The organism is Candidatus Brocadia sp. (genome assembly GCA_021646415.1).
Lineage (GTDB): Bacteria > Planctomycetota > Brocadiia > Brocadiales > Brocadiaceae > Brocadia.
Genome location: SOEU01000001.1, coordinates 57672 through 288357, shown reverse-complemented (window position 1 = coordinate 288357; position 230686 = coordinate 57672). Strand labels below are relative to the sequence as shown.

Below are 230686 nucleotides of genomic sequence, written 5' to 3'. Positions count from 1 at the left end.
GCGGTCCATTTGGTGCAAGATTCAGGTCATAGCATCAGCACCAATACTCGTTCCCAAACTCCTGTTTGGGAACACACTTCCAGAAAAACTGAGTTTCTCTGCCATTACGCTCCCAAACGGAGTTTGGGAGCGAGCAGTTTACAGATATTTTTCAAATAACTAAATTGTTACAAGAATAGGTTACTGATACCTCCACTTCAACAATTGCTTTTCAAATTCTTCTCCATTCCAATCAAGTACTTCGAAACGTGGCAGCTGAAAGCTGTCAGTTTTTGAAGATATAACGCCCGCCTTCGTAGAGCAGGCGCAGGAAAATCCTGCTTCTTTGACCAGCGCAATCGTCTCTGCTGTATAATCGCCATAGGGATAGGAGAAACTGGCTACAGGGTTTTTCAGAAGGTCGTCTAAATAGGCTTTACTTTGTAAAATTTCATGCTGCTGAAAAGCAATTGGTTGTGCAGGAAGAGAAGCATGCGTGACTGAGTGTGCGCCAACCTCAAACAGATTTCCTTTGCCGAATAATTTTATTTCTTCCGGAAGCAGTAAGCGGTGGGTTGATCGTGCACTTGGTTCGGCTCCTACCCATGTAATCAATTGATTCAGTACGTCTTGTTGCTCATTCTCATCCAGAGGCTTGAGTAAGTTCCATAGTACATAATAGATTTCATGGCGAATACTTGGTGCTTTTTCCCATGCCCGCCATGAGTTATTCTGGTGAACAATATCTTCATTGTATTGAACGTCTTTGCTCAAATGCCATTCGTATATTTTGCCCCTGATAGAAAGTTCGAGTGTTTCTGGCAATCTGACGGGCTGCAGGATCAGGCGGTCAAGTTCATCCCACCAAAACTCGCGATGCCGCTCAATACACCCTGTCGTAAGAAAGAAGGTTGCAGGGGTGTCATACCGTTCTAATAAAGGTTTTGCCGTGTGGAGATTATCAGCATAGCCATCGTCAAAGGTTATAATCACAGATCGCCTGGGAATTTTACCGCGTCGAAGATAATGTGCCAGTTGATCGAGTCGTAACGTGCGGGCACATTTTTGTAAAACCTCCAGATGCTCCGAGAAATGCTGGGGAGTCACACAGAGTGACCAAGGGTCGGTTTTTATGTCAGTAATACGGTGATACATCAAAACGAGAGAACTAGACACTAATCGTTTCTTCAGTATTTGTAATCCTTTTTTTATTCTTGTAGTACCCGGTAATTTCACCATATAGATCATCATTTTATTGCTCTGACGGTAATTAAAAGCTCGTAATCAGGATCATAGTAATCCAGTTCATTTGTCTGCAATTCCTGTAAAGCCAATCCGTGTAAAAATGCTGTAGTGGCAAACACATTTCCAAATGCCCGAACCGAAACGTTTTCCTCTGGAAAAACCTCTCCGAATATCCTTTGTGCGGATAGGGCAGTGAAACTCCAGCACCAATATTTGTTCCATTGATCAATACTGATCTGACTTATACCGGGGAAAGTAGCCAACACTACACCTCCCGGTTTCAGGATGCGGTATATTGTTTGAAGCGCTGCCTGAAAATTATAGATAATATGCAATGTTTGCGTCAGAATCATACAGTCAAAAATCTCTGATGGGATATGCTCTGCGGATGTCAAGTCTCCAACGATAGTTGTTCCGGGAGTGCTGCCTAAGACATTAAGCACATCCCTGATAGTAACATTAATACCACCATATTTCTTTGTATATGAATCATCCCCGATTTCAAGCACCCGGCCCCTTATATGGTTTGCATTACTTGCAAGAAAATTTTCAATATAGTAACGATCTATAGCTGTCCCTCGGTCAAATCCAAACTCGCGGCTGATAGGTGTCAGACGTCTTAAGCTTCCAAAATCAATCATTTTCCGCGAAGAACGTTGTTTGTTATTGTTTTTTAGTACCTGTGATTTCTGTTCAAAAAAAATCCCAGTCGAGCGTTTCGATATTCGTTTCACAAATTGCTTCATCCTTTTCAAAGGATAGAAATCGCCTTTAAGCAACTGGTACATATACGGGTGGTGATATGGCCATAGCTTCCTTTGCAGGACATTTACAAGTCTGGCATCTTTGATTCCTTGTTCAGATAAATATCTTTCCAGCCAGGTCAGGAATTTAAAACGCGCCGGATTCTGGCGTAAAGGATGATATTCACCTGTTTTTATCGCGATGGAGGAACTTGACTCCGGATGCTGACGGTATTTGTCCCAGCAGCCATTATCAACAAACACCCATGCCTTACTACAGATTTTTGCCAGAAAAACCTGGTCTTCGTAAAGGAAACTGATAGCTTCTTCAAAACCGCCGACCTCTTTCATTATCTTGCTACGAATAAGGAGGGCGCAAATGCAAGGCACAATGCCTCCGTCCTTTAAAAAGAGGGTGAGCAGTTCAAGAGGTTTAAATAATGTCTTTGGCGTAACGCCTAGTTTTCCAAAGTAATCACGGTGAGCATCATGCGAATTCCCTGTCCAGCTAAACCAGTATAATGTGGGGCCATATACCATAGCAACATCTGGCTGTGATTCTAAAATTGCAACCTGACGCTGCAGCTTTTCGGGCAAATAAACGTCATCCGCATCAAGAAGTGCGATATAATCACCTCTTGCATGCATAAAACCCAGATTGCGGGAAATGCTTTTCCCCCGATTCTGATGATTGTCGTGCTCGCAATAACGTATTTTGGCAGGGCATTGTTCTGAATACTGTCTGGCAATGGCTGTACTGTCATCAGTAGAACCATCATCGATCAGCAGCAGTTCCCAATTATCATATGTTTGGGCAAGAACGCTTTCTATGGCTTCCCGTAAGAATTTCTCCTCATTTAAAAAAATAGTGATTACAGAAACAAGTGGCTTGGGATTCATTTTATTTTCCATACTATTAAAGTACGAACATTACAAAGCAAATCATGAAACACTACTTTTCCCTTTTTGTAGTTAGTGCAATCTAGCTTCGTGGTGTCGAGTGGTTCTATCGGGAATCATAGCCAATTTCTGTTTGTTCTTGGCATGTTCAAAGATATTAATGCAATCCCACGAGACTTCATTTTCGCATACAGAGTTTTGAAATGCTTTTTAGCATTGGTTTCATAGCCCATCTTTTTTTACCCTGACGGCTCAAAAAAACAGCGCTACACAGTTTCTGTATTAACGGTTTAAGACCAGACGTCATACATAATGCTTCCTGCAAAAATGAACTAACTGGCGGATCGTTCGGTGACTTTTGTGCAGCAGTTTTAGCATCCCAAAAAAAAGCCCGTCTTTAAAATAATCAAAACGGCGATACAAACTTGGATCGGTGGCATGCTTCAGTATCAAATGCTTTACGTATAAAGTGGCTCGGCGAGTCAACCCTGCCGTTCCAGTTTGCATTTCCAATGCCTCCAAGAAGGTTTTTAATTGGTATTCACATCTGGACCAGACTCGATACCACTCGCTACGAGGTCTAGCGGCAGAAACAATTGTATGGGTAAACAGGCATGAAGCAACTTCATTGGCATTCAGATCAGGACATCGCTCATCCTTTAGCATCTCCAATAATGATCGAGCGTCCTTTTCACCGCCAATAAGATACCCCGCACAAGCATAAAGCAAGTCATATTTATTCTTTGTCAATTTATCTCTTGGTAGCCCATTTGGATATACAGGATGGGAATAAGGTACTCGGAGATCCGGGCCATGACCTCGGTTCAACACTTTTATACCATCCACCAAAAGTTGGTGACCATTGCGGCTAAGGGAGTCCGGTCTCATCCGATAGCCAGCCAAAATCTCATTGACTGCACCAAAGCGAATGCCAGTTCGTGCTATACGTTGGAAAAGATCCCAATCTTCACAACTGCGATGTGAATTCTCAAAACAGCCGTGCAACTCTACCAATGACCGAGAGATAATGAAGGTATGAACAACCGAGACACAATACTGGGCGAATGCCACAAATAAATCTCCCTCCAGATTCGCAAAACGGGGAAAGACATGCTCGCCATCGGGTGTGACATAGGTCCAACCACAGTAAACAACTTTCAAACCAGGGTCAACCTTTAGTGCACTGGTTAGTCGATTGAGATGTTGTGGAAAAATCCAATCGTCAGCATCTAAAAACAGTAACCAGTTATATCGGGCATGCGTGATTCCACTGTTGCGAGCTCCGGATAGTCCTTGGTTAGTTTGTTTAATAATTCTGAAGCGGCTATCTTTTTCTATAAATTTATTGACGATAACAGAAGTATCGTCCGTTGACCCATCATCGACTATAATTGCCTCCCACTCTGTGAAGGTCTGATCAAGAAGAGATTGAAGTGTATCCGCGATTGTCCCTGCTGCATTGTAAGCTGGTATAATAACAGATACTTTCATATACAAAATCTTTCCAAAAATTGTTATCCATTGAAAAGCTTATTTAACTCATTAACCACTTCTCTGCAAACGGGGTCCTTGAGACTTTCTATGCTTAATTGCACGGCGGTAACTGGCCTCTTGCAATATGCCTACCGAATCAGTATTATATTTCTCAAGAAGACGGTTGCGTGCTGATCGTCCCGACCTCATGCGCATTTGAGTATTATTCAACAACTCTATTACAGCCTGAGCAATTTTCTGCGGGCTACGAGGCGGAACAATTCGACCTGCATTACCGTAATCGAGCATCTCAGCCATACCACCGGCATTGCTGCCAACTATTCCTCTTGCTGCAGCCATTGATTCTAGGCACACACAGGGAAAGTTTTCCCACAAACTTGGGAAAACACACACATCGGTATCTGCCAATATGTCTGGAATAACATCGGAAGGAGCATGTCCAGTAAACTCTACAGACCTATTATTATTTTGTAACATCATTTCCAGGTATTGCCTCATGTCCAGGTTCGGATGGGGAGAAGGTTCTGCAGAACCGACGAATCGGAACTTTGCATCTGGATAATGATCTAAAATAAGTGGAATTGCCCTTGCCAGGTCAAGAACACCTTTTCTCATTTCAAGCCTGCCGATGAATGTGACGATTTTCGTATGAGTTTCTACAGGTATCTTCAGAAGTCTCTCTGAGGGTATATATGGGTAAGGAACATGGCTTATCTTCATTTTATTTAAACGCCATTTCCTGATCAGTATGTTTCCCAGCTCCAGAGATGGAGAGGCTATTTCATCAGCATCAAGCGCGTGCGATTGCTCAATTTTATCCATTTGTAAAACGTGTAAACGATGGGCTGCTGTTCTCGGTGCATAACCCCATGCAGGTACAACTCCTTTGAGGAATGAAGCAGCATAAAGACATATCTTCTTAAGCAAGGAGGTTTCATATTCATAATAATTTAGTTTTAACAATAAAATTGATGGGGTGTGAAGTTTGAGCACGAATGGGATATCTGGAACGAAGCAGACTGCTTCTCTTGCATCAGCAACACAGTCAGGCCCTTCAAGTACATCAAATTGAATTATTTTATGCCGTTGAGCGAAGAGTTGTCCAATTGGTTTAGCAAAGGTAAATTGATTTTTTACATTAATCCGGTGAACTAGCAGGCATTCTTCGTTCTCAGTTCCGGTACGATGGGGACTACCTGCAAACACCTCTACATGATGACCACGCCGACTAAGCATCATCGCAGCCTGATGAACGTAAGTAGCAATACCTCCGTACGCAGTATCTGGAGGGTATTCATAGCTAATAAACGCAATATTCATATGCTTTTCTAAAAATATTGTGATACTATAACTAAGAGCTTCACATCCTTTTCATTCACAACGCTATATATCATCATTTCAAGATTTCAAGGTTTTACAGCCCGCACCGTAATTACAATTTGATATAGTGGATCATTGTAGACAAGTTCTTCTGGTCTTAAATCAGTTGCCTTCAATCCATGCATTAAGGCAACTGATGCCAAGACGTTTCCAAAAGACTCCACTGTAAGGTGAGAAACAGGAAATACCTCTTCGAATAATCGTCGTGCCGATAGCGCTGTAAAAGACCATAATCTTTTTTTGGATTGTTCATCTTTTCCCTTTTTGCTGATACCCGGAAGCGTTACGAGCAAGACACCACCAGGCTTCAGGATGCGATAGAGGGTAATTAATGCCTCTTTCATTTCATAAATGCATTGCAATTCCTGTGGAAAGATGATGCAGTCATACGTATTCGATGGTACGTGATCGGCATTGTTCAGTTCTATTGTATTATTATGAATGTTGGCAATGGTATCATTTAAGGAAAGGACATCTTTTTTTTTGACGTTAGTGCCTCCAAAACTTGTTGCGTAACCAAATCTTCCGATTTCGAGTACACAGCCATGTATATCAGTGGAGTAACTGGCAAGAAACTCTTCAATAAGGTAGTTGTCAATAGCAGTATTACAGTTATTGACACATTCATTATAGAAAGGTGTCAATCGGCGCAGATCGCCAAACCTTATCTGGCCTATTGATGGGATGCAGACAAGAGACTCTTGTATCGTGAAAAACCGTTGCAGGACTGTGGCAGGAAGCACATGCTTTAAAACCTTTTGAATGGCATATTCCGTCCTTTTAATTATATAATGAATGAATATACTTGGCATATATCGGAGCAAAGCGATCATTCGCTGAAATGCATACATTCTTTCGCCACGTATAGATAATTGCTTCTTTATCTCTCTGATCAGAGGAAAACCATAAGACTCGGCATAATGTTTTATCCCCATATGATAAGCTTCGACGTACTGCTTATTTTCATTCACATACTTCCACTGCGATTGAAGGACGGTCAATACAGATCGCAGCATCAATTCATTATTCTTTGACATATTAGAGCCGTGTTGCCAGTATTCTGCAACTACATTATCATTGAAATAAATCGGATAATTTCTGGCAATGCGGAGATAGAGGTCGTAATCCTCACAGGCATTCAGAGAGGTATCAAATCCTCCGACAGATTTCAATACATCGCACCGGTACATTACCGAAGCATGCATTTCAATATAATTTCGATACAAAAGAGCATGGTAATGATTATTGTGATTACAGTACTGTCTGAGATACTTAATTTGCCGAAACCGGGAAGTACCAATATCTTGATTAAATAATCCATCGGCTTTAATACGTCTGTGAGATCCAAAAACAAAAGCACATTCAGGGTGCTTCCGGTAACAGTTCAAACCTGATTCAACCGCAATAGGTAAAAGACGGTCGTCGGCATCGAGAAAAACCATATAGTGTCCTCTGCCCTCACGGATACCTGTGTTCCGTGCCGCTGAAAGACCCTGGTTTTTTTGCCTTATGTAGCGAACACCCGAAAATCCAAAAGCGACCTCAAGAGTATGATCTGAGGAACCATCATCCACCACAATAATTTCGATATTGTTGTAAGTCTGATTTAACGCACTTTTTATTGCTTCGCCAAGGAAATCAGATTGGTTATAACAGGGAATGACTATCGAGACCAGAGGTATTTCCCGACTTTTTTGGTCACTATTTTTCGGATTGCTTGAAGGTATGTGATAGTTGTTGTGATAAAACATCATGCCGTCCTGATATTAGTCTTTATTCGCTTGTACTTGAAGCAGGTAAAACTTCACACCAGACAAACATCCCTGAATTTCCTGCAGAAACGTTTTGTGTCTTTCCTTCATATTTCCGAAAATTCCATTTAAAAAATTACAATACAATCCATTCAACATCTAAATTAGTTCTCCCAGATTGTAGGCCGTCTTTTCTAATTTTCAGGCTTACTCTTTCTACCCATGCATATATCTCATGCGTTTCCTCCTCCATTATTGCAAAGCTAAAGAATACAATATCTTCGTTAATTGGAAACTTGACAAACTTCAGTCGATACTCCGTTTGCTTTACAGAAGACTGTGATATTGCACCAGACCTACAAAACGGGGCATGAAATAGCATGGAGCCATCAAAACCATATATGACGAGATCGATGTATAAATTTCTCGGCACCAGATTTTCTGACAAACGGTATTTAATTGAAAAATAAAAATCATCACCTGTATTGACAATGTGTACTTTGTTGCCGTGCATGTCTAGAAAATCAATTGTCTCTATATTGATCTTATTCGTTTTGAATTCCTCTCGCGAAAAAATCGAGTTGCTATTCTCTTTTAGCGTTTTTTCAGCTATGTCTGCAGTGTATCTTGAGATAGCCTCACTGGGGTTCCCACAAAATTCATTGTATCCGGATCTTAAATAAAGCACGGACGTTGACTGTTGGGCTATAATTGGCATGTAGTGAGAAACAAGAATAAACGCCGTTCCTTTTTTTCTTAACGAACTCAATGCATTGAAGCATTTTGCCTGGAAATTCATGTCGCCAACTGAGAGAACCTCGTCCAGGATTAATACATCGGGGTCCAGCACACTTGCTACCGCAAAACCAAGCCTAACAGCCATGCCAGAACTATAACTTTGAACAGGGGCATCGATGAACTCCCCAATGTCCGCAAAATCGATGATCCGGTCCAATTTTTCATTTATCTCACGATTACTCAAACCCAAAATCGATGCATTTACATAGATGTTTTCCCTTCCCGTAAGGATAGGATTGAAGCCTGCGCCTAACGCTATTAGTGCGCCAACCTGGCCGCGTATTTCTATGCGTCCATTGTCCGGCTTGATTAAACCGTTGAGCATGCGCAGCAGCGTTGTCTTGCCCGCTCCGTTGGAACCGACCAGCCCCAGGCATTCGCCGCGCCTAAGTTCGAAACTGACATCCTTCACCGCCCAGAATTCGTTCGGGCGCAGTTCACCGTTGCCACCATGACGCTTTCCGAGTATCTCCTTTCCTAAATCCTTCATGCCATACCATAATGATCGCTTGAGGCTGCGGCAAAACTTCTTTGAAACGTTTTCGACTTTAACAAGAATTTCGCTCATGGCATTCAGGAACTCATACGTTCAATCAGAATAGGCATGGACAACCGGTATATTACCCATACGAACAGCAACAATAAAATGGCGATAATGTTGACCGACGCGAAATAGCCAAGGTATTCCGGCGAAAAATTGGTCAGCCAGTCGCGAGTCGTGAGAATGATCGGCGTGAGGGGATTAATCCGGAACAGGTCCGCCGCCCAGCCTTCCTTAGGCATGGGAAAGACAACCGGCGTAACGTACATCAGAAACTGCATCATCAGCGGCAGGGCGCGGCCGATGTCGGTATAGAGCATGCCGACGGGCATTATAAGAAGGCCTATCGACGTACCGATCAGCACCAGCGACAGGACGCCAAGCGGGAACAGCAGCAAGGACCATCCCGGGTAAATGCCCAGAATGATCAGCGCGACAATCAGGATAACGATCTTGATTGTCGCGTTGAAGAGCGTCTGGTAGATGCCTGAAACGATGAGCGCCTCGCGGGGGAAATTGAGCTTGGATAGCATACCCTTGGCCGCGTTGATCTGGCGAAGCGGGGCATTCATCGAGTCCATCAGAATTGCCCATAGCATGGTGCCGGTAAACACATAAACGGTATAAGGCAGTGCGGTTTCTCGCACCACAATGATGCCAGTCTTGCTTAGAAATATCCAGGTCAGGGTATTCGCCAGCGGTAGGATGAACGCCCACAGGATGCCGAGAAACGCCTGACGGTAATGAGCACAAATATCCCTCACTGCCAGACGCCACGATAACTCCCGGCTCGCGGCAAGGTCGCCAAGCATCTCCCGTATCATTTTCAACGGGTTACGCAAGGACGAGTCAGGTGTATAGACTGTGACGCGCGCTTCTGTCATCGTAAAGACCGCCAAACCATTTTCCCTTGTTTGGACTCTTCGCAATGCAAGAGATTCTTCATGCTAACGCCTAAGCACACCATAACTGTATCCTCCATAACATTATCGCAGCCTAAAAACTTTAAGCGAAATTACTGTTAAAACGTATTTCTTAACCTTTTGTCCGAAGAAATACTCCGTTTATATGGAAAACAGCGCTTTTTCAGTTAAAATTCACGAAAAAATCACACAATCAGGACACACTGTCCTTACCCGCATTTTTATATGCTTCGTTTCTCAGATATTTTTAATCCTCACTTGCGCAGATTTTAGCCGTCGGGTCCATTCCCATGTCGCAAAAAATTCTTTCAGTCAACATTGAACCTTTATAGCGAATAGTAAAATCGCAGTGCACAAGGTGATAGATCAGCGGATTGCTGTTGCAGAATTTTAAAAATTATTACGCCTCAAGCATCTCCACATTTGCCCGTGGAACAACGGCCGTGGAACCATCGGGGAATTCGATTTCAAGGGTTCGTACCGTGGCCTCGGTTTCTATCTTTTTGGGAGAAAAGGGGAGTGACTTGATCTTGCCGATCTTTCCAAAATAGGGTACACGGATGACCCTTACTGTGTCGCCGGCTTCCATACCTCTGTCAATTGGTTTATCTATTTCTTCTTTTCCGGACAGTTCGCTTGTCTTATAGGGTATAATAATCTCAGGTCTTACCACGCCCGCCCGAATCTGGGTGGCACCATTAATGGAGGTTTTAGCGCCTGAGCGAGATTTTAAAAGCTCGAAGGTTTTTTGGGCCATTTGTATTTGACCAAAACCTTCGGTAATGATGAGTGTAATACCGATTTCTTCTGAACCCGTAATGGCTACACCAAGGTCGTATCCAAGCAACTTCCTGAGACCTTCATCGTCAAGCCCGCCAACAACGATGCCTTTTACTCCAATCTTTCTTGCCTTGTCAATTGCATGGTGTTGGATAAACGCGCCTCCCACAATAATTTTATCTTTATGAATGGGCAGTATGTGGTCGGCAGTAAGCATCTCATCTGACTTATTAACAGCAATTATGAGTTCACCCACAGTTTCACCGCCCACCCCAAATATGCCCTGGATAAAGGTCGAAGTTGTCTCCATAACTACGCCCTCTTTTTCCATGACCTCTGTGACCGTGCCGTCTACATAAGCGAATACTTGTATTGGTTTTGGAGGTTCTCGCAGGAGGACTTGTCCTGTTACCGTGGATATGGTTTCAATCGTACCTGTGATGGGTGAGAGCAAGACGGTTTTTAATAGCTTGACCCATGGTTTGGTTTCGGCGATAATTTCGTCCTTCTGGACAGGGTCGCCTTCCTTCTTCAGCATGTATTCCCTGAGATCCTTGGGCTGGATGCCTAACCGGTTCACGGCATTGATGGCGTGTACCTTACCAGGCAGATGTGTCCTGGCCACAACATCCTCTGCCCTGAGAACTTCACCCTTTTTGACGACAACGTCACCCAATAAGGGCAGGATACGCTGGCTCGTGACCTTTGTCCTTTCGGCTATGCGTAAACCCGGTGTATAAGCGTGTGTCATAGGTACAACTAAAAATCTTATTGATAAAATATGTCAAGTTAAAAAGCAACCATAAATAAACAGTTTAAACAGTTCAATCTGTTTAAACGGCTTTGTCAATCTGTGTCATCTGTGAAATCTGTGGTTTCTTAATTGTTTTTTTATTCTGGATATGCATCAATGGCCTTTGCCCATCGTTGTACCTGTTCCACCCTTAATGCCTTATCCTTTGCTAATGTTATGGGTCTTCCACGGGTATCAATTACTACTCCCACAACTCCCCCAAAAACTTTCTTTATCAGAGGCTTGCCCTTTCCAGCACCGACATCTATATTTTTTACCGGGAGAACCTCAATTTCGGCCGTTTGACCGGTGTTGAGCGGCAAAACACAGAGATCTCCGTATGGAAGAGAGCCTTCTGTCTGTTTACCGTCAGGCATCGTTATCTTGTATGAGATGCATTTTTCTCCGTGTTTCCCAACACCCCCCTTAACGAGGGAAACGCACGTACCCAGATGAATCAAACAGTCCTTTTCAAAGACCTCTGTTGCAGCCTGTTCATTCACGGTCGAAAGGACACCCAGGTGCGGCATCATGAAAATACTATCAACGGCGAGCCTTGTGATGCCTTCGGGCTGGAATGCGTCAATCATCATAAGCATTGCCTGTGACCTGCGTGGTGCATGGGAGAGCACACCCCCGCTGCCTACCAACAGGTCTAGCGCTAGCATATCTATGAGTGTTTCACCGGTAATTTCCTGTTTAAACGCCTCAGAAATGTCGCGCTCCCTCTGTACTCCTCTCAGCCCCACAGCAAGGGACTTGTGCTGTTCAAAAGACAATCGCAGGGCTTCCCGCGATATGGCCTGCTCAACTTTTAACTCTTCCAATGTCTGTGGTATCGTTGTGGGACGGATCATCTTGTTCTTAATCCTGTTCCGGAGGTCAGATTCGTCGATATCAAATGGCACCCACCTGAGAATATTTTCAAGCCCGGCCTCGGCCAGCACATTGGAAATACTATAACTCATTCCGAGGTTGGCACTCACGGTACGGTTAAAGATTTCGCCATATACAGAAAAGACGTCCGTGGTGGCACCGCCAATGTCTACACCCACCACAGTAATATTGTCTTTTTTGGCAATGGTCTGCATAATGAGGCCGACGGCACCGGGTGTAGGCATAATCGGTGCTCCCGTCCATGACATAAGTTTTTTGTAGCCGGGAGCATGAGCCATGACATGTTCAAGAAAAAGTTTCTGGATTTCCTGTCGTGCCGGGAAGAGATTTTCCCGCTCAAGTGTGGGTCGGATATTTTCCGTTATATTGAGGGAACTCTTTTTGCTCAAAATTTCTTTAATTTTTTCCCGGGCATCTTTATTACCAGCATAGATGACAGGAAGTTGAAAGGTCATGCCGAGCCGGGGTTTTGGGTTAGCGGCAGAGATATATTCAGCCAGCTCTACCACATGGGTAACCGTTCCTCCGTCAGTCCCACCTGAAAGAAGGATCATGTCCGGTCTTAGATGCCGAATACGGTCGATCTTTTCGTGCGGGAGACGCTGGTCGTTGGATGCAATGACGTCCATAACGATTGCGCCTGCACCGAGTGCGGCACGCTGGGCGCTTTCGGCCGTCATGGTCTTTACGGCCCCTGCTACCATCATCTGTAGCCCTCCGCCGGCACTGCTTGTGGAAACATAAATATCTACTCCCACATTTCCCTGGGCAGGTGTTATAATCTTTTCACCGTCTAAAATCTTTCGGCCAGAAAGTTCTTCGACTTCTGCGAATGCATTTAAGACGCCACGGGTTACATCCTCAAAAGGGGCTTCCACAGTGGTGGGCGATTCCCCACGAAAGGTCTGGCGGTACATCCCGTCCTTTTTTTCAATCAGGATGGCCTTGGTGGTTGTACTCCCACAATCTGTGGCAATAATAACGTTCAAATCTCGATCCTCTTTTTGTAAGAGCCCACCGCAAAGGTGCAAAGCTTTAAAAACAATTGATAATTCTTTTGTTTCATTGAAAAATGCGCTTTCCTCTGTTATTATCTACATGTTGTCTCTTCCTTTGTGCCCTTTGCGTCTTTGCGGTAAATATCTATCTTTTCTAACTCCTCAATAATTTTTTTTATCCCTTCCCTCTTTTCAAGTATACCCTGGAGGAGATCATATTCTGCCGGTGTGAAGAAAAAGGTTAAAAATGGTCTGAAGAATACCATCATCTGGCTTCCAATATAATTGAGTGGTTGTGCACATTCAAGAAACATTGTGGCTGGAACTGTGAGTCTCCTTTTTTTGATTACCGCTACCAGTTTCAGGATGAGGGCCAATTCCTGTTCGTTCAATGCTCTATTTTTATGAGACGTTCCCATACTAAAGGCATGCTTGAACTCCTGGCGGATAGATTGCCCGTTTACTTTTGGGAAATGTGAAAATATTTTTGACAGTAAATTTTGTAAATACATGACGTCAGGGAATCTTATCAAAGTGATAGCATTTTTGTCAAAATTAAAATAGTTTTCACTCTCCAGAGAATTTTTCAGTATTGCAGTGTCGCATCCGTTCGAAAAAACTTGACAAATTAGATACATGAACCTTATAATTCTAACATCCCTGAAATTGAAGAATTAGAACATAGAATCACAAGGCTTGAGGCCCTTTTGGAAGACGTCCTTAAAGAAAGAATCACCCAAATTGCCTCAAGACTAGATCAAATATACGAAAAAACTGAACGTGACAAAACAGAGATACTTACAAAGGCAGAAAAAGACAAGACAGAGATACTGATAAAAACAGAAAAGGACAAGCGAGAAATCATTTATTGGATGGTGGGATTAAATCTTGGCTTTTTAACCCTCACCATTATGGCTCTCTGGGCAATTCTGTCTTTTGCATTAAGACGATGAATGTTTTCCCACACGATATTTGAAAGGAGAAATAGTTCATGCCATACAGGGCATGGTTCCAGTGCATATCAGGATGTAATGAAAAATACGAACTGAACGAGATTATCTACCAGTGCAAGAAGTGCGGAGACTTGCTGGAGGTCAAGCACGATATGGATAAACTCCACAAGCACTCCCCGGAACATTGGAAGAGATTGTTCGACGAACGATATAGACGCAGCAAGTGGCCATACGGGAGTTCTGTCTGGGGCAAGAAGGAATGGGTTTGTCCCAATGTCGACAACAAGAACGTAGTCTCCTTATACGAAGGCGGCAGCAACCTCTTTTGGGCTGAACGACTGGGAAAAGAGGTCGGTCTCGAAGATTTATGGATTAAGCAGTGTGGCAATGCCCATACAGGCTCTTTTAAAGATCTCGGTATGACCGTGCTGGTTTCTATGGTTAAGCAAATGATAGCCGAGGGAAAGAATATTCCCGCTGTTGCCTGCGCTTCCACAGGAGATACTTCTGCTGCATTGGCGTCGTATTGTGCCGCTGCAGGCATTCTTGCCATAGTATTTCTGCCAAAGAACAAGGTATCGCATGCTCAACTTATCCAGCCCATTGCCAATGGGGCACTTACTTTATCGCTGGATACCGATTTTGATGGATGCATGAAGCTGGTAAGAGAGATCTGCAGTAAAAACAATATCTACTTAGCCAACTCCATGAATTCCCTCCGCATTGAAGGTCAAAAAACAGTAAGCATCGAAATAGTCCAGCAGTTCGATTGGGAAGTGCCCGATGTTGTAATAGTTCCAGGAGGGAATTTGGGCAATACCGCAGCACTGGGAAAAGGCTTTCACATGATGAAGGAACTGGGCTTGATCGATAGGTTGCCTCGCATCGTGTGTGCGCAGGCAGCCAAGGCCAATCCCCTTTATCTTAGTTATCTGAAGGACTTTAAAGAATTTACACCGGTGAAGGCACAAAAGACCCTTGCCAATGCTATCCAGATAGGTGACCCGGTTAGTTATAAAAAGGCTATCAACGTTTTAAAGGTCTTCAATGGCATTGTAGAGCAGGCAACAGAAGATGAATTGGCTAATGCCTCTGCACAAGCGGACAGAACTGGCCTGTTCAGTTGTCCGCATACGGGAGTAGCCCTGGCAGTGTTAATAAAATTGCTGGAGAAAAAGGCGATAAGACGTGACGAAAAGGTCGTTGTTATTTCTACTGCACATGGCTTGAAATTCCCGGAATTTAAGATAAACTATCACGAAAATAAACTGGAAGAAGTAATCCCGCGCTTTGCCAACCTTCCTGTAGAAGTTTCGCCCCGGTATGATGATGTAAGGACAGCTATCTACAGGAAACTTGAACAAATGTCTTTATAGCATCTCATTCCGGCTGCAGGAGTGGTGTTCTATTTTTCATGCCTCTTTGTTCAAAACAGCTTGCAGAAACATTTTATTTTCACTGAAAAATGCATAAGATTAAATTCCTTGACAAAAAATAGGCTATACTTATAATAATTTTTCAAGGTGAAGGTATCTTGGAATAATACCTTTTTGAGAAGTACAGGATTCCTTTCCTGAAAGTTTTTTCGGGGTTGTTTGAGGAGAAGAGTATTATGAATCATTTTAAGACAATGGTATTATTAATCGCCTTAACACTATTACTTGTTTGGGTGGGTAATGCGTTCGGTGGTCGTCAAGGTGCGGTCTTTGCCTTTGCCATTGCCATGGGTATGAATTTTTTTAGTTACTGGTTTAGCGACAAGATCGTTTTGAAGATGTACGGTGCCAGGGAGGTTTCAGAGCAGGAGTCACCAACCTATAGTGGAATCGTTAGGGAATTAACCATGAATGCAGGATTACCTATGCCCAGAATGTATATTATCCCGACGAATGCCATGAATGCCTTTGCCACGGGCAGAAATCCCAGTCATGCCGCAGTGGCAGTTACCGAGGGGATGCTTAACTCTCTGAAACGCGAAGAACTGAAAGGAGTTTTAGGGCATGAATTATCTCATATTCGGAACCGGGATATACTCATATCTACTATTGTTGCAACAGTTGCTGGCGCTATTATGATGCTTGCAAATATGGCACGATGGGCAGCCATTTTTGGGGGATATGGCGGAAGGGATGAAGAAGATAACAGGGGGGGAGGTCTCGCAATGTTATTGGTAGCCATTGTGGCCCCCATTGCTGCACTCATAATCCAGATGGCGATTTCCCGTTCGCGGGAGTATGCAGCCGATAAAGGGGGGGCATTACTAACAGGAAATCCACTGGGGCTGGCTAACGCCCTTGAGAAACTGCAACAGGCATCAATGACCAGGCCTATCGATGCAAGCACGGCTACGGCACATCTGTTTATTGTGAATCCATTAAGCGGTCGTTCATTTGTTACACTCTTTAGTACTCATCCACCAATCGAAGAACGGATCAAGAGGCTCAGGGCGATGGCCTGAAAAAGGCTATTCGATAATACATTCACCGTGGCAGCGATTCTCTGCGACGGGTTATAAAGCCGCCAACATTTCGGAGACCGGTTTAATATCTATGCTGAAAGTGCTTGGTGTCTTCTTGTCTTAAGTAGCTTGGACTATTATTGCAACGTGTGTATTTACAAAGAGAGTAATTTACTTGGAGGAAGATGAATGGTGCACTATACTTGTGATATGTGCGGAAGACCATTACTGGCAGATGAAGACATTCGCTATGTGGTGAAAATCGAGGTATATACCGCATGCGATGCTATGGAGATGGATGACGATGAAGATATGGATGAAGAGATCTGGGAAAGGGAAGAAGAAACCGAAAAACAGGATTGCGCATCGAATCCCGCTGAATCATTAGAGGATGGAGAATATAAGACCTTTCGTTTTGATTTGTGCATCAAATGTCATAAAAAATATTTACAAGACCCTTTATTTTTAAAATCGTGGAACAGAACAAGATTTTCAGAAAATTAGAATCCGTTTTACCAATCCTTCGAGTGATAATCATCCACAGTTGCTTTCGTTTTCTGAAAAAGTACGACGAAGCACACTGCAATGCGAAAAACAACCTATGGGAATGACAATAACAGAGAAGATCATTGCTGCACATGCGGGTCTCAAGGAAGTACATCCTGGACAATTTGTTTACGCAGATGTGGATATCTGCCTGGGCAATGATATTACAGCCCCAATCGCTATTGAAGAATTTGAAAAGACAGGAATCAAAGAGGTCTTTGATCCGGAAAAGATTGTTTTGGTTCCTGACCACTTTACCCCCAATAAGGATATCAAGTCCGCACAACAATCAAAGTCACTCCGCGTCTTTGCTGAAAAACATCATTTAAAACATTATTTTGAAATTGGCCGGATGGGGATAGAACACGCCCTGCTTCCCGAAAAAGGGATTGTGGCACCCGGAGACCTTGTGATAGGAGCCGATTCTCATACGTGTACCTATGGTGCGCTCGGGGCATTTTCAACGGGTGTCGGGAGCACTGACCTTGCTGCATGTTTTGCTACGGGGAAGGTGTGGCTCAAGGTGCCTGAATCGATGAAATTCGTTTTTCACGGCAGGGTGAAAAATTGGACATCCGGAAAGGATTTAATCCTCTATACGATTGGAAAGATCGGTGTGGATGGCGCACTGTATAAAGCGATGGAGTTTACCGGCAGCGCCATATCAAATTTGCCAATGGACGATCGTTTTGCCATGTGTAACATGGCAATTGAGGCTGGGGCAAAAAGCGGCATAATTTCACCTGACAAAAACACCGAAGATTATGTAAAGGGTAGGGTAACAAAAAAACATGTGATGTACCAAAGTGATCCCGGGTGTAATTATACAAAAACGTACGAATTCAATGCTGAAGAAATTTCTCCTCAAATAGCACTTCCCAGTTTACCTGAAAACACAAAACCTGTGGAAGAGGTTTCGGGAATTAAGGTTGATCAGGTAGTTATCGGTTCTTGCACCAATGGAAGAATTTCGGATCTCAGGATAGCAGCCAAAATCCTCAAAGGAAAAAAGGCGCACCCTTCCATTCGGCTTATTATTATTCCAGCCACCCAGGATATTTATAGACAGGCATTACAGGATGGCTTGATTGAAATATTTATAGATGCCGAGGCGGTAGTTTCTACCCCAACCTGTGGTCCATGCCTCGGCGGTCATATGGGAATTTTGGCAGAAGGGGAACGGGCATTATCTACGACCAACCGTAATTTTGTTGGTCGGATGGGGCATCCCAAAAGTGAGATATATCTTTGCAGTCCTGCAGTCGCTGCAGCATCTGCAATCACAGGAAGGATTACACCGCCTGATGAGGTAGCAAAGAATTAACCCCTGGCGTTATTGTTGAAGAAAATGCGATTGTTATTAAATTCATGGAAAGAGTGAGCAAAACTATGTCTCAAAAAAAATATATCGGACTCGACATCGGTTCTGTAAGCATAAAGGCGGTATTGATCAACGAACGCAAAGAGATCCTGGAAGACCACTATGTTCGTTCGCACGGCCAATCAGTAGAAACATTCCTCCTGGTACTGAGAGATATATTTAATCGCACCCATATTGATGATATTGACGGCATAGCTATTACAGGGTCTGGTGGGAAACTGATATCCGAATTAATGAACATTGCCTTTATCAACGAGGTCGTTGCTCATAGCCAGGCAACGACAACCTTGCACCCGGAAGCACGCACCATTATAGAAATCGGTGGTGAGGATTCAAAGCTTATGCTCATCGAGAAGGATACGTCCACAGGGCATATCAAGGTTTCTGATTTTTCAATGAATACCATGTGTGCGGCAGGTACGGGTTCGTTTTTGGATCAGCAGGCTACAAGGCTTGGTATCGCGATAGAAAAAGAATTTGGAGAACTTGCGCTGAAATCCAAGAACCCGCCACGTATTGCTGGTCGTTGCAGTGTATTTGCCAAGACGGATATGATCCATCTGCAGCAAGAAGGTACCCCGGTGCATGATATTGTAGCCGGCCTTTGTTATGCCATGGCCAGAAACTTTAAGAGCAACATCGGGAAAGGGAAGGAGTTTTTTAAACCTATTGTCTTCCAGGGTGGTGTGGCAGCAAACGTTGGCATGATCAAGGCATTCGAGGATATTTTGGAACTCAAACCCGGCGAACTGGTCATACCAAAATATTTTAATGTGATGGGGGCTATCGGTACGGTATTTACCATAACGGATAAAGGAATTCAGTCGCCCTTCCGGGGATTAAAAGATGTTGAAGAATACCTGAGAAGCCGTAGCGCAAAAGCATCGAGCCTTGAACCCCTTCGATCGGATAATTACAAAATAGTTGACAAGATACACCCGGTTGTTGGTGATGAAAAGATCGAGGCGTATGTTGGGGTTGATGTAGGCTCGATCAGCACAAATATTGTTGTTGTCGACAAACAGAAAAATGTCCTGTCGAGACGTTATCTCATGACTGCAGGAAGACCGCTGGAGGCCGTGAAGCAAGGTCTCTATGAGGTAGGTCTGGAAATCGGAGATAAGGTGGTTGTCTGTGGCGCCGGGACCACAGGTTCCGGGCGTTATCTAACAGGAGACTTTATCGGTGCCGATATTGCAAAGAATGAAATCACCGCCCACGCCACTGCAGCAGCGAACGTTGATAAAAATGTGGATACCATTTTTGAAATCGGCGGGCAGGATTCCAAGTTTATACGGTTAGAAAACGGGGCCATTGTGGATTTTGCAATGAATAAAGTCTGTGCCGCCGGTACTGGTTCATTCCTGGAAGAACAGGCTGAAAAACTTAGCGTAAGTATCAAAGGGGAATTTAGCAAACGGGCACTTTCGTCGTGCTGTCCCTCCCATCTTGGTGAACGATGCACCGTTTTCATGGAATCCGACCTGAACCATCATCAGCAGCGCGGAACGTCCAAGGACGACCTGCTCGCAGGCCTGAGTTATTCTGTGGTGTTGAACTTTATCAACAGGGTTGTAGAGGATAGAAAGATCGGAAATACAATTTTTTTCCAGGGGGGAGTTGCCGCCAATCACGGTGTAAAGGCGGCGTTCGAAAAAGTAACAGGGAGAAAGATCATTGTTCCTCCTCATCATGACATTATGGGGGCTATCGGGTCTGCCATTATTGCTATGGAAGAAAGGACCTGGGAGAAATCCAGGTTTAAGGGGTTCGATCTCCGGCACAAGAGGTACGACCTGTCTTCCTTTGTTTGCAAGGATTGTTCGAATATTTGTGAGATTAGAAAAGTTACTATCGAAGGAGAAAACCCGCTTCATTACGGAAGTCGTTGTGGAAAATTTGACGACGAAAGGTCTTTGAAAAAGGGAAGGCACTTACCTAGACTTTTTCGCGAGAGAAAGGATGCGCTCTTCAATACCTATAAGAAAAACAACCCGGATCAGCCAATAGGAAAAAAGATCGGGATACCACAGGTATCTACCTTCCACGACCTCTACCCCATGTGGAAGGCGTTCTTCGTCGAGTTAGGTTTTGATCTTATTACCTCAAGCGATACCAATAAAGATATTATCTATAACGGTGTGGAAGTAATTACCGCAGAGACCTGTTTCCCTATCAAGGTTGCGCATGGACATGTGATTGATATGTTAAACAGAGATATCGATTATCTGTTTTTGCCCAGCGTTGTCAATTTGACGCATAGCAGCCCACGATTCACGCATTCATATGCATGTCCTTACGTGCAGTGCATACCATATCTCGTCCGTTCGGCCATTGACTTTAAGGAAAAGAAGTTTGAGGTCTTATCTCCGGTCATTCATTTCGAATACGGAGAGGAGTATGTGGATAAGACCCTGCGTCAAATCGCAAAAAGTGTTGGAATGACCGGAGGGGTTGTCGAAGTGGCCATAAAGTCGGCGCATGAGGCACTGCAAGCTTTTCATAAAACCCTGGAGGCACGGGGAAAAGAGATTCTGGAAAATTTAGGAGAAAATGAAAAGGCATTCGTGCTGATAAGCCGTTCCTACAATGGTTGTGATACGGGTATGAACCTTGGCCTTCCTGAAAAATTGCGTGATTTAGGCGTTTTGACAATCCCGCTGGACTTTTTGAAACTTGACATTGAAGAAATATCTCATGATTATCCGAATATGTACTGGAAGACCGGACAAAAATTTCTTGCAGCGGCCAGGATAATCGCCAGGGATAAAAGGCTTTATCCCTTATATATTACCAACTTTGGCTGTGGTCCAGACTCGTTTATAACCAAGTTCTTTACCAAGGAATTGGCAGGAAAACCCTGTTTGACTATAGAAATTGACGAGCACAGTTCTGACGTTGGTGCAATAACCCGATGCGAGGCATTTATTGATAGCCTTAAAAATGTTAAACCTGTCACTGATAGAAAAAAATTAAGAGACGATGTTCCGGTTCGGAACGTGAAGGAAAAAAAGAAACGCACGATTTACATTCCTTATATGTGTGACCACGGCAGGATGATTGCCGCCTCCATGAGGGCCAATGGTGTGCTGGCAGAGGCCTTACCTATGGCAAATAAGCAGTCGATTGATATTGGACGAAAGTTTACTTCGGGAAAGGAATGCTATCCCGCTATTCTTACAACCGGGGATATTGTGAAAAAGGCTATGAGCCCAGACTTTGACCCTGAGGCCAGTGCCTTCTTTATGGCTACGGCATCCGGTCCTTGTCGGTTTGGTCAATACAATAAATTTCAGCGTATGGTATTGGATGAACTCGGATTTCCCCATGTACCTCTCTACACAATGGATCAGGGAGAAAACTATGACGAGGATACAAAGAGCCTTGGCACGCATTTCCGTAAGCTGGCGTGGAACGGCATTATGTACATCGATCTCCTGCAAAAATTACAAAGGGAAACGAGACCGTACGAACTACAGAAAGGTGAGGCGGATACTCTTTACGAAAACTTCGTGAAAAAGGCAGAATTGGCACTCGAAAAACATCAGGATTTGGTTAAATTTGCACGGGAAGCGAATATTGCCTTTGCAAACGTAAAAATTGACCGAAGCAAACCCAGACCATTAATCGGCGTCATTGGAGAAACCTATGTACGTTGCAATGAGTTCGCAAACAACTTTCTTGCAAGAAACATCGAACGGCTGGGTGGGGAAGTATTTATCCCGCCTTTTGCCGAATGGATTAATTATATTGCACACTGCCGCAGAGAATCGTGCCTCTTTGAAAAGGATTATAAGGGACTTTTGGGTGAGATTATCTCTGATATTGTCCAGAGATACGATGCCTACAAACTTACAAAGGTGTTTAAAGGCAGAATCAGGCATTTTCTGAAAGACGCGCCCATTAAAGAACTCATCAGGAAGGGGAAACCGTATATTGACGATTCCTACAAAGGTGACCCGGTACTCAGTATGGGCAAGGTAATTGAATATGTTGAGGAAGGATTTGACGGTATCGTTAACGTAATTCCATTCCACTGCATGCCTGGTACAGTGGTGAATGGCGTGCTTGAAAGGTTTCAGAAAGATTTTTACGGTATGCCTTGTTTAAAGTTATCTTTTGATGGTCAGGAGCAGACGAATGAGGAAACACGTTTAGAGGCTTTTATGCACCAGGCATATCAAAGGATGGAAGGGAAAGTAAATTCCAAAAAACACGGCAAGATAAGCCGTAGACAAAAAAGCGACGTATGCAGTAGACCGATGGCAGTAGGCAAAGGGTGATAATTTATACCATAACGACATAAATGTGCCGCACTGGAAAAAAGGAAAATAAAAATGGAAGAATTTACGGTGTGCACAATTATTTATGACGCTTGAATAATATTTTAGGATTCAAGGCAAGGAGCATGTTGCATGTGCCATTACAAACTAACGAGGTTATGATGAAAGGTAAATGCTGGAAGTTTGGAAATAATGTTAATACAGATGAGATTGTCCCGGCACGGTATCTGAATACCACTGACACAAAAGAGCTGGCTGCCCACTGTATGGAAGATGCTGATCCAGATTTTGTGAAAAAGGCCAAGCGAGGTGATGCTATAGTGGCTGGTGATAATTTCGGATGTGGTTCATCCCGTGAGCATGCACCAATTGCCATCAAAGCAGCGGGGATTTCCTGTGTTATTGCAAAGTCCTTTGCCCGTATCTTCTTTAGAAATGCCATCAATATCGGGTTGCCTATTTTTGAATGTCCTGCGGCTGCTGAGCAGATTCAGGAAGGTGATGAAATAGAAATCAACCTTGCAGCGGGAGAAATCCTCGATCACACTTCAACAAAAAGATTTAAATTTGAGCCTTTTCCCCCGGAGATGCAGGAGATTATCAGGGCCGGGGGATTAATGAATTTTGTAAAAAAGAAGATGAACGCTTGATAAATCGCAAAAACCAAATTCGAAGTTCCAAATACAATTCAATGACCGGGGCAAGGGCAGAATTGGAAGCTTATTTGTAATATATCTGTTATTAGTATCTTCCAACAATATTTCCGATATTTTTAGCAAAAATATGAATACAATTAACCCTGTCAGGGTTTTAAACCCTGACAGGGCTGATTCACGAATTTCCTGTTTCGAATTTTGTCTTTTCCGACGTATTCAGGTTAGGAAGCGAAGAGACTAAGTTTTTTATCTTATTTCAGTTAGTAACCATTGCTATGCAAACCTTAGAAATCACCAAGGATATTCATTGGGTCGGGGTATTAAATGCTACTCTCAGGGTATTCGATGCGGTATTTCAAACTCGATTCGGAAGCACATACAACTCTTACCTCATCCAGGCTGATAAACCCACACTTATCGATTGCGTTCATGAGAAATTTACTCAGGAGTATTTAGAAAAACTCCGTTCGCTAATCAACTTCAAGGATATTTGTTACATCGTGGTAAATCACACAGAAATGGATCATTCGGGTGCGTTACATATCCTGTTGAAAGAGGCCCCGAATGCCCAAATCCTATCCACAAAGACAGCAGCCCTTTTTTTGAAAAATATTATTCACACGGATGTAAAAGGAAAGGCAGTGGAAGATGGTGAATGTATCAGCCTGGGTAATAAACAACTGAAGTTTATCCATGCACCTTTCTGGCATTGGCCGGATACCATGTTTACATATTTGGAAGACGATCACATATTGTTTCCCTGCGATGGTTTTGCAACCCATTTTTGTGATGAACGACTTTTTGACGATAGGGTAGACCCCTTTTTTGAAGATTTTCAGTTCTATTATGAGCACGTAATGGGCCCTTACAGGAAAAAAATCCTTGAGGCAATCGAAAAGATTAAAAACCTTAATATCCGTTTAATTGCCCCAAGTCACGGCCCTATCCTTCGGACCGATCCGTGGAAATACATTAATGCCTATAAAGACTGGAGCACACCCCGAAAGAACCCCAATAAAAAGCTGATATTGATCATATATGCGTCCATGTACGGAAACACAAGGAAAATGGCGGAGGCAGTAGCCAAAGGGGCGTCTACGATGAATACCGAAGTCAAACTGATAGACGCTGCTACTGTATCGCCTGAATTTATGCGGTGTGAGATTGAATCTGCCGACGGTATCTTGATGGGTTCATCGACGATAAATGGAGATGCATTAAAGCCTTTATGGGATGTCATGAATGTTATGTTTAGTGTTAACGTAAAGCTTAAGAAATGTGCAACCTTTGGCACTTATGGATGGAGCGGAGAGGCAACACGGCTCATGGAAGACCGGCTGAAAGGTCTCAAACTCAATGTTGTCCAACCTCCGGTGAAGGTTCTTTTTACCCCTTCAGAGGAAGACTTGAAAAAGTGTTCTATCTTCGGATATGACTTTGCCCAGTCCTTGATGAGCAGTTCAACTACGTAAAACAGAAAAAAATATCCATAAATAGAAAATCAAAGATGTATTATCAATACCTGCCTGATATTGCCTAATATGTAGAAACGCCCCGATGGGGCATCTTTGAAGCCACAACAAACAGCGTAAGGAAGAAATTTTGCTGGGACGTTTCAAGCATATCAAATGAGGACCAAAAAAGGCGTTGCAGCGAGATGAGACGCCTCACGGGAATGAGACGTCCCGCCGGGACGTCTCTACGATAATATTACCGACCCTCTTGCAAGCATATAAAGAAATTGCTGGGCATATCCCGCATACCTGCCAAAATATGTTATGCCAAAATCCTGCAGCTGCTGATTAGAAACCTCCTGATTTTTGAAATAGAGTTTTTGAAGAATCTTCTTCATCCAGGTATCAATGGGAAATGCCTCGGTAAAACCCAGGGAAAACAGAAGGACACAATCGGCAATCTTATCTCCAACACCGGGAATCTGCTTCAGAGCCCTCTTCGCCTCAATATAGGGAAGGCCCTTTAATGACAGTAAAAAGGCTTCGCTAACGGAATCATTGACGGCTTTAATGTATCTTGCCCGGAAACCCGTCTTTGCAAGGAGAATCCGCTCAAAGTCATTTAGCGTGCCAGGATTGGGAAACGAATACCATTCAAATCCTTTCATTTTATTACTTTTCCCAAAGAATTGTGACAGTATTTCCAGATTTAATTTTATCTTGGATATATTTGCCGCCGAAGAGCAAAGAAATGATATTAAGCATTCCCAGGGGTCTTGCCGGACAATGCGCAAACCGTAATGTCTTCTGATTGCCTCGCCAATGTGTGTATCCTTAGTTATCTGTGTCAAAATACTGGTATAGGGCTCGTCAAGGGCAAAATAATGCATCAGGAATTTCTGGTCTATGCCCTGGAATTCCAGATGATTCATGGACTGCCGGACACGAAAGATGCGGTCTCTTACAGTAACATAATACCAGTCTTCCATCCTGGATACCCGAAACAGTTGCCCGCATAGGAGTGTGGATTCGAGGTTGAAATCTTTTACGCGGATTTTTGGCAAAGTGTATCCTTACTTATCAAAAAGGGTTCTTTCGTGAAAAGTTCGTAATGTGTAAATTCTTCTATGTCCTTAATTATAAAAGCGGAAATGAAAAATCAATAAGCAAAATGTATGTTATCTGAAAAATAAATTCATATAGATGCGGAACACAGAATGGTTGTTTAAATATAAATCAATAATTGCAAGATCTTGTGGTAATTTATGGCGGCAAGTCTATCGCTTTTTCATAAATAATTTAAATCATGAGTAATTATTCCGATTATGTATGGTATCCCGACATGTATGTTTATAGATACCTGACACTAATTTGTGCTCATAATAAAACCAATTGTTTAGATAAGATTTTTAATCAGAGGTAGTACGTGAGCTGGGAAAGCAAATCGTAGCCGAGTTTGTAGGATGTGAAAAGACGGTGCAATTGTTAACGGAATACGGAGTGGATTATGCCCAGGGGTATCATATTGGCCGACCACGGGCAATGTCTGAGATATAAAACGGGGCAAAAGGCAGTCTTAATTCTCTTTACCACCATGCAATTAATCCCATTCAAGTGTTAAGGTATTATCGTTATTGAATACTACCCGTGTCCCAAACCGTTTACCCTCCCTGTTCAAGATGTCTCTGAGCCATACGGTATCGGGAGTCGATGTCCGATTCACTTTAAAATGTTTAATTTGTGTTGGTGTCATTTGGAAACGAATGAGCTTTCCGTTCGATGGCTCCGTATATGCAAAATACATCAAACCCAAATCACCCCTGAAGAATTCATAACCACTGATACCTTCATAATCATTGAGAAAATCACCGCAGCCATGGATGATAGGTCTGTTCTGATAAACCTCTATTCCTTTTACATGGTGTGAAGAATGTCCGTGAATGATATCAATTCCTGCATAATCAATGAGCATATGAGCGAATTGTATTTGTTCGTGAGGGATTTCATACCCCCAATTATCTCCCCAGTGAATTGAGGCGATTACAATGTCTCTTCGTTGTTTTACTTTCTGCACTTGTTCTCTGATATGCCAGACGGTAGTGTCCGACAAATCTTTTAGGAGATTCACACCGGGTTTGTCTCTCCGAGCAGCCCATTCTAAAGGTATTCCGCTTGTTTCTGATCCAAACGAGAAAAAGATTACTCTTCCTTTTCCTTTCACTTCTAACAATGCCGGGGTCTCTGCCTCTTTCAGATTGTTACCTGCCCCTGCAGTTTTCACATGAGCTTTCTTCAATGTTTCAATGGTCTCTGCGAGACCCGCATACCCCCAATCAAGGGTGTGATTGTTTGCAAGGGAACAGCAATCAATCCGGGCCGCAGTTATACAGGGAATATTGAGGGGATTCATCCTGTAGTGTACAGGCTTGCCTTTCCAATAGTCATTGCTCTTTGTTATACTTGTCTCCAGATTAATTATTTTCAAATCCGGCGCAATTCGTTCCAGCGCGCTGAGGGCGTCTCCCCAGATAGAGGAGAAACTAACGGGGTATGGAATCCGGCCGCTTTCCCTCTCTGCTAGTTCCAGATATCCCCTGGCGTTTTTCATGTATGATTCGTGGAGAAGGGGATTGCCAGGATAAGGCAATACCTGATCTATGCCTCTTCCCGTCATTACATCACCGCACATAAATATACTAATGGTATCGGACATTTTCCCTCGTTTTTATAAATTTCGGGATGTTTATTGTCAGCATTTTGTGTTAAAATGTTCGGCTATAATTACCTGTTTCAGGAGAGAGTATATCATATATTTCTTGTTATGTTGAATATTATTTGTACGGTTAGTTTGCTCAGGCCTATAACATTTATAGTCAAGCGACAAATAAGCCCGAGTAGGGTGCGTCCAACGCATCAAAACAATCTTAATTATTGTCGCCGACTATAGAATGTTCCCGCCCGAACAAGCCGGAAGTGAAAAATGGAAGGTGAAAAATGCAAATTGCAACGTAGGGGCAGGGTGACCCCGCCCCTATCTTTTTCATTGAATTTTTGCTAAGAATGTCAAAATTATTCTGGGAAGATACAATGCACTTCAGAGCCATACTCTTTGACCTCGATGGCACGCTTCTTGACACCCTGGAAGACCTGGGTAATGCCGCAAATCGTGTTCTAAAGAAAAACGGATTTCCCATGCATGATATGGCTGCATATCGCTCTATGGTTGGTGATGGTGCGGTTGTGCTTATACGACGTGTTCTCCCGGAGGACAAGCGGAATGATGAAACCATCCGTGCCTGCGTTCAGTCGTTCCGCGAGGAATATGGACGAGGATGGAAGATAAAAACAAGACCCTACGATGGAGTGACTGAAATGCTCGATGCGCTGGCGGTGCATGGCATGAAAATGGCGGTACTGTCAAACAAGCCGGACGATTTTACAAAGCGGTGTGTAGCTGAATTCCTGTCAGATTGGACATTTGACATGGTTCTGGGACAGAGTGACTCTACACCCCTCAAGCCGGATCCCGCAGGTGCAAAAGAGATAGCTAAATGCATGAATATCCCGCCCTCCAAGTTTATCTATCTCGGAGATACTGCCATCGACATGAAGACTGCCGTAGCAGCTGGCATGTTCCCGGTGGGGGCACTTTGGGGATTTCGTACGGAAAAAGAGTTACGGGAAAATGGCGCGCAGGTACTCATCAAAAAACCTCAAGAAATTCTGAATCTCCTGGCATGACCGTTTACCCTGTGTTCACAGGGAGTAAATACGGGATAAAGGGGAAAAACAGGAAGGGATGACACCTACCGTGTGCAAAGAGTAAAGCTTAAATTAAGTTGTCTTTGGCAGCAATTTTTGGATACACGGTAAATGCTGTTAAAAACAACCCCCTTGCCCCCTAGTTTATTAAGGGGGATTTCCTCAAGCCCCACTTAACAAAGGGAGATGCAGGGTGCTGTGTTTTTTCTGGAATTTATTACAACCTTCTTCGCTGGTTCAATCGTCCCCGATTGAACCGAAACATTTGGCATGATTCCTTATCACAGCACAAGTCCAGGCCTCAGGTGTCATTCAAACTATATGGTTCAATCTGCAAGATTGAACCAGCGTTGGTATTTAATTAGGCCTTCGGCGACTTAAAATATCTATTTTCGCAATGCCAGTCCACCCCCTTCACCCCCGCCAGCGGGGGATAGTTGTTTGTCCCTCTCAGTGAGGGAATTAATGGGGGAAGAAATTTTTGTTTAAAATTCCTTGGCATTTAAACAATATCTCCCGTAGACATATCATAAATCCATCCGAGGTCTGCAGGGTTATACTCAAAGAGTTCTTTTCTGTCAAAAAAGATACCGATCTCTTTTTCGGCAGAGGCAGGAGAATCTGAACCGTGAATCAAATTAAAACGGTTGCTAACGGCATAATCTCCGCGAATGGTGCCTGGTTCTGCCTTTGAGCCAAAGGTGGCACCCATCATTTTTCTCACAATTTCTATGGCGTTCTTTCCTTTCAGCACCATAACGATTACGGGTGCAGAGGATGTATATCTGACCAACGGCTCAAAAAAATCCTTACCTTCATGTACATCATAGTGTTTTCTCGCCATATCCTCTGAGATTCGGGTCATTTTAAGCCCCACGATCTGAAATCCCTTTTCCTCAAACCGTGATATGATTTTTCCCAGCAAGCGACGCTGAACGGCATCTGGTTTTAATATAATCAAAGTCTTTTCCATAAGATTTTATTCCTTTCTTTTGAGCTTTCTGACATAAAGCTCCCTTACCAGGAGGAAGAAATTTTGATAGTCGGAACTCTTGTAGTCTGGAAATGTCCACGGGAACGATTCGTATTTTCCCCTGCGATAATTAAGGGTTACTTCAGCATAGATGCCATCGTACAAATAGACACGATGTGAAAAATCCTTTGTGGAAGCCAGGATAAGCCTGCTTTCATTTATGTAACCAGGGTCAATATTGATGGGACGTTTCACAGCATATTGTTTTGAAGAGGCAAAGAATTCTTCCAGGGTATTAGTCTGTACTTTGATGGCAGCAATCTCATCGGGCGAAATGAGTTTTTCAAAACTATAAAATTGCCTCTGAATTTCCTTGCCCATTTCCCCCGTATAATAATCTGTAAAATGAAAGGGTAGTATGTCACTTTTCAGATCTATCGGGCCAAAATATCCTTCCAGTGTTTTGCCAATCTCCCTGAGGATTTCGGGAATACTTGTCAGTATGCCAATAAGTAAATTTACCGGCTTTGGTTTGGAGATTAGGCCCAAGATAGTTACAAGTTGATAATTACAAAATAACTACAAAATTCTTATACTTACGGTTTCGACAGCACTTCAAGCAGGTGCTTGATCTTCGATCTAACTTCATCAGGCGGAGTCAGGAATGTTTCGCCACTTTTCCTTAATTTTATCTCAAGCTCTTTCGTTTCAACGAATTTCTTGCCGATAACTATTTTTATCGGGATACCAATCAGGTCGGCGTCTTTAAATTTGACACCAGGCCTCTGGTCCCGATCGTCCAGCAATACCTCAATGCCTGCAATATTCGTGAGATCGTCGTAAATGTGATTTGCCATTTGCATGCTGGCGGCATCGTTGACATTGACGGGGATGATAATAACCTTGTATGGGGCTAGCGCAATTGGCCATATGATACCATTTTCATCATGCGACCTTTCAATAAGGGCGGCAATAATACGATTCACCCCGATCCCGTAACAGCCCATAATCATGGATTTTTCCTTACCGTTGGTATCGAGGAACTTTGCCTTGAGGGCATCGCTGTATTTCGTGCCTAGTTTGAAGACATGTCCGATTTCGATACCCTGTGAGATGTCGATCTCGTGATTACATTTCGGGCACCTATCCCCTCTGGTTACATAGCGAACATCGGCAACACGGTCGATTATAAAATCCCTTTCAGGATTTACATGTAACAAATGGACGTCTGATTTGTTGGCGCCCGTAACAAAATTGCGAAGTATGGATACGGCCTGATCGGCTATGATTTTTATCTGAAGACCTACGGGACCTGCAAACCCTACACGCGCACCGGTGACATGTTCGATGGTGGTATGGTCTGCAAGCGCAACGGTTTCCTGGCCAAGCAGCTTTGTTAACTTGGTCTCATTGACCTCATGGTCACCTCTCAGGAGAACAGCAACTGGCTGGCCATCCGAGATATAAATCATTGTTTTAACCAACTGGCCTGGATTTACCTTTAAAAAGTCGCTAACTTCCTGGATAGTATGCTTATTGGGCGTGGAAATCTCCTTAATCGGTTGCAGGGTTATGTTATTTTCTCGCGGGATGGGGGCAGCTTCAGCCCGCTCACGATTGGCGCTGTAACCGCATTTTAAACATCGGATGAGCACATCCTCACCCACATGACTGGGGACCATAAACTCATGGGAGACGTCGCCACCCATAGCGCCAGAGTCCGCCTCACAGACAATGTAGTCAAGACCGCACCGGTCAAAAATGCGGCAGTAGGCGTCGTACATGGATTTATAACTCCTGTTGAGTCCCTCATAATCCAGGTCAAAGCTATAGGCATCCTTCATAATAAATTCCTTGCTGCGCAGAACTCCGAACCGGGGTCTCGTTTCATCGCGGAATTTGGTTTGAATTTGATAGAGCGTGATGGGGAGTTGTCGATAGGAATTAATCTCGTTTCTTACGATGTCCGTAATAATTTCTTCATGAGTAGGACCCAGTGCGGTCGTTTTGCCATGCCGGTCTTCGAAGGTGATCAAGTCGTCACCAAATATGTTCAAGCGGCCACTCTCTTCCAGGAGATTTAAAGGCTGAAGCGCGGGAAGGAATACCTCAACGGCCCCCGCCCGGTTCATTTCTTCCCGCACAATATCAATAACTTTATTCAAGACCAGCGTGCCTAAGGGCAAATACGCGTAAGCGCCTGCCGTGATCCGTCGGATAAGCCCGGCACGGATCATGAGTTTATGGCTGTCAATTTCTGCCTCTGATGGGCTTTCCTTCAGTGTGGGAATCAGTGTTTGCGACCATTTCATCTGTAATGTATTCCTTAAAAGAATTGGTGTAATATTAATAATGAACGACGTAAATAAGTTGCTATATAAACGTCATTGTGATCACTTTCGCTTACCTCAGTGTAAACTCGAAGCAATCCCATCTTTGAGATCAACACAGGCTTATAACTTCGCAATGACAATTTTCATTTGTAGTTACTTTAACTGTTAGTATTAAAAAGCAAAAAAACATTATAATTCTTTGTATCATGCTTTCAAGAACTAAATGATTGATTGGGAAATAATCGGTAAGGGGTGTATCAAAAAGTATTATAGATCAAAATCAGCCTCTTAAGGATGCGAATGAATAATCCTTAAAAACCTGCGGCCAGTAGCTTTTTTTATTTGTTCAATCGCATCGATATATTTGTAATGGGAAGGAATATCTTTTTCATGGGATAAAGTAGATAGTTGCAATATTAGTTTATCCTGGTCGGATGAATTAAGCATAAGAGAAATATTTCCTAATGCCACGGTCGCGCTCTCACAAACATAAGCATCCTCGTCTTTTAGCAATCCGATCAACGCCTCGACTGCCTTCTCTGACTTTATCTCCCCTAATGCCTCGGCTGCGCGCATACGAACACGAGCATCCTCGTCTTTTAGCAATCCGATCAACGCCTCAACTGCCTTCTCTGACTTTATCTCCCTTAATGCCTCGGCTGCGTCCCCACGAACATAAGCATACTCGTCTTGCAATAATCCGATCCATTTAGTTTCAACCTCTGTATCAGCTATTTTTACCAATACATCTCTTGCTTTAAAGTTGTGGATCTCCTTAAACAAACCATCTATCAATGCCTTGAAATCTTCCCTGTTTCCCTTATATGCTCTTAAACAGAGGGCAGCTAAATAGTGGTCATATTTTCTGAGATAGTTAATTATTTCTCTGGCCTGTTCGCGCTCAAGCCCACCAATCAGGAACAACCAGACCTCATCACAGTAAAGATATTCCAGGTGGTCAATAATTACCTCCTCTTTTATCTTTGAATTCTTGAATATTTTCTCCTTTAATTTTAAGGAGGCAAGGTACTCCTGGAATGATTGATGACGATAAATAATCTCCTCCGTTCCTCCTGTCTCTGTGAGATTATGGATGATACCCCATTGGAGGAGTCGGGTTAATCTTGTTCCGTCATTATCGAGGTATTTAATAGCTTCTTCTTTAGTAAACGCGCCTAAGTTACCTGCCTTCAGGGCAGAATATGAGACTGTTACCAGGTCTTTTTTTATCTCTACAGCATGAGCAAAGACATCTGGTGTTCCGTATCGCCTTGATTCTTCCCTAATAAGATGGTGTATAAATCTTTCATACAGGTCTGAGCGGGTCTTTATACGTGCAAACCCCTCTGGCCTTGATACCAGAAGAGTGCTGGTCATTTTCAGGATCCTTTGGAATTGAGGCTCATGATAGTTTTCCTGCACATACGCCTTGATCCTCTCGCTATCGAATGGACATATCCGAAGATATTCATACCTGTCATCGAAGGAGCGCTTGTTCTGTTCGTAACCAAGTGGCCGTGAGGTAAAAATGACTTTATTCTTTCCATAGATGTCTTTACTTCTCAATTTTTCAGAGATGATAGCCGTATCAAAGACCTGATCTAATCCATCAATAAGGAATAGTAATTTGCCTTCTTTCCATTTTGTTTGAATATAGTCCTCTTTTGTAGTCTCAATGTCGATGAATTTAGTCTCGATTAAGTTTATGAGGTCATTGTAAGTGTTAATTGTTGCCATCTCGGTGAATTTAATGAAGACGGGAATATATTCTGTAGAAGGCTCTATGGTGCGACTGGCAACCTGTACCTCAAGCCACTTGAGGAAGGTCGTCTTTCCCAGCCCGGAGTCGGCAATAATCATATAGTCCATCCCATCCTCCTTTAAGAGTTCAGAAAAGGTTATAGTCACAAAGCTGTATTTGTCTTCCTTTTCTTTAAGATCCTGTCTGGGCACAGCTTCAAGCTGTGCAAATTTGTCTTCTTTTTCAGATTGCCTCTGCCTGATCTCGATTATGGGTTCAATATATGTTTTCAGAGGCATTCATTAAGCTCCTTTGTGCCCTTTTCGATGATATGCCCTAAAACCTTATGGGTGATTTCCTTACCCGGTGCCTCTAAAGGATCGTCCTTGTTTATGTAATAGTATGCCACAATTGGCTGGTGGTGTTTTATGAGAAGCAGGTTTTTGCACTGTTTAAAGTTTGCTTTAAGTTTTTTGCTTAGGCATTGATACGTTGTTTCACCTATCAAAATGCTGTCTACCAAACAGGCATTCTCTATCCTACTGGCGATATTTACAGCATTACCAATGACATCCTTCTCTTCATCTTCTACGACCAATCCCGTATTTATTCCAATTCGAATATGGACCTGTTCTGCTTCTGTTCTCTTTTCATTTTGTAAGGCCAGGCCATTTTGCACGGAGATAGCAGTCTTTATCGCATTATCAGGGCGGGCAAAGGTCAAAAGATGGGCATCGCCAATCGTCTTTACCCGATAGCCGCCATTATCCTGAGCCTTTGCGGTCACAAGGTTGTCTAGTTCTTTAAGCATGACTGCAATACCCACATTTCCTAAAAGGCTGCTTTTGGATTTCTCAACATACTTGTGGATATCTGAAAAGAATATTGTCAGATTTTTTTCGTAATGCTTCTTTATCAGATTCTTAAGGTCAATAATTTCTTGAAGCATTTGAGCCAAATTAGGTTTTTTCATATCTTCACCATACAGAATATTAAAATGCATTTTTGCCAGGATTATAGTATTACTGCGTAGAAATTTCTTTTTTTGGCAAGTTTTTTACAACCCCCTTCACCCCCTTTTTTAAGGGGGATTATGAATCTTTATCCACTCGAATTGAAGAAAACTCCTATATCTATGCGCACAATGCGCTGAAATTCGTCTTTTATTCCTTGGTAAGCAGTTTTGTATTTTAGTTGAGTTTCGATGAGGGATTTATTCTTCATGTACAATATACACAGCGTCATTAATCAAATACGAATATGTCATCCCCGCGAAAGCGGGAATCCAGAAAAATGTTGGATTCCGTGGTTTCATAATTTTATAGTATTGTCCTGTAAAAACTTGTTTTTGCGAGTTTTTTAACCCACCCGTGTCCCCTCGCAAGGGGACACGGAGCATACGTGTTAAGTTAAGAATCAATAATTATCATCAACCCCTTGTTCGGATTAATTTCGCTTTGTCCCCCGCTGGCGGGGGGTTAGGGGGGGTGGACAGGACTCTCCAATCGTGCCTACCATCCGTTCTCTCTATCTATTTATTACCGTTTATATTCTGCAACACTTCATCTTCTGGCTGGCGCTAAGAGAACAATCATCCACTGTGTTGGCCTTCCAATTTCCACCCCCTGCCCCCGCCAGCGGGGGACAGTTGCTACGCATGTCCACAAGATTTTAAACTATTGTAGTTTGCAAGAAAGTACAGGCAAACTCCGTTTGCCAATGTCACCCCAAAAACAGCTTAATTTAACACGCATGGGACGCAGAGGGTTCTTTGGTGTGGCTATGCTGCTCTCTGTATAATGTAATTACGTACAAAAATCAATTGCCAGGAAGGTATTGTCAGCTTTTCGATACCGTTTTCTTTGTGGTGCGTTTAGGTTTTGATGGCGAGCCGTTTACGCTATACTTTGAGCGGATCTGTTGAATTTTGTCCCTTAGTTCTGCCGCCCGTTCAAACTCCAATGCCTCTGCCGCCTTGAGCATCTCTTCCTCCAGTTCGTTCACGAACTCCTGGGTAATGTATTCTTCCTCGCTTTCTGCAACGGATTCATAAACGATCTTGTGTGATGAAACCTCATCTTCAATGCCCTTCTTGATCTCTTTTTGTATAGTCTTAGGGGTGATGTTGTGCTTTTTATTGTATGCAATTTGAAGTACCCGGCGACGGTTGGTTTCATCGATGGCCCGCTTCATGGAATTTGTTATCTCATCCGCATATAAGATCACCTCGGCATTCACATTCCTTGCGGTCCGGCCAATAGTCTGTATTAAAGAGGTTTCAGAACGCAAGAATCCCTCCTTATCCGCATCGAGGATTGCTACCAGTGAGACCTCCGGTAAATCCAGTCCCTCCCTGAGCAGGTTGACACCTACCAATACGTCGAATTTTCCCAAACGCAAATCCCGCAATATCGTAACCCTTTCGATGGCGTTTATCTCAGAATGAAGGTACATACCCTTGAGCCCTTCTTCCTTGATATACTCACTCAGGTCTTCTGCAAGACGTTTTGTTAACGTGGTGACCAGTACCCGTTCCTTTTTCTCTGCTCGTTTCTTAATTTGCTTCAGTAAATCTTCCACCTGAGTTTTTGCAGGTTTTACATAAATTACAGGATCGACAAGGCCCGTTGGACGGATAATTTGTTCGACCACCTTGCCCTTGCATTTCTTCAACTCATAAGGACCAGGTGTTGCCGAAACGAACATGATTTGATGAATCTTTTCTTCCCACTCGTCAAATCGCATGGGACGGTTATCCAGTGCAGAAGGTAAACGGAAACCGTATTCAACCAGCGTTTCCTTGCGCGCCCGGTCGCCATGATACATACCTGCTATCTGGGGAACAGAGACGTGGGATTCATCTACAATAAGGAAAAATTCTTTGGGGAAATAATCGAACAGTGTGTACGGTGTTTCCCCGGGTGCGCGGCCGCTGAGATGTCTTGAATAATTTTCAATACCATGACAATATCCTACCTCCAGGAGCATCTCCATGTCGTAGCGCACCCGCGCCTCCAGGCGCTGGGCTTCGAGAAATTTCTCATTTGACCGTAGTTCCTTAAGACGGTCGTTTAATTCATATTCGATGGATTTGACGACCCCTTCAATCTTTCCTTCCGGCATGACAAAGTGTTTTGCCGGGTAAATGGATATCTCCTTAACCTCCTGTATAGTATTACCGGTTATGGGATTGATTATGGAAATCCTGTCGACCTCGTCTCCAAACAATTCTATGCGGTATGCAACTTCTTCATAGGCAGGAAATACCTCTACGACGTCCCCGCGCACCCGCAATGTGCCACGCACAAACTGTATATCGTTTCGATCGTATTGAATGTCGATGAGTTTCCTCAAGAGTTTGTTCCGTTCTATCGAATCACCCTTGCAGAGGTGTACATACATTTCCTGATACTCTTCGGGTGAACCCAATCCATAAATACAGGAAACACTGGCAACAATGATAACATCTTTCCGTGATATAAGATTACTGGTTGCGGCCAGGCGCAGTCGGTCAATCTCCTGGTTGATGGTCGCCTCTTTCTCTATGTAGATGTCCCGTTGCGGGATATACGCCTCGGGTTGATAGTAGTCGTAATAACTGACGAAATATCCCACGGCATTTTCGGGGAAGAAGCTCTTAAATTCGCTGTAAAGCTGGGCTGCCAGGGTCTTGTTATGAGTCATAACCAGCGTTGGCTTTTCCAGGGCAGCAATCACATTAGCCATGGTAAAGGTCTTGCCGGAACCTGTCACGCCCAATAAGGTTTGATACCTGGCGTTTTTTCGGTAACCCTCCACCAATTGTTGTATGGCATGAGGCTGGTCTCCTTGTGGTGTAAAAGATGAAACTAGCTGAAAAATAGACATATAACTAACCCTTATAATACTGCGAAGACTTGTATTTTGCCATGAACTCGTCAACAAAAACTTTTACCGTAGAGGCAATCGGTACGGCCAGCAGTAACCCTAATAATCCAAACAACTGACTACAGATCAGGATGGAGAGTATCACCATGACTGGGCTCAGCCCCAACCCCTTCCCCATAATCTTCGGTGTTATCACGGTTGCTTCAAGCAATTGCGCAATACCAAAAGTGAAAAGCACATAGAGCATATGTTTGAGATCGTGAAATTGGAAGAGTGCAAGCGTAGAAGCCAGCACAATTCCTGTACCGGTGCCAACGTAGGGAATCAGATTGCCAAAGCCACCGATAAAGCCGATAAGAAAGGACAAAGGAATTCCGATAATTGTTAAACCAATACTATAGATAAGAGAAAGGAGAAGACAGACTATAAGCTGGCCTCGGAGAAAATACCGGAGATTATCATTTACTCTTGATAAAAGACTCATTGCCTGGTCTCTTTTTGATAAAGGAAAAAGGGTTTTTATTTTTTGGGCAATGAGATTGAAGTCCTTGAGCAGATAAACCGATACGACACTGAAGATGATAAAATTTACGATAATACCTAAAAACCCAAAGGTACTATAGAAGATATTCTTGCCGATATTCAGGAAGAAACCGATAGCCTGGGGAAGATATTTTTTGAGACCCCATACTGCTTCAATGAGACGTGCTTTTTTCAGACGAGATTCTTCATCGGCATCCTTCTCCAGAACAATGGGACTTTCTTTCCTGCCGGATTCTTTTCTGTCTGTTGGTTCAATCTTTCCCCGATCGTGGTCGAGGACGGGTTCCATGCGCTCTTTTAGTAAAGACTTAATTGATTGAACAAATTCTGTGTCCTCATATTTTTTAATCCATGCTTCAATGGTAGCCTGATATTTTGGGTAGCGGTCTTTAACAATGCTGCCTACTTGATAAATTCCATGAGCTGTTTTCGGGATTGCATACGCCAGAAATCCTGCAGTTGACAGGAGGACAGCACTTACAAGAATAACAATCCCAAATACCCGGTGTATGTGTTTCTGTTCAAGAAAACTGACTACAGGATTAAAAATATAAGCAATGATAAACGCCAGCAGAAGGGAGATAAGCGTCCCTCTCAGAAAATAACAAAACGCGAAAAAAACAATAATTGAAAACCCAATGAGTATTACACGGGCACATGGATTATCTAATATTTTTTGTCGCTCGTTTCCCATAAATTCGAATTTGTTTAATATCTAGTAAAGATTTCCCATTCGTCCCTTTCTTGTGAAGGAGGGGGAAAAGGGGAGGTTATAAGATCCTTAAAGATTCCATCAAATGTTGGGTAATCACATAAATTTTATTCCTGGTTATTGAAAACGACACCGGTCGTGTCTGATCCGATCTTTATGTGATCTCTTATGGCTTCTATAATGGACGTCCCTATGCCTTTGACATTGGACAACTCATCCAATGTCTTAAAATTGCCGTGTTTTTCGCGGTAGGCAACGATGGCCTTTGCTTTTACCTCTCCCAATTTTGGCAATAAGACCAATTCATACCAGGGGGCATTGTTGACATCAAGTTTGACTTTTATATCTTCGGGTTTAAGATTACTGACAACTTCAGTTTCCGGTAGCCACCAATGCCTGTCCATGCCAATTTTAATTATGGTACCGATAAACAACGTTGTTGCCAAAAAATAAATGACAATAAGTTGTTTTTTTGTGGGCGAGAAATTATCGGACGGCTTCTGTGATATGGGCATAACAATCACAAGACTTTTCAGGCATCCTTATGAATGGTCACATTCTCAAATTCTATTTATTTTAACAGTAATTTCAAAGGATTCAAGACAATGTTGTAGTCTTATAAAATTTTCCCTTTGCTTTTGGAAGTTGCTTCTATTATTCTGAATTTCCGATTGCTATTTCCTTGATTCCCACTTTCAGGGGAACGACACTCTCATGATGGCTTGTCATTGCATTTATAGCGTTTACAATAGTACAAAACTAGCCTGATCATGTTCAACAAAATCTTCTATTCCATATCTTTTTATTTTTTTTGTGTCTTCATAGTATCCGCTATGTGCCCGGATATTTTAGCGGATGAAACTATACAGGTTTCTGTGTATGGCCAGGATTTTGACACCAAAAACTTCTTTGCCCTCGAAGAAATGGGATTCAGGAAGGATAAGGTCAACTTCAATAAGGGGTGGCTGGGTATCTTTATGGAAAATGCAGAAGGACAGGGTATTCTGGTCAAAGAGGTTACACAGGGATCACCCGCCGCTGAGGCTGGTTTAAAGGCAGGTGATATTATTACGAAGATTAATGACGAATCTACCATAGGTAAGGATGAATTCAATCTCATCCAATTCAAGAAGACCATAGAAGCCATTGGTACAGGAGGTGTACCGGTACTTACCGTTTGCAGAGATAACGCTGAAATGGTGTTTAAGCCGAGGCTTTTCGGAAAACTACTCAAGAACGTACATGAACCAGTTACTTCTTTTATCTCAAAGGTAGGTCACGAGCTTACAAAAGTGGATAAAAACACCCCCTTTTTATCCCCCCCTTGCGAAGGGGGGGATGGGAGGATGGAAAATCTATCTCCGAATGAAGAACTAAAAACGCCTTCCAATTCAAAACACACGGGGACAAGTTTTATTGAATTTGCCATCAAAAACGAAAGATACAAGGACGTGCTTGGCGCAACCTTGCAAAGGATTGGTGAAGAGGCATACGTTCGAGAAGGATTTCAATCCAATGAAGAGACCAATCCGTTTCGTTTGTCCATGGTAAATTATTTCATGTTGCACCCGTTTGATACATCAAAAATTGGACAGGTCATTGTCGATACGTTTTGTAGCAAAGACATTTGCGCTCAAATAGAGTATGTGGCAGGGCTGTTAGATGTTACGTCAAATAATCTCAACATCACGTCGGAAATTACCTCTTCACCCCCCCTTTCCACAGGGAACAATTTGAAAGATTTTTCTTCTACCTCCTCTTCATCCCTTCCTTGCGAAGGAGACAATGTGAAAGATTTTCATTTCACCACCCCTCTTTCCCCTCCTTGCGAAGGAGGGGAAAGAGGGGTGGTTATGAAATCCCCAAAGGTTTCTCCAGATATTGATCAAACACAAAAAAGGGAAGCTACCGATCCTTTGCAAGGACAACTCCAGCTTATCATCGATAGCTTGGCACCCTCCGTTTCTCTTATAAAAGAAGCATTCGGTAACTTGCCTCAGGAGGAGCTTGAATTCCTATATCAAAACGCCCATAAAATTTGGCTGCCTGACGAGAAGATTGAGACACAAGACCTTGCCAGGTTACTGGCGCTATCTCAAAAGGTGAATCTGTCAAAGTTGTTCGAGGCCGCATCAGTGCTGCTGGGTAAACTTGTCCCTGGGCACAGTGAACAGGGAATAGACGCTCTAAAAAAGACACATCCCGGTGATTTATTATCAATAGATAGAATCCCCTCCCCTGGCGGGAGGGGGTTCGGGGGAGGGGGTACTGAACTGTTGCAGGATTTTGCCGGTGATATTTTGTTTGTCCAGGACACAACCATTGGTAAAATCATTGTGGGTGGGGAAGGTACATCGTATTATTATGCCGATGCGGCAGTAATTATCGACCTTGGAGGTAATGATTATTACTTTAATAATGCAGGCTCATCCAGCAAGGATATCCCTGTCGCTATCTGCATCGATTTATCAGGGGATGATGTGTACAATGCATCCGGCCCATTTTCTCAGGGTACCGGAAGGTTTGGAATTGGTCTCCTGGCAGATTTTAGGGGAAATGACAAATACGTGAGCCAGGATTTTTCTCAAGGGTCTTGCCTGTTTGGAATCGGAGTGTTAAGAGATAATGACGGTAACGATTTTTACAGCGGTCACGTTGCAAATCAGGGAATGGGCTTCTTCGGGGCGGGACTGCTGAATGACCTTAGCGGAAATGATGTCTATTTTAGCCGGCAATTCGCTCAGGGAGTGGGATTTACCAAAGGATTTGGCGTCCTGGTGGATTCTTGCGGAAACGATTTCTACTTTGCCGGGGGAGAATATCCGGATTTTCGTGATCCGGAAAAATCTTTTCAATCCATGTCTCAGGGGATGGGGATGGGTATCAGACCAGAGGAGTCCATTGTTGGCGCATCAGGCGGAATTGGTATGCTGATTGACCAAAAAGGCACTGATCAGTATCGTGGGGACTATTTCTCACAAGGCAGTGGATACTATTATTCCTTGGGATTATTGTGTGACAAAGAGGGTAATGATACATATTACGCCGGGCGCTATGCCCAGGGCGCGGGTATACATTCAGCCATCGGACTGTTGAAAGATACATCTGGAGACGATACATACGAATGTACTTATGGTGTTTCACAGGGGTGTGGACATGACACCGGCATTGGATTTCTGGTGGATGATTGTGGGAATGATACTTATCGGAGCGAAACAAGTTCACAGGGTGTTGGCCTGGAAAAGGGCATCGGAGTATTGGCAGATTTTTACGGGAATGATGTTTATCAGGCAAATGGTAACAGCCAGGGCGTTTCATCTCCATCAAAAACCGAAGAAATTAGCGGCGTTGGGATATTAATTGACAATCAGGGAGACCACGATATCTTTCATGATACCATTGCGGAAAATCTGTTGTTATATCGAAGCGATTGGGGGCTGGTGTTAAATAGATGAACGTATACGATTTCGGATTGCGGAATTCGGATTTTGGATCTAAAAATATTAATACATAAAAAGGAGAAAAGAATGGACCGCAATGAATATGAAAAAGAGAACAAAAGAATTTGCCAAAAGTATCATTAAACTTTGCCGAATGTTTCCAAATAACATGGAAGGGAAATTAATCGGTAACCAGATATTTCGTTCAGGAACTTCAACTGCTGCTAACTACAGAGCCTCATGTCGCGCAAGGTCGACAGCTGATTTTATTTCAAAGCTATCCATTGTGGAAGAAGAGGCAGATGAAACCTTGTTTTGGCTTGAGTTAATAAACGAAATGGAAATTATCGATAAAACTTTTCTTAATTCATTAATGCAGGAAAATGATGAAATAATAGCCATCATCGTTTCATCCATCAAAACTGCAAGGAACAATAAAAAGTTAGTTCAAAATCCGAAATCCGAATTCCGCAATCCGAAATCAATCTCATGCAGATAGATTTTATTGAGCGTAAAGGATACGTCCTTACCAGATCCACCTTAAAATGTCTCAGCCAAGTGGCTTCGATTAATCCGTCCCTGGGTTGTGTTCATCAATGCGCTTATTGCTATGCAAGGGGTTACTCGATTTATCCGGGTGACGGCAAGGTACTTGTTTACGGGAATATGCCCGAAAAATTAAAAAAAGAATTGCCCATACGCCGAAAGTTACCCGCCTATGTATTTTTTAGTCCAACCTGTGATGTCCTGCAACCCATCCCTCAAGTGCTCAAGGTAACTTATGCGTTGATGAAAGTTTTGCTTGAATATGGTATTGGTATAAATCTGCTTACCAAAGGCCGGATTCCCACAAAATTCCTGCAGTTATTTAGTCAATATAAAAAATTGGTGCATGTTCAAATTGGTATTACCACATTAAACCGGGATATTCAAAAGAAGATAGAACCGTATGCCGCAACGCCACAGGAAAGAATTCAGAATATAGAAAAACTGTGTACGATAGGTATTGTGCCTGAAGTAAAATTAGACCCTTTGATTCCTGGTGTTACGGATACTGAAACAAACTTAACGGCCTTGTTTCGGACACTTCAGGGACTTAATGTGGATTCTACGGGTATTAATTACCTATTCCTGAGACCGCAGATAAAGAAAAACTTGTATAAAGCATTGGGGAATACGTCTTTTCTGCCAAAGATAATGGGGTATTACCAAAACAGTAAGTCCATGAATTTACTTGCAGAGCAGTCTCGCGTGCTTGCCCTGGATTTGGAATATAGGAGACGGGCCTACGAACAGATTTCACGCTGGGCCAGGGAATATGGGATTCATGCCTATGTATGCGGCTGTAAAAATCCGGATATCACTGAAGAGCCGTTGTGCGGCATGAACTGGGGTCAGCGTTTCGAAAAGATTTTGGTGCAAAAGCGCCTGTTCAAAACCGGTGGATAATTTAATGTAAGGAATCTCAAACTTTTCTCCTCCCCGTAATTCCCTAACTGAGGGAGACAACAAACTGTCCCCCGCTGGCAGGGGTAAGGGGGTGGAATTTTGTTGTAAAAAGGTGTAGTGCAAGTCGCCGAAATCCTAATTTAATATTCAGGAATTTCAAAGGGTGGCACGGACTTCGTCGTAAGCGAACAGTGGAACGATTATCAGGATTAAAAATACCCGAGTCCAGTTAAACAGGAATGAACAGAATGTTTTATCTTGTCCATCCCTGTGAAATCAGGAAGAGAAAAATGAAAGAAATAAAAATCCTCAGCGATAATCCGGAAGAAGATACCATTTGACTTTCAGCCGTATCTGATATTTTATTATTAGTATCAGTGCTTTCTTCTCTCTATCTTACTTGCTGTATCGATTAAACCTCAATATAGAAAGGAAGGATTCTTTCCATGTCAAATGACAAAAATGAAAAATCATTTCCTGTGTTGTCCTGGAACTCAGGCGAATTCGACGTTTCTTTGAAAAAACTATATGAGTACGTTATACAGGAAGCCAAGAAAGCAATAACCTGGTACGACAAAAAGCGCCAGAGTAAAAGGGTATGGGGATATAGTTTGCGTGTGGGCGCCATTATTGTAACCGGTGCATCAGGCATTATTCCCGTGTTGAGTCAGATCCTTCTTACAGACAAACTCAATCCTCTTTGGGCTACCATAGCAATAGCAGTTGCCGCCATTCTTGTTGCACTGGATCGGTTTGCAGGGTTGACCAGTGGTTGGGTGAGATACATGCTTACCCGAATGGAACTGGACCGGCTACTGGAAACCTTTTGTTTCGACTGGGAGAAGAACAGGCTTGCATATTCAGGTAGTGTTTCCACTCCGGAACAGGCAAAAGAGGCCCTTTTGTTATGCAAAGAATTTATCTTGAAAATACGGGAAATGGTAAAGAATGAGACGCAACTGTGGGCGAGTGAGTTTCAAACGGTGTTGAAAGAGATAGAAAAAGCCGCCGGAGCTACAAATCAGACTAGAAATCAATAAACAATTGCGCTTTGCCCATATTGTGACATAGTTAATTCATGCATTCAGTGAATAGTAAATACAAATCTCCCTGACAGGTGTCCACCCCCTGCACCCCCGCTGGCGGAGGCAGGGGGGTGGAGAAACAGAACATGCGCGTGATTACTTTTAGAACTCTCTTTTACCCTGAAAATCTTATTTATGTCGCTCCTGAAAAATAACGGTACTGAAAATGTATCCATGCAAAACTTAGGAGAGCTACAAGGTATTCGTTATAATTTGTGGGGTGGGGTCGAATGTGTTGTGCGCGGCGGCTCGTGGAACAATGAAGGTAACAGATGCCGGTGCGCCAACCGCAACAGGAACAATCCGGACAACCGGAACAACAATATCGGATTTCGTTGCGCCAGTACTCAAATTTTGCGGGGACATCCCCGCAGGAAGCCGGAGTCCCTTTCTTCAAGGAGCAAGGGAGTGTGCGTTTATTGAGTCCAGACCCTGCTCCCGTGTCGGCTGACTGAATGAAGCCGAACAAATTATAACCCCGCTGCCCCGGGGTTAGTAAGGAGACTGAAAGCTCCGGGGCTGCATTTTCTGTTAAAATGCACAAGTCGCTTACCGGAAGTTACAGCATAAAGGAGATAATTTATGCATACATTTCAAATCCTTCATATTTCTGACCTGCATATAAAATCTGAAGAAAATTTCGACAGGTCTGTTGTCCTCGATCCACTCATTGAACGTGCAAAAGAAGACCTCCAGTCTCATTTAAAGCCTGAAATAGTAGTCGTAACTGGTGATATTGCCTATGCTGGCCTAAAGACAGAATATGCTCTGGCAAAAAACTTTTTCGATGATTTACTTAGTGCATTGAATCTTACTTCTCAGAAACTATTTATTGTGCCAGGCAACCACGATGTAAATCGAAAAAAATATAGACCAAAAGATGTGCCATCTTATGAAAACATGAAAGAACTGGATGTCGAACTTGGAAATGAAGAGTATAGGAAAGACTTGATTAAGGGCATGGAAGATTATTTTGATTTTATCGAGACAAATTATACGCATCTCAAGAGTAAACATGGTAGGCTCATCCCATGTGTTATTTCCTATAATGCCGCATGTGGGAAAAGGGTAGGGATTGTGGGATTAAATTCGGCATGGATGTGCAGAAAATCTCCTGATGAAAGGAAGATTGCCATCGGTGAATATCAGGTAAAAAAGGCTATGGAGGAACTCAAAGAAACAGGGGGAGCTGATTTAGTAATAAATGTCTTTCACCATCCGCTGACCTGGCTATGGCCTGTGGATAGTAGAATAAATAAAAAACATTTCAACAATTCAATACTACTTTCTGGTCACCTCCATGATGCAGAAGGCGGATATTATGATGATTTAGATGGACGCATGTACCAATTTCAAGCTGGTGGGACTTATATCGGAAGTGAGTCGTCCTATCCCAACCGGTTTCAGTATATTACCTTTGACTAGGAGAAAAATGAGATACGGCTTAATTTCCGGAAGTTTGCTAAAGAAGAAAGAAAATGGTGTGTGGAATCAGAAAAAGGGAAGGACGGAACAAAGATCTTTAAAATGTTTGGCGCTGAGGATGGGGGAAGAAATGTTTCTGTAACAATCCCTGAAATACCCGAAGGATACCGTCTATGGATACGTAATCATTGCTCTTGTATGGATATTGAAAAGTTATGCGAAAAAGGTGAAGCAATTCAGGTAAGGTTGCCCGAGATATTTATCCCACTCTACGCTGAAAAACCTGTAAAAAAGGGTGAAAGCAATCGAGATTTAAGAGAAAAGCCTGTAGATATAGAGGAGTTAATTGGTAAAAATGAATATCTCCTGATAGAAGGGCATCCTGGTTCGGGAAAGACAACGCTTTTGAAGCATCTGGCGTATAATTTGACTCATAGCATTCGTGTGAAAGGGCTGGATGATTTTCTGCCCGTGTTGATATTCCTCAGGGATACGAAGTATTTTTTTGAACAAAACGAAGGAATAAAGCCAGACGCTGAGACCGCGGAAAAAATGGTATCACATTATTTTGGCAGTATAGAAAACATTCTGGAGACAATAAAGGCATTTTGTCAGGCAAAAAAGGCACTATTCCTTCTCGATGGACTCGATGAGATAAGTCCGGGGCAGAGAGAAATTGTTGTAAACTCCTTTGCTGATTTCAGGATCAAATATATGGGAAATAAATTAGTTTTTTCAGGAAGACCGCATGGATTAGAAGAAGCAGCTATTCATAAATTTGGAGATAGACATATAAAAATATTGTCTCTGAATATGGAGCAGGTAAACTCGTTTATTAAGAAGTGGTTTTCTTCTGTATATTCAGGTGATTCAGGGATTGGGACAAAGAGCGCTGACGGCATGATACACGAAATGCAAGACAATCCTGGCATAGATTTCCTGAAAGACAATCCCCTCATGCTCACGGCGATATGTATTCTCTATCATGATGGAAAAGAACTTCCCGGCCAGCGTGCAGAACTTTACAAGAGATTTATAGATAACCTTCTCTACAAGAGATTTAAAAATAATTCCGAAAAGGTTCATTCGTTTTTAAATACGCTGGCTTTTGAGATGCATTCCAAAGGGAAAAAAGGAGCAGACGAAATATCTTGCATTAATACGATGGAAAAGATTTACAAAAACATTAATACTGCAAGCGATGAGGAATACAGAATATATCTCAAAGAACAATTCTATGATATTGAGCCAAAATGCGGTTTATTAAAACGTGAACATGGACAATATTCTTTCTGGCATCTCACGTTTCAAGAATTCCTGGCTGCCCGTTTTGTTGCCGATACCAGTAAAAACCATATCCAGGGTATAAGGAGTTACTGGGGTAACGATTGGTATAAGGAAGTTATTGAGCTATACGTGGGATACTTGAGTATCAATAGTAAAGGGGTAGCAAATGAGATTGTTGAAGATGTTGTAAAGGGCAAAGATAAAACACCTTTTAAGAGGTGGTTGCTGGCTTCAAAATCCATGATTGATATCCATAAGGAAAGAAGATATGAGGAGGTTCTTGACAAGGCAAAGGGACGTTTGTTGGAAATAATCGATGCTGATGTTGGACCTGGAATCCGCGTAGAAGCAGGAGAAATACTTGGCTGGCTTGGGGATACCAGAAATATGAAGGAATTTATACCGGTTGCTGATGGGGAATATACATTAAGCCAGGGAACAGTTGCGATAAAAGCCTTTGAAATAGGGAAGTATCTTGTTACCAACAGTTGGTTTGAAGAATTTATTAAGGCGGGAGGATATAAAAACAAAGACTATTGGAGCGAAGAGGGAAAGAAGTGGCTTGAATATACGAAGGCGGAACAGCCAGCGCTCTGGAATGATCGTAAATGGAAATGTCCTAATGCTCCTGTAGTTGGAGTAACATGGTATGAAGCTTATGCGTTTACCAGGTGGTTAACTCATACGTTAAACGATGGATATGAATACCGACTACCGGACGAAAACGAATGGGAGGCAGCGGCATCTGGCCATGAAAAGAGGAAATATTCATGGGGCAACAAGTGGGATAAGAATAGATGCAATAATTATGAAATCAAAATAGGAAAAACCTCACCTGTAGGAATCTTCAAAAGTGGGAATACACCGAATGGAATTTCAGATTTAAGCGGTAACGTGTGGGAGTGGACATTATCTGATTATCATTCTCGAAAAATATTACATGATTATCGGTTTGATGAAGATGTAAATAAATTATTTGATAGCGGAGACGTTGACAAATATGTTTCGAAGTTACAAGAAAGAGAGCGTGAAATTCCTGTTGTGCGCGGTGGCTCGTGGGGCGTTGAGGGTTACAGCTGCCGGTGCGCCTACCGCGACTTGGACGTTCCGGTCTACCGGGACTACTTTATCGGATTTCGTTGCGCCAGGACTCTTAAACTTTAACTCTTTTACCCTTTTATCGCCGAAGGCGGTCGGATTTTTTTGAAAATTATAGTAACGAGAATAAAATATAGTTAAAAACCGGGAAAATATTATTGGCTGAAAGAACCGTTGATAGTGAAGCTTTATATAAAGAAGTTGCAGGATTGATGGTTGACCTTAAGCAGTGTGTGGCACTGACAGGCGCCGGCATATCAGCTGAAAGCGGAATACCTACCTTCAGATCGCAGGGCGGGCTCTGGGAAAAGTATGATCCGGCAGTGTATGCCTCAATTGAGGTTTTTCGGAAAGACCCTTCAAAATATTGGACATTGCGGGGGGATTTTATCAGGAACTACGACAGTTATCAGCCAAATAAGGCCCACCTAGCCCTGGCAGAACTTGAGCAATTGGGAATCGTACGATGCGTGATAACACAGAATATCGATGGTCTGCACAAAAAGGCCGATTGTAAAAATGTCATTGAGATCCACGGAAGTCTCAGGGAAATCTACTGTCTTACATGCGGCAAGGAATATAGAGCGCCACACGTTCCCGATGGGACTCCACCGTATTGTTCGTGTGGAGGCGTCCTGAAGCCAAACACCGTCTTGTTTGGAGAGTAGTTGCCCCTGGACGCCCTCTCGAAGGCACAGGAAGCATCCGTAAGGTGCAAGATATGCTCCTTGTTGGCACATCTGCCGTTGTCCAGCCCGCTGCTTCCTTGCCTTTTCTGGCAAAACAAAACGGGGCGCAGATAATCGAAATCAACATTGAGAAGGCCTTCCCCGATGCAGATTATTTTGTTATGGAAAAGGCAGGGGACGTCCCTTCCCAGGATCGTTGAAGAGATAAAAAAGATACCTATTCTGTAAAAAGCTGATTTCATATAATGAAGATTTTTGGAGAATGAAGGAGGCAAGATTGTCATTGAAAAACCTGGAAGAGAACTTTAAAGAATTAACCTGGAATGATTTGCTGAATTGGGCTGGCAGCCGTACCTTAAAAAGAGGAGAAGATTATTTCAAGCGCGGCAGGGTTACGAACTTGAGAATTACACCGGGTGGAATTCTTGCCAATGTTTCCGGTACCAATGAATATACAACCCTCGTTGCGATACATGGGCAAGGTCGGCAGAAGGAAGTTGTCTCTGATTGTACCTGTCCCTACGGCAGCGGTTGCAAGCATGCCGTCGCCACGCTCCTGGCATTTTCCCAGGCAATTAAAGACAAGAGAAAAGTACCAATGGCTCAATCGAAGGACCCGGACATCATGAAGATGAAAGGACTTGACGACGGTGAGTACGAAGAAGATGACTACGATGATCCCGGAGATACCCAAACCCGATCAAAAAAGTCTTCCGCTAAATCAAACCCGGACAACGATATCGCAGAGTTTCTTGACCAGCACGACAAGGAGTTCCTGAAGAAATTAGTGATAATGCTTGCAAACAAGTATCCGGAGGTTTATACAGAACTTTTAGACAGTGCACGGTTAGCCGGTGGCAAGGTGGAAAAACTCATTTCCAGTATACGAAGCGAGATAGACAATATCACATCAGAACCGGCATGGCACAATCATTGGTCAGGCGAAGGAAACCCGGCAGATTTTAGCAGGGTGAAGTCTATGATATTGCATCTTTTTGACCAGGGTTATTATGATGCCGTTATTACTATTGCCGGGGAATTGCTGGAAAAAGGTAATGCTTACGTTGAAACTTGTGATGACGAAGGTGATTCAGCTTTGCAAATTTCTGAATGCCTGGAAATCGGATTTCAAGCGGTTAAAAAGTGTGAATGGCCAAACGTCAGGAAGATTATGTTCATCATAGAAGCGGAATTACAGGACGAATATGATCTGTGCGGTGGTACCCACGGGATCTTAGAATCAATACGTGACACATCGGCATGGTCTGCAGTGGCAGACGATTTATCAGACAGGCTTGCCCATTTGCCATCCTCAAAGAATTCTAACAACGAGTTTAGCAGTAATTACCGGAGAGACCGCATTTCCAATTTTCTTATCTCTGCCTTAGAAAAATCGGGCAGGAACGAAGAGGTACTTCCCTTATGCAAGAAAGAGGCAAAAATCACCGGCAGCTGGTTACGGTATGTTGAGAGGTTGATCGGGGCAAAAAAATATGATGAGGCCAGGGAAGCTGCGGAAGAGGGCATAAAGCAGGTTGGCCAAAAGTACCCGGGAATTGGGAGTACCCTGAGGGAACATATTGCAAAACTTGCAGAAAAAAGCGGCGACTATCATTCAATCTTATTCCTACGACAGGAAGAATTTTTAGAGTATCCTTGCCTGAAAAATTACAATAAACTCATAGAAGCAGCGGTCAACACGAAAAGCGAAACAACGATCAGGGACTGGGCACTACAGTTTTTAGAAACGGGAAACGTGCTTACCCGAGGAGATATAAAGGCCCCACAAAAAATCAAAGAAAGGTATTCCAAAAGTTTCCCTGCATATGATGTATTAATTGATATAGCGGAAAAGGAGAAAGACGCTGATAAGGTATTGCATTGGTACAGACAGTCTTACGCTAAGGATCGTTGGTTTTCCGAAAAACATGTCCAGGTTGCCCATGCTATCGCAGGAAAGTACCCTGACGAGGCGCTAAAGATATGGTGCGCATTGGCAGAAAATCAAATTGCGTTAACGAAGCCATCAGCGTACGAAATAGCAGTGGGCTATCTGAAACAGGTGCGTGACATTTATCGAAAGACCCATCGGACGAAGGAGTGGGAATCTTATGTAGCCGTTTTAAGAGAAATCAATAAAAAGAAGATACGATTTATACAAAGTTTACGTACCCTTACCGGAGAAAGGATTATATAGTATCCCTGTATAAAAACTTCCTTTTTTGTAAGTTTTTTACCTCCTTCCCTTTGCAAGAAGAGGACTTTGTTGTGAGCCTTCGGCGTGATGGTTCGACAAGCCTTCGGTGTGAGCTCAGTCGAACACAATGGGGTATTTACTTGCAGTAAACAAAATGTTGCTGTCTCAAGGGAAAGATCATATTAAGGTTTTCTATAAAGAAGTTGCGAAATTACTGGTTGATCTCAAGCAGTGTGTGGCGCTGACGGGTGCCGGCATATCGGCAGAAAGTGGAATACCTACCTTCAGATCACAGGGCGGGCTCTGGGAAAAGTACGATCCGGCAGTGTATGCCTCAATTGAAGTTTTCAGGAAAGATCCTTCAAAATACTGGACATTGCGGGGGGATTTTATCAGGAACTACGACAGTTATCAGCCAAATAAGGCCCACCTAGCCCTGGCAGAACTTGAGCAATTGGGAATCGTACGATGCGTGATAACACAGAATATCGATGGTCTGCACAAAAAGGCCGGTAGTAAACATGTTATTGAGGTTCACGGAAGCCTCAGAGAGATCTACTGTCTGACATGCGGCAAGGAATATAGGGCACCACATATTCCCGGTGGAACACCACCCTATTGTTCGTGCGGAGGCGTCCTGAAACCAAATACCGTTTTGTTTGGAGAGCAGTTACCACGGGATGCGCTCATGAAGGCACAGGAAGAATCTGCAAGGTGCAAGATAATGCTCCTCGTCGGTACATCTGCCGTTGTCCAACCGGCGGCATCTTTGCCTTTTCTGGCAAAACAGAACGGGGCTCAGATTATTGAAATCAATATTGAGAAGGCCTTTCCCGATGCAGATTATTTTGTTATGGAAAAGGCAGGAACGGCCCTTCCCAGGATCGTTGAGGAGATAAAAAAGATTTGAATCTTTTATGAAAGTAAGCCATGATTCAGTATTTTATGCAAGCTGTTGATAGATTATATTTTCGTGCCTTTCCCTTCAAAATCCGTGTACCACAAAGACCTGATATATACGATTTCAGTTCCTTCACCCGAAAAGAGTACCTGGAAAATCCCGAATTATTTTATATGAAGCCAGAGAGGATACCAGATTTTTCAATAACCAGGGTTGCTGATGTCCATTGCGTAAAAATCTTTGATGTTAGCTTTCCTAGTCCTGTTCAGACCAGATATAGAGAAAATAACGCTGCTTACGGAATTTATTTTAAGACTTCCGGGAAAAAAGATTCCGTGTCGGTAATTCTTCTTCACGGATGGGGGAGAAGAAATCTTTGGCCAGAGAAAAAATTTGCCCGGATATTAGCCAGACATAATGTGAATTGCTTCATCCTTAAGCTTCCTTTCCATTTTGAAAGGGCACCGAAGGGTACTTTTAGTGGTGAGTATGTCCTTACGGGAGATATATCCAGGACAGTTGAAGGGACGCGTCAGCATATCATAGAAGTCAGGGTGGTTTCATCCTGGCTCAGGAAACAGGGGGAAAAAGTTGGTATCGTAGGAATTAGCCTGGGCGGCATGATGGCACATCTGGCAATGGCTGTGGAGGCGTTTGATGCTGGGATCACACTGTTGGGGGGTGGTAATAATGCGGGTATTATCTGGGAGGGAATAGCAACAAACAGTGTAAGAGATGCCCATATAAAGGCTGGCATTAGCCGTGAACAAGCCAACCATATTTACCAGATTGTTAACCCTACCCTCATGGCAAAACACAATAAAACAAAGAATCTACTCATGATAAATGGACTTTATGATGAGGCCGTGCCCGTGAAATTTACAACGGAACTGTGGGAGGCATTGGGAAGGCCGAAGATAAGGTGGTATCCCTGCGCACATGCAAGCATGGTTTTTTTTGCAAAAAGCATTATAAAGGATATAATTCAGTTCATTCATGAAATAAATTAGTTCTTCAGCACCCTGTGATATATATTCGCTTTTTAAATAAAGAGATTAGAACGTTTTGGGATTTGCAAAAATAATAGGGGATAATCATGTATAAAAACTTAAAAATAAAGAACTATTCATTTCTATTCATTGGCATTGCATGTGTTATTGGCTGTGGAAATACTGACGTCAGAAAAACTGATATTAAATCAATTGACATTAAAAAAACCGACGCCAAAAACAACAGCAACAAGCAATCTGATCTTTATGAGGAAAAAGGCATTGCTTCATTCATTTCTGATGATTACGATGGCAAAATGACCGCGAGTGGTGTCCGTTATGATAAAAACAAATTGACAGCTGCACATCCGTCGCTGCCCTTTGGAACAAAAATATTAATTACCAACCTGATGAATAAAAGAAAAGTTGAAGTAATTGTCATAGACCGTTTTCCTCGCACGGCGAACAGGATTGTGAATGTTTCACATAGGGCCGGTCTAGAATTAGATTTGATAGAGAGCGGGATTGCAAAAGTAGGTATAACGATCATAGAAAAAACCGGTCAGAATTTCAATTAAAAGGGATTCGTTCTTTATCCAACTTGATAACTGTGGATAATTGGGAACGCCGTCCATATTTTTCTTGGTATGCTAACAGATATCTGTTATAAAAAATTAAATTAAAAACAAGAAACAAACCTGATATATCATGGAATTCAAACACGATGTTCTCATAGTGGGCGCCGGGCTTGCCGGTTTGCGGGCCGCAGTAGAGGTGGCGGGAGTTGCGGATGTTGCCCTGATCAGTAAGGTGTTTTCCACCCGCTCTCATTCCGGTGCTGCCCAGGGGGGTATTGCCGGAGCACTGGGCAATGAAGAGCCCGATTCATGGGAATGGCACATGTACGACACGGTCAAAGGGGGGGATTTTCTCACTGACCAGGATGCAGCTGAAGTTCTGGCGCAAGATGCCCTCCGGGCTATTTATGAGCTGGAACATATGGGGGTTCCCTTCAACAGGACCCCGGCTGGTACCATTGCTCAGCGGGCATTTGGTGGCCATACCCGCGATTTCGGCAAGGCGCCGGTTAAAAGGGCATGTCATGCAGCCGACCGTACTGGCAGGGTAATTATGGATACCTTGTACTTCGAATCACTCCGGAAGGGGATTAAGGTCTATGAAGAATTTTATCTGCTGGATCTGATTATGCAGGAGAACACGGTTGCAGGTCTCGTGGTATACGAGCTTGCAACGGGTGCTGTTCACGTCTTTCATTCGAGGGTAGTCGTGTTAGCAACGGGTGGTTTCGGCAAGGTGTACAAAACTACCTCCAACTGTTTCGCGAATACCGGGGATGGGGTGTATCTTGCCTATAGGGCAGGGATGCCTCTTGAGGATATGGAGTTTGTTCAATTTCATCCCACCGGTATTTATGGCCTGGGTGTACTCATTAGTGAAGCAGCCCGCGGCGAAGGGGGTATGCTTCGGAATGGGAAAGGGGATCGGTTTATGGAAAGGTATGCCCCTGGTTTAAAAGATCTTGCTCCACGGGACGTCATTAGTCGTGCAATTTATGACGAAATTCGTGAGGGCAGGGGAATTGATGGTCGGGATTACATTCACCTTGATCTTACCCATCTGGGGAAAGAACATCTTGCAGCGAAGCTTTCTGATATTTCCTCCTTTGTCCGGATCTATCTGGGAATTGACCCGGCCAGGGATCTTATCCCCGTGCAGCCCACCTGCCACTATATGATGGGAGGGATTCCCACAAACCTGGATGGCCAGGTTCTTGGTGAAAACCAACAGGTGATACAAGGCCTTTATGCAGCCGGAGAATGCGCCTGTGTATCGGTGCACGGTGCTAACCGGTTGGGTTGTAATTCGCTACTTGACCTTGTGGTGTTTGGGCGCAGGGCGGGGAAAAAGATACTCCAGGTACTGGAAAGCCTTGCATGGGTCTCGTTGCCCGACCATCCAGAAATGGATACTCTTGCAAAGATCGATCGTTTAAAGATGCGACAGGATGGAGAAAAGGCCGGGGTATTGAGGAATGAGATGCAAGAGGCCATGATGGCGTATTGCTCCGTATTCCGTAACAAGAAAGACCTGAATAAAGCCCTTGCAACTATCCAGTCTTTAATGGAACGATATGAGGGAGTTGCAATAGATAATCGCGGACTCAGATTTAACACAGACCTTACGGAAGCCCTTGAATTAGAATCCTTACTCAACCTGTCATATATAATCCTGGTTTCTGCATTGGCAAGGGAAGAAAGCCGGGGTGCTCATTTCAGGGAAGATTATCCCGAAAGAGATGATCAAAACTGGCTCAAACATACCATGATCCGGAAAACTAATGACGGTTATAACCTCTTCTACAAGCCGGTGACTATTACGCGATTTGAACCAAAACCGAGGGTTTACTGATATGGAAATGAAATTCAAGATATACCGTTTTGATCCGGAGGCAAATAAAGAACCTTATTACCAGAATTATCAGATTTCCGCCGATCCTTCGGATCGTATACTGGATTGCCTCAACCGGATTAAATGGGAGCAGGATGGAACACTCAGTTACCGGATGTCCTGCGGCCATGGTGTGTGCGGTTCTGATGCCATGAAAATCAATGGCCGCTGCGCCCTGGCTTGCCAGAAGCTGGTAAAAGAATATGAAGGGCAGGAGGTAGTTCTGGAACCACTCCCCTCTTATAAGGTTCTCAAAGACCTGGTTGTGGACCTGGAGCCATTCTTCGAGAAAGTAAGACTTGTTCGTCCTTATTTAATCTCTGAAACCGTCCCTCCGGAAAAAGAGCGTTCGCAATCACCAGAGAACAGCAAACAACTGGACACTGCTATCAGATGCATTTTGTGTGCCTGTTGCATGGGTGCCTGCCCGGTGGTTAACAAAAACGAGCGGTTTATAGGTCCTGCCCCCCTGGTATGGGCATTCAGGTACATTTTTGATTCGCGGGATGATAAGTATCTGGAACGGCTCAGGCAACTGGATTATCCTGATGGAGCATGGGGATGTGTCAACCACTACGAGTGTACACGTGTTTGTCCAAAAGAGATCCCGGTTACAAAATACATCAATACCATTAAACAGGAGATACAGAAAACGAAAGGTAAAAGTGGTCAGGTATGATAGTACAAGGCCTCTTATCAAAGGCAGGAATATAATGCGTATGATATTTGCATTCCCACTGGGTATGTGTTAAACTCTTTTCACCTGCAGCTCGTTTCTTACGAATCAGCAACCAAACTACAGGTTGCTATCCTGAGAAAGGGGGGGCTTTTATTTTTTAATATGGTTGAATGATAATGTTTTTATGAGCACTGTTCGTTCTCCTGCGCCCTGTTACTTCCCCACAAAATTGAACAAGTATCTGAAAAACATTGCTCCTTATGGTATTCTGGCGGTAATATCGGTCGCCGTCTTTATTAACACCCTGAGCAATACCTTTGTTTACGATGACTCAGCAACCATCGTAAACAATAATCTGATTAAGAACTGGAAAAACCTCCACTCAATCTTCTCCTTTCATTACTTTATCCTCTCCGGAGAACTTAGCTATCGTCCCGTTGTTACGCTATCGTATTTTATCGATTATTTCCTTTGGGGTTTAAACCCTGCTGGTTTTCATCTTACAAACATCCTCATTCAAACAGCAAATACCGTATTGTTTTACGTCTTTCTGAAAAAGGTTACAAAGGTAGAAACAGTAGCCTTCGTCTCAACCTTATTGTTTATCACGCATCCAATCCTCACCGAGACGGTAAACTCCATTAGTTATCGGGAAGACATCCTTGCCGCGCTCTTTTTTTTAATCGCCTTCGTCTTATTCCTGAAAATTGACGAAAAATCTTTAACCCGGGGTAAATTTTTTACGTACTATGCAGGCTCTTTATTTTCCTGCCTCTTGTCGCTCTTTTCAAAAGAGATGGCGGTTACATTCCCTATCATGCTTATGCTGTTTAACGTCTTTTCTGCAACTCCCGCCAGCCCCCTTCGTTCAATGATAAAAAGGGCGAAAGGTGTTTACATTGGCTATTTTTTAATCACCGGTTTTTATCTGTTTATCCGGTTTGTTCTGTTTCGGCACGCGTACATTCGATTGGATCAAACTCAGCAGGGTCTATTTGTCATGGTTAAGGTTATCGCATCATATATCAAGCTCTTGTTTTTTCCATTCAATCTTAATGCAGACTATGTAGTTCCGTCGGTAACAGCAGGAATACCCTCTTTTATAATTTCAGTGCTTTTCGTAATTACAACCGTCATCCTTCTGATACGATTGTGCCAAAATAATAAAGAACATGGGTTTTTTCTGTCGTGGTTCTTTGTCACGCTTTTGCCGGTGTTAAATATAATTCCCATAGGGAATATCATGGCAGAACGATATCTCTATATTCCCATTATGGGTTTCTGTGGGGCTATAGGAATTCTTATCAAAAATTGTACTCTGAAAAAAAATTTTACAACAATATGCCTGGGAACCGTTATTGTTATTTTCAGCGGTACCAGTGTCCACCGGAACGGAATATGGCGGGATGAACTCACCTTATGGCATTCAACAGTCAATCGTGAACCTAACAGCACCCGTGCGCATCACAATCTCGGTGTCGTGCATAGTTTGAAAGGTTTCTATGACTATGCCGAATTTAAATATAAAAAGACGCTGGAAATTAATCCCAGGGATGTAGAGTCACACTATAACTTGGGAAATGCCTACGAGAGGAAAGGTATGCCCGATACTGCTATCAAAGAATATCAAGAGGCATTGCGGTATAATCCGGTTTATGCCGATGCCTATAATAATCTTGGTGGTATATATAAAAATAAACGGTTTTTCGGCAGGGCTATCGAATTCTATAAAAAAGCAATCCAATGTAACCCTTTCAATCCTTACTATTATAATAATCTTGGACTTGCATACCATGAAAATAAACTTTACAAAGAGGCTATTACAGAGTTTCGAAGGACATTACAAATAGACTCCGGGATTTCTACCACTCATAACAATTTGGGAAATACTTACAAGGAAATGGGGAACTTCGGGGAGGCATTGACTGAGTTCAAAACAGCGCTGAAGCTGGACCCAGCTAACGCTGATACCCATAACAACCTGGGAGTTGTTTATATAGGCACGGAACAATTTGATAAGGCTATCAATGAATTTGATACTGCAATTCAAATCGATCCAAAATTGGCAAATGTGCATAATAACCTTGGCATTGCCTATGCGCAGAAAGGTTATCTCGATAGGGCTGTTAACGAACTGAATGAAGCAGTTGCACGGGGATTTGACAATGCGGATGTACATAATAATTTAGCGGGGATATATTTGACGAAGGGATCGACAGATAACGCGATTGCGGAACTTAAGATGGCCTTAAAATATAATCCGGCAGATAGCAACGCCCACTGTAACCTGGGAAATGCGTATATGTCAAAAAATCTTGTGGATGAAGCTATTTCTGAGTTTAAAGAGGCCGTCAAGTACCATCCTGACGATGGAGAGATATACTATTATCTTGGAAACGCCTTTTACCGGAAAGGACAATACAGTGAATCGGTAGATTCTCTTCGCCGATCGGTTCACTATCAACCAAATAATCCATTAACACATAAAATGCTCGGCGTTATTTATGCAAATTACTTAAACAACCCTTCCGGGGCATTATTCCACCTGAACGAGACGCTAAGATTAGACCCTCGGCAATCCATGGCAAAAGAAATAAAAGAATTCATCAGCAAGCTGAAAAAATAAGTAGCCAATGGTTCTCTGTGTTCTTTCATGAGATTTTTATGAGATGGGTTTCTTTGTTACGTGAGTTCCCAACCCGGAGATTGGAAACCAGAAATTATTTATTGACAATGAAAAAATTACATTTATAATGTAAAAACGATAAAGGCAAACCCCGAGTGATCGGGGGACGCAAAGGAAAGGGTCTTTAATAGGTTTCATGCGGGATTCACCTGAGATAACAAAAGAGACGCGTACCATAGAGGAAGCTTTAACTTTTAAAGATAGCCTTACTGCCGAAGATGTTCAGGAGTGAATATTTTCACAGTAGGGCTTTTTTTATTTCTAAAAACTTTAAGTTAAGGCGGCAGTCTATGTATAGAAAAATAGTATCCGTATTGTCGCGAAACTCGAAGATGTATTTTAGGAATAGAATCATGCATCAGGGCGAGAGGATGGTTCAATGCCTTTCGCTCGTTATGATCGTGGTTGCATCGGGTTTGTGTATTTCTACCCCCTTTTTTACCTGTGCAAAGATTGAGCTGGCGAAACGGCCTTCTAGTCCCTATTTACAAGACCTTGAAAAACTCTGTCACATCGCTGTAAATGGACGTCCGTGGAAATATATCGTCATACATCATAGTGCCACCGCAAAGGGTAATGCTGCCAGATTTGATCACTACCACCGGAAAGACAGAAAATGGCAGCATGGCCTCGCTTATCATTTTGTAATTGGGAACGGTTCTTTTTCGGGAGATGGCGAGATTGAGGTTGGCGGGCGGTGGGAAAAACAAATTCACGGTGCGCATACAGCGAATATGGATTGCAACCGTGTAGCAATTGGGATTTGCCTGGTTGGTGACTTTGAAAATGGTGGAGCCCCAACTGAAAACCAACTCGATTCGCTCGTCAGACTTATTCAGTATCTTTCCAGAAAATACAACATCGCCTCATCCGATATATTACAACATAAGCAGGTGCATCAGAAATGTACCGCCTGCCCTGGTAAAAATTTCCCATTTGCAGAGATTAAGACAAGATTGCTGCAAATCGCGTCAAAAGGAAACAATCATATCCAGGAATTATAATAGTAGGCTTTTGTGGTTTTACGGTGAAAAAAGTTCTTTTCAGGAAGTTTTTGTTCAGTATTTATTATTGCATCGTGTAACTCTTTTTGGTTGCTATTGTCTTGGGTTATTTTGATTGTGTCTTTAAGAGTTCTGCCTTTACATCTTCAATGGAAAGGCCATAAGGTCTTCCATACTCTTGCAGTTTTTTATCATATTTATAATTTCGAGCAGCTACAAATCCTAATCCGCCTCCCTGAAAATATTCATATACCATAATGGCCTGTTCTTCGGTATCTACAAGGTAAAATGGCTGTCTGTTACCTTGCTTTTCTCCCACGACGCCGAAGACATGCCGTGCATTCCCGTCTCCTTGTGCAACGACATAATTTGTCGTATTCTTAAACACAAGCATCATGAGTAGTAAGGCAATAATAACGAGTAAAAGTGTATTTACGCTATATATTCTGTGCATTATGATACCTCCAAAAACAATTCAGCATTTATCAGTCTAAAGCAAGCCCGCTAATTTTTTTATTGTTTGAATCTGTTGTATTGAATTTTTTATTCGATAGGCTAAGGAAATTTGCCTCTTGCTCTTCCCTGATGAGGATTGTCGGTTTTAAAAGGATAACGAGGTTTGATTTTTTGTTATTTTTTTGATCACGGGTAAATAACCTTTTTAATACGGGTATCTTGGACAGTATTGGAATACCGGTAGTAAGATTATCTTTTGTGATAGAACCCAATCCACCAATCATCAGCGTGCCTTTGTCGGGAACACTGACCGTTACAGATACCTGAGAAACATTTATTTGGGGTAATTGGACTATTTGTTCTGGAGGTATATTGGCAGTCCCAACGCCTCCACCAATTGTTTCTACAGTCGTAGATAATCTGCTAAAAGTAAACTCCTGTATCTCTTCAACTTGAAACACAGAAGGAGTCACTTCCAGGTAGATGTACTTTCTGTCTGCAGTCACAACAGGTCTTACGTCAAAAGTAGTTCCCTGTGGTATTGTTCCAATAACAGGGGTTACGACACCCTCGGAGACCGAAGTGCTTTGAACAAAATTAATGGTTCTAACGACGGCAATATTTCCACGTTGTGTATTGGAGAGTGTTATTCTGGGAGAAGTGAGTATTTCAGAATCTTTACTTTCCTGGACGGCGCGCAAGAACCCTTTTAGCATAGAGTCGCTTAAGATGGAATAGTTTACCTGGAGACCATTACCGGATACAAGGTCACTAATATCTGTATCGGCACCTGTATCAATAGATGAATCTTCACTAAAGAATTCGCTAAACTCGCTTCCAAGTTCTTCAAAGAATGTATCTGAGACGGTAATGAAACGGGCTTCAATATTTACCTGGATATTTTGTGACGATCTTAAAGAAGCCAATAAATCTTCAATTTGTTTATGGACATATTTACTATTGACCACTACAAGATCTCCGGGTTGACCCACCCTGGCAATAATGCTTCCTTCACCTTGTCCGGCCATAGTAATCTGCCTTTGCATCCCAGTTGCAGAAGCGCCGATAACACTGATACGGGATGACCATGACGAAGGTTCAACGGTGGCAACAATCAATTCAATCAAATCGAATACTCGTTCTGAGGAGTCTTTTACTTTAACGGCCTCCCCTCTTCTTATCCCCATACCTCTACCCATACCTCCAGTTTGAGCGCTTGCTGCCGCTGTAATATCAAATTCAAGGGGTTCCCTATCATCCATATTAATTAAAATATCTCTCACATCATAGACACGCATTTCCATTTTTTGTTTATAAATATGGATGATGTCTCCTTCAATTACATATTCATGGCTTTTCGGTAAGATATATTTCAAGGCGGTTCTTAATGGTACATCCTTCAGCTTTAATGAAACCGAGACATTTCCCGCTTCCGGATCAATGATCATATTAATATTTGTTTTTTCTCTTATAAAAATGACAACGTCTTTTAATGGCGTGTCTAAAAACTCAAATGAAATGATCGTATTCAGGGCATCTTCAATAACCTTTGGCGATGACTCAAGAACAGGATTTGGAATGAGCCTGAGTTGCTCTGTTTTTCTCTTGTTTTCCTTTACAATTTTATCCAGTTCCGGAAGTGTACGCTTTGAAATATCTCTCCATTGTTCCTTTACAGGAAATTGTAAGGTGTCCTGGTAGGGAATAGATGCCTCTCTGAGGTATTCCTGGCTTTTTAAGTTTTCTTGTTTGTCGGTGACTTTCAGGCCCCCGGTGATACGTCGGTGTCTTATATCATTTATCTTTTCTTTAAGGTACAGCGCCTCTTCGTTAGTCGGGTCAGTAGCTAGTATTGCATGAGTTATTTCTATAGCATCGTCGTATCGTTCGTCCTCAATGGCAATATATACATTTTGCAGTAAAGATACCGGATCATGGTCCGGAGTAAGCGAGGTTGCCATTTCTTTAGGTGCGCTGGTTTTATCCTGTATCTCGCGTGAATCTTTTTTCTCTTCCAGAAGCCGTTGGGATTCTTTGCGTAATGTGTGTGCTTCAGCATTATCAGGTTCCAACAGGATAGCCAATTCGAGTGAGTCAAAGGCCCTCGCGTAATCTTCAAGTCCGATGTACATTTTGGCGGTCTTAAGGTAATAATTATTCGTAGGAGGAGATTTCGTTTCTGAAGCATCTTTACCTTGTAACAGAGATCGATTTGGTGCAAAGAATGATAAACATATATTCAAGATAACAATTGAGATGAGAGTGAAGATACTTTTCATAAAAGCCCCTTTTTAAAAAGGTATTGTTAGTTGGTCGAAGGGATATTTACTGATGAGTAAACAGTAACAGTTTCTGTCCCCAAATTTACTAATTCTCCTATCCATAAATCGTGGGACTCTCCCTTTTTATCTTCAAACACGATCTTCGAAGTTGAAATCATGTGCTTTTCTTCCGCAAGAGAGGTACCTATAAATTCACCCTTTTCATTCCGAAGAAGTGTAGATTTTTTTAGGATAAGTGGTTTTTGTGCAAAAGGAATAATTTTTATTAATCTACAGTGTGTATTGAAATCCACCGCTTTTCTGTTTATTACTCTTTTATCTCCAATTGGTTTCCCATTTTCCACGGTAAAACTTTCTGTCAACCATATATCGTTATGTAGCTTCCTGACCTGAATCAATGCCAGTTCTGCAGTCCCGCCTTTCAGGGTAAATTCTATACTTCCCGGAGCAGGAGCCTCTGAATGTGGAAGGGCTTGTAATTCTGGTTTTTTTAATAAATCTTTGGTTGTAATGCCCGATACTGTTTCCCCTTTTGTGAATTTACCGAAGAGATGGGATTGCTGTACAGAGGTAGCTGGGGGTGGAGTTGTAAAACGTGATTCCAACCGTACAGCATTTTTAAGTTCCTTATCCAAAGTTGGAGGCATACTTGTTTTGAGTTTTCTGTTAATTACATTTGATAGTGAAAGCAATTTTGTATCAATTTCACGTGTCCTCAAATTTAATGTAATAAAGGTATGAACCATTGCATAAACAAGGTAAGCTATGGTAATGCCAAGGACAAATTTTTCAACGTGTTTGAAGGTAAAATTTTTAATATCCATTTTTAAATTTATGCCTTGTAATCGATAACATACGCATCAATAGTAACATCGACAATCGGATTGGATATATGGTTGTTCGTACCTTTCTTACTCAAAGCATCTTCGTTTCCCATTAATGCGTCAGGATTCGAGACTTTATCAGTACTCAAAATCGTGATACCCTCAATAACAAATGAAATATCTGATTTTAAAATATCATGCAGGAAAAATTGGATACGATCCGCCTGCAATTCAACCTTGAGAGTAATGGGTATAATAGTATAAAACCGCCCAAAAGAAGGATCGTATGTAGGGGATGATTCACGGAATGTAATTTTTTCAAGTTTTGTAACTCCGGTATCGTTCAGAGCAACGTTGATAATTGCATCCAGAATCCAGAACCTTTTTTGTGCAGGTAAGATAGTATCCCATGTTGGAATGTCCGGCCCCCAATTTTGGAATGGTAAGGCACCTTCACACACAGCGATATTGTTTGTCTCTAGTTTTGTTAATAATAGAGAAACCCTTTTTATATATTCATTTTTCCAGAGTGCTTCATCTTCAATTTTGATCAGACCTTTTTCATGACCTTCTCTTGAAAAAATTGCTTCCAACCGATCATCTCTTTTTTTCAGAAATGACCTGCATCTCTCAATTTCTATATTGTAAATCTCTGATTCTTGTTTTGCCGATTCAATCCATGCGTCATTATAGAGGTCCTTTTTTATCGCGTATTTCTCCAGCGCCATTGATAGGTCTTCGTTGTCTTTATAAACCCTGACATGCTGATTTGACAGCGGAAATATAAGTACAAACAAGAGGATCAGCAGAATGAAAAAAGCAATACCTATGGAAATCCAAAAACCAAACACCTCCGTGAAAATTCGTGGAAAGATTTTCCTGAGTCGCAGGAAGTTTATATCTCGACCGATGTTCATACCTTATATACCTTCATTTTCAATCATGATTTTTTAAATATTGTTGAAGATCCGTTGATTAATGATACTGAATTTTCCTCAAGTTGAAGTTCCTCTTTGGACTTTACAATCCATCGTATCTCAAAACTGATATAACTATCTTCGCTGTGTTTATAGTTTACTTGCCGGGATGAACCCGGGACAATTTCTGCATTTTTGAATGCCGGGACTCTGTGATCAAAAAGGGTTATATCTTGAATAGGTTTCAGTATGTGTTCTTCTATAAAGCGCATACTCGGTTCTTTGCTTTCTCCTTTGATTCCCATCAGGAGCAGTTTTTTTGAAGTACCAGATTTTGCAGGAGTAGCAGGCTTTTTTGCCTGAGAAGACACTGAAAGCGCTTGTTTCGTTGTGTCTTCAGTTTTCATGGTATCTGCATCTATCCATGAAGACTGGATACTGGTTATAGATACGTTGTCGGGTATCAAGGATAGTAATTTATCCAGCGTTTCCATCCAGATAAACCGGGAAGAATCGACGGAGGAAATTAGGTCGAGTTCAGATTTTTTTGCTTGCGCAAGGCTTTCAGCATTTTTGTATGTCCTTTCGAGTTCCCTTGTATCTTGCAATATTTTTTGATAATGGTTGCCAGAATCATGAAGGTGAGATATCCGCATATGGAATCCAGAATATTGGATAATGAGTGACAGGGCCAAACAACCAATGGTAGCTATGGCATAAGGTTTTTTCTTTGATATTTCTGCTGATTTAATGAGTTCCTGCGGTAATAAGTTAATTTTTATTCTGCCGAACCCGATTCCCTGAAGTGCAAGCCCTAAAGCAACACCCAAATGTAGTATGTTTTCGTTGAAATAGGTAAGATTTATATTGTTTGATAATTTTAAATTGTTCAAAGTCTTCAAGACCTTTACCTCATAGGCGAAATTATCGGTAACGAATTTTACGTTTTGGGGTTCTTTAAATTTATTTCCCACGAGTAAAATAGTCTGAAAATTCGCTGCCTCCTTCATTAAAGATTTGTAATATTCCATAGACCTCTGGATTTCTTTTATGAGATCGGTATCTACCGTGGAAATTGGTATGCTTCTGAGCCAAAAATAGAGATTGTCAACAATAATGAGATCCGTATTTTCTGCTTCCGAGTTTATGATAATTGTCAGGCCATCGATTTGCTGATCAAAAGAAATTAGATTGTAAATTGCCAGCGGTGCAGCCTGTATTGCATTTAGCTTAGGTTTAAGATGTGAGATATTGGCCAACAACTGATCGAGTGTTACTCGCTTAGATGCAAATAAACCAACCTCGATACTGTTTATGTCGGCAACCTTTTCTGTTAATTGTTGGTAATCCCATACAATGTCTTTAAGATCAAAGGGAATTTGTTGTATTGCCTCATAACTTACGATACCTTTTAACTGCTTTTTGTCTACGGGGGGGATGCTAATGAACCTTGGCAACACAGATTGTCCAGAAATAGACACTACTACTTTATCGTCATTTAGTATGCGGTGCCTAGTAAGAAAAGTTTGAATAGCCTCTTTGATATGAACAGATTGTGAAATATTTGCTTCGGATTGAAGCGGAGGAATTTCAATTATACTGAGATCGTCAATCAATAATTCATTAGATACCTGAGTGATTTTTGCCACCCTTAAAAAGCATTCATTTATATCAAGTCCCCAGGCAGATTTTTTTCTTGCGTGTTTAAATATTTGGGAAAGCTTACGGGTATGTAAGTTTGGAATTTTAGGTTTAATATTCAGATATTTTAATTTCATAAGTATTATTTCTTAGGTTTTACTGATTTTTCTTAAGAAATTAATTTATAAGTTAATAATTCACAAATCAGATACCAAAACAACAAAATATCTTTATCTAAATATTAAAATATCCTAAATAATTAAAGTTATTACTTCTTTAAGTTAGCTGTTGTTTGTTAATTTATCGCAATCATAGAAAACTATTTAATTTTTAGTCATATTCTTTAAAATTAACAAATATGTTCAGAAATTACATATAAAAATCAAATCTTTATAGTTGTTAATGTTAAACGTGAGATAAATATTACTGTGCCTTGATTAAAGGCTTTGTTGGAAATTGTCTAAAGAAAAACAAACTGTGGAGTTTACCTCAGAGAGGTCTATGGCACAACCAGGGGCATAAAGTGTAATTGTGTATTACTATTTAATTAAGGGGTAATTTACGCTAGCAATTTTAATGAATACTTTATTGTACAGCGCCAGAATTGATCCCATATTTTTTCAGTCAAACAACTTGTTTCTTTGAATTTTTTTACCATTTTTCATTACGACGTTTAAGAGCTTTTGCCCTTTCTTGTTTTTTGGATTCATGGACATAACAAAGTTGAGTCTTTGTGTAATCTCTTCCTTCTTTAAACTTTTTGGATTTGAACAATATTGAAAATACTGTATTCTGGCAAGATTCAAATGAGTTTCTTCGTGAAAGGGATTAAGCAAAAGGGCTCGCTGGAAAGCAATAGTTGCCTCCCGGTAATTTTTTAAATCAAGATAAAGAGAACCCAAATTATTCCATGCTTCAATGTTATTTGGATCCAGTTCCAATATTTTTTTTAAGGAATTAATAGATTTTTTATAATCACCAAGTTGGAGATAAAGATTCACCATATTGAATAAGACCTTTATGGAATCAGGTTCTCTTTCTAAGACACCGTTATATTCTTCTAATGCCTCATCAAACATATCGTGCATATCATAAAGAACAGCTAAACAAAAACGTGGGACAATAGCGTCCGGTTTTCGTTCAATGGCTTTTTTATAATATGCAACTGCCCCATGATAGTTACCTTCCAGTTCTAGATTATGAGCGATATTAATAATCAACTCAATATTTCCCGGGTCCAATTTTATTGCTTGTTCATACATTTGTTTCGCACTGCCGTATCTGTTCATTTTTTCATAAATGTAGCCGAGATTATGAAGTGCTTCCTGATTATTTGGTTCTAAATCAATTACTTTTTGAAAATACGGTAGTGCTTCAGCATAATTTTCATTTGTCAGACAAGCAAAACCAAGGTTTGCATAAACATCCGAAATGTTGTTGTTCTGCTTTTTGTTTTTTTCGTAAGTCTTTATAATCCCACCTGAACCTGGTTTACTATGATTGTGTTGATATCTTTCTTTAAATCTTTTTTCAGTTAAAGTTTTTCTGTCCATGAGCGCTTATTCTGTAATTTAATAAAAACAAAGGTATAGCACGAGGAACCTTTTGAATAACTCAATTTTCCTGTGTTATCCTGCTCAATACAAAATCTCTGATAGTGCACCATACAGAAACAGGATCCGCTGAAGGGGATTTTATTAATTGTGGATTTTCTTTAAGAGTTTGTGCAGCCATAACACCGGCTAGTTTCGTACGGTTTTCCTGAGTAGAAAACTGAGCTTGCTGAATAATGTGAGAGGGAAAATCTATTTTTACCAGAGATCCTTCTATCTCTATTTCCGATGAACTTTCTTGTATCCTCGAATTATTTTCCGTAGGGACCGTCGCTAACTTTCTTGTATCCAACGGTTCTATATCTGGTTTTAACTCTTTTTCTCCGCCGTCTTTTGAATTCTCAGTTATGTTGCATTCTTTCTCTTTAAAAGATAATACCGGTTTTGTATGGTTATCTTCCTCAGGAACTGATACAGGTTTTCCGTTTCCTCGATCTATAAAATTAGCATCAGAAATACATGTGACTTCTTCAGTTATGTCCGAAAATATTTTTTCTTTGGAACTTTTCTTAGTTATTCTCTTTTGGGTCGCAGGACTATGCATTTTCTGGAAACGTTCTCCAATCTGACGAACAACTTCTGCGTCGATTTCATTAAATTTATTTGTTTCTCCCGCCTTTAAAGATAATTTACAAATTTTATTGATAAGACGGGGTACTCCGTGTTCTGAATATTCCCATAGGAATTTAAATGAATTTTCTTTAAAAATTTCCCTTGTTCCTCCTGCAAGTTTCAACCTTGTTTCCACGTATGTCCTTATCAAATCCTCCGATTGTAACTTATTGATTCTGTTGTACGTCCCAATCCTCTGAAATAGGTTGGTTAGTTTTGGATGTTCTAATCGACGGGCTAGTTCAATCTGCCCCGCAAGAACCAACGTAAATAAATTTCTCCGGTCATCCTGCATATTGGTAAGAAGTCTCAGATTTTCAAGGTTTGCAGATGAAATGGCATTTGCTTCATCAATAAATATGAGAACTTTTTTCCCCTCATCAATCGTGTCAAATAAAAGCTTATTAAAGATTTCCAACAAATCAACTTTTCTCTTTTCTTCACATTGCTTTCCAGTTAGCTGGCCAATGGTTTCTCTCATAATCTGAACAAAAGTAGTACTCGGATTAGTAATTAATGCAATTTTATATTTCCCTTGTTGCAAGGAATCAATAATAATTCTCAGAGACGTAGTTTTACCCAAACCCACATCTCCAATGATAACAGCAACACAGTCTTCCCCTTCTTCTATGGCAAACATGGTTTCCGCAATAGCACTCTCCATAGAAGCATGACATTCTGCATACATTGTTGGGTCAGGAACATTATCAAATGGCGGTTTTGAAAGTCCCCAATATTCATAATACATAAGACATTACCTCCGTCGAAATAAAGCTTTATACTTTACGCCGTGTGGTCTATCTTTTCCGTGAGATACTCAAGGATATCCTTCAGTGAAAAACGCCTCAGCCTGCCCATTTTATAACTCCTAATCTCTTTTTCTTTTACAAGCTTCATCAAAAAACTTTTGCTGACTTGTAGCATTTGACATACATGTTCCGTCTTAAGCATTTTTTCTATATCTACTTTGTCAAAACAAAATTTAAAGATAATATGACCATTTTCATAATCTTGCATATCTAAATGAAAGCCATGTGATGTGCCATTTATTATAGACTTAATATGATTGTTTGATCTGACAAACCCGCACTGTTCAGGCGTTAAAGGAAAGGAAAGGACATTATCATTTTCTCCGGACAAATTTTCTAATGAAGACTCTTTTTCTCTGCACATGCTACCATTATCCATTAACTCATGGATTACCTCTTTTCCCACTTCCTGAAGACTCTTTTTCCTTCTCCTTACAATACATAACTTTTCCATAATTTTCCCAATCTATATATTTCGGATGATGTCCAGTTGATTTGTGTTTCGATAACACAAATGGTTTGCCCTTTTCAGATTTCTGATGTATCGATTTTTATTATTGGTGATTCATAAGCATGTCCACTTTTAATATCATTGTTCTTCCTAAAAAGGCGTTTTTGGCATCATACAATGTACGAATGATTCTAAAAAATGTTTTCCTGTTTCTAAATTTATCGGAATAAATGTAAAAAAGTTTAGAATATTTATATTTCATTAAATGCGTATGTATTTGACTCCTAACATTGTACCTAAGAAGGGTTTTTTGCATTCTCAGTAAAAATATTTTTTATGACGTCTCAAAATCCCGTTTTTCGGGTAAAATACCAAGTAAGGAATTGTTCAGAAAGCCCAACAATGTCATTTTCTGTTCTTGCGTTAATCCAGTGGATATTCGGGAAGCTTCTAAACCAAGTCATCTGTCTTTTCGCAAATCGACGTGTTCTTTGTTTGATCTCGTCAGAAACCTCTGAAAGGGTGTGCTTTCCATTGAAAAAGTCAATAATTTCTTTATATCCAAGCGCCTGGGATGCCTGTTTACTTAATCCTAAAGGGTTGTTTAATAATGTCCGAACCTCATTCACAAGACCACGCTCAAACATGCGGTCCACGCGTGTTTCTATGCGCTTGTATAAAATATCGCGATTGTATTCGATCGCAACCATTATACAGTCATATTTTGGATTTTTATGACCGAACTGGGTTTGAAAAGAAGAGATGCGCTGTCCCGTCTTTTTAAAGACCTCTAGCGCCCGGATAATCCTCTTCTGGTCATTGAAATGTAACTTGCTGGCTGTTTCGGGATCAATGTCAGCAAGCATCTTATGCAGGTAGTTTGGGCCTTTTTCCATGGCAACAGCCTTTAAGGAATTGCGATATTCCCAGTCCGCGGGCGGACCTTCAAATAAACCATCCATAATAGCCTTTAAATAAAGGGCAGTCCCGCCCACAACGATGAATTGCTTGCCTTGTTGATAAAGACGTTGTGTAACGACTTCAAAATCTTTCACATACTGACCTACACTATATTCTTCCCAGGGTTCTATAATATCTATGAGATGATGAGGAATTTTATCTCTTACGGCAAGGGAAGGTTTTTCTGTTCCGATGTCCATACCCCTATATACAAGCATCGAATCAGCCGAGACTATTTCTGCATCGATATTTTCGGCAATTTTTAAGCCAATGTCTGTCTTTCCGCTTGCTGTGGGACCGGTAAGTATCCAAATTGGTAGAGGCATGATATGTTTTGAATATAATTGAGTAAAATGTTTATTTTTACGCCACGAATTTATAAGAAAATTAACAAATTTTGATTATACAAGATAATTTGCAAGAAGCAAAATAAACGCATTTTATAGAAATACCTATTTTAATATTAAGAATTTCAGTGTAAAGCGAAGTGGTACTTAGCTTTATACTGGCTTTCTGAAAAAGTCGCCGAAGGCCTAATTTAATGTTAAGGAATTTCAAAGTTGTAATTGTAAATCGAAGGGTTTCTTCGCTCTATATGTAAAGCCTTATTCAAAAAAGAAGAGTATGTTATCCCGTTTTTATCCAGGTTGAACGTTATCGCCCCTTCCCGGTGCGTCTGTAAAACCATGATGTGATGTTTTTGCAGGATATCTAGCGTCTTGAGGGAGGTTATGCCATCGCTTGAATTGATAAAGGCGTATGCAGGTTGTACAGTATTCAGAAACTCTTCCATGTTATTTATTGAGGAACCATGATGAGGCACTTGAATGATATCCGCCCTGATTTCCGAAGATTTTGATAGGATTGATCCAATCCCTCGTTCTTCTATGTCTGCACAGAGAAGTACGGAGTAACCGTGGTATTCAATCTTGATAACACAAGAATTGTCGTTCGTTGGGGTAATGCCAGAGACAAATGGCGGATGTATTATCTTTACTACGGCGGGTTCAAATCCCTTTAAGACTTCTCCGGAAGAAAGGGCTGCGGTACGGATACGTTTTTTCCTGAGAAAAGTGAGTATTCTTTGCCCCTCTTCGGACGAAAACAGATGCTGCTGTGAATAGACGGATTTTACCTGGAATCTTTCGATGATAGACGACAAACCGCTAAAGTGGTCTTCGTGTTCATGGGAGATGATTACCAGATCAATCTTTTTTATATGCTGACCCCATAAAAATGGAGCTACGATATTTTTCCCGATATCGTAATTCTGCCATGAGCCTACATCATACAGAATATTTTTCCCGGTGGGAAATTGAATAACTATGGCACTCCCATGTCCCACATCCAAGCATGTGATCTTCAAAGAGCGATTTGCGAATTTAAGCATACCTGAGAAAATCAAAATATTAGCGCTCAGCAGTCCAAATATTGCGATTTTCACAAGATCTATGGATAAAAAGTTACGATAGAGCAGCAGAATAATGAACAGGTAATATGCAATGGTCTCTGCTGGTGAAGGCCCGCTGACATAGAAATAGGAATACGGTAAGGATGCAAGGTTTGACACCAGTGATTCTAGTACCATATCTGCGTTTGATGCCAACCAGGCCGAAACAGATGCCAGGGGAGGGCATACCATTCCCAGTGTTAATAATACGATGCCGCAGACTATGATAATCCAGAATAGCGGAAACACAATAATATTGGTGATGGAGATGAAAGGTGTGAAAAGATGGAAATAATACGCTGTAAGGGGAAGGGTTGCCAGCCATGCGGCAAGGGAAACGCAGAAGGATTTCCGCAGATATTTTTTTAAGAAAAACAATCGTCCCCGTTCAGCTTTTACCTGTAACGTTTCTATGAACAAAGCAGTTTTAAACAAGGTACCTTCAATCTTTGACGATCCGTAGACGATACCCATCGTTGCCAGCACCGATAGTTGAAACCCAATATTGAAAAGATCGGATGGATTTCTGATAAGGATAAAAAATATGGCCGTAAAGATACTGCATGTAATATCCCATTGCCTGTGCACTAAAAAACTGCAGAAGAAAACAACTGCCATTATACTGGCGCGAAGTACAGGTGGATTCAGTCCTGTTAAAAACGTGTATAAGGCAACAATAAACAGGATAATTAGCGTTGACAAGGTTTGATTTATTCCCAAGAAGCGCAGCGGTAACAGTACGGTAAAGATGACGATTCCCACGTTAAAACCACTAATGGCAATGAAGTGGATGATGCCCGTTTTCATAAAATTATCAATCGTTTCGTTCGGGAGATCAACCCTGTTACCCAGTAACATGCTGCTGATCAACGGGGCACTGTTGCTAAAAGTATATGTGTAGATCGTGTTGTTCAGTGAATTATTTAATGCGTAGATAAAACCGTATACCCAGTTATTGCGATACGAATCTTTGATCTGTATATTATTCATATTTACTACCGTCATTAAGCAGCGAACTGACGGCATCTGCCTTTGCAAGTAGCTTTTATAATCAAATTCATATGGATTATCGGGAGGGTTTGGCAGGAATGCATACCCGAAAAGTGTCACTCTTTGGCCGTAGACTAACTTATTTATAATAGGCGACGTATTGTCCGCCTTTAAAATTTCCTCTTCCGATGGATACAAATTTACTTTCATAATGCCGGATATCTCTTTCCAACCTGATGCCGTTTCTATTCCTTCAGCACGGATTGTAAAAGAGATTTTGTAATGAGATTTTCTCGAAATTTGCCCTGATTTGACCTGAAGCAATCGTTTATTCAATGTGTTTTTATCTAAGAGAACAGGCGGATTTATAATTACTCCCGTAATGCGTTGTAAAGATTTCCGTGTGGTTAGAACGTATTCAACATGGTTGGTGGGAAGAAAATCAGTTCTGGAATCGTAGTATGCTGTTGATACCACAGTAAAAAAGATAGACAAGCACGGGGGAAAAAATATTCTAAATTTGTATGAATAGATAAATATAAAGCAAAACACCCATAAGAGGAGACCCGTCCCAATGGTAAAATAAATTGGAATCTTTGTGAGTGACCCCGCGTAAATGCCACATATAAGCAAAAGGGTGATAAAAACAACAGGTCGCTGCATAATTCATTTTTCGTACATATTTGTAACACTATGGTATTTTTCTGGTACATCAAATGACTAAAATTTCTCCTTAGCAAGGAGACAAAAAGACTGATGCGAATTGTGTTCCAATTTGTGGCGAGTGTTACGTTTACATTCACCAGCATGTTTTTTCGGCTTTAATTCTTAGTGTTGTAATACATTGTCAGAAACATTATAATTTGATGCATGAAAATGTAGCGCGGGATTTATCCCGCATAAGCGACATAAATGTCGCACTATGATAGAACACAACGCAGTCGCCGAGGGCCTGATTTATTCCCGGACTCAATTCTCTTTCCAGAAAGGCCATAAAATATGGAGAGTTTAGAAGGGGTGAGTGTTATGATAACCTCCGGCCCAACAAGAGGTTATATAGATACCGTAAGATACATTAGCAATAAATCAACGGGTAAGTTGGGTACCGTGATTGCGACCGAACTCCTGAAAAACGGCGCTTACGTGACGTTTGTTTACGGGATGGGCAGTTGCTTTCCGGATATCGCTTTATTAGAGAAAGATTGTGCCAGCCGACTTACACTTATTGAAGTAGAGACAATAGATGACTTATTAACCACGATCCGGGAAGAGCTAAAAGATAAGTCATTCGATGCCATTGTACATGCTATGGCAGTGCTTGATTATACCCCGGAAACGCAGAGCAGCGGCAAGATACCTTCGAATAAAGACAAACTGGTAGTTACCTTTTTAAGAACACCCAAGGTTATAAAGGTGATAAGACAGTTATGGCCACATGCCTTTTTAATAGGGTTTAAATTAGAGGTGGGGATATCACGAGATGCGCTTATTGAAAGGGCATATGCATCCCTGATAGAAAACGGTGCTGATTTAGTTGTTGCCAACAATCAGGATGAAATTATAGGAGAGAAGCACCGGGCTTATTTAATTAATTCACATAAAAAGGTTGAATCAAGATGTGAGACCAGACAAGATATAGCGGAAAATCTGGTGAAAATAATATCAAAACAGTCGGTGACTATTCAGACATCAAGATGCAAAGAAAAAAAAATAAAAAGATAAGAAAGTGCTCCATAACAATTTGAAATTTAAATGCTTCTGTATAAACAAAGACGATATGAATCGCAATAAATTTATTCGAAGGAATTCCAAAAAGTAGCCGGAAGGCCTAATTTAAAGGTGTCATATCACAAATAATTATTCGTCCACAATCATGAGGAATCTTGCATGGCGAACCTGTTTCCATCGTTTAAGGGAAGATTACTTACATTAACCCTTTGCATCTCACTCATACCCATTGCTGCAATCACAATGGTCTACTGTTTTCATGCCAAGGGCGCGCTAAAGCATCAGATACTTGAACAGATGAAGGCAGTTGCGGAGTCAAAAAGGCTCCACATCCGATCGTTTATGGAGACAAAAAAGGGGCGAACCATAGATTTCAGCTCCGATAGGTTCATAAGAGACAGAATTGAAAGAGTCGTTCGCGGTGGGGTTCTCAAACGGGATGCAGTAATTGACTTGAATGAGTACTTATCAAAGAAGAAGCTGCCGCTGGACAATCATCTTATAGCTATAGCCATTGCGGACAGGCACGGCAAGGTTGTCTCGTCTACCAATGAAAAGTTGATTGGAAAGGATGTTTCTGATCAGGATATATTTGTACAAGGGATAAACCGGGGCTACGGTGAAGCCTATATTACACCACGCTACTTTCCATACTTTGGTGCAACCTGCATCCTAAGCTCCGCGCCAATTATCTCCGGGCAGGATACAAAGCCCCTCGGGGTTATTATCAATGCCCATAGCCTCGCATTTCTGAGTGAAATTACAACAAACCGTGTCGGAATGGGAAAGACTGGCGAGGTATATCTCGTGAACAGAGGCAGGATAATGGTCACTGAGTCAAGGTTTATAACCGGTGCATCTCTCAAACAGGTAGTAGATACGGAGCCCGTTCTCAAGATTATTGAAGATGATAAAGAGATGGTTGGCATTTATCCGGACTACCGAGGCGTGCCTGTCGTTGGTTCATCACTGGATATACCTGAATATGGCTGGATACTTTTGTCAGAGATAGATAAAAAAGAGGCATTTCAGCCATTAAAGACGCTGAGTATTGTGGCATTGATTTTCGGTATAGTCGGCGTTGCGTCGGTTACCAGCGTGGGAATTATCTTTGCCGTTTCAACCTCAAGGACCATCAAAGATTTAACGGATGCAGCAGAAAGACTTGCAGGTGGCGACCTGGATTACAGAGTAAAGGTAACCCGCACGGATGAAATTGGCGCCCTGATGAATGGTTTTAATGCCATGGCTGATAAACTTTCTCTGGAAATTAAGGAACACAAACGGGCTGAGACAGAACTGCGTAAGAGCAAAGAACAGACACAGACGATTCTTGATAACACCACAGCCATCGTCTATCTCAAAGACACTGAGGGGCGCTACCTGCTTATAAATCATCAATTCGAAAGGCTCTTCCATGTAACGAAGGATCAGGTTATAGGGAAAACCGACTATGATATTTTCCCAAAGGCGTTTGCAGATGCCTTTCGAATAAATGACTGCAAAGTACTCGAAACAAAAAATTCTCTTGTGATTGAGGAGGTTGTCCCTCAAGATGACGGGATGCACACCTATATTTCCTTAAAATTTCCCATGTATGACTTCGTTGAAGGTCTTTATGGAGTATGCGGCATATCTACGGACATCACCGAACGAACGCGAAAAATCGAAAAAGAATCAAATACCCCAACCCGGCGACAAGCAGACAAGTGATTGTTTTATGCTTCATTCTGCAATAGGACACAAACTGGCACAGATTGACACGAATAAAATAAAAGAATTGCTTATTCCTTTATCAAGCCAAGTCGTGAAACTATCGCGAATATATTGGGATCATTTATATAACCCGGATCATATTGCAGCATTTGGAGGAAGTGTTCCCTGGCCTTTTGCCTATCCCCTTTTGTAAAGTAAATCATACCGATATTTTTGTGAGCGCTGGCATTTTTGGGATCATACTTTATGGCCTTCAGAAACTCCTGGTGCGCTTTATCGAATAACCCTTTTTGGCAATAGACTACCCCAAGGTTGTTGTGGGCATTGGCATGGTTGGGTTGCAATTCCAGGGCCTCTTTGAGTTCAGATATCGCCTTACCGAAATCGCCTTTTTCGGTATATACATATCCCAAGTTGCTGTGTACTTCAGGATAATCATTATAGACTGCTAATGCCTTTTTATACTGAGCTATGGCGTCGTCTAACATGCCTTTTTTAATATACGCGCTGCCGAGGTTGTTAAAGACCTGGGGATTATGCATGCCCATACTGACCGCTTTCTGAAAATACGTGATGCCGTTATCCAGCAAGCCTTTTTTTATACAGGCATTTCCGAGATTATAGTAAGCCTGGGGAAATACAGGTTTACATTTTATTGCCTCAGCATACTCGGCAATTGCCTTGTCGATGAGTCCCTTGTCTATGTACATCGTTCCCAGGCTGTTATGCCCTTCGGGATAATTCTTCTTTAAACGAACGGCTTCTTCTAATTCGTGAATAGCCCTATCCAATTTTCCTTGCTTGTAAAAATAATTTCCCAGATTATTATGCGCATCGTAATTTTGGGGCTGTTCTTTCAAAATAGTTGTCCAAAAAGTATACTCGTTCTGCCAATCTCTATTTCTTAAAATAGTCCTTACGGTGAAAGAACTGCATAATATTATCAGGAGGGGTATAACGATAAACTTATTCAATACCGTATTACCAGGTAATCGGGTTGTCAGCTTGCCTAACAAAAGTCCACCTAAAACGGTGCAAAATCCAGCAACCGGAAAATAAAGATACCGTTCTGCCATGATATGCCCAATGGGGATAATGTTTAAAACGGGCAGTAACGCGATAAAAAAGCAAAGCATAAACAGACTATATATCCGGGGTGCCTGTACCGTATTTTCCTGCAAAAACGGTTTTTTCCCCACAAGCCCTTTGAGAGAGGTCAGGGAGCGGGGATCGGTGGTCGGTCTTTTGACTCCCGATACCCGATCCCTGACCCCTGCCCCCTGCCCCCTCTTTATAGTCTTGAAAATGACAATACCCACAGCGGCAAGGAGAAAAATACTTGTAATAAAGGATAGATTGAAGACGGATAAGACCGGGGCAATCGTATAATCAGCGCTTAGATGAAACGGGAAAAACATCAGTTTTATATACGTAGCCAGGATCTTGATCATTGTCATAAAATTTATCGCGATGCTTCCCTGTACATAACCAGGGGATATTTCTAAAGGGTTTTTTAAGATGACAAAGCGAATCAACACATAAAAAAGACTTATCAGGATATATCCACCATAATAAATTATAAAATCTTTAGCCCACCCCGACTTTGCATGTCTGGCGGCTTCATTGTTTTTTAAGGGAGAAACCGAGTTTGTAATTCCCGCCCCAATGGAAGGAACTGAAACTGGGTTTTCCTGTTTACAGAAAAACCAGAAAAAAAGGATAAATAATGGCATAACGATAGCCGTCTCTTTGGAAAAAAGTCCTATCAGGTAGGTTATGAGACCCAGTACATAATAAGCCCTCATGCGCCATTGTGGCGCAACTTGGTGTGGTTGCCGGTTGTTTGTCCATGTTTTTCCTTGCTGCGAAAGCGAGAGAAGATGTGTGCCCGGGTATGAAATAAGATATCTCTGGCCGGATTTAATCAGACAAAGACACGACAATAGGGAAAACAGTGCAACAAAGATATCTTCCCGGTAGCTAATGGCATTTACAGCTTCCGTTACGCATGGGTGGATTGAAAAGAGAACGGCCGAGAGCAATGCAATGGATCGCATCCTTATAAGCCATAGTAAGAGAGAGTACAGGAGGACACTATTTATTGCATGAAGAATGACATTGGTCAGATGATATCCGAAAGGATTGATGCCCCAGACTGCGTAATCCAGAAAATAGCTGAGGGTAACAACGGGACGATAGCTTAATTCGTTGGAAAGATGAAAATAATCTCTGTTGAAAATTTTGGAAACATTATGGAGTGATCGTATAAAATAATTATCCTCAATCACACCGATATCGTCGTAAACAAAACCACCATGGAGTGAATTAAGAAAAGCACATACGGATACAAGTACTAGCAGTATATATGGAAGTTTGGAATTTTGTATTACCACTGAAGCGGGTTTTTTACGATGATATAAGTATTTATCATTCACAAACATCTTAAAATGGATAAACCAGAACGGCCCTTATGATAGGGGCGGGGTAACCCCGCCCCTACAGTTCTCCGGTCAGCGGCATAAATGTCACGCTACATGTCCCGGCTCGTTCGGCTTAGGGTTCTTCCAGACTATAACTGCGGTGTTTGACGACCTTGGCCTTGACAATGTATACAACTTCTTCGGCAATGTTGGTGGAGTGGTCAGCAATCCTTTCCAGATGACGGGAAATGAGAAGCAGGTGGACGGCGCGTGTTATATTTGCCGGGTCTTGCATCATATAAGTCAGCAGTTCCCTGAATATCTGGTCATTCAGGGAATCAACCGTGGAATCCCGCTCGTATACCGAACGGGCTAGTGCAGTATCCCTGTTTACAAATGCATCAATGCTGTCTTTCACCATGGTTTGAGTAATCACCGCCATCCTTGGGATATCAATGAGTGGCTTTAGTTGTGGTTCCTGATTGAGAGGGATCACACGTTCTGCAATATTCACAGCAAGGTCACCCATGCGTTCGAGATTGTTTGTGATTTTGATCGCCGATGTGATAAACCGGAGGTCGATGGCCATGGGCTGTCGTAATGCCAACAGATCAACGCATTGTTTATCAATCTCCAATTCCAGGGTATCCACCTGTTCGTCGTTTTCCACAACGTGGCGGGCCAATTCACTATTCCTCTCAATAAGGGATTTCACGGCATCGGCAATGGCAGCCTCCACCATGGAGGCCATTTGAATGAGATTTTTTCTGAGTGCTCCTAATTGCTGGTCAAAATGCCGTTCCATAGAATATTATCCGAATCTCCCCGTAATATATTCTTCTGTAACCTTTTTGTCAGGGTTCGTAAAAATTTCAGGAGTTATATTATACTCTATTAACTGCCCATGCAATAAAAATCCCGTATAATCGGAAATTCGTGCCGCCTGTTGCATATTATGTGTGACAATCACGATCGTGTAGTATTTTTTTAGATCCTCAATGAGTTCTTCGATTCTGGCTGTTGCCGTTGGGTCCAGTGCGGAACACGGTTCATCCATTAACAGGACTTCAGGGTCGACTGCCAGCGCCCGTGCAATGCAGAGTCGTTGCTGCTGTCCGCCGGAGAGTCCCATTGCACTCTGGTCCAACCGATCCTTAACTTCATTCCATAGGGCGGATTTGGTCAAGCTATCCTCCACAATTTCATCTAATCGTTTTCTGTCTTTAATTCCGGATAACCGGGGTCCAAAGGACACATTATCGTAAATAGTTTTGGGAAACGGATTCGGTCTCTGGAATACCATGCCGACGCGCCGCCGGAGGTCGACCAGATCAACATCGCGGTCATATACATTTTTGTTATCCAGCAATACCTTTCCCTTAATTTGTACTTCATTGGTGATTTCAGAGATACGATTGATCGATTTGATCAGTGTCGATTTTCCGCAACCTGAAGGCCCTATGATTGCCGTAACATTGCATTCAAAAAAATCCATTGATACATCGTTTATGACCTTGCAATCCCCATAATAAAAGGTAAATTCCTCTATCTTTATTTTTGCCTTTTGTTGTCCTTTTGTGCTGTGTTCAACTTCCATGATAAAAGACCTCGGATTTAAATCAGACATTTGTCGGCTTGTTATGCCACGAAGATATCAAGTCACCAAGTCACAAAAAAACTTCATGAAGAATAAAATTTTATACCTTTTAATTGTTAAAATATTGTTAAGATTGTGTTAAGATTTCGTTAAGATTTTAAATAAGATGACATCGGATGATTTGGCGCCGATCACCACATCATCCCCCACCATTAAATTCAGCCGGTGTACTTCTTCGGTGTCGATGAGCGTCTTAAAATACTGGTCTTCGTGCATAACGGTAACAGCGGCCATGATAGGGTCGGATTCTATGCCAACGATCTTACCTACGATCTGGATGCGGGTGCTTAGTCTCTTTCCCATAAATATTTCTTCCGGTGTCCCCTGTTTGATTACTTTGCCTGACTCCAGCACGACTACATAGTCAGCCAGTTTGTACACCTCCGTCACATCATGGGTTACATAGAGCGTGGTTATGCGAAGCTGTTTTAGGATCCGTTTTAAATCCTCCTGTAATTGTCTGCGTGTTTCCCAGTCCAACGCTGAAAGCGGTTCATCCAGGAGCAAGATATCTGGTTTCCTGGCCAGGGCACGGATCAGGGCAACCCTTTGCTTTTGCCCCCCGGATAATTGAGCGGGATAGTAACGTTCGTAGCCGGATAACCCTACCAGGGATAAAAGGTCTTTTGCTTCTTTCAATCTCTTTTTTTCTTTTATTCCATACGCTACGTTTCTTTCCACCGTTAAATGGGGAAATAAGGCAAAGTCCTGGAATACGAACCCCACGGAACGTTGCTGGGGGAGGAGGTTTATTGCCTTTGACTCATCATACCACACTTCTTCTCCCTTATGGATCATTCCTCCGTCTGCCCTTTCCAGACCGGAAATCAGGCGCAATATACTCGACTTTCCCGCCCCTGAAGGACCAAATAAGGCTGTTACTTTTTCATGAGGAATCTCAATGTTTACATCCAGTCCGAATTCTCTCCATGTTTTTTTAATACGGACTTTTATCAAGGTAAGACCTCCATATTTCCATTAGAGCATGCGCATAAAAAAACGCCTATTTATAAAATAAACTACCGTGAGTATGACAAATGAAAATGCCAGTAAAATGGCCGCATAGATATTCGCAGTCCCGTAATTCAGCGCCTGCACCTCGTCATAGATAGCCACCGATGCAACCCTGGTAACACCCGGAATATTTCCTCCGATCATCAGGACAACCCCAAATTCACCCATGCAGTGTGCAAAGGTGAGTATGCAGCCTGTTATAATACCTTGTCGGGAAAGTGGGAAAATAATGAAAAGGAAGGTATGTAATCTGGATCTGCCAAGGCTCCACGATGCCTCAAGCAATTTTTTATCCACCCCGGTAAAAGCCAATTGAAAGGGACGTATTGCAAATGGCAGATTATAGATGAATGAACCCACAACAAGCCCTTGAAAGGAGAAGGCAAGCGTCTTATGGAAAATACCTTCGTACCAGCGTCCGACAAAACTGTTTCCCCCAATAGCCATGAGGAGATAAAAACCCAGGACAGTCGGTGGAAGAACAATGGGTAAGGCAACTACAGACTCAACGAAGAACTTCCCACGAAATCTTGAAAAAGCAAGCCAGTAGGCAAAAGGGATACCCAGGACAAATAATAAAAGTGTTGTAATAGTAGAAAGCTTTAAGGTTAAGAGGAAAGGAGCCGTAAAATTCATGAAAAATAATCCTGTAGTTTAAAAGTATTTAGCCTCTATGCATCTGTACATGCTGGTATATTATATAATGACAGTTAATATGCAAGTAGCCAACATAATGTATTCTGCCATGCGTCAAAACCACTGTTTTTTCTTATGGCCATTTTAATTGCTGAAATGAAACAACTTCAAGATGCCAAAATTTTTTCATAGATCGTGCTTACCCGCTTAAATATAAACCACTTCATGCTGGCCAAAAAGTGTCATCCAGTTTTATCTTAGGATTGCCGTTTTCCCAGTATTATAAAAGTATTGTGCATTATTTTCCCTGAAATTTTAGGGACTGTAATAGTTCAGCCTCCAACCTAACCTTAATATTAGGGAGGAAATGTTTCTCCGCCTCTTGAAGGAGGAATTTGGGAGAAGGTTAGGAAAGAAGCTGAACTGTTATCAAATACAGCCACCGTACCCTGTATGGTGGCTGTATTTGAATTGTTACCTTTGCCTCTGTTCAATATAACATCTTACCTTTTCCTGGTTAGTCTACCATGATCATTACGTTGGAGGCCTTGATAACTGCATAAACATCTTTGCCTTTTGCCAGTTTCAGCATTTCTGCGGAATGTTTGGTAATTATCGAACAAATCTCAGCCCCTCCCGGCAATTCTATATCCACTTCCGTGTCCACCATACCATGCTTCACTTCTTTGACCGTGCCTTTCAAAATATTACGAGCACTGATTTTCATGCCTTGCTCCTTTCTTGCGGAGACGGTTCCAGATCACCAATCTCCATGATAAAATTAGGATGTCTGGGTCCTCAAGGGAAGCCATTCCCCATTTATAAGTAAGTTGAATATTTACACAATAGTTGTTGTTAACCTATTATGGAAGTGAATAGCCGTATTGAGAAAATATTTTTTCTCCTTTTTTCCCTTGCACAAATTCCAGGAATTTTCTGACGACAGGCTTATCCTTACCCCTTTGCAGGACAACATAGGCTTGTCCCAGCTTGTTATATGCCTCGGCAGGGATGACCCAATAATCTCCATCACTTTCCATTTTTGGAGAACTTGCCTGAGACAGGGCAAGAATTCCCACGTCGGCTGCGCCTGACTGGACAAATTGTGCCGTTTGAGAAATATTTTCCCCGAAGACCAGTTTATCCTGCACCTTGTCCCACAATCCATAGTGCCGAAGCGCCTCCTCTGCTGCCATGCCATAAGGAGCAAGTTTTTGGTTTGCAATGGCAATTTTTTTTACTTTTGGGTCTAAAACGATATGCAATCCCTTTCGTGGATTGAATGCAGAATTCTTCGGTATCCAGAGCACAATACTTCCAAAAGCGTAAATCGTACTCCCACCTTTTACCGCCAGACCTTCCTCTTCGAGACGCGCGGGATAGGTTGTATCGGCTGAGAAAAAAATATCGAAAGGCGCCCCCTGTTTGATCTGGGCAAAAAAATTGCCGGAAGAACCGTACGACACCTCCGCATCGATGGTGGGGTATGCCTTCTCGAAGCCTTTGCAGATCTCATCCATAGCAGGGTTCAGGTTGGCAGCGGCTGCAATAAGGATTTTTTCATCTGCCCGGACAGTATTGTGCAAAGCTATTAAGAAAAATAGTAACCATGTTGCACATGCAATCGAAATAAATTGTGTAACCCGTCTTTTAGACCTTCTCAAAATCATCGTGTCCTCCTCTAAAATATCATTTGATATTGTAATCTGATCCTGTTTTCATCTTTGTCTTCATCGTTAGTCTCTGTTACGAAGTGACCCACATCAGCCTGTATCTGTTGGCGATGCCCACGGAAGTAATAATTGATACCGACCGTATACTCCGTCTGAACATCATCCCGTACATCCTCATTCGGATCAAGCATGGAATAACGGGCGGCAACTTCCAGTTTTTTGGGCAGCACAAAATACCCCGCCTGGGTATAGAAACCGTCAGAAGTTATTGAATCGCCGTCACCTTCCGGGTCATTCTCACGTATATAATATTCACTATCCCAGGTGAACCCCCTGTATCTCACACCCAGGTCAACGTTGCCGATTGCAGAATCGGTATCCTCCAGCTTTTTGTCTTTTTCCTTTGCATTATAGACTACCGATGCTCCGATTGTAGCCTTAAATGTTTCTGTGTATTTCAGATCGGTTTCATCATAATAATCATAGATTCCAAAAGGATTATACCGCGCGCTCAAGACATACATAAGTTCATTGTCGATGTTTTCATCCCTGCCAAACGCCTTTGAGGTATTCTGGCCGGCGCCGCGGAAAACGGCTGCATGGTATTCCACGTGACTGTCAAATGGCAACCCATAGATGTCCAGACCATAATCACGGTCCTGTTTAAAGTTATCGCTGGCAATAGACCTGTCCTGGAGCAGGAGCTTAAAACCTGATGAAATCCACTGGCGATTGGCTGGCACTTTAAAATACCCTGTCTTTATATTGATCTCGGAGAGTGGCGTCCAGTAGAGATAATAATCCCTCAAGTTTACTTCAAAACTGTCTGCATCAATTTCCACATAGTAATTTATATCCTTACTGTAAATATTACCGCCAAAGCACAGCCTTGCCCTGCGCACATCAATATCAGTTGTATCAACTTCATTAAAGTCCGCATCTTTGTCCTTGTAGGTAAAACGTGATTGGAATCTGAAGCCCATGTTTAAAGAATAATTTCCATCACTTGTTTTAAAGCCTATCGAGGCCTTTTCCTTATCTGGCGTATAGTAGCCGTTAACCGATTCATATTTGCCTGGTAAGCCTAATCCCAGTTTTTCCCGCGTCTCATTCGATGCGAGGTAGTTTTCCACTTCTTGTTGTACCTCTTGTTTCATTTCCTGCTTTACCTCTTCTTTAATCTCTTCTTTTGCAATTGTCACAGGTTTTTCACTCTGGGACTCAATACGGTTTCTCAATTCCTTGATTTGCTCCTGTTGGCTTAATGCTAACGTCTCCATCTGTTTCATCATTTTTTGCTGTACGAGAAACGCCTCTTCCATCTGATTTAATTGTTTTTTTAAATCCTCTATCTCACTTTCAGATGCTTTCTTATTTTGAACAACATCCTGGGCAATTACATTCTGTGCTTCGCCTGCAGAACATATAACACAAAATACCATAACTAACGATATACCATATTGAAACCACCTATTTCGCATGTATCCTCCTTTTCGTTGTTGTTATATCATTTGTGACATAACGCATATATATAAAAATGGGCATCAGATTCTAACGTAGCCAGCCCTATAAGGTATTTCAAATGATATATCCGAAAACAACTTATTTTCGATCGTACACATCCTTTCAATCTCTTCATGCTAAATTTCCTTTGATAATATCAATTCCGTTGATTTTACAATGGCCGTTACTTCATTTCCTTCCTGAAGGTTCATTTCTTTAAGAGAGGTATTGGTAATAATGGCATGGAGCATATCACCCTGGGATTCCACAAAAATCTTTGACAACACGTCTCCCTGAATGATCTGCCTTATAACCCCTCTGGCCCTATTCCTTGCACTCAGCATCCCCGAAAAGGATTTTGCAAGCATGATATCCGTACCCTTGATGAGCACAGATATAGCATCACCCACCGATAGATGCATATCTTCACATGAGGCCCTGGTAATGATGACACTCAGGGGTATGTCCTTCCATAAGATCTGCACGTGGGTATGGATCTGCCCCTGTGTTATACTAACGATTGTCCCGCAAAGTCTATTCGCCATCCACCATTACCAGAGAATTTTAATATCAGTTCATCCCCTCTTTCCAGCGGTGGGGAAAAACGTTTCCTCTTTTTGTCCCCTCCGCGAGGGGGTAAAAGGGGGAGGTGGATGAATTGATACGAATTTTACAATAAAATACAGACAAGAAAAACGGCAAGTTTTATGAGGATTTCTTGCTTCCAAACATACGTTTGAATTCCTTTTCCATCAATGAGGTCATCCTATCTGTGTACTTTTGGTATTTCAGGAGCAGTACCTTTGCATCCGGTGTCAGGGTTGCCCCACCTCCACCCTTTCCCCCGGTGGTAACCTCCAACAATCTTATGCCTAATGCTTTTTCTGTGGCCTTGATCTTTCCCCAGGCAGCCCGATACGACATGCCCAGTTCCTTTGCCGCAGCATTCAGGGAGCCTAAACGGTCTACAGCTTCCAGCAACATCCTGCGCCCCTCAGCAAAGGCCACACCCCCGTTTTCTTCAAACCATATCTTAAATTTCACGTTCATATTTGCAATGCAGTATGCCTTATATGATATAACGCTGTCAAGAAAAATTTTCCTGTACAGGAAAAGACATGCGTATTTCCCCTCCAAACTAGGGGATTAAGGGATGTGTTCACACTGCAAAACTTCGTTCAGAGAAATAATTGCGCTTCTCCTTCGGACTCAGGCCTTCTGACTAATGACCGGGGGCTGCTGAAAAGCCGGGATGGAATCGATAGATATAATACGGTCGGCTCATCTTAATCTGCTTTGCAGATTTCATCATAACATCTTGAAGGGCACTATCGGTTAGATAGAGAACTCCACCAGGCCCGAAACTAAAACCATCAGGCCAGCGAAGTATTCCGGGATCCTTAAATAATGTCTGGAGTTTGCCTGCCTGATCAATCCTATGGATGGCAGCATTCTCCATGTCGGTAATATAGATGTTTCCTGCGTCATCAGTGGTAATGCCATCACTCATTGTGATCTCTGCAAACTTCTCTACCCGTTCTCCCAATTCTTTTTCTGTTAGTATTTCCTCATTTAATGCCGATACCCCGATACGATAAAGAACACCGCCATTCAAAGGTGCATAATAAAGCCACCGGCCATCCCGGCTTAAGGCGATGGAATCCACACCAAATTTCGGTTTAAAAATACCAAACATTTTCAAGGGCTTACCATGAATGTGAACCGCATAAGGCCCATTTCTTACCGAAGGATGTTTTTTTAATAAACGTCGGGCTTCTTTCTTCTCAACATCATACACAATAATGGCTTGGTTTTGTGCCAGGGCGCTGGTATCGGCAATGTATATCTTCTTCCCCTCGGCATCAACCTGGAAATCATTGAGCATTGAGCCAAAACCAGCAATATTTCTGGGAAATTGAAATTCGTGTACCAATTGATTCGAATGTAAATCAAAGGCATAAAGCTTGACCTTGCGAAACCCATGAGCACCATAATCCAATACCCACAAACGGTTCTGCCTGTCAATCCGCAGAGAAAGAGGCGAAGTAAACTTTTCCTCCTGAGCGTCCTTATCAGGATAGGGTACTACCTGATTCAATACCAGTTCGGCTATATGAATGGACGGTTTTCCGGCAGGGTGAAAACTAAAAAAGACCCTTCCATCGGGAGAGACTGCTATGTTTCCGGGTGGGTAATCCAGTTCAGCATATATTTCTAAGTCTTTTTCGGCAGAAAAAAGAGGCTGTGTGGAACGGTCTTCAAGTTTCTCGCCAAAAAATGTGAAGGCACAGCCGTTTAAGAGAATAAGAGCCAATAGAAGAAGTATATGTACCAGTATTTTCGTATCTCTGTTTTTAGAGAATATCATACCATAGCAAAGCCGCAACCAACTGCCCTTTAAAAACTTATCTTTATCCACATTTTCGCCTGACACAGTGGGTTATAAATCCCCTTTAAACTTCGTCGTGAGCATTCAGTCGAACGAAAAGGGGGACGAAGGGGGTTGTAAAAACTTTCTAAACTTGTCCTCGTGAAAACGGGGACATGCCTTCATGAAACTCGTCCTCGCGAAAGCGGAGAATGGGGAAAAGATGTTTTTATAAGGTAATATTATAGTTACTTTTCGCTCTGAACAAATAAAATATAGTGAAATATTTTGTAATTATGGTATAAAATTGAGAAAAATATTCTTGAGCTTTATTATATACCCAAATAGCCGTATAATAAGACGGCTATTAGTACGGCTAATTTCATATTTTATCCGTAATTGAGCTTGCGAAGAGGGAATTATAAGATTGTTTCTTTTTTCGCAGATTCAGCAAAGCAGCTTAGTCAAGTCGTTCGGTGGGTGTAAATATAGGAGAAATAACATGGAAAGAAAAAAATATGTATATTGGCAAGATGGTGATACGTGGCTGGGTTACCTTGAAGAATATCCAGATTATCAGACTCAAGGAGAATCACTTGAAGAATTAAAAGAGAATTTGAAAGATATTTATCAAGAATTAACTAGCGGTAACATTCCATGCATACGTAAGGTCGCTGAGCTTGAAGTTGCATGAAAAGAAGAGATTTAATAAAGCAAATTGAAAAGATGGGGTGTATTTTAATCCGTCACGGTGGAAAACACGATTGGTACCAGAATCCTAAAACAAAAGTGTCACAACCTGTACCAAGACACAATGAAATTAAAGAATATTTAGCCAAACATATAATAAAAATGCTTGAAAACTAAGCGCCTAACGAGGTGCTCCACCTGACTGCTATTCCGCGCAAACATGCTGTCCTATAAAGTGTTATTGAAAACTAACGAATGTGAAGTTGTACACAAACTGGATTTCTGACGGAAACCGTATGATTGAATCCCCATAGTGTGGGGAACATCGGCTTCGTTCAACGGTATTTTATCCATCGTTGAGCTTACGAAGAGAGAATCATAAGGTTGTTTCTTTTTTCGCAGATTCAGATAAAACCGGTACGGCATTATTATTCGGCTCAGCCACAGATAGAATACTTAATGTTAGGTGAACAGGAGAATTGGTTGTGCCTTCCATCTTTGATATCCTAAAGACATGCCACGACAAAACTGTTGATTCCATAGAGTCGTTACGCTTTGACAAGAGCCATCCATGGCATAGAAATCTTGTTGCCCTCCATTGCTCGATAATAGAACTTGTTGGTTGTATGGTTACGCTTTTGGATGGGAATGGTAATACTGGTGTTCCATCTATCTTTCGTACGCTTCTTGAAACCTATGTCGAGTTCAAGAATCTGCTTGATGATCGCTATTATGGCTATCACATGGAGGCGAGCTATCTAGACCAATGGCTAAAGTTGTTGAAAGAGGCGAAGAAAGGAAATCCACATCTTTCAGAAATTGCTAAGGCTTTGAATTTAGATGAGGCGATTCAAACGGACGAAGAAAAACTGAATAAGTTAAAGATTAAGAAGTATTTGCCGCTGTCTGTACATAAACGATTTTTGCGTTGTGGAATGGAGGCCGAGTACAGGTCACTATATAACATGCTTTGTAACCACGACCATCCTAACATCCGGGCTCTAATTGAACGCCATATAGAAATGTCTGACGGAGATTTCAGCGTAGTGCTTTATAAAGGGCAGCCTACAGATGAATATGAGCCAGATATCTATTATGCTTGCTGTTTGTTGATTGACTCCGCGATTAGGCTCCACAAGGTCTTAAATTCGCCGGTTATCTCTCAGCTCGAAGAATTGGATAAGTTGGTCAAAAATTGGGCTAATTTTCACCTAACTACCGATTAGAGCGCGCCTGTTACTCCGGGCACTCAACCGGAACGTTAGACATTAGGGAACAGAGAATATGGGTGCGAATGCTTTTGATTGCTCTATGAGAGAGTTAGTTATGGCCAATTCAACTGCTTTGATTCCACCGCAATAAAAAACCAAAAGCTATTCGATAATCAACAGAACAATCTCTTGATAAACATGGTGCCATAGCATCCCCTCGGAAGAAAGAATTTCAGGATCAACTTTTTCTTGCCCTGGTAAATCTCATCCTCCGCAGAATCAACCGAAAGGTCTTCAGGAGTGACTATTGCCTTCCTTTCGATACCCTTGAAAAAGGCCTGTCTTAATTTTCGTATATTAAACATGGGGGACTTTAAGTTGTTTTCCTTTAACACCTCTGAATAAAGATTTTTTGTAAAATCGTCGGGCATCCTGATATTGGATGCGGGCATGGGAATGACCAACGTGCCTAAATACGCCTTACTCCTGTCGCCTAATTGCATATAAAACACATAATCCCCTGCAATCCCCTTAGAAATTTTTAAATCAGGCCTTCGGCTGATAATTTCCCCTCCTTTGATGGGACTTCGTCGTGAGCGCTCAGTCGAACGAGGGGATAGGGGAGGGTGATCATTCTTTTCCCTACACCCCCGCCTAATCTCCCCCGTCGAGGGGGAGGAATTGATCGTTTTGGAATTCCCTGACATGAAGCTATCATTGCTGACTGATCGAATAATCTTCCGTAAAACTTCATTCCAAATGTGTGATTGATATGCAGAAAAAAAGAGGACCATTTTTTCATGGGATATCCTTTGAAGAATCGGAATAAATCCCTTTGGATGCTTCTCCAGATATCTGAACGTTTCTTTTTCAAACTTGCTCGTGGCTCCTTTCAGGCACTCTTGCCAGTTACCCCAGTTTTCATAGAAGAATTTTCTGTGTTCCTTTTCTTCTTTACTGTCCTCCGGATGGATACTGGAAAAGTATATCTTTAATGCCCCGTTATAGTGTTTCTTAAGAATCTTTTCGGCGATAAATCCCTGCCGGGCATCAAAACTGCCAAATCGCTGATCATCGAAATAGTTAGGGTATCCGTCTTGTTTTACACGGTCAATCTCATGTAATGCTGACGTCAAATCATTTTCTGTAAGATTCCTCACAACAATTTGAAATTTGTTTCCCGTTATGAGGTCGGGTCCCATGGGCCTGTCCATATACCCCACAAAACTCAGGGAATAATTCTCCTCATCCACCTTTGTCGGGACGGGATATTCATGCAGTGATATGGAATTTGATCGTACTTCTTTATCTTTTGCATGAAACCGTGAATTCGGGGGCTTAATCCGGAATTTTTTTCTCCCCTCCCTATCCTCCCCTTGCGAAGGGGAGGATAAAGGAGGGGTTGTTTTTTTATCGCCCTGCCGTGCGATTGTTATATATTGCGATGTAAAGGCATATTTATCCTTTTTGCCGCCATAGGAAAAATACGAGTACGGTATGCTGAATTTCCTGGAAAGCATCTTTAAGATGTCAACGGTATTCCATCCCCTTTTTTTGAGGAGATAGACGCGGAAATTTCCGTCTTTTTGTAATGGAAGGCCTGCGACCTCTTCCACAATAAAATCTTCTGGTTTAACCTTTATCTTTAGCATGGGCACTTTTGATTATTTTGTTTAGCTATATTCGACAGGATTTACAGGATGAAAACAGGATAAATATCAAAGAAAAAGGTATTGTAAATCCTTTCTCAAGAGTCCCGCCGAAGGCCGCTAATTACGTTAAGGGATTTCGTTTTATTTATACGGATTTTCAAAATAAATAGCTGTTGTACATATTTACTTAAATAATCGATGGAAGACCTCTCCTTTCTCCCCTCCTTGCGAAGGAGGAACAAGGAAGACGTTTATCTTTACCTCCCTTTAGTCCCCTCCTTGCGAAGGAGGGGAAAGAGGGGTGGTTATAAATGTAAATTCTTCTCGATCAATAAAATTATCCAGGTAGATATCACGAATGGGGCGGTCAAGGTAATTATGCCAAGGTTCATGATTCCATAGGTTATGAAAACAGAAACAATACTGGATGCTGTTGCCAAAATTACATAATTCCACCTTTTATCCGAAAATGCGATAGCGCATAAAACTGCATTAAAACCAAACAAGCCTACGTTTATCATAGTGAGGGGAAATGAAAACAGAAAAGCTATAATAGCCCCAATCAAAGACCCCAAGAGTGCATAGAACGCAGATATCCTTGAACTTACCAATATTCCAATAAATACTATGATACCGGAAATCATATTTTCCTGAAACATTACCTGCCCAATACCCTTACTCACAGCGGTAATAATTTTTAGGTTACTTGCATTTGAAAATGGTACTGCTTGCAGTGAGATAATCTTAAATGTTACGAGAAAGAACATTGCGATCCAGGTTGAGACAATGAACGGCGCGGTATAAGGAGGCAATTTCCCTGTGCTCATTACCTTCCTGATGATTGATGATAGGATAGAACCGAAAAATAGGGCAATGACAGATGGAATGTTGAGTCCAAAGAAACAAACAATCGCCAAACCAACCAGGGCGCCGTTATACCCGTAGAGACCCTGTTCAATATCATTTCTGTCGTATTTAAGAAATAATGCAGTAAACGTCCCAACGAAAACACCTATGATCGCACCAATACCCATAGTCCAGGAGTTACAGAAAATCCCTGCCAAAAACAAGATGCCCGTTGTTACATTATTGAGTAAAAATATTTGGCTAATTCCCCTGAGGATTATTGCTGCAAATTTTTTATCATGTATGAAAATCTGTGTCATCTGTGCAATCTGTGGTTTCAGGTGCTTTTTATCGGCATGAGGCAATGTCTTAGTTGCCATTTTCCTTCTGCTACCATTTCGTATTATCGGGATTTTCCTTATCAAGTTCCCATTGTAAGAGATTGTCGATAATATATTGCCTGATTTTGTCTAGTTCATCTTTATTTCGGATAACATGTTCATAAAATCGGGGTTGCCATACTGTTTTGCCATAGGATTTTCGGATTTCGTTGATCCGTTTTTTTGTTACCGCCTTGAACGACCGAATTATCGTTGGAATGGAATTGGAGGTCGGTCTGCCGAATTGTTCAAACGTAGGGACACGGTGCTCCGTGTCCCTACCTCTGTCCAAAATTATGATTATTCCATGCACATGATTTGGCATCACAATGTATTTATCTATGATAATATTTGAACGTATTTCCGCCGTTTTTACCCATTCATTTTCAACAATCATCCCGTATTCATTTAGTTGCATCTCGCTGTTCGTCACATTTCCAAAAATACATTCCTTGTTATACGTACATATTGTTATGAAATATGCGCCTGCCCTGGAATAATCGTATTCCTTTAATCGGATTGATCTGCGATGGTGTTTGTCCGGGTCGTAGGTCATTTTTTTTCCGATTATACCGTTATGCCGATATACCGATGTAGGGACACGGAGCACCGTGTCCCTACTTTCTTTTAATTGCGTTTATCATTGGAGTGGGTGAACTGTTTTTCTTAACAATATACCTTTGCTATAAGATATTTTGGCTGTGTCCTTATGAATCAACCTCTATTTTCCCATCAATGGTATCTAAAAAAGTCTTTATAGCCAATTTTCTTTTGTCATTATCATCCAACTGTTTAAACTTGGGAGAAGAAAAGAAGTTTCTTATTCCTGGTTCTATCTGTTTTAAGTCTATAAATTCCTCTATCCTTTTAAGCGGAATTTGCCAATTTGTTCTTGTAACATAATCTGACATTCCCCAACTTTGTGATTTACTTAAAAAACTCGTAATGAAATCAATTAGCCCATCATCATTTTCTGTCATATTATTTACAAATTTATCTATTTGCTCTTTGCTTCCCCATCTTTTCCAATCGCAAAGTATTGGAAATAAATAACGATGTTTTGATAATCTGCCATCATTTGCCCAAATTTCAATCTTAGCACAAGCGAGCTTTTCTAATTCTTCAAGCTGAGTTGCATTAACGGTTAATTCTTCTTCTGGTTTCGATTTTTTTTCTGAACCGTATTTGCCATGTTGTTGGCCTTGGGCAGCAATCTCATTTATTATTGTGTACAAACTCCTTCCTGCCTTCTCAATTGCATTCTTAAAAATTATAAAACGGTTTTCCTTGCTATCAAAACGATGACTTAATTGGTAAAATAAACGAAATATTCTCATAGGAGTATTTATACCAAAAAAACCAGTATTTCCTTCGGGAAATAAATCTCCGATATCCATTAAAACTGTAATGATATTCTCTATATTCTCCTCAGGAATATCTTTTCGTGTATAATCCTCCATTCGTTCCAGAAATCTTACTATTCTTCCATCCTCACTAAGTTTTAGTAAGGCTTCAGCAAAGGTATCGTAGCTATGTGCCAGTGATAAGATTGTCCTGATTTCTTTTTGAGAAAATTCTCCTTTTGGAATTGAGAGATTAAAGAATGTTTCAAAAAAATCGGGGCTGCATATTCGACCATCTTTTCGCCAACCTCCCATACTTCCATAATGATACCCAAGGCTCCCATAAATAGATTTAAGCTTTGGAAATAAGTTTGTCAAAACTTCCTTTAGTTTTTCTTGCTGTAATTCATTGGTTCTGCTGATTATTTCGTCGCAATGTTTTTTGGCTTGCTCTATCACCGCCTTGTCTTTTTCATAATTTGAATCATGTACCCCTAAAAAAATATCTTTATTATCTCTAATTCCGTCGTAGACCTCTGGCATAAAAACTTGAATTGCAGTAAGAGCAAAGAAATCAACCACATTTACCTCATCTTTTACCAGGTTAAAACCAAATCTTAACGAATTAATATACCGTGTGACATCTCTGATATTGTTAAAGACATATTTTAATCCACTATAGTGGAAAATGTAATCCCAATAAGTTTGATTCCACCTATCTTCCGGTATGTCTTTAATTAATTCATCAAGTTGGTTGAATAACAAACGCTCTACTTCTTGTTTCGATATAAGAGGAATATCAAAAGGTACTTGTACAATTTTTTCTAAGTATTCTAAACCAGAACCTTCCTGTACTCTTTCTAACGCCTTTATAACGACATCTTTGTCAAAAGCAAGCAAGTATATTGTATTGGGAAAATCACCTAATGATTTTATTAATTGAAAAATCTGACGAATTTCAATATTACTAAGACGATCAATGTCATCAATGATAACAATAATTTTATGGGACTGTTTAGCCAATAAATCGTTTAATTCTCTACGTATGCTATTCAAATCATTTTCTCTGTGTTCACCAAAAACTTTTAAGGTCTTGCCTGTGGTTTGAACAATATCTTTTACAATTCCCATAAGCTGACCAAATACCGGAATTAATTTTACTGGCTCAAAAAACTTTGTATATGCTTCTAATTTTTTCCCTACTTTCCTAATAGTGACAGAATAATCTTTTCTGGTTAGGGTAATAGATAATTGTTTAAAGAACTGACTGATTAGTTGATTTTGATCAGAATAGTTCCACGGATTAAATCTAACAATGATAGGTTCGCTCTCACTTTTCTTATCTTTACAAACATAATTAATATGTTCCAATGCCATATTGATTATTGAAGTTTTTCCTGATCCCCATGCACCGAAAAGCCCGATCACAATACTATCTTTTTCTTTGTAATTAAGAATAGCATTGCCAATCGATTGTGCGAATGTTTTTCTGCCTAAGATATCTTCTTTATAGGATTGAATTGGTTGATCTGGTTTAAACATTTTTAACCTCTTTTTATATCTAAAAACTTTTCAAAGCTGGTTCAATCGTACCAGATTGAATTAGAATTTTGAATTTGTTTCCCGGTGGGTCATAAGAGGACTCTCGTCCATTCCCCTCGACGCCCCGTGGAGATATGTCCCCTGAGATTTTCCAAATTTCTCAACCAGTTTATCCATAGGTATTGCAGCAAGATCTCCGATAGTTTCTATACCCATCTCCTTTAAAGATTGCTCTGTCTTCGGCCCAACCCCTAGGAGTTTTCCTACTGGTAATGGCCAGATATGGCTTTCAATATCGGCCTCGGTAATGATTGTGATCCCATCCGGTTTTTGCATATCGGAGGCCATCTTTGCAAGGAGTTTGTTAGGGGCTATTCCAATAGAACAGGTAAGGCCTGTTTCGTTTAGAATCATCTTCTTTATCTCCTTTGCAATCTCCACCACCGGTTTGTCCATGTGTGAGATATCGAGAAATGCCTCATCAATGCCCGCATCTTCCATGATGGGACAGAATTTTCCCAGGATATCTTTTATCCTTTCAGAGATCCTTTCGTATTCCTTATGATCTGCGGGAAGAAAGATGGCATGGGGACATAACTCGCGTGCCGTCTTTAATGGCATCTTAAAATAGATCCCAAATTTTCTGGCCTCATAGGATGCAGTTGATACCAAATCCATCTTTGCGGGGTCCCCGCTATTACCAATGACCAGGGGTTTGCCCTTCAGTTCAGGGTGTCTCTGCTGCTCAATCGCTGCAAAAAACGCATCCATATCTGCATGAAGAATCCGTCTCATAGAATGAGTATCTATTTCTCACAAGAATGTGGTACCTTTAATCCGCTGCGTGAATAGCAGAAAATCGTAACATTTTAGCCGTTTGAAAAATTGCCTTTAAATAAACCACCACTACTTGTTACCAAACTCCTGTTTGGGAACACAATTGCAGAGAAACTAAGTTTTTCGTCCATTACGCTCCCAAACAGGAGTTTGGGAGCGAGCAGAAGAACGCATATAGAATATATAGTATACCGTTTCATAAAAATGTAAACACACAAAAAATGTCATTGCGAGGAGCAGCGCAACGAGGCAAATGTTTGCAGTTAAAAAGATTTGAGATTGCTTCGCTATCGCTCGCAATGACAAAAGGGTGTAAGGCTTTTCATGAAACGATATAGAGTGTATTGCCCCATAAAAACCTCTTTTTTAGAAAAATTTTTATTTCTTCTTCATCGTTCGACTAATTCCCCGATTCCGCATTTTATATAATTCTTGACTCTCCTGAATAAAGTATTCAATAATAGTGGTAATAATTCGTATTATTGGCGTTGTGCCTTTTCTGGTATGCGAGGTTAATACCTGGCATGATTGTTAGACGAATAACGAAAATTGTTTAATATGACGATCTATGAGTATTAAAAAAGTAGTAAATAGTCCGGATGCCAATGACTGCTTTGTTGCCATCGATTTTGAGACTGCAGATTATGGTCGCGACAGTGCCTGCTCAGTTGCATTGGTCAGGGTGTTGAACAACCAGATCGTTGATAAGGTGCACTTCTTCATCCGCCCGCCGCGCCGTACGTTTGTGTTTACGTATCTCCACGGAATTTCATGGAAACACGTTGCCAATGAGCCTACATTCGGTGAACTGTGGCCGCATATAACTGAGAAACTTGCAGGTGCTAAATTTATTGCAGCACATAATGCAGCCTTCGACCGTTCAGTCTTCATGGCATGCTGCCAGACCGCTGCCCTGCCGTCACCGGTACTGCCGTTTCAATGCACGGTACGGCTTGCCCGCAAGACATGGAATCTCCGTCATGCAAATTTGCCCAGCGTTTGTACTTATCTTGGCATTCCCCTGAAACACCATGATGCAGCGTCTGATGCCGAGGCCTGTGCCAGGATCGTAATTGCGTCGCGACTGCACTTGAATTCCTGGTAGCTCTTCAAATCCCGAGATAATCTTGTGATACATCCGCCAGCCTGTGGGAAAATAGCAATACGTCTGTTTTTGGCATTTACTTTTATTGAAATTTTGATAGTCTTATTAAGGGGAATGGGGTTATTTGCTTAGGGGCTTTATAAAAATGTTTTGGCATTTTTTAACAAAAATATGAATAAAACTAACCCTATCAGGGTTTAAAACCCTGACAGGGTTGACTCACAAATTTCGTGCTTTAGATTTTGTCTTTTCCGACTCGTTCGGGTTAGGATAAAACGCAAATATATGGATAACAATAGTAATGCAATAACTCAGATCTTGAATTATGCCCTGGACTATGCCAGCAAGGGGATTATGATACAGGATACGAACAGGAAGGTGGTGTTTTTTAATCGTGCCTGTGAGGAGATCACAAAATGGCCGAAAGAGGAGATCGTTGGCAAGGATTGCGGTTTTATTTTTCAATGTCATACCTCGACTGGTATGTGCCTGACGGAGAAATATTGTCCTGGTATGGAGATTTTCAAGGGCAGAATTTCTCAGGCCGCCAGAGAGCTATTGATCAGGCGGGGCGATGGCCGTGAATCCTGGGTGGAGACGAGCGCTGCTGCTATCACCGATAGCGAGGGGAAGGTGACACATATTGTTACCGTTATAGAGGATATTAGTGAAAGAAAAAGGTTCTCGGATGAAGTCATCAGGTCGAAAACCTTGTCCACCCTGGGTGCATTTACTGCAGAATTGGCACACGAAATCAAAAATCCTTTAAATGCCATGCACATCCAAATGATGGTGCTGGAGCGGGAAATACGGGATATTCCAAAAATACAGGAAAAATCAAAAAAGGAATTGCTTGACACGGTTTCGGTGGTTCAAAAGGAACTTACCCGTTTGAGTGGATTTGTCGAAGAGTGTCTGCATTTTTCAAAAACAGGGGAACTCAACAAACGCTCTGTCGATATTCATGGGGTACTCGATGAAATTGTTTCTTTACTCTTGCCTCAGGCGCAATTGATCGGTATTCAGGTGGAATTAGAGGTTGCTTCTGAACTGCCAAAAATAAAGGTGGATAGGGATAAGATCAAGCAGGCGATCCTGAATATCATGATTAACGGTGTCGAGGCGATGCCCGACGGCGGAAAGCTGCGGGTAAGTGCGAAACATGTTGAAAATGAGATACGGATTTTCTGTCAGGATACTGGCCCGGGCATTCCCGATGAGGTGAAAGACAAAATATTTGATTTGTTTTATACCACCAAGGATGGAGGTACCGGGATAGGGCTTTCTTTTGCCCAGAATGTTGTTCAGGCCCATGGAGGAGCGATACGGCTGGAACCATCGAAAAAAGGCAGCAAATTTGTGATTGCGATTCCGATAAATTAGTTTATCTTTGATTTTTGAGATCCAAGGTATTTACGATTTTTATGACAAAGCCAAGGTTGTTACTTATAGATGATGATAAAAATGCGCTGAACGGATTGGTGAAGATCTTAACGCATGATGGGTATCCTGTTTCCGGCGTTTTATCTGGTTATGAGGCCTTAAATCTTCTCTCCCGGAAAAATTTTGATATCATTATCACGGATATGAAGCTGCCGGGGATGGGGGGATTGTCGCTAATCCATGAGATACGAAAGAAAGAAGTGTCGGCGGCTATCGTGGTTATTACCGCGTACAGCTCCGTAAAAACGGCTGTGGAAGCGATAAAATGCGGTGCCGATGACTATCTGACCAAACCAATCAATCTGGAAGAATTACATTTAGTGTTGGAAAAATTGTGGGAGAGACAGCAGCTGATTGCCCAAAACCACATATTAAGGGAGAAGCTCAAAGATAAGTATAAATCTTTCGAACTTGTTGGAAGTACGCCGCAGATGCAGCAGATATTTCACATGATAGAGGATGTTGCCCCCAGCACGGCTTCGATCCTGATTTTAGGTGAAACGGGGACAGGGAAAGAACTCATTGCCAATGCTATTTATTCCCGAAGCGAAAGGGCGAGCATGCCTTTTGTTGCCTTACATTGTGCTGCATTATCAGAAGGCGTACTGGAAAGTGAACTTTTTGGTCACGAAAAAGGAGCATTTACCGGCGCTGTTCAGTCCAGAAAAGGCCGGTTCGAGATGGCAGACGGAGGCACACTTTTCCTGGACGAGGTGGGTGAAATGAGTTTAAAAGTACAGGTGAAACTCCTTCGCGTTCTGGAGAAAGGTGAGTTTGAGCGTGTCGGCGGTGAAAAAACCCTGAGGGTTGATGTGCGGCTGATTGCAGCGACGAACCGGGACCTTGAAAAAGAGGTTGCGGAGGGGAGATTTCGCGAAGACCTGTTTTATCGGTTAAATGTCATTACGATCCATTTGCCACCATTGAGGGAGAGGAGAGACGATATCCCCATCCTTTCCAATTTTTTTGTTATTAAATATGCCAAAAAGTATAAAAAAGAAATCGACGGTTTTACCCCCGATGCAATGGAGGCGCTTTGTGCGTATCACTGGCCCGGGAATGTGAGGGAACTGGAAAACGTTGTAGAAAGGGCTATTGTATTGTGTAAAAAAAATATGATCTCTGTAGATCATTTACCGAAAAATATTATTCCCGATAAGGAAGATGTTTCAACTATCAAAATCCCCCTGGGAACCTCGTTAAAAGAAGCTGAAAAGGAAATTATACAGAAGACACTCCAGATGGCACAGGGAAGCAAGAAAGAAGCCGCCAAAATACTGGGTATATCAAGTAGAAAAATTGAGTACAAAGTAAAGGAGTGGAGTTAGAAGCGAAATTTTTTCAAATCATTTTGTCCACACCTCAAGATCCCCGCAAAATTTTCACACAACGCACATTTTTCATAAAATCATTTCTTTTTCCTTCGTCGCATATACTAAGAACACAGACGTTTTAAGTACTTCCCAAAAGACACTTATGACTTTTGTCCAACAAAATATTCTAGTTGGCATCTCTTTTGTTATTAGGAATATACGACATGAATATCAGCCGTAAAGATACATGCATTGAAGTTCTTTGTATTGTGTGTTTTTCCTTGGAAGGATAAGGTCAAAGTTTTCACGGGAGGGGAGGTGCGGATGTAGCTCAATGTATTTGTGGTGTTGAGCACCATATCGGTTCAACATAGTATTGTTACGTTGTATGTACAGATAAACGCAATAATCTTAAACAAACATTTTTGGTTTTTAGAGGAGGATAAAATAGTATGTCAATTATGTCAGATGCTTATATGAAAATGTTTCCGATGGAAGCGGAGAAGAAGGTTTCGGCCGGCAAGCGTAATCCCGTTCTGGATGTCCCTGAATTTAACAGGGCATGGAATCTTTACCGGGACACGAGCCTGGACATAATGAAACGTTATGAATATATGGCACAGTGTGTTAATTTTACGGATAAGGACACTGAGGCTATTAAGGAATCAAAAGATATCATAGTCGCAAATCTGAAAGCGATCCTTGATCACATTTATTATGAAAAGCTGATAAATGATCCGTGGCTATCCAGGTGGTTCAGGGATGAGAATGGGAAGATAGCTAAAGAATATGTCGACATCCGCAGGGCAAGGCAGCAAAGATTTTTGGTTAAAATTCTGGAATGTAAATGGGATGAAGAGTTCTGGAATTTTGTCCGTTGGGTTGGTGCGGTGCATGTACCTATCTTTGGCTTTGAAGACCTGTATATACCGATAAGGCTGAATCTCGCCCTTTGGGGGTATATACATCAATATTTGTTTAATCTCTTTGCCAGTGAGTTAAAAAATGATCCGGAGAAGTTGCGCAGGATTACAACCGCCTGGACAAAGCTTTTTTGGATAATTATAGATGTTTATCACATCGATTATTTTGGGCCATGGATGTAACAATGCAGGGCTCTGAGGTGAGTTTACAGTTTCATGAAGGAGGTTTTTGGGTATGAAAATGAAAACAGTCTGGTTTGAGGGCGATTGTATTAAATGTTCCATGTGCGTTGAGGAGGCATCCGGGGCATTTGATTTTGTGAAAGAACTTGGTCCTCAGGTGAAATCCGGTGTCGATGTTGCCCTCCATGCTGAGGATATAAAACGAGCTGCTGATATCTGCCCGACCCAGTGCATAAAATATCAGGTATTGCTTTCTTAATGGTAAGAAAGTAAACGGTCATGCCACAAGTCACATGATTTGTTTTGTGACTTGTGGCAAAGATTTGAATCTTGAATCAATTGCCATCCTAATCTGAACGAATCAGAAGGGTAAAATCAAAATTGAAAATACAAAATCATTTCTTCGGTGGTTCAATCGTCCCCGATTGAACCGGAATATTTGGTATAATTCCGTCTCATGGCACAAGTTCAGGCTTTAGAGTACCATTCAAATATATGGTTCATTCTGCACGATTTGAACCGGCCTTGAAGATACTAAGCCTAATACATCCATCTCCCGATCCTTGCCCCACACATTCATGTCCGATAAGAGTTATCAGGTTTGTCATTGGTAATAAACAAACCGTCCTTTTACCTGTTTTCTATCCTCGAAGAAACAAAAGAACAGTTAATGAAAATCCAATAGAATTTCCTCCTGAGAAATATACTACCAGTAAATTTTCTTTTGCGCATAAATTCACCGAACTTATGCTAATGAGAAGCGAAAAATTTTCAAATCATTTTCTTGTAAAAATCCCCATTTCCGTAAATTTTTCGCTAAAAAATGCCTTTTCGTATGAACCAACCAATTTCAGTGACGGTTAAATTGAGAAAGTCAGTTTTTCTAATAATTGAATTTATAAAGAGATACGTCAATTGTGGCAATAGTCAAATATCTAATTGGTATGAGAGTTGTTATCTTCCTGATAACAATTAATTTTTCCAGTCTCTCTCGTATTTATTCTCAGTTATGGCAAAGCCGCGATTATTACTAATAGACGACAATAAAAATACACTGGATGGATTGGTAAAGATACTGAAGGGCGATGGTTATCTTGTTTCCGGCGTTTTATCCGGTCGCGATGCGTTAAAACTGTTATCCGAAGAAAGTTTTGACATCATTATCACAGACATGAATATGTCCGGAATGAGTGGATTATCGCTGATCCATGAAGTGAGAAAGAGGAACACACCAATAGCGATTGTGGTTGTTACCGGGAGTAAATCGGTAAAAACGGCGATAGAAGCCATGAAGTATGGCGCTGACGACTACCTCACGAAACCGGTAAACGTGAATGAGTTAATCCTGGTATTGAAAAAAATATGGGACAAAAGACAGTTAACAATACAAACTCAATTATTAAAGGAGGAATAAAAGATGATAGGAAAGAAAATGATACTATTTTTTTAGGATTAATGAAGGTATTTCCAATGGTCATTAAGACAGGAAATTTGAATTGTATAATTGTAACGGTATATTTTGTTTCACGTAATTTTTGAAGAAAGGGCATGTCATGAAAGCATTAAAATTAATGGGATGGACGACCGCAATAATGCTGGCAGGTATTACAACCTATACTGCTATGCCGGGTGTGTTTGGTGAAGAGGCAAAACAAGCCGAGGCCTGGAGCCTTAGCGAAGAAGAGCAGGAATTGAACAACGTAACAAACGGTGACATCCCGGGAGAACGTGGAAAGGACGGTGCGTGGGAATTCCATCTTTATTCCACGGATGGTTATATAGAAATGACCAATGGTGAATTGGTGTGGGTGATGGGTTACACTCACGCCAAGGGAAGCTTTAAGGATGTGGGAGAAGTAAAAACAAAAGAGGAGATGGAACAATTGTTAGAGCCCGTCAAGGTACCCGGTGATCCACTCCACCTCTTTGTTGGCGAAAAGGCGCGGATTACGTTACATAATACGGGTATACACGATTGTGCTGAGCACTCTGGGATTAACCACGTAGCGCATACCATTCATTTTCACGGCCTGGATTTAACGCCAGCTGTTGACGGTGTACCTTCGCTGCCGGTTGACCCTGTGCTGGAGCACAAAGCTTTTACTTACGAATTGACGCCACAATATGAAGGTTCTTTTCTGGGTCATTGTCATGTGGATAGCTTTAATCATATCCTTGCTGGTATGTATTTCCCAATCATCATTCACCAGGACAGGACAAAGACAGCTTATGGATATAAATACGACAGGGATTATACCCTGTTTTTCAGCGAAATGTCTGCCGCTGCGAATGAACAGTTACAGGAAACAGGTATTGTCCATGGATTACAGGATTGGAAGGCAGATTACTTCCTGATTAATGGAAGGACGTTTACCGATAATCTTTATCACCCACGTTCGATAATCAATGATCCTCGTTCAAGGATTGTCGCTTATGAGGATGAAACGGTTTTGATACGCCTGATGGCTATTGGTGCCGATCATGTCTTTGCGGTCCATCCGCACGGGTATCATATGGAAGTAATTGCAATGGATGGCAGAAAATTAAAGAGTACGTATGAGAAAGACACCATATGTATTGCTAGCGGTGAAAGAGTTGATGTGTTGGTAAAGATCCCACACTTTGCGAGCCAGAGGAAGTGTTTGTCCTGCAATCTGGGTGCTGGTATAACCATCATGCATGATCATAATCTTCGAGGCATGGTTTCAACCGGTAAATATCCTATGGGTGCTTTGACAATCTTTGACGTAAGAAGCAGAGAGAAGGTAGCAAAGCCAGACGTTCCTTTAATAAAGGGTAAACCGTATAATCCATTAGAACACTAAGTTTGATTATTAAGCCTCCCCTGACCTCCCGTGGGGTTTATCACCCTGCGGGAGGTTTTTATTATTGATGTATGTTGTTTTGGTGCTTTTATACTATTACTTTAAAAAACCTGCTTTTTTAGAATTATGAATTCACCGAAATTATGAGGGCATTATTTTTCCCGGAGAAGAGGAACAAAACGGACTGGAATAATGGACTCTTTTATGACCTTTGAGGAGACATCCTTGGTAATCAACATGAGGTCCTGCACCGCATAAACGCCTCCCACGGGGATAATCATGCGACCACCGGGTTTGAGTTGGTCAATAAGGGGTTGAGGGATATGCTCTGCTGCCGCGGTAACGATAATCGCATCAAAAGGCGCATGTTCCGCCCATCCCTTATAACCATCACCAATCATGACTTCTACATTTGTATAGCCTAATAATTTTAGTCGCTTCTGGGCTTCTTTGCCCAAATCTTCTATAATTTCTATTGTATAGACTTGCTTTACCAGTCTGGAAAGGATGGCGGCCTGATATCCCGAACCAGTTCCCACCTCCAGTACAACGTCATTACTTCCTGCCTGTAATAATTCCGTCATAAAGGCAACGATATAAGGCTGAGAGATGGTTTGTCCAAAACCAATGGGTACGGGTTGATCGTAATAACTATACGAACGGTTTTCTTCTGGGATAAACAGGTGACGGGGTACCGTCGCCATGGCTTCTAACACCCTTTTATCTTTTACCTCTCGGTATGCAATTTGTTCTTCTACCATGCGCTTCCGCTGTCGTGTAAATGTGTCTTCATCCACGACGGAGTCCATGCCGCCCAGGGCAAAGATCAAGTTTTTGCCCGGTATGAAACGGGCGGCACAAGAAATTACAATAACTGTGAATAGAGTAATAAACACGACATACATGATCTTCACAGAATTTCTTTTCCTCCGAAAAAAATTTACCTGCTTCCACGTTTTTCTAAATGGTGGATTCGCTTCGCTTAATCCACCCTACTTAACCGGATTTCCGTCTTCAGGGAATGCTCATGGTGTAACGATGATAGACACGTTCTTCCTTTCACCTACCTCGCCAACGATATTCGCGGTCATGGTGCCTCTTTCCCGAAGCTTTGTACAGAGCGCCTCCGCTTTTTCTTTTTGAAGCGAAATAAGCAGACCGCCGGAGGTCTGTGCATCGAATAGAATGTCAATCAACGCTTCCGGCACTGTGGAATCGATGGTAATGGCATCCTTCAGATATTTTTTACTGAGCTTTGATACCCCCGGTACCAATCCCATCTTGACATAGCGTTCGCAGCCTTCAAACACCGGTATGCGTTCGGCGAAGAAGGACAGTGTTACCTTGCTGGCCTCTGCCATCTCATATGCGTGACCCATAAGGCCAAATCCGGTGATATCCGTACAGGCGCTGACTCCTACCTCCAGCATCGTTTCTGACGCTGTTTTGTTTAACTGGCACATGCTCCTGGTAACAAGGTTTATATCTTCCTCAAAAACCTTGTTGGCCTTGATCGCCGAGATGATCAACCCTGTACCGAGAGGCTTTGTCAATACCAGCACATCACCTGCCCTGGCGCCTGCATTGGTGACGACCCTATCGGGGTGAATGGTTCCTGTAACGGATAATCCATATTTGATCTCATTATCCTGCAGGGTGTGGCCGCCAATAACCGTTGCACCTGCCTCATTGACCTTGTCTGCGCCCCCCTTGAGTATTTCCACCAAAATATTTTTATCCAGAAATTTTAAGGGATAACAGAGTATATTCATGGCTGTAAGGGGTTTGCCACCCATGGCATAAACGTCACTTAAGGCATTGGCAGCGGCAATCTGTCCATAATCATACGGATTGTTTACCACCGGCGTAAAAAAATCCAGGGTCTCTACCAGCGCCAGATCTTCGTTAATCTTATAAATGCCGGCATCGGCAAAGGTCTTTGGGCCAACCAGTACACGATCATTTGGGTAATCGGGTAAATGTTTGACTACGTACGCCATGTCTTCGACGGGGATCTTGCCTGCTCACCCACCGCAGGTAGCATAATCAATCAATCGCTTTTTTCCCCAAACCACAGAGATCACCCCCTCTCTTAGAAATGGCAAATACCAAGCAACAAATAACAAATAAATTCCAATTTCCCAAATTTCAATGATTCATTTTTGTTACGTTTATTGAAACCACGAAGTAGATGCCTCTTTGGGATTAAATTTGGCGTGGCATTCGTCACAACTGTTCACTACCTTAAAAAAGGCAGACGTGGCCTTGTCTTTATTCTTCTCCTGACAGGCGCTGATCAACTCCAGGGCGCTCATGTGGAATTTGACATCAAGGTTGATAAACTCTTTCGGCAGGTCTTTTTTGTCAGCTTCTGTGAAGGCCACAGGGCTTGCATTTTTGAGTTTTTTTGTGTCCTTTTTAATAGCCTCCCAGTCCTGCTGATGAATCGATGTTGACAAATGTTTTAACAACACCTTGATGTCTTTCATGTGTACTATGAAACCTTGCTCATTCTTGATAAAACCAAGTTCTTCGTGTGAGATTGATTCAGTTCGCTTCTTTTCAGGAGAAACAAGTTTTTCCTCTAGCACCTTCGTTTCTTCCTTGCCACAACCAAACATACACATACATACGATTGCAATTGGTACAATAAGAAATTTCTTCATAATAAAACACCCAAAAACTTTATAAAAAAAGAAACAAAAATTAAGAATTACGAAAACAGATATTATTCTGCATACTAAATACTTTTCTTCTAAAAATCAATAGAAAGAATATCCTCATGGCAGTATTCCCAGTGATTTCCCAATCTTTTCAAAGCATTCTATCGCCCATGTGAGATCTTCCCTGCTGTGTGTGGCTGAAAGCATCACGCGAATGCGCGCCTTGCCTATGGGTACTGTAGGGTAACCAATAGCCTGGGCGAAGATGCCATCTTCAAATAACCTTTGGCTAAAATCTTTTGCTATTTTAGCGTCCCCTATTAAAACAGGGGTAATAGGTGTTTTCGTATTCCCGAGGTTAAACCCCATTTGCCCCATTTTTTCATGGAAAAAAGCGGTATTTTGCCAGAGTTGCCTGACCAGTGAGTCTGAATTGGTCAAAGTATCTACTGCCGCAATGCATGCTGCCACGTCGGGTGCAGTGACGGCGCTTGAAAAAAGGAAGGGACGGCCCTTTTGTGCCAGAAAATCCGTCAATCTTTTGCTTCCTGCAATGTATCCTCCCACCACACCGAATGCCTTTGACATTGTGCCCACCTCGATATCAACCTTATCATGGAGATTGAAGTGATCGACTATGCCTCTGCCACCTCTTCCCAATACCCCTTCACCGTGTGCATCGTCCACCATAGTAATGGCTCCGAAATTTTCAGCAACATCCACGATTTCCGGTAATGGCGCAATATCTCCCTCCATACTGAAAACACCGTCAGTAATAATAAGCTTGCGCATCATATTCTTTTCGCCAGATATTTTTAATTCAAGGTCTTTGGGATTGCAGTGCTTATATCGAACAATCCTGGCCTTGGAAAGGCGACATCCGTCAATGATACTTGCGTGGTTGAGTTCATCAGAAAAGACAACGTCACCTTCCCCAACGATTGCAGGGATAACCGCCAGGTTTGCACAGAATCCGGATTGAAAGGATACGGTGCTTTCGGCCCCCTTAAAGAGCGCAAGTTTTCTTTCGAGTTCTTTGTGGAGTGTTGTTGTCCCGGCAATGGTCCTTACCGCTGCGGGTCCTACACCATAAGTTTCGATGGCCTCTTGTGCGGCTGATTTTAACTGAGGATTATTAGCAAAACCCAGGTAGTTATTTGAACAGAGATTAAATACTTTTTTTCCGTCAACAGTAATCCATGATCCCTGAGGCCCCTCAATCGTGCGAATGTGAACCAATAATCCCGTTTCTCTTAACTTGCCGAGTTCTTCGGTAATAAAATGAAGTTTGTCCATAGAATACCTCAATAATTTTCCGCGATGTTTTTGTTTTTATATTTTTTATTCGTGTGTCTTCATGACTAAACAATCCTTTTAAACATTTAAAACAACCTTCCCGCACTTTCCTTCCTTCATGAGTTTCATGCCCTTTTCATAGTCCTTTAAGGGAAGCTGATGAGTAATAATCGGGCTTGGATCAACGAGTCCTGAGGATAAGAAGCGCGAGGTCTTGTACCAGGTAGAAAATACTTTCCGCCCCGTTATTCCATAAATACGGATTTTTTTGAAAATAACTTCCTTGTTCAGGTCGATGTTAACGCGCCTTTCATAAATACCCAAGATCGAGATTCTCCCCCCAGGGGTAATGACTTTCAGACCTTGATTGAGTGCCTGGTTATTGCCAGAAAATTCAAGGACAACGTCCACCCCGTTATTTTTTGTTGCCTCAAGGGTAATTTGGGTAATATCCTGTTTTCTGGGATTAACCGTAATATGTGCCCCCATCTTTTTGCCGATAGCCAGCCGGTAATTGTTTGGGTCAGAAACGATGATCAATGAGGCGCCACATGCCCTGGCAATACCGGTAGCAAAGAGTCCGATCGGCCCCGCACCGAGGATTAAGACTGTTTTTGCCGAGATATTATCAGCCAGGACAGTATCAACGGCGTTCCCAAAGGGTTCCTGGATGGTTGCCCATTCATCGGGAATTTTTTCATCATTTTTCCACAAGACGTGTTCAGGCAAGACGAGGAACCCGGCAAAGGTACCATCATGGTCAACGCCCAACAATTTGAAATTTCTGCAGACCTCCGAATATCCGTTTGCACATTGGTAACAATACCCACAGGTAAGATGGCTTTCTGCTGAAACCCGGTCTCCAACTCTTACCTGCGTCACTTCCTCCCCAACCTTTGTAACATTTCCCACGAATTCGTGTCCTATAATGCGCGGTGGTGCAAAGCGGTGCTGCGCCCAGCGCGTCCAGTCATAGATATGCACATCCGTACCGCAGATCGAGGCAATCCTGACCTTAATAAGCGCGTCTTTTGATCCAATCTTCGGAGTGGGTATATCCACAAACTCCATACCCCTTGAACGTTTCGTTTTAACAACTGCCTTCATCTGTAAAAATCTCTTTCAAAATATAAATATATTACTTTAGAATAAGAAGTATATGAGCAAGCCTAGAAACAATTACATATGTCATATATTCCCCTTTTAAAAAAGGCCCTCGTACCATCTATCAATCGCAAGAATAAGAATATGATCGGCAAGCTTTTGTCACCCATGCAGTAATAAAAACCTTCGGTCGATTCTATTATCGCTTAAATAAATTAAGATACTCTGATAAGGCAAATAATCGGTTGCGGGCAAAATCCGGTAATTTCCTGGAAAAGACCCAATCGTTGAAAATCTTTTACAAGCGCATTGGCAGAAGGAAATGTTATTTTGAGCTTTTCGGCAATTTGATTAGCATTCACTATTGGCCTGGAAAATAAGAGTTTTAACAACTCCTGCGCTATTTTTGCCCGTCTTCCAAGGGTTACTATCTTCGCTTCATAATTCTGACGGAGCGTAATAATACTTCCAAAAGTCTGTGCTCCGTTTTTGGCGGTCTCTATAATTCCAGACAAAAAGAATTTAATCCATTGTTCGATATTGTTTGATGATCGAACCAGTGCCAGTGAATCATAATAAGAACCTTTGTTTCGTTCGAAAAAATCAGAAAGATATAATGTAGGTTTGCGCAAAATTCCCCGTTCGACCAGTTGCAGGGTAATAAGTAGCCTCCCGATTCTCCCATTACCATCTAAAAAGGGATGGATAGTTTCAAATTGATAATGGCTCATTGCTATGTTAATCAGATGAGGAATGTTCAATTCCTGATTATGCCAGAATTTTTCCAGGTCACTTAACAATTCAGGAAGCTCATTTTGATAAGGAGGAATAAAAAAGGCATCCCGTAAACTTGATCCACTGATCCAATTCTGACTTGTTCTTATTTTGCCCGGATTTTTATGTTTTCCTCGTACGCCTGAAAACAGTTTATTATGAGTCTCTTTCAAAAGTCGCATAGAGAGCGGTAACTTCTCAAGTTCGGCAATAGCATAGTTCATTGCCTGGATATAGTTTTGCACTTCTTCCCAATCATTGCGTCTTTCAAGGGCAATTTCTTCTTCCGGTAAAAGTGCTTCGTCGATTCCTGTTCGGGTACCTTCAATACGGCTTGAAGTAGTGGCTTCCTTAACCACATGCATTCGAATAAAAAAATCAACATCCGGTACAAGGAGTGAATAGGCATTGAGCTCTCCCAGCAACCGTCCCGCCTCCTCCAAAAGAATAGTAATTTTTGCATCACACCATTCAAAAGGTTTATTGATAAATGAAGGGCTAAAACTTTTATATTTATATTGCTGTTTGCAAGTACCGGACAAAAATGTGTTTTCTTTCATATTTGATGGTTGATAAAACTTTTAATAAGAAAATTCATATTAAAAATATATCAAATATCTTTTAATATGCCGATATATATTAAATATTGCAGCGCTATTATTTAATATATGTTTTGTTAGTATCGAGAAGATTACAGCACTTATAGAAAATTGCCCTTGTGCTGTTACACCCCAACCAGTTTTAAAGGCATCTCTCAATCGTGCATATCTGATTTGAAGTGAGATCCTGACCACGGGAATCACCCGATAGCATTGCCACATTTGCTGAAGATTTTGTCGGGAAAAACCACGACCAAACCTCTTTATCAAATTGAATTTTTTATAATTTTTGTACCAGTACGGCCATCAAGGGCATCTTTGACCTTGTCAATGGAAGTGATGATTGCCAGCTCACCGCCCCAGGTTAAAAAATTCATGGCCACCTGAATCTTCGGTCCCATACTTCCCGGAGGGAAATGGCCCTCCTGGAAATATCTTTGGGCTTCATTTACTGTCAACCTGCTTAATGCCTGCTCATTCGATTGCTTGAAGTTTAAAAAGACGTGTTCTACTCCGGTAAGCATCATGAGACAATCAGCTTTCATATCCCGTGCCAGGACACTGGAGGCAAGGTCTTTATCAATAACAACGTCAACTCCCTCTAAATCTCCGTCTTCTTTCAGAATAACAGGGATACCACCTCCACCAGCGGCTATGACAATTTCGCCAGCCTCTAACAGGGTTTTTATAGCCCTTTCTTCCACAATTTTCAGTGGGTTGGGCGAAGGAACTACCCGACGGTATCCCCTGTGGCTGTCTTCTCCAATATGCCAGCCTTTCTCCCGGCGAAAGTTCTCTGCTTCTTCTTTCGTAAAAAAGGGTCCAATGGGCTTGGTGGGATTTGAAAATGCCTTGTCAAGTTTATCAACAATGACCTGCGTCAAAACGGTAACAACGCATCTGCCGATCCCCTCTTTTCGTAAACGATTGGTTAGGGACTGCTGGATCATGTACCCTATTGCACCTTCGGTGTCGGCTACACAAACACCCAGGGAAAGTTCTGGTACCTGATTCCGGCTGGCCTCTACCATGAGTAACAGATTACCTACCTGGGGTCCATTTCCATGGGTAATGACTACCTCAAAGCCCTGCTTTAAGCAATAGATAATGCCATCCAGACTCTTCTGGACATTCTCAAATTGCTCTGCAATCGTGCCCTGTTGTCCCTCCCTGATAAGGGCATTTCCTCCTAAGGCAATGACGACAACTTTGGTTTTCTTCATCGTAGCCTTGTTTCAAGGAGTTCTTTGAGTGTAGGTGTACTTATTTCCTGTAAATTATACCGAACCCGGTCGGTTGGTTTGTCGATGGGTATGAGTTTTCTTAAGTCGATAGGTGTGCCGATAATTACGATGTCACACGGAGTGCGATGTATCGTTTCACGTAACTCTTCCATCTGCGCATGCCCATAACCCATGGCGGGTAAGAGGTTGCCCATCTGTGGATATTTCCCAAAAGTTTCGACAATTGACCCTACCGCGTAAGGCCTTGGGTCGACGATCTCCATTGCACCATACTGTTTTGCAGCAAGAACTCCGGCGCCGAATGACATACCTCCGTGTGTCAGGGTTGGGCCATCCTCAATAACCAGTGCACGCTTGCCTTTTATGAGTTCGGGTTTTTCAACGTTTATCGGTAATGCGGCATCTACAATGGCAGCTTCTGGATTTGACTGTTTTATATGTCTTTTAACAAGGCTTATATTTTCTGGCTTTGCAGTGTCTTCTTTGCTAATCACAACAATATCTGCCATGAGAAGGTTGGTTTCTCCGGGATAATAGATGAGTTCATGTCCGGGCCGGTGCGGATCAACAACGGTAATATGGATGTCGGGCACGTAGAAAGGGGTGTCATTATTGCCACCGTCCCATACAATAACATCAGTCTCCCTTTCGGCCTCTGCAAGAATTGCTGCATAATCTACACCCGCATACACGACCGTGTGTTGTTCTATGTGTGGTTCGTATTCTTCAATCTCTTCGATGGTGCAATCATGCTTCAGAAAGTCGTCATAGAAAGCGAACCGCTGCAGGCGCTGCCGGGAAAGGTCACCATACGGCATCGGATGTCTTATAACAACGACCTTTTTCCCCATTCCTTTTAAAATCTCGCAGACCCTTCGCGAGGCAGGACTTTTGCCACTGCCAGTTCTTACTGCACAGACAGCAATAACTGGTTTTTTGCTTTTAATCATGGTTTGCCTTGCACCAAGGAGGGTAAACTGTGCGCCCGAAGCATTCACAAGGCTTGCCTTGTGCATGACGTATTCGTGTGATACATCGCTATAGGAAAATACTACTTCATCAATCGAATGTAATTTTATGAGAGACGAAAGGTTTTGTTCTGGTTCGATGGGAATTCCGAATGGATACAGTTTACCAGCTAATGAAGATAGGTATTTCCTTCCGGCGATATTCGGTATCTGCGCCGCCGTGAATGCAATTACTTCGTATTCGGGGTTGTCACGGAAGCAGACATTAAAATTATGGAAATCACGACCTGCCGCTCCCATAATAAGGACTTTTTTTCTGTTTGCCATATGGTATTACTTTGTAAAAACTTCTTTTTTCGGTAAGTTTTTTATAACCCCTTTATCCCATACATGTTAAGTCAAGAATCTATAATTATCATCAACCCCTTGTTTGGATTAATTCCGTTTTGTCCCCCGCTGGCGGGGGGTTAGGGGGTGGACAGGACTTCTCCAAATGTGCTTACCATCCGTTCTCTCCATCTACTTATTACCGTTTATATTCTGCAACACTTCATCTTCTGGCTGGCGCTCGGAAAATAATCATCCGTCGTGTTGTTCTTCTAATTTCCACCCCCTACCCCCGCCAGCGGGGGACAGTTGCCACTCGTACCCACAAGATTTTAAGCTATTGTAGTGTGCAAGAAAGCACAGACAAACTCCGTTTTGCCCATACCACCCCAAAAACCGCTTAACTTAACACGCATGCCCTTTATCCCCTCCTTGCGAAGGCAGGGGAGCAAGGGGTGGTCCGTTTTGTTTACGGCTTTGCTGCGCCAGGAATTTTTAGATGTCCGCTTACTGTTTTTGTAATATATTTTTAACTACTCGCCATACTTTATCTGCAATTGACTGTTCAGATAATAACTTGCCATTCTCTATGCAATCAATAGTTATCCAGTCCTTCTTTCCCTTGGCAATTTCCAGGAAGGTTTGTTGTGCATATCGTAAATGGTTAATATCCTCTTCGTGGATATCCTTTTTTTCCCCTGCCAGATAAGCGCGTTGTTCCTTTTTTTCAATGAGATGATAGGCGATTTCTGCCGGTACGTATAGTAAAATATTGAGATTCGATCGAGGGACAGCAAATACCTGATGTTCCAATGTATCCAACCACTGAAAAAATTTTTCTTTCTCTGCAGAGCTATTAATTTTACCACCCTGGTGGGCCATATTATCACACACATAACGATTTGATATAATAATCTTGCCCTCTCTGAGCCAGATGTTTATCTGTTCCTTGCACTCCCAGCGATCCCCTGCGTAAAGAAGCGATGCTAAGTATGGGCTCACGGAGTCTGCATTGCCAAACTCACCTTTAAGATATTTTGTGACCATATCAGCAAAGAAAGTTTTGCCATATTGAGGGAAGTCCGTAGTAACGGTTGGGTATCCTTCTTTCTGTAATCGTTCGCACAGGAGCTTTGACTGCACCGTCTTACCGCTGCCATCGATTCCCGTAATAACAATGAGCTTTCCCTGCATTCAATTTACTCCGGTTGGTTTAAAACAATTTGTGTTGAGGAATTTCAAACAAAAGCTCCTCCCCCTTAATCCCCCTCACTGAGGGGGACAACCATCTGTCCCCTGCTGGCGGGGGTGAAGGGGGTGGCTCACGGTCGTAAAAATTTGTATTTAAAAGTCGCCGAAGGCCTAATTTATAGACTAACCACAAAATTATTCAGTCTTTCACATCGTGTTCTGATTCAGGAAGATGGTCTGTTTCGTCAAGTCTTTCTGCATGAAAATATCGCTCATCTCTTTAAAAAGCTCGATAACTGTTTTCCCTCTTCTTGCCAAAGCCGTTTTCAGATTATTCAGCGCCATCTCAACATACTCTTTTTCTGCAATAATTTGCTTTGGCAATTTATCCATATATCTTTACGCCTGTTTCTTCCACGAGCTCAACAAGTAATGATTTCTTAGACAGATCAACAAGATCGACAGGTTTCGATAAATTTTTGAATAACTCCGCATAGAAATTAAAAAACAACTCTGGTTTTATTCCCTTTACTCCGATGTCTATATCATTAGATCCCCTGTCTTTTCGTGTAGAAGAACCAAACAAAATAACATAAGCAACATTATATTTTTTTGCACACCGTATGATTATTTCCTTATCTTTCTGTTATCATGATTATTTATTCCCGTCTATTATATTTCGCATGCCCTCAATTTTTCTCTTAATTCCTTTTCCCGGTCACTTAAAACCATGTTGGTAAACTCGTTGATCTCTTCCAGCCATTTTAATTTATCCTCAGTGGATAATTTCATATATTCAATGATTTTCTCGTCTTCAAAAATATAAACAAATCCCTTATCCATTCCCTTCTCCCATATATTTTTTCAGTTTTTTCAGCATTTCAATATCGCACAAATCCTGAGGTCTTCCGCTCAGTTCTTTTATCTTTAGTAACACTTTAGTTTTTTGAAAAACTATCAAGGCAAAGCCTTGTGCTGATTTCGCCCCGGAGGGGCAAATTGCTCATAGGCAGGCAATTTATTGCCTGTGTTAAGAGAAAGATAAAAATAAGCCCTGTAGGGGCGAATGAAGATTATGGATACAAAATCGTCTCAATCGTCCCTACGGGACTGTATTTCTCTTTGATAAAAATACAGGCAATAAATTGCCTGCCTATTGCCTCACGTCCCTATAGGGACTTAAAAAGCACAACTCATCTTTCAAAAAACTAAACTGTTTCCAAATTCCAAATAATTTCCAAAATCCAAAAAGAAAGCATGCACTATGCATAATAATATCCTCCTGTCTTTGCCTGATTTAAGACGGCGCCGAGGATTTTTGTCTTGTTTTCCTGCATGCCGGCAGTAACCCTCTTGATGGCATCGATAGGGACGTGCCCTGATTTGATCACAAAGATTGCTCCATCTGCAAATTCCAGTAACGGCATCGCGGTGTTCATGGCCTCCATCATCGGCGGGGCGTCCACGAGCACCACATCGCATTGCTGTTTCAGGAGATACAGGAATTTTGAGAGAAGCCCAAAGTATATGGGGCTTTCGGGGTTTACATGGCCAGCGCCAACAGGCAAGAGTGATATGTTAGATCCATTCACCTGCTGAACGTGAGAAAACACCTCACGCTTCAACAGTCGACTCCCCGATGTATGCCCCAAACGCCTGGCGACCGGTGTGTAATCCTCTTCAAAGTAAATCTTTTTGTCTTCGTATATTTCTAAACTCCCTGGTTCAAAGGTAAAGGTGCCGTGTTTCCAACTGAAGAGCTTCTGGAGGTGTTCCTCCATCTGCAGCTTTAATGGCCCTTTGAGCTGCTCCTGATTCACGTACCCTGCATTGATAAGGATGTATCCGAGCGGAAATCCTGTGCGCTGGTTGCGTTCCAGGGCATCCTTTAACTGGTCATCAGTAATAAACCCCCCGCGGAGGAGCATGGCGCCCAGACGGTTATTAAACGGAATGTCCTTACTCTGGATATGAAATAAACGGCCATTTTCAAAGAGGGCAGTCATACTCAGGATATCATTTTTAATGGCGAGTTGCCCACTGAGTCTTTTCAGGGCAATGATGGAAAAGAGGTCATCCACACTGTAATTTTTTAAATTGCCCTGCATGATATTCTGTGACAGCACCCCTTCCATGGCATTGAGCAATCCACGTTTCGCGCCGTTCTCTGTTCCAAACACCTGATGGAGTGAAGGATGGTACAGGTCGGCATCCACCATGACCACGCGTAATCCCCCTTTCGCCAGGTTTATTGCCAGCTTCGCCAGGACGGTGGTCTTCCCTTCTCCCTTGGTTGTGCTTTCCACCACATACACGTGTCCGTGCATGCCTGATTGCATCAGGGGTAATCTGGCGACAAAGCTGCCTGAGATATCATATGATGCATATCCTTCTTTTACTGGTTTTTGCCCGCCGTGGTGGGCATCGTTCCATGGAAGGACAGGCGTTTTGCCCCCGTTTAAAGACTTGTCGTAGGGTATCGCACCCAGTACCGGCAGTCTCAGATGTTTGGTAACATCCTCCGGCGTTCGTACGGTTTTATCCATATATTCCAGGAAAAAGGCGAGTCCCACACCAAAGGTCAGTCCCACCACAACAGACAGGAGGGCATTTAAAAGGATGCGCGGTTTGGCCGTGGAAGTGGGCACTTCTGCCTCATCCACAATGCGGATATTGCTCCTTTCCATGTTACCGGTCAGGTTGACTTCTTTTGCCTGCGTAAGCAGGACATCATAAATTGCCTTATCGCTTTCGGCCTCCAGGCGCACCATATCATAGTTAATGGCCTTTTCGGTTTGAGGTTTCACGTTGTCTTGGGGTACATGCCGATTTTGCTGGTTGATCTTTTCAATCGCGGCGATCCGGTTCAGTTCCGCCCTGATTGCCTTCCGTATCGATTGTATCTCATTAATGATCCCCTGTTCCAGCTTTCCAATGCTGTTATCTATCTCAATGATTTTATGGTGCTTGGGACCATACCTGGTGACCAGGATCGATTTTTCTGCCTTCAGCTTGCCCAATTGGCCCTGCAGATTCCGGATGACGACGTTTTGCTCCACTTCCGGTATGGAAAAGATGCTTTCGTCATCGATGGTGAATGACCGGAGCTGTTTGTATTTATATTCGTATGCCGCCTTCTGTGAAGTCCCCACCTTCATTTTTTGTGCAAAAAGTTGTTCCTTGAACCACTCCAGCGCCTGCCGGGACGCCAGTTGCTGGATATGATTGTTCCGTTCGATAAACGCACGGGCATGGGTATTGGCAATAAGCGCAGCCCTTTCCGGCGACGGATGCTGAAAACTGATATCAACCAGGTGGGTCTCGCGTAAAGGGGATATCTCCAGATTTTTCAGGTACCACTTGATGATGCGCGGGTCATTCCGTATCTCCGATTGGTCAGATGAATTGCCAGGCAATGCGTCTTGCTCCTTTGCGCTTCTGTTATCCTCTAATTTACAGTCCTTCCAGAGCTCTAATTCATCGATGACACCCTTTGCGAGGCTCCTGCTCACCAGTAATTTGTATTGTGTCTGGTAGTAGCTCTTGTTTTGAACATCAGAATTCATATTCACCTTTGAGACGTCTGCCATTTCATTCAGAAGTGAATCATTATTTTCTATCATGAGCTGCGTGGTTGCCTTATAGATGGGCGTGGCACAGAATGATCCAACGATAACGGTGGTGACTACGGTCAGAAAGAAAATGATAACTACCCATTTCCGTTTTCTGATGACATTGAGGTAGTCGATTAAATGCACGTCCTGTTGTAATGGTATATGGTCAGACATAAAGCATATTCCTTAAAATGAATTTACGTACGACAAACTTTTAGCCACAGAGGGCACAGAACACACGGAGAAATCTTCATGTGCGTAACATTATGTCTTTGACGGCATTTTCTAGCGCAACCGGGTATACGTGTCAAGTTAAGAACCTATAATTATCACCAACTCCTTGCTCTTGGAAAGGCGCCCCACATGTCCCCCGCTGGCGGGGGTTAGGGGGTGGACCGGACTTCATCTCCATACCCCTTTATTATGAATACAAGCTATCAGCTTGAACCCTATGGCAATGGTTCAGCAATCATTGCATAGGAACTTTTTCAACAAACTTTTGGATATTCAGGTTATAAGATTACCGGAATTTCCACTCATGCCATTCCACCCCCTTAATCCCCCGCCAGCGGGGGACAATGGCTTGCAACATCTCCAGCAGTTTTCGTGCCTTTGTGAGTCGCAAGTAGGCAAAAAAACATGGTTTTGTCCACGCATCTCAAATCGCTTAACTTAACACCTATGCCCTAAATCCTCTCCCGGGCAATGTCATTGAATTAAAATTATGCATCGATTTTTTCGATACACGACCAATGTCGGTTAAAAACAACCCCCTTGTCCCCTTTATTAAGGGGGATTACCAACTGTCCCTCTCAGTGAGGGGAACCTCCCCCTTTATCCCCCTCTAGAGGGGGACAGGGGGAGGCGCTTTTGTTTGAAACTCCTTACCATTGAATTAGGACTTCGGCGCTTCACATGGTAGCCTCATGGCTTTAGAACTTGTAATAAACTCTTTTGAAACAGTTTAGTTTTTTTGAAAGATGCGTTGTGCTTTTTAAGTCCCTATAGGGACGTGAGGTAATAGGCAGGCAATTTATTGCCTGTATTTTTATCAAAGAGAAATACAGTCCCGTAGGGACGATTGAGGCGATTGTGTATCCATAATCTTCATTCGCCCCTACAGGGCTTATTTTTATCTTTCTCTTAACACAGGCAATAAATTGCCTGCCTATGAGCAATTTGCCCCTCCGGGGCGAAATCAGCACAAGGCTTTGCCTTGATAGTTTTTCAAAAAACTAAAGTGTTACACTCTTTTAAATTATATATGCCCAGGAACGCACCCTAAAGGGATGCGACTACCTGATCGAATTTCAACATTTAATCAGGTCTTCAGCTACTTTTCCAATGTAGAGCGAAGAGACTCTTCGCTCTACAGAAGACACCAGGATTTTTTCTTTGCTTCTTCGTGCCTTTGTGGCTCCTTTAACTGTTGAGGTTTTCAGGCGCGCTTTGGCCCCGCTCCGGCTGCGGCATTATTCCAGGCTGTGCCGGGAAATTTACCTTTTGCCTCCGTATTTCAAGACTTTTTATGTAATTTTTTATGGTATCACGGATAATTTTTTCGTGGTTTTCCAATAGGGGCAGTACCTTCAGGAGTTCATCAAACTGCGTTTTGTGGAAACGGCTATCCACTTCATCGGTTTGTGATACCACCACGTTTGCAATGCCTTCAGACCCGCAGGGCGGTCTTTTTTGCCTCCTTCTTTCGAGGCTCTTTACATAAATTTTCAGGGCGTCCCGGATGATTTCATAATCTTCCGTTACCGGCAATACCTTGAGCAATTTGTCAAAACCCATGAGCATTTTTTCGATATCCTCTTTTGAGTATCGTTCGCTGTTTTTTGCGATAAATATTTTTTTATGCCTGCTTGCAGTCGTGCCTTCTTCTGCCGTGAGAATTTCTTCAAAGAGCTTTTCTCCTGGCCTCAAGCCGGTAAATGTTATGTCGATTTCTTTATATGGTTCGAGCCCATGAATACGTATCAACTCCTCAGCCAGGGTTACAATGCGTATCGGTTGCCCCATGTCCAGCACAAGGATATCCCCGCCATTGCCGATGATGGATGCCTGAAGTACGAGGGATACCGCCTCCGGGATGGTCATGAAAAATCTTTGCACATCCTTATGGGTCACGGTGAGCGGCCCGCCTTTCTTTAATTGTTCCAGAAATATGGGTAACACACTTCCCCGGCTGCCCAGGACGTTGCCAAACCTCACAGAGATAAAGCCGGTATTCGAACAGCCGTTCAGCGCCGTACAGATATATTCAGCCATGCGCTTTGTAGCGCCCATAATACTGGTTGGGCACACAGCCTTATCCGTGGAGATCAAAATAAATTTCCCGACGTGGTGGCCTGCCGCTGCCTTTGCGACCCGATAGGTGCCAAACATATTTACCTGGACCGCCTCCCGGGCATTTATCTCCATCATGGGCACATGCTTATTGGCTGCGGCGTGAAATACCACCTGGGGTTTAAATTTCCTGAACGTCTCATTGACGACATATTCATCCCGTATATCCCCTGTGATAAAGACAACGTTCCCCTGTGCCCGCGAATGTGAAGGTTGACCGTGGAAATACTTCGGGAATATCTTTTCCAGCCGTAGTTTTACCTTATGGAGTTCGGTTTCATCGATATCGAAAAGAACGATTTGTCTGGGCTGGAATGAACACACCTGCATAACAAGTTCGGCGCCGATAGAACCTCCAGCCCCGGTAATAAGGATTACCTTGTTCTGTAAAAAGCCTTTTATCTCCTGGTAATCTACTTGTACTTTCTGCCGTCCCAAAAGGTCTTCAATGCATATATCTTCAAGATTCTTCGTGTTGATATCCGGTCTGTGGAAATCATAGATCCCCGGCACAATCTTTATTGTGTTTACCTTGAGCTGTTTTGCCGATTCATAAATTTTCCTGAGGATTTTATGATTGAGTGACGGAATGGCTATAATGATTGCCTCGACTTTATATTGAGAGACAACATCCTTTAATTGGTTTGTCGTGCCGAGTACTTTTACACCGTGGATACATGTCCCCACCTTATTTTTGTTGTTATCCAGCATTCCTATGGGGTAATAATCCCAATACCCTTGCCTTTTCATGTCCCGCACGATCATGTCTCCCGTGTTTCCGGCGCCAATAATGAGTGTTTTCTTGCCGGAATGTATGGTTGCTCTTTTGTGAATAATTTCAAAAAATAGTCTTTTCGAGAACCTCAGTCCGCAGAATAAAACAAAGGAGACAATCCCGTCGATGAGAAAGACGCTTCTTGGGAATCCATTGAGATGCATGTTAAAAGAAAAGAAACCCGGAATACCCGGATGAAACCATGAGGGCATGGGAATCAAAATAAGCATCAGTACCACGGATACCGACGCCGTCTGAGCAATGGCAATGTTTACAAGATCGCTGAGGCCCACATACTTCCAGGTGATTTTATAAATTTTGAAGCACAGAAATGCAGCCAGCTTTATCAGAAGAAAAGCCGGCAATGCTTCCAGCAAGAGGACTTTGTATTCAAAAGGGATGATAAACTCGAAACGCATGGAGAAAGAGACATAGAGTGAAAACACAATAATTGCAGAGTCAAAGATCAGGAAAAAAAGAAAACGTTTGAGATGCGTAGGATGCATCAGGTTGTGATAAAAACCCCGGGGAAAAAATCGTGAATCATCCTGTTGCTCATGATCGTTCATGGTTTTCTTGCACTCAAGCGCCTTCATCGTAATTCCTGAAAAACAAAAAGCCTTACCGCAAAGATAATTATGTTAAACATCTTTCGGCAGTAAGGCTATCTTCCACTAAACCGCTTAAACCGTTCAAACTGTTTAAACCGCTTAGTAAGATCCTTTCCTTTGCGTCCCACGGTCACCCGTGGTTTGCCTTTGTCGTGCTATATCTATTTTTTTAGTAATAGTTTAGTTTTTTGAAAAATTCCTGTAATAACGTAGCGTAGCAAAGCTGCAAACAAATTGACTTCCCCTTGCTCCCCTCCTTGCGAAGGAGGGGAGCAAGGGGTGGTAAAAAACTTCCCAAAAAAAGAAGTTTTTCCACAGTAAACAATCATGAGCCGCAGGCTCACAAAAGGACATCAAAATATATCACCCTCCCTTAATCCCTCCCGTCAAGGGAGGGAAAGTTCCCTCGTCCCTTGTAAGAAAGGTGCTGGGTGAGGGGTATTTTCGCGCCAATACTATAACTATGTACCTGTAGAGGCAATTCATGAATTGCCTCTATATACTGTCACAAAGCATTTTTTTAGAAACCCGGCAAGATTATTTATGGGCATCCACAAAGGTTCGGATAATTTCTCTGTGTCTCTGACTTATCTCTTCAAAGCGTATCCCTGCATAGAGTGATTCCCCGATCGTAAACTCCCTGGTACATCTTCCCAGGGTAGTTATCGACGTCGAATCACCATTGAGGTTGAACTTCAAATCGGAGATCTCTTGCCCAACTATCCCATGATAATTGACAATTTCTTCCCTATTTACATTCGTAGCAACCATGTGACCTGCCAGTACACCGCCCTCACTCAGGTTCAGGATATTTGCCCTGATTGAGGCGTTTACATGATCTTTACGAAGTTTAAACTCAGCAGGCAAAGAGGTGTTGACCCGAAGATGCAGCCGTTTTTTAAGAACATCATCCCCGGGAATACCCTTTTTTTCTAAAATATCCTTTTCAAATAGGGAAGCAGCTTTAGTCCGATCTCTCTCGTTATACATTATCCGGAACAAAGACTCCTTTTTTGCCATCCAGATAATGGATTTTACTTCAGGCTTCACATTAATAAGTCGAATCTCTAAACCGCGAGAAATAAAATTTTCAATCAAAGCCATCCCTAACCCGTCAATCTGGTTTACGTGTTCAAGGTCGATGATCTGATAACATCTGCCTTCATCCAAACATCTGTATAAATGTTTTTGAATCTCCAATGTCCCATTGCCGATTAATCCCCCAATGACCTCGGTAACTTCTATCTTTGGATTGCCTGCCGGAAAGATGTGGTTCGTATTCGACATAAAACAGGTCTTCCTTGACTGAATAAACTTTTCTTAAAAACTTTCGATATTCCAAAAACAAAAAAGCCTTACTGCAAAGATAGTATCATTGGAAAAACACCTTCGGCAGTAAGGCTGTCTTTTTATCGGAGGCATGGGTGTATTGCAATACGCCCCTACGAAGACCCTGTTACTTTGCGCCCCACGGTCACCCGTGGTTTGCCTTTGTCGGGTGATATATTCAACCGGGTATGACCGGTTATTTACGAAAAACAACAAAATTGCACTATGCTTACCTCTCCTTTTTATTTATCCTGCTTCGGTAAGTAATAATAACCAACAACACACAATCCCCTCCTAAACAAAAATGAAACCAAAAGTGCGTTTTATATAAAAATAAATCATACGTGTCCTATTAAAAGATGGTTATAAATATCAGCAAGAAAATCACGAGAGAATTTGGGAAAGAGGCCATGATGTAAAACTCCATAAATCTTTATTGTGCTATACATAGTATAACAAGTAAAACTATATACAATATATTGCACGCAATGCCAATCTTGAACCTTCTTTTAGATATCCTTGAGAAGGTAAAAATACGAAATATGATGTTACGTATCTAACACTCAAGTATCATAAAATCGATAAAAACAAATCAGTAAGTTGTAATAAATTAATTAGATATGGCAACTGTTGGAATGCTAACAGGGTAACGTACTTTTTCTTACGTTTTTCTGAAGATGTGGGTTGGACTGGATATTGAATTCCGCGATCTTGTTATTCAGGCTTGCACGACTGATGCCAAGTTCTTTTGAAGCAAGCGTCTTATTCCATTTCGCCCGTGCTAAGGCCTCACAGACCATATTTTTCTCAAGCACCCCGAGGGCATCGGCGAGTCTGGCTGGCATCGTACGGTCATGAGCATGTAAGGAAGGATGCACGTCTGCCAGGATTTCCCTGGGAATGTGTTGGACTCCGATCATATTGCTGGTGCCGGCCAAAAGGACTAAACGCTCAATCAGGTTTTTCAGTTCGCGGATATTGCCCGGCCAGTGATAGGCCTGCAAGAGTTCTCTCGCCTCCTGATGTATCTCCTTCCTGCCTCCATTGCAGGAGATGATGCAATAGTCCAGAAAGTGATTGATCAGGAGTGGGATATCGTCTTTTCTCTCTCTCAGCGGCGGCAGGGTGATATGGATCGTGTTAATCCTGTAGAAAAGGTCTTTTCTGAAGAGACCCTGTTTCATAAGTTCTTTTAAGGGTTTATTTGTTGCGGCAATAATTCTGACATTTGCCTTTTTTTGTTCTGTGCCTCCCACCCGGTAAAATGACCCGTCTTCCAATATCCGCAGGAGCTTTGCCTGGATGTCTATATTCATATCTCCAATCTCATCCAGGAATAATGTCCCCTTATCTGCAATTTCAAAGAGGCCTTTTTTCTCTGAGAGGGCACCGGTAAAGGAGCCTTTTTCGTGTCCGAATAATTCTGAATTGAGCAGGGTATCACTGAATGCAGAACAATTCTGAATAACAAATATTTTATCCCTGCGCTGACCGTTATAATGTATGGCTGCTGCTATGAGCTCTTTTCCGGTGCCGCTTTCCCCTTCGATTAAGACAGGACTTTCACTCCGCTCAATGAGTTCCAAGGTATCAAACACCCTTTTTATTGCCGGACTGGTACCAATGATTCCCTTATACTTTTCTTTGTAGATACCTTCCAAAAGAAAGGATTGTTTTTTTGTAAAGGTCTGCGCCTCCTGTAAGAGTTCATAAAAGGCAACGACATCTTCGGCAACAATTTTCATAAAATCAGCCAAATATGCCTTCTTGTGCAGGTCTATCGTTTTCAGTCTCTTGTAACATGAGTCCAGTTCCATACGGTCAAAACCGAGTTCTCCGAGCGTTTCTTTATACTTCTTTTGCAGGGGGTCATCCTTTTCAAATATGCAGATGCCGGAAGCAATCATAGCTCCCATATATTTTTGTTTCACCAGGATGGGAACGGCAAATCCCTGGAAACCGGCAAAGCATTGGCAATAAAACGGCTCTTGTTTTTTTCTGAATTTTTTCAGATTTTTCCGGTATGTCTGGGAGCAACGTTTCGCCCCGTTTGGTACTGAATGGATTAAGCTGCAGACGGGGTTCCGGAAAGACATATTGGCGTTTTGGTGGTTGCCAGATTCATCATAAAACTGGATGTCGATACCCCACCACTCGTAACAGGTTTTCCTGAATATCCTGACGACGTGTGATTCTACAATCCTCGTCCAATCGATCATTTTTTATTCATTTCACAGGCGTGGAACCAGAAAAAAACAAAGGCCATGTTGCAAAAATATGCATAATTTTCTCATTTTCTATCAAACAAGCAAAAACAAGGCCAATAGTTGGGCAAATGGGGAAATCCCTGGAAGTTGTTCTGTAATACTTTAATTTTAGAATGTTACGAATGTGCGAGGGATGGTATAAATGGCAACTGATTTCATCAGATGAATAAAAAAGTGTGTCATGGCACACAAATGCAACGCCACATAAGTGTGTCATGACACACTTATCAAAGATATCAGGATATTCAGGTGGTAAATTATTTGGGTAGGATGGGTTTTCTTTGACAATCAAATTCACAGGGGATAAAATCCTTTCATGAAAAAATACACAGAACCCAAAAGGCATCTCTTTTCCTTTGACAGTCATACCTCGTCGCACGTCTTTACTGATATATTGATATTAGGAAGCGGAGTGGCGGGACTCAGCGCTGCTATAGAGGCATCAAAACATTGTTCAGTACTGGTTGTTACCAAGGAAAAGATTGATGAAAATAACACCACCTATGCGCAGGGTGGTATTGCCGTGGTATTATCTGCCGGTGATACCATAATGAAACACATAAAAGACACCCTGGATGCCGGGCAGGGCTTGTGTGATAAAGCGGCGGTAAAAACAATTATCGGCGAAGGCCCGAAAAGGGTACATGAACTGACCAAATGGGGTGCAGCATTTGACAGAGAGGATGATCGTTTGATCTTTACTCAGGAAGGGGGACACCGTTTCCCGCGCATCATCCGTGCCCGGGGCGATTCAACCGGAAGGGAAGTCGAGCACGCACTTATACAACATGTGAAAGAAAAGAAGAATATTACGGTGCTCGAACATACCTTTGCTACTGACCTTATTACCAGAGACGGTATTTGTCACGGCGCTATTGTCTGGCACGCAAAGAAGGGAACCACCTTAATCTGGGCAAAACAGACGATTCTGGCCACCGGAGGGTGCGGACAGGTCTACCGGGAGACAACCAATCCCGATGTGGCCACCGGCGATGGACTGGCAATGGCCTACCGGGCCGGCGCCGCCCTTCAGGATATGGAGTTTGTGCAGTTTCACCCCACAACCCTCTATATTGCCGGAGCTGTACGGTTTCTCATTACAGAAACCGTGCGGGGTGAGGGTGGCATATTAAGAAACAAAAGGGGGGAACGGTTCATGCCGGGGTATCATCCACAGGCAGAACTTGCACCCAGAGACGTAGTGAGCCAGAGTATCCTGAAAGAAATGCAAAAGACCGACCATACAAATGTGTATATCGATGTCCGTCATATTCCAAGAGAACGGCTTTACACCCGCTTCCCGAAGATCAAAGAAATCTGCGCTTCCTTTGGAATTGATATTGCCAGGGATCTGATACCTGTGCGCCCCAGCGCCCATTATATGATCGGCGGTATCAAGACCAACCAATTTTCCAGGACTACCGTCAGGCAGCTTTATGCCTGTGGCGAAGCGGCCTGTACCGGTATGCACGGGGCCAACCGGCTTGGCAGCAATTCCCTTCTTGAAGGGCTGGTAACGGGCTATATAGCAGGAAAAGATGCCTGCGAGTCAATCCAGAAGAGTGCACGGAAATTGGTCCCCTATACCATCCGGGAATCTATGGGTTTATCAAAGATTAGCTGGTTGGATCTGAATGATATCCGAAATTCCTTAAAAAGCCTCATGTGGAGGGATGCGGGAATCGAGCGCGACGAAAGACACCTGCTTGAGGCCGAAGAAATGATCGAAATGTGGGGCAGCTATGTAATGGACAAAGAATTTTCCAGCCCTGCGGGGTGGGAGTTGCAGAACATGATTCTCGTCTCCAGGCTTATTGTTTCATCAGCCCTGAAGCGGAAGGAATCACGCGGGGTCCACCACCGATCAGATCATCCCGCGGCGGATAATCTCCGCTGGAAAAGGCATATCACCATAAAAAAGGCGAAGTCCTGATTTAAGCCGAAGGGAAAAAGTCCTGCCGGTAATGAAAAACGGAGTATGCTAAAAAATAATGAAATTTCCTTGAATAGCTTAAAATTACTGATAAAATTTAGTATTTGATGAACTGAATCTGAGAAACCCCTGCTTGGGAGGGGATGAGGAGGTGGGTAAAAAGTTGCCGGATTTTGTCTTTTAAAACCCAGCCTCATTTTAAATTTCTGAGCATCTCAATAATAAGGTTTTCCCCATGAAATTTCTGACCGAATACATGACTTTTAATACCAGAAAGCGTCGTGAGTTTCTAAACATTACGAGAGACATCGATAACGTACTTCAGAAAAGTGGCATTAAAGAAGGTATGGTTTTGGTTTCTGCCATGCATATAACGTCAGGGGTCTTCGTTAACGATGCCGAACCGGGGCTTCATCGTGATATTGAAGAGTGGCTCCTGAAACTGATTCCTGAGGGTCACGATTACTATCATCACCGGACAGGAGAGGTGAATGGTGATGCACATCTCAGAAATCTTCTTATCGGGCACCAGGTAGTCATACCGGTAACTGACGGGAAATTAGACCTCGGCACATGGCAAAAGGTATTTTATGCCGAATTTGACGGTCAGCGCAGCAAGCGACTGGTTATTAAAGTGATGGGGGAATAATAAATTTTTTTGCCGTAAATTTCTGAAAACTTGTTAACTCTATAAAACTTGGCTATGACAATAACGAATACATGTGCGGCGCCTGACAAAAAAATAAATGAAGAGGCGCCGTGCATCCTGGCCTGTCCGATACGGCAGGATGCCCGCGATTATGTTCAGCTCATTGCCAGAGGGCGATTTCAAGAGGCGTTCAGACTGGTAAGGGAGAGAAATCCGCTGCCTTCAGCATGTGGCCGTATCTGTACCCATCCTTGTGAGACAAAATGCCGTCGGAATAGCACCGAGGCGCCGATTGCAATTGCATGGCTCAAGCGTTTCCTCGGCGATAATTTTTCCCAGGCAACCGGGAAAACAACCAGCGAAAAATATCCTGAAAAAATTGCCATCATTGGCGCCGGCCCGGCTGGACTTGCCGCTGCGAATGATTTGGCCCTTTTGGGCTATTCATGCACCATCTTTGAATCCAATCCCACTCCGGGTGGCATGCTCCGCATGGGTGTGCCAACCTATCGTTTACCAAGAACGGCCATTGATAATGACGTTGAATTTATTAAAGATTTGGGAGTCGAAATTAAATACAACACGACATTTGGTGCAGATATTACCTTCGACAGTTTGAAAAAGGATGGGTTTGCGGCCGTTTTTATCGGTGTGGGCCTGCCAGAGAGCCGTAGCCTGAATATCGAAGGGGTGCAACTTGAAGGCGTCCTCAAAGGCGTATCCTTTTTAAACGAAGTAAATACCACAGGGAGCGCCAAAATCGGCGGGAATGTGCTGGTAATAGGCGGTGGAGCCGTTGCTATGGACTGTGCACGAACGGCCTTGCGCCTGAAGGTAGGTAAGGTATCCGTCGCCTGCCTCGAGTCACGCAAGGAAATGCCGACAACCGATTTTGAAATCGAGGAGGCTGTTCATGAAGGGGTGGCGCTTTACAACTCCGTAGGCCCGAAACGTATCCTCGGAAAGAACGGAAGGGTTTCCGGACTGGAAACCCTTAAGGTGAAATATGTTTTTGATGAACAAAAGCGGTTCAATCCCGCCTTCTATGAAGGCTCAGAGTCTGTTATTGAGGCGGATACTATCATCCTTGCAATTGGTCAGGCATCAAATCTCTCTTTCCTGAAAGGGCAGGAAAGTATTCAAATCACGCGCGGCGGCACGATCATCGTCAACCCAAATACCTTTAGCACTTCTGTGCATGGTATCTATGCAGGTGGTGATGTCGTGTTAGGCCGGGGAACCATGACTGAAAGTATGGCCCAGGGGAAAAAGGCGGCGATTGCCATCCATAACGCCTTAAGAAATGCAGCGGTAAAAGACGAGAAATGGGCAGAAAAGCCTGCAGTGCCCGATGTGGCTGAATCCAGAATCCCTCTTATCAAGAAAGAGCAGAAGCAAGAGATGCCTACCATGCCTTTGGATGAAAGGCTAAAAACCTTTAATGAGGTAGAGCTGGGATTTCCCTTAAATATAGCCGTGAAGGAGGCGCAGCGGTGCATGAACTGCGGCGCTGGCGCCTTTGTGGATGATAATTTATGCGTGGGATGCCTCACCTGCGTGAGGATATGTCCTTTTGAAGTGCCTAAAATTAAAAGGGGAGACACCACGGCGTATATTGACGGCGACTGCCAATCCTGCGGTTTGTGTATTGTGGAATGTCCTGCGAAGGCCATCAGTTTTAAAACACCCTTAGAAGACCGCGGTGAAGATACGCTAAAGGCCGTCTTTCTGGATAAGTCTCTCCAGGGTATGGAACCACTGATTATTAACTTTTATTGTCAATACGGTACCTATAACGAAGGCATAACAAAGAGTTTGACGGAGAAACATGTCAGGCGGGTGGGTGTTCTGGGGCTGGGTAAAGTGGACCCTTCCTTATATCTCAATGCCTTTGAGTGGGGCGCTGATGGGGTATTGGTGACGGCATGCGAGGGAGATACCTGTCATTTTTGCAAAGAACAGGAATGGGTTGAAAGACGGGCAAGATTTGCCGGTCAATTATTGAGTGGATTGGGAATAGATACCAGAAGATTTCAGACCCATTTTGTTTCATCACAAGATGGGAAAGAGATCCTTGAAATTGCGTCCAGAATGGTTGAAGAACTGAGAAATTTATAAAGAACTAGTATGCATGCAACAATAAATCGCAAAAGAAACAATATTTTGTTAAACTATTTATAGGGTAAGTTTCATTGTCGATTAAAAGATTAGTATCTTCCAAAGATAATTTTGACATTTTTAACAAAAATTATGAGTAAAATTAACCCTGTCAGGGTTTTAAACCCTGACAGGGTTAACTCACGAATTTCGTGTTTCGGATTTTGTCTTTTCCGACTTGTTCGGGCTAGGATATATACAAAATGATTGTAGCATCATCAAAACCATTTCCAGAAATCAAACAGATGCTTTCCGGGTTTCGGAAGGTTTGTGTGCTGGGATGCGGTTCATGTGTGACCATATGCCATACGGGTGGCGAGAAACAGGTTACCGAGCTTGCTGCGCAACTCCGTCTTGCTGCGAAATTAGAAGGCAGACAGATTGAAGTGAAAGAAGATTCCACACTCAGGCAGTGTGAGTGGGAATTTATTGATGATATTAAAGAAGTAATTGAAGACTGTGATGCCGTCCTTTCCATTGCCTGTGGTGTCGGCGTGCAGTACATGGCCGAAAAATTCCCCGGGATCAGGATATTCCCGGGGGTAAATACCACCTTTATGGGAGGACCTGTCGAACAAGGCATCTTCTGGGAACGGTGTGCCGGTTGCGGGAATTGTATCCTGGGAACTACGGGAGGGCTGTGCCCGGTAAGCCGGTGTGCAAAAAGCCTCATGAACGGCCCGTGCGGCGGTTCACAAAACGGGAAGTGCGAGGTCTCGCAAGAGACACCCTGTGTGTGGCATCAGATATATGACCAGCTGGACACCCAGCAGCTTTTAGCGACGATGGAGAGGATTGTACCCCCAAAGGACTGGACCACGGGTATGGAAAACCATCCCCGGAAGATGGTTCTTGAACACCTGGTCATGAAAAAGCAATAAAACCGTCCTATTTTATAGGAGAAACATGCCATGTTAACCGTGTATATTCAGAAGACAATGGGGCTTGCCCACTATGAGATAATCGAAGACGAAGGAACATACTGGGTGGGAGATTTCTGGCTTTCAGGGTGTATGGGGAAAAGCAAAAACCCTTGAAAAATACAGAGAGGAACTCAGAGAAGCATTGGAAGAATGGATTGTCTTCAGATTAAAGAATAATCGAAACAGTTTAGTTTTTTGAAAAATGAGTTGTGCTTTTTAAGTCCCTATAGGGACGTGAGGCAATAGGCAGGCAATTTATTGCCTGTATTTTTTTCATTCGCCCCTACAGGGCTTATTTTTATCTTTCTCTTAACACAGGCAATAAATTGCCTGCCTATGAGCAATTTGCCCCTCCGGGGCGAAATCAGCACAAGGCTTTGCCTTGATAGTTTTTCAAAAAAATAAAGTGTTACGAATAATCTTGAGTTGCCTGTAAGTGAAATCCATATAAACAGGCATGAAATGGGAATGATTTTAAAGCAATTGAAGATGTTAAGGTTGTAAATCCTTTTGAATAGCAGGCAAACAGTTTGACTTGTGGTTTTATTATCACGTAATTTATGATCGAAAATAGTTCTGAAATAAAATCAGGCAGTAATTTAGAAAAAATCCTTCGAAGCGGACAATTTGCCGTTACGGCAGAGCTTGGGCCACCCCGGGGCGCGGACCGCTCGGTGATAGAAAAGAAGGCAGGGCTGCTGAAGGGCTATGGGGATGCCTTCAATATTACTGACTGCCAGACCGCCGTGGTGCGTATGTCCAGCATTGCCGCCGGTCGGGTGGTCCTGGATGCTGGCTTAGAACCCATTATCCAGATGACCTGTCGCGACAGGAACCGTATTGCTATACAGAGCGACCTCCTCGGTGCTGCGGCACTTGGTGCAAAAAACCTCTTATGTCTGACCGGTGACCACCAGAAATTTGGAGATCACCCTATGGCAAAGGGCGTCTTTGACATGGATTCGATCCAGCTCATTCAAATGGTCAGGTCCCTCCGTGATGAGAAAAAATTTCAGTGCGGACAGGAGTTAAAGGCATCAGAGCCGAGGTTTTTTATCGGTGCAGCCGAAAATCCCTTTGCCGACCCATTCAAATTCCGTGCTATCAGACTCGCCAAGAAGATTGCTGCCGGTGCCGATTTTATACAAACCCAGATTATTTATAACATCGCCAGGTTTAAAGAATGGATGAAAATGGTCACCGATATGGGTCTCCACGAGAAGGCATTTATTCTCGCCGGTGTGGCTCCGCTCAAATCTGCCGGAATGGCCAGGCATATGAAGTATAATGTGCCGGGTATGGATGTACCTGATGAGGTCATGAATCGTATGACGGCCGCTTCTGCCGCCAAGAAAGGAAAGGAAGAGGGCATCAGGATATGCCTGGAGGTCATAGAGCAGGTTAGAGAAATCAAAGGCATTGCCGGTATCCACATCATGGCTGTGGAATGGGAAGAAGCCGTCCCCGAAATTGTCAGAGAAACACGATTGTATCCCAGACCACTGCTATAACCTTTCTATAACGCGCCAATGAGCATCTGCTTTTAGCTTTGGATTAACTCTTATTTTAAAATATCGCCTATGGGCGATTCCTTGCCCTGTTTTCCTTTGTCTTCTTTTTTGGGCAGTCCTATTTTGTCACCCAATTTCTCCAGCTCCCTTCTGCCGTAATATTTCGCCATGGCGCTGGTTACATAGGGGATATCCAGGATAGGCCTTGGCTTGCTGAAACTCCCATCGATTTTATTATCGGACATGGAAAAATCACCATCCAGGTAATCAAATCGCGTAGCCTTTTGTTTGTCCAATTCACTCCCTTCTTTTACCAGGAACCCGGATCCATCTTTCATACCAAAAATGAGTCCCGGACTGTATATATAAAGTTTAAGTTCATAATTTTACCCCAACAAAATACAACATTAAAACGCTCCTCTTGTATACCATGCACGGCTTTTATGCCGGCATCACATATAACAACGTCATCTCTAATCCCAACAATTTTGTCAATTCGTTCTTTTTTGCACAAATTTCCCACAAATATGTTCTTAATTGTGTGTCAAAATTCATAATTGCCATCTTATATCGCAACAGTCGTTTTTAATTTATAAATTGAAAAATCATACACACATAATTAATTGTTGAGAATCACATGCAACCTGATGTATTAATTTTTAAGAATATACAATATATGTGGCCTCTATACAAATTCCACATTAAGTATAGCCGAAATAGTCTTCCTGAAGACAAGACTACCTTAGGAATTGGCATATTTTATGCTCACACTAAAGTTAGCTCGGTATTAAGCAATGCAAAATTAAAATATTGAACTACCTTCCCTCGTATTGCCTTTTGTTGAAATGTCACTATTTTTGGTGATATTTCAACAAAAGGTAGCTAATCGGTTTGCCTGCAACAGAGCATCCTTATATCGGTACCCATGCCATTTTAAGACCGTAGCAAGGCTATCAATTGTGTTTGAAGTTTTTGATTTACTTAAAGATACCGATGGAAAGTTGCTAGCCGGAGGGGAATTTTACTGCAATGTCTAACAGGGCTAAAAAATGGATTAAATGAAACTTACTACTAAATCATCTGAGATATTTTGCCGATCATGTCACTGGAGGATTTTACAATGCATCAAAAAAAAATATGGAATGGCATATCTACTTTTCTATTTTTATGCCTCATCGTATGTGCTCTCCGGAATGCATACAGTTCTGGTTTTGCAATATTTACACAGGGAGCATCTGCTTTGGGGCAGGCAGATTCTGTAATTGCACATACAGATAGTCCTTCATCTGTTTTTTTTAATCCGGCATTGATTAATAAACTTGAAGGAACGCACATAGAATCAGGAACGACATTAATTTTTCCTTCACGGGAATTTAAAAGTGATCTTACCGGGAAGACCGCTGAGACAGAAGATGAGATGTTTTATCCATCCACGTTTTATGTCACCCATAAATTCAATGAAAAGATAAGTGCCGGCATGGGAATCTTTAGCCCTTTTGGTCTGGCAACAAGCTGGGAGGATGATTGGGAAGGGAGGTACATAGGGACGAAATCGGATTTGAAAACCCTTACTATCAATCCTGCAGTTTCATACCAAATATTACCCAATGTCGCATTTGCAGCCGGAGTGGATGTCCTTGTACTTGACACTACATTGGAGAAGAAAATAAACTTGTCTGGTTTTGGCCTCCCTGATGCAAACCAAAAATTTAACGGCGATGGGAATGGCATCGGTTATAACCTTGGCATCTTATATGACATAAGCGAAGATATCTCGTTCGGTGCTTCATACCGAAGTGAAATCAAGGTAGACATTGATGGCAACTCCGATTTTGATCTTCCTGCTAATACCCCTTCCCCACTCGGTGCGTTATTTCCAGATACCGATGGTAAAACGGACATCACACTTCCACAGCAAGTACATGCAGGTATCTGCTATAAAGGTTTTGATCGTCTAACACTTGAAACTGTTTTGAGATGGGAGGGCTGGTCTTCTTTTGACGAATTAAAGGTAGACTTTGATCATCCAATTGCAGGGAGTAGTGAATCCATTACAGAAAAAGACTGGCAAGATACCTATTCTGTAAATCTTGGTGCTAAATATCAACTCAGGGACTGGGTTGCGTTGCTTGGAGGCTATTTATACGGAGGAAATCCGGTTCCTGACAGGACATTTGACCCTATTGTTCCTGATGCCAGCACGCACCTTTTTACTGTTGGGACATCCGTAAAACTCAAGAAATTTAAAATTGACCTGGCGTATGGTTATCAAAAATTAGAAGGCCGGAGCAAGGATAACTCTGTAGATGACAATTCTTCTGATGGGTTGCTGAATGTTGCCACCAGCGCAAATGGCAAGTATGAAACGGATTTACATCTGTTTGGTATCAGCGTGACCTATAATTTCTGATTGTTATTACTTTTAAAACACAGGATTCATGAAACTATAATATTTTTCCTATCGCTTTCCTTTTGAATATAACAGGTGAATATTGGATAGCATCCAAAAAATTATTCAAGAATCTAAAGATACAAACGTCGACGGCCAACAGAAAGAGGGGATCAAGGTCAGCAAAAAACATTTAATAAACACCCTGAACTACATTAATTTTCAAGCCGGCACCATATATGTAAATTTCAAACATGTAAAATATGACCGTATCATATCCCTTCAGGCTAAGCCGCAACCATGTATTGAAGACCATTTGGAATGTTTCTGGATTGAACCCGCAGGGCTTAGACAGAAACTGAATTCATATAAATATCTAGATTTTATTCTTAAAGACGGACAAAAACTCATTCTTGTTAAAGCTGACGCAGAAGATATAAGCGAAACAGGAATATGTTTTAAACTTCCGGAAATATGTCTCGAATTCAATTACCGAAAAGTAAAAAGGAATTCCTGCAAAGGAATACAGGTTGATTTTATTCAAAACGGTGCAATATTTCACGGATTTCTTTCGGACTTTAGTGCAGCTTCATTCTGCGCGGAAATAACAGTAGTGCCACCTCAATCGTTCTGGTTAATTAATCCTGAAAATATGGTAGACGCTGTATTGAAAAAAGGTCAAGATGTTTTTTATTCAGGGAAATGTAAGATAATCAGGCAAACTTACGGTCAAAAAACACGCTGCTTTGTATTAGAACCTACAGAAAATCAGATGCGCAGATTTAAACCCAAAGAATTCAGGAGTCCAAGACATAAATTAAACCCTGTGCCAAATATTACTTTCAAACATCCTATTATTCAGAAAATAATCAACCTTGAGGTCGAAGACATATCCTGCTCAGGCCTTTCCGTCGAAGAGTACCAGGCAAATTCCGTGCTTTTAACAGGATTGGTCATACCGGAATTATTTATAGAATTTGCAAATGGTTTTACGATAAGATGCAAGGCCCAGGTTGTTTACAGAAATAACTATAAAACTGATGACGACAGGACATACGTAAAATGCGGCATAGCGTTTTTAGAAATGGACATGCAAGATCAAAGTAAACTGGCAAGCCTCCTGCATAAAGTAACAAATAAAAAATCATATAGTTGTCACAAAGTGGATTTAGATGCATTGTGGAAATTCTTTTTTGAGTCAGGCTTCATATACCCTGAGAAGTACACCCATATACACAAGAACAAGTTAAAGTTTAAAGAGATTTATCAGAAGCTATATATCCAGAGCTCTAATATAGCCAGACATTTCATATATCAAGACAAAGGGGAAATTCAAGCACATCTGTCTATGGTCCGTTTTTGCGAAAATACCTGGTTAATTCATCATCATGCTGCCAGCAGATCAGGTTGTAACAAGGCGGGATTGGTTGTTTTGAATCAGCTTGGGCATTATATAAACGATTTTCATTCTCTCTATTCAACCCATATGAATTATGCCTGCTGTTACTTTAGGCCAGACAATAAATTTCCACATCGTGTATTTGGAGGAGTTACCCGGTACATAGATAATCTAAAGGGTTCTTCTATTGATCCTTTTGTCTATTTCCATTATGAAAAAAATTTGAACAACATGGAAATAAAAGAGCCATGGATCCTTGCGAAAACCCAACCCGAAGACTTCATGGAATTAGAAGGTTTTTATGAGCACAAATCCAGCGGTCTTATGCTTGATGCCCTTGATTTAAAGCCGGACACGATTGATAATAACGAACTCAATGAAGAATATCACAGACTCGGTTTGAAGAGGCAAAGACACTTTTTCTCGCTAAAGAAAGATGGCATCTTTAAAGCGTTTATTGTGTTGAATCTATCAGATATCGGTTTGAATATGTCTGATCTGACCAATTGCATTCAAGTTATCGTTCTGGACCCAGATGACCTCCCTTACGATACTCTCTGCTCCGGCTTATTTATGTTATCAAAATATTATGACCAGGACGAAATCCCTACATTGCTCTATCCTGTAAGCTACGCTGAAGGTCAATCCATACCTTATGATAAAACATATAATCTATGGGTTTTAAATTTGCACTATCTCGATCCTTATTTTAAATACCTTGAAATTTTAATTAATCGCAATAGGCACGAAGAAAATAAGGTGTTATCTCTTTCTCAGGTATCCTCATGGAAAAATCCCAAATAGGGAATAAACATTTATATAACAGCCGGATAATAGATACTTATATAAAGCTCATTAAAAGGAAGTATAATTATATCAATGTAGATGAACTATTACAATACTCGGGGATGGAATCCTATCAGGTTTCAGACGAGGGATACTGGTTTACCCAGGAACAGATAGATTTGTTCTATGATAGGTTGGTATATTTAACTGGAAATAAGGACATCGCAAGGGAGGCTGGCAGGTTTGGGGCATCGCCGGATGCTATGGGGATAATGAGGCAGATTGTCCTGAGTCATATCGGTCCGGCCAAAGCATATGAGGCAATAGGAAAGGCGGCGGCTAATTTTACTAAATCAGCAATTTACGAATCAAAAAGAATAGATACTAATAAAGTTGAAATTATCGTTACGCCCATAGATGGGGTTTATGAAAAACCATTTCAATGTGAAAACAGAATAGGCTACTTTGAATGTGTTAGTGCCATGTTTAACTGTAGAATGCCAAAAATAGAACACCCTGAGTGTATCTTTAAAGGCGGGGATGTTTGTCGTTATATAGTCTCCTGGAAAGAATCACGTTTTGCTTTTTGGGAAAAAATAAGAAATTATACAACCTTGCTTCTTTCACCAAGTTGCATGTGCTCGTTTTTTGTGAACCCAAAGGTTACAGTAACTGCTGTTTTACCCATCACACTATTTGTTATTTTATCATTAACCTTGTACTCAAAAATTATGGAGAAGAGGGAACTAAATACGGCAATAGATAACCTCAGGGATTCGCCCGATAAGTTACTGGAACAGATTAATGTAAATTATAACAATGCCCTTATGATAAACGAGATAGGGCTCGCACTTAGCAAACAGATGGATATTGATAGTATTTTATCGAATGTTACCCAAGTTTTGGAAAAAAGACTTGATTATGATCGGGGCATGATCCTTTTAGCAAATCAGGACAAAAGCAGGCTCGAATACCGTGCAGGTTTTGGTTACACTGATGAACAACTACAGATTGTGAGGAATACCAGTTTTCATTTAAATAATCCAAAATCAAAAGGGGCATTTGTTATATCCTTTCACAAGCAGAAACCATTCATAATAAATGACATAAATGAAATAAAAGACACTCTTTCACCTCACAGCTTAGAATTTGCAAAAAAAATTGGGGTAAAATCCTTTATTTGTTGTCCCATAATCTATGAAAGGGAGTCCCTGGGAATTCTTGCAGTAGATAATGTAAAGACAAAAAGGCCACTACTTCAGAGTGAAGTCAGTCTATTAATGGGTATCGCTCCCGAAATAGGAATAAGTATCCATAACAGCATGCTTATTGAGGCCAGAGAGCGTCAATTTAAATCTATAATACAGGTTTTGGCGGCCAGTATTGATGCACGTGATACCCTGACTGCTGGGCATTCCGAAAAGGTTACTGAATATGCCCTGGGCATTTGTAACGAACTTGAGATATCAAAAGATTACTGCGAAGTGATTCGGGTTGCTGCATTACTGCATGATTATGGTAAGATAGGTATCGACGACTCAATCTTAAAGAAAAATGGCAAACTGGACTTTGGTGAGCGCAAAGAGATAGAAACTCATGCAGAAAAAACTAAAAAAATATTGGAACAGATACATTTTGAAGGTATTTACAGAGAAGTTCCTGATATTGCAGGATCCCATCACGAAAAAATTGACGGAAGCGGTTATCCTAAAGGACTCAGGGGAGAAGAAATTCCCCTTGGAGCAAGGATAATTGGTGTTGCAGACTTTTTTGAAGCCATTACATCAAAACGTCATTACCGGGAACCGTTGCCACTTGATACAGCATTTCAACTTTTAGAAGAGGAAAGCGGACAGCGCTTTGATAAAAAGATTGTTGATGCTTTTATCAAATTTTACAATAAGAAATATAAATATCAATGGAGCCCCTCGAACAAGTTAGTTTTACAGGTTTAAATCACATGCTCGGCTTCTTTCCCCTGCATATAATCACCGGCGTGTAAGTAAATCTGCCCGGATCGGCAAAAAATCTGTTAAATTCTTCCGAGAATTCTTCATACCCACCCTGATATTCTTCAAATGGATATTGTACCTTCCTTGAGATAACTTCAATTTTCTTGATCCAGTTGAAGGCATCGATATCCTTTAATTTGCCAAATATCAAATGGTGGGCTGCAACATCTACATTTATATCATGATATCCCAGCGTATAAAGATGATAATAGAGCTTTCTTCCTGCATAAGGATCAAAATTCGCTTTTTCTTCCAGATACTTTATCATTGCAAAAATGGTTCTTTCCAATCTCTGGGGAAGAGCAAAATGGTTTAAACAATTATGGTCCAAATCAATCAGGCATAAAATACCGCCAGGTTTTACAATCTCAGATAAATACTTAACTATGTTAAAACTATCAGCGAGATAGTACTCCAAAAGAAATCTGACCCAGACAAAGTCAAATGTCCCCAAGTCAGCAAGAGACTCGCGTATATCTTTACACGTAAATTCCAGCCCCTGGACACCATAGTGCCCTTTAGCATATTCAATTCTATTTTTTGACCCATCCACTCCTACTGCGAGACCACCAGGTTGAACTAATTTATGCAGTATGGAAGTAGTTTTTCCTGAACCACAGCATATATCCGCAACACGCATACCCGGCTTTATGCCTGCCCAGAGGGCCTGATTCTCAACAACTATATTATCTGTCTTTATATCCAGACGGAGTACCTCTTCATCGCTTTCCATTAAATATTCATTGCCTTGCATGATTTACGCCCCTCCGTTTTTTCTATCAGGTAGTTGTCGATTAAAATATGATCATTTCAAAATATCCTTTAAAATATTTCCTATGGGTGATTCCTTGCCCTGTTTTCCTTTGTCACCTTTCTTGGGCAATCCTATCTTGTCACCTAATTTCTCCAGTTCTTTCCTGCCGTAATATTTCGCCATGGCGCTGGTTACATAGGGGATATCCAGGATAGGCCTTGGCTTGCTGAAAGTGCCGGTAACCGTAATCGGAAGCACCATGCGTTTTTCTGGATTGAGCAGGGCATTGAGCGGTTCGTTCTTTTTGGCTAATTTAGCAGAATATTCCTGGGAGAGAACGACCTTGCCCTTAAGGTCGAGACTGCTGGTATTACAGTCAACTAACCCATCTATAAACGCATCAGAATCAGTTGCTTTTGCAGTATGAATATTATGTAAAGCGGCCTTCTTTAAATATATTTTATTACCGGTCATGGAAAAATCACCATCCAGGTAATCAAATCGGGTAATTTTTTGTTTCTCCAATTCACTGCCTTCTTTTTCCAGAAACTTAGATACGCCCTTTATACCAAAAAGCGCATCCAGTACTGTATCTACAAGGTTTAAATTCATAATCTCTCCCTGGTCGAGCCGGAATGACCCGCTGGCATTCATAGCCCCTTTCTGTTTTTCATCGCCGGCATTGTTTGCCACAAAAGACCCGGAAAATAGCCCTTTGAATAAACCCTTGTATTGTGTAAAAGTATCCATAGCTTCTGCCATATTTATATTCGTAATAACCGGTTTCACGTTCCATCGAAGTTCGCGGGGCCTTACTTTACCGTCCATCACAACGCCTCCCTGGAAGGCATGAACACGAAACCCGTGAATACCGAGGATATCGTTCTGGTAGTCGAACTGTGCCTGCATCTTTTCAAAAGGCGCAGCCAGCACCTCTCCTTTCCTGACTTCAAGATTGCCACTCCCCATGATTGCCTCATCCTTTTTCACGGCTTGAACGTTCATATCCATGGATTCAAAAAAACCCTGAGAAGTTGCAGCTTTCCGGCCATCGTCTGATGACTGAGAGAGCTTAAATGCAAGCCTTGGAGACGAAAACTGCAGATTAACAGCGGCATCGTTCATCGTTCCTTTCAAGGAACTTCGAAGGACAAAATTCCCCTCTGGTTCGTACTCTTTTAGTGCAGGGACCAGTGATTCCCAGCCTTTCAGGGACGTATCATCGGTGTTTATCGAAAGATCAAAACGCGGATTCGTTAAACCGGTAATTTTTCCCGATGTCCTGAGAGATAAGGTATGCATTTTGACAACACACGGGTCTAAATGAATATCATCTCCTGTCTTGCTTGCCTTGACGGAAATTTGACAGGGGACAGGTCTTGGTTTGCGAAATGTCTCACCATACAGGATATCGAGGTCTTTCATCTCCACGTTGCAATCAGCCTGGAGATTATCCATATTTCCCTTCGAAATCATCTCCATGCCCAATGAACCTGAAAAGCTCACATCCTTAGGTAAAGATTCCCTGATAGAAGGGTAAAACAGAAAGACATAGTCCGGATTGATCGCCTGTGTCCGAAGGGTTATATCCCATTGTGGTTTCGTATTGAATCCTTCCACGCTTCCTGTCAGAGAGATTGTATTTTCATCCATGCTCAAATCCAACCGGTCAATGTCCGCACTTCCTTTTTCCCATGCGAACTTCATTTCTTCCTGGAGGGTAATATGCATTTTCCTGAGGGCTTTCTTATCGTTTCCTTCTGCGAGTATCAGTTCTTTGCACTGCATCTGACCTTCTGAAGTGACTCCGGACGCCATATCCCCCCTTAAAGAGATATCCATGCTGACGACCCCGTCTACAGGGGATAAAGGCAGGTCTGGCGGCAGGTACGATTTACAGGTACCCAGATCAAATTCTTCGAGTGATACTGCGATATCCATAAAAAGCCGTTTTATATCCAGGGTATCACCAATGGGTCCCATAGCACCCTTTATCATGAAATTTTGCTTCGCACTTCCGGGCAGCCGGGCCACCGTGGACATCCGGATCGGTTTATTCACTGATACATCCGTGAATTTCATGTCTAACAAATCTATCGTTGTCGTTGTGGTAGTGCCGGGCTGAGTGAATTCATCAATAAAATCGATGTGGCCCTGGTTCAAAGTAAATTTGGAAACCAGCAATCCCGCCAAAAAGGTACTTCCGTTTTTCACCTCATTCTCACCGTTTTTACTGCCATTATTTTTATTCTCTTTTTCCTCCTGGCTTTCAGTATCTTTCTGTTCTTTATCTTCTTGTTCTTTTGTTTCGGAACCCATTAAGTCTGTGATATTAAGCTCCCCCTTTGTGTTTTTTATCAGTCGTACCACTGGTTTATCCAGGATTAATTCCTTGACTTGAATCTGCTTTCTCAGAAGGGGAAATAATTTTACCTTTACCCGTAGTCGTTCCAGATTCAGAAAATCACCTGTACCAAACCCCGGATTTTCTGCAATGCGGAGTCCCTGAATCTCTGCACCCAGCCCTTTCAAAATGGTGAGTTTTATTCCGCCAAAATCCAAATCTCTCGCCACGTGCGGCTTCGCAAGGTCGATAATTTCCCCTTTATATTTATTGAGATCAATAAGAAATGGTGTAACTACTGCACCTACCAGAAGAACAAAAATCACACTCAGAACAATAATAATGATCTTTTTCATAATTTTATCCTTTATCGGTGATAATTACGTAGCTATCGTATTTTCAATGCATCCTGAATTTAGTTACACTGTAGCAGAAGCCAGGCATTTTATCAAGGGAAACAGAAGCCCAGGATAAACGTTTATACCAAAGAGACATTGCTTGTGTCTTTTTGTCACCCGGTACTTGTTCGGTATCTTGTACTCATCAGGCTTTTATACGAAAAGATACTGACACAAGTTCAGTATGACATTCTATTATGAAACGTCATAATTACATTGACATAGTATTGCAGAAAAATTTATACTGAACCAAAAATTCTGTAACAGGTCACACCTACCCTTCATTTCATCATCTGGTTCAGTTTTTAGGAGGTTTAACATGTTCAAGACGAGATTTTTAGCCTTACTCATTACAGTATTGTTTTTCGTTGGTTGTTCCACAGTACCAATAACAGGGAGAAAACAACTTTCTTTTATACCACAGAACCAGCTTATTATCTCAAGCGCCGATAGCTATCGTCAGCTGATATCTGAATCAAAACTCTCAGGTGATGCACAAAAGACACAAATGGTGGTCGATGTGGGTCGTAGAATAGCATCGTCAGCTGAAGAGTTTATGCGTGAAAACGGGATGGAAAAGGAAATACAGAACTACCATTGGGAATTTAAACTTATTGAGGACGATAAAACCGTAAATGCCTTCTGCATGCCCGGAGGAAAAATTGCCGTGTATACCGGAATACTTCCGGTTACACGGGACGAGGATGGACTGGCAGTTGTGATGGGACATGAAGTTGCACATGCGCTGGCAAATCATGGCGGTGAAAGGATGAGCCAGCTCCTTATCGTTCAAATGGGCGCAACCTCTCTGTCTGCAGCGCTCAGCGGCCAACCGGAACAAACCCGGCAATTATTAATGCAAGCATTTGGGTTAGGCGCAAATGTAGGTGTTCTTTTACCCTATAGCCGCAGTCATGAACTGGAAGCAGACCATATCGGTCTTATTCTGATGGCCAGGGCTGGTTATGATCCCAGAACTGCCATCCCGTTCTGGCAAAGGATGAATAACCTTGGTGGAGAACGGCCACCTGAATTTTTATCTACGCATCCGGAGCCTGAAAGAAGGATTCAAGACCTTCAGAATGAACTCCCTGAAGCGATGAAATATTACAAACAGTTTTAATTGACTGCTTGCCAGGAGGCACGGACAAACCTTGTTCTTCGTTTAGACACCAAACAAAAAACCCCAATATCCTTTTACCGATATTGGGGTTTTCATGTCATAATTATAACGATAATTTAAACGGCTACTCCATATTTTTATACACCATAACTATTGCAACTGATTATTCTTTAAAATATAAGAGCGTGCTTTTCAATAAATTTATAATTTGACGACTTTTGTGGCTTTGTAGCCCTTCTGGTCCTTTATGACATCGAACTCGACCTTATCACCTTCAGCAAGGGTTCTAAACCCCTCTCCCTGGATCGATGTTTGATGTACAAACACATCCTGACCGTTATCCTGGGAAATAAAACCAAATCCCTTTTTGTCATTGAACCACTTCACGGTTCCTGTTGCCATTCCTGAATCACCCCCTTTCACAGTTTAAAAACTTTTACAACAAAAAAAGGCTACGAGGTTGTAAACCTTGTAGCCTTACTATATGTTACTATATAACAATACGACTTTGAAATGCAAGCAGACAACATATAACAATATACTATCAAACATTGTGTAATAATGCAAAGAAAAATAAAAACATGTCTGTTTGGAATCTCAATGTTGATGAAATTCTCTTGCGAGTTCCAGGGATTTTTGATACCATTAAGAACCTTTTTGTCAGTATTTTCATGATAAAAAAGCATGCACATCGTGCGTATTAATCTTATCTATTGCGGAAAGGAGTTTTTGGATGTCGCCTAAGTATGTTTATTTCTTTGGCAACGGCTCTGCCGAGGGTAGGGCTGATATGAAACACCTGCTGGGTGGCAAGGGTGCTAATCTTGCAGAGATGACCAATCTGGGTATCCCTGTCCCCCCGGGATTTACCATAACCACAGAGGTTTGCGATGCGTATTACAAAAACAATCAGCAGTACCCGAAAGGTCTTTCCGGAGAAATAGAACAGAATCTTTCCCGATTAGAAAAACTTATGGGGGCAAAATTGGGTGATCCAAACAATCCTTTATTGGTTTCTGTCCGTAGTGGTGCAGCAGCATCCATGCCAGGGATGATGGATACGGTTTTAAATCTTGGTTTAACTCCGGATGCTGTTAACGGACTTATAAAAAAGACAGGCAACGAACGCTTCGTGTGGGATGCTTACCGACGGTTTATCACCATGTTTGGTGACGTTGTCATGGGCGTGGAGCGCCACTATTTTGAAGAGATTCTTGATAGATACAAAAAGAAGGCGCGGGTAAAAAGTGATACGGAACTCACAACTGACCAGTTAAAAAAAATTGCCGAAGAATTTAAAGCTGTTTATAAAAAGAAGACCCGTGAAAACTTTCCCAACGACCCGAAAGTGCAGCTTCAGAAGGCAATAGATGCGGTATTTGCCTCATGGAATAATCCGCGTGCCGTAAAATATCGGCAACTTTACGAAATTAAGGGACTCCTTGGAACGGCAGTAAACGTTCAGGCTATGGTCTTCGGGAATATGGGAAATCACTCTGCCACGGGCGTATGTTTTACGAGAAATCCCTCGACCGGCGAAAACAAATTCTACGGTGAATTCCTCATCAATGCCCAGGGCGAAGATGTCGTTGCCGGAATCCGTACCCCTGAACCGATTGCAAATCTTGAAAAAGAAATGCCGGAGGTTTACGAACAGCTTGTTAAATATAAAAATATCCTGGAAAACCACTTTAAAGATGTCCAGGATATAGAATTCACCATCCAGGAAAATCGATTGTTCATGTTGCAGACAAGGACCGGTAAGCGTACCACCCAGGCTGCAGTGAAGATTGCAGTTGATATGGTTAAAGAAAAGCTGATTGATAAAAAGACTGCAATTTCCCGTATTAATCCCAATGAGCTTGATCAGTTGTTACACCCAACTTTTGACCCCAAGGCAAAAAAAGAGATTATTGCAGCAGGGCTTCCAGCTTCACCAGGTGCGGCTACGGGAAAGGTTGTATTTAGCGCAGAAGACGCTGAAAAATTGACTCTTGAAAAGAAAGAGAAGGTTATTCTTGTCAGAAAAGAAACCTCGCCCGAGGACATTGGGGGAATGCATGTTGCGAAAGGTATTCTCACAACACGCGGAGGCATGACTTCGCACGCTGCTGTGGTGGCAAGGGGGATGGGTAAATGCTGCGTTGCCGGATGCGGTTCATTACAAGTGGATTATAAAAGTCAGACCTTTAAGGTGAACGGTAAGATAATAAAAAGGGGGGATTATATCTCGATAGATGGTAGTACTGGCGAAGTAATGCTGGGAATGGTTCCTACCATTGAACCCGGACTCAGCGGAGACTTTGCCACACTTATGGGGTGGGCTGATGAAGTCCGCAAACTGAAGATAAGAACAAATGCCGATACATCGGCGGATGCTAAAAAGGCAAGGGAATTGGGTGCAGAGGGTATTGGACTCTGCAGGACAGAACACATGTTCTTTGGCGAAAACAGAATCGATTCTGTTCGACAGATGATCCTTTCCGCTCCGGACGTAAAAAATTTAAAGGCGAAGATTGCTGCACTGGAGAAGGAACTTGCAAAGGCCCTAAATAAGAAATCGGACGCTATTAAAAAGGAATTAATGCAAGTCAAAAAGGAGCTCAAAGAACCATTGAATTTATATACATCCGCCCTCAAAAAATTGCTTCCCATGCAGCGTCGTGATTTTGAACAGATCTTTACGGTAATGGACGGACTCCCGGTTACCATAAGGCTTCTTGACCCTCCTCTGCATGAATTTCTCCCCCAGGAAGAATGCAACCAGAAAGAAATGGCAAGGCAGATGAAGATCAGCCTGAAAGAGATACAAGAGAAGGTCTCTGCGCTTCATGAATTAAATCCCATGCTGGGGCACCGTGGCTGCAGGCTGGGTGTCACATATCCGGAAATCTATGATATGCAGGTGCAGGCCATCATTGAGGCTGCCTGCAATGTGAAGAAAAAAGGTGTTACTGTATATCCGGAGATCATGTTGCCCATCATTAGCGCCGACCAGGAATTTAATCTATTAAAAGACGATGTCCATAGAATAGCGAAAGACGTTATGAAGAAGAAGGATATGCAGATTGACTACATGGTTGGCACCATGATTGAGCTTCCACGAGCAGCCCTGATAGCGGATAAGATTGCCAAACATGCAGAATTTTTCTCCTTCGGAACAAATGACCTAACCCAGATGACCTTTGGTTTTAGCCGCGATGATGTGGGTTCCTTTGTACCTGATTACATTGAAAAAGGCATTCTTGAGAAAGATCCATTCCAGATATTGGATCAGGAAGGTACAGGACAACTCGTGGAGATCGGGATTAAGAAGGGACGGAGCACGCGACCCGATTTAAAGGTGGGTATCTGCGGTGAGCACGGTGGCAACCCGCAAACCATCTCATTCTGCCATCAGGTGGGAATGAACTATGTGAGTTGTTCGCCATTTCGGGTACCCATTGCCCGGCTCGCAGCGGCACAGGCATCTTTACAGCAGCCGGTATCTCAGGCAACTGTTTGACAGACATTTCCCAACCTTTCTCCTGAAACAGGGAAAAATCAGTTCTTCTGATTGGCATTTATAAACTGACAAATGCTAATCCTGCATCTGTTCTGTTTTTGGGTGCGCCTGTAAAGAATACAGAGGACAGGGTTTTGCCAGGTATGTAGCAAAAGGCATCTAAGGGGACGTGCCTCAGATGCCTTTTGTCCTATACCTCCTTCATATTTACTCACCTTCACTTACATCTTTAAAATTTATTCCTCGAACAGGCAGCACCTGTCCCCTGATCTCCCCATCGGGGAACTCATCGGTGTGAATGTTGAGGTAGAGTAACCCTTTCTTCAAATCCCTGACCTGTTTTCCCGTGAGCGGACCGACGCTCCCAACTTTTGGACTGCCGGGAACCGGAGTTATCGGAAAGAGCACCGGTGCATTCTCCCCTGGATTGGCAGGGCCATGGAAGTGTGCCGCAGTTTCTGACCCAATTAAATTGGTATCGGTAAAGGTTATCGAATAAGAGAGAAGTTTTTCGTCTTCTTCAAAGGTTATAAATGCGACTCCAAAGGCATTGCTTTCATTTTGTGGAACTTCCTGACCTCCGGTCAAAATGGCAGTAAATGCCTTTACGCTTTTGCCCTGTTGACTATATGCATTCAACGGAACTAACGAAACCGTAAATGCAAATATAAATATGGTCGAAGTGATCAGTCCAATCTTTGACATCTTTGTGCTGGCAATAGCCATGCCCGCAATTTTCCTAAAAATCTTTTCCATCTTACTCCTCCTTAGCATAATGGGTTTTTAATCATTTTTTCAATCTTCCTTAGCTATCCAACGAAACACAAAGCACCAACGTCCACGAATGATCAAAGAAGACCAGCATCCCCTCCTTTCTGCAACAAGTTTTAATTACCGCATAATAGATAAGTAAAGACTCTTTATAAAATTGGCCTTAAAATAAAAAAGCCTTACTGCAAAGATATTCATTGTGAAAATCTTCGGCAGTAAGGCTGTCTTATTTTTTAGCCGTTTAAGCGGCTAAGACCCTTTACTTTGCGTCCCCTGATTACTCAAGGTTTGCCTTTATCGTGATGTATTATATCATGAATAATTTTTTTCCATTCAAGCATGCATAGCAGGTGATGTCAAGCAAAAACAGAAAATAGTTGAAAATGATAATTCAAGACTTTCCGGAGAAATTTTGTACCTGATTTTTTCCGCAAGCCTGCTATTTGTCACACCGGTAAATTTGCAAACCACTTGCTGCACAAATCAAACAGAGTGGCTTACCTGTTTTTTTGCCGTACCAGGATATCAGCTCTTTCTGTCATTTCTTTCATAATTTTTTCTACCAGAAGCCGATAGTTTTCCATTTCTTCCCCGGTAAGATTGGGTGGAATATGGATGGGGTCGCCATACATCATTAATGCCCGGGAAAATGGCTTTGGAATACGAAACTCGTCCCAGCTTGGGAGCTTCCAATAACGGGATAATCCAACGGTAGTGGGAATAATAGGCAGTCTTGTTTTTTGGCTGAGATAGATGCTTCCGGGTTGGACAACGAATCGGGGGCCCCGTGGTCCGTCGGGGGTAATTGCAACCGGATACCCTTCACGTACCTTATCAACCATGGCCTTTACAGCCCGTGCGCCACCTCTCGTTGTTGACCCTCGTATAACACCAAAACCAAGTCTTTTTATTACCTGTGCGATATATTCACCATCGGAGTGCTGGCTGATGAGTACCTGTATGTTTTTATTGCGGCCCACATAGGCAGGGATAAGCATCAGGCAGTGCCAGAAGGTGTAAATAGCCTGGTTGGTTTGTATCTTTTCATTAAAACCTCTGGGAGAATCGGAAATACGAATGGTCAAGGCCAATAATTTTATGAGCCAGGAACCAAGAATCCCTGTGATAAAGAATTTTAGTTTTTTCATTTTAAATGCAACCACAGATTTCACTGATTACACAGATTGATCGTATTTTTGATCTGTGTCATCTGTGCAATCTGTGGTTTCAAATGTTTTTTACCTGCCTCACTAGCTTTCAACCATAGACAGATACAAGGCGCACTTGTTGCAGCTCATATTGTCATTCTCGCAAAAATCCTTAAAGATTTGATACAACCCCTGTTGCCTCCTGGCAGAAGTGATTATTTTTTTTGATACATCTGACTGTCCAAAGATACGATGACTCATGAACTTCGTTACACTGGTACCGGAAAGAGGAGAATAATTTCTATACACGAGATGTAATGTCTTTTCCATCTTTGTGTTGTCATGCTTTCTGGCATAGATAAGCAAGATGGGAATAATAACATTGATGAAAATATTGGAAGTCCTCTCTTTTCCAAGCAACTTAATGGGTTTTGCCAGTTTTTTCCCATACCAGGTATAATGATATGACCAGTAGGGGTCATAAATATCAAGAAAGAGAGATTGTATATCCTCAATGAGCCTCTTCATGATTTTGTGTGCATCTTCGTAACTTTCCACCTTTTCAAGTACCGATAAGAGGTATCGGAAGATGCTGAGGGATGAACACTCCGAAAGGACATTGGCAATGGCCGCAATCCTTCTTTCCGGGAAATTTGCAGGTCTGATCCCTGCATAGCTCCAGGCATTTTTTGTCAAAGGAACCCGGTTTATTTTCTTTTGTATTTTATTCCATGCCTGTTCAATATCGTTTACATATTCCGCAGTTTCTTTGTCGCAGGCTGGTTTTACATTTCTTTGTTGCGGTAACAAACCCGCTGTACCCAGGAGTAACGCCTGCGTATCTTTTTTCTTTTTTTGGGCAGAGGCATCTTCTGGAATTAAAGACCTGATGTCTTCAAGCGGCACGCGGGAGGCTAACGTGAAAAACGGCTCCTTATTGTTTTTATATCCCAGCGATTCCATCACAGCCTCGTAAAGTACCTGATCTAATGGTTTTTTTTCTACCCATTGTTCGTACCTTTTTGCCTTTTGAAGAATGCGCTCGTCGCCGGCATAATCGAGGAAACGACCTATCCATTGATCATTTACCTTCTGGTTTTCCATTTCGGTCTGACAGTATCCGGGATTTACCTTTTTCCCTTTTAGATAGGATTCAACGTCGATCAACTCTACCAGTTCATCCAATTCGGCATCTAAATATTTGGACAGCGTTAATTGAGGAATTAATTGGCCGTTACAATTCTTAACGGACCCTCCCTGGTCATCCCACATAACGACATGCAAGCATACCGTATCGTAGGTACTTTGTTTGTCGTGCTGATGCCGCATCCAATCGGATGAAAACACATGAACTTCGACATTGCCCTTTATGAGACCTTTGCCTTCCAGGAGAATTTCAGCGTGCTTGAAATCAGGTCCTCCCTCAGAATTCCACCATCCTGGAGAAAGAATTTCAAGGCGAAAGCCGTCATCGGTAAAAAGCTTGTCCTTTTTAATATGCTGTCCAAACCAGACACATCGAACTAATTCTTCCTTAATCAGCCTTTCTGTGCCTTCCAGGACACGCAGGGACGAACTGCCGTTCACCCCTTCATCATTTATACCAGTATAAAGGGAGTTTACGATCTGCTGATAGACAGGCGAAAAATAATTTGTGGGATATTTATCGAGGTTGAACATGGAACGTTTTAAATTCCTTGTATAAAAATTTTCATTTTTCTCTTGTCATTCCTTTTTTTTGTCATTCTCGCGCAAGCGGGAATCCAGCATCCTTTACCTCTTTTTCCTCTACTCTGGATTCCAGTTTTTTTATTTGTTATTCCCACTTTTTATTTGTCATTCCCGATAAACTTGTCCTCGTGAAAACGGGGAGGCATTCGGGAATGACATGAAAAACCATCATAGATTCAAACTCACTCTCCTCTTACTCCCAAAGTGCGCTATGCCATTATCCCTCTTCTTGTCATTCCCACGCAAGTGGGAATCCAGTATCCTTCGCCTCTACTCTGGATTCCCGCGTACACGCGAATGACATTTAAAGAAAATAAATAGTATCATTGAACCAGTTCGTCATATAAATCCCTCCATTGAGGATTCATCTTTTCAATCAATTCCAACTTCCATTTTCTATTCCATTTCTTTAACCGTTTTTCTCTCTCAATGGCGCTTATTACATCACGAGTCATTTCATAATAAACAAGATGATGAACCCTATACTTTTTCGTAAATCCCTTTATTAAATCATTTTTATGCTCATAAACCCTTCTTATCAAATTATTAGTAACGCCAATGTATAAAGTCCCGTTTCTTTTATTTGCAAGAATGTAAACAAAATAATGTTTGTCAAAACTCATAAAATCCCATTTCTGGATTCCCGTTTTATTACCTGTCTTTCCTTTTTGTCATTCCCGCAAAAGCGGGAATCCAGATGTCTTTATTCCTTCAACGATATTTAAATATCAAAGTTCAAGTTCGCTTCAAAATACGCCTTTTATTAGTCTCTCGTCTTTCAGGTATTAGAAAAACTCAATAAATTATGAACAATAAGTTGCAAATTAAATCAGCCTTTAGTTTCTATTTTGGCCAAACTGCTTTTATACTCAAAATCCCTGATGGATAACTGTGCCTGATAATTGACCTTAATTGTTTTGCAGGATGCAGACAATATTTAATAAAAATACTTTCCTAATGAAATATTTTCAAAAACTTCTACGGGTAGTCCTTCAAGGTCAATTGTATATTGGATTTCAGAAATCCTACAATCCAACGGCTTTTAAGGTGATCAGACGTCAGTTTCGGGAAATTTTTATTTGCAATGAAAAATTTAACATAATAAATATTGAAAGAGAAAAGCCTATTGTAGAAAGACCGATCCCTCCTGAGGTAGTCGGGCTATCAGCAAACAATCAAAAGTACCAAGATTAATTTCATATTCTATTCTTTCAATTCCGGCAGGAACGCCTGCACGAAATTGATGCGCTGTTATTCGCGGAAAGTTATCTCTCACAGAGAAAAGACCTTCATCGATTACGCGCAGGTGCAATTTTGAATACTCCTCATTATGAGATGGTGAATATCCTGTCTGTGCAAGTACAGTCTCAAAACGACTTAATGCATCAACGTCAGGATTCAGGCATTGCAAAATTGTATTAACAAGGGCGGGAAGGGTATTTGTCGCACCAGCTTCTTCACGCAGATGCAAGCTGAAGAAAAGGAGTTCCCCGCCTTCCGGTGGTAATAGTTGATCGATACCATTAATTCTGTGAATGCGACCCCGCGAGGAAGTTGTAGCCTTAACTTCAACCGATTTCCCAGCCCACTCAAAATCATGCCGTGAACCAAAAGGGCCGCGCCATCGCTGTACAGCTTCATCGATACCAACGGACGGATGCAGCCAAACAAAGAGGAACCAGAGTTCTGCAAAGAGGCCCAGCAGTTCTTCTCTTGTAAGGAGTGTCCGCGGTAGTTGACCCCAGAACCTTCGCCACTTTGCTAGGACATGTTTAACGATCTCAGCGGGCATTCTGTTCGCATGCGAAAGCTCGTCTGCCAATTCACCACCTATCAAATCAAATGCCATATGCCCGGCAGCATCGAGACATTGAATGTCTAAATAGCGTGCAATTGGTAGACCTCGTATAATCAGATCACGAGTAACAACGTTTATTCCTCTACTCTGAGTATCTCGGAAATCCCGTTCATTTGCATGCAATGCAATAAGCAGGTGTCTCCTTCCTTCTGAATCAAGCGCGCACTGTAATCTGGTAGTAATATCAGGTACAGCTTGCCGCGCTGTCAGATTTTCACCAGTGGGTCGAGCTTGTTCAAGTCGTGACCAAACATCCGGCGCGATTCGGCTCATTCTACCGGCCTCCAGCCTACAGTGCCTTCCAGATATGCCTCTACGTGTTGGGGATGTGCTGATGTGGGAAAAGATATTGCTAGGCCGATAAGGTCGCGTGCCCGTGGGTCTGCCGGATCATCATAGAGTGGTCGGCGGATGCCGCCCGGCTGCAGGTCATAGCCGGAAAATCTGCTGATGGGATACAGCATTATAAGTCCTTCTTCCGGTGGCCTAGAACGTCTCGCTGCTCGGTTCTCAGTCTCGCCTTGTTGCAAATATTCCTGCATTCTGGCTCTTGCATCCAGTGAAAGCCCAACCGCCTCATCTCCCGGACTTACAATGGCACGAACTGAATCGGTATTCCCGAGACGGCTACGGCTGACTTGCCATATATGGCCACCTGAAATGTTCCAGAGCGCTTCACCCAGCGTTCTGTCCTGGTTTCCCCTCCCCAACACGGCTACGGTCCAGCGAACAAGCTCTCCTAGCTCAACCTGCCGCTCAATATACGCACAAATCAGGGGAGGTGAAATGCTTCTCGCCTGTACGTCGACGCTATACCTTCTCAGAAATTCGAGTATCGCGTCAGGGGAGACTCCTGACCATACTGGTCCATTGATTTCCCATTGGGGCATACCCAAACCGGTTAAGAAGTTCCGCACAGTCAGCAGATTTTCCTCAGCCTGAACCGCAAGATCATCAGGACGGCGCAAGGGGAACTTAAATGTCTGCACCAACTGTTCTGCATAGGTTTGAGATATAATTGTGGCTGTCGCAAAGCGGCGTTTCAGCGGACTGGTTACCTGCATCGCAGGATGCTGCCAGATTCTCATTCCTACCTGGTACGGTGTCAACCCCTGATTTTCGTAAACCTCCAAATCTTCACGGAGCTGGTGCTCGACAAAAGCTAGATCACTGAACCATCCTGCCAGTTCAGCGGTTGTATATATCCGCGTGAGGTCTTCATAACCACTGCGATAGCCGAACCATCGTCCCATTTGCATAAGAGTATCGTACATAATACTCTGGCGAACAAAGAAACTGATCAGCAATCCTTCCAGTGTTAGTCCACGGGACAGCCTGTTCCCGCCTACAGCGATAGCCTTTAGGCCTGGTTCTCTCTCGTAATCAAGCACTTCACCCGTAGCGCTATTCACTACTCTTACTTGCACGGCCTCAAAAAAAGGCCCTACATGTGGCTCGATCTGTTCAAAGGAAACATCCCTCTCCAGATGGCTTGCTCTGGTTACTGGTCGAAACTCCTCTTCCCACCGTGCTTGAAGACGCTCCCTGATTCCGTGTCTCCTCTGGTAACGCCACTCGTCCTTAAGTTCAGAAAATCTATGCCAAATCAAATCAGACATTCTCTGCTGCTCGACAATGAGACGGCTCACATGGACAAGCATTGTCGCCGGGCGTTCACCACCACCGCGATGTGCCCTAGCTGCACCGGCAAGAACAAAATCTATCACAGATATCTCAACTGATGCAGGCAATTCTTCCTGTTCGAGTGAATGTAGGTCCTCGTCTGCAACATCCCTGATAATGTTGAGACCACCAACCTGTTCGCTTGATACAGGGTCGAAACGACCAAATAATTCCTCTGCGCCAAAATAGTGATCCGGTTTCGCCAGGTCCACGATAAAGTCTTTTGGATACAAATCGTTTTCCACCTGAGGATCAAATGTATCGTGTGGGACAAGAATGTTGGCGAATGGTGTAGCTGTGTATGCAACATAAGCACGTCGCTGAAATCTGCGGAGCAGATCACGAATCAGACTGTTTATTACGGAAGGCTCCTCATAATCATCCGGCAATGGCTCATTTTCTGTTTGATAAGTCCCCCGGGTATCCATGCTTGCCTGATCAGCCTCATCATCTATCACCAGCAAGGGTATCGTACGGCGTACTTCTTCAGGGGCATCATCCAGCCATCGGAGCAACCGGCGGAGTACCTGACCGTTTTTCTTGACGACGAGCAGCACTGGCTGAGAACCTTGGAGTGCAGCGTGATTTGCAAAGCCGGGCTGAAAGTCGCCACTCAGATCTTCCCGCGTAAATTCATGCCATTGTCGCCCCAGAGGGGGAAGATGCACTGTACCTGACCGATTATCTGTGTAGCCTACGAGCTCACGCTTCAGGCGAATTTGCGTTTGCCGGCGAAGACCATTGTCAATCCCTGACAGGACAATGACAAGGCGATAACCAACGTCGGCCGACTTTGCGATGAGCGCAGTAAAGTTTGAGGTTTTACCACTTTGGACATGTCCCAGAACCAGACCGCGAATGTCAAACTGCTCGGTTGAAGGAGGAGCCAATTGCCCGAGTGTGCGGTCAGTAACTTCATCAAGAGATCTAACGTCCGCTATTGACCAGCCTTTTACACCTAGGAGATATTCCCGAAGTGCCGGCCAGTAGTACCAGTCAGACCGGTCAATATAGCGCAGCCACTCATCCCGGCGCGGTGCCGCCACAAGCATACGGGCAGGTTCAAGGGTGATATTTTCTTCCTGTGCAAGTGTCTCACGTATTTGCTGTCTGAACTCTTCCGGAATGGCAGGATTTTCGATTGCGACTTCACAGGAAACCCCACGATCAATCATTAATCGGACTATGCCAAGTGCCTCTTCTAAAGTCATTAACTATCTCCTTCTCTATTAAGGCGCGTGAGAAAACGGTTAAACACCCTGTCAATAATCGGCCTTTCTTCGGGCTCTGCCATATCCCTGAGGCGTGAATGAAGTTCATCAATTGTCCAAAGCTGTTGTGCCTCTGAAGGGGAGGAATTCTCCTCGACAGTGCCGGCAGAGGGTTTTATTGACAGTCCGGTCTCTGTTAAGTCTTCCAGAGGTGAAGTAATCGGCACTGCAGGAGTCGTGGACGGTCTGTTCACAGATGTTGCAGGGGGACGGGAGGAGGGGCGGTCATATGCGTCCCTTGCCATCTTGACAACCTGTCTGATTGCCTGTTCTATCTGCTCCCGAATCTGTAAAGGTAACTGGACGCGCATCTTAGCGACGTTGATCTTGAATGCTTCATCCAGCGCCGGAGAAAAACTGAGGGCGATTCTGGCGAGTTTGGTATGCTCATCGATGGTACGAAGTCTGCACCACCCTCCACTCTGGATAAGACGGCCAGCACGATAGATGTAAAACCCTTGCTGCTGGTTCCAGTTTGCCGGACCACTGGCCTGTTTGAAGGCATCCTGAGAACTGAAATCATTCTGGTGAGGTAAAACAAACGGTTCCAGCTTAACTTCTCCTGATACTCCCTCATGCTCAATTTTGAGGGTAACCGGAGTCAGAGACTTTGTTTTCTTTTCCCAGCGTGCAAACGGGTCCCACGGCTTTACGGGATTACCGTTCAGCAGAATCTTGAATTTCCTTCGGGGCATCTTACCGGACAGGAAACGGTGGAATACCATTGCCAAGTGATCCTCCACGTCTCTGCACAAAGCAGAAAGCCTCCTCCTGGCCATTTCCCCGTAAGGATGTTTGTAGCCAAGAATCCGGTCAAGTCTCTGCCAGAGAACAACTGTTCCAGTAGTTTCCTTGAGTGGTTCACGAATCGCGGGGCCGAGTCCGTTCCGATCAAGCGGAAGAATCTCCCAGCGATTTGTTTTATCAATATGTGCCATATCCCAGCAGTACGCCGTAATGTCTGCCCTCGCGGGATTGATCCTGCTCGCTACGGAAAGCCTCTGGCACTGGCTTAATGATGCCGTCTTTAATCCCAGACCAAATTTGCCCAAGTCTTCTTTTTCATATTCACGCTCGGCTCCGTATCTCATAGCTTCTCTCAGCTCAGAAGGTGTCATTCCCTTGCCATTATCAGCGATCCGAACCCATGAATCATCGCCGTCAAACTCCACATCTATTGCAACAAGCGTGGCACCGGCTTCTATTGAGTTATCAACAAGGTCAGCAACGGCAGACGCGAAGTCATAACCCATATCGCGAAGTGACTTTATAAGACGTCGTGCGGATGGAATAACTTCGTTCCCTTCGGTATGATATGGCATGTTATTCTCTCCTTAACAAATTATTATTTGAAATATTCAACAAGTTTCCTTGCAATTTTTTCTACCATAAGGGGCGGCACTGCATTCCCAATTTGTTTAAATGCAGCCGTTCTGTTTCGTCCTTCTTTTATTCCTTCAAAATAATAATCATCAGGAAATGACTGAAGCCTGGCTGCTTCCCGAACTGAGATTGAACGATTCTGCTCTATGTCTGGATGAATGTAATAATGTCCATCTTTAGCAATATGTGCAACAACTGTTTGTGAATACGATATATTATCAGCTACAATCTTAAATCTGTCTAGGAAAGCATCCCTGTTTTTGTGGGTCTTAAGCCTCTCCGGAAGATCATTATAGTCAAGTCTTTCCTCGCTTATTTTCCATTTCTCAGCGGCAATTCTGTAAATTTCCTTATCCTGTTCTGTGTGTGGTCTTGTGACATGCTGAGTCAAGATATCAATACCATTTCTTATTTTCGCGAAATACAGATAATCGTTAATTTCTGCGGTGTAGGTAAGATATTTGTCTATGCCTCCGCCTGCATTTAATTTTGGAAGATCTTTAAAAATTGATCCCACTTTTTTATATTTGAAGATGCATTGATCAGCCAAATTGCCAATAGAAGGATTCGAGTCTTTCTTCCATCCTACGATTATTACTCTCCTCCTATTCTGAAGTACTCCGAAGTCATTCGCGTTTACTTTGAGTGGTTCTACAACATATCCAAGACGTCTAAAATATGACCGGATATTCTTGAAATACTTTCCTTTTTCTGCTGACAGTATTCCGATCACATTTTCAAAAACAAACATTTTTGGATTGTACTTCTTAAGAAATCTTCCATACTGAACGTATAGATAATTTCTCGGATCCCCCTGCATTCCATTTTTGTCACGCGCCCGGCCAACCAAGGAATATGCCTGGCACGGAGGACCGCCCACTATAACATCAATATCTTTTTTACCATTTAATCTTTCTATTATCTGGAAAATCTTAGAGTTGTTCTCATCACCGATGGACATATTAATTACAGATTCTATAATATGAGAAGGTATGAACGAGTAAAGCTGATTTCTGTTTATTTCCCCTTTGAGATATTTGATGTAGATATCTGACTTATTATTCTCTGCAAGGTAATAATAGGAAAGACGTGTCTTTAGAGTAAAACACGCAGCGGGATCTGACTCAACTAGTGCAACTGGTTCAAAACCGGCCCTTTTAAAACCTTCTGCGAAACCGCCTGCACCTGCAAATAAGTCAATAAATCTCATTTGTTAATCTCATTGCTAATTGATTCAGGGTTTTTTCCATGCTACCGGGTTTCAATTTGCACTCAAACACAGTTAAAATTTTCCAGCCCAGCTTTTTTAATTTGCCGGAGTTTTCGGTATCAAGCTGTTTATTCCGGTTAATTTTACTCAGCCACCATTTCGTTCGGGTTTTGGGTACTACAAAATATTTACAGCCTTCATGTCCATGCCAGAAGCAACCATGAACAAATATAACCGTTTTATATTTCGGGAAAACAAGGTCTGGCTTGCCGGGTAATGTTTTATCGTAAAGTTTATATCTGAAACCGTTTCCAAAAAGGAATTTTCTGACAATAATTTCCGGCTTTGTGTCCTTGCTCCTGATCATGGACATATTATAACTTCTGGTTTTTTTATTATGAACATCTACCATAAATTCTACTTTTTCTAATAAGCATTATCTTTATTCCCACAACCAAAAGGATTTTAACCATGAAGACCACGAGAAGTTCACGAAGAAAAATTTTGAAAGTTAATCACTTGCAAATAGAGAGATTTCTAAAGTAATTTTTGAGTATTTCATTCAGTCTTTGTGATTTCAAATCTTTCATGAACAAGTTCTAATGCCTTTGTTATCCAATTTATATCAAATCTCAGACCTGATTCTATTAACAACTTAATGAGAGGACTTGCTTCTGCAATATACCTTTTCTTTTTGGCAAACAGAATAATTCCCACTGTTCCCATTACGGATACATTAAAAGTGCGTGCGCATTTCCTTGCCTGTAAATCGTCCAGAATAACGCTACAACCAGGCTGTTCTACCGCAAAGGTAACAACCTCGGATTCTCCTTTTCCTAAATCCCATCCTGCGACATCCGGAGGTATTTGAAGTGGGGCTTTTAAAGTTATAACTTTTTTAGAGGAAAGAAGAAGTTCCCACCTTGATTGTTCTTCTTTATGAAAAAACAGTTCGTCTATTACACCCTTGGGAATTATAAGTTCTGCACACAATTCTGTTAGAAGATGCAGATATCCTATCTTATTCAATAAGATTAATGGTGATGTATTAGAAACCCATCGTTTATTCATCGGATATCTCTTTTTTTATTTCTTCAACGGTGTACTGAAACGGCGAAACACCAAATTTCCCCAACGAAAATATAAATTCAGCGCGCGTGAGACCCGCTATTTCCGATGCCTTTTCCTGCGATATTATTCCCATTTCATACCATTTAACTGCTGCCGCGAGTCTTAATTCTCTGGCAAACTCAGAAGGCTCCTTTCGGAGTGCCGAAAATGCCCCTTCTGGTATATCAAGTTTTAACACTATTGACATTTATTCACCCCCTTTTAACACATAGACATGACGACTGTTTTATATCTTTTTAACTACCTCCTTCTAATCTAGCCGTTCCTTTCTACCTCTATATCCTTTTCCTCTAAGTATGAAAATTCAAAACCGAGCATTTCCATAATTTCAAGTAAGGTTGCTTCTTCTAATTCCATAATTTCTGCCGCCTTTCTCAAACTTATCAGACGTGCGCTCAGGGCGCCTAAAGTCAGGAGAAATTTCTCCTTTGTTTTTTCGTCTTGAAAAAATGGTACTTCATCAACTATTTTCAACATTATGTATCACCTCCTCTTTTGCCTTATGAAAGGCATCAAAGGACTTAGGAATTTTCAGACGATGATTTCGGTTTTGTGTCCTTGCGCCTGATCATGGGCATATTATAACTTCTGGTTTTCCTGTTGCGAACGTCTGTCATGAAATATTATTGCCTTTCCGAGAAATTACGAAACAACCTGTTTTCCCTTTTACCCTTTTTGCTGTTTCTTTTCAAAATATTCTTCTGCCTTCTTGTAAATTTCATCTACAGTCATCCCTTCAAATAGTTCTTCCTGAAGTTTCACGGAATCTCTCTTTTCATAGGTAATTTGGGATAGAAATCTCATAGCATCAACTTCGCCCAGGTTTTCAAACAGAACGCTCAGTCCTTTCTTTCTTACTTCAAAATCACTTGTCATTTCAGTCATTTTAACTCACCTCCCACTCTTCAATAAATTTTAAAGGATTCATTATCTTAATGTTTATTTTCAATTCCAATGCTTTCTTTATCAGTTTGTTATCACACGTTAAAAAATATTCAGCCTCTCCTTTTAAAGCACAAGCAAGATGAAGAGCGTCTCTTGGTCTTATACCAAGAGCTTCAAATTCCCTTGCCTTAGCAACAATGAAATCGTTAGGAACTATCGTCTCATTTGCGAGAGCAAATGCCATTTCTATTTCTTGTCTCACGTCATTATAGGGATTCAGGCTGTTTTCATAGTCAATCATAAAAGACCACAAAAGAGAAAATTCTTCTTCTTTTATTCTCTGTAAAATAGAGAAGATGGCTATCGTTTCAAGCCGTATTCTAACCTGTGCCTGATCATCAAATGGCCGATTATAAATATTAGTATCGAGATAAATTTTAGTCATGGAGTTTATTGAATCCATTGCCAAAGAGGAATTTTCTGCCCATGATTTCCGGCTTTGTGTCCTTGCTTCTGATCATTGACATATTATAACTTCTCTGCGGCGCAGTCTGAAAAATATCTTTTTCCCAAAACTTGCGCGTATCTTTTTGGCTTTTATCCGTGCGTCCTTCAGAGACATTGTGCATTAACCGCGTCATCCCTGATGAGTCTTGAGAAATTCCCGGTATAACTGTATCACTGGCACGTCTGCTTCTGCCCAGTCGAGTGTATGAAGTTCCCGGGGAGTTAACCAGGCAAGTGCCACATGTTCATGGAGCGTGATTTCACCTGAGACTATTCTGCAGACAAAGGGATGGAGCGTGACTGAAACTGTTTGGTAGTTATGGGTTACCGGTGGAAGGGGATGGTCTATAGCGGCCTCTATGCCTAATTCTTCCAGCAATTCGCGTTTGAGACATTCTGTAAGGCCTTCTCCGTTATTAATCTTGCCGCCAGGGAATTCCCATTTTAGCGGCAAACTCATAGCCTTGCTCCGCTGTGTGGAAAGAACTTTCCCTTCCTTCTCAATAATTGCACAAGCGACCTGAATATGTTTCATGAAAGAAATTCAAATAAGGAATTTTCTGAATAATTTCCGGTTTTTATGTCCTTACTCCTGATCATGGAGTTACGACAGCACGGACAAACAGAGTTTGTCCATGCCACCCATGAACCAGCTTACATAGAATGAAAAATTCCTATGCATGAACATATTATAATTTGGGTTTTCCATTTGAAACGATTATCATCTTACTTTTTATAGCCCTGCTAGCATATTTATAATCGTCTAAAAGTTCTTCCTTATCCATATCAATAAATGGGATACCCATTCGCGAAGCAAATTTTATAAATTCGAAACGTTCCATTTCGAGGAACTGTGCCGCCTTGCCGCTGGATATCTCTCCTATTCGGTAAAGTTCGAGTACTAAGTATTCAAAAATCTTTGATGGTATATCTTTTCTTTTTTTGCCACTATAGGTAAGATTTCGGCAGGGATATCTATTGTTATTCTTTCTTTTTCCATTCACACATCCTCTTTTACTCTATGATAAGGGCCTAAAGCGTTTATTTCGTCTCTCTTTTTATGTACTATGTCTTCAGTATATCAAGTGGATATATCATTTATAATAAAATTCCTTCAAACCTCGTTACTTGTAACCCAATTTATAAAGCTTGCTCTTGTCCTTCCGCCATTTCTCCATAACCTTTACCCAAAGTTCCAGGTATACCTTTCGGCCTATCTGTTTTTCAATCTCTTCCCTTGCAATGAGGCCAACCCGCTTGATGGCTTTGCCATCTTTACCAATAATAATACCCTTTTGGGAATCACGTTCTACGTAAATAATGGCTTTAATATAATCCTTCCCTGCCTCCCGTTCTTTAAATTCTTCGATCTCGACCGTGGTGGAATAGGGGATTTCCTCCCCGTAAAACTCGAATACCTTCTCCCGGATTATTTCAGCAGCGAGGAATCTTTCGTTGTAGTCGGTCATGTAGTCTTCGGGGTAGAAAGGTTCTCCTTCTGGCAAGTATTTCACAATGAGTGTTAGTATCAGGTCAAGATTCATTCCTTTTAAGGCTGAGATCGGGACAATCTCGGCAAATTTGAACTGAGTATTATACGCGGAAATAATCGGTATTAGACTGTCTTTTTCCACCAAATCTATCTTGTTAATGGCTAAAATTACCGGTATATTAAAACGCGATAACTTTTCAAATATTGCCTTGTCCACGTTGTCAGGAGGCTCAAAAGGTTCTGCCATCAGCAATATTACATCCGCATCTTCTATAGTATTGTAGGCAGTCTTCACCATGTATTCTTGTAATTCATATTTCGGATCCATAATGCCCGGGGTATCGTAAAAAACGATCTGATACTCTTCCCTTGTTAATACGCCCATGATTTTTTTTCTGGTTGTCTGGGGTTTTGGAGTAACGATGGATAATTTACATCCCATAAAATCGTTGATCAGGGTTGATTTCCCCACATTCGGTTTACCCACAATGGCTACATAACCTGCCTTAAAGGTTTTTTTATCTGATTGCATAAAATATCTGAACCAAAATTGCTTGCGTATAAAGGTCGATTTTGATTATTATTTATACCGTAGAGGTAGAACAATTGTTTCAAAAGACTGTACTGCATTCTAAACAGTAAATTATGGTGAATCAAGTGTTTTCGTGTTGCAACGGAACAGAAGACCAAAAAGAGTTACTTGGTACTGGATAGTAATATTGCGTTTATTTTTCGACAAATTTGAAATTCAAATAAAGTAGGGAGGTTCGTTACTTGGAAGAGGTTAAACAACAGCAATCAATGCCTGCATCAGCGCAGGGGCTTTATCTTGAGAAAAGAAGACCGGATAACAGGAAGTCTGGCAAATATAAACGGAACGGTTTTAATTCTCAGAAGCTGCGCTGGTCTGTACAAATAGCTTTTTTTATCGTAGTGCTTGTTATTGGCTGGCAATTTTATACCTTTGTCAAATACTGTGAGGCTGGCGGAAAGGGATTTTATCTGCCGCGGCCGCCTGGGGTCGAATCCTTCCTGCCGATCAGCGCCCTCATGGGCACAAAATACTTTTTTGGGACAGGCACGATTAACCCTATCCATCCCGCCGGATTCGTCATCTTCGGGACATTACTCCTGACGACCTTATTTTTCAGGAGGGGGTTCTGCGGTTGGATCTGTCCTATTGGCACCATTTCTGAATGGGAGTGGCGTCTGGGGGATTGGTTTTTAAAGAAACTCCCACAACGTGTTTCGTCCTTAATGCGAAATATCCCAACCAGATTTACGGCCGGTTTGAGTCTTATTTTTACTCCCATCATCGTCCTGCTGATATTAGAGATCATAACCATGGAGAGCTTTAAATCGCCTGTCTTCAGATACCTGACCCCTGCTTATATCCTGGCAATGGTACTGCCATTTGTTATCCCCGGAAAGATATGGTCTGATAAAGTCAACGACATTATTGCCCGCGCCTGGAAATATTCAATCCTGGCTTTTTTTATCCAGGTCATTATTATCAAAATGCCCATTGCACAGCTGGAGGTCATGTATACCCGTGTACCTTTTGTCCGTGTGGCAGATGTCAAAATGTTGAAATTTTTCACAAACATGTCTGGTATGGCATTGTCTGTCATCCTGGCATTCCTCATTATTTCGCTGGTAAATAAAAATTTTTGGTGCCGTTTTTTTTGTCCATACGGTGCCCTGCTAGGTATTATTGGATACGTAAGCCCTATGAGAATTACTCGCGATACAGGAAAGTGTATTGATTGCGGGAAATGCACGAAGGCATGTGCTATGCACATCCTTGTGGAAAAAAAGAAACACGTCCTGACCCATGAATGTGTAGCCTGCTACGATTGCGTTAATGCTTGTCCGGTGAATGGAGCGCTGGATATGAAACTGGTTGGGGATCGTAAAAAGATCCATTACGGGCTTTATGCCATTATGCTCATCGGTTTATATGTTGCCATAACAAACACGGCCCGCGCCACTGGGCACTGGTATACCAGGATATCAGACGCTGAGTATATCCTGAGGATATCGGAACTCAACCATCCAAAATACCTTCACAAGGCAGGCCAGTTTGAAACGGAATAAATACCAGGAAACAGATACTAGTTGTATGGTGTATAAAAATAGGGAGTAGTCATTGAAATGATCGTTACAATTATGGCATGAAAGCCCCAATATCGGTAAAAAGAATTGGTGCTTTTTGTTTGGTGTCTAAAATTTCATACTCGTTTTTCAAACTCTGAAGCTTTTATGTCACCTTTCTTATTAAATAATTCAACGTCGGCTCTTTTGATCAAGAATTTCAAAGCGGTTATGCCTGTCAAAAAGATAGTACCAGTTCTTGACGGTGAAAGTGAGATAATAAATTCCTGACGTAGATTCTTTTGAAATTCTTACAGACGGCATAACACTATTCTTCAATAAAATTCACAGGTTCCGGCGGGTTCAGGTTTGTAACCTGAACACCCATAGCTTATCAGCTCATAACGCCAAGGAATTCAAACCGTCGGAGCGAATCAAACCACTGGGTTCAAGTTGCAAACTTGAACCCGCTTAAGAAAGAGGAACGCAACCCAATTTCTGCCTGCTTTTTACGACCATATTTCATCCAAGGCAGATATAAATAAACTGTTCAACTGATCTGCTGAGCATTGATGTGTGCTATCTGTAAATTGTCTGCCTTCAAGCCGTTCAATTTCACTATCTATAAAATTACTTATTACCGGAATACGAGGTCCGTAATCTAATTCTTCACCCAGCATTTTGGCGTTTATCAGTTTTTCGATCTCCCGTTTCAATTCCCCCGAATTAAAGAGTTGATTGACCATTACCCTGAAGTCCGTTGGCACAATGCCCCACCCCCGTTCAAGCCAGTTGATAGCCAATATGGGGCGAAGCACGTAAAAATACTTTTTTATCCAAACTTGTTCCCCTTTCAGATATTCTCGATAGTTGCCGCGCGCCATATGCAAATAATGATACATGCATGCTTTTGGGGAATAATAGGTCTTTGCCAATTGTCTCATCTGCGTGGCAATTGAATACTTTTCCCAGTAAACGATTGGCGATCCCAACCATTCCAAAAGCGGTGGATTCGATTTGCGAAACAGCCACAAAGCCTTGCGTAAATCCCAACCACACAAATCTATCTGGTCATTGATCGGCCGTTCAATAACTTCTTGTTTCTGTTCCAGATCAATGGATAAGTACCAATCTTTGGGATGAAGGTATAAAAAACGCACGTCATAATCACTATTGGCTGAGGGGAAACCCCATGCACGGCTTCCCGATTCACAAGCGTACAGTATTTTTACACGTTCTTTGGTTTCAACATTGTTTAATCTGGTTATTATTTCTTCTTTCATATTCCGGCTTGAACCTGCCGATCTTTAATTTGACTGTTACAAGACACCTCTGCAGCCTATGATAAATAAGAAATGATGGGTACGCTTCACATAACCCATCCCTACACACTTTCCCCTCTAAAAAGAGGGGATTAAGGGGTGTGTAATTTCTGTTTTTCATAATTTTCAATAAACCTTCGAATTACTTGTAAAACCCCATCCGTATTTTTCATGACATCTTCATCGCAAAATCTCAATACCGTTATACCCAATTCCTTTAATTTCCCTTGTTTTACGGCGTCTTTCTCTGCAATTTCTTCAAATGTATGGGTATAACCATCCAACTCAATGGCAAGTTTTAATTTATTACAAAAGAAATCTACTATAAACGTATCAATTGGTTTTTGCCGATGAAAATCATACCCCATCATTTTTTTACGCTTCAAGTATTGCCAGAGCTTTATTTCTGATTTCGTACTCTTATTTCTCAATTTCCGTGCAAGTTCCTTGAGTTTTGGATGGTAATTTATCTTCATGGGAAACACACCCCTTAGTCCCCTCTTTTTAGAGGGGAAAACACGATGTTCCATTAATTCGCGAGTTCATGTATATACCCCGAATCCTATGGTTTGTCAGCGAATAACGTCAGGAATTCAAACTGACGGATGAATCAAACACCTGGGTTTAAGTTGCAAACTTGAACCCGCTTAGAGTTTCAAGACGAGCCATCCTCAACAATCTTGATTTCCTCCCCCGTCAGCCCATACAATTCATACACCAACTGGTCAATCTGGCGGTCGGTGGAGTCTATCTGGCGCTGGATGATGGTTTTGTCATAGTCTGTCCTTGCCGATGCTAATTGCTTGTGGAGTTCGAGCATTTGGTTGACAAGCGCAGCCATATGATCGTGACGGAACTTGTCCTTCGGGTCAGAGAAGTTGATGGTGCGAATAGGGAGCTTTAACACATCCTGAGTGAACCACCTAACACGCCCGCCTTTATCGGCATCGCCAAGTACCGAGGCGGATCGTTTGTAATATTTAAATATTAAACGTGAATTTAACACCCCCAAGAGGAGCGGTCATAGAAAATTAAATGAAATTTGACAATTCAGTTTTTTGAAAACGTAAGCAGTTCAAAACGCCTTTGTGTTAATATGTAGTGGCAATTCATGAATTGCCACTACAAGGCAATCATCTCATCCGCGGAATTTTTCAAAAAACTAAATTGTCAAATCTCGCTATATCTTGGTTAAGTCCTATAGCGGGTTCAGGTTTCAAACCTAAACCCCATAGTTTGCCAGCTAATAACGCCAAAAAATTCAAACTGACGGATGAATCAAATTATTAGGTTCAAGTTGCAAACTTGAACCCGCCTAAGCGCGCCTTGTCACTACGGCCTTTTCTGACTCGTTCGGATTAGGGTAATATTCAATATCTGTTCATCCTGATTTTTTTAAATGGCAGCATTTCTTTTGGCACACCCTGTTCACACCTGGCGGGATATCCAAGACTGATAATGGATTCAACTTTCACGTGTTCCGGGATATTTAAGAGTTTTTGAACATATTCTTCTGAAGTTATATCTTTGATATGCATCCTGTTTCTTATCTGAACCCAACAACTTCCCAGACCAATTGATTGAGCAGCTATTTGTACCAGGATAGATGCAATAGAACAGTCCTCAATCCATACATCCGAACGCTTTTCATCACCGCAGACGATAATCCCCAATGCAGCATCTTCCAGAAACTCCGATCCGTGCTCCTTTGCCTTTGATAATTTTTTCAATAATTCTTTATCATCTATAAGAATGAACTCCCAGGGACTGATGCCCCTTGAAGACGGCGACCTTACCAAAGCCTCTTTCAGAATCTCAATCTTTTCGGGTTCAATCTTCCTGTTTTCGTAGTCCCGAATACTCCTTCTTTTTCTGAGTAAATCTATCATAGCAACACCTTTTTATATGAAATGGACAATGCTTACAACTACAACATCATGAATTTTGAAATTTCAGGTATTCTCTTAACAATGAAACATTCTCCAGACAGCTTATCCACTGTCATCCTCGATGTTTCGGTGTGTCTTCACATTGAAACCTGTGAGCGTTCTTGTGCTGTTTTGTATCAGTGAGAGGACTCACTGATACATCTAAAAATGCAGGGACACGGTGCACCGTGTCCCTACTGTTCATTGTATATCATTTTCTGCGGTCTTCCGTGCCTTTCCTTGTTTTGCTCTCCCTTCTTGGCTGCCGCAATGTATAAAATCAATTTCTCGTTTTAAAAAGTCGATCTTGTAGATTTTTACCTTCACAACCTCTCCGATCCTGTACATTTTCCTGCGACGGGTGCCAACAAGGGCCATGGTTTTTTTGTCTACCTGATAGATGTCATCTGCCAGGGTACGGATGTGGACAAGTCCCTCCAGCAGGTACTTATTTAACTGGACAAAGAAACCGAATTCCTGGACACCGGTAATAACACCATCGAAGATTTTTCCAATCTCATGTTCAAGGAACCGAAGTAATTTTAGTTTGGTAATTTCCCGTTCTACTTCATCTGCCCTGCGTTCGGTCATGGAGCAATGTCCTGCCCAATCGGGTAAACAATTCATCCATGTATCGTGCACGAAAGGAGATGACAATTCTCCTGAAAAATATTGGTCTAAAATCCTATGGACAAGCAGGTCAGGATAGCGGCGGATGGGGGAAGTAAAGTGGGTATAGTGATCCAGCGCGAGTGCAAAGTGCCTTCCTTCACCCGCAGTATAAACTGCCTGTTTCATCGATTTCAGGAGTACGAGATTTACGGTATAGGCCTCCGGCTTTCCACGCACCTTATCGAGTAACGACTGCAGGTGCTTGCTTTGAAAGGGGTCTATCCTGGCATGTTCCAGTCCACGGATAAACTCAGCAAATTCCCACATGGCATCGTCCTCTGGTTCCGGATGGACGCGGCACAGCAGCGGCATCTTTTTTTCATACATGAATATTGCCACCATTTCATTCGCCAGGAGCATAAATTCTTCTATTAATCTATGTGAAATATCCCTTTCAACTTTTTCGACATCCTTGATGTAACCGTGCTCGTCTAATTTTAAGGAAATTTCAGGGAGGTCTAATTCTAAGGCGCCCCGCCCCAGACGGTTTTTAAAAAGCAATCCGGCAAGGTATGCCATGTTGCGCAGCATGTCTACCACTTCATCAGATATATTTCCATCTGTTTCATTATTGAGGATGGCCGTGGCCTGGTTATACGTCAAACGTTTGGCAACATTAATAACCGAATGTTTTATTTCTGCTTTGACAAGATACCCTTTGCGATTAATGGTCATAAAAACACTTTTGGTGAGCCGGTCCTCTCCTTCTCTCAGGCTGCAGATATTGTTTGACAAAATTTCCGGCAGCATAGGGATGACTTCACCGGGTAAGTAAACGCTGGTACCCCGGTGGCGAGCCTCTTTATCAATGGCTGTATCAGATTTTATGTAGTATGAGACATCAGCTACGTGCACGCCCAGATGCCAATCTCCATTTTGGTCCTTTCCGACGGAGACTGCATCATCAAAATCTTTGGCGTCTTCCGGATCGATGGTGATGATGAGTTTGTTGCGTAAGTCGAGCCTATTCTGGATTTCCTTTTCCGAAACGGCATGGGGTACATGCTTCGTTTCTTTCAGCACTCTTTGGCCAAAGGTGTGGGGAAGTTTGAATTGATAAATAATAGAACGGAGATCAACCCTGGGATCTCCTTCCTTTCCCAAAACTTCGGTAACCTCTCCCTCCGGGTTGAGATGTCTTGATGGCCATACGGTGATTCGAATGACCACTTTGTCGCCGGGTTGTGCGCCCCTTGAAACTTCTTCTGCAACGTAGATGTCCCTGAATAATCTAGGGTCGTCGGGGGCAACAAACCGCAGTCGTTTTGTTTTTTCGAAGGTGCCCACGACGAATTCATTCACACGTTTTAATACGTTAACAATTTGTCCTGATGGACTTCGCCTCTTTTCCTTCCATTTTTTGGGAATCTGGACAGTTGCGGGGAGCCGCACCACCACGAGGTCTCCGTGCATAGCAGAACCCATATCTTCTTCGTTGACATAAATATCTTCACCGCCGTCTTCTTTAATCGGGACAACAAAACCAAATCCCCGCGGATTGCATTCCAGGGTACCCACCAGTAAGTGTACCTTTCCCGGGTCGGCGTACTGTTTTTGCTTGATCTTTACAATCTCACCGGAAAACTCCAACTCCTGCAAAAGGTTGCAGAATTGGCGGTATTCTGCATCAATGATCTCAAAATGCTCTGCCAGTTCAGCGGCTGTCATGGGGCTATATTTTTTGCTACGGATGAATCTGAGGATATCGATAGGATTGATCATGGTAATTTGTAACTATTCAGCGAAAAAAATTTTGTACCAGTTTCGTTTTTAAAAATGGCAACTGTTTTACCTTACGAAACATCCTGGTGTTTCGTAAGGTAAAACACCAGGATGTTACCTTTTATGCCCAAGGGGCAGAAAGTGTATAGCAGGGGGTGAAGCCCCCTGCAAATGGAAAATATTGTGGTTAGCCCTGAAAGGGCGAAAGGAATTCGGGTGACCGACACATTCACATTTTTAGGGATGCCTTTTGTGTTGAGCACAAAAAATAGAGTTCCCTTGCCCGCTAAATACCATTCATGAAAGGCTTTTTTCATAGAGTCCTTTCGCCCCTTCGGTGCTTGTTGTTTTTGTTCTTCAAGAACAGGGGGCTTCACCCCCTGCTATATCCTAACGGCCTTTCAGGCCTCAATTTCTGTGTTTCTTGTCTGATATCGTAAATCTAAAATATTCTGCTATTTTTTGTACAGTCTCCTTTCAAACATCTTAACGTATTCAGTCCACGAACTGTTTGAGTCTTTATGCTCGGTTATTGCCTTTGTTGCCGCATGTACCTTTGCATCCAGATTGTCCAGGTGGTGCAATGCAATGGCTTCGGGTGTACCTGGCTTTACCGGTGAACCCCATTCATATTCTCCGTGGTGGCTCAAGATGAGGTGGAAAAGCACATTGAGAAGATCGGGTGGAAACCCATCTATTTTTTGAGCCTTTCCATTGACCATAAGGACACCCGAGATGAGGTGTCCTGTAAGTTGCCCTTCGTCGGTATACTGGAAACTGCGCTCGTAGGATAGTTCCCGTGTTTTCCCGATATCGTGCAAGATGACACCCGTGAGTAACAAATCTCTTTTTATTGTTGGATACTGATTTGAAAAGCTGATTGCCAGTTTGGCAACAGAAAGGATATGCTCCAATAATCCCCCTAAAAAGGCGTGGTGGTATTGTGTAGCAGCAGGCGCGGTGGAAAACACCTTACAAAAGGATTCGTCAGAAAAAAATGCACATAACAGCTTTGAGAGATAAGGGTCTTTAACCGTTTTGATAATCTGTTTGAGTTCATTCATCATCGCGGAAATATCTTTTTCAGTGCTTGGTATGAATTCTCCCATCTGTACTTGTTTTTCTGCGATAGGGGAGATTTCGTTAATGCGGATTTGCAGGGTATTGTTGAAGGTTTCAACGACCCCTTTTATCTTTATGAATGCATCCTTATTGAAGCTGTCGCAAAGTTGAGGAGTTGCATCCCATTTCCGTGCTTCAATAGAGCCGGACTTGTCGGCCAGTTGCAGATTGAGATACGGCTTTTTTTCCCTTGTTTCTTTGACTTCCTTTTTCAGAACAAGAAATATCTCTTCTACAGGTTCACCGGTTTTTAAGCTGGATATATATTTTCTGGACATTTTGTGAAATTATCAGATAAGAAAGTTAATTTGCTAAAGAGAATACTTTGCACTCCTTTGTGAGTTCCTGAATTTTCCAAGTTATAAAAAACATTATTATACATTACTCTAGCATAACAAGAAAAACATACATTGAATGGGTTTTGAATTACAAGCTGCATGAAACATTTTCCAAGAAAACACAAAAGGCTTCTACGTCTTTTTCAGCGTATTCAAGGTAATAGGTAACCTTTCAACAAGCCCTTCCATAAATCGCCATTCTAAAGAAAAACCATAGACTTTGGGCTTTTACTGCCTGGTGTAAAAGAGTCGTCCATCAGCATAAATAACCTCTTTTAAACTATTGCAAAGTAATTATTATAAAAATGGTTGTGATTTCATAAGGTAAGACTTCTCTTAATCATTTTCCGCGGATTTCCATCATTTGTGATTACGGAACTTTTACGATAAATCATTACAGCGAGGGGTATTTGTACGGATTTTACGCAAGTAATGAGGTAATGTCAAGGAGTATAAGTGGTTATCCTGCATTTTTTTATTGCAATAAAATGTTCAACTGATTAATATCTGGTAAAAATGTTTGCTGTCTTTTTCAAAAAACACCGTTTGCCGGTTCATAGCGCAAAACTGCCGCAACCAAAAAACCTCACTCTTTCTCCCCTTTCGCAAGGGGGAAGATGGGGAAAAACATTCCCCAAAGGGTAATACTATAAATACATGGGTGAATTACTAGAAAAGATTAAAACCAAGAAGGCCAATGTTGGAGTCATTGGGCTCGGTTATGTTGGACTGCCACTTGCCCTTGAATTTGTCCGAAGTGGATACTGTGTAACAGGGATTGATAAAAACAAGGAGCGTGTTGAGTCCCTTAACAAAGGCACATCGTATGTAATCGATGTAAAAAGTGAAGATATTGCACAATTCATTGAAAAAGGCCTTTTGTGTATAACCAACGATATCAGCGTTTTATCGAATCTGGATGCCATCAGTATCTGTGTTCCAACTCCACTGACGAAGACGAAAGACCCTGATATGTCGTATATCATCACTGTGGGTCAGGAAGTGAAGAATTACATGCACAAGGATCAGCTCTTCATCTTAGAAAGCACCACATATCCGGGTACAACAGAGGAACTGGTATTACCCTTGTTGGAGAAAGGAGGTCTCAGGGTTGGCAAAGACTTCTATCTTGCCTTTTCTCCGGAGCGTATTGATCCTGGAAACAAGCGGTATTCAGTAAAAAACATTCCCAAGGTGATTGGGGGTGTAACCCAGCAATGCACGGAATTGGCGAGTTGTTTATATGGCCATATTATTGAAACGATCATCCCTGTTTCGTCTCCAAAGGTGGCTGAGATGGTAAAGCTCCTTGAAAATACCTTCCGAAACGTCAATATTGCACTGGTTAACGAAATTGCCATCATGTCGGAGAGATTGAGTATCGATGTATGGGAAGTTATCGATGCAGCAAAGACAAAGCCCTTTGGCTTTATGTCATTTTACCCCGGTCCCGGTTTGGGTGGACATTGTATTCCCATCGATCCACTCTATCTTTCCTGGGTTGCCAAAAAGAATGGATTTGAGTTGAGATTCATTGCACTTGCAGACCAGATAAATAGCGGCATGCCTGAATTTGTTGTGGAAAAGGTTACCGACGCATTGAATACTATAGAAAAAAGCGTGAAGGGCTCGAATATCCATGTCTTGGGTGTTGCCTATAAAAAGGACGTGGATGATCTTCGGGAGTCACCAGCCCTTGAAATTATGAATATCCTGCGATCGAAGGGTGCCAGAATAACGTATACAGACCCTTATATTCCGGAGATTAATTATCAAAAACTGAGTATGAAGTCAAGGCCTCTTTCCAAAGAGGTCTTATCTAAGATAGATTGTTCGGTGATTGTGACAGACCATAGCAGCTTTGATTATAACTTGATTGTTGCCAACTCTAAACTGGTTGTCGATACCCGCAATGCCTTGAAAGGTATTAACAAGAAACATATCGTGCGACTCTAACATGACTGACCTGCTTTTTGAAATCGGTACGGAAGAGATTCCCGCCAGTTATATTACTCCTGCGCTCAATCAGATGGAAGTATTGTTTACAGAACGCGCAAAAAAATACCGCTTGGAGACACAGTCTCTTTATTGCACGGGTACGCCCAGAAGATTAACATTATTTGTGAAGGGTCTGCCGCAGAGGCAGGAAAGTGTTACGGAAGAAATCCAGGGACCTGCCGCATCAATCGCCTTTGATAAGGCTGGAAATCCCACAAAGGCTGGTTTGGGTTTTGCCAGGTCTCAGGGGGTCGATATACAGAACCTTCAAATAAAAAAGACACCCAAAGGGGAATATTGTTTTGCAATCAAGAGGATAGAGGGGCAAGAGACTTTACATATCTTGCCGGAAATTTTACCAGAAATTATCAAGAACATCTCATTTCCCAAATCCATGAAATGGAAAGGGAATAAATTATTTTTTGCCCGCCCCATACGTTCGCTTTTTGCACTCTTTGGGGATAAGGTTGTTCCTGTGGAGATCAATGGGATTAAGGCAGACAAATTTGTCTCCGGGCATCCTTTCCTATCCGGTAGAAAAATCGAAATTTCCATGGCCGATTGGGACTTATACAAGCAATTACTTAGGCAGGAAAAGGTCGTAGTTGATATGACTGAGCGTCGTGAGATACTAAAGACAAAGATAAAACAGCTCATGGCACCTTACGGTACAACCATTGACGACGAAGAGTTGCTGGATGAAGTAACCAACCTGGTGGAGTACCCCAACGCCATTGAATGCGGATTTGATGAAGAATTCCTGGACATCCCTGCCAATGTCATAGAAACGGCCATGAAGGAGCATCAGAGATATTTCCCTATCAAAAAGAGAGACGGTAAGCTTATCAATAAATTTATTGCGGCACTTAACCGTGACGAAAGTAATGCCGGTACCGCTATTCAGGGTAACGAACGTGTATTGAGGGCGCGACTTTCTGACGCCAGATTTTTCTGGAAAGAGGACAGGAAAGTTCCACTGGAAAACCGGGTGGAAGATTTAAAGAACCTTGCGTTCCTTGAAAAGTTGGGGAATTATCGTGACAGAACAGACAGGATTGTCAAACTCTCCGAATATATATCACACCGATTAATTGCTTTTCATCAGTTATCGATTGAAGCTGATGCATTCGTGAAACGTGCTGCACTCTTGTGTAAGGCAGACCTTCTTACCCAGATGGTAGGTGAATTTCCATCGTTACAGGGAATTATGGGAAGGGAATATGCCGAATGGGATGGTGAAGAACCATCAGTTGCGTTAGCAATTGCCGAACATTATATGCCTCGCTTTGCCACCGATAATATTCCCACATCAAAGGTTGGGGCCGTTGTGGGTTTGGCCGACAAGTTTGATACGATATCCAGTTGTTTTGCCCTGGGATTAACCCCGACCGGTTCACAGGACCCTTACTCCCTGCGGCGACATGCCTACGGTATTGTCCGTATCATAGAAGAGCATGGATTTACGTTAGAACTCAGGGAAGTTCTTTGCCGGTCTTTATCCCTGCTTCCAATGTTTTCAGCAAAAGAAATACACGGTGAACACAAGGTAGTACACGATAAGTTAGTGTCTGCCATAAAGGAATTTTTCAGGGACAGGTTATTTCAGATAAATATAGAAAGAGGACATCGTTACGACCTGGTGAACGCCGTCTTGAATGCAGATGTCGGATTTGATGATATCTATGATTTTTTTCAAAGGTTAAAGGCATTATCCAAAGTTTCAAAAGAAGAATGGTGGCCGGATCTGGTTACCGTTGTCGAAAGGACCTTTAACATCGGCAAAAAGGCGAATAGCAGCGGGTCGGTAGATGCACGTCTCTTTACCGAAGCCGAGGAACATACATTATGGGAGATTTTTAAAGGAAATGAGACAGCCATTCGGAAGCAGGTAGATGAAAAAAGATACGAAGAAGCCTCCCATACGTACTATGAGGTCTTTGCCAAACCCGTTCATATTTTCTTTGACAAGGTATTTGTGAACGTTGAAGATGAAGCCGTTCGGAACAACAGGTTGTTGCTTATCAAGTCGATTAACGGATTATATTCCGAAAAGATAGCTGAACTTTCTCAGATGAACATGTCTGGCGAGAAGTCTTAGGGGAGTCTGATTCCAAGGCGACAGAATAATTATGTTTATAGCGACGGTATTAAAAAGCGGACAAATCGGCATTGTCTACAAGGTTTTCAGGTTAAATGTATTATACAAGGAATTTTCATTTTGTTTATTTGGAAGTAAAGCCCGAAGGGCTGATAGAATATAGCCCAGGGCGACAGCCCTGGGTATAGAGCGTAACAATTTTTTAGCCCTGAAAGGGCGACACATTATCTTAACTTGATGACATTGCATTGCGAAGGAGAGGAGGTTATAAAGCGACGAGCCTCGTCGCTCTACATTGAGAAAGTAGCCGAAGGTCTGATTTATTATAAAACCATTCATCATTTTGAGAAAGCGAGGTTTTGCATATGAAAAACGTAGAATTTTCTGTAGAAGGAAACATGCTTACCATAAAGATAGACCTATCAAAAGAGTTCGGTCCCTCTTCTTCTGGCAAGAACATCATTGTCGCATCAACGGAAGGAAACGTCACCATCCCTGATCGCGAAGAAAAGATTGGGCTGAACGTGTATCGCAAGAAATAGCAAAAACCTTTTGAGTATTACCGATAATTATATTTCATCTGAATTTTGCCCTTCCTTTTGTAAATTTTTGTTCATTAAAAAACGAAGATTTATAAAAGTCGGGTTTTGTCCCCCTACCCAATTTACAAAACTGGCGCAATAGGCAAATACCTGGAGAATATCCAGGGACTCATGGATTCAAATGATTCAAACAGCATTCCGTTTCAGCCATTGTCCAAGCCACAGGCCCCTTTGAAATACAAAGTTCAGGGGGCGTGATTAATTTCGAAAATAAAACTTTAATCACCAGAGGCATAGAGGCGCGGAGAAAGACAGAAATATCTACAATACTATAAATCAAGACGCGCATCACACTACAATGTTCTATATTCAACAGCTTGTCCGAGAATTGTTTTGCGGGCCAAAAGCCTTCTAATGGGCGACCCTTAGCTTCATGCTCTGGATGGTTTACTGGAAGGTGAGGGAACGGCTTGCAGCATCTCGTAATAAAGGACACTGCCTGTGTCGCCTCCGCCTGCGATGCAAGAGATTGATGTTTCTCATGCAATTTGACCATAAAATGTTTAAGGGATTCCCTGTCAGCATACCTATGGTAGTATTTATGGCAGAAATCAAGATAGTACCTCAACCACTTCTTATGATTATTATGAACAGAAACCGGAACCGATTTTTTATTCATCGGTTATAACTGTATATATTCCTTCTCCTCCGAAATTTAAAAATCCTTATGAAAGGGGTTAAATGCGGCATGAAAGTTTGTCATTTTTGCGGAAATAAGAATTTCAAAACTACTCAGGTTCAATATACTTATAAACATTATGATAATTTCCTTGTAGTTAATGATGTTCCATGTGAACAATGTGAATTTTGTGGAGAACAGTATTTTAAAGGAAGTGTATTAAAACAAATTGAAAAAGAATTTATTTCTATTTACTCACATGGGAAAAAGGTAAAAAAAGAATTAATTATTCCTGTAGAACAATACAGTGAAATTCAATCATCTAACGATTAAATCCAGCCAACTGCAAGAGGCGCGGTGGCTGATTTGTTTCGTTGGTTGCTCTGGGTGGAACTGGGCGCAGTCATGAACAAGCAACTTATTTGGATGACGTTGTTATTAAAAAGAAAAGGAGTTACATCTTGATTTGTGATTTAGCGTGTCGTATTTATTTTTAATCTTTAAAAATTCTTCTTTGTGATTGTAACACTTCTTTTATTTAGTTTATCATGAGACTTATCAATAATACTATCCAGATACTGAATACTCACCGTCCTTGATCTCTGGACTTCCATTCGTTTCCTGAATAGCTTTGGAATATCCTTGTAAATAAGCCAATTGGCAATAAAGGGGGATAAAAAAAAGCCGTCTTTAAGGTCTGTCAGGACGGTCTTGATTTCGCTGAGACCGTATTTGAAATAATATTTGAACAGGTAATATGCCGGATAATTCTTGAATATCACCCATTGTTTGTTGCGGTAACCGGTATAACGAAGCTTTAAACTCTTCCTGCTATGGCTGGCCGTCCCGATGTGATAAACAATGGCCGTTGGGACATAGAGGCACCGAAAACCTGCCAGTTGCGCCCGAAAGCTCAGGTCGACGTCCTCAAAAAATGCCCAAAAGTCTTCGTCAAAGAGTCCGACCTTTTCAAACAATTCCTTGCGATAGATGGCAGCGCCTCCCGAGGCGCCAAAGATGAATGACGGTTGTTGGTAGTAATCAATAGCCTCTCCTTCGCCCCTCTTATAAGCCCTGCCCCAGGATGAAAAACTAATCCCCGCACAATCCACAAGATTTCGGTTGTTGTAATTAATCATGAGGGAGGAGCAAAAGCCGGCGTCTTTATGATTGTCCAGCGCCTGATTCAATTCTATGAGCCAATTTTTATCTGTCTCCGTGTCGTTGTTGAGGAGGGCGATGTATTGTCCTCTTGCCTGTCGGATGCCTTCATTTACGGCTGATGCAAAGCCAACGTTCTTTTTCAGCGCGATGATTCTTGTATCGGGATAATAGGTTTTAACAAAGGACAGGGATTCATCAGTAGACGCATCGTCCACGAGTATTATTTCAAAATCGGTATAGGTCTGTTTCTTGAGAGAAGACAGGCAGGCTTCCAGGAATCGCCTGCCATTATAGTTAGGAATAATGACGGATATTTTTGGCATTTAAAAATATTATAACCTAACCCGAAGGGGTCGGAAGAGTCAACCCTGTCAGGGTTCAGAACCCTGACAGGGTTGACTCACAAATTTCGTGCTTTGGATTTTGTCTTTTCCGACTCGTTCGGGTTAGTCTTCTATGAACTTTAAAAGTTCGTCACATTACAAATTAGTTTATAAGCCTTGATATTACCTGTTACTCCGGTTTTTGATAAAAATATTTTTGCTGAAACTGTTAAAATATTTTTTGTAAGCGCCTATAATCTGTCAGCCCTTCAGACTTTACCCCGAAGGGAAAAGTGCGCCCCCTTAACCTTTTCAATATTATAAAAGACTATGCGAATACAGAAAAGCAAAATAATGACAACATTGACTTGAATCGTTTGAAATTACAGGTAAAATAAACAATGATGAAAGATGTAAAAACTTCTCAATACACAAGAAAAACCTTTGGGATACTCCTATGAAATTTACAAAAATGCACGGTATTGGTAACGACTATGTTTATATAAACTGTTTTGAAGAAGTGGTTAAAGAACCTGAAAAACTGGCCTCCATCATAAGTGATAGGCATTTTGGTGTGGGATCCGACGGGCTTATCCTTATCTTGCCATCAAAGGTGGCGGATTGCAAGATGCGTATCTTTAATGCCGACGGCAGCGAGGCTCAGATGTGCGGGAACGGTATCCGCTGTGTTGCAAAGTACGTGTATGACCACAAAATCAGCCAGAAGAATCCGCTCACCGTAGAGACCCTTGCAGGTACCAAGACGATTCAGGTTTTCACAGAAAACGGGAAAGTATCAAAGGCTAAAGTCAATATGGGCAAACCAAAACTCATGCGATCAGAAATCCCCATGCTCGGCAAAGAAACCCAGGTGATCGATGAAGTCCTGACGATTGATAAAGATGTATCATTCCGGATTACTTGCATTTCCATGGGAAATCCCCATTGCGTTGTCTTTGTGGAAAGTTTTGATAAATTCGATATACAAAAATATGGTCCGGAAATTGAGCGTCATCGGGTATTCCCAGAACGGACAAATGTCCACTTTGTCCAGGTCCATAACTCCAAAGAGATCACCATGAAGACATGGGAACGCGGTTCGGGAATAACGATGGCCTGCGGGACAGGTGCCTCGGCGGTATGTGTTGCGGGTGTCCTCAACAAAAAGACCGAACACATGATCCTTGCCCATCTCCCGGGCGGAGACCTGGAACTGGAATGGGCAGGAGATGGCAATGTTTACATGACAGGAACGGCGACGGAGGTATTTACCAGCGAGTGGAGATTACATGAATAAAAATATAGTAACACTTTAGTTATTTGAAAAACTATCAAGGCAAAGCCTTGTGCTGATTTTGCCCCGGAGGGGCAAATTGCTCATAGGCAGGCAATTTATTGCCTGTGTTAAGAGAAAGATAAAAATAAGCCCTGTAGGGGCGAATGAAGATTATGGATACACAATCGTCTCAATCGTTCCTACGGGACTGTATTTCTATTTGATAAAAATACAGGCAATAAATTGCCTGCATATTGCCTCACGTCCTTATAGGGACTTAAAAAGCACAACACATCCTTCAAAAAACTAAACTGTTTCAATTTCTTTTTCTTACAAAAAGCGACAATATTGAATCTTTGTTGAATCTAAATCACCGTGATAAATTTATGATGGCATTTAGCGTCAATACCGATATGATTTATCGACAGCTTGAGCATCGTACTGCATCTCCAGAGGCACGATTGATTGCCGCAAGGAAATTACAGGACCATGGCGATGAAATACGTTTAAGAATAGACCCCATTATATTATATTCAACATGGGAAAGAGATTATCCTGAACTTATTGAAAAAATATTTTGTTATATTAAACCCACGCGAATTACTATAGGTGAATATTGCCCATTGCAGGGGAGTTTTTTTAAAAAATTCGCACGCCTTTTGTGTATATTTCGGCTTTTAAAATCTATCTTGGATATAGGGATGAAGACATACAGAATTTTTGGTTTCCTTTTGTTTGTAATTTTGTCATCTGGTTGCGCGACCTATAAGACAGCGGCCTTGCAAAGGCCAATTTGGGAAGATACCTCGGCTATCTTGAAGAATATCCAGGGGGAGACCAAAAATCTCTCTTTACAACAAATACGGGATACCTTGATTTCCAACAGTTCCAAACTTACCACCTTTCGTGCAAATGTAGAGATGACTCTTACTATGCCAGACGCCAAAGGCCCCATTCGCTGTACCGGATTGCTATTATACCAGAGTCCAAAGAGTTTGAGGGCGATAGGTTCTAAGTTTGCCACAACGTTATTTGATATGTCTTCGGATGGTAATCAATTCTTATTACATATCCCCCTGGAAAATACGGTTTATACAGGCACATCCAATACCTTTCACAGGATTGAGACGCTTGGTATCAATATTTTCCCGGCGGATATGGCGAGCCTGTTCAATTACAGGGAAATCCTTGAAGGGAAAAAACCCACGCTGGAAACCTGGCCTGCCTATTGGCTTATTCATATGCTCGAAGTGGACAAGGAAGATGTAAATCTGAAAGGAAACCTGTTGATTGACAGGGTCAATGCAGAGGTTTTTCGATGTGAATTATTCAATTCAGACGGTTCTGTCCGGTTACAAGCGGTATTTACCGATTATATAACTCTCAATAGCTGCAGGATACCTCAAAGGATTGACGTTCGCTGGCCAGCGCATAATACTACCCTCAGTATCACTTTTTCAAATATCACGGTGAACGGCGCACTTGACCCAAAACTATTTACCCTCTCTGTACCTAAGGGAGCGCAAATAATTACCCTGGACTAAATTCCAAGACTTTTTATGTCTTTTGATATGCTCCTGTCTTTTCTGATATCTCTTTGTCTAGCCAGCAATTTCAAGCAATTCAAGGGAATCCGATTCCTTTTTTCTTTTTTCCATTTTTGCTATGTTTTTATGCAACTTATGTGGAAAATGGAAAGTCATCTTATTACACAAAAACTTATTGACTTGGCCTACAGCTTAGTCTACTATAGGCGTGGAGGTGTGAGATGATTAAAGTAAATATACATGAGGCAAAAACCCATTTTTCTCAACTTTTAAATCGTGTTGGAAGCGGTGAAGAGGTTATTATTGCAAAAGCAGGAAAACCTATAGCTCGCATTGTTCCTGTAAAAAAAGAGGCTAAAAAGCGCAAACCAGGAAGCGCTAAGGGACGCGTAGTTTTGGAAGATAATTTTTTTGAGCCTTTACCTGAGAGTGTATTGAGTGAATTTGAGCAATGAAGGCTTTGTTAGATACCCATGCATTTCTCTGGTGGATTATTGATAGTCCCCTCATACCACTTCCGGTTAGAAATATTATCAGCGACGGTAATAATGAATTATTTTTAAGTGCCGCAAGCTGCTGGGAAATAGCGATTAAGGCAAAAATTGGCAGGATAAAGTTACCGAATAAACCTCAGATTTTTGTGTCAGAACAAATGGCGTTAAATACAATACAAGGGTTGCCAATACAGATAAGCCATGCCCTTCATGTTTTTAGTCTTCCACACCACCATAGAGATCCTTTTGACCGCATGATTATTGCCCAGGCACAGTTGGAAAAATTACCTATTGTAACTTCCGATTCTTTCATTGCACAATACAGGGTTAAAACTATTTGGGAAGAAAAATGTTGAAGACACTGAAGGATATTACAAACCAGAAAAAATCTCTTTTGGAAATGTCTGCTCATGAGGATTTTTGATTTTATTGTATCTTTGATCGGTATTATAATACTTTCGCCACTTTTTATAGTTACAGCATTGCTCATTAAACTGACTTCTCCTGGCCCCATCATCTATTCACAGAAAAGGGTTGGGCGTAACGGATGTTTATTCAGGCTATATAAATTTCGCTCTATGGTGGTCAATGCCGATCGCATCGGCACCTCGGTGACTACAGGCCATGACCCTCGAATTACAAAGGTCGGCAGGGTTTTACGGAAGACGAAACTGGATGAATTACCGCAACTCTGGAACGTACTGAAAGGGGATATGAGTTTTGTTGGGCCCCGCCCCGATGTCCCGGAGATAGTAAGCAATTATACCGGCGCAATGAAAAGGATATTGGAAGTCCGTCCCGGCATCACAAGCAATGCATCATTACACCTGAGAAATGAGGAGGATCTGCTCTCCCTTGCCAGAAAACCTGATAAGGCATACGAAGAAATTTTCGTTCCCGCAAAGGTCGGACTTGCGATGGAACACGTGAACAGGAAGTCCTTTCTTTTTGATTTCGGTATTCTGCTCAAAACAGTATGGGTTCTTACTGTCGGAAGGGTATTATCAGCAAAAGTATCAACAAAAGAACACCATGTAGTAAGAGAAATAAAGCAGGCAATAGAAAGGATGAAATAGCAGGTAAGCAAACCAGACACAAAGTTTTTCTTTGTGATGCAGTGTTTTCGTGGCAAAAAATCGACAAAGGCTTAATTTACTGCTTATACAAGGAATTTCAAACTATTTTGTTATCCTATTGACGCATCCCACGACCACCCTCTAGAAGGGAACTTTCTTGGGCAGGGGATAAAGGGGTGGGTAATGAGTTCGTTTATATAAAAAAAGTCTTTTAGATTTTGTCTTTTAGATTTTGTCTTTTAAACCCAACCTGATTTATGACTATGAATAAAAAACGCATTTACCTTTCTTCTCCCCATATGGGAGTCAAAGAATTTGAATTTGTAAAAGAGGCATTTGAAACAAATTGGATTGCCCCCGTTGGCCCCCATGTAGATATGTTTGAAAAGGAATTTTGCGAAATTACGGGCTCCCGATTTGCCGCAGCAGTCAGTTCCGGAAGCGCCGCCATTCACTTGGCATTAATTTTATTGGGAATTCAGCCTGGCGATGAAGTTATCTGTTCTACACTTACGTTTGCAGCCAGCGCGAATCCGATTACCTACCAGGGGGCAACCCCGATATTCATAGACAGCGAATCCGGCGCCTGGAATATGGACTGCAACTGCCTTGAAGATGCCATTCGGGATAGGATCAGGAAGGGGAAAAGGCCAAAGGCGGTAATTGTTGTCCATCTGTATGGACAGAGCGCAGATATTGACCCTATAATGAATCTTTGCAATCAATATGAGATTCCTCTCATTGAAGATGCGGCAGAGTCTCTTGGAGCTTACTACAAAGGGAGGCACACAGGAACTTTTGGTAAATTCGGGATATTTTCTTTCAATGGCAACAAAATCATTACCTGTTCTTCCGGCGGGATGCTGGTCTCCGATAACGAGGGCTTGATCCGGAAGGCAAAGTTCCTGGCAACACAGGCAAGGGACCATGCCCCCCATTACCAGCATTCCCATATTGGTTATAATTACCGGCTGAGCAATGTGCTTGCAGGAATAGGCCGGGGACAGCTCCGTGTTTTGTCAGAGCGGGTGCAGGCACGCAGGGACAACTTTGACTTTTATCAAAAAGAATTAGGAGGTTTGCCCGGTATTCAGTTTATGCCGGAGGCAGGGTTTGGCAAAAGTAATCGATGGTTAACATGTCTGACCATTGATCCTTCAAAATGTGGTTCCACAAGGGAGGATATGCGATTGGCCCTGGAATCTGAAAACATTGAGTCCAGGCCGGTATGGAAGCCACTCCATCTGCAGCCGGTTTTTCAGAATTTCCCCTATTATGGTTCCGGTGTGGCTGAAGAATTATTCGATAAGGGACTTTGCCTGCCGTCCGGTTCAAATCTCAGCAGGGAAGACCTTCATCGGGTGGTAAAAATCTTTCTGCGAGTGTACCAGGCAAATCTTCTTCAGAATAAAAATTAGGGTAATAATTTGCAACGTTTTTTGCGGAGGTTCGTGATTATGAACACGACATTGTTGATCCATCGTTTCACTGTCAAAGAATATCACAAGCTGGTAGAAAGGAACATTCTGCATGAAGATGATAGAGTGGAACTTCTCGATGGGAGGATTATGGATATGACACCAACAGGAAGTAAACATGCGGCATGTGCAGGGAGGTTAAATCGCCTGTTTACCTTGAAGTTACAAACAAGAGTAATAGTTCAGGTTCAAAATCCCATCCAGTTAGATGATCAATCTGAACCACAGCCTGATATTACAGCAGTAGTATCCGAGATATTTGGGCAATCTTCCTGATTATAGAGGAATTTTCATTTTATTGAAGCGGTTTTACGGTAGCGTGGGTTAAGCCAAGGCTGGTTCGATCTTGGAGATTGGACCATATATTTGAACGGTACTCTAAAGCTTGAACTTGTGCTGTGAATCAGCGTTGTCCGGTTAGAAATTTGCAGGTACGGTTTTGTCATACCCGAACGCTTTTATCGGGTATCCAGTAAACCCTGAACCTCCTGGATTCCCGCTAAAAACATGCGGGAATGACATCTCGAGAGCAATAAAACAAGTCATGCAAATTTCTAACCAGACAACGCTGACTATTTATAATTTTTTGCAATATTCAGAAAGACAATGGTCACCCTTCAGTCCCACGTTGCATTACCAAAATCGTTTAAGACATCGGGATTATCTTGATTTGTTTTATGAAGCCGGATTTGAAATAGTGGATGAACTACTGCAGAAAGGATCGGCTGACGATCTGAAAACTATCGAACAACTTTCACTCGATAAACGATTCAAATCTTATACCACTGCCGAACTGGCCATCAGCAGTGCCCATATCATCCTTAAAAGAATGCCTCCGGAACGACCACGGTATCATCGGGTTTCAGGACAATAGCCTCGCCTTTTTTGTTTTTAATAATTTTGTTTACCTTTACCTGAATTATTTTTTTTTCACCGTTTTCCATCCTGACGATGTAAGTGCGATTGGAAGAGGCAATATCAGTAAATCCCCCCCTCATAGAAATTGCCTCGACAACGGTAATTTCCCTGTCCTGTAATTTTATCTCTCCTGGACTTTTCACCTGTCCGATGACACATACCGAACCATGATAACTCCCCACAATAACAGAGACATGGGGATTTATCAGATAACCATCACCCAGGAGTTCTTCCAGTTTTCTTTCCAATTGAAACGGCGTGAGCCCGGCTACCTCAATGTCGCCTATAAGGGGAAAAGAGATCTTACCATCCGTGGAGACGCGCAAGGATTTCTGCTTTTGTTGGTCATAACTCAATTCCGGCTCATTGTACACATCAATATATAGGATGTCTTTACACCGGATATGATAATCAGTCCGGCTCTTATCGTTCATGTCCCCACCCTTTCCTGCAATAGGCTGAACTTCTGATAATCCTTTTGAAATATTGCTATCTCCTGACTGTATATTTTCATTCCAGCCAGTGGAAGCGCAAGAACAAAGTACCAGTAATAGAATTGCTAACAGAGGATATTTGACAGTAATAGACATATGATATGTTTTGAGAAGATGAAAGATTTCAGAGATAAACTCATTGATTACGGCCAATAACTCTTATATAATAGCGGCTAAATTTTCTCATTATTATATACAGGTAAAGAAAATGTTTCAAGTTATAAAAATTATTTGAGCAACAAAGCGACGGTAAACGAGAAAAGATGCCCAAAAACCTCAAACATCCTTTTTCATTTTACAAAAAGAAAATCTTCCTTCATTTTTTCTCATTTCTCTTCATCATTTTTTTCCAGCAAACACTCTGTCACGAGACTGATGCACAATATACAGTGCCCGTTGAATTATCCCGGATAGACAGTACGCAAGGCAATTTACAGCTAGGACCCCTTAGGCTCCATCCTTTGTTTGCAATAAGCGAGATATTTGACAGTAATATTTTTGATACCCCTGATGATGAAGAATCTGATCTTATTACCATGTATTCGCCGGGGATGAATCTCTTCTTGCCAATCAGAGGCCTGAAAAGTGAATTTAGTGTAAGTTACCTCGCAAACTTTCTGGATTACCGTGAAAATCCTGATCAGGGGCGCGTGGAGCAATACGTTGAAGGCTCATGGAAAACAGTACTCCCGCGCGGGCTGGGCATTATCCTTCATAACAGGCTTGAAGATACCGAGATACCTCCGACCTTCGATCTTATTTACGGGAATTTAATCCAGAGAACAAGGAGGAGATCAAACTATTTCACCACAACCGTTTTCCTCCCCGACTATTTTGCCAGGTTCGACTCAGAAATCTCTTATTCTAACAATGACCATCAGTATGACACGTTCGAAGACTCAAGTTATAATGAACAGAAAATAGGCACACGGTTAACGTATAAGCTCCTTACAAAATTAGATACCTTGGCCGAATTGAATTTCGGCAAAACAAATTACGATACCAACGTCATAAGTGATTCTGTGTTTTATGAATCCCTGGCTGGCGTGCAATGGAAAGAGACGGCAAAGACAACCGGCATATTTAAGATAGGCTATCGTGTGCGTGATTATGAAGAAGAGGGGTTTGATCAATTTAGCGGGGTGGTATTTTCTTTGGAATCGAAAACACAGTTGAATACCATAACCAATTTCTCCGTCATGCTGCGGAGAAGTCAGGAAGAGATTATTGGATTGCCTGAAAGAAGCTTTTATGAACTAAATTCCGTTTATTTGACTTTTCGAAGAAAATTAACAGAAAAAATCGAGGCGAGCTTTTCAAACTATTATCAACTCCTGGATATTCCTGCTATTCATGAGGGCGAATCCGATGCAGAGGTCTTTGCATGGGGGGTCAGGACTTCTGTAGATTACAGGATTCAGAAATGGTTATTTGCAGAATTAAGTTACTGGCTCGAAAACCGCGACTCGGAATCAGACGATTCAAGAGACCTTGGCAGGGAAAAGCACGTCATTACCTTTACCATAGGCGCAGCCTTCTAGTCTTCAATATCTTTTCCTACCCATTCCATCTTTCCGATTTATAACATCGCTTTACTGCTGCATCATCGTTTACAAAGAAACAACCATGAACTCGTCATTATTGGTCACTGGCTGAGTGACCACAATAACAAGGTTGCCTTCTCATAATTAGATACCGGTGATTTTGGATTGCATTTTGATGAAAATATTGTAAAATTCAACGTAAGTTCTTTATGTTATTAGAATTTACAGATTTTGAAGGGGTATACTTCCATGAGAACGGTAATTACGGGTGGTGCCGGGTTTATCGGTTCACACCTGTGTGATTATCTGATCGAGAAGGGGCATGAGGTTCTATGCATTGACAACCTGTTGACGGGAAAGGCAGAGAATATAGTCCACTTGATGGGAAACAGCCAATTCCGCTTTATAAAGCACAATGTAAGCGATTACATGTATGTGGATGGACACGTTGATAATGTGCTGCACTTTGCTTCGCCGGCCAGTCCCTTTGACTACCTGGAATTCCCTATACAAACCTTAAAGGTTGGTTCCCTGGGTACCTTAAACAGCCTGGGGTTGGCCAAGGCAAAGAAGGCAAGATTCCTTTTGGCATCCACCTCAGAGGTGTACGGAGACCCTCAAATCCATCCTCAACGGGAAGATTATTGGGGTCATGTGAATCCTGTTGGCCCGAGAGGGGTTTATGACGAGGCAAAACGATTTGCGGAAGCAATGACTATGGCATATCATCGATACCATCATGTGGATACCAGAATCGTGAGAATATTCAATACTTACGGACCCAGAATGCGAATAAAAGACGGCCGTGCACTCCCGAATTTTATGTGCCAGGCAATCAGGGGTGAGGATATTACCGTGTTCGGGAACGGTTTGCAGACGAGGAGTTTCTGCTTCGTTTCCGATCTCATTGAAGGTATCTATCGGTTGCTTCTTTCAAAGGAGCATGATCCTGTAAATATCGGTAATCCTGAGGAGATAACTATTCACCAGCTGGCAAAGGAGATACTAGCCCTCACCGGAAGCAAAAGCAAGATTATATTCAAACCCCTTCCGGTTGATGACCCAAAGATTCGGCAACCCGACATCTCCAGGGCAAAGAATGTTTTAGGCTGGGAACCAAAGATTGTTCGTGAAGAAGGTCTGCGTAAAACGCTTGGATATTTTAAAGATGCGTTAGCTTCCCTCGAAAAAAATCTATGAAAAAAGTGATTGGCATCTTTGGCAGCCCGCGTCCCCAGGGTAACTCCGACATATTGCTCGATCAAGCCATGAAAGGCGCCGAGACAAGTAATGCCGGCGTGGAAAAGATCATCGTACGTGATTTACAGATTGCCCCCTGTAATTCTTGCGGTGGCTGTTTTGAAAAAGGGGTGTGTGTTATCGGTGACGATATGCAAAAAATTTATTCCCAGCTCGTGGCTGCAGACGCTATTGTTGTTGCCACCCCCATCTACTTTATGGGTGTAAGTGCGCAGCTGAAGGCGCTTATTGACCGTTGTCAGGCTTTTTGGGCCCGGAAATATATTTTAAACTTACCAATCAGGGAAGATGGAAGGTTTGCAAGGGGGTTTTTTATCGCAACTGCAGCACGCGATGCCGGGGAAGGGTTGTTTACCGGTGCTGTAAAAACAATAAAGTCTTTTTTCCATGTATTAGATACGAAATACGCTGGCGACATTTTGTGTGCCGGATTGGAAGAGAAAGGCTCTGTAAATAAGAGGCAGGATCTCTTACAACAGGCATTTGATGCGGGGAGACAGTTGCTGAAACTGTGAGGAGCAGCATTTATGAAAAAAGGACCAATTCTTGAAAGGGCTGAAGAAAGACAGCGCCGTTGTCCGGGCGAGTCGTATACCATTAGCTATTCCGTATGCAGGGGCAGGCAGAGGGTGAATTATCCTAAATGCAATGTATGTCTGGAGAAGGTTGAACCGGCGAGCCTTAACCCGTCACATGCTGAGTCTAAACTTTCTATGAATATCTTTAAGAGTTACGATATTCGCGGGAAATATCCATCGGAGATTAATGATCAGACGGTACACAAGATCGGAACGGCCATATCCCAATTTTTTAAGGAAGAAAATCCTGATGCGAAAAACATCGTTGTCGGCAGGGATATGAGGCCATCTTCGAAACCACTTGCCAATGCCCTGATCGATGGTTTATGCACAGCAGGACTGAATGTTGTTAATGTGGGTGTCGTTTCAACGGAGATGACTTATTTCACTGTGGGACATTATAAGTATGACGGAAGTGTCATGGTTACCGCCTCTCATAATCCCGCTGGGTATAACGGATTAAAAATATGCAGGAAACAGGCCATTCCCGTCAGTTATGAGACGGGGATAGAGCGGATTGCAAAACTGACAAAACAATATCATCCCCCACGCGGGGAGCAACTTGGCAAGGTCATTCAGAGCGATATCTTTGGGGATTATAAAAAGCACGTCTTAAAATTTGCCAGCAACCTCAGACACCTTCGTATAGTAATCGATGCGGGAAACGGGATGGCAGGTAAAACGGTCCCCGTTGTTTGTGAAGGGCTTCCCATCGAAATTATCCCGTTGTATTTTGAACTGGACGGAAATTTCCCCAATCACGAAGCCAATCCATTAAAGCCTGAGAATCTTGTTGATTTGCAACATAAGGTGCGCGAGACAAGGGCACATCTGGGAGTTGCATTCGACGGAGATGCCGACCGGTGTGTCTTTATTGATGAGATGGGACGGACAGTTGGATGCGATATCATTACGGCGTTGATTGCAAAGCAATTTCTCGAACGGGAAAAAGGGGCAACGATTTTGTATGACCTCCGATCGAGTTGGGTCGTTCCCGAAGAGATAAAAGCTGCAGGTGGCGTGCCTTATCGTGAGCGGGTTGGTCATGCCTATATGAAGGCAACACTGCGGGAAAAAAAGGCAGTCTTTGGCGGAGAACTCTCAGGGCACTACTATTTCAGGGATAATTACTATTCGGATTCCGGGATGATCGCTTTTCTCATGGTTTTAGATATCTTGAGCTCAAAACGCATCCCATTTTCGAACATAGTGGCGCCACTGAAGAGGTATTATTCTACTGGTGAAATGAATTTTGAGGTAGACGATAAAGATGCGAAGATTGCGGAAATTACCAATAAATTTTCCAATGGAAAGATCGACCATCTGGACGGAGTTACCGTTGAATACAGTGACTGGTGGTTTAACGTGAGAAAATCCAATACTGAACCCCTGCTCCGTTTAAATCTGGAAGGAAGAACACATGAAATTATGGAGAAGGGGAAAAGGCTGTTAATCAATATTATTCAAGGGAAATTCTTATAGTATTTATGTTTCCTTTTAACAACACAATTTACAAATATACACGGATTGGCATACTTACCATCATGGCATCCTTGCTTTTTTTCACAGTCAACATAAGGCATGCCCTTTGGGCAGATGTACCAACAGGTGAAGAAATCCATGATATCAAATTTAGTAATGGCCAACTATCGGTAAAGATAAAAAACTCTCCTTTGGAAAAGGTCTTAAAAGAAATCATGTCACAGAGCGGAGCCAGAATATGGCTTAACGATTCAATTGACGGGACCGTTACTGTAGAATTCCAAAACATACCCATCGGAGAAGGGGTGCGCAGGATCCTTAAAGACAAGAATTATGCCTTTGCTTATGCCCTCCACGAGGTGAAAGAAGGGAAGCTTTCCATTATTAGTGCCAGTAAGTCCAAAGAAATTTTTACAAAAGTAAATGATGAGCCTCCAAGAAAAGTCATCTCCAGGCCAGGGATGCCTGTTGCCAGAAAAGAAAAACCAAAAAAGGAACAAACCTCCTTTGAATCCCTGGTAGAAGATGCCCTGGAAAATGAGGATTCAGGGAAGAGAGAAGATGCAATTATCGCCTTGGGGGAAAGCAAAGATACAAGGGCAATAGAAATTATCTCAAAGGCGCTGGCGAATGACCCCAACGAAGACGTACGATTAAGCGCTATTGACGCCTTACTGGATATCGGCGACAAAAGTATTGTCGACCCACTTTCTTCAGCACTCAAGGATCAAGACCCATGGGTGCGTGAAAGCGCTGTAGAGGCATTAGGTGAAGTGGGTGGAGAGGCTGCTATCGAATTTATCAAGAGCGCCCTCAATGATGAAGACGGTTCTGTACGGGAGCTAGCGCAGGAAATATTAGAGGAACTTAATACCGGGAAATAAAAGTTTTTTACTTTTAAGTTGACATTTTCCTAAAAAACGTTTTAAATAGTAAACGTTTAGAAAAATAAACGTTTGTAATTATAAACATAATCTCTCACATCACCCAATTGAGAGACCCCGTTCCTCCCGCAGCAAGTAAACTGCGGGAGGAATATCTATAAAAGCACAGATAGAAATATTTGCTTACTAACTTACCATTCATACGCAAGCTCTTCATGGAAAATAAGTTTGTTTCAAAAAGGAAAGCTTATTGATTCATTCCTTCCACGTAGTAAGATTTGTGGAATATACTCAGGATCACAGAGGAACTTAGGGAAGTTGCGATTGATTTTGAGTAATTAACGCTTTATGTCTAACCAGGAAGAAATCACGCAATATAATATCCTCCAATCAATTGAAAATGGAGAGCAGATCTCCCAGCGCCAGCTCTCTTTGCAGCTGGGCATTAACGTGGCTTCCATAAATTTCGCTTTAAAAAAACTTACGAAGAGCGGGTTAGTGAAAATGCTGGGTGTAAACCCCCGAAGGATCCGGTACATTCTGACTCCCAAAGGGATTGCTGAAAAAACACAGCTTGCCTATAAATTTTTTGACAGGAATTTTCATTTCTATAAAGCTGTGAGAAAGGACGTTGAAAATAAAATCGATAGTATCTCCTTTCAGGGTAAGAACTCCGTTGCCATTTATGGCGTCACAGACCTCATGGAGATGGCCTATCTCGTTATCCAGGATAAAGAAATAGACCTTGTTGCGATTGCTGATAATGAAAAAAAAATCAGGATATTTGGCTATCAGGTAATAGGAATCGAAGAAATACACAAGCACTCCCCTCACTTCCTTTTAGTAACAAAAGAATTGGATGTTCATACGATAAAACTTATACCTGACTCTATAGAAATTGTCGATATCAGAATTTAGCGAAAGAGATAAAGGATGCAATAGATGAGGTAAAGCGGAGACAGGAAGAAGATTTCAGGTTTTTGCCAATACCTTTTCAAAAATTTCCAGATGCTTTTCCGCGCTTTTCTTCCAGGTAAATTGCTGAGACCGAACCAGACCTTTATGGCGTAACGATTGGCGCAGCGATTCATCTTCTGTCAAACGTTTCATGGCGCTGGTAATATCGACCACAGAACGCGGGTTCACGAATAATGCTGAATCCCCGGCTACCTCGGGACAGGCACTGATATTGGAGGTAATTACCGGGCACCCGCATGCCATAGCTTCCAGGATAGGTATGCCGAACGTTTCGTGCAGCGACGGAAACACAAATCCCATCCCACCTCGGTACCATATTGCCAGTTCTGCGGAAGAATATCCCTCAGAAATAAGTTTGACACCTTTTATAGCAATTTTTTTCCCTTTATAGCCTGGCAGGATTGCTACGAAGGCAGGCCTCCTGTCTTCTGGCAAATTTGCATAAGCTGCAAGAATGCGATCAGTATTCTTTTTCGGTTTGTACTGTGATACATGCAACAGGTAAGGATATTCAATGTCTGGTTTTTTACCATCTGCGTAAAAAATAGTATGGTCAACGCCATGATAAACAGGGTAAATCATGTGCCGTGGAATGCTGAAAACACTGGATATCTCCTGTGCCGCAAACTCAGAAACGGTAATTACTGCAGAAATCTTTTTCCAAAACCACTGCCAGGCACTAAATGTTCTGCGTTTCTGTATTTTCCCACGTAAAGCTTGTAAAAGGTTTGGATAGATTTCATACCATGACATGGTAAAAGGGCCGACTCCATGCACAGTTACTACAACAGGCCGTTGAGTATTTTTTAAACCTGGGTGGGGTGAACGGCTGCCAGCAATCCCCGGTTCCCACACAAGATCACATTCTTTTGGAATAGGGTTATCTTCCGTAAAAGGGAATACCTCTATTCCGAGCAAAACCAGCTCACGCTCGATGTTTTCGCGATAAATACGGTGACTGAAGGGTTCGTGATGGTAGGTTAGGATAGCAAGTTTCAATCTGTCCCCTTTTTCGCCGCAACGACCATTATCCTGAGTCGTTTCGTATTGATGAATGGACGTACCCGGTAGTATGAATTACCATTTCCTTGAAAAGCCTGTCCAATCATCAAATCTCCGGTAGATTGACATTCAGGATTTTCTGAACCTTTCCTGACAGCAGGACGGAGTATGCATTTTGACGTTTTTTTGATATTCGTCTTCTCAAGGAGAGAAACGAAAAAGGCATGGAAATGCCGATGATATAAGTCGGATGCTCTGTCTAAAGGTTTGAAATACTGACCATAACGTTCCACCTGAGAAAATCGCTGCTCTACAAGTCCGTAAAATTCTTCGGGGCAGTATTCCTTGACATGGTACGGTGGATGGGCTGTGTACCGAAGGTTTGGAGTAGAGCAGAGGAAGGTGCCGCCGGGCTTTAATACCCGATATACCTCGGAAAGAAAACTGTTGCCATCATGGACGTGTTCTATGGTTTCAAAACTTACCACGACGTCAAAAGATTCGTCTTTAAATGGAATCTCCAAGACATCAGCCCTTACAAAATTTCCATACTTGTATTTGGTTTGAGCATCAGCGACCGCCTGTTCATCATAATCGGCACCTATAGCTTTACAACCATGTTTTAAAAGCAGTGCAGTTCCGTAACCGGCTCCACAAGCAATATCCAATAACCGCTGGCCTGGTTTAAGACGAGAAACGGAGAACTTATACCGTTCCAGGTGCTGAATTGACAAATAGTCTGATTTGCCGAGTGGATTGTGATACTCAATAGTACCAGCCATACGCTAATTTTTTGAAAAGTATCATCAAAACTTTTTTTCTGTAAATCTATGTTTTACACCAATGAGTCAAGTCACGTCTTAAAAGTTCGCTTAATCGTTCTATCTCTGATGCAAACTCTGCTTGTAGTCTTTTCCGTAGCTCTGTATCCATGGGTGGACGAGACTCGTATTCTCTATTGAAAGACGTCAGTTTTTTAACAAACCACTGGTGCAGCGTATGAGTCACAAAAAATTTACCGAGCACTCTGGCGATTTGCGGGGGATTTTGTAAAAGGTTTCTTAATATATTGCTGCGTACACGCTTATTCGGGTTGATAGTTTTAAACTCCGGTTGAAAATCTCCGGTTACACCCAAAAAGCGCAAATTTTCCCGGTAAACGTTAATTGTATCCACTTTAAAGTCATCATAAATAATGACATGCACATTCTCTCTTCCAAAAACATTGTAATATCTCTGAACCTGTTCAGTATATTTTACTGTTTCCCGGTAAAAAAGACTTTCGATAAAATGGACACCAGGCGGTATGCGTAAGCCACGCTTTCGATCATCCTCGGCGTTAATGGCCTCTTCGAAACATGCGATATCTTCATTACCATTATAAAGAAATTGGCTATGTTGAGAATAGAGCATGTCCGCGGGATTTCTCAGCATGATAATAATGCTTGCGGAAGGTGAAAATTCCTTAATTTCAGAAGCAGCTTTTTTTGAATAAAGATACCAAACCGAGGATTCTCCTACCCGTTTTTCATCTTTTGCCCCGGAAAATAAAGAAAGATATATTTCTCTATCTCTGATGAACCTTGGGGAATTAAGATCGGTACCAAAATAGTGGGATTCCTTTTTTCCCGGTATGAAAATCTCCGGATGTTGCCTGAGATATGCACACATGGCGGTTGTCCCGCTTTTCGGCGCGCCGACAATGAAGAAATCTGGTATTCTCATATTGATTGTTTATTTCATTCTGTCCGTATAAATACCTAAATATCGACAATAAACCCTAACTCCCTTACAGCCTCAATTTCCTCTTTGTTAAAAATGGATAAATCATAATTTCTATAGCGTCCAGCAGATTCCGGTAATCTGGGTAATCTTTCCAATTCATCTATATTTACACATCTGGTATCTAGTCCCAGAAAATGTATTAACAATTCTATTTCATGTCCCGGATCCGTGCACAGCTTGTCGAAATTAATAACTAGGAATCTTTTCTTTAGGTGTTTCCGTCCGAAGGTTATTGCTTTCCTATTCGCCTCATTCCAGTACTGAAGCGATAGCCTGGGGAGAGGAATCGATGAATCATTCACGGCAATTCCAAAGATCCTGCCCCAGTTGTATAATTGGGATTGATTTTGGCTATATGCCATATCGATTCCATGTCGCATAAGATGTATGTATTTCAAATGGTGAAAATGTTTGTTTAAATACTCAAGATAAATATGGGTATTCGGTTCTTTCCAGCCCCAACCCAGATATTTTAAACGATCAATTTTTTTTGAACGGAGCATGGTTACGGCCCTTCTCATTGGCCATAAACCGCGCCCCGATCCTGAATAATCATGCCCTTTGAACATCATTTCAACAACCGCCCGCATGATAAAACTCAATTCGTCGTTGTGGGGTTTTATATTAGCGGTCATTGCCCTTTCAAAGATGCCGAGGCCTTTCAAAATATGTGATTCCTTCCTGGTTGCTTTTTTAAAAAACCAATCAGGCCTCTTAAATAGCAGCGTAAACCATAAATTATCACGGGCGGCATTCATATCTTTTCCCAAATAAAACCCGAGTTGTATGAGAATTTCGGCAATAACCCTTGTACCACTCCCCCCAACGCCGCCAATGGCAACAGGTCCTAACCAGTTTGATTTGTTATTCATAGAATTACTGATAATACACCGCTCCATTACTCCATTGCAGGAATTTTGGTTGCAGCTTTGCCATGCTGGGAATATTTTAGTTTCCTGGTGTCCCCAGCGTATCTGTGCTTTTGTCTGTGCTCCAATGATTCAAGTCCCGTCCCAAAAGCTCGCTTAAACCATTTACTTCTGGAGTGAACTCTTCTTGCAAACGCCTCCGTAATTCCAGAGACATAGGCTGCCGGAAAACATATTGGGTGTTTAATTTTTTAAGCCTGTTCAGCAGTACATCGCGGAACGATTGAGGTAAAAGCAATTTGCCGATTGTACTCACCAACGAAGGTGGGGTCTTTAAGAATCGCTGAAGGGTTCTGTTGCGGATACGTTTGTTTGGATTAATAACTTTGAAATCTGGCCGAAAATTGGTATCGACACGAAGAAACCTGAGCGTCTCATGGTATGCCATTGCGGTATCCTGTTTAAAATCATCATAGATGATTATGTGAACGTGATTTCTCCCAAAGGTATCAAAATATCTTCTTACCTGTTCTGTGAATTTAACCACTTCACGGTGCAGGAGTTTTTTCTCTATCCTGATATTTCGAGGGATCATTTCGCCGTTTCTCCTTTTCTCTTCCGCTGCCAGAGATGCTTCAAAATCCAAAATATCCTCAGCACCATTATAAACGAGCTGTGCATGCCGTGAATAGAGAACGTCCACGGGATTCCTCAACATGATAATAATTTTTGCACCGGGACAAAAGGACTTGATGTTTCGTGCCGCATTTTTTGAAAATAAATAGTAAACTGAAGCTTCACCTGCAAGTTGGTTTTCACCTGCTCTTTCAAATAACGAGAGGTACCGTTCTCTCTTGAGAAAAGGGTCATCATGTTTCAATAAATCATCGGCAAAATGATTTATTTCCTTCATATCAGGCATGAAGATACCCGGATGGTGTCTTAAATATTCATGCATTGCGGTAGTGCCGCATTTTGGCGCACCTACGATAAAGAACTCAGGCTTTGTCATCTCTTTCTCCAGGGGACAAATTCTCCCAATGCAGTGGAATGGATCCCAATCGTTTTGTATACCCAGGTTGCCAGCAAAATATTCCAGGTAATCATGCTACTTGCGGTAGCAATTGCGGCTCCTGCAATACTCCATCGAGGTATCAGCAGAGCATTCAGAATGATGTTCAACACTGCGCTGATTCCCACACCAATAGCGACATTTCTCTCATGTCCGGTCATAACAAGCAGGGGACCGACAGAACCCATTGATGCGTTAACAAGCTGACCGGCCGATAAGATTGCAAGGGCCATTCTGCCTTGTGCAAAGGCTTCTCCAAAGAGAAGCAGGAACCAATGTCCGCAGAATATAAGGGCAAGCCCGATAGGTAGCGAAAATAACAGAATTATTAGGGTGCTTTTTGTGACCACATCCTGTAATTTTTTCATGTCTCCTGCTGCATAGAGGCTTGCCACCGTTGGTGCCAGCGCCGTATTGACAGCAAGCAGGATGAAGGTGATAAATTCTGCCCCACGATTGGCAACTGAATAGATACCCGCCTCTTTTGTACCCTTCATTGCCCCAAGCATAAGAATGTCTGTCTTGGCATTTATTATCTGCATACCGGTGATTAGCATCAGGGGTAAAGCACTCCGCATCCATTCCCGAATTTTATAAGAAGGAGAAGTTTCTTTGATGGATGACGGGAGCGTTTTGAGTAATACCCGCGTTCCGACAATAAAGGCAATTCCTGTAGCTGCAATGTTTATTCCCAACGTCTGTGGCACAGTTAAAGCTTTACCGAGAAGCAGATAGGTAATGCCAAGAAAACAAAGAAAGAGTATTGGCTGGATGAGCATTTCTGGTACTTGTCCGGCTATTACCCTATTGAGTCCCTTCAGTACGGCCTGTCTTAGCCTGGTAAGTGTAACCAGCGGAAGCGAAACCATGGCTATCCAGAGAGAGATTAAAACCAAAGAATCCTGGCGGCCAGCAAAGATACTGCCGATGAAAGAGGCTAATAATGCCAGCCCCAACGACACTATCAATACCGTCTGATTTGCCCACCGGAGGAGACCTCTCACGAAATGCCATTCAGATTTTGTTTCGTATATGGCAACTTCCCGGACAAGCAGTTTATCCAGCCCCAATGCTCCAGGAACTGCAAGCAATCCTACCCAGCTCATGGCATAGGTATAGGTGCCGTAACCAGTGGTACCCAACAATCGGGCAAGTAATAATCCAATAATAAATGATAGGCCTGTAGAGGCTATCTTGAGACCAAATGAACCCGAAGCACTTTTGGCAAGACGGCCCTTCAGGTTGATAACTCCTTTTTTCCCGAAAAGAGGTTGAAGCAAATATTTTATACGATGGTTTACTTTGGCAGAGATAGTCATATTACAGGTATCATGGATGTCAATTAGGTTGGGCCATCGCAAAGTCCTTCTGAATTTCTGGTTTAGGGTACGTATCTTTCGTCAAAAGCCACCTGCATCTTTTCTGCTTTTTCATGATGGAATTGATTGTAAACGGTAACCATTAAGGTTATTCCTGCCTTTCATAAGTATACCCGATGAATGCACTTTATTTACAAGCTTTTTTTCCGGTGTAAGGCAGGTGACAGTGGGGATAATTGGCCATGGGTGTGCAACGCTTTGAATTCCTCCCGCAGGTTTTACCCTGCGGGAGGAACCGGGGTCTCTCGTTGGGAGATATGAGAGATTCTGTTTACAATAATAAATGTTTAATTTTCCAAACGTTTATTATTCAAAACATTTTCGGTTGAAATGTCAATACAAAATTTAAAAAATATTTCTCATAAAATTGTGTATAATGAAAATTCCCAAAGCAGAAATGCTCCGGAGCATGTTTAACAGTCCAAATTGACAAAAGGTTGCCCTCTTTCTGATTTATTTATGATCATCAGTGGTTTTTTATTTTAATTTCTCTGGCTTATCCGGCCCCTTACTCGTCCATTGCCGGCCAATCTCATCAATTGACTTCGGCACATTCACGTTCGGGACCTGGTATCCATAGATCTTCCTTCGTTCACGGAGATCATCAGCAGAGATACCAAACTGCTTATCGCGTTTGTCTATCATCCCTTTGCTGATCTGCCCATCGCCCCCTGCAGACCACATGAGGAGCGGCTCGCCCATTGGGATCTCAGTGGTTGGATCAGGCCAGGTATGGAATGTCTTCCCCCAACTCGTTAAAAAACCTTCAAGAGCCTTATCACCCATGTCAGCTAAATCGGGCACGATGAGCTGTCCGGATATGATCTCATACGCATGCGGATGCCAATACTTTTTTTCACTGTCCGGAAGTGTCTGATAAGTCTCATCGCTGATAATGTACTCAATACCAAGGAGCTTGGCAGGCACATCCTTGGAGTCATATATGATACACTGATGGATACCGCCACCCTTAATATTGAGATTCCGCATCGAACAATAATGGTGAGCCTCTATCTCCAATTTCGGATTGTTCTTGGCTATATGGAATGCACAAAGGTAGAGATGAATATCTTTGACGGGATCAGCATACTTTAACTTATTAACATTTTCAACACCATGCTCCCCCTTTTCTGCTACAGCACCTTTTAAGGGAATGAACATCAGACTGAGAAACGCAATTACCACAGCAAAAGCTACATTATTCACCATCGTCCTGCACGAATATCGACTCATTTTTACCTCCTTTTGTTGATTGATTAAGAAATTGTTGTATCGATCGTTCGTGTAACCTTGTTTCCTCCGCCTTGGTTTTTTCTTACAAATCCGGTACATCTATTTCTTTTGGCATTATAACACACACTTTATCCTGAGGTAAAATAGAAAATACTCATAGTTGAAAAACAAGAAAATGATCAAGGAAAAGGCTTCCGGTTTTGCAAGTCAGATGCATTTTTACATGAAACACGGATAAAACAAGTTGGTCTTCACCGAAAAACCGGATAAATAAGATGGAAATTTCTATTATTTTTCATGGCAAAATTGATTAATGATGATAAAATTATGTTATTTGAGTAATTATACGGTATTTTCATGAGGAGGTAAAAAATATGAGAAAATTAATTTCCGTTCTTTTCGTTGCCATGATTGTCTTTAGCGGAGTTAGCTATGCCCAAGACGCTCCGAGAATAGTTGTAGAGAAATATCTTCATGCCGTGAGGAACAACGACTACGACAGGGCATATTCCTTCATCTCAAAAACTGACACCACGATTATCAATTGGCTGGAACTCATAAAATACGTAAAAAAGATCACTCCGGCAAGGCTCACCGAAGTTATTGACCTCGCACATAATGCGGCCCGGCAGGAGATCGTAAGTACATCAGTCGGCGGCAACACCGCTCTTGTAAAAATCCACTCAAGTATCCCTGATATGGAGGAAACCCTGAAGGTTAACCAGAATCCTGAGGATATAAAATTCCTCCTGAATAGCGGTGGATTACCTATGAAAGAAAGATTCGGGGAGTGCACCTTGGTGGTAGAAGATGGAGTCTGGAAGATTTCAAGGGTCAAGGGAATCTCTTCGGACCAGGCAGCAGAGATTGCCACGGATTTTGCAGAACTCGTTTTAGGGAAAGAAGAGGCCAAAAGGATCAGTAAAAAGATCGATGAATTTATGAAGAAGCAGGATAAGGGCGTTTAACTTGATAGACAGAGGTTTCTTTTTATTTATGTGACGCCTGTGACAAGAACCCATATGACAATTCTGGTGGAAGAACTCCCCTTCATCGTTCCACTGATTCCTTGACTCCGCTTGGAATGACGTCATGCCGAAGGAAGTCGAAAACACCACGGCGAAGTCCCCACTTTGCATGGGAAGATATTGTAAAGCGTTTATCTCACCTCCCCTAATCCCCTCCTTGCGAAGGAGGGGAAAGAGGGGTGGTTATCAGTCCAGTGGTTGCATTTTTGTTATCTTAAAATTTCATACCAATAATCCTCTTTCCCCCGTTCTAAGAAATAAAAATCCGCATTAATGAATCAAAATAATAATTCCAATAATGGTAGAAATTACCGTGGTAGTAAACCCTACCTTAAAAAAATCCCAGAATCCCACGTGGACATATTCCTTCGAAAGTTCTAAAACAATCATATTAGCCACAGAGCCCATAATGGTGAGATTTCCAGCAAACGTGCTACTCATGGCCAGCACATACCACATGGTCTTTGGATCAAGAAACTTCTCAATCCAGGCAGCCGACAACAAGACAAAAGGCACATTTGAGACAAGGTTGGAGGCAATCACGGAAAAGATGCTGAAATGAACAATCTGGCTGGATTCGGTCTTTCCCAGATAGGGCTCAACGGCATTATGTGCCAGGATTAAAAAACCGGCCTTATTGATACCACCCACCACAATAAACAGCCCGCTGAAAAAGAGTAGCAGGGTCCAATCAACCTTTTCCAGCACGTATTGAGGTTTTGTCCCTGATATGATAATCAATGCAAGCCCGCCGGTTATTGCTGATAACGGAAGATTGCCTGTAAAGACAAACCCAAAAAAAATGCAGAAGAGCACAAAGAGAGATTTTGTGGTAAGCTTTCCGTCAAGTTCTGGTTTTACCAGTATGATGGGGTCCAATTTTTTAAAGTTAATATCCTTTCTGAATACTCCATAAATGATGAGCACATTGGCTATAAGGCTTACTATCCCAACAGGCATGAGATGCAGGGTGAAATCCAGATAGGGTATCTTTGAAAAAACGCCTATGAGCATATTTTGAGGATTTCCGGTTAAGGTAACTACGCTTCCAATATTAGATGAGGTTGCCAGGGCTATGAGATACGGTACTGGATTAAGCTTCGTTTGATTTAATGCAAGTATCAAAAGAGGAGTAAACATCAGACAGATGGTGTCATTAACAAACAGTGCCGACAAGATACCACTGGAAAAAGATACAAAACACAGCAAAAGAAAGGAATTCCTGGCATGGGTAATCAGCAAATAAGAGAGATACTTGAAACAATTTGCTACCTTGAGATAGCCAATGAGGATCATCATGCCCAGTAGCAACAAAATGGTATTAAAATCCACCGCCCGGTATGCCTCGTCCAATGTTAATACGCCGGAAAGCACCATCAACACGGCACCAAGCAACGCCCCCGAGGGTCTGTCAAGCTTATGCCACTTCATCTTCTGGGCGGAGATGATAACATAGGTGAGGATAAAGATGAGTAATGATTTAATAAGCAAGGGAGTATTTGAAAAAAAGTACAGTATATCCCAGTTCATCAAACCAGGCAAGGGTGGCTTGTTCAATGGTAGATTCGGTAATTCTTAAATCAGTCATTAACCAATTTTTTCTCGTCACAATAAAAATTAAGATAAAGATACCGCTAAAAATCAGAAAATGCAAGCGTAAGCTAAATATGCAATGCTACACGGAATTGCTAACAACTTTTCTGATTTCCTTTACCCGACTTAGCAGGGTAGTGGATAAAACAATTCTCAGGCATGATGAAATGGCGAAAAGGGTAAGCAGCCGATAGCCAAAAACAGGCGGTATATGGGTTGCCAGAAAACCTCCGAGCAGGTTTCCCAGACAAATCGCAAGCCCGTTGATGGTGTTAAAATAGGAAATGCAGCGCGTCCGCTTTTCAGGGATTGCAGATTCATAAATAAAATTGGAAGAACATAAATTAAACCCTCCCCAGAAAAAGCCGGCCAGTACCTGAATTCCTATGAGGAAGTATATTTGATGGGAGATGAGCCAGAGGGCTGGCAAAACTGATACGACGATACTGCATATCCCCATAACCCGGCGATTCCCAAGGACATCTGAGTACCGCCCCCAGTAACTTATTGATAAGATAGTAGCAAGGGGAACGGTTGTAACAACGATGGTATAAGTAAGGTATGAAAACCCCAGATCGCGGAGCATAAATACCGGGAAAAATGGTGAGGCAAGAAAGACCGCAAAGTTAAAAGAACTCTGGAAGACCACATATTTCCCAAAATTTCCGATATTGAGCCTTCGCAGAAATGCCCCGAACGAGAAGTAGTGCTCGCGCATTACTTCCAGAGGCGGTTCATACATCCTGCTTAAGAAATAACACGAGATATATCGTGAAATCATGGCGAGGGAAAAAATGACGGTAAAGCCAACAAGCGACTGAGTCTTGGATAGGTGCAGGATGTAACCTGCCAAAAAGGTGGTGGCTAAAGTAACGATACCAATAAGCCTTGAACGTTTACTGAAAAATGCCCCCCTTCTTCTTACAGGTACAAGGTCTGCCATCAGAGAACCCCATGCCGGGCCAGCAAGAGAGGCAAAGAGCATATACAGGGTGCAAAAACCAATAAGCGCACCGACCTGAAGAAATTCAGGCAGATACGGAATGAAAGCAATGGGGAGTAACATAAAGGCATGGAAAAAGACTGAACGTACAATAATCTTCTTGCGACTCCCAAGCCGCTCGGTCACGTCGGCAACCTTCAGTTGTATAAGTGCGGGAAGGAACTGCGGTAGGGAACTTAACAAACCAATCTGGAAATTACTTGCACCCAGGGCTACGGCGAAAGGATTGATATAATTATCTCCGAACCCTGTTGTTGCAGCAAATGCCACCCCATCTTTGATGGAAAGGTTAAGGCTTTTTTTCACAGCAACTTCTTCTTGCTGTTTACTCTGTGGCGCTTCCATAAACGAATATTTCAATCAGGGATATAGACCGCGCATTTTTTTGGCTTCTGCCACACGCCCTATGCCCAGCATCAATGCGGCGGTTCTCATATCCACACCCTGCTTATTAGAAAGTGCCAGCACACGGTTGAATGTACTAACCATGACATCCTTTAACTTCTTCTGAATGTCCTCTTCGCTCCAGAAATAATACTGAATGTCCTGCACCCATTCAAAATACGAGACCGTTACGCCACCAGCATTGGCCAGGATATCAGGCACTAAAAACACCTTTTTGGCCTGCAATATCTTATCCGCTTCTGGTGTTGTCGGACCATTGGCGCCTTCTACGATAATTTTCGCCTTAACCTTGTCGGCATTTTGTTCGGTAATCTGCCCTTCAATAGCCGCCGGAATAATAACATCACAATCCAGTTCAAAAAGCTCTTCATTGGTTATGGAATCAGCTTCCCTTAAACCAATAACATGCTTGTGTTCTTTAATATGGTGTAGAAGATAAGGAACAAGAATGCCCTTTGGATTATACGCACCACCACTCACATCGCTTATGGCTACAATATTACAACCCTGTTCATATAAAAGCCTTGCAGCGACAGAACCGACATTACCCATACCCTGAATGGCCACGCGTAAGCCACGAAGTTCTTTATATAACACCCGCGCCGCCTCCATTACCATATAGGCAACCCCTCTGCCAGTGCCTTCTGCCCTTCCTAACGAACCACCTAATAATAAGGGTTTACCGGTAACGACACCAGGAACCGTGTTGCCTTGCTGCATGCTATACGTATCCATCATCCATGCCATCGTTTGTGAATTGGTGTAAAGATCCGGGGCAGGGATGTCCTTGTCTGGCCCTATGATTTGAACAATTTCCGTGGTGTAACGCCGGGTCATACGTTCCAGCTCGTTTTCTGACATTTCTTCCGGATTGCATTGAACGCCTCCTTTAGCACCACCATAGGGCATGTGCATGAGGGCGCACTTCCACGTCATTAACATGGCAAGGGCTGAGACCTCTTCAAGGTCAACATTAGGATGGTAACGAATACCACCTTTGGAAGGACCGAGCGTTATGTCATGCTGTACCCGATAACCTGTGAATACCTTTGTTTTGCCGTTGTCCATTTTAACGGGTACAGAAACAATAAGGGAGCGTTTTGGATTTCGCATGCGCTCCCTTATGCCATCTTCTATATTCAGCATATCTGCTACGGTATCAAATTGCTTGAGTGCCGTTTCATAGAGGATATTATTATCTTTCATACCTCCCTTTTCCTTCCTGCCAGGGGTAGTCCATCACCAAAATACAAAAACCCAGAAAAAAATTATTATACTGAGTTCATGAGAATTTGCCACTTTAATTTCTGTACAGTTTATCCCTTTATCCCTGAAATTTTGATGTGCAACCCGTAATCCAGATAAATTTTTAATAAAAAATGCGGACTCTTTGAAAGAATCCGTTTTATAAAATTTCATACCTGCCCACCTGCCCACTTCATTCAAAAACATTTTGCTAAAATAAACAATGCCCGTTACAAATTATATATCGAACCCTTCTGACAATTATGCCTCTGGCCGCTTCTCCTCTCCATCTTCCAACCATGTTATCGTCTCATAGCGTTGAATTTAATGACGATTTACGTTTATTTACACCCCTCTTTTCATCATCAGATCGATCGTCATTGCTGACCAGAACAAAAGCAACAAATGGGTACATAAGGATAAAAGAGACGACAGTTCTACCAGTAACACTATAAACTGCAAGAAAAAAACTTCCTGCGCAATGAACCTACGCAAACTGATATGTTTTTAATACCTTCACATCGGGAATATCTTTGTCGATTTCAAAACCCAGAGATTCGAGCGCCTCTGTTGTACTATTAAATACCAGATTTTGCTCTTTCAATTCTTTATACCATCCGGTTTTAACCAGAACCTGAATAATGAGTGGTCCTGCACTGGTAATGATCACTTTTTTACCCCGAGCCTTGTTGGTATTGATTATTTCCTCCAAAGCATTCATACCATCTAAATCTATGTAGAAGAGGTTTCTGAAGTTTAAGATCACCGTATGCACGCCGTTGAGATTACTTAAATTTTCAATATGTGCCTGCGAGTTGATGTAATTTATCTGGCCAGCAAAACGATACACAACAACATCGCCAAATGGCTTCTCTATCTCATTAAACTTAATAGTCTGCAGCCTGGCAACCATTTTTTTATCCCTATGTATGCTTATTTCACACTTGGCTCTGGAGAGATGATTAACTAACATCAAAAGCGCGATAATTGCACCAATTAGAATACCAAATACTGGATCTTCCACCAAAGTCACACCTGCAACCATAAACGACAGGGCAAAGGCCTTTTTATCATGCTGATAGATGTGTACGAAGTGCTCGGCACCGACCATTTGGATAGCAACATATACTAAAATTGAAGCTATCACGGCTAAGGGAAGATACTTGAAGTATGACAAAAATACTACGGAAATAACACCAATAAGAACACAACTGATTACAGCCGAAGTCTTGTGGTTGGCTCCACTTTTAACATTTAGTGCGGTTCGTGCAAGAGCTGCCGTGGCAGGAATACCACCAAAAATTCCCGAAGCGATATTGGCAAGACCCAATCCCATCATCTCTTTCCTTCGCTGAGATTTTGTGTTGGTCATATTGTCTGCTATCTTGGCCGAGATAAGGGTTTCCAATATAGCAATAACGGCAATGGCAAAGGCGGTTTTAAGCAGGTTAATATTCGTGATGTAAGTGGAAAAGTTCGGCATCTGGTAAATCTTTGAGCCAATTTCGCCAAACCTGGTATGCAAGGTTTGAAAATGCATGCTGATAAATCCGTTTTCAGACAGATACCCTAAAAACATCCCGATAGGAGCTACGATAATAGGCCCGGGGACTTGAGGTATTAATTTTGAGAAGGTGAAAATTACTGCCATGGCAACCATAAACAATATAATTGTCCCAACATCTAACTGGCCAATGTGCATGAATGACTCCATTACATTTTGCAAAAGGTGCTCGTGCACTGGCAAGCCTTTCAGCCCCAAGGCATAATTCAACTGGTTTAACCCTATTATTAAAGCAACACCGAGAGTAAATCCGTGCATAACGCTTGAAGGAATAAGGACAATATATCTCTCAAAACGCAGGGCAAAAAACACTAAGATGATAGCTCCGCTTAATATTGCCAACAAAGGAAGCGAGGCGTTACCGTAATTGATAGCAAAAACAGCTAACATCCCCGAAAGTGCTCCCGTGGGCCCGACGATATTATAATTACTGCCTCCGAATATGGCCGCAACAATACCAGCCCAAACGGCTGTAATTATCCCCATTACGGGTGAGGCATTGGCAGCCACCGATAATGATACTGCAAGTGGAATAGAAACCAGTGCTACCGTAAGCCCCGGTTTCCAGTTGTTCTTAACATAAGAAAAAAACTGCATTTTGGGTGCGCTCCTTAATATTTTTCTAACAGACAGCTTTTCTCTGTCAGATTGAGAATGAATAATTCCTGAATCAATAAAATTGAAAAATTTAATTATAATAAATAATCTTAAAACGAAAGACCGTTTCGGTTGAAAAAATCTACCAATGGAACTCTATTGCTGGTAATGAATTTAGCAATACATTTTGAAGGTAGACTAAGTCAAAGCAACAACTTAGGTCTGGTTGGATAGTACTGCAAATGGCCGTGATTATGCCCGTCTCGGTACGATTCGTTTAAGAAAAGGTGGAGATTTGGCGGATACGGATGATATGGGAAGTGAAATAGAAACCAATGGTACAATAAAACCAGATTCCCAGTTGTTTTTATGACTAGAAAAAAACTGCATTTTCGTGCGCTCCTTGGTATTTCATGGCTGGCGAGGGAAAAACCTGCCAGATTGAGAGTAAGCAATTCCTTGATTAATAATATTAAAATATTTAGTTATATTAAACAATCTTTAAAACAAAAATCCACCACGGTAAAAAATTAAACAACTAAATTTCCTGTAGCTGACAATTGGTTTAACAAAATTTCAGAGGCGAACTAAATCGAAACAAGCAGCGATGTCTGGTTGGATTGAACTGCAAATAGTTGTGGTTATCCCCATCATGGATGGGGTATTGGCGGCTTCCGCTATTAACAAAGAAAGTAAAATGGAAATCAGCGATACAATAAGCCCAGATTTCCAATTGTTCTTAACACCAGAAAAAAACCGCATCTTTGGGTACTCCTTCTTAGTAACATGCAGTATATAACTTATATGTGTTTAGACACATACTACACATACTTTACAAAAAAAACGACATCTGAAATTATCAGCTATACAGATGAATGTCAAGAACATTTTATTCTTTAAGAGAACAAGAGCGCAAAGGCAAAGGCAAAGGCAAAAAGGCAAAGGGGTCAAAAAGGCAAAGGGGTCAAATCTTTATAATTGACAAATAATTTGTATCTGCTATAATTCGGTAATGGCAAGACCATTACGAATACAATACGAAGATGCATTATATCATGTAACCTGCCGGGGTAACGAGAGGAAGGCAATATTCAGGGATGACCATGATAAGAATCTGTTTCTTGAGTTATTGAATGATGGGTTGAAAACGTATCATGTCATCCTGTATTGTTACGTCCTCATGGATAATCATTTCCATCTGCTTTTAGAAACACCCCTTGCCAATCTCAGTAAATTTATGAGATGGTTTAACATCACTTACACATCTCATTACAATAGAAGACATAAAAGGACTGGCCATTTGTATCAGGGAAGATACAAGAGTATTCTCGTGGAAAAGAAAAGTTATCTGCATATTGTATCCCGATATATCCATTTAAACCCGGTTAGAACAAAACAAGGAGAAGAACTCCCATTGTCAGAAAAAAGGAAATATTTAAGGAGTTATACGTGGAGCAGCCTTTTGGGCTATATCGACGATACCCGAAGAAATGGCATTATTGATTATGCCAGGATACTTGAATCATATGGAGGAGACAACAAAAAAGGAAGGAGCTTGTATTGGGAAACACTCTGTAATGATTTATCGACAGGTATTGATATAAAAGAAAGGGTTATTGGAGGAAGCATACTGGGGAGTGATGCGTTTATCAATTGGGTAAGAAAGAAATTTTTGCCAGCGAAATCACGTGAGATTCCTGCAGTACAACGGTTAAAAAAATATACCGCAAAAGATGAAATCATTGATGCACTTTGCAAAGAGACGAATAAAAGTTTTGATGAAATAAAAACGGAACGAGGTATAATAAGGCAAATAGCTATGGACTTGTTGTATCGGGTTGGTGGACTAAGCGGAGTTGAGATAGGAGAAATGATGGGGGTGGACTATAGTACAGTGAGCCAGGGGAGAAAACGATTACGAGAAAAACTGAAAAATGACAAACGTATTTCTCAGATCATCAAAAGAGTTGAAGCGGATTTGTGTAGAGTAAAACACTGGCGTAGTGGCTACAGGCTGAGGTTTGTATTCCCCGTTTCTCTCCGTTTCCTCTGAGAGTGTCACACGATCACAACCATACCCTATTTCCAGCATCTTCTCATCAAACCGTACGTGAGGTTTTCCCTCATACGGCTTTCCTGTGCTCTTCACAACAAGGCATATGCACCTATCGGCTTGGATTTGCTTTCGGGTAAACATATCGTATTCGGTAGTCATTGAACAGACCCCATTTTTCGTATATCTCTTCCCTACTCCACTTCCTCCAGCCAAAACCTTTCAGTTTCTTTCTGCGCATGACAAACCTTCGCACCTTCATCTCTCTGTAATTTCTGACTTTGTTGAAGGTACTATTACTATTGCCTATCCTGAAGTAATTCACCCAGCCCCTGATTATTGCATTGACTGTTTGTATCACTTCTTTTAATGGCTTGTTCCAGTTTGCCTTGAGCGCCGCCTTTATCTTCTTGCCGATTTCCTGTCGTTTCTTCTTGCGGGGTGTCTTGCTGACATAGGCCTTGCCTTCACGGTTTCTGACGAGTCTAACGTCAAACCCCAGAAAACTAAAACATCCTCCTTCTTGGAGATTCACTTCCTTCGTCTTCTCCACGTTCATTTGTACCTGCAATGTGTCCAGTTCCTCTTTGAGTCGCTTCTGAACTTTCTGTATTAACCAGTTCTCTCTAGGATGTCCGTGTATCAGTATTACCATGTCATCTGCGCTCCGGATAAATTCAAGATTGTAGTATCCGTTGCGGCGGGTTACTTCCCCTGCCCGCTCCATCATCTCATCCACTTCGTTTAGGTAAAGGTTCGACAGCAACGGCGATATGATCCCGCCCTGCGGCACTCCCTTCTCCCCGTTTGCCTTAAGAATGAGTTTTACCAAGTGCATGATATCATCGTCCTGCACCCGCCGGGCTATCTTTTCCAACAGTATATGATGCCTTATGTTGTCGAAGTATCCGCTCAGGTCTACATCCACCACCCTGGTAAGGCCATGCAGTACCCCTTTCGTCACTCTGTCGATTGCCTGATGTGCGTGTCGTTTGGGACGATAGCCATACGAGCAGTCCTTGAAGTCCGCTTCAAATATCGGTTCCAATAAAAGCTTTAACGCTCCCTGCACTACCCGGTCTTTGACCGTTGGTATCCCAAGCATTCGGGTCTTTCCATTTCCTTTCGGTATTTCGACCTTTCTGTTGGGCAACGGTCTGTATGCCCGGTTAAGAAGTTCCTGCCTTATCCCTTCTAGAAATCCCTCAACCCCCTCTGCCTCGATGTCCTCGAAACTCTTTCCATCGATTCCGGGTGCACCATCGTTGGCCTTTGCCAATCGATAGGCTTCTCTCAGGACTTCTTTCTTGCAGACATGACAGTACAGTCCCCAAAACCTCCATTGCTTCTCGGTCTTCGCCTTCCTGTATATCTTTCTCCTCAGTTCCTGCAGACTTATGGAAGCCTTTGTCATTCTTCCCTGCCTCGCCTCCGTAGAAAGATTTAAGTCACAGCAGAGTCCCTTCGCTCCGGCAAGGTTATGTTTCCTTGTCATCCTCGCTACTACGGACTCATCCGCCACCCTCTTGTCTGTCTGCCCATTTCGCCGTTCGACTTATAGGGCATACCTTCGTTCCTGATATTTCTATCTGGGACAAGGAGGGCTTCCCCAGTTGATACCGCTCCTTTCTATCCGTGTCGTCGCTGATACCCCGCCACCGTTCTTTTCCCCATTAGCCAGTTTAGGTCAGAGAATTCCGCCTTCGCCTAAAATTGACAGGCTCGGCCAGTGGTTCTTGACTTTCACGAGGCTACCTCTACGTTCACGTACGTTACGACCCGGATATTCGCTCACCGGCCTTACGCCGACTTTGTCAATGGGCTTCAGAAGGTAATGTTTCCATCGCCCCCTGCCATCCAAGCTACATGGCTCCGGCTTTTACCATGACGGGACTTTCACCCGCTAGAAAGCAATACCCTTCCCTGGGCACGCCAATTTTTTTCCTTTGACCCCACAATTTTTCTTCCTATTGGGTAGGCTAACTGTAAAGCATGCTGTTGGAGGTTTGGGTTGAGATGCCTTAAGAAAGCGAATGACCTATTGTAATGATAGGTATACCGGTTGCAATATTACCGGCTACGTAAGTGGGCTGATATTTGGCAGGTGCCTTATCACGTGAAAGTCGGATTAATCAGTTGAAAAGAAGGGAACGCAAATGACGATACTTAATAGTATTGGTGCCCCCCTTCGTATTTCTTGTTACTGACAGCCGATTACTAACGTGGAGTGAATTAACATTTTATTCATGGGTTTCTCCACAAGGGAAGCCTTAACTGGCGCTTGAGCCGTATGATGGGAAACTATCACGTACTGGTTCTGAGGGGGGGAATCGGGCAGCAATGCCCGTGACCTACCTGGTGGTAATGCTTTGGCTCTTGTGATAAGAGGTTAGAAAGCGAAGCAAAGGTTGTCCTATTTGTCGATTCTCTCCAATGCAAGCAGGAATCCGTAGATTATAGCCTGAGGTCTTGGAGGACAACCGGGGATATAAACATCGACAGGGACTACGTTGTCAATCCCATTTTTTGTGGCATAACAGTTACTGAAGACACCACCGCTACATGCACATGCACCCAAGGCAATAACCATCTTAGGTTCCGGGGTGCAATGATATGCCTTTATCAGTGCGGTCTCCAGATTCCTTGTTGGGGGGCCGGTCACGAGCAGACAATCTGCGTGGCGCGGTGATGCAACTATATCTATCCCAAATCTCTGTAAATCATGCACAGGGCTATTGTATAAGGCAACAATCTCCCACTCACACCCATTACAAGAGCCGGCATCCACTTCACGAACGTGGAGTGAACGTCTGAAAACGGAAAAAATTCTTTCCCTGAGTTTCATGCCAAGATCTTCAACTGAAGCCGTTTTATCTAAGCCAGCTTTAACCAAAAGATCGTCTTTATTCGTTGCAGCGAGCTCAAAATCATTGGTAATCGTTATAGCCTTATAAGGGCATGACTCCTCACACATCCCGCAAAAGATACATCTGGCGTGAGATAATTCTAAATATCGTTTGCCTTTTTCCTCAACCCACGTGTAAGCGTTTGTTGGACAAACGTCCACACATACATTACATTGCTTGCATTTTTCATTATCTATTTCAATCCTCCCCCGAAAACGGAGTGGGGCAGGTTCTTTTTCTTTTGGATACCGTGAAGTTACAACGCCCGTTTGAAGACTTTTTTGAAATTTTGTAAACATTTTATGTTAGCCCACAAAATACACGAAATGACACTAAAAATTATCTCTTTAACTACGGTACGTCCATTGGCCTTTCATCTGTTAAAATAAATCTCTCGTATTCTAATTTAGGATAATGACCAAAATTAACGAGTATGCCCAACTTTAGTCCGGATGCGTTTAAATAATTAAGAACTTGTGCTTTGTGCTCATCCAGCAAATTGGAAATTGCCTTAATTTCAACAATTATTTTATCGTAACATACAAAATCTGGTTTATACGTCTGCTTCAGTTGCCTATTTCTGTATATGAGTTTTAATTCTTTGCAAGATTCAAACGAAATTCCTTGCTCTTCAAATTCAATTTCCAGGCATTCATGGTAAACATTCTCTAGAAACCCACATCCCATTGCTTTGTAAACATTAAAGCAAGCTCCCATGATGGCATAACTTTCATCAGGATATAAGATCCCAGACATAGTTCAACTTATCCAAAATTTTTCTTTTTCGCGTAATTTCGCGTATTTCGTGGGCCATATTCTTACAAGTCAGTACACGAATAACACAACTCGAAACTCTTATTAATCAGGGGAAAATCAGGCACGATATTCCCGGGAATTGCAAAAGGAATCGCCGGCCAGTTACAGAACGACGGCGACCTTACCTTATACCTGAATAATCTATTATCCGGTGCGGTCATAATCCAACAAATATTCTCTCCCCGTGGAGACTCCACATAACTCAATGCCTGTCTGTTGGGAGGTAATTCCTTAATCTGGACTTTAAGAGGTCCTTCCGGCATCTTCTCAAAACATTGCTCAATAATATAGATTGACTGATAAACCTCATCTACCCTGACCCGTATCCTTGCAAGGACATCTCCCTCATAATGAAAGATCGGAATATCAAAATCGACTTCGTCATAAGCCGCATACGGGTGAATAAGCCTGGTATCGGTAGCAATACCAGAAGCCCTTGCTGCTACGCCAACAACTCCTAATTCCTTAGCAATTTCAGTAGACAGTCTCCCCGTAGTTTCAAGCCTGTCTAACAGAGAGGAAGACGCAAACATAATATTTGTAAGCTCTTTGAAATCTTTTTTGACATCACTGAGCGTACTTAAGATATGCTTTTTTAGATCATCGCAGATATCAAATCGCACACCGCCAATCGCAAGCATACCTCTTAAATACCGGTTGCCGCAAATGGTCTCATTGAGTTGTTGCATACGCTCACGAATCCTGAACCCATGTGAGATCCCTAAAAGGAATGCTGCACCCGCACAGATATTGCCAACATCACCAATATGGTTGTAAAGTCTTTCCAATTCTAAAACAATAGTCCGTATAAATTTTGCACGCGGTGGTATTTCAACACCCGTCACCTTCTCAATAGCCTGGCAATAGCCAGTTGCATGTGAGGCAGCACAAACACCGCAGATACGCTCGGCAAGGAATAACGCCTTTGTGTATGGCATCGTCTCAAACAGCTTCTCTGTACCTTTGTGCGTATAAAACAATTTTGCGTCAAGATAATATATGCTGTCACCGACAGCGCTAAACCTGAAGTGTCCCGGTTCAATAATGCCTGCATGGATGGGCCCCACGGGAATTTCAAAAACACCTTCGCCTTCTACTTTAAAAAATGGCAGTTTGGATTCCTGAAGGGGCACACGGGTATTTACATCAAAATCCTTCCTTAAAGGATATGTTTTTTCCGGCATATTGCCATGAAGTACAAGCGTGCCGGGATCAGGATGTCCAACGGGTTCAAGCCCGAACATATCCTTAATCTCACGCTCATACCAGTGTGCAGCAGGAATTTTTGTGGTAACCGATGGGAATTCCGGATGGTCTTCACTCACGGGTATATGAACAATCAAAAATATATCTGCACGAGGCATAGAAAATACGTAGTAAATTCTGAAATTCCCATTCAGGCTTCTTTCATCGTTACCTACCATTGACGAAAGACTCGCATGAAGAGTTCCCCGTATATAGACACACACATCCAAAAGATGTTCTTTTTTCGTAGAAATATATATTTCGTTTTCCAGGAAACTTTTCGTAATGATGACCGTGTCTTTGAACCGATTGGTCAATTCGTCAATATAAAGTTGCCTGTGGTTTTCCATTATGCATTCCTTATAATATCAGAAATTTGACTGAGTATTACCCGCATGATGGGCGGCACGTAGAAACTAATAATCAGCACAAAGACCAATAAAAAGCACATGGCAGCGATGGTAAACTTGCTCACCTCCCCCTGGACAATGGTTTCTGTGGGTTCGCTAAAAATCATTTTGAATATATTATTTATGTAACCGATAAAAATAAGCACGAGAAATACAATAAGCAATGATGTAAATATAAGAACAAATGCACTCCCGCTTGAAAAGGCATCGGCCAGAACGATAAATTCACTGACAAATATATTAAACGGTGGGATACCCGTAATGGCAAAGACAGCGATAATCAAAATTACTCCGGTAACGGGCATTGTTCTGATAATTCCTTTTATCGATTCCATTTCCCTTGTTTTATATTTTAAGAATAAATTACCCCCGCAAAAAAACAGGAGTGATTTTGCTACTGCGTGGTTGAAAGTATGGAGCTCTGCGCCATAAATACTATAGATACCTCCAAAACCCAAACCGAGCGCAATAAAACCGATGTGTTCAATACTACTAAAGGCGAATAATCGCTTATAGTCCCTTTGTACAAGGATAAAAGGTATGGAAACAATGACAGAGATGAGCCCAAACGCCATCAAAAGGGTACACGAATAATTTGGGCCAAGGCATTTTGACGAAATAATATGGAAACGAATGATACCGTACAAGGAACAATTTAATAACACACCGGAAAATAAGGCGCTAATGGGCGATGGCGCCTGACTATGGGCATCGGGCAACCACGTATGCATAGGCGCAAGCCCTGCCTTCGTACCATACCCAATAATAATAAAGAGAAAGGCAAGTTTCATCAGATGCGGTTCAAACCTATCTGCCACAGCAAGCAGGTCCGTCCAATTCAGCGCGTGCCCAATTTCGCCAATGACATCTTTTGATGAATGATAGGTAAGAATAACGCCAAATAACGCCAGGGTAATCCCCACGGTACAGATGATGATATATTTCCATGCCGCTTCCTGGTGAGGCTTTTTATTATAAAAACCCACCAGGAATGTAGTAGATAAGGTTGTGGCTTCAATTGCCACCCACATAATACCCAGGTTGTTGGTCACACAAACCGCCAACATGGTAAAAATAAAAATATGGAAAAGAAAGTAATACCACCGCAACCTCTTTTCAGGAAACTCCGCCTCATGGAGTTCTGCATCCATATAGCCAATCGAATATAAGGCAGCGGCGAAACCAACAACACTGACAATCTGCGCAGTGAGTAAGCTAAGGGCGTCTCCATAGAAAAAGCCATTGAGTTCATTTAATGAATGATTAAGGTAAATAGTATAACTAAGATATATATTATAGAGCAAAAGAATGAAGCTGCCGGCGACACTTATATACTTAGATATATTGTGTTTTTTTATAAAAACACAGGCGATAGCGGTTATCAGCGGTATAATGAGAAAAATTGATATGAGCATGCTATTCCCTGAGTTCTCTTAGAAAGCCGACATCACTGGTTTCAAACGTTTCTTTAATCCTGTACACATAGATGCCCATAATGATCACGCTCACCAGGATATCAAAAAAAACGCCCAACTCTACGATGAGAGGCATACCGTATGATGTGGATAAGGCAGCGAAGAAAAGACCATCTTCCATTGCTAAAAGACCAAGTATCTGGGTAATTGTTTTTTTCCTGGTAATCATGGTAAAAAATCCCACAAGGGTAATGGCTATCGAAATGGGTAGGCAATGCCTCATTAAGGTGCTTTCAAACTGAATAATAGGTTCTGTCGCATAATATGCAATAAGGATAACGCCGCATGAACACAGCAACGACAAGGTAAAACTAAGAAAGGATTCTACCTCTTTTTTAATCCCGACTTTTTTTATGATGTAAAAAAGGAACCATGGGATGATAACTACCTTAATCACTAGGGTAATGCCCGTTGTAATAAAAATATGGTAAATACCAGAAAAATATGCAATGAGTCCGCTCGCGCACGCCAGGATAAAGGATCTGATAGCATACGCCCATACGCAGGTAGTCAATCGGCTTGTCCCAATATGTAAAACTGTTGCCATGAGCATCATGACCGCCAGGACATCGATAATTTGAGAATTTACTATAACGTGTTGTTTCATAGCAAATCAACCCACAACATAATGAGTAATAATCGCAAGCACCGCCAAAATAAATGAAGTCCCTAACAGGTTTGGTATACGGAATAATCGCGCCTTCGCGAAAGAAGATTCAACAATGGCAATAAGAAGCGCAAAAAATCCAATCTTGACCACATATAATGCAAAAGAAATAATCAATCCTGGGAATGTAAGACCAGAAGCAACACCCCACGGCAAAAAGGTATTTACAAGGATCGTTAACAATATGAGCAATTTCATGCAGGATGCCCATTCGATCAAAGCAAGATACCGTCCAGAAAATTCAAGTATCATTCCCTCGTGAATCATCGTCAATTCTAAATGGGTAAATGGATTATCAACGGGAATCCTCCCTGCTTCCGCAATAATTACAATGGCAAGGGCGGCGAGGGATAAGAAGAGCGAGGGACTCAGTAATTTGTAACTCAGCATGGCCTGGGTAATACTGCTTAAATTGGTAGAACCATTAATAATAGCAACGGTAAAAACAGAAAGCATCATGGCAGGTTCAGCCATAGAAGAGATTGTCATCTCACGACTCCCCCCCATACCCCCAAACGCACTGCCGGTATCAAGGGAAGAAAGTGCGAGAAAAAATCTTCCCAATGCAAAAAGGTAGATAACAAGAATGACATCGCCCGTAAAATTTGCAGGAACGGTTGAAGAAAGAACGGGAACCAGGAGCGCAATAATCAGAATAGATATAAAGGTCACATATGGGGTGGCCATGAAGATCCATGACGCCGTTTCTGATACCACAGCATCTTTCCGAAAAAGCTTCGTGAGGTTGTAATACGGCTGAAATAAGCTCGGGCCTCTCCGGCACTGAAAACGGGCCTCTATTTTATTAATAAATCCTTTGACAAGGGGAGACAATCCTACAATAACAACAATCTGGAGAATGGGAAGTATAATAAGCTGAATCAAGGCAGATATCCTACCATCTAATAACCAACATCGAGATTAATAAGGTGATAAAAATATAGACAAGATAGATATGAACGCTCCCGGTATGTATCCATCTTACCTTATTTGATATGCTTAAAACATATTTTGAAAGGGGGGCATAGAAATATTTTTCAAATATGGGCGTTATCTCAGAAATATACATTATAGACTTTACAAAATACTTAGGTACAGAGTACGTAGTCTTTATCTCAAGGCGAGGTCTATATAAGTTACTGAAAATAATCCTGAACGGTTTAGAAAAAGCCGTTGCCGTGTACCCAAATCTTGGTTCCGGAGATATTCCACACGTCCAGGTCTCATACATCTTCTTTGTAAAACCTGGATTTATTAAAGTCATTGCCCCAACGGTAACTGCTAAAAGCATTAAGCCAAAAACAGTGGCGCTTTTTGGCGATATCTCAGAAAAATTGGTCTGGAGGGTCTTCATCTGCAACCAATCATATGAAGTAATTGCCTTCGCAATATTCACGCCTAACAATTCGGTATTGACATGATTAATGGTCATCATAATTTTTGCAGGAAAAAGCCCCAGAAATACACATAGCCCGGCCAGAAGTCCCATACTTACATACATAATAACAGGGACTTCCCTGGCATGTCGTGCATGTTCAGAACGCGGCAAAGCAAGGAATGAAATCCCAAATGCCTTAACAAAACAGGTGGCAACCAGCGCCCCCGTCAAGGCGACAGCAGCGCCACAAATAGCAGTTAGTACCTTTACGATTACCGATGGTATGTTAAAGCCATTTAACAATGATTGAAAAACAAGCCACTCGCTCATGAACCCATTGAGGGGAGGAATTGCTGAAATAGCTAAGGCACCTACCAGGAATAAAGGAGCTGTTATCTGTAATCGTTTGATCAAACCGCCAAGTTGTTCTATATTCCTCGTATGTGTTGAGTAATAGATATTCCCGGCGCAACCAAAAAGTAACGACTTAAATACCGCATGATTCAACATGTGGTAGAGACCTGCAACCATTGCAAGAGATGATAATGCCATGAGATTATATGATTTAAAGATCATTGACAACCCAATACCAATAAGGATGATACCGATATTTTCAACACTACTATATGCAAGTAAAGTCTTAATATCTTTCTCCATAAGAGCATACAGGATACCTAATACCGCCGATGAAGCGCCGATAATGAGAATAATAATCCCCCACCAGGGAGGACATGGTGTAAGGAATTCAAAGTAGAACCGGATAAAACCATAGATGGCTGTTTTAATCATCACGCCTGACATGACCATAGACACATTGCTGGGCGCTGCGGGGTGCGCCAAAGGGAGCCAGAGATGCAAGGGGAAAATACCGGCTTTGATACCAAAACCAATGAGCACCAGGAAAAAAACAATATTTTTGCATATAGCCGGCATAACGTCTCCGGCATATCTGAAACTGTCAAAGTCAAACGTCCATGTCTTTACATACGAAAACATAATGAAAAAGGCAACGGAGATAAATACTGCACAAATATAAGACATGAAGAGATAGACAAAACCGGCCTTTCTATGAAAGGGATTTTCGTATTCAAAAATGACAAGGAAAAACGAAACCAGCGTCATAAGCTCCCATACGATCATAAATACCAAGGCATTATTTGCAGTTACCACAAGGACCATGGCCAAAAGAAAGACGTTGAAATGAAAACCCAAAAACCGCGTGTCCCGCTTATTGACGTATAACTTTGTATATCCAAGAGAATAGATGGAAGCTATAAAACTAATAACAGATATGGCAAGGATAAAAATTGCAGAGAGCGAATCTATTAAAAAACTATATTTAATAATGGCGTGGTATAAAAGAAAATTGAACCGTACGGCAGAGTGGTTGAATAATACCGATGTGGCTATCGCAATGTTAACACAGGAAGCAATGGCCGCCAAAATAAGCGATAGGTAATTTCCCAGCATTTGCCATCTATAGAAACATAAGGCAAACAGCGAACCGAGCGCAAACAGAATGATAGATAGAACAAATAGATGCTCAATCATAGTGTGCATTATCCAAGGTTTTCACAAATAGATGAATGTCTCATCGCAACAGTTTAGTTTTGAAAAATTCCAATAATACTGTGGTTTTCATGTACGATAGTGGCAATTCATGAATTGCTACTACATACTGCCGTAAAAGCATTTTTTAACTACAGGTGTTTTTTCAAAAACTAATCTGTCACATTTTATCTAATAATAATTAAAAATCAATTAGTTAAGTCTAAAGCTGTCAGCGAGCTATTCTTTAACTGCCAACCTTTTTAAAGATTTTTCAGAGATAATAAAATTTCTCCCGCATCTATACATCTACAGATGGGACATCTTTCTTTTGAAATAAGAGACCCGCTCTCTTTAAGCAGCATAAATGCCTCTTTAAAAGAACGAGATGTTATTTGCCAATTGCCTCCATATTCTTTTAGATTCCCACAAGAACAATATACTACTGGCTCAAACATGAGCATTCACCTCAAATTTTATGTATGAAGTAATATAAAGTTGACTTTTTAATAATACACCCTGAAAAACTCGAGATATTACTCCTTTATATACTGAAATAATTTTAGAATTCAAGTCATTTTTGAAGAGTTAAATATTTTACTATATTATTTATGAAGAAAAGAGTGTAATTCCACCTGATTAATACTACTCAATATGGCATAGCAGCAGGAAATAACACTACAAATGAATATTAGCACGAAACAACTCAAAATACTTCCGACCTGTCCGGAATGGAGGTAATGTTTCTGGATACGCAAAAAAACCTTGCATTTACTAAAAACTTTCCCTAAGATTTATAAACGTTCTGATACCCTGATTTATGGAAAGAATCCGCATTCGTGACACGTAATGATCAGTATAAAACGCATTGGTACCTGTTGATGAAGCGAGTAATCTTTGTCTGTCTAATCTTTTTGATAGCCGTTTCATGTGCCACAACGCAGAAACCGACGAAGGACGAAGTCGACGCAAAACCTTCTGAGACTGAAAAAGATGTAGTTGTATCTGAATTCATTTTAGGTGTGGGTGACGAGGTGGAGTTGACGGTATACAGACATGATGACCTTAATAAAAAAGTACGCATTCCCCCGGATGGAATAAACACATTTCCTCTCATTGGCGAAATTCACACAAAGGGTACGAGCATACACCAGCTTCGGAAGACAATTAAAGAGTCCCTTTCCGTTTACCTTGTAGATCCCCTGGTAAGTTTAGAAATTACGTCATTTAAGGGCCAGAAGATTTTCGTTTTGGGAGAAGTTCACAGCCCCGGGGTATATCAGATTGATACACCAACAACCATAATTGAAGCAATCGCAAAGGCAGGTGGATACACCCTTGATGGAAAGTATAGCAGTGTCGTACTAATCAGAGGCGGGCCTGAAAAACCTGATTTGAAGAGGCTTGATTTAAAAAAGACCTTCGCACAGGGAGATTTATCCCAAAATGTCTTCTTAAAAAGTGGGGATGTCGTGTATGTCCCGCGGACATTTATCTCTGATGTTGATCGATTCTTCAAGCACTTTGAGAATATTGTCCGACCTCTTGCATGGACTGAACAAGGCATCCTTTTGGGCGACCGCATAGACGAAGAGGTTTTTCATGGAAGAATAGACGTCTCACGGACACCTATCGTAATCTCACCACCTTAGTATCTTCCATATTAAAAACTCTTTTAGTCGTGAGAAATATACTATGCAAACATTTCGACTCATTGCATTGACCCCCCCCTGCCTGCCAGACTCATCCATCGCAATTGCCGCCAGCAGGGCCGGAGAAATTGGGATAATAGACCTTGAATACACGAACAACGATCAAGAAGCACTGAATACCATTTCAAAGCTGACCCGGTATGCCAAAAAGGGTTGTGGTATTAAACTCTACAGTGGAGATGACCCTTTTGTAACCAGTATAATATCCAAACTTCCCGGGCAGGTTGATATTGCCATTCTGACCAGTGATAATCCTGAATTACTCAATAAACAGGTACAACTCCTCAAGCTCAAAAATATTACTGTCCTCCTGGAAGTAACCTCCCTTGATCAGGCACGCCTTGGAAATGCTGTAGGAGTAAATGGGTTCATTGCCAAGGGAAACGAGGCCGGGGGGTGGGTTGGGGAAGAAACAAGTTTCATACTCCTTCAGCAATTATTGAAGAATATGTCATTGCCTGTCTGGGTCCAGGGAGGCATCGGACCGCACACGGCAGCGGCTTGCTATGCTGCGGGAGCCGCAGGTGTGGTTTTGGATATACAGCTTGCATTAACCCGCGAGTCCCCCCTCCCGGAAACAGTTAAAACTGTCATAGCTCATATGGACGGTAGCGAAACAATCTGCATGGGAAATGAGACAGGCGGGGTCTGCCGGGTTTACTCCCGTTCGGGACTACCCGTCCTCCAGGATTTATCCGGGATAGTAAATATCCTTGCTACAGACACTCGTCCCGGATCAGAAGTTCTTGCTGTTTTGCGCCCGGAGATCAAGAAACGAGCAGGGTGGGGTGATCCGGGGCAACACATCTGGCTTCTCGGTCAGGACGCAGCCTTCGCCGTATCACTTGCCCAACGATTCCATACCGTGGGAGGGGTATTGGATGGATTCCGACAGACAATTGCCGCGCATATCAGGACCGCAAAGACACTCCGTCCCCTTGACGAGGGATCTCCGCTGGCCCGCTCCCATGGCACGCGCCACCCGATTGTCCAGGGCCCAATGGCCAGGATTTCTGACACACCCGCATTCGCTGCCCGTGTGGCAGAAGAAGGGGCATTGCCTTTCCTTGCTATCTCCATGCTGGATGCACAGGAGATTAAGGATATGCTCAAAGAAACGAAAAGGCTGCTTGGTAACAAACCCTGGGGAGTAGGTATACTGGGATTCATATCACCGGACCTCCTTCAGAGACAATTGGATGTCATCAGAACGTACAAACCACCTTTTGCGATCATTGCCGGAGGAAGGCCTGACCAGTCCCATGCCCTCGAAAAGGAGGGTATTCATGCTTACCTGCATGTCCCATCACCCGGGTTACTCAGGATGTTCATTGAAAACGGGGTACGCCGTTTCATCTTTGAAGGGCGCGAGTGCGGCGGCCATGTGGGACCACGGTCAAGCTTTGTATTGTGGAATCCAATGATCGACATACTTATAGAGTCATTACACGAAAAAGATATGGCGAACTGCCACGTCCTCTTTGCGGGGGGTATTCATGATTCACTTTCCGCTTCCATGGTAGCAACTATGGCAGCCCCTTTGGCCGAACGAGGAGGAAAGATCGGTGTTCTCCTTGGTACAGCCTACCTATTTACTGAGGAAGCGGTGGCTACCGGAGCCATTGTCAAGTCCTTCCAGGAGGAGGCAATCCGGTGCACCAAAACCACTCTCATGGAGAGCGGACCGGGCCACGCCACCCGCTGCGTCGATACACCCTATACCAAGATATTCGCTCAGGAAAAGTTACGCCTGTCTGCTGAGGGGGCATCAGTTGAAAAAATCCGCAATACCCTCGAAGAACTCAATCTCGGCCGGTTGCGGGCCGCCTCTAAAGGTGTTATCCGTAATCAACGATCAGGACAGGATGGAGGGGTATCGAAATATATCATGTTAAGCGCGGAGGAACAGCATAATCAGGGCATGTATATGATCGGTCAGCTTGCAGCACTCCGCGATCGCACCTGCACGGTTAAAGAGATTCATCACGAGGTCTCGGTCAAAAGTTCTGAACGACTGGCAGAGTTGGCAGAGTTTCAGCCCCCCCGGGCTTTGACCCACCGAAAGGCAAAACCCAGCGACGTTGCGATTATCGGCATGGCATGCATATTACCAAAAGCGGGTAGCTTAACAACCTATTGGGAAAATATCCTGAATAAGGTTGATGCAATTACCGAAGTTCCAAAGGACCGATGGGATTGGCAACTCTACTTCGATCCCGATCGTAATGTCCGTGATAAGGTCTATTCCAAATGGGGCGGATTCATCGACCCTGTTCCGTTTAATCCGACCAAATATGGGATGCCACCCAATACCCTGTCCTCCATAGAACCGCTTCAATTACTTACGCTCGAAGTGGTTCAAAAAGCAATCGAAGACGCAGGATATGCAAATCGTCCGTTTCATCGGGAAAGGACATCGGTAATTCTCGGCTCAAGCGGTGGTCTCTCTGATCTGGGACAACAGTACTCTTTTCGCTCCAATTTACCCATGTTCATGAAAAACATCCCACCGGAAGCCCTGTCCAAACTTCCGGAATGGACAGAAGACTCCTTTGCAGGTATCCTCCTCAATGTAACTGCTGGCCGGGTAGCTAACCGTTTTGACTTTGGCGGAGTTAACTACACGGTAGATGCGGCATGTGCCTCCTCTCTGGCAGCAGTGTATTTGGCACTCAGGGAGCTTGAAAATGAAACCAGCGACATGGTGATTGTGGGCGGGACTGATACGCTGCAAAACCCCTTTTCTTATCTCTGCTTCAGCAAGACCCAGGCGCTCTCACCGCGCGGACGATGCCGGACCTTCGATGAAGGTGCCGATGGCATTGTAATCAGCGAAGGAATTGCCATCCTCGTCTTAAAGCGCTTATCCGACGCTGAACGGGACGGGGATCGAATCTATGCAGTGATCAAAGCCGTTTCGGGTTCCAGTGACGGGCGTGACAAGGGATTAACAGCCCCACGCCCTGAGGGGCAGGCATTAGCATTGAGGCGGGCATACGAAAAGGCCGGTTTTTCTCCGGCAACCGTCGGCCTGATCGAAGCACATGGCACAGGAACTGTAGCTGGTGACCGTGCGGAGATTGAAACACTCAAAGGAATATTTGAAGCCGCCGGTGCAGCCCGTCAGAGTTGCGCTATCGGGTCGGTCAAATCAATGATCGGACATACAAAATCTACGGCAGGAGTAGCCAGCCTGATTAAGGTTGCATTATCGCTCTATCACAAGGTACTCCCTCCAACCCTAGGGGTTGAACGGCCTAATCAGATTTTGACAGGAAGCCCTTTCTATGTAAATACCGCAGCACGTCCCTGGATCAGTGGAATTACAGATCAGCCACGCAGGGCTGGTGTCAGCGCCTTCGGCTTTGGAGGTACAAACTTCCATGCCGCAATTGAGGAGTATACCGGGAACTTTTTACCCTCATCCCATGATTCTGTTTCCCATTGTTGGCCGGGCGAACTCTTCCTTTTGACAGGGCATTCCCGCAAAGAACTGATCGAAGCCATAGACAAGTTAAATCATGCATTATTGCATAGCGCCAGGCCGGCATTGCACGATCTTGCCTATACTTTGTGGAAGCACTCCAAGAAAGATCACTGCGAACTTAAGCTCGCGATTATAGCCAGCTCACTGGATGATTTGCAGCAGAAATTAACCTCTGCCGGAGAAAATTTAAAGAATCCGGGATGTGGTCAAATCCAGGATCCAAAAGGAATCTATTTTACCGAAGAACCCATTGGCAGAGATAGCAAGGTTGCGTTCCTGTTTCCCGGCCAGGGCTCCCAGTACCCCGACATGCTTCTTGATCTGGCAATTCTGTTCCCTGAAGTGCGGAAGCGGTTTGAACTGGCTGACCATACTCTGGCCGACCGGTTCCCCCGTCCATTCAGCACCTTTATCTTTCCACCACCCTGCTTCAATCAGGAGGAAGAACAAACCTGTCAGCGGGATCTTACAAAGACCAACATCGCCCAGCCAGCCCTCGGTGCTGCAGATATGGGCTTATTCCACCTGCTGCAAACCTTTGGGATCAAGCCGAACATGGTCGCCGGGCACAGCTACGGTGAGTATGTTGCATTATGTACTGCCGGGGTTTTCAGTGAAGAGGTATTGTACACCCTCTCTGAGGCAAGGGGACGATTCATCACGGAAATGGCAGGACAAGACCTCGGAACGATGGTTGCCGTAGATGCAGAGCATGGGAAAGTCAAAGAGATCATATCGTCAGTTGAGGGTGTATGGGTTGCCAATCTTAACGCCCCGAAACAAACGATCATTTCCGGAACAAGACCAGGCATAGAAGAGGCTGTGAAACGTCTTGAAGCGCAGGGAATACGGACCCGTTCCATACCCGTTTCCTGTGCATTTCATTCGCCGCTGATGGCTCCGGCACGGGATCGACTGGCAGAGTTCCTCTCAACCATTGAAGTCGCTACTCCTAAGCTGGATGTCTTTTCCAACACCACATCAGAACCTTATCCTCAGCGCCCAGAGGACATTACCTCCCTTCTGAGTAAACATCTGGTACAACCGGTAGAGTTTGCAGGTGAAATCTGGGCAATGTACCGTGCCGGTGCCCGTATCTTTATTGAAGTTGGACCGCGCAATGTGCTCACGGGGCTGACGCATCAAATTCTTGATGGACAATCCTATCTAGCCGTGGCATTAAATGTACCTGGTCGGTCAGGCATCATTCAGCTTCTACACGCATTAGGTCAACTAGTGGTTCACGGAGTGCATCTCCAGCTCGATCGCCTCTACCAGGGGAGGGAGGTACGTCAGCTCAAACTCGACGCACTCGTCGAAGATACAAGGGAACAGCCGCTCCCACTAACAACCTTGCTGGTTGATGGCAGCCGGGTTCGTCCCCTTCGTGAGAAGACACAAGCAAGGCATGGACAAACCGCAGGGACATATAGCAATACGTCCGTACAGTCAATACCACCCGGTAATAGTGAAATTCCTACTTCAAACGGAGAAGACAGAAACGTCATTCTCCAGTTCCAGAAACTGATGAACCGGTTCCTGGAGGTACAACAGCAGGTTATGCTTGCTTATCTCCGGAGCTCATATGGTGGGCAGATTCCAGAATCCGAAATTTCAGCCTTATTCAAACTCATGGACAATATGTCTCCTCAGGCACGAACATCCCCGCCTTCTCAATCGGTGGAACATTCATCGTTGTTGCCTGAGAAACCTGAACCCATTCCTGGTCAGGAACAGAAACCCTCTTTTGACAGAGAGCAACTGACAACACAACTCCTTCAGATTGTGAGCGAGCGTACCGGCTATCCGCCGGAAATGCTCGGCCTGGATCTCAATATCGAAGCCGATCTGGGCATTGATTCCATCAAACGGGTCGAGATCCTCGGCGCCCTCCAGCATGCCTACCTCTCCAATTATGGAGAGACACAGATGGCAATGGAGGAATTGACGAAAATCAAGACTTTACACGGTATCATTGATTATATCAGTAGCGCCTTTCAATCCCAACCAGGAGATCAGTCAGATAAACCAACTCCTGATCAACAAGCGGCTGTTGCCGCCAGGCTCTCTTTTGTACAGGAACAGAAACCCTCTTTTGACAGAGAGCAACTGACAACACAACTCCTTCAGATTGTGAGCGAGCGTACCGGCTATCCGCAGGAAATGCTCGGCCTGGATCTCAATATCGAAGCCGATCTGGGCATTGATTCCATCAAACGGGTCGAGATCCTCGGCGCCCTCCAGCGTGCCTACCTCTCCAATTATGGAGAGACACAGATGGCAATGGAGGAATTGACGAAAATCAAGACCTTGCGCAGTATTATTGATGCAATCAATAATGCCTTTCAGTCTCCACCTGATTTGAAAACAGATACGGCAACTCTTCAACGTCAGGAAGTTGCACATACTCAAACCTCTTCCGAAGCAAGTACTGATACTGCCGAAGTCTACCGCTGTCTCCTGACGACAGCCAATGCCCCATTAAGGAATCTGCCATTGAAATTAACTCCGGATTCAGTCTTCATCATTACTGACGATGAGCAGGGGATTGCCAGTATACTGTCAGATAAACTCAGAAATCTCGGGGGGGTTGTTATTCTCGTTCGAATGGGTAATAAAACCGCAGAAGCAGAAACAAATCTTTACACGACAGACTTGACGGACCCAACAGGAGTAGCCGACCTCGTGGCCATTGTTCGGAAGAAGCACGGTACAATTACCGGTATCATTCACCTCCTCCCCTTGAAGAAGGGAATGTCCTTTGAAGAAATGGATATGAAAGGATGGAGGAATTGTCTTTCTCTGGAAGCCAAGAGTCTCTTCTATCTTGCCAGGGCAGCAGGCACAGACCTCAAGCGGGCTGCTGAAGCGGGAGGTAGCTGGCTGATAGCGACAACCGGCATGGGCTGTGCATTCAATAACAATACGAAGGAGTTTGTACCTTTTTCCCCGGGCCAGGGTGGAATTGCCGGATTGATCAAGACATTAACCTTAGAGTGGCCACGTGTCTGTTGCAAGGTAATTCATTTAGGCAAAGAAAAACAGAATCCAGCCATAGCAGATAATCTGCTCTGTGAGATGACCGGTAATAGCAAACAGGCCGAAGTTGTCTACAGGGATTCGCATCGATTCATTCTTAAGCCCAGGAAGGTTCTCCTGGATCAGAACGTCCCGGACAATCTGACCATTGATTCAAAATGTGTCATACTTATTACCGGTGGTGCCAGAGGCATCACGGCTGAGGTGGCTTGCGAACTGGCAAAGCGCTACCGGCCTACCCTCATACTGGTTGGACGTGCCCCTTTGCCTGTATCTCATGAGTCCTCTGAAACCGCAGAACTCATCTCGCCGCAAGAACTCAGGTCGGCGCTAATCAACCGGATGAACCAGCAGGGACAACTGGTCACTCCTGCCCAGGTTGAAGCTTCATATTCTCATCTGATACAGGAGAGAGAAATGCGGAATAACCTGTCGGTGATGCAGCAGGCCGGGGCAACCGTGCGGTACTATCAGGCAGATGTTGCCGATGAGCATATCTTCAGTAACCTCATCGATGAAGTCTATCGTTCCTATGGCAGGCTGGATGGCGTCATTCACGGCGCCGGAGTTATCGAAGACAAGTTGCTTGAAGATAAGACTCCTGATTCTTTTGATCGGGTCTTTCATACAAAAGCCGATAGCGCCTTCATCCTCAGCCGCAAACTTCGACCCGATTCGCTCAAGTTCCTGGTTTTTTTCTCTTCAGTGGTCGGGTGTTTCGGCAACCGTGGTCAGAGCGATTATGCTGCCGCAAATGAAGTGCTGAATAAACTGGCGGCTTACCTGGACAACCGATGGCCGGCGCGGGTTGTGGCGATCAATTGGGGTCCGTGGGATAAGACAGGGATGGTTTCAGCGGAAACGAAAAGACAGTTTGCTGAGCGCGGTGTTCAACTCGTTTCACCCAGAACAGGCCGGCGATTGTTCGATGAGGAACTCCGATTGGGCAGGAAGGGAGAAACCGAGGTTGTTATTGGAAACGGGCCATGGTCTGATTTTGAGGTCGAACAAATGACCTCTCCTCCAGATACACTTCCCCTCCTTAATGGTGCACCACTGCGGCTGGAAAGTGATGGTACTGTTGAGTTTGTCCGGGCACTGGATCCGGCATTTGATTTATACTTGCAGGACCACCGGCTTGATGGAAAGCCTGTGCTGCCAATGACTATGGCAATGGAGTTGATGGCAGAGGTCGCTCAAAAAGGATGGCCAGAGTGGGAGATTGCGGGTATTCAATCCCTTGCTCTCATTCGGGGGATTGTTATGGGTAATGGCACCCGTGATATCCGTATCGTAGCTCAACCACAGTCTCATTCTTCCCATGAAAATCTGACTCGCGAGATAAAAATGGAAATTTACGAATTGAATAAGCCGGGTCATCCCTGTTACCGTGCAATAGTACAGTTAGGGAAGCGGCTTCCATCGCCCCCACTGTACGATTCCGGGGTACTCTGCGGGCTTCGTCCGTTTCCCATAACAGTAGATGACATTTACCGGCGCTGGCTGTTTCATGGTCCTTGTTTTCAAGGCATATCAACGATTGAAGGAATCAATCACCAGGGGATATGTGCCTTCCTTCTTCCATCGTCACCAGACCAATGCCTTAATCAGGATACCGGCAGCCGGTGGTTGATCGATCCGGTACTCCTTGACTGTAGCTTACAGCTCGCTATCCTGTGGGAGCGTTTCCATTACGATATGACACCGCTTCCTACCGGTTTTAAATCTTACCGCCGTTTTGGTTCTCCTTCTGATTCACCGGTTCGTTGTTCTCTGGAGGCATACCCCCGCCATGGCGGGCATATTCTTTCAGTGAATATTTACTTCCTCGATACTGCCGGCCGGATGCTGGCTTTCATGGAGGGGGTAGAAGCTTCGTGCAGCAAAGCACTGAACCGGCTCGCCGGTGTTGCCGCACCAGCCAGAGGAAACAACGAATGAGTCTTCTTCACCACTGGGATACAGAGGTCTTTATCCTTCAGGGAGAGTCCCGTCATGATCTGACGAAAGCGGCCGGCCGGCTCTGCCGGTTTATTTCAAATAATCCCGCACTTGAACTTAAGGATCTGGCTTTCACTCTGAACTGCCCTTTGCAGGAATCCGGATGTCGCCTTGCGATCGTTGCAAATTCCCTGCAGGATTTAGAAAAAAAACTTGACCATAGCCTTAAACAATTGGCGAATCCCCGCTGCAACAGAATTAAGGACAAAAGCGGAATATTTTTTTTTGAAGAACCTTTAAGCCGGGAGGGCACCCTTGCCTTTCTTTTCCCGGGGGAGGGATCGCAATATGTCAATATGCTAGCCGATCTATACCATCATTTTCAGGATGTTAGAGATTGCTTCGACCGAATCGACCGGGCATTTCTTAACAACAAGAGGGATATTCTGCCCAGTCAGATAGTATTTCCCTTACCCCATGCTCACTCCTCGGGGATTAATTCCTCTGAGCAAATTCTCTGGCAAATGGACTTTGCTGTGGCAGCGGTTTTTATTGTTAACCAGGCACTGTTTACCATACTTGATCATTTGGAAATCCGACCCGATGCAATGGTTGGTCACAGCAGCGGAGAGTTCGTAGCACTGATGGCTTCAGGCGCAGTGAATATCCAAAGTGAGGAACAGGTTATTCAACTCGCCCTTGATTTATTACGCATACATGAATCCTTAGGAAAACAAATCCCCGAAGCAAGACTCCTGGCAGTAGGTGCTGCAAATCCCTCTGTGGTGAATTCAGTGGTAGCTGAAAGTGGAGGGTTGCTCCATATGGCTATGGATAATTGCCCGCATCAGGTAGTTCTCT

Annotated in this window: 181 protein-coding genes, 5 pseudogenes and 4 riboswitches (1 of these 190 running past the window's edge); of the genes and pseudogenes, 76 read left to right on the top strand and 110 right to left on the bottom strand. The window is 42.4% G+C overall.

The annotated features are described in order from the left end of the window. Positions 1 to 180: 180 nt before the first annotated feature. The 10 genes and pseudogenes from E3K36_01145 to E3K36_01100 form a co-directional block, all read right to left on the bottom strand. Positions 181 to 1215 (bottom strand): polysaccharide deacetylase family protein, encoded by a 1035-nt coding sequence (locus E3K36_01145; GenBank protein ID MCF6153865.1) that lies wholly within the window; start codon positions 1213 to 1215, stop codon positions 181 to 183. A gap of 11 nt (positions 1216 to 1226) precedes the next feature. Beyond that, on the bottom strand, positions 1227 to 2867 hold the full coding sequence (locus E3K36_01140; protein ID MCF6153864.1) for a glycosyltransferase: 1641 nt from the start codon (positions 2865 to 2867) through the stop codon (positions 1227 to 1229). A 303-nt stretch (positions 2868 to 3170) separates the two neighbouring features. Then, positions 3171 to 4358: a glycosyltransferase family 2 protein gene (locus E3K36_01135; GenBank protein ID MCF6153863.1), complete on the bottom strand. Its 1188-nt coding sequence runs from the start codon at positions 4356 to 4358 to the stop codon at positions 3171 to 3173. Between the two features lie 51 nt (positions 4359 to 4409). Continuing rightward, positions 4410 to 5681, bottom strand: coding sequence for a glycosyltransferase family 1 protein (locus tag E3K36_01130; GenBank protein MCF6153862.1), 1272 nt, complete (start codon positions 5679 to 5681; stop codon positions 4410 to 4412). Between the two features lie 86 nt (positions 5682 to 5767). Beyond that, positions 5768 to 7495 carry a glycosyltransferase gene (locus tag E3K36_01125; protein ID MCF6153861.1) on the bottom strand — a complete coding sequence of 576 codons (1728 nt, stop codon included), beginning with the start codon at positions 7493 to 7495 and terminating at the stop codon, positions 5768 to 5770. Positions 7496 to 8213: 718 nt separating this feature from the next. Then, positions 8214 to 8858 (bottom strand): annotated as a pseudogene (locus tag E3K36_01120) (ABC transporter ATP-binding protein). Between the two features lie 5 nt (positions 8859 to 8863). Beyond that, positions 8864 to 9715, bottom strand: a complete 852-nt coding sequence (locus E3K36_01115) for an ABC transporter permease (protein ID MCF6153860.1) — start codon at positions 9713 to 9715, stop codon at positions 8864 to 8866. Positions 9716 to 10154: 439 nt separating this feature from the next. Beyond that, on the bottom strand, positions 10155 to 11285 hold the full coding sequence (locus E3K36_01110) for a hypothetical protein (protein ID MCF6153859.1): 1131 nt from the start codon (positions 11283 to 11285) through the stop codon (positions 10155 to 10157). Positions 11286 to 11425: 140 nt separating this feature from the next. After that, positions 11426 to 13213: a methylaspartate mutase gene (locus tag E3K36_01105; protein ID MCF6153858.1), complete on the bottom strand. Its 1788-nt coding sequence runs from the start codon at positions 13211 to 13213 to the stop codon at positions 11426 to 11428. 101 nt (positions 13214 to 13314) lie between these two features. Beyond that, positions 13315 to 13641, bottom strand: a complete 327-nt coding sequence (locus E3K36_01100) for a hypothetical protein (GenBank protein MCF6153857.1) — start codon at positions 13639 to 13641, stop codon at positions 13315 to 13317. A gap of 288 nt (positions 13642 to 13929) precedes the next feature. Between E3K36_01100 and E3K36_01095 the strand changes: the two genes are divergently transcribed. From E3K36_01095 to E3K36_01060, 8 genes are all read left to right on the top strand, one after another. Continuing rightward, entirely contained in the window at positions 13930 to 14175 is a 246-nt protein-coding gene (locus E3K36_01095; protein MCF6153856.1) for a hypothetical protein, read from the top strand. A gap of 38 nt (positions 14176 to 14213) precedes the next feature. Further along, complete coding sequence (thrC, locus tag E3K36_01090) at positions 14214 to 15551, top strand: threonine synthase (protein ID MCF6153855.1); 1338 nt, start codon at positions 14214 to 14216, stop codon at positions 15549 to 15551. A gap of 236 nt (positions 15552 to 15787) precedes the next feature. Further along, positions 15788 to 16633 (top strand): zinc metalloprotease HtpX, encoded by an 846-nt coding sequence (gene htpX, locus E3K36_01085; GenBank protein ID MCF6153854.1) that lies wholly within the window; start codon positions 15788 to 15790, stop codon positions 16631 to 16633. 189 nt (positions 16634 to 16822) lie between these two features. Then, entirely contained in the window at positions 16823 to 17137 is a 315-nt protein-coding gene (locus E3K36_01080; protein MCF6153853.1) for a hypothetical protein, read from the top strand. Positions 17138 to 17234: 97 nt separating this feature from the next. After that, positions 17235 to 18503, top strand: coding sequence for a 3-isopropylmalate dehydratase large subunit (leuC, locus tag E3K36_01075; protein MCF6153852.1), 1269 nt, complete (start codon positions 17235 to 17237; stop codon positions 18501 to 18503). 65 nt (positions 18504 to 18568) lie between these two features. Beyond that, complete coding sequence (locus tag E3K36_01070; GenBank protein MCF6153851.1) at positions 18569 to 22843, top strand: CoA activase; 4275 nt, start codon at positions 18569 to 18571, stop codon at positions 22841 to 22843. A 161-nt stretch (positions 22844 to 23004) separates the two neighbouring features. After that, positions 23005 to 23493: a 3-isopropylmalate dehydratase small subunit gene (gene leuD, locus E3K36_01065; GenBank protein ID MCF6153850.1), complete on the top strand. Its 489-nt coding sequence runs from the start codon at positions 23005 to 23007 to the stop codon at positions 23491 to 23493. Between the two features lie 281 nt (positions 23494 to 23774). Continuing rightward, positions 23775 to 24971, top strand: a complete 1197-nt coding sequence (locus tag E3K36_01060; GenBank protein ID MCF6153849.1) for an FprA family A-type flavoprotein — start codon at positions 23775 to 23777, stop codon at positions 24969 to 24971. A 227-nt stretch (positions 24972 to 25198) separates the two neighbouring features. On the opposite strand, the gene E3K36_01055 is transcribed toward E3K36_01060, so the two are convergent. Next, positions 25199 to 26017 carry a DNA-3-methyladenine glycosylase 2 family protein gene (locus tag E3K36_01055; protein MCF6153848.1) on the bottom strand — a complete coding sequence of 273 codons (819 nt, stop codon included), beginning with the start codon at positions 26015 to 26017 and terminating at the stop codon, positions 25199 to 25201. 367 nt (positions 26018 to 26384) lie between these two features. Between E3K36_01055 and E3K36_01050 the strand changes: the two genes are divergently transcribed. After that, positions 26385 to 26510: an EAL domain-containing protein gene (locus E3K36_01050; protein ID MCF6153847.1), complete on the top strand. Its 126-nt coding sequence runs from the start codon at positions 26385 to 26387 to the stop codon at positions 26508 to 26510. Between the two features lie 43 nt (positions 26511 to 26553). Here E3K36_01050 and E3K36_01045 read toward each other — a convergent pair whose 3' ends face one another. Continuing rightward, complete coding sequence (locus E3K36_01045; GenBank protein MCF6153846.1) at positions 26554 to 27666, bottom strand: CapA family protein; 1113 nt, start codon at positions 27664 to 27666, stop codon at positions 26554 to 26556. A 374-nt stretch (positions 27667 to 28040) separates the two neighbouring features. Here E3K36_01045 and E3K36_01040 point away from each other — a divergent pair, with 374 nt between their 5' ends. Further along, on the top strand, positions 28041 to 28694 hold the full coding sequence (locus tag E3K36_01040) for an HAD family hydrolase (protein MCF6153845.1): 654 nt from the start codon (positions 28041 to 28043) through the stop codon (positions 28692 to 28694). A gap of 523 nt (positions 28695 to 29217) precedes the next feature. Here E3K36_01040 and E3K36_01035 read toward each other — a convergent pair. The 8 genes and pseudogenes from E3K36_01035 to E3K36_01000 form a co-directional block, all read right to left on the bottom strand. Further along, the gene (locus E3K36_01035; protein ID MCF6153844.1) at positions 29218 to 29688 is read right to left on the bottom strand and encodes a nucleoside-diphosphate kinase; all 471 of its coding nucleotides are present in this window, start codon (positions 29686 to 29688) and stop codon (positions 29218 to 29220) included. Between the two features lie 6 nt (positions 29689 to 29694). After that, the gene (locus E3K36_01030) at positions 29695 to 30240 is read right to left on the bottom strand and encodes a DUF4416 family protein (protein MCF6153843.1); all 546 of its coding nucleotides are present in this window, start codon (positions 30238 to 30240) and stop codon (positions 29695 to 29697) included. Between the two features lie 44 nt (positions 30241 to 30284). Next, positions 30285 to 32000: a proline--tRNA ligase gene (locus E3K36_01025; protein MCF6153842.1), complete on the bottom strand. Its 1716-nt coding sequence runs from the start codon at positions 31998 to 32000 to the stop codon at positions 30285 to 30287. Between the two features lie 309 nt (positions 32001 to 32309). Further along, positions 32310 to 34061, bottom strand: coding sequence for an NACHT domain-containing protein (locus E3K36_01020; GenBank protein MCF6153841.1), 1752 nt, complete (start codon positions 34059 to 34061; stop codon positions 32310 to 32312). Then, positions 34052 to 34765: a hypothetical protein gene (locus E3K36_01015; protein MCF6153840.1), complete on the bottom strand. Its 714-nt coding sequence runs from the start codon at positions 34763 to 34765 to the stop codon at positions 34052 to 34054. The genes E3K36_01020 and E3K36_01015 overlap by 10 nt, the downstream gene beginning before the upstream one ends. Positions 34766 to 35667: 902 nt before the next feature. Further along, a pseudogene (gene uvrB, locus E3K36_01010) lies at positions 35668 to 37629 on the bottom strand (excinuclease ABC subunit UvrB). Between the two features lie 4 nt (positions 37630 to 37633). Further along, entirely contained in the window at positions 37634 to 38866 is a 1233-nt protein-coding gene (locus tag E3K36_01005) for an AI-2E family transporter (GenBank protein ID MCF6153839.1), read from the bottom strand. A 125-nt stretch (positions 38867 to 38991) separates the two neighbouring features. Then, positions 38992 to 39399, bottom strand: a complete 408-nt coding sequence (locus E3K36_01000) for a helix-hairpin-helix domain-containing protein (GenBank protein ID MCF6153838.1) — start codon at positions 39397 to 39399, stop codon at positions 38992 to 38994. A 255-nt stretch (positions 39400 to 39654) separates the two neighbouring features. Between E3K36_01000 and E3K36_00995 the strand changes: the two genes are divergently transcribed. From E3K36_00995 to E3K36_00920, 16 genes and pseudogenes are all read left to right on the top strand, one after another. Then, on the top strand, positions 39655 to 42339 hold the full coding sequence (locus tag E3K36_00995; GenBank protein ID MCF6153837.1) for a PDZ domain-containing protein: 2685 nt from the start codon (positions 39655 to 39657) through the stop codon (positions 42337 to 42339). An 82-nt stretch (positions 42340 to 42421) separates the two neighbouring features. Then, on the top strand, positions 42422 to 42823 hold the full coding sequence (locus tag E3K36_00990) for a four helix bundle protein (protein MCF6153836.1): 402 nt from the start codon (positions 42422 to 42424) through the stop codon (positions 42821 to 42823). After that, positions 42814 to 43773, top strand: a complete 960-nt coding sequence (locus E3K36_00985; protein ID MCF6153835.1) for a radical SAM protein — start codon at positions 42814 to 42816, stop codon at positions 43771 to 43773. The genes E3K36_00990 and E3K36_00985 overlap by 10 nt, the downstream gene beginning before the upstream one ends. A gap of 446 nt (positions 43774 to 44219) precedes the next feature. Next, positions 44220 to 44813 carry an SLATT domain-containing protein gene (locus E3K36_00980; protein MCF6153834.1) on the top strand — a complete coding sequence of 198 codons (594 nt, stop codon included), beginning with the start codon at positions 44220 to 44222 and terminating at the stop codon, positions 44811 to 44813. A 180-nt stretch (positions 44814 to 44993) separates the two neighbouring features. Then, positions 44994 to 45281, top strand: a complete 288-nt coding sequence (locus E3K36_00975; GenBank protein ID MCF6153833.1) for a hypothetical protein — start codon at positions 44994 to 44996, stop codon at positions 45279 to 45281. Positions 45282 to 45440: 159 nt separating this feature from the next. Then, entirely contained in the window at positions 45441 to 46283 is an 843-nt protein-coding gene (locus E3K36_00970) for a hypothetical protein (protein MCF6153832.1), read from the top strand. Positions 46284 to 46343: 60 nt separating this feature from the next. Next, positions 46344 to 48734: an NACHT domain-containing protein gene (locus E3K36_00965; protein ID MCF6153831.1), complete on the top strand. Its 2391-nt coding sequence runs from the start codon at positions 46344 to 46346 to the stop codon at positions 48732 to 48734. 146 nt (positions 48735 to 48880) lie between these two features. Continuing rightward, positions 48881 to 49585, top strand: a pseudogene (locus E3K36_00960) (NAD-dependent deacylase). Between the two features lie 34 nt (positions 49586 to 49619). Further along, on the top strand, positions 49620 to 51554 hold the full coding sequence (locus E3K36_00955) for an SWIM zinc finger domain-containing protein (GenBank protein MCF6153830.1): 1935 nt from the start codon (positions 49620 to 49622) through the stop codon (positions 51552 to 51554). A gap of 154 nt (positions 51555 to 51708) precedes the next feature. After that, on the top strand, positions 51709 to 52464 hold the full coding sequence (locus tag E3K36_00950) for an NAD-dependent deacylase (protein MCF6153829.1): 756 nt from the start codon (positions 51709 to 51711) through the stop codon (positions 52462 to 52464). 20 nt (positions 52465 to 52484) lie between these two features. After that, positions 52485 to 53465, top strand: coding sequence for an abhydrolase domain-containing 18 (locus E3K36_00945; protein MCF6153828.1), 981 nt, complete (start codon positions 52485 to 52487; stop codon positions 53463 to 53465). 86 nt (positions 53466 to 53551) lie between these two features. Then, entirely contained in the window at positions 53552 to 54022 is a 471-nt protein-coding gene (locus tag E3K36_00940) for a septal ring lytic transglycosylase RlpA family protein (protein ID MCF6153827.1), read from the top strand. Positions 54023 to 54152: 130 nt separating this feature from the next. Next, positions 54153 to 55874 carry a succinate dehydrogenase flavoprotein subunit gene (locus E3K36_00935; GenBank protein MCF6153826.1) on the top strand — a complete coding sequence of 574 codons (1722 nt, stop codon included), beginning with the start codon at positions 54153 to 54155 and terminating at the stop codon, positions 55872 to 55874. Position 55875: 1 nt separating this feature from the next. Beyond that, on the top strand, positions 55876 to 56592 hold the full coding sequence (locus E3K36_00930; GenBank protein MCF6153825.1) for a succinate dehydrogenase iron-sulfur subunit: 717 nt from the start codon (positions 55876 to 55878) through the stop codon (positions 56590 to 56592). A 184-nt stretch (positions 56593 to 56776) separates the two neighbouring features. After that, positions 56777 to 59218, top strand: a complete 2442-nt coding sequence (locus tag E3K36_00925) for a tetratricopeptide repeat protein (protein MCF6153824.1) — start codon at positions 56777 to 56779, stop codon at positions 59216 to 59218. A gap of 133 nt (positions 59219 to 59351) precedes the next feature. Continuing rightward, positions 59352 to 59495: riboswitch (cyclic di-GMP riboswitch) on the top strand. A gap of 1 nt (position 59496) precedes the next feature. Next, positions 59497 to 60282 (top strand): N-acetylmuramoyl-L-alanine amidase, encoded by a 786-nt coding sequence (locus tag E3K36_00920; GenBank protein ID MCF6153823.1) that lies wholly within the window; start codon positions 59497 to 59499, stop codon positions 60280 to 60282. Between the two features lie 106 nt (positions 60283 to 60388). On the opposite strand, the gene E3K36_00915 is transcribed toward E3K36_00920, so the two are convergent. From E3K36_00915 to E3K36_00870, 10 genes are all read right to left on the bottom strand, one after another. After that, entirely contained in the window at positions 60389 to 60736 is a 348-nt protein-coding gene (locus E3K36_00915) for a hypothetical protein (GenBank protein ID MCF6153822.1), read from the bottom strand. A gap of 31 nt (positions 60737 to 60767) precedes the next feature. After that, entirely contained in the window at positions 60768 to 63017 is a 2250-nt protein-coding gene (locus tag E3K36_00910; GenBank protein ID MCF6153821.1) for a hypothetical protein, read from the bottom strand. A gap of 26 nt (positions 63018 to 63043) precedes the next feature. Beyond that, positions 63044 to 63844: a hypothetical protein gene (locus tag E3K36_00905; protein MCF6153820.1), complete on the bottom strand. Its 801-nt coding sequence runs from the start codon at positions 63842 to 63844 to the stop codon at positions 63044 to 63046. 8 nt (positions 63845 to 63852) lie between these two features. Next, positions 63853 to 64761 carry a hypothetical protein gene (locus E3K36_00900; protein ID MCF6153819.1) on the bottom strand — a complete coding sequence of 303 codons (909 nt, stop codon included), beginning with the start codon at positions 64759 to 64761 and terminating at the stop codon, positions 63853 to 63855. A 23-nt stretch (positions 64762 to 64784) separates the two neighbouring features. Further along, positions 64785 to 66539: a hypothetical protein gene (locus E3K36_00895; protein ID MCF6153818.1), complete on the bottom strand. Its 1755-nt coding sequence runs from the start codon at positions 66537 to 66539 to the stop codon at positions 64785 to 64787. 483 nt (positions 66540 to 67022) lie between these two features. Continuing rightward, the gene (locus E3K36_00890) at positions 67023 to 67955 is read right to left on the bottom strand and encodes a tetratricopeptide repeat protein (protein MCF6153817.1); all 933 of its coding nucleotides are present in this window, start codon (positions 67953 to 67955) and stop codon (positions 67023 to 67025) included. Positions 67956 to 68016: 61 nt separating this feature from the next. Continuing rightward, positions 68017 to 69375 (bottom strand): AAA family ATPase, encoded by a 1359-nt coding sequence (locus tag E3K36_00885; GenBank protein MCF6153816.1) that lies wholly within the window; start codon positions 69373 to 69375, stop codon positions 68017 to 68019. Positions 69376 to 69410: 35 nt separating this feature from the next. Next, on the bottom strand, positions 69411 to 69890 hold the full coding sequence (locus E3K36_00880; protein MCF6153815.1) for a DNA-binding protein: 480 nt from the start codon (positions 69888 to 69890) through the stop codon (positions 69411 to 69413). A 341-nt stretch (positions 69891 to 70231) separates the two neighbouring features. Then, complete coding sequence (gene miaA, locus E3K36_00875) at positions 70232 to 71173, bottom strand: tRNA (adenosine(37)-N6)-dimethylallyltransferase MiaA (GenBank protein MCF6153814.1); 942 nt, start codon at positions 71171 to 71173, stop codon at positions 70232 to 70234. 218 nt (positions 71174 to 71391) lie between these two features. Next, positions 71392 to 73950 (bottom strand): DNA internalization-related competence protein ComEC/Rec2, encoded by a 2559-nt coding sequence (locus E3K36_00870; GenBank protein MCF6153813.1) that lies wholly within the window; start codon positions 73948 to 73950, stop codon positions 71392 to 71394. 336 nt (positions 73951 to 74286) lie between these two features. Between E3K36_00870 and E3K36_00865 the strand changes: the two genes are divergently transcribed. Together E3K36_00865 and E3K36_00860 are read left to right on the top strand one after the other, a co-directional pair. Next, entirely contained in the window at positions 74287 to 75009 is a 723-nt protein-coding gene (locus E3K36_00865) for a hypothetical protein (GenBank protein ID MCF6153812.1), read from the top strand. A gap of 165 nt (positions 75010 to 75174) precedes the next feature. Further along, positions 75175 to 76728 carry a HAMP domain-containing protein gene (locus E3K36_00860; GenBank protein ID MCF6153811.1) on the top strand — a complete coding sequence of 518 codons (1554 nt, stop codon included), beginning with the start codon at positions 75175 to 75177 and terminating at the stop codon, positions 76726 to 76728. A gap of 71 nt (positions 76729 to 76799) precedes the next feature. Here the strand turns inward: E3K36_00860 and E3K36_00855 are convergent, their stop codons facing one another. From E3K36_00855 to E3K36_00805, 11 genes are all read right to left on the bottom strand, one after another. Beyond that, complete coding sequence (locus tag E3K36_00855) at positions 76800 to 79172, bottom strand: tetratricopeptide repeat protein (GenBank protein MCF6153810.1); 2373 nt, start codon at positions 79170 to 79172, stop codon at positions 76800 to 76802. Positions 79173 to 79284: 112 nt separating this feature from the next. Beyond that, positions 79285 to 79956: a phosphate signaling complex protein PhoU gene (phoU, locus tag E3K36_00850; GenBank protein ID MCF6153809.1), complete on the bottom strand. Its 672-nt coding sequence runs from the start codon at positions 79954 to 79956 to the stop codon at positions 79285 to 79287. A 6-nt stretch (positions 79957 to 79962) separates the two neighbouring features. Further along, a complete protein-coding gene (pstB, locus tag E3K36_00845; protein ID MCF6153808.1) occupies positions 79963 to 80748 on the bottom strand; it encodes a phosphate ABC transporter ATP-binding protein in 786 nt (261 codons plus the stop codon). 138 nt (positions 80749 to 80886) lie between these two features. Further along, positions 80887 to 81765: an ATP-binding cassette domain-containing protein gene (locus E3K36_00840; protein MCF6153807.1), complete on the bottom strand. Its 879-nt coding sequence runs from the start codon at positions 81763 to 81765 to the stop codon at positions 80887 to 80889. A gap of 21 nt (positions 81766 to 81786) precedes the next feature. Beyond that, a complete protein-coding gene (modB, locus tag E3K36_00835; GenBank protein MCF6153806.1) occupies positions 81787 to 82458 on the bottom strand; it encodes a molybdate ABC transporter permease subunit in 672 nt (223 codons plus the stop codon). A gap of 517 nt (positions 82459 to 82975) precedes the next feature. Then, complete coding sequence (locus E3K36_00830) at positions 82976 to 83185, bottom strand: transporter (GenBank protein MCF6153805.1); 210 nt, start codon at positions 83183 to 83185, stop codon at positions 82976 to 82978. Positions 83186 to 83321: 136 nt separating this feature from the next. Continuing rightward, positions 83322 to 84128, bottom strand: a complete 807-nt coding sequence (gene modA, locus E3K36_00825) for a molybdate ABC transporter substrate-binding protein (protein ID MCF6153804.1) — start codon at positions 84126 to 84128, stop codon at positions 83322 to 83324. 11 nt (positions 84129 to 84139) lie between these two features. Next, positions 84140 to 85612, bottom strand: coding sequence for a porin (locus tag E3K36_00820; GenBank protein ID MCF6153803.1), 1473 nt, complete (start codon positions 85610 to 85612; stop codon positions 84140 to 84142). Positions 85613 to 85771: 159 nt separating this feature from the next. Beyond that, positions 85772 to 86179 (bottom strand): hypothetical protein, encoded by a 408-nt coding sequence (locus E3K36_00815; GenBank protein ID MCF6153802.1) that lies wholly within the window; start codon positions 86177 to 86179, stop codon positions 85772 to 85774. A 160-nt stretch (positions 86180 to 86339) separates the two neighbouring features. Next, positions 86340 to 86684 (bottom strand): LysR family transcriptional regulator, encoded by a 345-nt coding sequence (locus tag E3K36_00810; GenBank protein ID MCF6153801.1) that lies wholly within the window; start codon positions 86682 to 86684, stop codon positions 86340 to 86342. A gap of 172 nt (positions 86685 to 86856) precedes the next feature. Next, positions 86857 to 88053, bottom strand: a complete 1197-nt coding sequence (locus tag E3K36_00805) for a hypothetical protein (GenBank protein MCF6153800.1) — start codon at positions 88051 to 88053, stop codon at positions 86857 to 86859. A gap of 451 nt (positions 88054 to 88504) precedes the next feature. Between E3K36_00805 and E3K36_00800 the strand changes: the two genes are divergently transcribed. From E3K36_00800 to E3K36_00790, 3 genes are all read left to right on the top strand, one after another. Further along, the gene (locus E3K36_00800; protein ID MCF6153799.1) at positions 88505 to 88696 is read left to right on the top strand and encodes a type II toxin-antitoxin system HicB family antitoxin; all 192 of its coding nucleotides are present in this window, start codon (positions 88505 to 88507) and stop codon (positions 88694 to 88696) included. Next, entirely contained in the window at positions 88693 to 88869 is a 177-nt protein-coding gene (locus tag E3K36_00795; protein MCF6153798.1) for a type II toxin-antitoxin system HicA family toxin, read from the top strand. The genes E3K36_00800 and E3K36_00795 overlap by 4 nt, the downstream gene beginning before the upstream one ends. A 308-nt stretch (positions 88870 to 89177) precedes the next feature. Next, positions 89178 to 89918 carry a hypothetical protein gene (locus E3K36_00790; GenBank protein MCF6153797.1) on the top strand — a complete coding sequence of 247 codons (741 nt, stop codon included), beginning with the start codon at positions 89178 to 89180 and terminating at the stop codon, positions 89916 to 89918. Positions 89919 to 90076: 158 nt separating this feature from the next. On the opposite strand, the gene truD is transcribed toward E3K36_00790, so the two are convergent. From truD to dinB, 5 genes are all read right to left on the bottom strand, one after another. Then, positions 90077 to 91555: a tRNA pseudouridine(13) synthase TruD gene (gene truD / locus E3K36_00785; protein MCF6153796.1), complete on the bottom strand. Its 1479-nt coding sequence runs from the start codon at positions 91553 to 91555 to the stop codon at positions 90077 to 90079. 305 nt (positions 91556 to 91860) lie between these two features. Continuing rightward, a complete protein-coding gene (locus tag E3K36_00780; GenBank protein MCF6153795.1) occupies positions 91861 to 92781 on the bottom strand; it encodes an urea transporter in 921 nt (306 codons plus the stop codon). Positions 92782 to 92791: 10 nt separating this feature from the next. Next, positions 92792 to 93337, bottom strand: coding sequence for a transposase (locus tag E3K36_00775; protein MCF6153794.1), 546 nt, complete (start codon positions 93335 to 93337; stop codon positions 92792 to 92794). A gap of 151 nt (positions 93338 to 93488) precedes the next feature. Continuing rightward, complete coding sequence (locus E3K36_00770) at positions 93489 to 95666, bottom strand: hypothetical protein (GenBank protein ID MCF6153793.1); 2178 nt, start codon at positions 95664 to 95666, stop codon at positions 93489 to 93491. A 60-nt stretch (positions 95667 to 95726) separates the two neighbouring features. Then, positions 95727 to 96461 carry a DNA polymerase IV gene (dinB, locus tag E3K36_00765; GenBank protein ID MCF6153792.1) on the bottom strand — a complete coding sequence of 245 codons (735 nt, stop codon included), beginning with the start codon at positions 96459 to 96461 and terminating at the stop codon, positions 95727 to 95729. Positions 96462 to 97071: 610 nt separating this feature from the next. On the opposite strand from dinB, the gene E3K36_00760 reads away from it, so the two are divergent. The 7 genes from E3K36_00760 (at position 97072) to E3K36_00730 (ending at position 104295) form a co-directional block, all read left to right on the top strand. Then, the gene (locus E3K36_00760) at positions 97072 to 97608 is read left to right on the top strand and encodes an exonuclease (GenBank protein MCF6153791.1); all 537 of its coding nucleotides are present in this window, start codon (positions 97072 to 97074) and stop codon (positions 97606 to 97608) included. Between the two features lie 285 nt (positions 97609 to 97893). Further along, positions 97894 to 98991 (top strand): PAS domain-containing protein, encoded by a 1098-nt coding sequence (locus E3K36_00755; GenBank protein MCF6153790.1) that lies wholly within the window; start codon positions 97894 to 97896, stop codon positions 98989 to 98991. 41 nt (positions 98992 to 99032) lie between these two features. Next, positions 99033 to 100379: a sigma-54-dependent Fis family transcriptional regulator gene (locus E3K36_00750; GenBank protein MCF6153789.1), complete on the top strand. Its 1347-nt coding sequence runs from the start codon at positions 99033 to 99035 to the stop codon at positions 100377 to 100379. Positions 100380 to 100816: 437 nt separating this feature from the next. Then, positions 100817 to 101470, top strand: a complete 654-nt coding sequence (locus E3K36_00745) for a hypothetical protein (protein MCF6153788.1) — start codon at positions 100817 to 100819, stop codon at positions 101468 to 101470. 52 nt (positions 101471 to 101522) lie between these two features. Next, positions 101523 to 101729, top strand: a complete 207-nt coding sequence (locus tag E3K36_00740; GenBank protein MCF6153787.1) for a ferredoxin — start codon at positions 101523 to 101525, stop codon at positions 101727 to 101729. Positions 101730 to 102479: 750 nt separating this feature from the next. Further along, positions 102480 to 102884: a response regulator gene (locus E3K36_00735; protein MCF6153786.1), complete on the top strand. Its 405-nt coding sequence runs from the start codon at positions 102480 to 102482 to the stop codon at positions 102882 to 102884. A 139-nt stretch (positions 102885 to 103023) separates the two neighbouring features. Then, complete coding sequence (locus E3K36_00730) at positions 103024 to 104295, top strand: hypothetical protein (protein MCF6153785.1); 1272 nt, start codon at positions 103024 to 103026, stop codon at positions 104293 to 104295. Between the two features lie 152 nt (positions 104296 to 104447). Here the strand turns inward: E3K36_00730 and E3K36_00725 are convergent, their stop codons facing one another. The 11 genes and pseudogenes from E3K36_00725 to E3K36_00675 all read right to left on the bottom strand — a co-directional run bounded on the left by E3K36_00725 (position 104448) and on the right by E3K36_00675 (position 115092). Further along, the gene (locus E3K36_00725; protein ID MCF6153784.1) at positions 104448 to 105200 is read right to left on the bottom strand and encodes a protein-L-isoaspartate(D-aspartate) O-methyltransferase; all 753 of its coding nucleotides are present in this window, start codon (positions 105198 to 105200) and stop codon (positions 104448 to 104450) included. Positions 105201 to 105320: 120 nt separating this feature from the next. Continuing rightward, positions 105321 to 106295, bottom strand: coding sequence for a selenide, water dikinase SelD (gene selD, locus E3K36_00720; GenBank protein MCF6153783.1), 975 nt, complete (start codon positions 106293 to 106295; stop codon positions 105321 to 105323). A 171-nt stretch (positions 106296 to 106466) separates the two neighbouring features. Beyond that, the gene (locus E3K36_00715; GenBank protein ID MCF6153782.1) at positions 106467 to 106961 is read right to left on the bottom strand and encodes a hypothetical protein; all 495 of its coding nucleotides are present in this window, start codon (positions 106959 to 106961) and stop codon (positions 106467 to 106469) included. Positions 106962 to 107075: 114 nt separating this feature from the next. Further along, positions 107076 to 108254, bottom strand: coding sequence for a glycine C-acetyltransferase (locus tag E3K36_00710; GenBank protein ID MCF6153781.1), 1179 nt, complete (start codon positions 108252 to 108254; stop codon positions 107076 to 107078). A 78-nt stretch (positions 108255 to 108332) separates the two neighbouring features. Then, positions 108333 to 109361, bottom strand: a complete 1029-nt coding sequence (gene tdh / locus E3K36_00705; GenBank protein ID MCF6153780.1) for an L-threonine 3-dehydrogenase — start codon at positions 109359 to 109361, stop codon at positions 108333 to 108335. Positions 109362 to 109557: 196 nt separating this feature from the next. After that, a pseudogene (locus tag E3K36_00700) lies at positions 109558 to 110692 on the bottom strand (Fic family protein). A 305-nt stretch (positions 110693 to 110997) separates the two neighbouring features. Further along, entirely contained in the window at positions 110998 to 111954 is a 957-nt protein-coding gene (gene arcC / locus E3K36_00695) for a carbamate kinase (protein ID MCF6153779.1), read from the bottom strand. Then, positions 111951 to 113270: a GTPase gene (locus E3K36_00690; protein ID MCF6153778.1), complete on the bottom strand. Its 1320-nt coding sequence runs from the start codon at positions 113268 to 113270 to the stop codon at positions 111951 to 111953. Before E3K36_00690 ends, arcC begins: the two co-directional genes overlap by 4 nt. A gap of 507 nt (positions 113271 to 113777) precedes the next feature. Then, complete coding sequence (gene tmk / locus E3K36_00685; protein ID MCF6153777.1) at positions 113778 to 114464, bottom strand: dTMP kinase; 687 nt, start codon at positions 114462 to 114464, stop codon at positions 113778 to 113780. Between the two features lie 204 nt (positions 114465 to 114668). Further along, positions 114669 to 114854, bottom strand: a complete 186-nt coding sequence (locus E3K36_00680) for a hypothetical protein (protein ID MCF6153776.1) — start codon at positions 114852 to 114854, stop codon at positions 114669 to 114671. Then, positions 114847 to 115092, bottom strand: coding sequence for a nucleotidyltransferase domain-containing protein (locus tag E3K36_00675; protein ID MCF6153775.1), 246 nt, complete (start codon positions 115090 to 115092; stop codon positions 114847 to 114849). The genes E3K36_00680 and E3K36_00675 overlap by 8 nt, the downstream gene beginning before the upstream one ends. Before the next feature lie 368 nt (positions 115093 to 115460). On the opposite strand from E3K36_00675, the gene E3K36_00670 reads away from it, so the two are divergent. Continuing rightward, positions 115461 to 115673, top strand: coding sequence for a hypothetical protein (locus E3K36_00670; GenBank protein MCF6153774.1), 213 nt, complete (start codon positions 115461 to 115463; stop codon positions 115671 to 115673). A 50-nt stretch (positions 115674 to 115723) separates the two neighbouring features. On the opposite strand, the gene E3K36_00665 is transcribed toward E3K36_00670, so the two are convergent. The 5 genes from E3K36_00665 to E3K36_00645 all read right to left on the bottom strand — a co-directional run bounded on the left by E3K36_00665 (position 115724) and on the right by E3K36_00645 (position 125361). After that, entirely contained in the window at positions 115724 to 118249 is a 2526-nt protein-coding gene (locus E3K36_00665) for a DUF4388 domain-containing protein (protein ID MCF6153773.1), read from the bottom strand. Between the two features lie 758 nt (positions 118250 to 119007). Then, complete coding sequence (locus tag E3K36_00660) at positions 119008 to 119253, bottom strand: hypothetical protein (protein ID MCF6153772.1); 246 nt, start codon at positions 119251 to 119253, stop codon at positions 119008 to 119010. Between the two features lie 244 nt (positions 119254 to 119497). Next, positions 119498 to 121771 (bottom strand): polysaccharide biosynthesis protein, encoded by a 2274-nt coding sequence (locus E3K36_00655; protein ID MCF6153771.1) that lies wholly within the window; start codon positions 121769 to 121771, stop codon positions 119498 to 119500. An 82-nt stretch (positions 121772 to 121853) separates the two neighbouring features. Continuing rightward, a riboswitch (cyclic di-GMP riboswitch) is annotated at positions 121854 to 121969 on the bottom strand. Positions 121970 to 122350: 381 nt separating this feature from the next. Further along, complete coding sequence (locus E3K36_00650; protein MCF6153770.1) at positions 122351 to 123100, bottom strand: hypothetical protein; 750 nt, start codon at positions 123098 to 123100, stop codon at positions 122351 to 122353. Positions 123101 to 123201: 101 nt separating this feature from the next. Next, positions 123202 to 123313, bottom strand: a riboswitch (cyclic di-GMP riboswitch). A 467-nt stretch (positions 123314 to 123780) separates the two neighbouring features. Beyond that, a complete protein-coding gene (locus E3K36_00645) occupies positions 123781 to 125361 on the bottom strand; it encodes an AAA family ATPase (protein MCF6153769.1) in 1581 nt (526 codons plus the stop codon). Positions 125362 to 125725: 364 nt separating this feature from the next. Here E3K36_00645 and nadB point away from each other — a divergent pair, with 364 nt between their 5' ends. The 6 genes and pseudogenes from nadB to E3K36_00615 all read left to right on the top strand — a co-directional run bounded on the left by nadB (position 125726) and on the right by E3K36_00615 (position 132582). Next, on the top strand, positions 125726 to 127342 hold the full coding sequence (gene nadB, locus E3K36_00640) for an L-aspartate oxidase (GenBank protein MCF6153768.1): 1617 nt from the start codon (positions 125726 to 125728) through the stop codon (positions 127340 to 127342). Between the two features lie 235 nt (positions 127343 to 127577). Beyond that, positions 127578 to 127991, top strand: coding sequence for a YjbQ family protein (locus E3K36_00635; GenBank protein MCF6153767.1), 414 nt, complete (start codon positions 127578 to 127580; stop codon positions 127989 to 127991). A 54-nt stretch (positions 127992 to 128045) separates the two neighbouring features. After that, positions 128046 to 130109, top strand: coding sequence for a hydrogenase iron-sulfur subunit (locus E3K36_00630; GenBank protein ID MCF6153766.1), 2064 nt, complete (start codon positions 128046 to 128048; stop codon positions 130107 to 130109). A gap of 242 nt (positions 130110 to 130351) precedes the next feature. Next, a complete protein-coding gene (locus E3K36_00625; protein ID MCF6153765.1) occupies positions 130352 to 131029 on the top strand; it encodes a hypothetical protein in 678 nt (225 codons plus the stop codon). 30 nt (positions 131030 to 131059) lie between these two features. Then, positions 131060 to 131270 (top strand): annotated as a pseudogene (locus tag E3K36_00620) (type II toxin-antitoxin system HicB family antitoxin). Between the two features lie 361 nt (positions 131271 to 131631). Further along, complete coding sequence (locus E3K36_00615; protein MCF6153764.1) at positions 131632 to 132582, top strand: methylenetetrahydrofolate reductase; 951 nt, start codon at positions 131632 to 131634, stop codon at positions 132580 to 132582. Positions 132583 to 132632: 50 nt separating this feature from the next. Here the strand turns inward: E3K36_00615 and E3K36_00610 are convergent, their stop codons facing one another. After that, entirely contained in the window at positions 132633 to 132920 is a 288-nt protein-coding gene (locus E3K36_00610) for a hypothetical protein (protein ID MCF6153763.1), read from the bottom strand. A 782-nt stretch (positions 132921 to 133702) separates the two neighbouring features. On the opposite strand from E3K36_00610, the gene E3K36_00605 reads away from it, so the two are divergent. From E3K36_00605 to E3K36_00595, 3 genes are all read left to right on the top strand, one after another. Further along, positions 133703 to 134992, top strand: coding sequence for a transporter (locus E3K36_00605; GenBank protein ID MCF6153762.1), 1290 nt, complete (start codon positions 133703 to 133705; stop codon positions 134990 to 134992). Between the two features lie 82 nt (positions 134993 to 135074). After that, complete coding sequence (locus E3K36_00600; protein MCF6153761.1) at positions 135075 to 137174, top strand: PilZ domain-containing protein; 2100 nt, start codon at positions 135075 to 135077, stop codon at positions 137172 to 137174. Further along, positions 137171 to 139111: an HD-GYP domain-containing protein gene (locus E3K36_00595; protein MCF6153760.1), complete on the top strand. Its 1941-nt coding sequence runs from the start codon at positions 137171 to 137173 to the stop codon at positions 139109 to 139111. Before E3K36_00600 ends, E3K36_00595 begins: the two co-directional genes overlap by 4 nt. Position 139112: 1 nt before the next feature. On the opposite strand, the gene E3K36_00590 is transcribed toward E3K36_00595, so the two are convergent. Both E3K36_00590 and E3K36_00585 read right to left on the bottom strand, forming a co-directional pair. Then, positions 139113 to 139922, bottom strand: coding sequence for a class I SAM-dependent methyltransferase (locus E3K36_00590; protein MCF6153759.1), 810 nt, complete (start codon positions 139920 to 139922; stop codon positions 139113 to 139115). 51 nt (positions 139923 to 139973) lie between these two features. Then, positions 139974 to 142622, bottom strand: coding sequence for an AsmA family protein (locus E3K36_00585; protein MCF6153758.1), 2649 nt, complete (start codon positions 142620 to 142622; stop codon positions 139974 to 139976). Positions 142623 to 142983: 361 nt separating this feature from the next. Between E3K36_00585 and E3K36_00580 the strand changes: the two genes are divergently transcribed. Then, entirely contained in the window at positions 142984 to 143787 is an 804-nt protein-coding gene (locus E3K36_00580; protein MCF6153757.1) for a M48 family peptidase, read from the top strand. A 201-nt stretch (positions 143788 to 143988) separates the two neighbouring features. On the opposite strand, the gene E3K36_00575 is transcribed toward E3K36_00580, so the two are convergent. Next, entirely contained in the window at positions 143989 to 144189 is a 201-nt protein-coding gene (locus E3K36_00575; GenBank protein MCF6153756.1) for a cold-shock protein, read from the bottom strand. Positions 144190 to 144520: 331 nt separating this feature from the next. Here E3K36_00575 and E3K36_00570 point away from each other — a divergent pair, with 331 nt between their 5' ends. Continuing rightward, on the top strand, positions 144521 to 147292 hold the full coding sequence (locus E3K36_00570; protein MCF6153755.1) for a pyruvate, phosphate dikinase: 2772 nt from the start codon (positions 144521 to 144523) through the stop codon (positions 147290 to 147292). Between the two features lie 207 nt (positions 147293 to 147499). On the opposite strand, the gene E3K36_00565 is transcribed toward E3K36_00570, so the two are convergent. From E3K36_00565 to E3K36_00480, 18 genes are all read right to left on the bottom strand, one after another. Then, positions 147500 to 147997 (bottom strand): CHRD domain-containing protein, encoded by a 498-nt coding sequence (locus tag E3K36_00565; GenBank protein ID MCF6153754.1) that lies wholly within the window; start codon positions 147995 to 147997, stop codon positions 147500 to 147502. Between the two features lie 274 nt (positions 147998 to 148271). Then, positions 148272 to 148366: riboswitch (cyclic di-GMP riboswitch) on the bottom strand. 194 nt (positions 148367 to 148560) lie between these two features. Beyond that, positions 148561 to 149211 carry a DUF374 domain-containing protein gene (locus E3K36_00560; protein MCF6153753.1) on the bottom strand — a complete coding sequence of 217 codons (651 nt, stop codon included), beginning with the start codon at positions 149209 to 149211 and terminating at the stop codon, positions 148561 to 148563. Between the two features lie 102 nt (positions 149212 to 149313). Further along, positions 149314 to 150891 (bottom strand): DUF2851 family protein, encoded by a 1578-nt coding sequence (locus E3K36_00555; GenBank protein MCF6153752.1) that lies wholly within the window; start codon positions 150889 to 150891, stop codon positions 149314 to 149316. A 374-nt stretch (positions 150892 to 151265) separates the two neighbouring features. After that, positions 151266 to 151565 carry a GIY-YIG nuclease family protein gene (locus tag E3K36_00550; protein MCF6153751.1) on the bottom strand — a complete coding sequence of 100 codons (300 nt, stop codon included), beginning with the start codon at positions 151563 to 151565 and terminating at the stop codon, positions 151266 to 151268. A gap of 500 nt (positions 151566 to 152065) precedes the next feature. Further along, positions 152066 to 153073 (bottom strand): PD-(D/E)XK motif protein, encoded by a 1008-nt coding sequence (locus tag E3K36_00545; GenBank protein MCF6153750.1) that lies wholly within the window; start codon positions 153071 to 153073, stop codon positions 152066 to 152068. Further along, positions 153070 to 155694, bottom strand: coding sequence for an endonuclease (locus E3K36_00540; protein ID MCF6153749.1), 2625 nt, complete (start codon positions 155692 to 155694; stop codon positions 153070 to 153072). The genes E3K36_00545 and E3K36_00540 overlap by 4 nt, the downstream gene beginning before the upstream one ends. Further along, positions 155694 to 157076: an ATP-binding protein gene (locus E3K36_00535; protein MCF6153748.1), complete on the bottom strand. Its 1383-nt coding sequence runs from the start codon at positions 157074 to 157076 to the stop codon at positions 155694 to 155696. The genes E3K36_00540 and E3K36_00535 overlap by 1 nt, the downstream gene beginning before the upstream one ends. A 23-nt stretch (positions 157077 to 157099) precedes the next feature. After that, a complete protein-coding gene (dcm, locus tag E3K36_00530) occupies positions 157100 to 158347 on the bottom strand; it encodes a DNA (cytosine-5-)-methyltransferase (protein ID MCF6153747.1) in 1248 nt (415 codons plus the stop codon). Further along, positions 158334 to 158759 carry a DNA mismatch endonuclease Vsr gene (gene vsr, locus E3K36_00525; protein ID MCF6153746.1) on the bottom strand — a complete coding sequence of 142 codons (426 nt, stop codon included), beginning with the start codon at positions 158757 to 158759 and terminating at the stop codon, positions 158334 to 158336. The genes dcm and vsr overlap by 14 nt, the downstream gene beginning before the upstream one ends. A 146-nt stretch (positions 158760 to 158905) precedes the next feature. Next, positions 158906 to 159418 (bottom strand): DUF3368 domain-containing protein, encoded by a 513-nt coding sequence (locus E3K36_00520; protein MCF6153745.1) that lies wholly within the window; start codon positions 159416 to 159418, stop codon positions 158906 to 158908. After that, on the bottom strand, positions 159411 to 159665 hold the full coding sequence (locus tag E3K36_00515) for a UPF0175 family protein (protein ID MCF6153744.1): 255 nt from the start codon (positions 159663 to 159665) through the stop codon (positions 159411 to 159413). The genes E3K36_00520 and E3K36_00515 overlap by 8 nt, the downstream gene beginning before the upstream one ends. A 68-nt stretch (positions 159666 to 159733) precedes the next feature. Beyond that, complete coding sequence (locus E3K36_00510; protein MCF6153743.1) at positions 159734 to 159955, bottom strand: hypothetical protein; 222 nt, start codon at positions 159953 to 159955, stop codon at positions 159734 to 159736. A gap of 189 nt (positions 159956 to 160144) precedes the next feature. Then, positions 160145 to 160363: a hypothetical protein gene (locus tag E3K36_00505; protein ID MCF6153742.1), complete on the bottom strand. Its 219-nt coding sequence runs from the start codon at positions 160361 to 160363 to the stop codon at positions 160145 to 160147. A 1-nt stretch (position 160364) separates the two neighbouring features. Next, entirely contained in the window at positions 160365 to 160808 is a 444-nt protein-coding gene (locus E3K36_00500; GenBank protein ID MCF6153741.1) for a PIN domain-containing protein, read from the bottom strand. Next, positions 160801 to 160992 carry a hypothetical protein gene (locus tag E3K36_00495; protein MCF6153740.1) on the bottom strand — a complete coding sequence of 64 codons (192 nt, stop codon included), beginning with the start codon at positions 160990 to 160992 and terminating at the stop codon, positions 160801 to 160803. The genes E3K36_00500 and E3K36_00495 overlap by 8 nt, the downstream gene beginning before the upstream one ends. Before the next feature lie 8 nt (positions 160993 to 161000). Further along, complete coding sequence (locus E3K36_00490) at positions 161001 to 161405, bottom strand: (deoxy)nucleoside triphosphate pyrophosphohydrolase (GenBank protein ID MCF6153739.1); 405 nt, start codon at positions 161403 to 161405, stop codon at positions 161001 to 161003. Positions 161406 to 161559: 154 nt separating this feature from the next. After that, entirely contained in the window at positions 161560 to 161874 is a 315-nt protein-coding gene (locus tag E3K36_00485) for a UPF0175 family protein (GenBank protein MCF6153738.1), read from the bottom strand. A 120-nt stretch (positions 161875 to 161994) separates the two neighbouring features. Further along, positions 161995 to 162894 (bottom strand): GTPase Era, encoded by a 900-nt coding sequence (locus E3K36_00480; GenBank protein ID MCF6153737.1) that lies wholly within the window; start codon positions 162892 to 162894, stop codon positions 161995 to 161997. Positions 162895 to 163136: 242 nt separating this feature from the next. On the opposite strand from E3K36_00480, the gene E3K36_00475 reads away from it, so the two are divergent. Beyond that, complete coding sequence (locus E3K36_00475) at positions 163137 to 164459, top strand: 4Fe-4S binding protein (protein MCF6153736.1); 1323 nt, start codon at positions 163137 to 163139, stop codon at positions 164457 to 164459. Between the two features lie 506 nt (positions 164460 to 164965). Here the strand turns inward: E3K36_00475 and E3K36_00470 are convergent. The 5 genes from E3K36_00470 to E3K36_00450 form a co-directional block, all read right to left on the bottom strand. Then, positions 164966 to 165739 (bottom strand): nucleotidyltransferase domain-containing protein, encoded by a 774-nt coding sequence (locus E3K36_00470; GenBank protein ID MCF6153735.1) that lies wholly within the window; start codon positions 165737 to 165739, stop codon positions 164966 to 164968. Between the two features lie 131 nt (positions 165740 to 165870). Then, entirely contained in the window at positions 165871 to 166254 is a 384-nt protein-coding gene (locus E3K36_00465; protein ID MCF6153734.1) for an endonuclease domain-containing protein, read from the bottom strand. 894 nt (positions 166255 to 167148) lie between these two features. Further along, positions 167149 to 167667: an NAD(P)H-dependent dehydrogenase/reductase gene (locus tag E3K36_00460; protein MCF6153733.1), complete on the bottom strand. Its 519-nt coding sequence runs from the start codon at positions 167665 to 167667 to the stop codon at positions 167149 to 167151. 240 nt (positions 167668 to 167907) lie between these two features. Next, positions 167908 to 170100 carry a ribonuclease R gene (gene rnr, locus E3K36_00455; GenBank protein MCF6153732.1) on the bottom strand — a complete coding sequence of 731 codons (2193 nt, stop codon included), beginning with the start codon at positions 170098 to 170100 and terminating at the stop codon, positions 167908 to 167910. Between the two features lie 455 nt (positions 170101 to 170555). Beyond that, positions 170556 to 171500, bottom strand: coding sequence for an HD domain-containing protein (locus tag E3K36_00450; GenBank protein MCF6153731.1), 945 nt, complete (start codon positions 171498 to 171500; stop codon positions 170556 to 170558). A gap of 717 nt (positions 171501 to 172217) precedes the next feature. On the opposite strand from E3K36_00450, the gene E3K36_00445 reads away from it, so the two are divergent. The 4 genes from E3K36_00445 to E3K36_00430 all read left to right on the top strand — a co-directional run bounded on the left by E3K36_00445 (position 172218) and on the right by E3K36_00430 (position 177210). Beyond that, on the top strand, positions 172218 to 173516 hold the full coding sequence (locus tag E3K36_00445) for a nucleotide sugar dehydrogenase (GenBank protein MCF6153730.1): 1299 nt from the start codon (positions 172218 to 172220) through the stop codon (positions 173514 to 173516). A 1-nt stretch (position 173517) separates the two neighbouring features. Then, on the top strand, positions 173518 to 175656 hold the full coding sequence (locus E3K36_00440) for a glycine--tRNA ligase subunit beta (GenBank protein MCF6153729.1): 2139 nt from the start codon (positions 173518 to 173520) through the stop codon (positions 175654 to 175656). 975 nt (positions 175657 to 176631) lie between these two features. Then, on the top strand, positions 176632 to 176886 hold the full coding sequence (locus tag E3K36_00435; GenBank protein MCF6153728.1) for a hypothetical protein: 255 nt from the start codon (positions 176632 to 176634) through the stop codon (positions 176884 to 176886). Between the two features lie 60 nt (positions 176887 to 176946). Further along, a complete protein-coding gene (locus E3K36_00430) occupies positions 176947 to 177210 on the top strand; it encodes a YgiT-type zinc finger protein (GenBank protein MCF6153727.1) in 264 nt (87 codons plus the stop codon). Positions 177211 to 177377: 167 nt separating this feature from the next. Here E3K36_00430 and E3K36_00425 read toward each other — a convergent pair whose 3' ends face one another. Next, positions 177378 to 178364, bottom strand: a complete 987-nt coding sequence (locus E3K36_00425; protein MCF6153726.1) for a glycosyltransferase family 2 protein — start codon at positions 178362 to 178364, stop codon at positions 177378 to 177380. A gap of 457 nt (positions 178365 to 178821) precedes the next feature. On the opposite strand from E3K36_00425, the gene E3K36_00420 reads away from it, so the two are divergent. The 9 genes from E3K36_00420 (at position 178822) to E3K36_00380 (ending at position 185109) form a co-directional block, all read left to right on the top strand. Further along, on the top strand, positions 178822 to 179661 hold the full coding sequence (locus E3K36_00420) for a diaminopimelate epimerase (protein MCF6153725.1): 840 nt from the start codon (positions 178822 to 178824) through the stop codon (positions 179659 to 179661). Between the two features lie 76 nt (positions 179662 to 179737). Then, positions 179738 to 179950, top strand: coding sequence for a hypothetical protein (locus E3K36_00415; GenBank protein ID MCF6153724.1), 213 nt, complete (start codon positions 179738 to 179740; stop codon positions 179948 to 179950). A gap of 76 nt (positions 179951 to 180026) precedes the next feature. Beyond that, a complete protein-coding gene (locus E3K36_00410) occupies positions 180027 to 181184 on the top strand; it encodes a DUF4292 domain-containing protein (protein ID MCF6153723.1) in 1158 nt (385 codons plus the stop codon). A gap of 224 nt (positions 181185 to 181408) precedes the next feature. Next, a complete protein-coding gene (locus tag E3K36_00405; protein MCF6153722.1) occupies positions 181409 to 181642 on the top strand; it encodes a type II toxin-antitoxin system Phd/YefM family antitoxin in 234 nt (77 codons plus the stop codon). Continuing rightward, complete coding sequence (locus E3K36_00400; protein MCF6153721.1) at positions 181639 to 182037, top strand: type II toxin-antitoxin system VapC family toxin; 399 nt, start codon at positions 181639 to 181641, stop codon at positions 182035 to 182037. Before E3K36_00405 ends, E3K36_00400 begins: the two co-directional genes overlap by 4 nt. Before the next feature lie 54 nt (positions 182038 to 182091). Continuing rightward, positions 182092 to 182757: a sugar transferase gene (locus E3K36_00395; GenBank protein ID MCF6153720.1), complete on the top strand. Its 666-nt coding sequence runs from the start codon at positions 182092 to 182094 to the stop codon at positions 182755 to 182757. A 263-nt stretch (positions 182758 to 183020) separates the two neighbouring features. Next, positions 183021 to 184175, top strand: coding sequence for an aminotransferase class I/II-fold pyridoxal phosphate-dependent enzyme (locus E3K36_00390; protein ID MCF6153719.1), 1155 nt, complete (start codon positions 183021 to 183023; stop codon positions 184173 to 184175). Between the two features lie 39 nt (positions 184176 to 184214). Then, positions 184215 to 184511, top strand: coding sequence for a hypothetical protein (locus tag E3K36_00385; protein MCF6153718.1), 297 nt, complete (start codon positions 184215 to 184217; stop codon positions 184509 to 184511). A 163-nt stretch (positions 184512 to 184674) separates the two neighbouring features. Next, positions 184675 to 185109, top strand: a complete 435-nt coding sequence (locus tag E3K36_00380; GenBank protein ID MCF6153717.1) for a hypothetical protein — start codon at positions 184675 to 184677, stop codon at positions 185107 to 185109. On the opposite strand, the gene E3K36_00375 is transcribed toward E3K36_00380, so the two are convergent. Further along, positions 185057 to 185743, bottom strand: a complete 687-nt coding sequence (locus tag E3K36_00375) for a hypothetical protein (protein MCF6153716.1) — start codon at positions 185741 to 185743, stop codon at positions 185057 to 185059. The genes E3K36_00380 and E3K36_00375 overlap by 53 nt on opposite strands. Before the next feature lie 167 nt (positions 185744 to 185910). Between E3K36_00375 and E3K36_00370 the strand changes: the two genes are divergently transcribed. From E3K36_00370 to E3K36_00345, 6 genes are all read left to right on the top strand, one after another. Then, positions 185911 to 187188: a hypothetical protein gene (locus tag E3K36_00370; GenBank protein MCF6153715.1), complete on the top strand. Its 1278-nt coding sequence runs from the start codon at positions 185911 to 185913 to the stop codon at positions 187186 to 187188. Positions 187189 to 187440: 252 nt separating this feature from the next. Further along, on the top strand, positions 187441 to 188391 hold the full coding sequence (locus E3K36_00365) for an SDR family oxidoreductase (protein ID MCF6153714.1): 951 nt from the start codon (positions 187441 to 187443) through the stop codon (positions 188389 to 188391). Continuing rightward, positions 188388 to 188966, top strand: a complete 579-nt coding sequence (locus E3K36_00360; protein ID MCF6153713.1) for a flavodoxin family protein — start codon at positions 188388 to 188390, stop codon at positions 188964 to 188966. The genes E3K36_00365 and E3K36_00360 overlap by 4 nt, the downstream gene beginning before the upstream one ends. 12 nt (positions 188967 to 188978) lie before the next feature. Beyond that, positions 188979 to 190511 (top strand): phosphomannomutase/phosphoglucomutase, encoded by a 1533-nt coding sequence (locus tag E3K36_00355; protein MCF6153712.1) that lies wholly within the window; start codon positions 188979 to 188981, stop codon positions 190509 to 190511. Positions 190512 to 190516: 5 nt separating this feature from the next. Further along, positions 190517 to 191395, top strand: coding sequence for a HEAT repeat domain-containing protein (locus tag E3K36_00350; protein MCF6153711.1), 879 nt, complete (start codon positions 190517 to 190519; stop codon positions 191393 to 191395). 348 nt (positions 191396 to 191743) lie between these two features. After that, a complete protein-coding gene (locus E3K36_00345; GenBank protein ID MCF6153710.1) occupies positions 191744 to 192313 on the top strand; it encodes a winged helix-turn-helix transcriptional regulator in 570 nt (189 codons plus the stop codon). 54 nt (positions 192314 to 192367) lie between these two features. Here the strand turns inward: E3K36_00345 and E3K36_00340 are convergent, their stop codons facing one another. From E3K36_00340 to E3K36_00310, 7 genes are all read right to left on the bottom strand, one after another. After that, positions 192368 to 193372: a glycosyltransferase family 1 protein gene (locus E3K36_00340; protein MCF6153709.1), complete on the bottom strand. Its 1005-nt coding sequence runs from the start codon at positions 193370 to 193372 to the stop codon at positions 192368 to 192370. Then, on the bottom strand, positions 193369 to 194157 hold the full coding sequence (locus tag E3K36_00335) for a class I SAM-dependent methyltransferase (protein ID MCF6153708.1): 789 nt from the start codon (positions 194155 to 194157) through the stop codon (positions 193369 to 193371). The genes E3K36_00340 and E3K36_00335 overlap by 4 nt, the downstream gene beginning before the upstream one ends. 46 nt (positions 194158 to 194203) lie before the next feature. Next, positions 194204 to 195100 (bottom strand): sulfotransferase, encoded by an 897-nt coding sequence (locus E3K36_00330; protein MCF6153707.1) that lies wholly within the window; start codon positions 195098 to 195100, stop codon positions 194204 to 194206. A gap of 35 nt (positions 195101 to 195135) precedes the next feature. Then, a complete protein-coding gene (locus E3K36_00325; protein ID MCF6153706.1) occupies positions 195136 to 196059 on the bottom strand; it encodes a hypothetical protein in 924 nt (307 codons plus the stop codon). Between the two features lie 49 nt (positions 196060 to 196108). Then, the gene (locus E3K36_00320; GenBank protein MCF6153705.1) at positions 196109 to 197041 is read right to left on the bottom strand and encodes a sulfotransferase; all 933 of its coding nucleotides are present in this window, start codon (positions 197039 to 197041) and stop codon (positions 196109 to 196111) included. Next, on the bottom strand, positions 197038 to 198420 hold the full coding sequence (locus tag E3K36_00315; GenBank protein ID MCF6153704.1) for a flippase: 1383 nt from the start codon (positions 198418 to 198420) through the stop codon (positions 197038 to 197040). The genes E3K36_00320 and E3K36_00315 overlap by 4 nt, the downstream gene beginning before the upstream one ends. Positions 198421 to 198957: 537 nt before the next feature. Continuing rightward, positions 198958 to 199812, bottom strand: a complete 855-nt coding sequence (locus tag E3K36_00310; protein ID MCF6153703.1) for a DUF1264 domain-containing protein — start codon at positions 199810 to 199812, stop codon at positions 198958 to 198960. Positions 199813 to 200087: 275 nt separating this feature from the next. Here E3K36_00310 and E3K36_00305 point away from each other — a divergent pair, with 275 nt between their 5' ends. After that, complete coding sequence (locus tag E3K36_00305) at positions 200088 to 200681, top strand: hypothetical protein (GenBank protein ID MCF6153702.1); 594 nt, start codon at positions 200088 to 200090, stop codon at positions 200679 to 200681. Between the two features lie 330 nt (positions 200682 to 201011). Here E3K36_00305 and E3K36_00300 read toward each other — a convergent pair whose 3' ends face one another. The 4 genes from E3K36_00300 to E3K36_00285 form a co-directional block, all read right to left on the bottom strand. Next, positions 201012 to 202298, bottom strand: coding sequence for an anion transporter (locus tag E3K36_00300; GenBank protein ID MCF6153701.1), 1287 nt, complete (start codon positions 202296 to 202298; stop codon positions 201012 to 201014). Between the two features lie 118 nt (positions 202299 to 202416). Beyond that, positions 202417 to 203682, bottom strand: a complete 1266-nt coding sequence (locus tag E3K36_00295) for an MFS transporter (GenBank protein MCF6153700.1) — start codon at positions 203680 to 203682, stop codon at positions 202417 to 202419. Positions 203683 to 203697: 15 nt separating this feature from the next. Then, a complete protein-coding gene (locus E3K36_00290) occupies positions 203698 to 204948 on the bottom strand; it encodes a Glu/Leu/Phe/Val dehydrogenase (GenBank protein ID MCF6153699.1) in 1251 nt (416 codons plus the stop codon). Positions 204949 to 205474: 526 nt separating this feature from the next. After that, positions 205475 to 207148 carry a SulP family inorganic anion transporter gene (locus E3K36_00285; protein MCF6153698.1) on the bottom strand — a complete coding sequence of 558 codons (1674 nt, stop codon included), beginning with the start codon at positions 207146 to 207148 and terminating at the stop codon, positions 205475 to 205477. A gap of 607 nt (positions 207149 to 207755) precedes the next feature. On the opposite strand from E3K36_00285, the gene E3K36_00280 reads away from it, so the two are divergent. Beyond that, entirely contained in the window at positions 207756 to 207947 is a 192-nt protein-coding gene (locus E3K36_00280; protein MCF6153697.1) for a hypothetical protein, read from the top strand. A 213-nt stretch (positions 207948 to 208160) separates the two neighbouring features. Beyond that, positions 208161 to 209201, top strand: coding sequence for a hypothetical protein (locus E3K36_00275; protein MCF6153696.1), 1041 nt, complete (start codon positions 208161 to 208163; stop codon positions 209199 to 209201). Between the two features lie 112 nt (positions 209202 to 209313). On the opposite strand, the gene ltrA is transcribed toward E3K36_00275, so the two are convergent. From ltrA to hyfB, 8 genes are all read right to left on the bottom strand, one after another. Further along, positions 209314 to 210615 (bottom strand): group II intron reverse transcriptase/maturase, encoded by a 1302-nt coding sequence (gene ltrA, locus E3K36_00270; protein MCF6153695.1) that lies wholly within the window; start codon positions 210613 to 210615, stop codon positions 209314 to 209316. 999 nt (positions 210616 to 211614) lie between these two features. Next, positions 211615 to 212406: an NADH-quinone oxidoreductase subunit NuoB gene (nuoB, locus tag E3K36_00265; GenBank protein MCF6153694.1), complete on the bottom strand. Its 792-nt coding sequence runs from the start codon at positions 212404 to 212406 to the stop codon at positions 211615 to 211617. Between the two features lie 52 nt (positions 212407 to 212458). Then, the gene (locus tag E3K36_00260) at positions 212459 to 212863 is read right to left on the bottom strand and encodes a GxxExxY protein (protein MCF6153693.1); all 405 of its coding nucleotides are present in this window, start codon (positions 212861 to 212863) and stop codon (positions 212459 to 212461) included. 62 nt (positions 212864 to 212925) lie between these two features. Continuing rightward, positions 212926 to 214518, bottom strand: coding sequence for an NADH-quinone oxidoreductase subunit F (locus E3K36_00255; protein ID MCF6153692.1), 1593 nt, complete (start codon positions 214516 to 214518; stop codon positions 212926 to 212928). After that, positions 214518 to 215993, bottom strand: coding sequence for a hydrogenase 4 subunit F (locus E3K36_00250; GenBank protein MCF6153691.1), 1476 nt, complete (start codon positions 215991 to 215993; stop codon positions 214518 to 214520). Before E3K36_00250 ends, E3K36_00255 begins: the two co-directional genes overlap by 1 nt. Before the next feature lies 1 nt (position 215994). Continuing rightward, positions 215995 to 216660, bottom strand: a complete 666-nt coding sequence (locus E3K36_00245) for a hydrogenase (protein MCF6153690.1) — start codon at positions 216658 to 216660, stop codon at positions 215995 to 215997. A gap of 6 nt (positions 216661 to 216666) precedes the next feature. Next, positions 216667 to 217605 (bottom strand): formate hydrogenlyase, encoded by a 939-nt coding sequence (locus tag E3K36_00240; GenBank protein MCF6153689.1) that lies wholly within the window; start codon positions 217603 to 217605, stop codon positions 216667 to 216669. Positions 217606 to 217615: 10 nt separating this feature from the next. Beyond that, positions 217616 to 219658, bottom strand: a complete 2043-nt coding sequence (hyfB, locus tag E3K36_00235; GenBank protein ID MCF6153688.1) for a hydrogenase 4 subunit B — start codon at positions 219656 to 219658, stop codon at positions 217616 to 217618. Between the two features lie 827 nt (positions 219659 to 220485). On the opposite strand from hyfB, the gene E3K36_00230 reads away from it, so the two are divergent. The 3 genes in view from E3K36_00230 to E3K36_00220 are tightly spaced (at most 43 nt apart) and all read left to right on the top strand, a layout consistent with a single transcriptional unit that may run on beyond the window. Beyond that, positions 220486 to 221298, top strand: coding sequence for a polysaccharide export protein (locus E3K36_00230; GenBank protein ID MCF6153687.1), 813 nt, complete (start codon positions 220486 to 220488; stop codon positions 221296 to 221298). Positions 221299 to 221341: 43 nt separating this feature from the next. Continuing rightward, complete coding sequence (locus tag E3K36_00225; protein ID MCF6153686.1) at positions 221342 to 229825, top strand: SDR family NAD(P)-dependent oxidoreductase; 8484 nt, start codon at positions 221342 to 221344, stop codon at positions 229823 to 229825. Next, positions 229822 to 230686, top strand: the 5' portion of a protein-coding gene (locus E3K36_00220; GenBank protein MCF6153685.1) for an acyltransferase domain-containing protein. It continues 1505 nt past the right edge of the window; only the first 865 of its 2370 coding nucleotides appear in the window; its start codon is at positions 229822 to 229824; its stop codon lies off the right edge, out of view. Before E3K36_00225 ends, E3K36_00220 begins: the two co-directional genes overlap by 4 nt.

Excerpts from the sequence above, each read along its gene's own strand:
- E3K36_01140 (MCF6153864.1), bottom strand. The coding sequence starts at position 2,867 with ATGAATCCCAAGCCACTTGTTTCTGTAATCACTATTTTTTTAAATGAG.
- E3K36_01135 (MCF6153863.1), bottom strand. The coding sequence starts at position 4,358 with ATGAAAGTATCTGTTATTATACCAGCTTACAATGCAGCAGGGACAATC.
- E3K36_01130 (MCF6153862.1), bottom strand. The coding sequence starts at position 5,681 with ATGAATATTGCGTTTATTAGCTATGAATACCCTCCAGATACTGCGTAC.
- E3K36_01125 (MCF6153861.1), bottom strand. The coding sequence starts at position 7,495 with ATGATGTTTTATCACAACAACTATCACATACCTTCAAGCAATCCGAAA.
- E3K36_01115 (MCF6153860.1), bottom strand. The coding sequence starts at position 9,715 with ATGACAGAAGCGCGCGTCACAGTCTATACACCTGACTCGTCCTTGCGT.
- E3K36_01110 (MCF6153859.1), bottom strand. The coding sequence starts at position 11,285 with ATGACACACGCTTATACACCGGGTTTACGCATAGCCGAAAGGACAAAG.
- E3K36_01100 (MCF6153857.1), bottom strand. The coding sequence starts at position 13,641 with ATGGGAACGTCTCATAAAAATAGAGCATTGAACGAACAGGAATTGGCC.
- thrC (MCF6153855.1), top strand. The coding sequence starts at position 14,214 with ATGCCATACAGGGCATGGTTCCAGTGCATATCAGGATGTAATGAAAAA.
- htpX (MCF6153854.1), top strand. The coding sequence starts at position 15,788 with ATGAATCATTTTAAGACAATGGTATTATTAATCGCCTTAACACTATTA.
- E3K36_01080 (MCF6153853.1), top strand. The coding sequence starts at position 16,823 with ATGGTGCACTATACTTGTGATATGTGCGGAAGACCATTACTGGCAGAT.
- leuC (MCF6153852.1), top strand. The coding sequence starts at position 17,235 with ATGGGAATGACAATAACAGAGAAGATCATTGCTGCACATGCGGGTCTC.
- E3K36_01070 (MCF6153851.1), top strand. The coding sequence starts at position 18,569 with ATGTCTCAAAAAAAATATATCGGACTCGACATCGGTTCTGTAAGCATA.
- leuD (MCF6153850.1), top strand. The coding sequence starts at position 23,005 with ATGAAAGGTAAATGCTGGAAGTTTGGAAATAATGTTAATACAGATGAG.
- E3K36_01060 (MCF6153849.1), top strand. The coding sequence starts at position 23,775 with ATGCAAACCTTAGAAATCACCAAGGATATTCATTGGGTCGGGGTATTA.
- E3K36_01045 (MCF6153846.1), bottom strand. The coding sequence starts at position 27,666 with ATGTCCGATACCATTAGTATATTTATGTGCGGTGATGTAATGACGGGA.
- E3K36_01040 (MCF6153845.1), top strand. The coding sequence starts at position 28,041 with ATGCACTTCAGAGCCATACTCTTTGACCTCGATGGCACGCTTCTTGAC.
- E3K36_01035 (MCF6153844.1), bottom strand. The coding sequence starts at position 29,688 with ATGGAAAAGACTTTGATTATATTAAAACCAGATGCCGTTCAGCGTCGC.
- E3K36_01025 (MCF6153842.1), bottom strand. The coding sequence starts at position 32,000 with ATGAAATGGTCGCAAACACTGATTCCCACACTGAAGGAAAGCCCATCA.
- E3K36_01020 (MCF6153841.1), bottom strand. The coding sequence starts at position 34,061 with ATGCCTCTGAAAACATATATTGAACCCATAATCGAGATCAGGCAGAGG.
- E3K36_01015 (MCF6153840.1), bottom strand. The coding sequence starts at position 34,765 with ATGCATTTTAATATTCTGTATGGTGAAGATATGAAAAAACCTAATTTG.
- E3K36_01005 (MCF6153839.1), bottom strand. The coding sequence starts at position 38,866 with ATGGGAAACGAGCGACAAAAAATATTAGATAATCCATGTGCCCGTGTA.
- E3K36_01000 (MCF6153838.1), bottom strand. The coding sequence starts at position 39,399 with ATGCCCATATCACAGAAGCCGTCCGATAATTTCTCGCCCACAAAAAAA.
- E3K36_00995 (MCF6153837.1), top strand. The coding sequence starts at position 39,655 with ATGTTCAACAAAATCTTCTATTCCATATCTTTTTATTTTTTTTGTGTC.
- E3K36_00990 (MCF6153836.1), top strand. The coding sequence starts at position 42,422 with ATGAATATGAAAAAGAGAACAAAAGAATTTGCCAAAAGTATCATTAAA.
- E3K36_00985 (MCF6153835.1), top strand. The coding sequence starts at position 42,814 with ATGCAGATAGATTTTATTGAGCGTAAAGGATACGTCCTTACCAGATCC.
- E3K36_00980 (MCF6153834.1), top strand. The coding sequence starts at position 44,220 with ATGTCAAATGACAAAAATGAAAAATCATTTCCTGTGTTGTCCTGGAAC.
- E3K36_00975 (MCF6153833.1), top strand. The coding sequence starts at position 44,994 with ATGTCGCTCCTGAAAAATAACGGTACTGAAAATGTATCCATGCAAAAC.
- E3K36_00970 (MCF6153832.1), top strand. The coding sequence starts at position 45,441 with ATGCATACATTTCAAATCCTTCATATTTCTGACCTGCATATAAAATCT.
- E3K36_00955 (MCF6153830.1), top strand. The coding sequence starts at position 49,620 with ATGAAGGAGGCAAGATTGTCATTGAAAAACCTGGAAGAGAACTTTAAA.
- E3K36_00950 (MCF6153829.1), top strand. The coding sequence starts at position 51,709 with ATGTTGCTGTCTCAAGGGAAAGATCATATTAAGGTTTTCTATAAAGAA.
- E3K36_00945 (MCF6153828.1), top strand. The coding sequence starts at position 52,485 with ATGATTCAGTATTTTATGCAAGCTGTTGATAGATTATATTTTCGTGCC.
- E3K36_00940 (MCF6153827.1), top strand. The coding sequence starts at position 53,552 with ATGTATAAAAACTTAAAAATAAAGAACTATTCATTTCTATTCATTGGC.
- E3K36_00935 (MCF6153826.1), top strand. The coding sequence starts at position 54,153 with ATGGAATTCAAACACGATGTTCTCATAGTGGGCGCCGGGCTTGCCGGT.
- E3K36_00930 (MCF6153825.1), top strand. The coding sequence starts at position 55,876 with ATGGAAATGAAATTCAAGATATACCGTTTTGATCCGGAGGCAAATAAA.
- E3K36_00925 (MCF6153824.1), top strand. The coding sequence starts at position 56,777 with ATGAGCACTGTTCGTTCTCCTGCGCCCTGTTACTTCCCCACAAAATTG.
- E3K36_00920 (MCF6153823.1), top strand. The coding sequence starts at position 59,497 with ATGTTCAGGAGTGAATATTTTCACAGTAGGGCTTTTTTTATTTCTAAA.
- E3K36_00915 (MCF6153822.1), bottom strand. The coding sequence starts at position 60,736 with ATGCACAGAATATATAGCGTAAATACACTTTTACTCGTTATTATTGCC.
- E3K36_00910 (MCF6153821.1), bottom strand. The coding sequence starts at position 63,017 with ATGAAAAGTATCTTCACTCTCATCTCAATTGTTATCTTGAATATATGT.
- E3K36_00905 (MCF6153820.1), bottom strand. The coding sequence starts at position 63,844 with ATGGATATTAAAAATTTTACCTTCAAACACGTTGAAAAATTTGTCCTT.
- E3K36_00900 (MCF6153819.1), bottom strand. The coding sequence starts at position 64,761 with ATGAACATCGGTCGAGATATAAACTTCCTGCGACTCAGGAAAATCTTT.
- E3K36_00895 (MCF6153818.1), bottom strand. The coding sequence starts at position 66,539 with ATGAAATTAAAATATCTGAATATTAAACCTAAAATTCCAAACTTACAT.
- E3K36_00890 (MCF6153817.1), bottom strand. The coding sequence starts at position 67,955 with ATGGACAGAAAAACTTTAACTGAAAAAAGATTTAAAGAAAGATATCAA.
- E3K36_00885 (MCF6153816.1), bottom strand. The coding sequence starts at position 69,375 with ATGTATTATGAATATTGGGGACTTTCAAAACCGCCATTTGATAATGTT.
- E3K36_00880 (MCF6153815.1), bottom strand. The coding sequence starts at position 69,890 with ATGGAAAAGTTATGTATTGTAAGGAGAAGGAAAAAGAGTCTTCAGGAA.
- miaA (MCF6153814.1), bottom strand. The coding sequence starts at position 71,173 with ATGCCTCTACCAATTTGGATACTTACCGGTCCCACAGCAAGCGGAAAG.
- E3K36_00870 (MCF6153813.1), bottom strand. The coding sequence starts at position 73,950 with ATGCAGCGACCTGTTGTTTTTATCACCCTTTTGCTTATATGTGGCATT.
- E3K36_00865 (MCF6153812.1), top strand. The coding sequence starts at position 74,287 with ATGGAGAGTTTAGAAGGGGTGAGTGTTATGATAACCTCCGGCCCAACA.
- E3K36_00860 (MCF6153811.1), top strand. The coding sequence starts at position 75,175 with ATGGCGAACCTGTTTCCATCGTTTAAGGGAAGATTACTTACATTAACC.
- E3K36_00855 (MCF6153810.1), bottom strand. The coding sequence starts at position 79,172 with ATGTTTGTGAATGATAAATACTTATATCATCGTAAAAAACCCGCTTCA.
- phoU (MCF6153809.1), bottom strand. The coding sequence starts at position 79,956 with ATGGAACGGCATTTTGACCAGCAATTAGGAGCACTCAGAAAAAATCTC.
- pstB (MCF6153808.1), bottom strand. The coding sequence starts at position 80,748 with ATGGAAGTTGAACACAGCACAAAAGGACAACAAAAGGCAAAAATAAAG.
- modB (MCF6153806.1), bottom strand. The coding sequence starts at position 82,458 with ATGAATTTTACGGCTCCTTTCCTCTTAACCTTAAAGCTTTCTACTATT.
- E3K36_00830 (MCF6153805.1), bottom strand. The coding sequence starts at position 83,185 with ATGAAAATCAGTGCTCGTAATATTTTGAAAGGCACGGTCAAAGAAGTG.
- modA (MCF6153804.1), bottom strand. The coding sequence starts at position 84,128 with ATGATTTTGAGAAGGTCTAAAAGACGGGTTACACAATTTATTTCGATT.
- E3K36_00820 (MCF6153803.1), bottom strand. The coding sequence starts at position 85,612 with ATGCGAAATAGGTGGTTTCAATATGGTATATCGTTAGTTATGGTATTT.
- E3K36_00815 (MCF6153802.1), bottom strand. The coding sequence starts at position 86,179 with ATGGCGAATAGACTTTGCGGGACAATCGTTAGTATAACACAGGGGCAG.
- E3K36_00810 (MCF6153801.1), bottom strand. The coding sequence starts at position 86,684 with ATGAACGTGAAATTTAAGATATGGTTTGAAGAAAACGGGGGTGTGGCC.
- E3K36_00800 (MCF6153799.1), top strand. The coding sequence starts at position 88,505 with ATGGAAAGAAAAAAATATGTATATTGGCAAGATGGTGATACGTGGCTG.
- E3K36_00795 (MCF6153798.1), top strand. The coding sequence starts at position 88,693 with ATGAAAAGAAGAGATTTAATAAAGCAAATTGAAAAGATGGGGTGTATT.
- truD (MCF6153796.1), bottom strand. The coding sequence starts at position 91,555 with ATGCTAAAGATAAAGGTTAAACCAGAAGATTTTATTGTGGAAGAGGTC.
- E3K36_00780 (MCF6153795.1), bottom strand. The coding sequence starts at position 92,781 with ATGGCAACTAAGACATTGCCTCATGCCGATAAAAAGCACCTGAAACCA.
- E3K36_00775 (MCF6153794.1), bottom strand. The coding sequence starts at position 93,337 with ATGACCTACGACCCGGACAAACACCATCGCAGATCAATCCGATTAAAG.
- E3K36_00770 (MCF6153793.1), bottom strand. The coding sequence starts at position 95,666 with ATGTTTAAACCAGATCAACCAATTCAATCCTATAAAGAAGATATCTTA.
- dinB (MCF6153792.1), bottom strand. The coding sequence starts at position 96,461 with ATGAGACGGATTCTTCATGCAGATATGGATGCGTTTTTTGCAGCGATT.
- E3K36_00760 (MCF6153791.1), top strand. The coding sequence starts at position 97,072 with ATGAGTATTAAAAAAGTAGTAAATAGTCCGGATGCCAATGACTGCTTT.
- E3K36_00755 (MCF6153790.1), top strand. The coding sequence starts at position 97,894 with ATGGATAACAATAGTAATGCAATAACTCAGATCTTGAATTATGCCCTG.
- E3K36_00750 (MCF6153789.1), top strand. The coding sequence starts at position 99,033 with ATGACAAAGCCAAGGTTGTTACTTATAGATGATGATAAAAATGCGCTG.
- E3K36_00745 (MCF6153788.1), top strand. The coding sequence starts at position 100,817 with ATGTCAATTATGTCAGATGCTTATATGAAAATGTTTCCGATGGAAGCG.
- E3K36_00740 (MCF6153787.1), top strand. The coding sequence starts at position 101,523 with ATGAAAATGAAAACAGTCTGGTTTGAGGGCGATTGTATTAAATGTTCC.
- E3K36_00735 (MCF6153786.1), top strand. The coding sequence starts at position 102,480 with ATGGCAAAGCCGCGATTATTACTAATAGACGACAATAAAAATACACTG.
- E3K36_00730 (MCF6153785.1), top strand. The coding sequence starts at position 103,024 with ATGAAAGCATTAAAATTAATGGGATGGACGACCGCAATAATGCTGGCA.
- E3K36_00725 (MCF6153784.1), bottom strand. The coding sequence starts at position 105,200 with ATGTATGTCGTGTTTATTACTCTATTCACAGTTATTGTAATTTCTTGT.
- selD (MCF6153783.1), bottom strand. The coding sequence starts at position 106,295 with ATGGCGTACGTAGTCAAACATTTACCCGATTACCCAAATGATCGTGTA.
- E3K36_00715 (MCF6153782.1), bottom strand. The coding sequence starts at position 106,961 with ATGAAGAAATTTCTTATTGTACCAATTGCAATCGTATGTATGTGTATG.
- E3K36_00710 (MCF6153781.1), bottom strand. The coding sequence starts at position 108,254 with ATGGACAAACTTCATTTTATTACCGAAGAACTCGGCAAGTTAAGAGAA.
- tdh (MCF6153780.1), bottom strand. The coding sequence starts at position 109,361 with ATGAAGGCAGTTGTTAAAACGAAACGTTCAAGGGGTATGGAGTTTGTG.
- arcC (MCF6153779.1), bottom strand. The coding sequence starts at position 111,954 with ATGAAGAAAACCAAAGTTGTCGTCATTGCCTTAGGAGGAAATGCCCTT.
- E3K36_00690 (MCF6153778.1), bottom strand. The coding sequence starts at position 113,270 with ATGGCAAACAGAAAAAAAGTCCTTATTATGGGAGCGGCAGGTCGTGAT.
- tmk (MCF6153777.1), bottom strand. The coding sequence starts at position 114,464 with ATGCAGGGAAAGCTCATTGTTATTACGGGAATCGATGGCAGCGGTAAG.
- E3K36_00680 (MCF6153776.1), bottom strand. The coding sequence starts at position 114,854 with ATGGATAAATTGCCAAAGCAAATTATTGCAGAAAAAGAGTATGTTGAG.
- E3K36_00665 (MCF6153773.1), bottom strand. The coding sequence starts at position 118,249 with ATGTCTGACCATATACCATTACAACAGGACGTGCATTTAATCGACTAC.
- E3K36_00655 (MCF6153771.1), bottom strand. The coding sequence starts at position 121,771 with ATGAACGATCATGAGCAACAGGATGATTCACGATTTTTTCCCCGGGGT.
- E3K36_00650 (MCF6153770.1), bottom strand. The coding sequence starts at position 123,100 with ATGTCGAATACGAACCACATCTTTCCGGCAGGCAATCCAAAGATAGAA.
- E3K36_00645 (MCF6153769.1), bottom strand. The coding sequence starts at position 125,361 with ATGATCGATTGGACGAGGATTGTAGAATCACACGTCGTCAGGATATTC.
- nadB (MCF6153768.1), top strand. The coding sequence starts at position 125,726 with ATGAAAAAATACACAGAACCCAAAAGGCATCTCTTTTCCTTTGACAGT.
- E3K36_00635 (MCF6153767.1), top strand. The coding sequence starts at position 127,578 with ATGAAATTTCTGACCGAATACATGACTTTTAATACCAGAAAGCGTCGT.
- E3K36_00630 (MCF6153766.1), top strand. The coding sequence starts at position 128,046 with ATGACAATAACGAATACATGTGCGGCGCCTGACAAAAAAATAAATGAA.
- E3K36_00625 (MCF6153765.1), top strand. The coding sequence starts at position 130,352 with ATGATTGTAGCATCATCAAAACCATTTCCAGAAATCAAACAGATGCTT.
- E3K36_00615 (MCF6153764.1), top strand. The coding sequence starts at position 131,632 with ATGATCGAAAATAGTTCTGAAATAAAATCAGGCAGTAATTTAGAAAAA.
- E3K36_00610 (MCF6153763.1), bottom strand. The coding sequence starts at position 132,920 with ATGAAAGATGGATCCGGGTTCCTGGTAAAAGAAGGGAGTGAATTGGAC.
- E3K36_00605 (MCF6153762.1), top strand. The coding sequence starts at position 133,703 with ATGCATCAAAAAAAAATATGGAATGGCATATCTACTTTTCTATTTTTA.
- E3K36_00590 (MCF6153759.1), bottom strand. The coding sequence starts at position 139,922 with ATGCAAGGCAATGAATATTTAATGGAAAGCGATGAAGAGGTACTCCGT.
- E3K36_00585 (MCF6153758.1), bottom strand. The coding sequence starts at position 142,622 with ATGAAAAAGATCATTATTATTGTTCTGAGTGTGATTTTTGTTCTTCTG.
- E3K36_00580 (MCF6153757.1), top strand. The coding sequence starts at position 142,984 with ATGTTCAAGACGAGATTTTTAGCCTTACTCATTACAGTATTGTTTTTC.
- E3K36_00575 (MCF6153756.1), bottom strand. The coding sequence starts at position 144,189 with ATGGCAACAGGAACCGTGAAGTGGTTCAATGACAAAAAGGGATTTGGT.
- E3K36_00570 (MCF6153755.1), top strand. The coding sequence starts at position 144,521 with ATGTCGCCTAAGTATGTTTATTTCTTTGGCAACGGCTCTGCCGAGGGT.
- E3K36_00565 (MCF6153754.1), bottom strand. The coding sequence starts at position 147,997 with ATGTCAAAGATTGGACTGATCACTTCGACCATATTTATATTTGCATTT.
- E3K36_00560 (MCF6153753.1), bottom strand. The coding sequence starts at position 149,211 with ATGAAAAAACTAAAATTCTTTATCACAGGGATTCTTGGTTCCTGGCTC.
- E3K36_00555 (MCF6153752.1), bottom strand. The coding sequence starts at position 150,891 with ATGTTCAACCTCGATAAATATCCCACAAATTATTTTTCGCCTGTCTAT.
- E3K36_00550 (MCF6153751.1), bottom strand. The coding sequence starts at position 151,565 with ATGAGTTTTGACAAACATTATTTTGTTTACATTCTTGCAAATAAAAGA.
- E3K36_00545 (MCF6153750.1), bottom strand. The coding sequence starts at position 153,073 with ATGAGCCGAATCGCGCCGGATGTTTGGTCACGACTTGAACAAGCTCGA.
- E3K36_00540 (MCF6153749.1), bottom strand. The coding sequence starts at position 155,694 with ATGACTTTAGAAGAGGCACTTGGCATAGTCCGATTAATGATTGATCGT.
- E3K36_00535 (MCF6153748.1), bottom strand. The coding sequence starts at position 157,076 with ATGCCATATCATACCGAAGGGAACGAAGTTATTCCATCCGCACGACGT.
- dcm (MCF6153747.1), bottom strand. The coding sequence starts at position 158,347 with ATGAGATTTATTGACTTATTTGCAGGTGCAGGCGGTTTCGCAGAAGGT.
- vsr (MCF6153746.1), bottom strand. The coding sequence starts at position 158,759 with ATGGTAGATGTTCATAATAAAAAAACCAGAAGTTATAATATGTCCATG.
- E3K36_00520 (MCF6153745.1), bottom strand. The coding sequence starts at position 159,418 with ATGAATAAACGATGGGTTTCTAATACATCACCATTAATCTTATTGAAT.
- E3K36_00515 (MCF6153744.1), bottom strand. The coding sequence starts at position 159,665 with ATGTCAATAGTGTTAAAACTTGATATACCAGAAGGGGCATTTTCGGCA.
- E3K36_00510 (MCF6153743.1), bottom strand. The coding sequence starts at position 159,955 with ATGTTGAAAATAGTTGATGAAGTACCATTTTTTCAAGACGAAAAAACA.
- E3K36_00505 (MCF6153742.1), bottom strand. The coding sequence starts at position 160,363 with ATGACTGAAATGACAAGTGATTTTGAAGTAAGAAAGAAAGGACTGAGC.
- E3K36_00500 (MCF6153741.1), bottom strand. The coding sequence starts at position 160,808 with ATGACTAAAATTTATCTCGATACTAATATTTATAATCGGCCATTTGAT.
- E3K36_00495 (MCF6153740.1), bottom strand. The coding sequence starts at position 160,992 with ATGCACAATGTCTCTGAAGGACGCACGGATAAAAGCCAAAAAGATACG.
- E3K36_00490 (MCF6153739.1), bottom strand. The coding sequence starts at position 161,405 with ATGAAACATATTCAGGTCGCTTGTGCAATTATTGAGAAGGAAGGGAAA.
- E3K36_00480 (MCF6153737.1), bottom strand. The coding sequence starts at position 162,894 with ATGCAATCAGATAAAAAAACCTTTAAGGCAGGTTATGTAGCCATTGTG.
- E3K36_00470 (MCF6153735.1), bottom strand. The coding sequence starts at position 165,739 with ATGAAAGAAGAAATAATAACCAGATTAAACAATGTTGAAACCAAAGAA.
- E3K36_00465 (MCF6153734.1), bottom strand. The coding sequence starts at position 166,254 with ATGAAGATAAATTACCATCCAAAACTCAAGGAACTTGCACGGAAATTG.
- E3K36_00460 (MCF6153733.1), bottom strand. The coding sequence starts at position 167,667 with ATGATAGATTTACTCAGAAAAAGAAGGAGTATTCGGGACTACGAAAAC.
- rnr (MCF6153732.1), bottom strand. The coding sequence starts at position 170,100 with ATGATCAATCCTATCGATATCCTCAGATTCATCCGTAGCAAAAAATAT.
- E3K36_00450 (MCF6153731.1), bottom strand. The coding sequence starts at position 171,500 with ATGTCCAGAAAATATATATCCAGCTTAAAAACCGGTGAACCTGTAGAA.
- E3K36_00445 (MCF6153730.1), top strand. The coding sequence starts at position 172,218 with ATGGGTGAATTACTAGAAAAGATTAAAACCAAGAAGGCCAATGTTGGA.
- E3K36_00440 (MCF6153729.1), top strand. The coding sequence starts at position 173,518 with ATGACTGACCTGCTTTTTGAAATCGGTACGGAAGAGATTCCCGCCAGT.
- E3K36_00435 (MCF6153728.1), top strand. The coding sequence starts at position 176,632 with ATGCTCTGGATGGTTTACTGGAAGGTGAGGGAACGGCTTGCAGCATCT.
- E3K36_00430 (MCF6153727.1), top strand. The coding sequence starts at position 176,947 with ATGAAAGTTTGTCATTTTTGCGGAAATAAGAATTTCAAAACTACTCAG.
- E3K36_00425 (MCF6153726.1), bottom strand. The coding sequence starts at position 178,364 with ATGCCAAAAATATCCGTCATTATTCCTAACTATAATGGCAGGCGATTC.
- E3K36_00420 (MCF6153725.1), top strand. The coding sequence starts at position 178,822 with ATGAAATTTACAAAAATGCACGGTATTGGTAACGACTATGTTTATATA.
- E3K36_00410 (MCF6153723.1), top strand. The coding sequence starts at position 180,027 with ATGATGGCATTTAGCGTCAATACCGATATGATTTATCGACAGCTTGAG.
- E3K36_00405 (MCF6153722.1), top strand. The coding sequence starts at position 181,409 with ATGATTAAAGTAAATATACATGAGGCAAAAACCCATTTTTCTCAACTT.
- E3K36_00400 (MCF6153721.1), top strand. The coding sequence starts at position 181,639 with ATGAAGGCTTTGTTAGATACCCATGCATTTCTCTGGTGGATTATTGAT.
- E3K36_00395 (MCF6153720.1), top strand. The coding sequence starts at position 182,092 with ATGAGGATTTTTGATTTTATTGTATCTTTGATCGGTATTATAATACTT.
- E3K36_00390 (MCF6153719.1), top strand. The coding sequence starts at position 183,021 with ATGAATAAAAAACGCATTTACCTTTCTTCTCCCCATATGGGAGTCAAA.
- E3K36_00385 (MCF6153718.1), top strand. The coding sequence starts at position 184,215 with ATGAACACGACATTGTTGATCCATCGTTTCACTGTCAAAGAATATCAC.
- E3K36_00375 (MCF6153716.1), bottom strand. The coding sequence starts at position 185,743 with ATGTCTATTACTGTCAAATATCCTCTGTTAGCAATTCTATTACTGGTA.
- E3K36_00370 (MCF6153715.1), top strand. The coding sequence starts at position 185,911 with ATGCCCAAAAACCTCAAACATCCTTTTTCATTTTACAAAAAGAAAATC.
- E3K36_00365 (MCF6153714.1), top strand. The coding sequence starts at position 187,441 with ATGAGAACGGTAATTACGGGTGGTGCCGGGTTTATCGGTTCACACCTG.
- E3K36_00360 (MCF6153713.1), top strand. The coding sequence starts at position 188,388 with ATGAAAAAAGTGATTGGCATCTTTGGCAGCCCGCGTCCCCAGGGTAAC.
- E3K36_00355 (MCF6153712.1), top strand. The coding sequence starts at position 188,979 with ATGAAAAAAGGACCAATTCTTGAAAGGGCTGAAGAAAGACAGCGCCGT.
- E3K36_00350 (MCF6153711.1), top strand. The coding sequence starts at position 190,517 with ATGTTTCCTTTTAACAACACAATTTACAAATATACACGGATTGGCATA.
- E3K36_00345 (MCF6153710.1), top strand. The coding sequence starts at position 191,744 with ATGTCTAACCAGGAAGAAATCACGCAATATAATATCCTCCAATCAATT.
- E3K36_00335 (MCF6153708.1), bottom strand. The coding sequence starts at position 194,157 with ATGGCTGGTACTATTGAGTATCACAATCCACTCGGCAAATCAGACTAT.
- E3K36_00330 (MCF6153707.1), bottom strand. The coding sequence starts at position 195,100 with ATGAGAATACCAGATTTCTTCATTGTCGGCGCGCCGAAAAGCGGGACA.
- E3K36_00325 (MCF6153706.1), bottom strand. The coding sequence starts at position 196,059 with ATGGAGCGGTGTATTATCAGTAATTCTATGAATAACAAATCAAACTGG.
- E3K36_00320 (MCF6153705.1), bottom strand. The coding sequence starts at position 197,041 with ATGACAAAGCCTGAGTTCTTTATCGTAGGTGCGCCAAAATGCGGCACT.
- E3K36_00315 (MCF6153704.1), bottom strand. The coding sequence starts at position 198,420 with ATGACTATCTCTGCCAAAGTAAACCATCGTATAAAATATTTGCTTCAA.
- E3K36_00310 (MCF6153703.1), bottom strand. The coding sequence starts at position 199,812 with ATGTACCGGATTTGTAAGAAAAAACCAAGGCGGAGGAAACAAGGTTAC.
- E3K36_00305 (MCF6153702.1), top strand. The coding sequence starts at position 200,088 with ATGAGAAAATTAATTTCCGTTCTTTTCGTTGCCATGATTGTCTTTAGC.
- E3K36_00295 (MCF6153700.1), bottom strand. The coding sequence starts at position 203,682 with ATGGAAGCGCCACAGAGTAAACAGCAAGAAGAAGTTGCTGTGAAAAAA.
- E3K36_00290 (MCF6153699.1), bottom strand. The coding sequence starts at position 204,948 with ATGAAAGATAATAATATCCTCTATGAAACGGCACTCAAGCAATTTGAT.
- E3K36_00285 (MCF6153698.1), bottom strand. The coding sequence starts at position 207,148 with ATGCAGTTTTTTTCTTATGTTAAGAACAACTGGAAACCGGGGCTTACG.
- E3K36_00280 (MCF6153697.1), top strand. The coding sequence starts at position 207,756 with ATGTCTGGTTGGATTGAACTGCAAATAGTTGTGGTTATCCCCATCATG.
- E3K36_00275 (MCF6153696.1), top strand. The coding sequence starts at position 208,161 with ATGGCAAGACCATTACGAATACAATACGAAGATGCATTATATCATGTA.
- ltrA (MCF6153695.1), bottom strand. The coding sequence starts at position 210,615 with ATGACAAAGGCTTCCATAAGTCTGCAGGAACTGAGGAGAAAGATATAC.
- nuoB (MCF6153694.1), bottom strand. The coding sequence starts at position 212,406 with ATGTTTACAAAATTTCAAAAAAGTCTTCAAACGGGCGTTGTAACTTCA.
- E3K36_00260 (MCF6153693.1), bottom strand. The coding sequence starts at position 212,863 with ATGTCTGGGATCTTATATCCTGATGAAAGTTATGCCATCATGGGAGCT.
- E3K36_00255 (MCF6153692.1), bottom strand. The coding sequence starts at position 214,518 with ATGGAAAACCACAGGCAACTTTATATTGACGAATTGACCAATCGGTTC.
- E3K36_00250 (MCF6153691.1), bottom strand. The coding sequence starts at position 215,993 with ATGCTCATATCAATTTTTCTCATTATACCGCTGATAACCGCTATCGCC.
- E3K36_00245 (MCF6153690.1), bottom strand. The coding sequence starts at position 216,660 with ATGAAACAACACGTTATAGTAAATTCTCAAATTATCGATGTCCTGGCG.
- hyfB (MCF6153688.1), bottom strand. The coding sequence starts at position 219,658 with ATGCACACTATGATTGAGCATCTATTTGTTCTATCTATCATTCTGTTT.
- E3K36_00225 (MCF6153686.1), top strand. The coding sequence starts at position 221,342 with ATGCAAACATTTCGACTCATTGCATTGACCCCCCCCTGCCTGCCAGAC.